Below are 220751 nucleotides of genomic sequence, written 5' to 3'. Positions count from 1 at the left end.
CCGCCAATTTCAGCCGCGCGGTCGAACAGGGTCACGTCATGGCCGCGCTGGGCGGCGGTCATTGCGGTGGACAGCCCCGCAGGACCCGCGCCGACAATCGCGACTTTCTTTGCGGTCTCGGCGTCGCCGATCACCAACTCGGTCTCATGGCAGGCGCGCGGATTGACCAAGCACGAGGTCAGCTTGCCGCTGAACGTATGATCCAGACAGGCCTGATTGCAGGCAATGCAAGGCGCGATCTGCGCCGCCTCACCCGCCATCGCCTTGTTCACGAAATCCGCATCCGCCAGCATGGGCCGCGCCAGAGACACCATATCGGCGCAGCCGGTCGACAGAACCTCTTCGGCGACCTCGGGCGTGTTGATGCGGTTCGATGTGATGATCGGAATCCCAACCTTGCCCATCAGCTTTTTCGTCACCCACGCAAAGGCCGCACGCGGAACGGATGTGGCAATCGTCGGTATCCGCGCCTCGTGCCAGCCGATGCCGGTGTTGATGATCGTGGCCCCCGCGGCCTCGATCCGCTGCGCCAGCTCGACCACTTCGTCATGGGTTGATCCATTGGGCACCAGATCGATCATCGACAGCCGATAGATGATGATGAAATCCGTCCCCACCGCCTCACGCGCCCGCCGCACAACCTCGATCGGCAGGCGCATCCGGTTCTCATACGACCCGCCCCAGCGGTCCTCGCGTTTGTTGGTATGGGTCACAAGGAACTGGTTCAGGAAATACCCCTCAGACCCCATGATCTCGACCCCGTCATAGCCTGCCTTCTGCGCCAGCCGGGCCGCATTCACGATGTCGCCGATCTGCTTCTCGATCCCATCCTCATCCAGCTCATTGGGTGGGAACGGAGAGATCGGCGATTTCACCGGGCTGGGCGCCACGCATTTCGGCCCATAGGCATAGCGCCCCGCATGCAGGATCTGCATCGCGATCTTGCCGCCCGCCTCGTGCACCCGCTGCGTCACGATGGAATGGTTCGCGACCTCGGTATCATTGGTCATCATCGCCGCCCCCGGCAGCACCGAGCCCTCAAGGTTCGGACCAATCCCGCCCGTCACCATCAGCGCCACGCCGCCGCGCGCCCGGTCGGCATAGAACTCGGCCACCCGGTTCCAGTCACCGGTTTCCTCAAGCCCGGTATGCATCGAGCCCATCAGCACGCGGTTTTTCAAGGTGGTAAAGCCCAGATCCAGCGGGGCCAGCATGTTTGGGTACGCGGTCATGACGAACTCTCCCTGTTTCGGCGCTTAGATTGACGTGCGCGTTACCTTTGTCACGCGAAACCTAACGTCACCCCCTTTGCCCCCCGGATGGCGCTTGATACAGAGGGCCCGAACAACCCAAGAGGCCGCGCATGACCCCCGAAGACATTGCCCAACTGCCCTATCGCCCCTGCGTCGGGCTGATGCTGATGAATGCCGAAGGCCGGATATTCACGGGCCTGCGCAACGACGGCCCCCGTGACGCATGGCAGATGCCCCAGGGCGGCGTGGACAAGGGAGAAGACCCCCGCGATGCCGCCCTGCGCGAGCTGTGGGAAGAGACCGGCATCACCCCCGATCTGGTCGAGATCATCGCCGAGACCCCCGGCTGGCTGCCCTATGACCTGCCCCACGACATCGTGCCGAAAATCTGGAAAGGCCGCTATCGCGGGCAGGAACAGAAATGGTTCCTGCTGCGCTTCACGGGCCGTGACGATCACATCAATATCGAAACCGATCACCCCGAATTTACCCGCTGGAAGTGGCAGGAGCCCGCGCAACTGGTCGAAGAAATCGTGCCGTTTAAGCGCGAGGTGTATGCGCAGGTGGTGGCGGTGTTTGCGCAACACTTGGGCTGAAGGCTACTCGCCCAAGGCTTCGATGGCCGTAACCAACCGCTTCAGGTCTGCCGCATAAAACCCGGCTGCGTTGATGCAGTTTGTCTCAAGCATTCTCAGCCCATCACCCGTGCGGCAGATGTCGATGACATAAGCCTGCGCGTAACCCGGATTGAGGTCCACCATCCGTTGCGCAAAAGCCAAGGCGTCGGCGTCGATCTCATGTCGGTACACGACGCGCGTACCCTCTTTATACTGGGAATGTGTGACCACCTTCCCATCGACCACCCATAGCCGCCATTCTGTGAGGATACGGGCTGGTCGGCTCAGCATCAGTTGCATGTCATGGCGTAGCGACCCATTTGGTATCTCGTCTTCATTCAACGCAAGCACGGTTTGCGCAATTGCGATGATTTCGTCAGCAGATTTGACGGCTCCTGCGATTTCTTTGCTGTCATCCACAGGGCGAAAGAACCACAACTGCCCGTCATCGGACAGCGTGTTAGGGATGTCGCGCAGCGTGAGGAACACCGAACCCGCGCCATTTAACAAATGCGGGTGCCATGCTTGCTCGTGCACGTAAGGCCGCAGCTTGAATACTCCAGGCTTCAGGCCCCGAGACGCTGCAAACCGCCAAAGAGTATAGGATCCGAACAGAACCACGGAATTCCCGTCTGCAATATCTGGTTCGGGGGTCAAGTCTCCGACAAACGGCACGACTTTGTGCCACGAATATGGGATGTCCAGCCGATCCAGCGCATCGGCGAGTTTTTGGGTGTCCTCAAATTCCTGAAGCAGCCATTGCATCCGTATGTCTCACTTTTTGACTTTGCCTGCAGAGTGCAGGGCGCGCACAGAAAGGCAACAGGGTCTGCTGAACAATCACCTGGCGACAAATCGCCGTGAGGGGGCGTGGCGCGGGGCTTTTGGCGTGGTTAGCCTCGGAGGCATGAAGGACACCGTTGACCCCCAAATCTCGACCAACCCGCGATGCGCCCCCGCCGGTCGTCGGTTTCATGGCTCTGATCGCCGCGCGCCGTTGCGGCAGGGTCTGCAGGCGTGTGGGGAATACGGTCCCGGCCAAACCGCGGGCCGGTTCTATCCCATCGCCTGCGTCGCGCTTGAGGTGACGCAGCGCTGCAATCTGGATTGTACGCTGTGTTATCTCTCGGACCGGGCCGAGATGACCTATGATCCCCCGCTCTCGGTCCTGTTCGCGCGGTTGGCGACGATCCACAGCCACTACGGGACGGGGGTTTCAGTGCAACTGACCGGCGGCGATCCCACCCTGCGCAAGGTCACAGACCTTGAGGCGCTGTGTCGCGAGATCCGCCGTCTGGGGATGCGCTCCTGCCTGATGACCAACGGGATCCGCGCCAGCCGGGCGGCTCTGGCGCGTCTTGCGGCGGCGGGGCTGGACGACGTGGCCTTTCATATTGATCTGACGCAGGAGCGGCCGGATTTCACATCCGAGGCTGAGCTGAACACTGTGCGCTGTGCCTATATCCGCCGGGCACGAGGGCTGGGGTTGCGCATTCTGTTCAACACAACGGTGTTCGAGGGTAATTTCGATGAACTGCCCGCATTGGCGCGGTTCTTCCGGGACCGGCCTGAGGTGGCGTTTGTCTCGTTCCAGATGCAGGCTGATACCGGGCGCGGGGTGTTACGCGAACGGCCCAAGGCGATCACGCAGGACAGTGTGATCCGCGCCGTGGAACAGGGCTATGAGACGCCACTGCATTTCGACACCGCCTCGGTTGGTCATTCGAAATGCAATCGCTATGCCAGCGTGTTCGCAGCGGGCGGGCGCGCCGTGCCGGTTCTGTCGAAACCCCGGCTGGTGCATGCGGTCATCGACGCGTTGCAGCGCTCTGACCGCTCGACGGGCGGGCATCTTGATATTGGCGATGCCGTTGGGCGGTTGGTGTTTAGAAACCCTTTGTTGGCACTGCGCGCGGGTCTGCATCTGGCAGGCTGCGTGTTGCGGCTGGGTGCCGGGCTGCTGCGTGGCCCTGTGCGGCGTCAGGCGGTGTTCATCCATAACTTCATGGCTGCCGACGCTTTGGAGGAAGACCGTTGTGCGTCTTGCGTGTTCATGGTGGCCACTGCTGACGGCCCGCTGTCGATGTGCGCGCATAATGCCGAACGCGATCAGCATCTGGCGCGCCCGGATCGGATCGAGGGGCCTTCGGGCCCGCAATGGTGGAATGCGGTAGTTCCTGATCTGTCCGCCAGCGCCGATCTGCCCGCGTTACCGGACCCCGCGCTTGCGCCGTTGAAGCGGCTCAAGGGTCAGATGCGGGCGGTGCGCAAAGCCCGAAAGGATGCGTCATGAGATATGTGCTGATCCTGCTCTTGCTGCCACTTCTGGCCGCCTGCGCCAGTGTCGAACGTCTGGCCCTGCCCGCCGCCGCGCCGCTGGAGAACACGGCCCTGACCCGCACCGCGCCACCCCCCGGCGACCGGGTGGATCACCGCGACTGGACCACGTTCCTGAACCGCTATGTCGCGCCGGATGCGCAGGGGGTGAACCGGGTGGCCTATGGGCAGGTCTCGCAGGCCGACCGCGCACGGCTGGACGGGTATCTGACGCAGCTGCAATCGGTTGATCCCGCGGGGCTGACCCGCGATCAGCAACTGGCCTATTGGATCAACCTCTATAACGCGCTGACCGTGGATGTGGTGCTCGAGAATTATCCCGTCGCCTCGATCCGCGACATCAAGGACGGGCCGCTGTCAATCGGGCCGTGGGGCCGGCCCCTGGCGACGGTAGCCGGTCAAACGTTGACCCTGAACGACATCGAACACCGCATCATCCGCCCCACTTTTGACGAACCGCGCATCCACTATGCACTGAATTGCGCCGCCGTGGGCTGCCCCAACCTGATGGACCGCGCATGGCAGGCGCAGACGCTGGAACGCGACCTTGCCGCAGCCGAGCACGCCTATGTCAACGACCCGCGCGGCGTGCGGTTCGATGAGCGGGGCAGGCTGATCCTGTCGAAAATCTACATCTGGTTCCGCGAGGATTTCGGGGTGAATGAGAAGGCGGTGCTTGCCTATCTGGAAACGGCGGCCGAGCCGGAGTTGCGCGCCCACCTACAGAACACAGCCCGCGTGAGTGCTTATGAATACGACTGGGCCCTAAACGACGCGGCAGCGGGTTCCTAACGGCGCGGAATCAAGGCCGTCAGGCCGCCGCGCCAGCGGTCGTTCATTGAGCGCCATTGGTTCAAGCCCAATGGACGATGCCGCCCCCATGGGGCGGCGCTTTTTCAACGTCTCTCGCAGGACCAGCGTATCAGTATGTGGCACCATAAAGTGCCCCGCGCAAACCTCGGATGCGCCACCCCGCGGATCGGCGCTGACGCGGCTCAGCGCTTACAGCTGCCCTTCGGCGCGCAGCAACTCTTGCATATTCGCCTCGGGGCGTGGGCCGATATGGCTGATCACCTCGCGGGCGCAGACATTGCCGATCTTCGCGCAGGTCTCGTAATCGCGCCCCGTGGCCATGCCGAACAGGAACCCGGCGGCGAACTGATCGCCCGCGCCGGTGGCATCCACCGGCACCACCTTTTCGACGGCCACGTCAAAACGCTGCCCGTCCGACAACACGGTCACGCCGTCGCCCGACCGCGTGCACACGATCAGCGGACAGATCGCGGCGGTTTTCGCCAGCGCCTCTTCCAGATCGTCGGTCTCGAACAGCGATTTGATCTCGGCCTCGTTGCCGATCACGAAATCCAGCTCATTCTCGATCAGCAGCAGGAAATCGACCCGGTGACGTTCCACACAGAACGGATCGGAAATCGCGATCCCCGCCTTGCCGCCGCCTGCGTGACAGTTCCGCGCCGCCTCAAGAAACGCGGCCTTGCCCTTTTCCTTGTCGAACAGATAGCCCTCAAGGAACATGATCTGACTGTTGCCCGCCACATCCGCAGACACGTCCTGCGATGACAGCTCGGACGAAATCCCCAGATAGGTGTTCATCGAGCGCTCGCCATCGGGCGAGACGAAGATCATCGACCGCGACGTCGGCAGCTCGCCCCCCGGCACCGGCGGGTTCACGAAATCGACCCCATCCTCGTTCATCGCCTCGGCATAGAACCGGCCCAGAGCATCATCATGCACCCGCCCGATGAACGCGGCCTCAAGCCCCAGCGCACCGGCCCCGGCAATCGTATTGGCGACCGAGCCGCCGGGCGTCTGCACCCGACCTTCCATCGAGGCATACAGCAGCTCGCCGCGCTCCTGCTCGATCAACTGCATGATGCCCTTCTCGATGCCCATCAGTTCCAGAAAACTGTCATCGGCCTGCGAAATCACGTCCACAACGGCGTTTCCGATACCGGTGAGTTGATAGGTCTTCATTGGGTCTTGTCCTCGAATTGACAGAGATCACGGATGATGCAGGTCGGGCATTGCGGCTTGCGCGCCTTGCAATGGTACCGGCCATGCAGAATCAGCCAGTGATGCGCATGGAGTTGAAAATCGGCTGGAATATTATCCTCGATGGCGCGTTCCACCGCGTCCACATCCTTGCCCGGGCAGATGCCGGTGCGGTTGCCGACGCGAAAGATATGGGTGTCGACCGCCTGCGCCGGCTGCCGCCACCACATATTCAGCACCACATTGGCCGTCTTGCGCCCCACACCCGGCAGCGATTGTAGTGCTGCGCGGGAATTGGGCACCTCGCCACCGTAGTCCTCGACCAGAATGCGGCTGAGTTTGATGACGTTCTTCGCCTTCTGGCGGAACAGGCCGATGGTTTTGATATGTTCGATCAGGCCTTCTTCGCCCAGATCCAGCATCTTTTGCGGGGTGTCGGCGATCTTGAACAACGCGCGCGTGGCCTTGTTGACGCCCGCATCGGTGGCCTGCGCCGACAGCGCCACGGCGACGACCAGAGTATAGACGTTCACATGCTCCAACTCGCCCTTGGGTTCGGGGTCGGCGTCGTGGAAACGCGTAAAGATCTCGCGGATCGTGTGATAGTCGAGTTGCTTTGCCATCCGCGCCTTAATGCCGACCAAGGGGCCGTGACACAAGCCCAAAGCCAATGCGCAAGTTCCGGGTCGCAGGGGGCCGGTGCGCGCGCTATGGTTTTGAAAACGAACCGAGGTGAACGCCATGAATGTCCAGACACCCGAAAGCGGATATCACTATAACGTCATGCGCCGCGCTATCGACCTGATCGATCAAGGGGGCGAGGGGTTGAGCCTCGAGGAACTGGCCTGTCAGATGGACATGAGCCCCGCCCATTTCCAACGCCTGTTCTCGCGCTGGACCGGCGTGTCGCCGAAGCGGTATCAGCAATACCTGACGCTGGGCCACGCCAAGGCGTTGCTGCGCGAGCGGTTCACGACGCTGGAGACCGCGCATAACGTGGGTCTGTCGGGCAGTGGTCGCCTGCATGATCTGTTCCTGAAATGGGAATCCATGAGCCCCGGCGAATACGCCCGCAAGGGTGAAGGGCTGGTGATCTACTGGGGCTGGTTCGATTGCCCCTTCGGCCCTGCGTTGGTCATGGGCACCGACAAAGGCATCTGCGGCATCGCCTTCACCTCGGAAACCGGCGAAGAGGCCGCGATGGAGGATATGGTTTCACGCTGGCCGAAAGCGGAATTTTTGGAAAATTCCGCGCGCCTGCACCCTTGGGTGCAAGGCGCGTTTGGCACCGACCGGTCCGAAACCCCCCTGCACCTGATCGGCTCGCCCCTGCAGATCAAAGTGTGGGAGGCGCTGATGCATATCCCCTCGGGTCAGGTCACGACCTATTCCGAGATTGCCCAGCGGGTGGGCTCGCCGCAGGCCGTGCGCGCCGTTGGAACGGCGGTGGGCCGCAATCCGGTCAGCTGGCTGATCCCGTGCCACCGCGCACTTCGCAAATCCGGTGGTTTAGGCGGCTACCACTGGGGCTTGCCAGTGAAGCGCGCGATGCTGGCCTATGAGGCGGCACAGGCCGATGCCTGATTGACAATGATGGCCCTTGGTGGCAGAAGCCGCGACAGGTTCGGGTCTCCTGCCGTTCGCGGCCCTTTGGCTTTGGTGAAACCCGATGACACCACATCTGTTGCCCTTTCCAGGCGCGCGGATGGCAATGCGAACCCCGTCCTGATGTCGCGCCCGTTCAAGGAAACGAGGCATAATATGACCAAATCATACGATATCGCTCCGGTAACGGAGCTGAAAACGCAGGCGAAACGGCTGCGCGCGCGATTGCAGGCCCAAGGCGTTCCCCTGTCGCACAGCGAGGCGCTTGAACTGCTGGCCCACCAGAACGGGGTCCGCGACTGGAATACCCTGCACGCGATGGCGGAAAACCGGATGCACCTGCGCGTTGGCGACCGGGTTTCGGGCTGCTATCTGGGTCAGCCCTTTACGGCAGAAGTGCGCGGAATGACCAAGCTGGGTGACGGAGAACAGCGCCGGGTGACTTTGCAGTTCGACACGCCCGTGGATGTGGTGCGGTTCGACAGTTTCTCATCGCTGCGCCAGCGCGTGACCGGAGAGATCGGCTGGGATGGCCGCTCGACCCGGCGCACCTCGGATGGCGAGCCGCAGCTGGTGGTCCGCCCCGCCTGAAATGAATAAAGCGAGGCACCCGACAGGGTGCCTCACAACTGGATCACGTCAGAACGCGGCTATTCCGCAGCCCAGCCGCCGACGGCCTTGACCTCAAGGAAATCTTCCAGCCCGAAAACACCGCCCTCGCGCCCGTTGCCGGATTGCTTCATCCCCCCGAACGGAGAGCCCGCGCTGCGCGATTTGCCATTCATCTCGACCATGCCGGACCGCAACGCCCGCGCCATCCGATTTGCGCGGTCGCCGTCCTGTGTCTGTACATAATTGGTCAGCCCGTAAGGCGTGTCATTGGCGATCTCGATGGCCTCGTCCTCGGTATCGAATGGGATCATGGTCAGAACCGGGCCAAAGATCTCCTCGCGCGCGATGGTCATCTGGTTGTTGGCATCGGCAAAGACCGTGGGGCGGACATAATACCCCTTGTTCAGACCCTCGGGCCGCCCGGTGCCGCCGGCGACCAGACGCGCGCCCTCGTCGATACCCTTCTGGATCAGGTCCTGAATCTTGGTCCACTGGACCTCGTTCACCACCGGGCCGATATGGCGGCCTTCGTCCATGGCGGGCCCGACCGAGACCTTGTTCGCCACCTCAGCCGCCGTTTCCACCGCCTGATCATAGATCGGGCGCTGCACCAGCATCCGGCTGGGCGCGTTACAGCTTTGGCCGGTGTTGTTCATCATGTGCAGCACACCGCGCTTGACCGCCTTTTCATCCGCATCGGCAAAGACCACATTCGCGCCCTTGCCGCCCAGCTCCAGATGCACTTTCTTCAGTGTCTCGGCGGCATTCTTGGAAATCGCCGTGCCCGCGCGGGTCGAGCCGGTGAAGCTGACCATATCCACATCCTTGTGACCGGACAGTTGCGAACCGACACTCGCGCCATCGCCGTTCACCAGATTGAACACGCCCGCAGGGAAACCCGCCTCATCCATCATCTCGGCAAAGATCATCGCGTTCAGCGGGCTTTGTTCCGACGGTTTCAGCACCATCGTGCAGCCCGCAATCGCCGCCGCACCGACCTTGAGCGTGATCTGGTTCATCGGCCAGTTCCATGGCGTGATCAGGGCGGCCACACCCACGGCCTCATAGATGATCCGGTCATTCGGGGCGTGATCGCCCAAGGGGCGCTCGAATTCAAACGCCTTGGCGGCGCGGATGAAGTTTTTCAGGTGCCAGATGCCTGCGCCGACTTGCTGAGTGCGCGACATATCGATCGGCGCGCCCATCTCATGCGACATGGCCTGCGCCAGATCTTCGGTGCGGGTGCTGTAGACCTCGACCAGCTTTTCGACCAGCGCGATGCGATCGGCCACAGGCGTCGCCATCCAGCCGGGCAGGGCGGCTTTGGCGGCGGCGACGGCGGCGTTGGTGTCGGGCTCGGTCCCGAGGGAAATGACCGCGCAGGGCTCCTCGGTCGAGGGGTTGATGACGTCAAAATCATGGGCCGCCGCAGGGGCGACCCATTGGCCGTTGATGTAGAAATTGCGCTTGTCGATCATGGTGTTTCCTCCCGCCAATAGGGCTCCAACCGGAATTTGCGCCAATGTGTCACCGGGCCATCGGCCAGGCAAGAGGCGGAAATGTGATAATGATCGGCTGCCCTTTTCGCACCCGGGTGCTTTAACAATGGCGCAAAGTGTTTACCTTGTCGGCAACCGACTCGGTTTTTCATCAGGAGAGGAGATGCCCTATGGGTTTGCGCATCAATGACACGGTCCCAGATTTCACAGCAGAAACGGATCATGGTACCATTCAGTTTCATGACTGGATTGGGGACAACTGGGCCATTCTGTTCTCGCATCCCAAGGATTTCACCCCTGTCTGTACCACCGAGTTTTCCGCTGTTGCGCAGCTGAACGACGAATGGGCGGCGCGCGGCACCAAGGTGATCGGCGTCTCGGTTGACGGTGTTGAGGATCACAAGAAGTGGAAGAAAGACATCGAGGCTTACGGCAACGCCAACCCCGGCTTCCCGATCATCGCCGATGACGGTCTGGCCGTGTCGAAGGCCTTCGACATGCTGCCCGCCGAGGCCTACCTGCCCGACGGCCGCACCCCCGCCGACAGCGCCACGGTTCGGTCGGTGTTCATCATCGGGCCGGACAAGCAGCTGAAGCTGTCGATGACCTACCCGATGACCGTGGGCCGCAACTTTGCCGAGATCCTGCGCGCGCTGGACGGGCTGCAGATGTCGTCCAAGGGTGTTGCAACGCCTGCGAACTGGGTGCCGGGCGAGGATGTGATCATTCCGCCTGCGGTGTCGAATGAAGACGCTAAAGAGAAGTTCGGTGAGTTCGAGACGATATTCCCCTATCTGCGCAAGACCAAGGCTCCGTCTTAAGGCGGACCGGGTCAGGGGGGCTGTCTGCCCCCCATCGCGCCCTGGGGGCGCGATTCCCCCCGAGGATATTTTCAGACAGATGAAGCAGGCGGGCGCTGTGGGTAGAGGTACAGCTTGCTTCGATATGCGGCGCGTTTGAATTCGCGCGTGAGCTTGTCGCTGAGAGGCGGGCGCGTCTGAATGGTTGAGCCGCCGATTTCTCCGGCCACTTCCCGATTGCCGCTGCCCAGCAGGGCGTGGATCGGTTGGCCTGTCAGCCAGTGCATTTGCAGAAAGGTGTCCACGGGGCGGTCGATCTCATCCGTGGCTTTCAGCAGGCGTTCGGCGGCGCGGCGTCCGACCATTTGGCAGACGCATTGCAGGCCGATGACCATCGGCAGGATCAGGCGCAGCCCGTTTTGTTCGGCAATGGTTTTGGATGCGATTTCGCGCTGTTTGACCGGAATGCGGATATAGTGATCCGGGGTGGCGATGGGCTGCAGCATGGTCAGCACCCGTTCCATTCGGGTGGGATCAATGCGCAGGTCGTCCTCGGTGATGATCGCGAGGTCGATATCTTCGTCCACCATTTTGCGCCAGATGCGGCGGTGGCTTTCGAACACGCCTATTTCCGCAGGCCGCAGCGCAAACGGGTATTGGGGGCGGTGCAATGTTCCCAGATGAACGCGGGTATCGGCGATCTGGTCCGGGTCACGCCCGTTCACGGCCTCGAACAGTTCGGCATTTGGCAGGTCTTGGCACAGTTGTTCGGCATTGGGACGCCGGGCCGTACTGGAGGACATATGGATGATGAAAGATCGCATGCCCCCGTGCATAGAACACGGGGGCATGCGGGGGAAGCGAAACCGGAGAGAAACACTTCGCCCTGTGGCATCAGAAGTTATAGCGCAGTCCGAAATTCAGGCTGAACGTGTCCAGATCATCCTCGACTGATCCGGTGGACGCGCCGTTGGGGGCCAGCCGGTCGGTTGAGACGTCAAAGGCGCGGGCATAGCGGGCGTCGACGGTGAACGCCGTGTTGGCGCTTATGTCATAGGCAACACCGGCGATGGCCTGAGCTGCGAAATTGGTGTCGCTGTCATCCAGCCGCACACCGGGCCCGTAGGAAATGTCGAAATCCGAATAGGTCACCCCCAGCCCAAACCCGGCATAGGGGGTCAGCGGGCCATCGCGCTTGAAATCAAACAGAATATTGGCAAACAGGGACGTTTGCGTCACGTCGCCCGATACATTGTTTTCGGGGGCCGGGCCGTTGCCGGAAAAGCTGACGCCATCCACGTCATTGTCGCGGTAGGACAGTTCCAGTTCGATCCGGGTGCCGATGTTTTCGGTCGACCATTGCGGGATTTCCCGGCCGATCGCCACGCCGAGGCCGAAGCCCGAGTCGAAATCGGTATCGACGGTCTGGTTCGCACCTCCGATGGAGCCGGAAAAATCGCTGTCCTGAAGCTGGCTGTAGCCGATGAATCCCTGCACATAAGCCCCATCGGTCAGGCTTTGGGCACTTGCGGCCGAAGCTGCCAGGGTCAGGGCTGCGGCGACCAGAGTGAGACGGTTAACCATGATTTTGTCCTTCGATCCGTGAGGTTCCTAATTGAGACTTGGGGAGATCCGGAACAAAGGAAAGGGGCGCGGCCATCACGTCGGGTCACAGGTTTTTGGACCTGTGTGAGAGCACGATTTCGCGATTGAAAATGCCGGTCAGCGTTCGGATATGGCAGACGGTTCCAGCAAGGGGTCGGACAGCAGTTCCTCCACGAAAAAGCTGAGAAGCTGCAGGCGGCCCGTTACCCCGGCTTTGCGGTAGACGGCGGCGCTTTGGGCCTTGATCGTGCCCTCTTTGGTCTGCCGCAGCCGGGCGATTTCGGCGATGGACAGGCCCTTGATGGCCAGCAGGGCGACATCGCGTTCGGCAGCGCTGAGCCGCCATTCGTCAAACTGATGCTCTATGAATTGCGCCATCGCACCACGGGCCACGCCAAGCTGGCGCTGCAGGTCGCCCACCCGCCGGGCCTGCGCCCGGATCAGCGCAATCGTCGTTCCCAGCCCGGCCATCAAGGCCAGCGCGAGGACCAGTTCAAACTGATGCAGATGCCGGAACCCGCCGCCGTCGCCTCCGGTCCAGTCCATCAGCGCGTCGGTCAGGAAAAAGGCGGCGCAGAGGGCCTGCACCACCAGCAGGAGCCACAGCAAAGACGTCTGAGATATCTTCATGAGGCTCCTTCAGGGTCGCGGGATCAGTCGTCGTCCTGCTCGATTTCGATGGCCGTCACCACGCCGCTTTCATCGTTCAGAACCAGTTCAGTTTCCACGCCATCCTTGGTGAATTCAACCTCGATCTCGCCGTCTTCGAACTCGATCTCTTCGACGGTGTATCCCTGCGCTTCCAGCACGGATCGGATTTCAGCTTCGGTCGTGCCTAGCGTTTCGCCGATACCGACATTGGCCAACGCCAGAACGGGTGCGGTTGCAATCAGACCAGCGAGTGTCAGCAGTTTGAGGTTTTCCATATCGCATCTCCTGTTTTGTGCGGTTCGATACGATCGAACTGGTGAGGCCGCCCCGCCGTTGCGATTGGATTTCGGTTGAAAACAGGGGAATTGGACCAAGGTTTATGCCGTTCGGGCGTCACGCGGCGCGGGCTCTTTCCGGGTGTGGGTAGGTGCGACCCGGCTCGGTAATCAGATGCTGGCGCAGCAGACGGGCCTCGGGTGTTTTCAGGACGGGCAGGGCTGTGGGGCCATATCCTTTCGGGCTGTCTGCCAACTCGGGAAAAAGCGCAAACAGTTCGCGTTGCGTGGCCGGGGCCATGGCGTCAAGGGTGCATGCGCCGGGGTAAAAGGACTCAGACCAGCACCCGTTCACATTCACCAACTCGTGCCGGTCAAACAGGATGTGGATGTATTCGACGCCCTGATCGGGCGTCAGTTGTACTACCGAATGCCCGTCGATCAACCCTTTGGCCGGGGCCAGCATCGCGGGTTCGGAATACATCAGTTCCATCTGAGGGCAGGACACCGCGATCCGGTGCTGGGGGGAGATCAGAAGATCACGGTCTGGGCTGTTCGCGCCCAGGCAGGCCGCCTGGATTTGCACAGGGCGCAGATGCGGTTGCTGCCGCAACTCTCGCGCCGACAGGCGACGCCGACCGATCCAGCGCACAGGGCGGGCGGTGCCATCTGCGGTGAGGGCAAGATCACCGGAGCGCAGCGAGTCGATCAGGCGCCCCCCCGACGGCGTCAGAATCATCGACCCCGAGGTGAAACAGACAAAAGAAGGTATCGTATTATACCCCGTTTCGGGGGCGTTGGAGGCCACGAAACCGGTGTTGGAAATCGTATCCCCCAGCGCGACATCGCCCGAGGTAACGATGATGTAGCGCGGGTTCGAAAATTGGATCAGAATAAATGTGACCGGCGCACCGTTGACCTCGCCACTGTAGCTTTCGAAGGTGCTGAACGACTGGGTTGAACCCTGCGCATTGGGCAGCCCACTCAGATCAATTTGCTGGCTCCCGTCGCCGTCGGATTTCTGCAACAGCGCGTCATTGTCGGTAATCTCGACGCTATAGCCGTTCTGGACATCAACGGAGCGGTTGGAGAAAGGATCAGCGCTGATTTCAAAGACGGTTATCGAGGCCACGGTCGAACAGCATCCCCGTAAATGACGCGGTTTACTTAATTTTGTGTCAACTCAACCTATAAGTGTTAAGAATTGGTTTACTTCGTTGGTGTGGAGCTTGCCCGATACGTTGTGTTGTGAGCAAACCATCCCTGAATGGGTTGGAATAGTTCAGAGAGTGAACTATTCAGGTGTTTCATCTCCTTTCAAAAGTCGGGTTAGCCGGCAAATCAATGAAAAAGAAACTTCAAGCACCCGGTGGGGTGGCTGCGCAGTTCTCTGACTGGTGTTCGCCAAGAAGAGGTATATCAAACCCAGAAAATCAGACCAACGATGTATGGTCGTGGCTCATGCAATCGCGGGCATGGCCTCATGCGGCGCATGAAGCTGTCGGAATCAAAAAAGAACAGGCACCTACCTGGTGTTTCAGTCGCTTTGGCCAGTCCGAAACGCGGCTGTCAGATGGAACCATCATTTATATCGGGGGTGAGCATGAGGATAGCTATGATCCTGATTTCTACATCTATAATGACGTCGTGGTGGTGCGCCCCGATGGCTCGGTGGAAATCTACGGATATCCGGTGGATGTATTCGCACCGCTCGATTTTCACTCGGCTACTATGTTTGGCGATGACATCTTCATCATTGGCGGACAGAGCCTTCTCAAATACCGGAATCCCACCAACACGCCGGTCTATCGGCTTCGACTGTCCGATTTCTCGATCCATCCGGTTGCCGTGCACGGACAGGCTCCGTGCTGGCTCTTCGAGCACGAGGCAAGGTTGGAGGATGACCGTCCCGTAGTCATATGCACCGGAGGCCAGATCGCTCATCAACCGACGGGGCGTGTCGTGGAAAACCTGACCACGTGGGCGTTTGACTTAGATGTAAAATCTTGGACGAGCATATCCACTCTTTCCTGCAAACGCTGGTTGCTGATGCGTGAGGATGAAAGTCCAAATGATCTTAGAGAGATTGAGGAAGTAGCAAAACCTTGTCGCATTCCCGTCCTGCGCAAATTCGCGGAAAAATATCGCGCCAAGTTCGCACAACGCGGTCATGTCGTCGATCCGGGCCTCTTCTTTTCAAGGTTTTCGCCGCCAATCCCGCACAGCGTTTTGGAAAGTGATGAGTACAAGGTCTACAGAATTCTCATAGACGGAGTGATTGTTCGTTATGTTGAGGACATGTTCGAGATTGCTGTCACCGTCGAAGGGGATCTGAGCCCGGAAAAGCTAGTGGTTCTAAGGCAACATGGTCTTGACACTTATAGTCGGCTCGAAGGTGCCCCGTACAAATGCGTGATGCTGTGACAAAAAAAACCCCGGCCAAAACCGGGGTCTTTCGCGTTGAGTAAGGGTAGGGCAGATTACTCTGCGCTTTCCTCTTTCTTTTCTTTCTTCTCGGGCACGATCTCTGCGCCGGTTTCCTGATCGACCACTTTCATCGACAGGCGGACCTTGCCGCGGTCGTCAAAGCCCAGCAGCTTGACCTTTACTTCCTGACCTTCCTTCAGAACATCCGACGGATGGTTCAGGCGGCGGTTTTCGATTTGCGAGACGTGCACCAGACCGTCGCGCTTGCCAAAGAAGTTCACGAAGGCACCGAAATCGACGATCTTGACCACTTTACCGGTGTAGATCTGACCCTCTTCCGGCTCAGCAACGATCGAGTGGATCATCTCATAGGCCTTCTTGATCGATTCTCCATCGGGCGAGGCGATCTTGATGACGCCGTCGTCGTTGATGTCGACCTTGGCACCCGAAACCTCGACGATTTCACGGATGACCTTGCCGCCCGAACCGATCACTTCGCGGATCTTGTCGGTGGGGATGTTCATGGTCTCGATGCGCGGGGCGTGGACCGAGAATTCGTTGGTCTCGGACAGGGCTTTGCCCATCTCACCCAGAATGTGCATCCGGCCGTCCTTGGCTTGCGCCAGGGCTTTCTCCATGATCTCGGGTGTGATGCCCGCAACCTTGATGTCCATCTGCAGCGAGGTGATGCCGTTTTCCGTGCCAGCCACTTTGAAGTCCATGTCGCCCAGGTGATCTTCGTCACCCAGAATGTCCGACAGGATGGCGTATTCGCCGTCATCTTCCAGGATCAGACCCATGGCCACACCGGCAACCGGTGCTTTCAGCGGAACGCCCGCATCCATCATCGACAGCGAGCCGCCGCAGACCGACGCCATCGAGCTGGAGCCATTGGATTCGGTGATCTCGGACACGATGCGGATCGTGTAGGGGAAGTCGGTCGCCGCGGGCAGAACCGCCTGCAGGGCGCGCCATGCCAGCTTGCCGTGGCCGATTTCACGACGGCCCGGGCCACCCACGCGGCCAACTTCACCAACCGAGTAGGGGGGGAAGTTGTAGTGCAGCAGGAAGTTCGATTTGAAGTTGCCATGCAGCGCGTCGATGAACTGTTCGTCGTCACCGGTGCCCAGCGTGGTCACGGCCAGCGCCTGTGTTTCACCACGGGTGAACAGGGCCGAACCATGGGTCCGCGGCAGCATCGAGGTTTCTGCAACGATCGAACGGATATCGGTGGTCGAGCGACCGTCGATCCGCTTGCCACCTTTGACGACGTCACCACGCAGAATGCCAGCTTCCAGCTTTTTCATCGCCGAACCGAGGTTGCCGTCTTCCAGCTGCTCCTCGGTCAGCGCTTCCTTGATCGCTTCACGCGCAGCGGCAACAGCGGCGGTGCGCTCTTGCTTGTCGGTGATCGCGAAGGCGGCGCGCATCTGCTCTTCACCAGCGGCTTTGACAGCGGCGTACAGGTCCGAATAGTCGGGCGCCTGGAAGTCAAACGGCTCTTTCGCGGCATCTTCGGCCAGCGAGATGATCAGGTCGATGACCGGCTGGATTTGTTCGTGCGCAAAGGTCACGGCGCCCAGCATTTCCGCCTCGGACAGCTCATAGGCTTCCGATTCCACCATCATCACGGCGTCTTTGGTGCCGGCAACAACCAGATCCAGACGCTGTTCGGGGTTCAGGCGCAGGTCCTGCATGTCGTCGACGGTCGGGTTCAGAACGTATTCGCCATCCTCGAAACCAACGCGGGCACCGGCGATCGGGCCCATGAACGGCGCGCCGGAAATGGTCAGCGCAGCCGAGGCCGCGATCATCGCAACGATGTCGGGATCGTTGACCAGATCGTGGCTCAGCACGGTGCACATCACCAGAACTTCGTTCTTGAATCCGTCAACGAACAGCGGGCGGATCGGACGGTCGATCAGACGCGCGGTCAGCGTCTCTTTCTCGGTCGGGCGCGCCTCGCGCTTGAAGAAGCCGCCCGGAACTTTACCGGCGGCATAGTATTTTTCCTGATAATGCACGGTCAGCGGGAAAAAGTCCTGACCGGGTTTTTGCGCCCGTGCAAAGGTCACGTTTGCCATGACGCTGGTTTCGCCCAGCGTGGCAATCACGCTGCCGTCGGCCTGACGGGCAACCTTGCCGGTTTCCAGTGTCAGCGTCTCTTCGCCCCACTGCATTGATTTCTTCGTTACATCAAACATATGCGTATCCTAGAACGGAGCACTCCCGCCCCTGCGGGTCTCCGGTTTGCATGGCGGCCCCATTGCCGCCGACCCCAGTTTATCTTCCATTCGAGTGCCGAGGTCAGGGCACAACGTCTCAGATACCCGCGCGCATACAGGAGAATGCGCGCGAAGGGAAGGGGCCTCGCTTTCCCCGGCGGTCATCGGCCTTGATGGCTGGGATGCCGGGATCAGAACGACCGCTCGCGGGATTTGCGTAACGCCCGAATGTCTGGTGCCGGTTCCGCAGAGGTTGACGGGGCCAGGGCAGGCTGCACATCGCTGTCGTCGAATTTCAAAAGGGCCAGCGCAGATATGGACCAGATCCACGAGTTGAGCCACAGCAAACCCGCTGCCGATGCGACGCCCCTGAGAATTAACGCGGAATCGAAATCCGGCAGCGACTGGGTGAGGATAAGGGAAACCGCGGACATCACCAGCGGCAACATCGCAAACATGGCGGTAAACAGACCGAAAAAGAACTGCAGGAAAATGGAAACGAAGAAGACGCAGAACAAGGGGATGAAGCTGCGCCCGAACCCGTTGAAGAACCTGCGGCCCGATGCACCAAACCCGGCCTCGCGCGCGGCGCTGGCCATGGGTACGGCCATGACGGTGTAGAGTGCAGCCAGAAGAACGCAGGCTACGATCATCTTGCTACCTACGGCAAGAAAGGCGAAGGACACCAGAACTGGCTCGGCAGCTTCGGTGAGCGCGCTTAGGGATATGGGTTGGCCCAGTTGCCAAAGCGCAAACAAAACACCGGCGGCATTGGCAAGCAGGGCCAGACCGCCCAGTGCGACCATAAAGAACACGCCGTAAAGGGTCGCGTTCAGGGCCAGAATCTTCAGATCGGTCTGGCGCATATCGCCCTTGAGCGCCAAAGCCACCCGAATACCGAACAGGCTGATAAAGGCGGCGGTGATCGGCTCGCTCACAGCGCTTGCGAAGCCAAGCGTGAGGAAACCCAGAAAAAACCAGACAATGATCGAGGCGAGGCTGATCAAAATGACCGGACCAACCATCCGCAACGTTACACTGAACGACAGGATCAATGAATTGAAGATAAGAAACATAAGGAATTGTCTGTCATTGAATGAGTACCCGGCGTCCGCCAGCCCTAAAAAAGCGGCAGCGTTGTATTGTTTTGCCGAAAACTACCTGAGGATGAGCGATTTGCAAGGGGTGGACTGGCTCAACGCCCGAGGTCGGGTCGCTTTGACGGATCGGACGGGCAGGCGTAAAGCGTGCTGGGCAGAGCCCGGATTGCTGCCTGAAATTGGGCGCTAACATATCTGAAAATGAATGCGTTTTGTGAAAATATGATGTCGGTGTAGGCTGTTACCACTGACCCGGCGGTCGAAGAGACGGAAACGCGCCAAGGCGGTAGAACACTCATATCCGTCGACCGGTCGAATACCTTGGCGTTTGCACCTGGCGAACAGAGGGGCGCGCGAATGGCTCAGACCAAGAAAATGCTGGATCCCGATCCACGCATCTATGACTTCGAGACCGAGTACGAGTTGGGGCAGGACAATGTCCGGCCGTTCGGTCTTGATATTCACAACCCGGTTTTTCTGATTTCCAGCATCCTGATCTTTGCGTTCGTCCTGATCGCATTGGCCAATCAGGAGGCTGCGGCGACCTTCTTCGGATGGCTCCGGCCCTGGCTGACCAGCACGTTTGACTGGTTCCTGGTGCTGTCGGTCGATGCAATCACCCTGTTCTGTCTGGTGCTGATCGTTTTGCCCGTCGGCAAGGTCAGGATCGGCGGCAAGGATGCCAAGCCCGATTATTCCTATGCCGGATGGATCGCGATGATGTTCGCCGCCGGTATCGGCATCGGGCTGCTGTTCTTCGGCGTGATGGAGCCGGTTTATTACAACTTTGCTGAAGGCGGAAATGCTGTGCCTTTGGGTATCGATATTGCGGTGCCGGGCAATGAGTATGCCGGTATCGTTGGCACCATCCACCACTGGGGCCTTGAAGGCTGGGCGGTTTATGCTGCTGTGGGCCTGAGCCTTGCGATCTTCGCTTATAATCTGGACCTGCCGCTGACCCTGCGGTCGGCTTTCTACCCGATCCTGGGCGAGCGGGTCTGGGGCTGGTGGGGCCACCTCATCGACACGCTGGCGGTGTTTGCCACACTGTTCGGTCTGACCACCTCGCTGGGTCTGGGCGCGCAGCAGGTTGCGGCTGGTCTGAATGAGGTGTTTGGCATCGAACCCAGCCCCACAGTCACCGTCCTGCTGATCATCGGCATCACGCTGATCGCGTTGGGCTCGGTCCTGATGGGCATGGATGCGGGCGTCAAACGGCTGAGCGAGATCAACATGATCATGGCCGTGGGCCTGTTCATCTTCGTGATCGTCGTCACCGGCGTTGGCACGGCCATTGCGCGGTATTTCAACGTCATGGTGGATTACGTGACGCACTTACCGGCCTTGTCTAACCCGTTCGGGCGCGAGGATACCAGTTACTTCCACGGCTGGACGACCTTCTACTGGGCCTGGTGGATCGCGTGGTCGCCCTTTGTGGGCATGTTCATCGCCCGCATCTCCAAAGGTCGTACGGTGCGTGAGTTTATCCTCTGCGCGCTGCTGGCCCCGACCGCTGTCTGCGCGCTGTGGATGTCGACCTTTGGCGGTGCCGCCATCGACATGCTGAACGCAGGCGGAGCCGAGGGTGTTCGCGCCACGGTGATCGACAGCTACGCCCCTGAAGGCGCGCTGTTCGGCTTCCTGAAAGAGCTGCCGCTTTACAGCATCGTGGCCCCCATCGCGCTGGTCCTGATCGTGGTGTTCTTTGTCACCTCGTCGGATTCCGGTTCGCTGGTGATCGACACGATCACCGCAGGCGGCAAGATGGACGCGCCGGTGATCCAGCGGGTGTTCTGGTGCACGCTGGAAGGTCTGGTGGCCATCGCCCTGCTGCTGGGCGGAGGCCTGTCGGCTTTGCAGGGCGCGGCGGTGTCAACCGGCATCCCATTCACGCTGGTTGTGCTGATCATGTGCTACTGCCTGTGGCTTGCGCTGAAATCTGAGAAGGCGAAGATGTAAGCAACGTCTTTGAACATTAGGGAAACGCCCACCCATGCGGTGGGCGTTTTTTTGTTCGGCGGTTTTGCAGCGAAACTCTGCGCACGTAGAAGGTGTCAGACAAATCCTGACGCCCATGACGCCACCGAAACACCGATCATCGTGACCAGGCAGAACAAAAACGCGACGATGCCCATTGACCGGACAGGTTTTTCGCTGACCGGCAGCACGTATTGAAGCGTGGAAATCAGTTTGGCGCTTCGGGACAGCACTCTGATCACCAAAGTCCCGAGCGCTGCAGCCCAAAGCCACATGCTGGAAACATAAGACGAAAGCAGAATGATGGCGATGAAAACGCCGATCTGATTTTGAAGAACCGATGGTACTTCGGCGAAATTATGTTGGCTCAGCGCATCGAGAATGCCGCGCAGGTAAACCGGATCGAAGGAAAGCAACGCAAAAGCCGCCAGTCCGAATATGATCAGGTACGAGAAATATGAGGCCAAGCAATCGACGATGATCGCGATCAGGACCGGTAGTTTTCCGGCGGCTACCTTCCCAATAATGAACCGGGTGCAAAACAGCGACAGGTAGTCGATGACCGGATTGATGATCAGGAAAAACGTCAAAACTCCGCCAATGCCGAAGACATTCGGCCCGAAATCCGAGACAAAATAGCGTTCCTCGGTGACAAAGAAGTACAGATAGCAAAAGGCAAAGGTCAGCCAGGACACCAGGCAGGACGCAAGGAAACATCGCAGGGTCCAGTGCCGCGGGCCGAACACCCGGACGAACAGACCCATGACCGCCGTGCCAACCGGGCTGTTTGCCTTGGGGGCCTTCAGGCGCAGCAGCCATTCGGAAATGTCGGCTCGGAACGCGGGCGAGACCGCATCGTCGCCTTTCCAGAACACTGACAAGATAATCACGATCAGTGACGAGGCGCCCAGAAGTTCCAGAATTTCATGGCCGAGCACCGTTCTTTGCCCTCATCAATCACATGCGAGAAATCGGATAATTTATGAGGCGCAATTTGCCCCATACGAGTCAAGGCCTCTTCCGGTTTGTAGACAGCCGTCGTTTTTGGAGTTTTCCCCAAGCTTGATCGAAGAAATGCCTCAAATGCTGCAGTGGTTGGCGCAGGAGCGTGTCGGCCCAGCCCAGACACGTTTTGGTTCCCAAGGGTTCGTCAGTTCAACTCATCTGGCGCGAGAATGAAAAGCCTTGGGGGCCAAAAATCCAGATGAACAGCTTCTTTGTCAAGGCGGGCAGACTCAATCGGTATCCAGTCCTCCCGTGGCCTGAAAAACAGAGTCCCCTGTACGCGACGCCCGTTATGCCACGTCGTTAACGTGCTGCAACACCCCAGGTAAGACGGTTGCGGAACCGTCTTATCACGGCCTGCCAGATTGGCGGTGTATCTGATTTCAAGCGAGTTTCTGCGGTTTCCTGAAAGAAATGAGAATTTGGTCTCTTGCAGGTTTCCGATGCCAAGTCCGCCGGTGATCGTCAATTGACCTTCTTGCGGCAAAAAATGATGACGGAAAGAACAACCGATGACGTTGAGTTGCAAGTTCAGCGCAATTTCCCTTTTCGCGCGCGCGCTGTCTTCCTTGGTGGACAGCAAGTGTTCTGCAGCGTCCGTTTCGACGTGCAAGCTTCCAAATTCCTTCAAGTCAATATTGGCGACAAGCCGGACCGGGTTGAAATGCGCAGGGCAAAGCCGCTCGTATTCAATTCCATTTAAGGATTGCAAAGTAGCCGTGGCGAATTTGTCCTGATAGAAGCTCAAATTCCAAGCCCGCGCTACTGCCGTATCTAACGGAACGAACATGAGAACTGCAATCAGCGTCAAAACCCAACCAATGTTGCGAAGTCTATGGCGCGAAATCATCGTGCAACTCCCGTTCCAATCACGGAGATGGTGCTTGTCAGGTCGAGGTGAACTAGGATCTGTCCATTGCCGACCTTCAGATCAAAAGGTGCATCCGGCAGTTTTACATACAGAGACAATTCTCCCATGATATTGTCGGGTTGGTTGCGGTAGCCAAAGCCATTCAGTGGTTCGAATTGCCATCCATCAGCGGCTGTCCAATTTCGACTTTGGTATAGTAAGGATATGGCCTGCCGCTCATCGGTCGTAAATGATCTTTGGATTTTCGCCGTAAAGCTTCCGATCTGGCCGGATATGAAGAAGTCACCTTTGATAAATTCGGGAAATCCAGCGTAGTCACAAAAGAACAGCGTTGCCTTTATTTTCATGTGGGCCAGTTCAGACTGCTGCTCCTCATTGTAGAATTGTTTTGAGAACCTCGCCGGCGCTTCGCTTGTGTCTTGCTCTTGCTGAACTTGCCCTCCACGCCGCACAACGATCTTCTTGACCGAGCTTTCCGATTTCTGGAAAGCGGACAGGTAGTGACCATTGGTTGTCAGTTCGTGGTTCAGCTCGATTTTCGCGGGCACAGCAGGTGCGACACAGTCAAACGGAGCGTCGCTTGTGATGGGCGTCAATGGTGCCGATATCCGGTCCAACTGCAAACCGATGCGTGCCTCTGCGGCTTCGGCGGAGACGGCGGAACTGGATGCGAATGTAAGTAAAGCGACGCGAGCAAGGCGTTTGGCGAAAAGCATCTTCATATCGGCGAAGACGTAGGACTCAACTAAGGCAATAGTTTGACATCAACCTTACGTCTTATGGCGGAGTTTAGTTTCCGAGATGGGCGGAACCGCGTCTGCGGTGAATTTCTGCGCGAAAACCGCCTCAAACGAAAAACACCCGCTGAACCAGCGGGTGTTTGATCTGTACAAAACGTACAAGCCGGATCGTGAAACCCAAGCAAGAATCTCGCTTAGCGGCGGATGCCCAGCTTTTTGATCAGGTCCTGATAGCGCGCTTCTTCCTTGCCTTTCAGGTAGTCCAGCAGCTTACGACGCTGGGCGACCATTTTCAGCAGACCGCGACGACCGTGGTTGTCTTTTTTGTGGGTCTTGAAGTGCTCGGTCAGGGTGGTGATGCGCGAGGTCAGGATGGCAACCTGGACTTCAGGCGAACCGGTGTCGCCCTCTTTGGTTGCGAATTCTTTCATGACACGTGCTTTTTCAGCGGCAGTGATCGACATCGGGGTCTCCTTGTAAAAGGTTAAGGTTGATGGCGCAGGCCGGGATGTCGTCCAGCGCAGGCCCATGGAGAAAACCGCACCGATTCCGATGCGGATGGGCGCGTATAGGCGCTTTTGGCGTGAATGGCAAAGGGATTCTGCTGGGTCAGCCCACCTGTCCGAATTGCGCCAGCTGCGCCTCGGTGATCAGTTGGATATCACCCGCCGCAATCCCCTCGGCCCCGAACAGGTTGGCCACCCTCTGACCGTCGATCAGAACATGGGTCAGGTTGGGGTTTTCTGCGTCGGTTTCGATCTGAATCTCGGGGTCATTCTGATCTTCCCACGTCACCAGCAGTTTGTCCTGCCCCGGCTGAAACCCCATGACCGTGACCTCATCCTGCTGCGCGTCCAGCACGATCTCATCCGCGCCTTGGCCGCCATCCACGACATCGCCGCCACCGGCCAGAATCGTGTCGTCCCCCGCGCCGCCGTTCAGGAAATCGGTCTCGTCATCCTCGTTCCCATGTAGCAAGTCGTCACCGTCGCCACCAAACAAAGTATCCTCGCCTGCACCGCCGGACAGGGTGTCATCGCCAAAGCCGCCCTGCAGCGCGTCTTCGCCCTCACCCCCCGTCAGAGTGTCATCATCCGCCCCGCCATAGAGCGCATCGTCGCCGTCACCGCCGTTCAGATGATCCTCGCCGAAATGGCCGTAGAGGGTATCGTCGCCCTCCTCCCCCGCAAGAGCATCATCGCCCGCGTCGCCATGCAGAACGTCATCACCCTGCCCGCCAGAGATTGCATCCGCCCCACTGCCCCCGTGCAGCACGTCGTCCCCGCCGTTGCCAGCGATGAAGTCGTCGCCCCCGAAGCCGTTGATCTGATCGACACCGTCCTGCCCGGTCAGTACATCCGCCCCGTCGCTGCCGGCAATGACCAGATCGCCTTCGAATTCCGACAGGATCGTCCCGGTTGATACTTCAGTGGCATCCGGGTCTGCAGGTTCGTCGACATTTTCGCCGATATCCAGATATTCGCCCTCGGTCACCGGGACATCGGTTTCACCTTCTGGTGTGTCGTCATCGGTGTCTTCTTCTGAAACGAACACGTCGCTCATCGCGTATGCCGCGCCGCCTATGGCGGCCAGTCCAAGCAATCCGGCCAGAAACATGGGAACCCTCCGAAAGCGTGCTGCCTCGGTGGGAAATATCCCATGCGATCAAGCCTTTGGTCAAAGCCAGGTTGAGTCTGTGGTTAACCCTTTGTCACCACGGTTCGGGCTGTTGGGTATAGGCGATATAGAGCGGGTGCTTCGGGTGCCCGTCCTTGGTCAGCCCAAGATGAAACAGCGGCTGGCCGGTGTCGCGCAGCAGGGTTTCCACCGCCGGGCCTCGGTCCAGATGCGCGCCATGGGTGCCCCAGGCGGCGATGACCTGATCGGCCCATTTCACGCCCTCCAGAATAGCGGCGTCATTCGCAGGCCCCACCGGATCGGCAGCGGCGCGCATCTTGCGCGGGTCGGTGTCGCGCCAGGCAAATATGTTGGTCACCTGAAACGCCCCGAAACCCAGCGCTCGCGCGCGGCGTTCACAGCGCTCGACCGTGGGGTCGTTCTGCACCTCGGTCGCGGTCGAGGGGTTGAGCATCACAAACAGCGCCTTGCGCCCGTCGGGGTCCCAGATGCGGGTCAGGCTGTAGCGGTAGTGCTCGCAATCGGAATACACGGCGGTCGAGGGCGCGTCGCCCTTGGTATGCGTTCGGGTGATCATGGTCCGGGTTTGTCCGGTTTCGGACCCGTTGACAAGGGCCGATGTCCGGCTGGCAGAAATGTGCTAGGTTGCCTGCATTTGAACACGCATTGGGGGGCTTTTCATGACTTTCGAAACACTCGATCCGGCGGATTGGGAGCAGACGCGCAAACTGGCGCATCAGATGCTGGACATGGCGCTGGATCACACGCGGGATGTGCGTGACCGACCGATCTGGCAGGACATGCCGCAGGACGTGCGCGCCAGCTTTGAAACTCCCGCGCCGCAGCAGGGCCTGCCGCTGGGCGATGTTCTGGACGACGTCAATGCCCGTGTGATGGCCTATCCGATGGGCAATATCCATCCCCGGTTCTGGGCGTGGTACATGGGCGCGGGCAATTTCACCGGCGCGATGGCGGATTTTCTGGCGGCCGTGCAAGGCTCGAACCTGGGCGGGGGCAACCACGCGGCGGCGCTGGTAGACCGGCAGGTGGTTGACTGGCTGCGTGAAATGATCGGGCTGCCCGAGGGCGCAAGCGGAACGCTGACCAGCGGCGGCAGCGTTGCCAACATGATCGGGTTGACCGTTGCGCGCAATGTGCAGTCCGGGATCGACATGCGGCACGATGGCGTGGCCGCGATGGATCGGCCCATGCGCTATTACGGGTCAGAACAGATGCACAGCTGCCACCAGAAATCGCTTGAGACGATTGGCCTTGGCAATGCCGCCCTGCGCCGGGTGCCCACGCGGGACGATCTGACGATGGATCTGGAGGCTCTGGCCCGGATGGTCGCGCAGGACCGCCAAGACGGCCTGAACTCCGCCTGCGTCATCGCCACTGCCGGAACCGTGAATACCGGGGCGGTGGATGACCTGACCGCAATCGGTGACTTCTGCCGGAAGGAGGGCCTCTGGTTCCACGTTGACGGCTGTATCGGCGCGCTGATCGCGATTGCGCCTGACAATGGCTGGCGCGTCGCCGGAATCGATCGGGCGGATTCCGTGGCGCTGGACCCGCATAAATGGCTGCACGCCCCGTTCGAGGTCGGCTGTGCCCTTGTCCGCGATCATGATGCGCATCACGGGACATTTACGCTGACGCCGGAATATCTGGAACCACAGTCGCGGGGCGTTGCCGGGGCCGCGTTTCTGCACGACTACGGTATCCAGACCACGCGCGGGTTCCGGGCGCTGAAGGTCTGGATGTCCCTGCGCGAACATGGGGTGCAGAAATTCGGCAGGCTCATCGATCAGGACATCGAAAAGGCGCAGTATCTGACGGGTCTGATCGAGGCGCAGGACAATCTGACGCTGATGTTTCCGACCTCGATTAACATCGTCTGTTTCCGCTACGATCCCGGTGGGCTAAGCGATGACGCCCTGCGCGAGATCAACACTGAAATCATGTTGCACCTGCAGGAGGAAGGCACCGCCGTCGTGTCCGACACCACCGTGCGCGGCTCTCATTGCTTGCGCGTTGCGGTCAACAACCACCGCACCCGGACCGAGGATTTGGACTTGCTGGTGTCCGAAATTCTAAGGCTAGGGCGCGCATTGCGGCTCGCGGCCTGAGGTCCGGGTCAGTTCGGTTCCACAAAGACCCTGCTGGGATGTAGCACGCCGGATTTGTAGATGCCGACTGCGACCGCCTTACCGTCCAGCGAGGCCCAGGCCTCATCGCCATATTCCACGTCCGACGCCAGCACCATGCCCGGATTGCCGTTGCGCAGGCGGGTGGCCCCTTCGGGGGTGCATTTCAACTCGGGCAGGTCGGCGAGGCCTGTTTCTAAGGGGTGCAGATACTCATCCAGCGCCGTGGTCTTGGCCATCTCGTCGATTTGCTCGATGCTCAGCCCATCTTCGGCCTCGAACGGGCCGGACCAGATGCGGCGGAGTTCTTTGACATGGCCATGACAGCCCAGCGCCGCACCCAGATCGCGCGCGATGGACCGCACATAGCCGCCCTTGCCGCAGGTCATCTCCAGCACCACGTGATCGGCGTCGGGGCGGTCGACAAGGATCAATTCCTCGACCCATAGGGGCCGGGCTGACAGTTCAACATCCTCGCCATCGCGGGCCAGTTTATAGGCGCGCTGGCCGTCGATTTTCACGGCGGAGAACTTGGGCGGGACCTGCATGATGTCGCCCAGAAACGGGGACAGAGCCTGTTTGATATCCTCATCTGTCGGGCGCGTATCGCTGGACGCAATCACCTCGCCCTCGGCGTCATCAGTGTTGGTCAGCTGACCCAGACGCACAGTGAACGTGTAGGCCTTGAGCGCATCGGTGATATAGGGAACCGTCTTGGTCGCCTCACCCAAAGCCACCGCAAGAACGCCGGTTGCTTCGGGGTCCAGCGTCCCGGCATGGCCCGCCTTCTTCGCGTCCATCGCCCAGCGCACCTTGTTGACCACCGACGTAGAGGTCATGCCCGCAGGCTTGTCGACCACCAGCCAACCCGAGATATCGCGGCCCTTGCGTTTGCGTCCCATAGTTCACCCAGACTCCAGTTAAGGCGCGCGGCCTAACGGATCGCCTCAGCCCTGTCAATTTGCAGGGACGTCTTCGACTACACCCACGATAGGCCCCAGCGAGAACCCGATATCCGACCGGTTGCCCGCGCGGTCGTAGAGGCGCGAGATATTGCCGTCAAAGAACAGTGCATTCGGCGTCTGCAGCGCATCGCGGAACAGCAGGCCGAATTCGTGGAAGGTGACGTAGTCGTCCGAGATCGCAAAGGCCACCCGCGTCCCATCATCGCTGGTGCCCACCCCGTTGCGCACGAAAAGCGAGGTCGAATCGGGCAGGAACCGGGGGTGCAGCTCTCCGTCGATCACCAGCATGGGGCCGGATTGGGTGGCGAAACGGCAATCGGGGGCTTGGTCGACATAGTCCAATGTCTCGAACACATCCGCCCGACCCTCGCGGATGCAGAACACACCGTTGGGCAGCAGGCCGAAATTGCCGGGGCCGGGGTTCGAGATGACGCGCATCTGCTCCTGCCCCTCCTCGACATAATGGCCGACGGGCGAGCGGTCGTCGTGATACATGCCCGCATTCATCGCAAAGGCCAGACGTTTGCCCTGCGCGGCCAGAGCCTCGTTGACCGAGGAAAAATGCCCAAGCAGATCGCCGTCGGCATCGTTCAGAAACAGGCGCAGGTCTTCGGACGCGTCCGCCTCGCAGACGGTATAGCGCTTGTCCTCATGGGTGATCTTCTCGCAGGTCACCGCGCCAGCCTGCGCAGCCCAGAGGACCGCGCCCAACGTTGCAAGCGTGCGGATCACTCGTCCAGATCGCGGCGCACCGCGTCCTGTTCGAACATGCGGCGGGTGTCGTCCAGACGGTCGAACGTGTCATCCAGCCGGAACCGCAAATCGGGCGAGAATTTCAGGTTCAGCTTCTTGCCGATCACGCGCCGCAGCTCGCCCTTATTGCGGGCCAGCAGATCGATCACGTCCTCCTGCCCCTTGCCGCCCAAGGGCAGCACATAGGCGGTGGCGATCTTCAGGTCAGGCGAGGTGCGCACCTCGCCTACAGTGATCGACATGCGGTTCAGGTCGGGGTCGTGGACATCTCCGCGCGCCAGAACCTCGGACAGGGTGCGGCGGATCAGTTCGCCGACACGCAGTTGCCGTTGGGACGGGCCGGGGCCATCGTGGAATTTGTTCTTTGCCATAATCCCCGATCTAAGCGCAAAGCCGGGCTTTGCCAAGCGGGCGCGAACGGGGTAGGAGGCTTTGAGCCGACTGCAACAGGGGAACACCGCCATGACCCATATTCCGGGGATCGTCATCACAGGGGCTTCGGGCCGCATGGGTCAGATGCTGATCAAGACCGTCACCGACAGCGATCAAGCGCGTCTGGTCGGTGTGGTTGAACGCAAGGGGCATGATTGGATCGGTCAGGATGTCGGCACGGCGATGGGCGGCGCGGCGCTGGGCGTGATCGTAACCGACGACCCGCTGGAGGCCTTTGCGCAGGCGCAGGCGGTAATCGATTTCACCGCGCCCGAGGCAACGCTGGAATTCGCGGCGCTGGCGGCGCAAGCCCGCTGCGTGCATGTAATCGGCACCACCGGCATGACAGACGAACAGATCGCCGCGCTGGAACCTGCCGCGCGCCATGCGGTGATCGTGCGGGCCGGAAACATGAGCCTCGGCGTCAACCTGCTGGTGCAACTGACCAAAAAGGTCGCTGCTGCACTGGACGAAGATTTCGACATCGAAGTGATTGAAGGCCACCACCACCACAAGGTCGACGCGCCCTCGGGCACCGCCCTGATGCTGGGCGAGGCGGCCGCCGAAGGGCGTGGGGTTAATCTGGCGGACGTGTCCGACCGGGGTCGGGACGGCATCACCGGCGCGCGCCAGCGCGGCCATATCGGCTTCCACGCCATCCGTGGCGGAGACATCGTCGGCGAACACGACGTCCTGTTCGCCGCGCCCGGAGAACGCATCGTCCTGCGCCATCTGGCCACCGACCGCGCCATCTTTGCCCGCGGTGCTTTGAAAGCCGCGCTTTGGGGGCAGGGGAAAGCTCCGGGTCAGTATGATATGGTGGATGTGTTGGGGTTGTAAGCGTTGAGGTTAGAAGTAAGTGCGTACAAGAGCGTAGGCAAAAACATAAACAAAGAACACGGCGACCCAAAAGAGCACTGCGACAAAAAATGATGCGAAACCTATTACAAAAATGAAAAAATAATTGGCATTCGGAACGATCCGAATGCCATTGGGCACATTTAAGTCGTGGCATTTTTCATGCATGAAAAAATGATTGGCCACCCCATAGGCGTTCAGAATTAGCCGTCTGCGGGATGGCGGAGCACCGCGCGTTCTGATCCAGAACTCAATAAACTCATCTTTGAAGTTGAAGACTGGAAAAACCGATGCCAGCAAAATCGTGGCGACATGAGCCGTGAAACAGAGCACAAGTAACAATCCAGACAAAATCAAAAATAAGTTCAGCAAAGCCATATCTGTGTAACCCTCGCAAACACACAGCCCAAATCAGCGAAACGCTGCCAGTCCGGGCGGTTCCGGGCCGTCCTGCTCGACCTGCGCAAACAGTGCGTCCAGCCTCTGATCCCATGTGGGGAACTGCCCCGTCAGCGCATAGGTCAGACGTTCCGCGCCGATGGATATGCCCAAAGGCGCGGCGTCTCCGCCGATGATGATCTCTCCGATCTCGGTCCAGTTGGATGACGGCGGGTAAGCGGTGGGCGCGGGTTCGTCCACATCACCGATGCGGTAATAGACGCCCATTGTCACCAGATACGCCTCGCCAAACGGGTCGGGAAAGAAAAAGCCCGAGGCGTCGCGGGCGGCCAGCGCCTCGGCCTCGTCGCGCAGCAGGACCTTTTCGGCGAAGGGCAGATCCAAGCCGTCCAGCACCGGGCGCATGTCATCGGCCTGCGGTACGCTGACAAAGGCGATGCGGGATGGGTCGAGGCCGAAATCCTGCCTCAGAAGGCGCACCATAAGCTGCGTGGTGTCGCGGCCCGAGATCGCCCCGCCCGGATGGCAGCCGACCTCGTGAAACAGAGGCAGGATATCGGGGCGGGTTTTCTCGTCGACATCGCCGACACGGGCCAGAGGTTGGATGATGAAAGCACCTTTCGGCAGAGCGTCCTGATCAAAATCGTGCCGCAAACCGCCGTTGTAACCCGCATCCCCGGTGGCGATGGGCAGAGGTTGGGATTCGTTGAGCCCAAGCGCAGCATAGGCCGCGCGCAGGCGATCAAGCGTGTCGGCAAACTGCGCCTCGAACGCATCATTCTGGCCGGTTGCGCCAAGGGCAAATCGCGGCAGCACCGCGCTTGCGGTGGCCGCGGTTCCCAGTTGCACCAGTTTGCGTCGGTTCAATGCCATCTTTGCCTCCGTTGCACACGCTCAAGCAGAGCATCGCAGAAGTTTGCGGCAAAGGTTAAGGGAATCTGAAAACACGCCCCGCAGGGCGTGTCCTTACAGGTCCCTGACCTTGTCCGCGCGCAACGGACAGGCGAGGTAGACGCCGAATTCCTTGCCGATATCGGCGCTGACCCGGGCATGCACCGCACCCTGACGATCAAGGAACCGCTGGGTGTCTTCGACCGGGAAAATCCCCTCGTGCCAGATGCCGGGATGGATGTAGAGACCTTTGGAGCCGTCGCACCAGAAGGCGACCACCTTGTCGGGCGTCAGGTTGTCACCGGGCAGGGCAGCGGGGATGATGAAGGGCTTGTTATCCAGCGGCCAGAACATCTGACCGCCATCCGGGTGGTAATTCATGTGCCACAGCAGGACCTGATCGCGGGGCGCAGTTTGTTGCGCCGTCTGCGCCTGTTTCGGGTCAGTGGACCAGCCCAGAACATAGTGGCCGCCGACCGCCTCGTTCCGGCCATAGAGCACATCGCCCTTCCATTCGCCGTGAAAGGTGCCTTCGACCCAGCCGCCTTCGTCGCCGGTGCCCTCGTCGATGGGCCGCCAGCCCTGTTGCGGCCAGCGGGCGATCTCGATCTCGAACCCTTCGGGGTCGTCGACCAGACAGCCATAGCCCTTGACGGATTCATCGGTGGCCCGGATCAGAGGAACCTCGTGCCAGGGCAGCGAGGGCTTGGTGCTGGCTTCAAAGATGTATTCGGGGGCGTTCATGCGATCTCCATATGTTTGTCGACCATACGCTGCACCATCGGCGCGAAATGCGCGAAATCGGGGGTTTCCATATCAGCGCGCTTGCCTGCCTCGTCGAGATATCGCACCTGAATGATCTCTTTTAGGTTCGGGTTGGTTTCGAAGGCAGTGACTTCCTCGGCGCTCATCGGGCCGCCCTGCAATTCAAGCGTGTGGACCGAGGCTGCGGACAAGCGGTTGAAATACTCGGGCTTTGTGGCGCAGAGATAGCGCTTGGCCGCCACGTGATAGCGGCAGCAATCGGTGATGACCGAGGGGAAGAACTGCTCCAGCACCTCGGCCCCTGCATCTTCGTGGTGCCGATCCTCGGTGTCGTCGGGATGGTAGGTGCCGAACTCGGATGTGAAATGGCCGATGTCATGCAGCAATGCACCGATGATGATTTCCTCGGGCATCCCGTTCTGTTCGGCAATTGTCGCGCCTTGCAGCATGTGCTGGGCCATGGTGACGGGTTCGCCCAGATATTCCTCGCCGCCGCGGCGGTCGAAGATGTCGCCGATGAAGGCCACGATGTTGTCGCGGGTCAGGGTTGAGAAATCGGGTTTCATTCCGCCGCCTCCGGTTGCGCCATCTCCATCGCCGCCAGCGTAGACAGCAGCCCGTCTTTGTCCGCATAACATCCCTGCAGCCAACGCGACCCCGCGCCGGAATAGCCCAGACGCGCATGCAGGACGCGGGTGTTGTCGACGATAAAGCTCTCGCCCGGTTCCAGTTTGAAGGACACGCCCATGGCCGGGTCGTCGATGATCTCGGCCAACTGGCGATAGGCGGCGTAATAGGCCTGCATCTTGTCGAACGGGATATCGACCAGCGGCGCGGTCGAGCGATTGTTGAAGCGAATACCGATCAACGCGCCATCCGGCGACAGTTCGATCATCGGGCGGCGTGCGCACAGGCAGACCCCGTCCGAGCCTTTGTATTCAAACCGCGCCGGATAGCCCGCCAGCAGGGCGAAGCCCTCGGGGTTTTGATCGCGCAGCCTCTCGGCGGCGCGGAAGCCGTCGACCACGATGGACTCGCCGCCCTCAGCGCTGTTTTCGAGGCAATAGAGGATCTGCAGCGTCGGCACTGGATCGCGATAGGGGTTGTCGGTATGCGCCTGCAAACCTAGCCCGGTATAGGCGAGGTTGGTCGGGTTCACCTCGGTCCGCACCTCGAAATAGGGGCCATAGTTGGTCTCGCGGACATAGCCGAACAGGTCGGCCACCCGCAGCAGCGATTCCGGTTCGGTGGGGCCGCCCGTCAGCTTGGCAAAACCGTATTCGGCAACTGCGGCCAGCCAGTTACGCTTGGCGGCGGGGCTCGCGTGGACCTGCGCCCAGTCGCCGCTTGGGGCGTCGATGCCCCGCGCCCATGTGGTGATGCCGGGGGCGATGCGCCCCAATTCGGTGCCATGGTCGCGGTCATAGCTGTGCGCGGCCAGCCAGTCGGCGGGGAAGGTGACGGTCTTGTCTTCGGGCTGGAAGGTGACGCTCAGTTCGCCGTTCAGAACTTCGGCGGCGCTGATCGCGGTCTCGGCGGGGATGTCGCCGATGGTGATCAGACGTTGCCCATTACCCGGCGCGCGGGTCTCAGGATCCAGCGCGTTGTCGCGCAGCCAGATGGCGTGAAAGCGGGAACGTGTGCCATCGGCGAATTCAACGGTGACGACGGACGGATCGAAGGTGGCGGAGCGCAGCATGGTCTCTCCTGTTCAGCGCGGGCTTTGGTTGAGGAGATACGCGGTTCATGGCATTACGACAATTAATCCTTATTGCGACTGAGGCTTGGAAAACCTTATGGCTAAGAAACAGATCGGATTGCCCCCGCTGGACTGGCTACGCGTGTTCGAGGCCGCAGGGCGTTTGGGCGGCTTTTCCGCCGCCGCGCGTGAGTTCGGGTTGACGCAGGCGGCGGTCAGCCAGCGCATCGGCAACCTTGAGGCCTGGCTGGGCCGGTCTCTGTTCGTGCGCGAGGCGCGCGGAGTGTCGCTGACCATCGAGGGCGAAAGCTATCTGCCGCTGGTGCAGGACAGCTTGCAGGCGCTGGAACGCAATACCGAGGACCTGTTCGGCAAATCCCCCCGCCAATTGCGGGTGGCAGGTCTGTCGTCGCAAATTCATGCGCTTGTTCTGCCTGCCTTGCCAGCGTTCCTTGAAATCCGGCCCAAGGTGCGGGTGATGACCGATTCTATGGCTCGCCGATCCTCGCTGGATGAGGAACGCACATGGCTACAGCTTCGCTATGGTCGCGGGTCCTGGCCCGGTCGCAAGGCCAAGCTGATCGCGCCCGAGGTACTGGCGCCAATGGCCGCGCCCGGTGTCGAATGGGGTGCACCGCTGATTGATCAGCGCGGCGAACGCCCTGGCTGGCAGGACTGGGCACGGGTTGCGGGGGTCGAGGATTTGCCGACAGGACGGCTGAGTTTCGATTCTATTGGCCATGCGATCACAGCGGCGCGGCAAGGGATGGGGATCGTCTTGGGCTCGGTGCCTTTGGCGGCGGGCAACCTGCAAACCGGCCGGTTGAGCAGGCTGGATTTGCCTGAGCTGCCGACCAAAGATGGCTACTGGCTGACATGGCCCGAAGATCGAGTGCGGTCGAAACGTCAGCGGGCCTTGATTGATGACTTTCTGCAAGCGCTGCGGGGTGCGGCCTAGAAGTCGATGGCGATGCCCTTCTTCTCCCAATCGCCATAGCGAGCGGGGTCGAGGCCGTCGCGCCCGCCCAGTTCCTTGGGCTGCTCTTTTGCCTCCGCCTCGGCCTTCTTGCGACGAGCCTCGGCCTCGGCCAAGGCGCGTTGGGCGGCGGGGGGCAGGTCTTTGCGCACGTCACTCATGACATCGGGTTCCTTTCCGTTCCACGCCTTGATATACGCCCTCGTCCGCCCAAGGCAATGCGGGCAAAGGTCATCAGGGGCAACCAGCATCATGTCAAATTCCGCAACCGCCGCGCGCCGCAGCGCCATCTATCTGCTGGATCAGATACTGGGCGAGGGGCGGCTGCTGCCCGAATGTCTGGCGGCGGGCGCGCTGGACCGTCTGGCCCCCGAGGACCGCGCGCGGGCGCAACGGTTGACCATTGAAACCCTGCGCGGCTTGGAGCGCGCCGACCGCCTGCTGGCGGATCACCTGCGGCAAACACCCGCGCTGACCGTTCACAACGCGTTACGGCTGGGCACGGTCGAGCTGTGTCAGGGCGAGGCCGCGCATGGTGTGGTCAACGCGATGGTTGAGATCGTGGGCCGGTCGCGCAAGCATGGGCGGCTCAAGGGTCTGGTGAACGCAGTTCTGCGCAAGATCGCCGCTGATGGGCCAGATGCGTGGCCGAAGATGCGCGTACCCCGCCTGCCAGAGTGGCTGCGCGATCCGCTGATCATGGCGTGGGGTGAGGATGCGGTGAAGGGCATGGAACAGGCCCATTTCAGCGGCGCACCCCTGGATGTGACCCTGAAACCGGGCACCGAGGCCCCGGGCGGATACACTCTGCCCACCGGTTCGGTCCGGTTGCAGGAGGCCGGGCAGGTCTCGACCCTGCCAGGCTATAAAGCCGGGGGCTGGTGGGTGCAGGACGCGGCGGCGGCCTTGCCCGTGCGGGTTCTGGCCCCGAAGCCGGGGGAAACCGTGCTGGACCTCTGCGCCGCGCCGGGGGGCAAGACGCTGCAACTGGCGGCAGCGGGGGTTGAGGTCACGGCGCTGGATATCTCCGAGGTGCGGCTGGCGCGGGTGCATGAGAACCTGAAACGCACGGGCCTCAAGGCCACTGTGATCGCCGGAGATGCGCTGGACCATCAGGGCGAATACGACGCCATCCTGCTGGACGCGCCCTGTTCGGCGACCGGCACCATTCGCCGCCACCCGGACCTGCCCTTTGCCAAGGACGGCTCGGAATTCGGCGGACTGATGGATCTGCAGGCGCGGATGCTTGCCCATGCGTGGTCTTTGCTGAAACCGGGCGGACGGCTGGTCTATTGCACCTGCTCGCTGCTGCCCGACGAAGGCGAGGTGCAGATCGAAGAGGCTTTGGGCCAGCACCCCGACATGCGCATAGACCGCGCCGCGCTGGACCTGCCGGGGATCGAAAGCGGCTGGATTACAGAAGAAGGCGGGTTGCGCCTGCGCCCGGATTACTGGCCGGACAAGGGCGGTATGGACGGGTTCTATATCGCCTGCCTGAGCAAATCCGCCTAAGCGCAGCTTTTCCATGACTTGACGATCGGGGCGGTCTATCGTTGGGTCTCAGGCGCCAGCAGAGCGCAAGGGGCAGAGTAACGGGCGTCATGTCACAGTCGGACACCATGACCAGTCGGTGGATGCGGTTCCAGAACCGTTTCCATGCGCGCCTGAGCCAAAGGCAAAAGGCGGTCAAGGGCTTTGTGTCCCAGCCAGAACCCCGCACGGTCGGATCCTTTGCGCGCGGTCGCCAACTGGTCGCTGGGAACCTGCTGTTTGCGGGCTATCTGGTCGAGGCGCAGGATACTGCGCTGTGGGATGTCACAGCCCCCTCAGCCGGATTTGATGACGAACGTCATGGCTTTGCCTGGCTCGACGATCTCGCCGCCGTGGGCGATATGCGCGCCCGCGAAAAGGCGCAGCGCTGGGTCTGGGGCTGGATCGAGGCGCATGGCCGCGGGCAAGGGCCTGGCTGGGTGCCGGATCTGACCGGGCGGCGGGTGATGCGCTGGATCAACCACGCACTGTTCCTGCTGCGCGGTGTGGATGAGGCGCAAAGCAGGCTGTTCTTCCGCTCACTGGCGCAGCAGACATGGTTTCTGTCAAAGCGCTGGCAGGCGGCGACACCTGGCCTGCCACGATTCGAAGCTCTGACCGGTCTGGTGCAATCCGGTCTGGCGCTGGAAGGGCTTGAGCAAATGGCTGATCCCGCCCTACGCGCTTTGGCTGGGGAATGCGACCGGCAGGTGGATGCGCAGGGCGGTATTCCGACCCGCAACCCCGAAGAATTGCTTGAGGTGTTTACCCTGCTCAGCTGGACCTCGGCGGCGCTGCACGATCTGGGGCGCGGCACCCCGGCAGCGCAGGCCAATGCCATCAAGCGCATCGCGCCGACCCTGCGCAGCTTGCGCCACGCTGATGGCGCGCTGGCGCGGTTCCACGGCGGCGGGCGCGGCATCGAAGGCCGGTTGGAACAGGCGCTGGCCCAAAGCGGCGTGAAACACAAGGCGGCGACCGAGTTGCCGATGGGCTATGCCCGCCTGTCCGCCGCTCGGACCACGGTGGTGCTGGACGCCAGTGCGCCGCCGACCGGCGCAGCCTCGTACAACGCCCATGCCTCGACCCTGGCGTTTGAGTTGACCTCGGGGCGGCGGCCTCTGATCGTCAATTGCGGGTCGGGGGGCAGTTTCGGGCTGGAATGGCGGCGTGCGGGACGGGCCACGCCGTCGCATTCGACCCTGTGTCTGGATGGCTATTCCAGCGCCCGGCTGGCACGTGCGATTCCGGGGCGGGAAACGCAGGCGCTGGTCGATGCGCCGCAGGACGTACCGGTTCAGTTCGAGGACGCGTTCGAAGGCGTGCGGCTGATGGCCGGGCATGACGGCTATGCCAAGGTCTTCGGCCTGACCCATGCGCGCACGCTGGAACTGCGCTTTGACGGGCGGGAACTGACAAGTGAGGATATTTTGCTGACCGCAACCGACAAGGCGAAACGGCAGTTTGACCGGGCATTGGATGCTTCGGGCCTTTCCGGGATCGGGTTCGACATCCGGTTTCACCTGCATCCCGACGTGGATGCGGCGCTTGATCTGGGCGGGGCGGCGGTGTCGATGGCGCTGAAAAGCGGCGAGATCTGGGTTTTCCGCCATGATGGCGTGGGAAAATTGTCCGTCACCCCAAGCGTTTACCTTGAAAAAGGGCGTCTGAAGCCACGCGCGACAAAACAGATCGTTCTATCCGGTCGCGCAATGGAGTATGCGACGCGCATCGGGTGGACGCTGAGCAAGGCGCAGGATACAGCCTACGCCGTGCGCGATCTGCACCGGGACGAACCCGAATTCGACTGACGCCAAAAGGACCTTTGGACCCATGACCGATCTTCACCCCGTGCGCCGCGCGTTGCTTTCCGTATCCGACAAGACCGGGCTGATCGAGCTGGGCAAGGCCTTGGCCGAGCGCGGGGTCGAACTGCTGTCGACCGGCGGCACGGCCAAGGCGTTGCGCGATGCGGGGCTGGCGGTGAAGGATGTCAGCGAGGTCACCGGCTTCCCCGAGATGATGGATGGCCGGGTGAAAACGCTGCACCCGATGGTGCATGGCGGATTGCTGGCGCTGCGGGACAATGACACGCATGTGGCGGCTATGGATGAACATGGCATCGGCGCGATCGACCTGCTGGTGGTGAACCTCTACCCGTTCGAGGCGACCGTCGCGAAGGGTGCCGATTATGACGAATGTGTCGAGAATATCGACATCGGCGGCCCCGCAATGATCCGCGCCGCAGCCAAGAACCATGCCTTTGTGAGCGTTGTGGTCGATGTCGAGGATTACGACAAGCTGTTGGGCGATATGGACCAGCACAAGGGCGCGACCTGCCCGAAATTCCGCCGCAAGCTGGCGCAAAAGGCCTATGCCCGCACCGCCGCTTATGACACCGCAGTGTCCAACTGGCTGGCCGACGCGCTGGCGCTTGCGGCCCCCAAACGCCGCGCCTTTGCCGGTGAGCTGAAACAGACCCTGCGTTATGGTGAGAACAGCCATCAGACGGCGGCCTTCTACACCGATGGTACAGGCCGTCCCGGCGTTGCGACCGCAGTGCAGCATCAGGGCAAGGAACTGAGCTACAACAACATCAACGACACCGATGCCGCCTTCGAACTGGTGGCCGAGTTCGATCCGGCAGAGGGTGCCGCCTGTGCCATCATCAAGCACGCCAACCCCTGCGGTGTGGCCAAAGGCGCGACGCTGCTTGAAGCCTACAAAGCGGCGTTTGACTGCGACCGGACCTCGGCCTTTGGCGGCATTGTGGCGCTGAACCAGCCGCTGGATGCGGAAACCGCGCAAGAGATCACCGGGATTTTCACCGAGGTCGTGATCGCCCCCGGTGCCTCAGACGAGGCCAAGGCGATCTTTGCCGCCAAGAAGAACCTGCGCCTGCTGACGGCCGAGGGCCTGCCGGATGTGACTGCGGGCGGCAAGACCGTGCGTCAGGTGGCCGGTGGTCTGCTGGTGCAGGATAAGGATAACGGCTTTGTCGGCATAGATGATCTGAAAGTCGTCACCAAGAAGGCCCCGACCGACGAGCAGATGCGCGACCTGCTGTTCGCGTGGAAAGTCGCGAAACACGTCAAATCGAACGCTATCGTTTACGTCAAGGACGGTGCAACCGTCGGCGTGGGCGCAGGGCAGATGAGTCGCGTGGATTCGGCCCTGATCGCAGCCAAAAAGGCCGAACGCATGGCCGATGTGCTGGGCTTGCCGCAACCGCTGACCATCGGCTCAGCCGTGGCGTCGGATGCGTTCTTCCCCTTCCCCGACGGCCTGATGGAGGCCGCGCAGGCCGGTGCGACCTGTGTCATCCAACCCGGCGGCTCGATGCGGGACGACGAAGTGATCACAGCCGCCGATGAGGCGGGTCTGGCGATGGTCTTCACCGGCATGCGGCATTTCCGGCACTGATGCGCACGCGCCTTCTGCTTTGGGCGGCGTTGGCCGCGTTTCTGATCGACCAGATCAGCAAATATCTGGTCGTGCACGTGATGCGCGTGGCCGAGGGTGATATCGACGTGTTGCCGCCCCTGTTGGTGTTCAAATATGGCGAGAATCGCGGCATCAATTTCGGCCTGTTTCAGGGTGACAGCGACTCGGCCCGCTGGGTGCTGATCGGTATCTCTCTGGCCATATCGGTGGGCGTGCTGGTCTGGCTGCTGCGCGCGGCACCGACAAAGCTGATGCTGATCTGCGGCGGGCTGCTGATCGGCGGGGCCTTGGGCAATGTGGTGGACCGGGTCCTGTATGGGTTTGTGCTGGATTTCCTCAACATGTCCTGCTGCGGCATAAACAACCCGTTTGTGTTCAACCTGGCGGATGTGTTCATCTTTGCCGGTGCGCTGGGGCTGGTGCTGTTCGACGCGAAAAAGCCCTCGTGACGCGCCGGATGATATGCGATAAAAGCGCTTCAAACTGGCTGGAGACGATAATGCGGATGCCGCGTGCCATATTTGTTCTGACAGCTGCTGCCGTCGTTGCGGCGTGCAGCAATCCTGGCCTGCGCGATTTCGACCCTCCGGGCGCGGGGCCCGATGAGTTTTCGGTGCTGCCGGTCAAGCCGCTGACGCAGCCGCAGGATTACGCCTTTCTGCCTGCACCAACGCCAGGTGGCAGCAACCTGACCGACCCGAACCCCAAAGCCGATGCCGTGGTCGCGCTGGGTGGGAACGAGGGGGCGCTGAACCCCAACACCGCGATTCCATCGTCTGACGCGGCGCTTGTCACCGCCTCAAGCCGTTATGGCGTGCCTGCCGACACGCGTGCGGTGGTGCAGGCGGATGACGATGCGTTCCGCAAGCGCCGTGGCCGCTGGACCGGACTGCGCCTGTTCCCGGTCGACCGGTATGAACAGGTCTATGAACGTCAATCCATCGACCCCTACGCAGAAACCGAGAATGCCCGCCGTGCCGGTGTGGAAACACCGTCCTCGCCGCCCGATGAATAATTCTTAACTTTCCGTCATCTCTCTTGATCCCGGCGGGCACCACCGTAGTTTGAAGGTCTGAAACGAAACGGAGGATGCCCCATGGTTCGGGCTTTGGCATTGTCTGCCGCCCTGATCGCCGCCACCCCGGTTTTTGCCGAGGATGGCAAGGAAGCGGTCACAACCTTTACGCTGGATAACGGCATGGACGTTGTGGTGATCGAGGATCACCGCGCCCCGGTCGTGCAGCATATGGTCTGGTACCGCGCCGGATCGGCGGACGAACCTGTTGGGTCGTCCGGCGTGGCGCATTTCCTCGAACATCTGCTGTTCAAGGGCACCGATACGCTGGCCCCGGGTGAGTTCTCGGCCACCGTCGCCGCCAATGGCGGCAATGACAACGCCTTTACCTCGTACGACTACACCGCCTATTTCCAGCGCGTTGCGGCTGACCGGCTCGAACTGATGATGCAGATGGAAGCGGACCGGATGCGCAACCTGCGGCTGACTGAAGAGGACATTGCCACCGAGCGCGACGTGATCCTGGAAGAACGCAACCAGCGCACCGAAAACAACCCCCGCGCCCTGTTCGGCGAGCAGATGAATGCGGCGCAATACCTGAATCATCGCTACGGCGTGCCCATTATCGGCTGGAAACACGAGATGGAGACGCTGGACATGGAGGACGCGCTGTCCTTCTACGAAATCCACTACTCCCCCAATAACGCCATTCTGGTGGTGACCGGTGATGTCGATCCGGATGAGGTCCGCGCGCTGGCCGATCAGTACTACGGTGTGATCCCCGCCAATCCCGACCTGCCCGAACGCGTCCGTTCGCAAGAGCCGCCGCAAACCGCCGAGCGCCGCCTGACCTACAAGGACCCGCGCGTGGCGCAGCCCTATTTGCAACGCAGCTATCTGGCGCCGGAACGCGATGCAGGCGCGCAGGAAAAGGCCGCCGCTTTGTACCTGCTGGCCGAGCTTCTGGGCGGGGGCACGACCTCATACCTGAACGAAAAGCTGCAGTTCGAGGCGCAGAAAGCGGTCTATGCCGGTGCCTTCTACCGGGGCGTTTCGCTGGATGACACAACCTTTGACCTGATCGTGGTGCCTGCCGAAGGTGTCTCGTTGCAAGAGGCCGAAGATGCGATGGATAAGGCTGTGGCCGATTTCATCGTGGAAGGGGTGAACGAAGAAGACCTCGACCGGATCAAGATGCAATTGCGTGCCTCGCAGACCTATGCCCGTGACAATGTGGACGGGATCGGCAACCGCTATGGCCGCGCCCTGACCAGCGGGCTGACGGTCGAGGATGTGCAGGCCTGGCCCGACATCCTGCAGGCCGTGACCGGGGATGAGATCATCGCCGCCGCCCGCGAAGTGCTGCAACCCGAGACATCCGTGACCGGCTGGCTGATGCGCGACGATGAGGTGACGCAATGACCCGAATTTTCGCAACGTTCATTGCTTTCGTTATCGCGATACCCGCTTGGGCCGAGATCAAGATTGAAGAGGTCACCTCGCCCGGTGGTATCACCGCCTGGCTGGTCGAGGATCACTCGATCCCCTTCACCGCGCTAGAGCTGCGCTTTCGCGGCGGCACTTCGCTGGATGACCCGGACAAACGCGGCGCAGTCAACCTGATGAGCGGCCTGATCGAAGAAGGCGCGGGCGACATGGATGCCCGCACCTATGCGCGCGAATTGGAATCGCTCGCGGCCTCGTTCAGCTATCGCGCGTCGGATGATACCGTGTCGATCTCGGCGCGGTTTCTGACCGAGAACCGGGATGAGGTGATCGACCTGCTGCGCACCACGATCCACGAGCCGCGCTTTGATCAGGATGCGGTCGACCGGGTCAAGGCGCAGGTTCTGTCGGGGCTGCGCTCCGACCAGACCGATCCCAACGACATTGCCGGTCAAAGTTTCGCGGCGATGGCCTATGGCGATCATCCCTACGGGTCCGAGGGGAAAGGCACGATCGAAAGCGTCTCGGCCCTGACGCGCGACGATGTGGTCGAAGCCTATGACAGCGTGTTTGCCCGCGACCGTCTTTATGTCGGGGCAGTGGGTGACATCACGCCGGAAGAACTGGGCGCGTTGCTGGACACGCTGCTGGCCGATCTGCCCGAGGCAGGCAAGCCGATCCCGGATCGCGCCGATGTGACCATCCCCGGCGGCGTCAGCATTGTTGAATTCGACACGCCGCAATCCGTGGCTCTGTTCGGGCAGGCCGGGATTGACCGCGACGATCCGGATTTCTTCGCCGCCTTCATCCTGAATCACATCCTGGGCGGCGGTGGGTTCGAAAGCCGCCTGATGCAGGAAGTGCGCGAAAAACGCGGCCTGACCTATGGCGTGTCAACCTTCCTTGTGCCCAAGGATCTGGCCTCGGTCTATCTGGGTTCGGTGTCTTCGGCCAATGACCGGATCGCCGATGCGGTCTCTGTCATCCGCGACGAATGGGCCCGCGCCGCGTCCGAGGGCGTGACCCAGAAGGAACTGGATGATGCCAAGACCTATCTGACAGGGGCTTATCCGCTGCGCTTCGATGGCAACGGCCAGATCGCCGGGATCATGGTCGGCATGCAGATGGAGGACCTGCCCATCGACTACATCGCCACCCGCAACGATCAGGTCAACGCCGTGACGCTGGATGAGGTGAACCGGGTCGCCGGCGAATTGCTGGACCCGGACGGGCTGCATTTCACCGTTGTGGGCAAGCCGGTTGGATTGGAAGCCACCAATTGAACGATCAGGGGTTGAGCGCGCTGCTCAGCCCTTTTTCCATGCGTCGCGCAGCATCTGCCCCATCATCTGCCCGAACTTGCCGGACCCGCGCTGATACAGCGCGCCATCCACCGACAGCACCGTGCCGCTGATATAGCTGGCCATGTCCGAGCAAAGGAACAGGCAGGCATTGGCCACGTCCCTCGCGGTGCCCCAACGCCCCAAGGGCACATCGCGGCGCAGTTCCTCTTGGGCGTTTTCGGTTGGGGCCAGCCGCCGCGCGCCCTCGGTCCCTTCGATGAAACCGGGCACGACTGAGTTCACGCGGATGCCTTCGACCCCCCATTCCATCGACAGCGTCCGGGTGATCTGATCAACCCCCGCCTTAGCGGCGCAGACATGGGCCTGACCTTCATATGGTAAAAAAGCCTGCGGGGCCGAGATGTTTATGATGCTGGCTCCGGGCCGTTTCAGGTAGGGATACGCCCCTTTCAGGACATGCACGGTGCCCATCAGATCGATGTCCACCACGGTCTTGAACGCATTGACCGACATCTCGGCCGCCAGCGCCGGGAAATTTCCCGCCGCACCAGACACCAGCACGTCGAAGTTGCCAAACGCTTCATGGAACTGTTTCAGGCCAGCGACCACGGCCTCGGAGTCGCGCACGTCAAACGCCGCCCCCATGGCCTCTGGCGCACCTGCTGCTTTCAACGCGGCAACAGTATCGTCCACCTTCTCCTGCGACCGGCTGGCCACGGCCAGCTTCGCGCCTGCGGCGGCAAAGGCCTCGGCAATGCCCCGGTTGATACCGCTGGTGCCGCCGATGACGATGACGGTCTGTCCTGAAAAATCCATATGGGCCTCCCTGACGGGAGCCCTACTCGCCGTAGGGCACCCAGATGTTCTTCACTTCGGTCGCAGCCTGCAGGAAGCGGCGCGAATGGTCCACGGTCCAGTCGAATGCCGTCGCGTTATTGACCCATGTGCGCTTGAGGTTCCCGGCGGACGCCTTTTCGATCTGCGCCGACAGATCGGTGGACGAGAAGGACCAGACCGCATCCACATTCAGATGCGAAGCCAGCGGCCCGGCCAGTTCCGCATGGCTGCCGGTGAGGATGTTCACCACGCCCGCAGGCACGTCCGAGGTCTCGAGGATCTGATAGAAATCGGTCGCCGCCAGCGGGTAGGGCTCACTTGCCGCCAACACCACCCGGTTGCCCATCGCAATCGCCGGGGCGAGGACCGAAACCAGACCTAGCAGAGGCGCTTCATCCGCGCAAAGCGCACCGATCACGCCCACCGGTTCCTTCATCGCAAGCGCCACGCCCCGGATCGGCACGCCATGCACCTGACCGTCATACTTGTCGGCCCATGCGGCCGCGGTGAACAGACGCTGGATCGCGGCCTCGACCTCTTGCGCGCCGCCCTTCTTGCCGGTCATGGCGTCGATCCGCGCGGCGAACTCGCCTGCGCGGGCCGAGAGGTTTTCGCCGATGTAGTACAGAATCTGCGCCCGCAGATGGCCGGTGGTCTTGGACCAGCCTTTTGCGCCCGCCGCGGCCTCGACCGCGTTGCGTACATCCTTGCGGTTGGCCAGCCCGACATGACCCAGCAGGCCCGACTTGCCCCAGACAGGTTTCGAGTAGCCGCCATCGGGCCGCGCCTGCTTGCCGCCGACATACATCTTGGCGGTGCGGTCGATGGGATCGACCGAGGCCCCTTGGCCCATCGCCGCCTCGACCTTGGTCAAAGCTTTTGCCTTGCCCTTGGGCCGGGTATAGGCGGCCAGCCCTTCCCAGCCGCCCTCACGGCCAAAACCGCTCTCGCGCACGCCGCCAAACCCGGCGGCGGCGTCGAACAGGTTGGTGGCATTGACCCAGACCACACCCGCAACCAGCTTGGGCGCGATGTCCAGCGCCAGATTCACGTTCTCGGTCCATAGGGTCGCGGCCAGCCCATAGCGGGTGTTGTTGGCCAGTTCCACCGCTTCAGAGGGCGTGCGGAAGGTCGAGGACACCAGCACCGGGCCAAAGATCTCCTCCTGCATCAGCGGGTCCGAGGTCTCGAGCCCGGTGATCAGCGTCGGAGGATAGAAACACCCGTTCTCGGGCATGTCACAGGCCGCGCGGTGCATCTGGCCCACGGTGTTGCCGTCAACCATCTGCTTGATCGCCTGCAACTGGATCGGGTCCACGACCGCACCCACGTCGATGCATTTGTCCAGCGGATCGCCCACCCGCAGCTTGTCCATCCGCGCGCGCAGCTTGTCATAGAACCGCTCGGCAATGCCTTCCTGCACCAGCAGGCGCGACCCTGCACAGCAGACCTGACCCTGATTGAACCAGATCGCATCGACCAGCCCTTCGATGGCCGAGTCGAGATCGGCATCGTCAAACACCACATAGGACGACTTGCCGCCCAGCTCCAGCGTTAGCGCCTTGCCCGACCCGGCGGTCGCCTCGCGGATACGCCGTCCGACCGAGGTCGAGCCGGTAAAGGCGATCTTGTCCACGTCCGAGGCCACGATCATCTCGCCCACCGCGCCGTCGCCGGTGACGATATTGACCACGCCCTTGGGCAGCCCGGCCTGTGTGCAGATATCGGCGAACAACAGGGCAGTCAGCGAAGTATATTCAGCCGGTTTCAGAACCACCGTATTTCCCATCGCCAGCGCAGGCGCAACCTTCCACGCCAGCATCAGCAGCGGGAAGTTCCACGGGATGATCTGGCCGCACACGCCCAGAGGTTCGGCGTCGGGTAGCTCGCTCTCCATCAGCTGCGCCATGCCCGCATGATAGTAGAAATGCCGCTGCGCCAGAGGGATATCGATGTCGCGCGATTCACGGATCGGTTTGCCGTTATCCATGCTTTCCAGCACCGCGAACAACCGCGCGTGTTTCTGTAGCAGCCGCGCCAGCGCATAAAGATACCGCGCCCGGCCCCCGCCGCCCAGCCCGGCCCATTTCGGCTGCGCCTTGCGCGCGGCGGCCACGGCGGCATCCACCTCGGCCTGCGTGGCCTGAGTGAGCGTGGCCAGAACCTCGCCCGTTGCCGGGTTGCGGCTGTCAAAGCCCTTGCCGGGCTTGGTGAAGGCCCCGTCGATGTAATGCCCGAACCGGTCGCCCTGATCGACCAGCCAGGCCAGCGCCTCGGCGGCGCTTTCGGGGGCGGGGCCATAATCCATGGTGTCGAAGATTTCTTTGACTGTCATAGCAATTCCCACTTTTTAGTTTTCTTGTTCTTGAGAAGTTTGCCTTCGTCTTGAAGTTGCTGAGCGGCCCAACGAACATCATATTGCCAAGTGTATAACAAGGAACCGGATGATCTTATGTCGCTTTCATAAGTGTCCCATATTTCCATTGAAACGTCGAACACTCTTGCATTCCCGCCTAGTTTCTTGAGGGCGTCGACCACCCAAGGCTTCATTGCTGCACGATCTGCCATATTTATCCTATCGAATGCCTGTACCCAGCCGAGTAGGCCCCGGTGACATAATGCTCCAACTGCCGTTCGATATCGCCCAGCAGAGATGACGCGCCGAAGCGGAACAGGTCCGGTTCCAGCCAGCGGTCGCCCAACTCGTCCTTGATCAGCGACAGATAGACCAGCGCGTCCTTGGCTTTCGAAATCCCGCCTGCGGGCTTGTAGCCCACGCGGTACCCGGTGCGGTAATAATAATCACGGATCGCCCGGATCATCACCAGAGACACCGGCAGCGTCGCGTTCACACTTTCCTTGCCGGTCGAGGTCTTGATGAAATCCGCCCCCGCCATCATGCACACGACCGAGGCGCGGGCGACGTTGCGCAGGCTGCCCAGCTCTCCGGTCGCCAGAATGGCCTTTACATGGGCATCGCCGCAGGCGGTGCGGAAGGCCTTCATCTCATCATACAAGGCCTGCCAATCGCCAGACAGCACGTGACGGCGCGAGATCACGATGTCGATCTCTTCGGCTCCGGCCTTTACGCTTTCCTCAATCTCGGCCACGCGCAGATGGAAGGGCGACAGACCCGCCGGGAAGCCCGTGGAGACGGCAGCCACCGGAATGCCGGTGCCCTTCAGCGCCGCAACGGCGGGTTCGATCATGTCGTGATAGACGCAAACCGCGCCGGTGGTGATCGGCGGCATGTCCATCGCCTGCAACAGCGCGGGCGCGACCGGTTGGCGCGCCTTGGCGCACAGACGGCGCACGCGGCCCACCGTGTCATCGCCCGCCAGCGTGGTCAGGTCGATCATCGTGATCGCCTTGAGCAGCCACGCCGCCTGATAGTCTTTCTTCACCGACCGCCGCCCCGGCAGGGTCGCCGCGCGGCGTTCAATGGCCGAGGTATTGGCCTGCACGGCGCGCACCCAGTCCAGATCCAGCGCCATGCCCGGATTACGGGGCTCGGTCACTTGAGGCAGATGCGCGGTGCGCACGGGGCTTTCTGAGCTCTGCGTTTCCATCTTCACATCCTTTGGGAGGTTTGCGCCAAAATCGCATGACACGCCGCGGAATGGAAGACACAGGGCACCACCGACGGGCATCTTTTTTGACCAAATGGACAAAAATAGGCGATTTATTGCGAATAATTCTCAATAGCATTGACTTAGTTGCGAATGGTTCGCATATTCAGTCTTACCACATCACATGACTTGGGGTTGAACATGATTCGTCGCAGTTTCCTTGCGGCTTTGGCCTTTGCTGTAACCTTGCCCGCAACCGCGTGGGCCGAGGCGCCGCTGAAAGTGGTGGCCACCACCGGCATGATTGCCGATGCGGCCCGTCAGGTCGGCGGCGATCTGGTCGAGGTCAAGGGCCTGATGGGCCCCGGCGTCGATCCCCACGCCTATCGCCAGACCCGCAGCGACATCGTAGCGATGACCCGCGCCGATCTGGTGCTGTGGCATGGCCTGTATCTTGAGGCGCAGATGGAGGGGTTCTTCCATGACCTCGGCCGCAAACGCGCCGTGGTCGCCGTGGCTGAGGGTATCGACACGTCGAAACTGCGCGCCCATGACGATTACGCCGACAAATACGACCCGCATCTTTGGATGACACCCGACCTGTGGCGCGATGTGGTGATCGAAGTCCAAACCGCCCTGACCGAAGCGCGCCCCGAGGCTGCCGACAGCTTTGCCGCCAACGCGCAGGCGCATCTGGCCGATCTCGACCGGTTGTCGGCCTATGCGCAGCAGACGCTGGGCGCAGTGCCCGACACTGCCCGGGTGCTGATCACGGCGCATGATGCGTTCGGCTATTTCGGCGACAGCTACGGGTTCGAGGTTCTGGGCATTCAGGGCATCTCGACCCAGTCCGAGGCTGGTCTGAACCGGATCGGCGAACTGGTCGATCTGCTGGTGGACCGTCAGGTCTCGGCTGTGTTTGTGGAAAGCTCGGTTTCTGATCGCTCCATTCGCGCGCTGATCGAAGGGGCCGCGGCCAAAGGGCACAAGGTCCGCGTCGGCGGTGAGCTGTTCTCGGACGCGATGGGCGAGCCCGGCACGTATGAGGGCACATATGTCGGAATGCTTGACCACAATATCACCGTGATTGCGGCTGCTCTGGGCGCGGATGCGCCGGGCGGCGGCATGGACGGCAAACTGGCGGCGGGGTTTTAGGCAATGCTGGAACTGGCATCGGATCAGGGTATCGCGGTCGCGGGGCAGGGCGTTGAAACCAGCCCGCTGGCCATTCGTGGCCTGACCGTTTCCTACGGGCAGAAACCGGCGGTGTTCTCGGTCGACATGACCGTGCAGCCCGGCGCGATGACCGCGATCATCGGCCCCAATGGTGCGGGCAAGTCGACGCTGCTGAAAGCGGCGCTGGGGATCGTCAAACCTCTGTCCGGGCAGGTGACGGTTGATGGCAAACCGCTCGGGCAGCAACGCGCTCGCATCGCTTACGTGCCGCAGCGTGCCAGTGTGGATTGGGATTTCCCCACCCGCGTGATCGACGTGGTGTTGATGGGCCTGTCGCGTGAGTTGGGTCTGCTGGGCCGCGTTCGTGCCCGGCACATGGCGCGCGCGATGGATTGTCTGAACCGCGTTGGAATGCATGATTTCGCCGACCGTCAGATCGGCCAGTTGTCTGGCGGCCAGCAACAGCGGGTGTTTCTGGCCCGTGCACTGGCACAGGGGGCTGATCTGTATCTGCTGGACGAACCCTTTGCCGGGGTCGACGCCGCGACCGAAAAGGCCATCATCGCGGTGCTGAAATCGCTGAAAGAGGCGGGCAAGACCGTTGTCGTGGTGCATCACGATCTGGCCACCGTCACCGATTATTTCGACCACGTGTTCCTGATCAACACCCGCAAGGTCGCCGAAGGCCCCGTGGCCGAGGCCTTCACCGCCGAGACCCTGCAAGCCGCGTATGGGGGCCGTCTGGCCACCGCGCAGATCGAACAGATTTCACGCGCGCTGGGCTAGGTCATGCTGTGGGACGCGCTGACCCTGCAGCTTGGCTATAACGCCACGCTGGTCGCCATCGGTGCGGGCCTGCTGGGCGTCTCTGCCGGGGTGACCGGCACGTTCCTGTTTCTGCGCAAACGCGCGCTGGTCAGCGACGCGATCAGCCACGCGACCCTGCCGGGGGTCTGTCTGGCCTTCATGGCGCTGGTCGCGTTGGGCGGAGACGGGCGCAACCTGCCGGGCCTGCTGGCGGGGTCTGCGCTGTCCGCATGGGTCGGGTTGCTGTGCCTGAACTGGCTGACCCGCCGCACACGTCTGGCCGAAGATGCCGCGATCGGAGCGGTCCTGTCGGTGTTCTTCGGCTTTGGCATCGTTTTGCTGACGATTATTCAGACCATGGGCGTGGGCCGTCAGGCGGGGCTCGAAGGGTTCCTGCTGGGCTCGACCGCCGGGATGCTGTGGGCCGATGCGCTGGTCATCGCCATCGGAGGGGCCGCGACGCTGGCGCTGGTGATGATCCTGCGCCGCCCGATGACGCTGGTGGCGTTCGACCCCGAATATGCTGCCGCCCGGGGGCTGCCGGTGCACCGGATCGACCTGGCGATGATGGGGCTGGTCATGGCGGTGACGGTTGTGGGCCTCAAGATCGTTGGCCTGATCCTGATCGTCGCGCTGCTGATCATCCCGCCCGTGACTGCGCGCTTCTGGACCGAACGCTCGGACCGGGTGGTGCTGCTGGCCGGTCTGGCGGGCGGTCTGGCCGGGTATCTGGGGGCCGCGCTGTCGGCCTCGGCCCCGAACCTGCCCACGGGGCCGATCATCGTGCTGGTCAGCTTTGGCTTCTTTGCGCTGTCGCTGCTGCTGGCCCCGGTGCGCGGCGTGCTGGCCGCCGTGCTGCGCCACCTGCGGTTTCAGCGCCGGGTGCATATCCGGCAGGGGCTTCTGGCACTGGCACAGGGTCAGACGATCTATGAGCCGCTCACCATCCGCCTGTTGCGCCGCGCCGGGCTGGCCCGCGCCGATGGCGTGGCGACCGAGGCAGGCAAGGCCCGCGCCGCCAAGGCCCTGCGGGATGAGAAACGCTGGGACATCGTACGCGCCGATCAGGCGCACGAGGCGACCGCCGCGCTCTATGACGGGCTGCGCGATATCGAGACCGTACTGACCCGCGACCAGATTGCCGAAATCGACCGCCGCATCGGCGGCCCGCAAGGGGTTCTGGCATGAGCGGTGAAGAATTCGTCCCCCTGTCGCTGACGCCGCTGCTGATCGGCACCTTCGCGGCGATCGCCTGCGCGCTGCCGGGCAACTTTCTGGTGCTGCGCAAACAGGCCCTGATCGGTGACGCGATCAGCCATGTGGTGCTGCCGGGCATCGTGGTGGCCTTTCTGCTGACCGGAGCGATCTCGACTTGGCCCATGATGCTGGGCGCGGCGGGCGCTGCCGTGGTCGCCGTGGTGCTGATCGAGGCAATCCGGCGGCTGGGTCAGATCGAGCCGGGGGCTGCGATGGGGGTCGTGTTCACCACCATGTTCGCAGGCGGCGTGCTGCTGCTGGAGCAAACCGATACCTCGACCGTGCATCTGGACGTGGAACATGCGCTGTACGGCAATCTGGAAAGCCTGATTTGGCTGGATGCGACCGGCTGGCCCTCGCTTCTGGACCTGCAGGCGCTGGCAGGTCTGCCGCCCGAATTGCCACGTATCGCGCTGACGCTGGTGGGCGTGATCCTGTTCATCTGGCTGTTCTGGAGACCACTGAAAATCTCGACCTTCGACGAAGGCTTTGCCCGCACCATCGGCATTCGCACCGGCCCGCTGGGTCTGGCGCTGATCCTCACCGCGGCGATCGCTGCGGTGGCTGCTTTTGACGCGGTGGGGTCGATCATCGTGATCGCCATGTTCATCTGCCCACCCGCCGCCGCGCGGATGATGACCAACCGCCTGGAGACTCAGGTTGCCTGGAGCGTGGTCTTTGCCACCACCTCCGCCGTGTCGGGCTATGTGCTGGCGGGCTACGGGCCGTTGTGGCTGGGCGGGGCGGATGCGGTCAGCGCCGCCGGAATGATTGCCACGATGTCGGGGCTGATCCTTGCGCTGGCGGCGGTGTTTGGCCCCTGCCGGACGCGGGTGGGCGCAAACACGTCTGCGTGATGCAGCATGTTCCCGCCAAGCGCTCTGCGGCGGCATCGGCCAAACTCTGCTCAGATCGAATAGCCGGATTTCTTAACGGGATTTTAATATGAACCCGTGCTACATGATTATTCGTTAACAGCTGAAATACCACCACTCACTTCGGCTTGTCCGGACAGTCGTGATTCTGCGGGAACTGATAGTAGCGACCTGCCACGACTGTTCGGACGCCCCCTCAACCGCAATTCAGCCCAGTCAAAGCAGTGGCAGAATCGTGCGCGACTGTGCTAGGTCTAGCGGTATGGCGCAGACAAACCCCAATATCAGCGACAATCGACCGGTGATCCGGCAACTCGACGACGCTGCGATCAACCGGATTGCGGCGGGTGAGGTGGTCGAACGCCCCGCCTCGGCGGTCAAGGAACTGGTCGAGAATGCCATAGATGCAGGGGCCACGCGCATTGCCATCGACATCGCCGATGGCGGCAAGACCCTTATTCGCGTGACCGACGATGGCTGTGGAATCGCCGCCGATGATCTGCCGCTGGCCCTGTCGCGCCATGCGACCTCCAAGATCGACGGCTCGGATTTGCTCAACATCCACACCTTCGGCTTCCGGGGTGAGGCGCTGCCCTCGCTCGGTGCAGTCGGGCGGCTGACCATCACCAGCCGGGTGCCCGAGGGCGAGGCCGCGCAGGTCCGCGTCGCAGGCGGGCAGATGGAGGCGGTGAAACCCGCCGCTTTGCGCTCCGGCACAGTGGTTGAGCTACGCGACCTGTTCTACGCCACACCCGCACGGCTGAAATTCATGCGCACCGACCGGGCCGAGGCGCAGGCGATCTCGGACACGGTCAAGCGGCTGGCGATGGCCGAACCCGCGATCACCTTCACCCTGCGCGATGTGTCGGGCGGGGGTGAGGGCCGCGTGACCTTCCGCGCCGACCGCGAGAACGGCGATCTGTTCGATGCCCTGCATGCCCGTCTGGCCCGCGTGATCGGGCGCGAGTTCGCCGAGAACGCCCTGCGCATCGACGCCACCCGCGACGGCATCCGGCTGTATGGCTACGCCGCCCTGCCGACCTATTCGCGGGGCGCTGCGGTGGCGCAATACCTGTTCGTCAACGGCCGCCCGGTGCGAGACAAGATGCTGACCGGCGCGCTGCGGGCGGCCTATTTCGATTTCCTCAGCCGCGACCGCCATCCAGCGGCGGCGTTGTTTATCGACTGCGACCCGACGCTGGTGGATGTGAACGTCCATCCCGCGAAATCCGAGGTCCGGTTCCGCGATTCCGGCATTGCTCGGGGCCTGATCGTATCGGCCCTGCGGCATGCGCTGGCCGAGGCCGGGCACCGGGCATCTTCAACCGTTGCCAATGCGACCTTGGGAGCGATGCGGCCTGAACCGGCGCGGCCAGCACCCGCCCGGGTCTATCAGATGGACCGGCCCTCACCCGCCGCACGGCAGGCGGCATACCGGGCGCAGTCCCCGGGCTTTGCCGAACTGTCGCAGGATTACAGTGGCCGCATTGTCGAACCCGCGCCAGACCCCGTACCCGTCGCCGAGCCTCCGGCGGACGATCTGCCCTTGGGCGCGGCGCGCGGGCAGGTGCATGAGAATTACATCATCGCCCAGACCGCTGATGGCATGGTCATCGTTGACCAGCACGCTGCGCATGAGCGGTTGGTCTATGAAAAGCTGAAAACCCAGATGGCCGAGAATGGCGTCGCGGCGCAGGCGCTGTTGATCCCGGAAATCGTCGAGCTGTCCGAGGGCGATTGTGCCCGTCTGATGGCCGTTGCCGACGATCTGTCGCGCCTCGGTCTGACGCTGGAACCTTTCGGCGGCGGAGCCATCGCCGTGCGCGAAACCCCGGCCATTCTGGGCGAGGTTGATGCCCGTGCGATGATCCTCGATATCCTCGACGAGCTGGCGGATCAGGGCGAAAGCCAGACCGTTCAGGCGCGGATCGAGGCGATCCTGTCCCGCGTGGCCTGCCATGGCTCGGTCCGGTCGGGCCGACGGATGCGGGCCGAAGAAATGAACGCCCTGCTGCGCGAGATGGAGGCGACGCCCCATTCCGGTCAGTGCAACCATGGGCGGCCGACCTATGTGGAGCTCAAGCTGGCCGATATCGAACGTCTATTCGGGCGCAGTTGATTTGGTTTCGGGCTGGCATTAAGAAGATAGAAACAAAACGAGAACATAAAGGTTTCCATGATTCAGATTGCAGGCACTGAAATCGCATTGAACGACCCGGTGATCGTGATTGCGGGCGGGGTGGTGGCGCTGATCCTGCTGCTGCTGTTTCTATCCTTGCGTGCGGCCAATCGTTCGGCCCGGATGGCAGAGCCGCTTGCCCGGCAGATGGCCCATCTGGGTCAGCATGTGCAGCAGTTGGGGCAGGGTCAGGAGCAGTTGCGGGGCGGGTTGCAACACGTTTCGGACACGCAGGCCAATGCGCAGGTGCAGGTGATCCAGACGGTGGAATCCCGCCTGTCCTCGGTCCAGCAACAGATGAACGACCGGCTGGCGGACAACGCGATGAAATCGGCGCGCGCTTTGGCTGAGATGCAGGAGAGGATGAAGGAAACCCTGCACGGTTCGTCAAAACAGACCGCGACCTCGCTGACGCAATTGCAAGAGCGTCTGGCCGCGATCGACAAGGCGCAGGACAACATCACCAAACTGTCGGGCGATGTGTTATCGCTGCAGGATATCCTGTCGAACAAGCAGCGGCGCGGCATGTTTGGTGAGATTCAGCTGAACGATATCGTGTCCAAAGCGCTGCCTGCCGACAGCTATTCGCTGCAGGCGACCTTGTCGAACGGTAAGCGCGCCGATTGCCTGATCCACCTGCCCAACCCGCCCGGGCCCATCGTCATCGACGCCAAATTCCCGCTGGAGGATTTTGAGGCGCTGGCCGCGGCCCAAACCCGCGAAGAGGTCGACAAATGCCTACGCGCCTTTGGGGCAGCGGTGAAAGTGCATATCAAGGCGATATCCGAGAAATACATCCTTGATGGCGAAACCGCCGATGGCGCGCTGATGTTCGTCCCGTCCGAGGCGATTTATGCCGAGTTGCACGCGCGCTTACCGGATGTCGTGCGCGAAGGGTTTGCGGCACGGGTCTGGATCGTGTCGCCTACGACCTGCATGGCGACGTTGAACACGATGCGCGCGATCCTGAAGGACGCGCGGATGCGGGAACAGGCGGGCGCGATCCGCAAGGAATTGGGGATGCTGCACAAGGATGTGGACCGGTTGGGTGATCGCGTGTCCAACCTGGACCGGCATTTCGGGCAGGCGGCCAAGGATATCTCGGAAATCAAGATCAGCGCCGAAAAGGCCGGGCGTCGGGCGCAGCGGCTGGATAATTTCGATTTCGAGGAATTGGCCCCGGAAGATCACGACAACGTGGTGCCGCTAGGGAAATCCGAGGGTTAGAGCGCTTGGCGTTTGATTTTAATCGAAATACGCTGCCGCTCCCTTCGGTCGAATGCGCATTTCGATAGAACGGCCTCAGGCAAAACGTAAAACACTTTAAGACTACTGAATCGACAGATCCAGGTTGTAGCCTACCGTCTTGCCGGTATCGCGGTCATTGCCCATCAGGTAAACGCGGATGGTGTAGTCCCCGTCCTCGGGCAGGTCGATGCGGGCGGTGTTGCCGTTGATCGAGCCGATATAGATCGCTTCGCCATCGCTGCCGGGTGGAAGGATGTTGAAATAGATCACACCATTGCCGTTGGTGTCGCTGACCTGAAGCTCGGCGAACATCTCTTGCCCGGCACCGGCCCCGAGCCTGTAGTCGAAATACTCGTCACCGGTGATTGTTCCGCTGACCATCGTTCCGAAATTTCCCGGCGCGAACTTCACCTCCGCCATCATCTGTGCAGAGGCGCCAGACGCAAATCCGGTCAGGACCAGTGAAAGTGACAGAGCTTTGATCATCGCAATGCCCTCCGTTTCTAAACACGCATCAGCATATCACAAAGCGTGCGAGCCCGTCAGATTCGCAGAAAAGGCTGGAACAGGCGCGGCATCAGTTTGTTGAATTTCAGCGGCGCGTCGGTGACGGCCAGACAGATGCAATCGCCCGACATATCCGCCGTGGGGGTGTGATGCAGGTCTTCATCGGCAATCTCGACATCGCCGCGGGCGAAGTGATCGACCTCATCCGAGAACGCGCCCTGCAGAACCATCGTCAATTCCGTGCCGTTGTGGCTGTGATCAGGGACAGCGACGCCGGCGGGAATCAAAAGCAACCGCGCCGTCGCCTCTTTCGAGGTCGGCAGGATCGCCTGTTTCACGCCCATGCCGATGGGTTTCCAGCGGATATCCTCGACGGTTCCGCCCACATAATCCTGCAGCGGGGTCGGCAAGACGGTGCAGCCCGGGCGCGCGGGTTTGGGGGTCGGTGCGCCCTGCGCGATCAGGGCCATCGTGGCCGCCAAAGACGTGTCGCTCATATCGACGGTATCGGCCTGTTCTTCCAGTACGTGGCCACCCACGGCGTCAAAGCTTTCAGCCCTTGCGCGGCAGTGGTCGCACAGCGACAGGTGGGTGGCGACCATCAGGTCGAACGCCTCGGGCAGGCTGCCCGCAGCATAGGCCATCAGCAGGTCGTCCGTCAGGTGATGTTTGATCGTCTCGCTCATTTCCATCATCTCAGTTCATCGCATGGCGCAAGCGGTCCAGCGCCAGCCGTATTCGTGATTTGATCGTCCCCAGCGGCAGCCCGGTTTCAGACGCGATTTCCCGGTGACTCAGGTCGCCGAAATACGCCTTGTCGATCAGTTCTCTCTGCGCCTCGGGCAGGGCCAGAATGGCACTGCGCAGCTGCGCGGTTTCCTGTTGCAGCGCGATCACGTCGTCCTGTTCCGGCTCTGCCTCGGGGCCCCAGCCCAATTCTTCGGGCTCGGGGCGGCGTTGCTTGCGCAGGACGTCGATGCGCTTGTTCCGAGCGATGGTGAACACCCATGTGGCCACCGTTGCCCGTGCCGGATCGAACAGATGGGCCTTGTGCCATAAGGTCGCCATCACCTCTTGCGCGCATTCTTCGGCCATCGTGGCGTCTGATCCCGATTTGATCAGGAACGCCTTGATACGCGGCGCGAAGTGCTGGAACAGCTCGGCAAAGGCCGCCTGATCCTGCGCGTCCCGGATGCGCCTGACATGGTCCACCCACTCGGTTCTGGTGCCGCAACTGTGTTTCGTTCCGTTCACCGGCTTTCCCTTGATGCGTTTCTGTGCGCGCCAAGGCTGAGGGGCGGCCCGTTCAGCCGCAGGTTCGTCCAAGGTCACGGAGTCGATCTCGGTAAACATAACCACTTTACGCGGGCCGACCCAAGCCGGATCACTTTGTCGGGACAAATAAATCCAATCCGCGCTAATTTTCGTATCATTGTGTAGAATGGTTTGCGGAAAAGATCGCCGTTTGAACAGTTTACGGCGCAGCGGGAAGTTCGGCGGAATGAAGCATATCGACCATGTTGCGGGTCACACCTATCACGGGCGCAAAGGCGCTATTCAGAACGCGTTTCGCTATTCGGTCGACTATATCCTGCTGGACCCCGAGGCTGACCCGGCAACGCCCGCGCTGTTTTCCATCGACCGGGCGAACATCACCAACTGGCGCACCCGCGATCACGGCGGCGAGCCCGGTCAGGGCAGTGGGGCTTCGTGGCTGCGCGCGCGGTTTGACGAAATGGGCGTCACCCAGCCCGCCCGCATTCTGCTGCTGACCCAACCGCGCGTGCTGGGCCATGTGTTTAACCCGGTCAGTTTCTGGTTCTGTTTCGATGACAGCGATCAGCTTTACACCGTGGTGGCCGAGGTCACCAACACCTACGGCACCCGCCACAGCTATCTGTGCCACAAACCCGGTTTTGCAGCCATCGGACCCTCGGACCGGGTGGTGGCCGACAAGCTGATGCATGTCTCTCCGTTCCAGAAGATCGAGGGCGAGTACACGTTTCGCTTCGATTTCCGCCCTGACCGAGTCGGCGTCTGGATCGACTATGGCCGCGACAAGGGCGGCCTGATCGCCACGCTGACCGGGCCACGCCAGCCTTTGACCAACCGCGTGATCCTGTGGTCGCTGCTGCGCCGCCCGTTCGGGGCCCGCCGGACGTTCGCGCTGATCGTCTGGCAAGCGCTGAAACTGTGGGTCAAAAAAGCCACCTTCCGCCCGTTCCGCAAGGCCCCAGTGCCGGACCACCCCGTATCGCGGGTGCGCACATTGCCTGCGCCGGTTTGCGTAAGATCAAAGACTCTGTCGCCTGAGGATGGTTCAGATAACCTCAGAACCGCGAATACGAGGAGCTGAAACATGTTGGAAATTTCGGCAAGAAAAGTCGCCCAGGTTGCCATGATGGGCCGCGAACTGAACCGGGCCGAGGGCGAACTGCGTGCTTTCATCGACCGTATGGGCGAGGATCAGCAGGCCGAACTGGTTGCCATCATGTGGATCGGGCGCGAAAGCTTTTTCGCGGAAGATCTGGCCGAGGCCATCGCCACCGCCAAGTCCGAGGCCTCGACCCCCTGTGCCGACTATCTGATCGGCACGCCGCATCTGTCGGACCATCTGGAAAACGGTCTGGATGCGCTTGGGATTTCGGCCGAGGATGTTGAAAACGATCTGATGTAAGGGCCAAGGCCCAAAGGACATCTGCAAATCTCTGACCCTGCCGAAGCGGCAAGGTCAGCCCGCGCTTTCTCCGGAACTGGAACCTTAAGAAACCTTAATGAGCCGCTTTGGTCTCGTTAAGGCGGGGTTCCTTTATTGAATGTCAGAACGACAGCGCAACCAAGTTTCGGAGGAGAAAGACATGGCCTATACACACACAGCAGAAGCCCGTACCGGTCTTTTTGACGGTCTGTTCGCCAGATATGCCGACACCAAGGTCGAGCATTTTCGTCGCCGGATTTATTCCAAAACCGTGCGGGATCTGGAGCAGCTCAGCGACCAGCAACTGATGGATATCGGTGTGGCGCGGGACGAGATCAAACAGCGCGCCTATGACAGCGTCTATCACGACAAACCCTACCAGCAGTGACCGGGCGCCCAACGCGACCTGACCCAACATTCAACGTGAGGTTCCTGACATGTTTGACGTGATCCCACCCGCCAACGCGCCCGCCCCGACCGCCAGCGCCCTGCTGCTGTTCGACCGCGCGATGCGCATCCGCGCCATCAGCTCGGACATTGTCCGCGCCGCCCAGTATCTGGACGGCCTGAGCGACACCCAACTGGCCGAACTGGGCATAAACCGCAGCGATATCGAGGATACGATCCAGCGATATTCCTGAAACCCCGCAATGGGAAACCAAGGATGAGGCGAAGATGCCCAAGGCAGAGCAATGAAAGCCATTCCAGCAAATCTGGGATGGCTTTTTTCTCGGTTGATCGCCTTGAGGTGCGCGCGAATCCATGAGACGTAATGTGCCCAAAGGTTGAATTGAGCAAATTGGGCAGACATTGAAACAAGCGCGTATTGTAAGGCTGCTGGCGGCGGCTTTGATTTTGGCCGCGGCTGGTCTTTTGTATCACCAGCAGCAGCGAAAAGCGGAGATTGCCGAATTGATCCCCGGTTGTGGTCGACCCGAGGCCGATCCCGAAGCCGCCATCCGCGACTGTACGGAACTTTTGACGGTCTCTGGCCACAGTTCAGAGGACCTGTCGGCGATCCACCGGTTCCGCGGGCGGGCGCATGTGAAGCTCAAGGATTTCGCGACGGCGCTGGCTGATTTCGAACACGCCGCACTCGCCAATCCAAACGATTGCCGTGTGTGGCAGTGGAAAAGTGGTGTTCTGGACGATCTCAATGAGTTTCAGGCGGCGCTTGACGCGATAGAGAACGCCTATCAGCTGTGCCCGTTGTCGAATTATGCAGTCAAACAGCGCTTCCGCCTATTGCAGAAACTTGATCGACGCAATGAGGCGGAGGTTTTCCTTACAGGTCTTGTAGAAAAATACCGTTCAGCAGAGGGTGAAAATCGGGTTCCGCGTTTGAGAAAACTTGGCCAGTTGCTGTTGGATCTGGATCAGCATGCATTGGCTGCAGAAGGTTACAAGACGGCTTTGCTAACGGATTTGACCCATCAGGAAACGTTTCAGAAGTTCTTTGAGGCGTGCACAGGTGCCGGCTCAGACTGTCTGCCTCTGTTCCCGGAAAGGCGCGGTGGCTATCCGGAGCTAAGCTGCGAAAACGCGATCACGCAGTGGGCTGAGCTTTTCCCTAAATTCGTAGAGAGAGTTCTATCCGACTCGGGCTTTGCGACGTTGCATGATTTCTTTCAGAAAGGCGGACTGCGAGCCCAGGTTCTGTTCCAAGCGGGCTACGTGGGGACCGCGGGCATTGTTTCCGCAGGCTTCCCATCCGAATACTCGGCGCAATTCATTGTGGAAGATCGCGTCTTCGAATGCGTTAATGGAGGGAAGTTCGTTTTCCCTGACGGCATGGTGGATGAGGAGGAACTTAGATTCTCGAACGAAAACTTGTTCAGCCCACAGGTCCGTGGAAACCTCCGCGATCTGGCACATGCCGCGTTGAACCAGTAGCGGCGCCCCGTTTACAGGGACGCCCAATGATCAGACCATATGATCCACCACCTGCAAATGCTGCGCCAGTTTTCCGATCTCGCCCATCCACTCCTGCACCAGTTTCGGATCGCTGGGGGCGGCGTGGACGCCTGCGGGGATGCCGCGGTTCAGGACGGCCTCAACCGCCAGTGATACCGGCACCGACACCAGACGCGCCATGGCAGTGCCGCGCGCGTCGCCCCAGGCATCCATGACATAGGTTTTGTGCCAGACCGGGATGCCGTCGCGCTCGGCTTTCAGGCCCACGCACAGGACCACGCGGTCGGGCTCGCCCTCGTCATAGGCGTTTTCTGCCCAGAACTGATCTGACATTTCTTTCAGGCGGGCATCGCCTTCGGGGCCGGACAGCGTTTCGATTTCGGTAAACACGTCCGACCATGCGTCAGCCCACCCGTTCAGGCGCAGGGTGCCGCGGACGAATTCCTTGACGGTCCAGTGATCCTCGAACTGGTATTCGGACATGAAGGGCAGCGAGTCGCGGTTGGGATAGACCTCGAAGCTTTCCGGCTTGGGCAGCGGTGCTGTGTAGCTGGTTATCGCGTCCCACGGGCGGGCGACGTCCAGCGGGGCGTAGTCGCGGATGGATTTCGACGGTGAGCGCAGCGCCTTGAGCACGCCCAGCGGAGACCAGCTGAACTTGTAGCGGAACGGGTTGGGGTTCTTGGGGATGCCGCCGCAATACGAGATGAAGCTTAGGTGGTTTTGCGCGTCGAACGCGTCTGACGCGCGGTAGTCGGCGACCAGAGCATGGGCCATCAGGTGGTCGATGCCGGGGTCCAGCCCGACCTCGTTGACCAGCGCCACGCCAGCCGCGCGCGCGGCAGCGTCCAGCGCGCGCATTTCGGGGGCGATGTAGGATGATGATACGAAATTGGCCTGTTTCGAGATCGCCAGTTCCGCCAAAGGCACATGCCAGTCGCCGGGCAGCATCGAGACGATGTCGTCGCCCTTTGCCAGCGCCGCGCCCAGAGCGTCGATGTCGAAGGCGTGGATGTCGTCGGTCAGGTCTCCGACCTCGGCGCGGGCCTTGTCGATGGTCCGGTTCCAGACGGTGACATCATGCCCGCCCTCGATCAGGCGGCGCAGGCCGGGGATGGCGGACAGGCCGGTGCCGCACCAGTGAATGGTCATCGCTCAGATCCCTCTCATATGGGCGTTATAGGTTGCCTCTGCCCGGCCCCAGACGCCGCTGTCCGGATCGGTCAGGGTCAGCAAGGACGGCAGCAGTTGCGCGGCATAGTCTTCCGAACTTTCCACCGGCAGCATCGAAGGCAGGTTGTCGATGGCCATGACATCCATCACCGGATCAGTCGCGACACGCAGGGCGGGCGCATCCCATGTGGTTGCGCGGTCATAGACGGGCACCGGGTTGTAATCGCTATCTGGGTCGCAGGCCACGTCGCCGATGGCGGTCAGGGTGCGCGGGGCGGTCAAAGCCTCGCGCGGGACAAAGACGGGCGTGCCGGGGCGGGCGAAGATGCAGTTCAGGAACAGATTGTGGGTCAGGATTTCGGGAAACGGCCCGCCGCTGGCGGTTTCGGCCATGTCCCATTTGGTGACGTCAACGCCCATCGCCTGACACAGATCGGCGGCCCCCGTGCCGACGCGACCCAAGGCTCCGATGACGATGGCGGTCGGGCGGTCTGCGCCGGTGGCGTCAAGCTCGGCCCGAAGTTCGGCATTCAGCGCGTCCTGACTGGGGTAGACGCCAACCGGAGGACATTGCGCGCCCCGCTGCTGCGCGGCCCATGTCTTGAGCGTCACCGCAGCCCCCGCATACCCGGCCCAATAGCCAAAGGCGGCGACCCGGCGGCCCTCTTCGTCCACCAGATATTCCAGATCATAGAGTGTGCCGCCCCCGGCCTTGAACCGTTGCAGCAGCGCGCGGCCAGAATGTTGGCCTTTGAACGCATGGCCGAACATGATGTGGCGATGGGGCAGGGGCGTGCCATCCTCGGGCAGTTCCTTGAGGCCGAAGATGATCGCGTCCAGCGGGGCCTCGGGCCAGCTGTTCTCGGCCGCGATCTCACAACCTGCGTCCCGGTAGCCGTCAATCGGAATGGCGCGGACATGGCTTTCTTCGACCGTCACCCGCAGACCTGCCGCGATCAGCGCGGCGGCCCCTTCGGGGGTCAGCCCGACCCGTTCCTCGTTCTGGCGCTGCTCGGCCCGGACCCAGAGATGTGTCATGTGTTTTCCTTTACGTCAGAGCATTCCGGCGGCACGCACCGCCTGAACCGAAGCCCGCGCCTCCATCGCGTCGCGGAAGGCGATGATCTTGGGGAAGGCAGAGACATCGACGCCGTCGCCTTCCAGCCAACTGCAGACGACGTACAGGTAAGCATCGGCCAGCGAGAACGCCTCACCCAGTACAAATGGTCCGCGCAGACCGTTGGATACGATATAGCTGCAGCAGGCGGTCATCGTCTCGGTCACTTTTCCGGCCATGTCCTGGCAACTGGCTTCCTTGTCCGCCCAGCGGGCTCCGCGCATCTTGTGGGCGTGGTTCACATGCATGGTCGAGGCGAGGTAATACATCACCTCGCGCATCCGTGCCGCCATCACCGGATCATCGGGCACCAGCCCGGCCTGCGGGGCAAGTGTTGCGATGTAATCCAGCAACGCTCCGGTTTCGGTCAGGATGCCCCCGTCCACCACCAGTGCCGGAACCCGGCCCTTGGGGTTGATCTGCCTATAGGCGGGCCGGGTCTGTTCACCGCCGGCAAAGTCCAGCTTGATGGCCTCATAGTCCAGCCCGGCCTCTTCCAGTGCAATCGCCACGGCGACCGAGATCGTGCGGGGGGCGTAATACAGCTGCATCAAGGCCTCCTTACAAGTGGGTTTGGGCGAACTGCCGGTCGGGTGCCTCCAGATGGGGCACCGCGTTGAACAGAACCGGGCTTAGCTGCGGGCCAATCGGGTGCAGACGATGCATCGACGTGTTCATGATGGCAAGCGCCACCCGCGCCATCGACGGGATGTCCAGCCCCATGGCCTGCCGCACCACCATCGAGATCAGGCCGCCCGAGGTGACGATGATCGCAGGCCCGCCCTCGGTGCCGATGTCGCGCAGGGCGTCGGACACGCGGGTTTCGAATTCAGCGAAGGTTTCCGGCGTGTTTTCGATCTCGCCCCGCGACCAGGCGGCAAAGGTTTTGGGCAGATGTTCGACAAAGCCCTCGCGGTCGGTGGGCACGACCTCGCCATGCTGATCTTCGAACAGTTTGGCGAGGTTGAAATACTCGATCTCGTTCAGTCTTGCGTCCTGTATCGGATCGGGCAGGCCCATGCTGGCGGCGGTTTCGATATGCCGCTGCAGGGTGCCGCAATAGACGCGCGCGTAGTGGCGCTGGGTATCGCGCAGATGCGCCCCCAGCCAGCGCGCCTGTTGATGCCCCAGCGCGCTGAGCTTGTCATAGTCGTTTTCGTCCCGCGCGGCGGTGTTGGCCTGTCCGTGACGGACCAGTGTGATGTGTGACATGGCGTTCCTCTTGGGCCGAAGTCTTAGGGCAGGTTTCGGGCCGGGGCCAGAGGGGTTTGCCCGGTCGCGTCAATATTCACCGCAAGGCGCTTGCGCAGCTACGCGTCGCGGCTATGGTCTGCACATCCGGCAAACAGAGGGTAAGCGATGGCGATTGATGAGAAACGGTTTTTGGCCGATCTGCACAAGCTGCGCAGCTTCGGGGCGTCTGGCGTGGGCAAGGGCGTGGTACGCCCGGCCTATTCCGAGGCAGATATCGCCGCGCGCCGCTGGCTGGCCGGACGGATGAAGGAGGCCGGGCTGCAGCCCCATTTCGACCCGGTTGGCAACCTGTTCGGTCTGGCGCAAGGGCGGTCCCTGCTGATGGGCTCGCATTCCGACAGTCAGCCCGAGGGCGGCTGGCTGGATGGCGCGTTGGGCGTGATCGCAGCGCTGGAAGTGGCGCGCGCCAGCGACCGGCCCATATCGGTCGTCAGCTTTGAGGACGAAGAAGGCCGGTTCGGTGTTACCACGGGCTCGGCGATCTGGTCGGGCGGGCTGCCCTTGTCCAAGGCTGATACGCTGACCGATTATGCGGGTATGACGCTGGCGGCGGCGCGCGCCTCGATGCGGGATTTGAGGCAGGATTTCGTCGATTCCGGTCAATTCACCGGCTTCATCGAGATGCATATCGAACAGGGCCCGGCCCTGGATACCGAAGGCGACGTGATTGGCGTTGTGACCGATATCGTCGGCATCCGGGATATGGTGATTAGCTTTGAAGGCCAGCAGAACCACGCCGGAACCACGCCGATGCATCTGCGCCGCGATGCGTTTCAGGCCCTGTCGCTGTTCAACGCTCAGATCAATACCCGGTTCCAGAACGTCGTGACGCCCCAGACCGTATGGACCGTCGGACATGTGGACCTGCATCCCAACGCCTCGTCCATTGTGCCGGGCCGCGTCCGGTTTTCGATGCAGTGGCGGGATGGTGAAGGCGACCGTCTGCGGCGGATGGAGCAGATCATCCGCGACACCGCGCAGGAGGTCGCAGACGGCATGGGCCTGACGCTCAGTTTCGGCCAGATGCTGGGGCTGGAGCCCGTCAGCATGGATCCCGCCCTGCGCGCCGCGCTGGAAACCGGCGCGCAGGCGGTTGCACCCGGCAAGTGGCGCACGATGCCTTCAGGCGCGCTGCATGATGCCACCAACGTCTCGCGCCTGATGCCGGTGGCGATGCTGTTTGTCCCCTCGATCAACGGAATCAGTCACAATTTCGCCGAGGATACGGCCGAAGAGGACCTGATCACCGGCCTCCATGCGCTGAATCATGCCGTGTCGTCGCTGGGCTGATCCACGCAATAAGACACAGCGAAAATACAAATTTCCCAACAGATTGCCTTGGGATAAGCGAGGCTTGCGTGGTGGGACTCGGGCGGTTTGGTGCGCTCGACCTGCTGCGAATTAAGGAGTGTTGCCTAACGGAAAAAAGTTTCCTATAGGAACATTGCTGATGCATACACCCGTATGCAGGCCTGCCGTGGCGACAGTGAAATGCCGAAAATTTAGGCTGAATCGTTGCAATCTAAGCGGCTTGGGTCAGACTGACGGGTATGCGTTCCGACCATTAGATACAAAGGAAGGTATCCGCCATGACCGACGTTAGACGCACGCCCTTGTACGACTTGCATGTTGAGTTGGGTGGTAAGATGGTTGATTTTGCTGGGTGGGAGATGCCCGTTCAGTATCCTTTGGGGATCATGGGTGAACACAAGCAGTGCCGCGAGAAGGCGGCGGTGTTTGACGTCAGCCATATGGGTCAGGTGATCCTGCAGGGTGAGAATGTGGGCGAGAAGCTAGAAGCGCTGTGCCCGCAGGCCTATGCGACCCTGAAAGAGGGCAAGGCGCGCTACGGTTTCTTCACCAATGCCGAAGGCGGCATAATGGATGACCTGATCGTGTCGAACGCAGGCGATCATTACTTCGTGGTGGTCAACGCGGCGCTGCGCCATCAGGACATTCCGCACATGCAGGCCAATCTGGACGGCGTCGAAGTGACCGAGATTTTCGACCGTGCGCTGGTGGCGGTGCAGGGCCCCAAGGCCGAAGACGTTGTGGGCGATCTGTGCCCGGCTGCGCGGGACCTGAAATTCATGGAAACCACGGTGTCGGATATCAACGGCGTGGAATGCCGCATCTCGCGGCTGGGCTACACGGGCGAGGATGGTTATGAGATTTCCATCCCCGAAGACAAAGCCATCGAGATCACCAAGGCCTTCCTGGCGCATGACGATTGCGAACCCGCAGGCCTCGGCGCGCGCGACAGCCTGCGGCTGGAGGCGGGCCTGTGCCTCTATGGCAATGACATCGACCAGAGCACCTCTCCGATTGAAGCCAGCCTCGGCTGGGCAATCCAGAAGCGCCGCAAGGAAGAGGGTGGCTTTCCGGGGGCCGAGCGCATCCAGAAGGAACTGGCCGAAGGCCCCGCGCGCAAACTGGTCGGCATCAAGCCCGAGGGGCGCGCGCCTGCGCGGCAAGGCGTGGAAATCCAGAACACGGATGGCGCGACAATCGGCCAGATCACCTCGGGCGGGTTCGGCCCCACCGTCGGCGGCCCTGTTGCGATGGGCTATGTCGCCACCGCGCACAGCACGCCGGGCGAGGTGGTGGACCTGATCATCCGGGGCAAGCCGCAACCGGCTGAGGTTGTGGCACTGCCCTTCGTAACCCAGAATTACAAGCGTTGAAGTCAGGAGAGAGACATATGGCAACCTATTATTCCGAAGAGCACGAATGGCTGACTGTTGACGGCGACACAGCCACACTGGGCATCACCAAACACGCTGCTGAGCAGCTGGGCGATGTGGTCTTTGTCGAGCAGCAGGAAGCGGGCGACGAGTTTGAAAAAGACGGCGAGATCGGCGTGATCGAATCCGTCAAGGCGGCCTCGGAGCTCTATGCCCCGGTCGATGGAGAGATCATCGAGGTCAATGAGACACTGGCCGACAATCCCGGCGCGCTGAACGAAGACCCCGAAGGCGAGGCGTGGATCTACAAGATCAAGATCGCCGACGCGTCGCAGCTGGAAGATCTGATGGACGAGGCCGGCTACAAGGCGTTCATCGGCTAAACCCAAACGGTGGGCCCCTTCGCGGGATCCACCCTTCATTCGGGGCTTCTGATTTGGGGCTCCGCCCGTTCGGGCCTGAAACTGTCCCCCGGACAGTTTCCAAGACGGCCCTTACTCCCCGCCGGAGGCTCCCGCAGTCTCCGCCGGGTCTGACCTATCCGTGAGGAGCGCAACGATGGCTTTCAAACTGACCGACTACGAAGCCTATGACTTCGCCAACCGCCGCCATATCGGGCCCAGCCCGACCGAGATGCGCGATATGCTCAAGGTGATCGGCTTCAAGACGCTGGACGAACTCATTGACGCCACCGTGCCGCCCGCGATCAGACAAAAGGAGGCGCTGGACTGGGGTCCGGCGATGACCGAGCGTGACGCTCTGTTCCATATGAAAGAGGTGGCGAGCAAGAACAAGGTTCTGACCTCGCTGATCGGTCAGGGCTATTACGGCACCACCACACCTGCGCCGATCCTGCGCAACATTTTGGAAAACCCGGCCTGGTACACCGCCTATACGCCTTACCAACCCGAAATCAGCCAGGGCCGTCTTGAGGCGCTGTTGAACTTCCAGACCATGGTCAGCGACTTGACCGGGCTGGACGTGGCCAACGCGTCCTTGCTGGACGAAGCCACAGCGGCGGCCGAAGCCATGGCGATGGCCAAGCGTGGCGGTCGGTCCAAGGCCAACAACGCGGCCTTCTTTGTTGATAAGAACTGCCACCCGCAGACCATCGCGGTCATTAAGACGCGCGCCGAGCCTCTGGGCATCGACGTGCAGGTGGGTGATCCCGACAGCCTCGACGCAGGCGCAGTTTTTGGAGCGATCTTCCAATACCCGGGCACCCATGGTCACGTGCGCGATTTCACCGCCGAGATTGCGGCGCTGCATGAACACAAAGCCATCGCCATTGTCGCTGCCGACATCCTGTCGCTGGCGCTGCTGAAATCCCCTGGTGAGATGGGCGCGGATATCGCCATCGGCTCGACCCAGCGCTTTGGCGTGCCCATGGGCTATGGTGGCCCGCACGCCGCTTACATGGCCACCACCGACAAGCTGAAGCGGGCGATGCCGGGCCGGATCATCGGTGTTTCCATCGACAGCCGAGGCAACAAGGCCTACCGCCTCGCCCTGCAAACCCGCGAGCAGCATATCCGCCGCGAAAAGGCGAACTCGAACGTCTGCACCGCGCAGGCGCTGCTGGCCGTGATTGCCTCGATGTATGCCGTGTACCACGGCCCCGACGGCATCAAGGCCATCGCGCAATCGGTGCACCGCAAGACCTCGCGCATGGCCGCCGGGTTGGAAGAGGCGGGCTTTGCCGTGGAACCGGAAGTGTTCTTCGACACCATCACGGTTGAGGTTGGTCATCTGCAGAAGACGGTCATGGAGGCCGCCGTGGCCCGTGGTGTGAACCTGCGCAAGGTGGGTGACACGAAGGTTGGCATCAGCCTCGACGAACAGACCCGGCCCGAGACCATCGAGGCCGTCTGGGGGGCCTTTGGCATCGACCGCAAGGATGACAGCTCGAACGTGGCCTACCGCCTGCCGGATTACGCGCTGCGCGAAAGCGCATATCTGACCCACGAGATCTTTCACAAGAACCGGGCCGAGGCTGAGATCACCCGCTATATGCGTCGTCTGGCCGACCGCGATCTGGCGCTGGACCGGGCGATGATCCCGCTGGGCTCGTGCACCATGAAGCTGAACGCTACGATCGAGATGATCCCGGTCACTTGGCCCGAATTCGGCAATCTGCACCCGTTCTGCCCCGAAGATCAGGCGCAGGGCTATCACGAGATGATTGCCGATCTGAACGACAAGCTTTGCCAGATCACCGGCTATGACGCGATCTCCCAGCAGCCCAACTCGGGCGCGCAGGGCGAATATGCGGGCCTGCTGACCATCCGCAACTATCACTTCGCCCGTGGCGAAGGGCACCGCAATGTCTGCCTGATCCCAACTTCGGCGCACGGGACCAACCCGGCCTCGGCGCAGATGGTGGGCTGGCAGGTGGTGCCGGTGCAATCGGATGAGAACGGCAATATCGACCTGAATGACTTCCGCGCCAAGGCCGAGAAGCATTCGGATCATCTGGCCGGCTGTATGATCACCTACCCCTCGACCCATGGCGTGTTCGAGACCACGGTGCAAGAGGTCTGCCAGATCACCCATGATCACGGCGGTCAGGTCTATATCGACGGTGCCAACATGAACGCCATGGTCGGCCTGTCGCGCCCCGGAGACATCGGCGGCGATGTCAGCCACCTGAACCTGCACAAGACCTTCTGCATCCCCCATGGCGGCGGCGGCCCCGGCATGGGCCCGATCGGCGTCAAGGCGCATCTTGAGGAATACCTGCCCGGCCACCCGGAATACGGTACCGCCGTGGGTCCGGTCTCGGCAGCGCCCTTTGGCTCGCCGTCGATCCTGCCGGTCAGCTGGGCTTATGTGCTGCTGATGGGTGGCGCGGGTCTGACGCAGGCGACCAAAGTGGCGATCCTGAACGCCAACTACATCGCGGCGCGTCTGCAGGATGCCTATCCGATCCTCTATACCTCCGAATCTGGCCGTGTGGCGCATGAATGCATCCTCGACACCCGTCCCTTGGACGCCGAGGCGCATGTGACCGTCGATGATGTCGCCAAACGTCTGGTCGATTCAGGCTTCCATGCTCCGACGATGAGCTGGCCAGTAGCCGGTACCCTGATGGTCGAACCCACCGAGTCTGAACCTATGGCTGAGCTGGACCGTTTCTGTGACGCCATGCTCTCGATCCGGGCCGAAGCGCAGGACATCATCGACGGCAAGATCGATGCGGAAAACAACCCGCTGAAAAACGCCCCCCACACGGTGCGCGATCTGGTCGGCGACTGGGACCGCCCTTATACCCGCGAACAGGCCTGCTTCCCGCCGGGCTCCATGGGTGTCGACAAATACTGGTCGCCGGTCAACCGCGTCGACAACGCATATGGCGACCGAAACCTCGTCTGCACATGCCCGCCCATGTCGGAATATGAAGAGGCTGCAGAGTAATCTAAAAACCCCGCCAAGCGCGGGGTTTTTTCTTAAGGTTCGAACCCTTCGGGCACGCCGAAGGGCGGCGATTCAACGCTGGTGCCCGATAGGGCGTTCATAAACGCAACTAGGGCGTCGATTTCAGCATCTGACAGGTCCATCGGCGCAATGTCGATCCTGCGCCGATGACGCTCCATTTCGAACCGGTCGTCCCATACCACGAAATCCGCCTTTTGCAGCCATGGCACATTGGGCAGCGCCGCCATGTCGCGGGTCCAGCGCGACAGGCTGCGTTCTGGGTTCAGGTGATGGCGGATCATCGCGTTCAGATCGGGGAAGGCCCCGTTATGGCCATAAGGCGCGGTCAGAGCCACGTTGCGCAGCATCGGGGTGCGGAAGCGATAGGCGTCCTTTAGCCGGTTGCTTTCGCCCATGCGACCCACGTCGCGCACATAAGGGTCCCATTGCCGGGTGCGGCCCGGACCGAACGGGGGCAGGGCCAGAGCGTGGAACTTCTGATCCGACATCAGCGGGCCGGAATGGCACGCGGCGCAGTTGGCCTTGCCGTAGAACAGGTTCATGCCGTCTTTCTGGGTTGGCGTCAGCGCCTTGGCATCGCCCGCAAGGTAGCGATCAAACGGGCTATCGGTGCTGCGCCACTCGATCGCCATGAACGCGGCCAGAGCGTTGGCGATCTGGGTGATAGTGATATCCTCGGTCGTCTCAACCCCTTCGAATGCTTGGACCATCGCGGGGCCGTAGCGCGGATCGGTGCGGACGCGCTTGGCGAGGATGGGCCAGCCCAGATCAATCCGGTCAGCAACGGCGCCGGTCACCTGATTTTCGCCGACATTTCCGGCCATCTCGAATTGCGATGTCAGAGGGAACAACGCCTGTGCCGCCAGCAGGGAATTCAGCCCCTCGGGCAGCCATTCCTGCGCCGGAGAGTTGAACCCATTGCCGTAGACGTCCGAGATACTCAGGCGGCCATCGTGGAAAAGGGTATGAAGGTCGCGCGCGCCAAGGTTCCACAGACCCGGCGAATTGCGCGGGATGCGTTTGCGGATTTTATTGGCACCTACCCCCGGTGTGCGCTCCGGCCCCAGACCCTGACCGCCCTCGCCGATGCCCAGCGACAACCCGTCCGAGGTGCCGAAATCCGGATGGTGGCAATGGGCGCAGGCGATGTTTTGGTTGCCCGACAGGATCGGGTCGTAAAACAGTTGATGACCGATGGCGGCCTGTTCCCTATCAAAGGGGATAAAGTCATCATCGGTCAGCGGACGCGGCAGGTCCTGCGCCGCCGCTGCCCCGGCCAAGAGGAAGAAAACCCCATGCGCCAGCTTGTATTTGCCATTTGTCTGCTTGCCACACCGGCGCTGGCCGAACTGGAACAAGCGCGCGATCTGATGGAGGCCGGGGAATTTGAGGCCGCGCGCGAGGAACTGATGCCAGCGGCACGATCCGGCAATGCCGAGGCCGAAGAGTTGATCGGCGTGATGTACGGGTTGGGTCTGGGGGTTGACCAAGACCATGAGCGCGCATTCGAATGGTATCTGCGTGCCTCGCTGAAGGGGCATCCGGGCGCGCAGTCCGGGATCGGCTGGTACTATGAACTGGGTCTGGGCATGCCCGCGCCCGATCTGGTGCGCGCCTATATGTGGTATACGCTCAGCGCCATTGGTGGCGATCCCGATGCGGCGATCAGCCTTGAGGAAGTGGTCAAGAAGATGACGCCGGAGCAGATCGAAAGGGCGCATGTTCTGGTCAACGACTACAAAGGGTGGATGTACCCGTTTCGGTAAGGGCCGGACGCATCGCCCGGCCCTGTTCGCTTAGTTCAGGTCCGCATCGCGCGACGCGTTCACGTCTGCCTCTGCCGCCGCAACGGCCTCGGTCAGAGCGGTAAACACTTCGTCCCCGCGCGCCACGTTGGACTGGAACCAGTCATAGACCGGGGTTGCGGCCTCTTTGAACGCAGCTTTCTGGTCGGGTGTCGGCACATAGAGGTCACCGCCACCGGCAACGAAATCCTCATAAGCCTGGATCGACTTGCGCTTGGGCGAGGCAAAAGTCGCCTGCTGCAGCGCATAGAACCCGTCGACCACGACGCGGCGCAGATCCTCGGGCATCTCCTGGAACTTGGCGTTGTTCATCCACCATAGCGCGCCCATATAGGCGTGGCCGTCCAGAGTAACATATTGCAGACCCGCATCCGGGAATTTCATGCCCATGATGTCGGTGATGCCGTTCTTGGACCCTTCAACAACTCCGGTCTGGAAGCTGGTGAACAGTTCCGGCCATGGGATCGGGGTCGGCGAGGCACCCAGCGCCTTGACCAGTTCCTGCGGCAGGTCGGCGACCACGGTGCGGATTTTCAGGCCTTCCATATCCGCAGGCTCGGCCACCCGGCGCTGCGTGTTGGCGAAGTTGCGCCAGCCGCCGGTGTTGCCGATGGTCATCAGACGGATCGCGCCACCGGAATCCTCCAAAGCCATGTCGCGCATCGTGCGGGTGAAGTCACCGGACAGCACATGCTCGGCAATCCGGTCGTCCGCCATCAGGTAAGGCAAGTCCAGCACCTGCACATAAGGGAAGATGCCCGAGGCCCCGCCCGAGGTCGAGATATAGATGTCGATCGTGCCATCGGCTACGCCTTGAAGGCATTCCGCGCCGTTCGAACACAGCTGCGTTCCGATGAACAGTTCCACCTCAATCGCGCCGTTCGATGCGGCCTCGACATAGTTCTTGAAGACGATCAGGCCGTCATAGTCCTCATCGTTTTCATTCGAATTGGCGGTGGCGCGCAACGTGTAGTCGGCGGCTGTGGCGGCCATGGCGGACGCGGCCACCAGCGATGTGGCAACCGCTGCGGTTTTGATGAAATCTCTGAGCATGCGTTTCCTCCCTGTGATACTCAGTTCAGTTTGCAAATCCCGTTATCCTCGGGATCGTCATGGATAGTGCGGGGACATAGGTGATCAGGAAGATCACCAGAATTTCGACCGCCAGAAACGGCAGGATTGCCTTTGCGATGGTTTCCACCTTCTCGCGCGACACGGCGGCGGCCACGAACAGCACCAGCCCCATGGGCGGTGTGGCCAGACCGACGGTCAGGTTGACGCTCATGATAATGGCGAAATGGATCGGGTCCACGCCGAGGCTGGTGAAGATGGGGCCAAGGATCGGGCCAAGGATGATGATCGCGGGGCCTGCATCCAGAAACATGCCGACGATGAACAGCAGCAGGTTGATCAGGAACAACAGGATCAGCGGGTTTTCTGAAAGGCTGAGGATCAGCGAGGCGAGTTGTTCCGGCGCATGGCTGAGGCTGACCACCGTCTTGAACGCCATCGCCGCACCGACCAGCAGCAGAACCACGGCTGAAGTCAGGCCTGCATTGCTGAGGATCTCGGGCACCTCTTTCAGGGTCAGGGTGCGCAGGACGAAGAAGCCGATGATGAAGGCGTAACCGACGGCGACGGCGGCGGCCTCGGTCGGGGTGAAGATACCGCCAAGGATTCCGCCCAGAATGATCACCGGTGTCAGCAGGGGAAAGAAGGCTTTCAGGCTGGCCTGACCGCGCTCGCCCCAGGTGTATTTGCGGCTGGCGACGGGGAAGTCGTATTTGTCGGCCATAAACTTGATCATCAGCATCAGGCCAACGCCCACCATCACACCCGGCACGATGCCTGCAAGGAACAGGGCCGCAACGCTTTCCCCCATGACATAGGCGTAGATGATCATGATGCCCGAGGGCGGGATGATCGGCCCGATCACCGAACTGGCCGCCGTTATCGCGGCGGCGAATTTGCGGGTGTAGCCCTGTTTCTCCATCGCCGGGATCAGCATCGACCCTAGCGCCGAGGTGTCGGCGACGGCCGAGCCGGACAGACCGGCGAACAGGATGGAACTCAGCACGTTCACATGCGCCAGACCGCCCCGGAAGTGGCCCATCAGGGCCTGTGAAAACTCGACCAGACGGATGGTGATGCCGCCCCGGTTCATCAACTCTCCGGCCAGCATGAAGAAGGGGATCGCCATCAGCGGAAAGCTGTCCATGCCGTTATAGACATTACGATAGAGCAGCGTGATGTCGTTGGTCTGGCCGTTCAGCCACAGCAGAATGCCAGGCGCGGCCAGCAGCGCGAAAAAGACCGGCAGGCCGATCATCAGGAACACAAGGAAGGTGGGCAGGAACCAGATCAGCATCTATTCAGCCCCCACCGGCGCATCGGCGATTTCCGGCAGTTGGTCGCCGCCGCCCATCAAAGTGACGATGGCGCGCAGGATCAGCTCGATATTCACCGAGATCAGCAGGATCACTCCGACCAGCAAGGACGCCATCATCCAACTGCGCGGCACGCGGTACCATTCATCGAAGCCGAAAGAGGTTGGGAGATACAGCGCTGCTGTTGCGAAGCGACCGCCAAAACCCGTGACCTCGGACCAGCCGATACCCACCGCGACCAGCAGCACCGCCAAAGAGACGAACAGCAGGAACAGCATCAGCACCTGCCCCAGAACGCGCGGCAGCATCATTGGCACCATGTCGATAGCCACGAACCCGCCACGCCTGAACGCGGTGGGGGCCATCAGGCCAGTCATCCACAGCATGCAGAACCGCGCGGCCTCATCCGGCCAGGGCAGGGCGTAGCCCAGAACGTAGCGGAAGAACACCTGAATCAGGATTGCGATCACCATCAATGCAATCGCAACGACTCCAACCGCGCGGCCAAAACGCAGCACGGTTTCGTTCACGAATGCAATCGGCGCAAGCGCCGATGCCAGTCCGCTCATGCGGATCCTCCCTTGTTCAGCCGCAGGTTTGGCCCGCGGTCGTCATATCGCGCTTAGTGTTGCGCGAATTGGCCGAGTTTTCCGGCGTAGAAGGTCAGCGCGTCTCCGTCCGCCATGCTGACCTTGAGCACTTTGCCCACCACGATCACGTGATCGCCTGCATCGTGATAGGCGTGCTGCTCGCATTCGAACCGTGCCAGACAATCCGGCAGCAGCGGGGTGCCGTTCTGGCATTGGTCATGTGCAATGTCCCGCAACGCAAACGCGTCTTTCGAGCAGCCAAAACACAGTTCAGCCTGTTCCGAGGATAACACGTGCACGCTGAAATGACGCGCCTTGTGGAAATAGGGGAAACGGCGCGAGTTGCGGTCGCCCGCCCACATGATCAAGGCCGGGTCCAGTGACAGGGATGAAAAGCTGTTGGCGGTGATGCAGACGGGGCCATCTTCGCTGTTGCAGGTGACGATGGTGACACCGGTGGCGAACCGCCCGAAAGCGTCGCGCAGGGTGCGGGTGTCGTCCTTATGCGGGACGAAAGTGTGGCTCATGTCCTTTGAGATTGCGTTCATCATGGTACCTCATGCCCCAGTGCCGCCTCGTACAGGCGGAACCAGCTTTCGCGATCCAGGTTGACATTCAAAGCGTCCGAGATGCCCCTGATCCGGTTCAAGTTGTTGGTGCCCAGAACCGGCAGGATGCCCGCCGGATGCGCCAGCAGAAAGGCCACAGCGACAGCGGCGCGATCCACGCCGAACTCAGCCGCGATCTCATCCGCCACGACGCCGACCGGCGGGTTGCCCGCCATCAGCGCGCCGCCACCCAGTGGTGACCAGGCCATAACCGGGTGCCCGTGCTGCTGGTGAAAGGCCAGATCGCCATTGCTGAAAGGGGTGATCTCGGCCAGCGAAATCTCGATCTGGTTCGTCACCAGCGGGGTTTTCATCGCCGATTGCAGCAGCGTCCAGTCCCACGGGCGGAAGTTTGACACGCCCACCGCGCGGACCTTGCCGCTGGCCACGACCTCGTCCAGCGCCGCGCCGGTTTCATGATGATCCATGAACGGATCGGGTCGGTGGATCAGCAGCAGGTCGATATGGTCGATGGCCATCTCGGTCAGGGATGTCTCGATCGAATGCAGAATATGCGCGCGCGAGGTGTCGTAATATTTGACCTTCACGTCCGAATAGCGGCCACAGGGCGCGACGATGTCACATTTGGTGACGATCTCCATCTTCGCGCGCAGACCGGGATTGGTGCGCAGGGCGTTGCCCAGAACCGCCTCAGCCCCGTAATCGCCGTAGATATCGGCCTGATCGAACGTGGTGATGCCCTGATCCAGACAGGCCTGTATCTTGGTCTCGACATGGCTTGCCGAGGTGTCGTTGTCATCGCCCAGCCGCCACATGCCATAGACCAGACGGCTCATCTCAAGCGTGTCGTTCAGTTTCACGCGTTGCATCAGCGGCGCTCTCCGTTGCCCAGCGGGGTGGCCGGGGTCGTCTTTGGCACGCGCCCGTATTCTTCGGGCAGCGAGCAGGTTTTCAGATTGGGCAGGACGCGTGCGCCAAAGTGCTTGGCCTCGTCCATGTGCGGATAACCCGAGAAGATGAAGGCGCGGATGCCCATCTTCTGGTATTCCTCGATCTTGGACATGACCTGATCGGTCGAGCCGACCAGCGCGGCGCCACAGCCCGACCGCGCCCGGCCCACGCCGGTCCAGAGACCCGGTTCGACATAGCCATATTCATCCGCCAGATCGCGGTTCTTGGCCTGGTGCGCCACGCCCAGCGAGGTGGAATCCAGCGCCCGCTCGCGGATCGCGCGGCCGTACTCGTCATCCAGTTTCGAGACTATGTAATCCGCGTATTCCTGCGCCTCAGCCTCGGTATCGCGGACGATCATGTGCACGCGCAGGCCATAATCCAGCGTGCGGTTGTAATTCTCGGCGACCGCGTGAACCGCTTTCATCCGTCCGGCCAATTGGTCCTTGGTCTCGGGCCACATCAGGTAGACATCGCAATGCTCACCGCACAGTTCCAGCGCCGACGGAGAATAGCCGCCGAAATAGAGCAGCGGCCCGCCGGTCTGATACGGCTTTGCCGGGTCGGCGGTCAGGCCCGAGAAGGAATAGACTTCGCCAAAATGGTTGATCTCGTCCTGCGTCCAGGCCTGTTTCAGAATCTCCACCACTTCTCGCGAGCGCTGGTAGCGGAACGCGCTGTCTGCTTTCTCGCCGGGGAAGTCGGACGAGATGATGTTGACCGTCAGCCGCCCCTTCAGCATGTGATCCAGCGTCGCGATGGTGCGAGCCAGCATGATCGGCTGCATCTCGCCGCAGCGAACGGCGGCCAGCAGGTTGATGCGGTCGGTGATCGGCGCGCAGCCGGCGACAAAGCTCAGCGTGTCCTGACCAACCTGATACGAGGATGGGCACAGGATGTTGCGAAACCCTTGCGCCTCGGCCTCTTTCACGATGCCGGAACAATGATCCCAGCTTGATCGCAGATCGCCATCGGGCACGCCCAGAAACTGATAATCGTCCGAGCACAGCGCCGCGAACCAGGACACTTCGGCCGCATCCAGATCGGGGGATGTGATGGGGACGATGGTCATTTGATTCGTTCTCCGTGCATCTTTTGACTTTCCTCTTGCGTAGCAATCACTTTGATGTAGATCAATAGTGTATCAATTTTTCCTGCGACTCAGTGAAGCGCATTCCCGATGGCAACTACGCACCGCAACCCCAACGCCCTGCCGATCTATGTCCAGATCGCCGAGCTTCTAATCCGTGATATCGCCGCCGGTCGGCTGATCGACGGAGAGCGTTTGCCGCCGGAACGGGACATGGCGGCGAACCTCAATGTCTCGGTCGGGACGTTGCGAAAATCGCTGGCCGAGCTTGAGAAAAAAGGCATGTTGGAGCGGATTCAGGGCTCGGGCAATTACATTCGCGAGACCGGAACACAGAACAGCGTCTACGCGATGTTCCGGCTGGAACTGCCCGAGGGCGGCGGCCTGCCGCGGGCCGATATCCTGTCGGTGGATCATCTGGAAAAGCCCGGTGATCTGCCTGCGTTCGGCAACTCGGACAGGGGATCGCGGGTGCGGCGGATGCGCTATCTGAATGACACAATCATCGCGGTCGAGGAAATCTGGCTGGATGCTTCCGCCGGAAAGATCGATCAGGCGCTGCTGTCGGATTCGCTCTATCGCTTTTACCAGCAGCAGCTTGGCTTCTGGATCACCCGGGCCGAGGACCGGGTGTCGGTCCGCGCTTTGCCCGGCTGGACGCCGCCCGGATTCACCAGACCCGCCGGGCAACCGGCCGGGTATATCGAACGGTTCAGTTGGTCCGAAGGGCCAGCGCCGGTCGAGTTTTCCAAAACATGGTTCGATCCGGATCGGGCCACCTATGTCCAACGTCTGAAGTAAAAGGAAACGCGCATGACCCGGACCATCCATTACGGGCTGATCGGTTGCGGCATGATGGGGCAAGAGCATCTGCACAATATCGCCTTGCTCGAGAGCACGCGTGTCTCGGCGATATTTGAGCCCGACCCGGGTATGGCGCAGATCGGGCACTCCATCGCGCCCGGGGCGCGGATGGTCTCGTCGCTCACAGACCTGCTGGCCGTCGAGGATCTGGATTGTATCGTCATCGCCAGCCCCAACCACCTGCATGTGGATCAGATCGACCAGATCGCCCAAACGCGGCCTTTACCGTTGCTGGTGGAGAAGCCGTTGTTCACCGACCCGGCGGATGCAGCGCGGCTGGAGGTGATCCAGCGCGACTACCCCCATCCGATCTGGGTGGCGATGGAATACCGCTATATGCCGCCCATCGCTGCCCTGATTGATCAGGCGCAGGTGACGGGCGGGGTGAAGATGCTGTCGATCCGTGAACACCGCTTTCCGTTTCTGCAAAAAGTCGGCAACTGGAACCGGTTCAACCGCAACACCGGCGGGACCTTCGTCGAGAAGTGCTGCCATTTCTTCGACCTCATGCGCCTGATCCTGCAATCGGACCCGGTGCGCATCACCGCCAGCGGCGGGCAGGCGATCAATCATCTGGACGAGGCATATGACGGTCAGGTTCCCGATATTTTGGACCACGGCTATGTCATGGTCGATTTCGCCAGCGGAGCGCGGGCGATGCTGGAGCTGTGCATGTTCGCGGAGGGATCGCGCTATCAGGAGGAAATCTCGGCCATTGGTCCGAGCGCCAAGATCGAGGCGCTGGTGCCCGGCCCGGGCCGCTTCTGGCCCGATCATCTGGGCGACGCGCCAGTGCCGCAACTGATCGTCAGCCCGCGCGATCCGAAAGGGCCGGTGTCCAAGAATATCCCCGTCGATCCGCAACTGCTGGCGGCGGGGGATCACAACGGCTCGACCTACTATCTGCATCAGGGGTTTCTGGCGGTTTTGCGGGGCGAGAAACCCGCGCCCGAGGTCACATTGCACGACGGCATATGGGCCGTGCGCATGGGGCTGGCCGCACAAGAGGCGTTGGAGAACGGCGAAGCGGTTCGGTTCTCGGACTAGGTTACTCGGCGGCCTCTTTCTGATGCGCCGATGCCAGCAGCGCCGCCAGTTCCGGGCGGCACGATCCGCAATTGGTTCCGGCCTGTAGTGCCTCGCCGATGGCCTCGACGGTGATCAGACCGCCGGTTTCAATCGCGGTCAGGATGGTGTTCACACCCACATCGAAACAGGAACACAGGACCGGGCCGGGATCGGGCCGATCTGCGGGCGCGCGGCCGGACAGCAGGTCGGGGCCCTGCGGCAGCGTTGCCAGATAGTCACGCATCACCGCCACCGGCCCGGGCGAGACGAACAGGGCGGCGACCAGCCGACCATTTTCGCGAAAGGCCAGTCGTGCGATGCCGCGGGCCCGGTCTTCGACCATTGTGACCTGCGCGTCAGGCACTTTGAACAGATCCCGCGCCGCCGCCTGCCAGTCGCTGACGGTGTCCAACCCGGCCAGTTCCGCCCGGTAGCCCGATTTGGTCGGCACCTGAGCCCAGTAGTCGCACGCAGGCGTCATCTCGCGATCCGACACCGCGAACCCGTACCATTTGGCGTCAAAGCGCGTCACGTTGACCACCGAGGCCTTGCTTTCCGGTTGGCCCGAGACCGGGTCCGTCGCGGCGGCGATCACGGCGTCGATGCGCGCAGAGGGGGCGGTTTCTCCGGTCCAGTGGATCGGGGCAAAGACCTGACCTTTGGTGACATCCCGCGTGATCCGGGCGCGCAGGATGGATGTGCCGTGGGGGCTGGAGACCTGAACCAGATCGGCGGGGCTTATGTGGGCCGCGCGTGCGTCTTCGGGGTGGATGTCCAGAAACGGCTCGGGCAGGTGGGCCGACAGGCGGGCGGAGAGCCCCGTGCGGGTCATCGTGTGCCACTGATCGCGCAGCCGCCCTGTGTTCAGCCAGAACGGATAGCGCGGTCCGGGCTGTGCCGCAGGCGCGCGCCATGTAACCGGCAGCAGCCGAGCTTTGCCGTCCGGGTGATAGAATTGACCGTCCGCAAAGAACCGCCCACCCTGCCGGATTGCGGTTACGGGCCAGCGAGTGGGTTTCAGGTTTTCGTAACCGGCGGCATCCAGATCAGCGAGCCCCGAGATATCGAAATCCCGCCCGAACTTTGCGGCCACGCCGGACAGGGCGGCGTATTCGCGGAAAATCTCTCTGGGTGTTTGATAGTCGAACGCGGATGTCCAACCCATCCGCCGCCCGACATCAGCCAGAACCTCCCAGTCGGCGCGGGCCTGCCCCGGAGGGGGCAGAACCGCGCGCTGGCGGCTGATCGTGCGGTCGGAATTGGTGACGGTGCCATCTTTCTCGGCCCACCCGGCGGCGGGCAGCAGCACATCGGCCAGCCGCGCCGTATCGGAGCGGGCGGTGATGTCCGAAACAACGGTGAACGGGCAGGCGGCGATGGCGTCGCGTACCGCGTCGGCCTCGGGCATCGAGACCGCCGGGTTGGTGTGGATCACCCACAGCGCCTTGATCCGCCCGTCGCCCACAGCGCGGAACATATCAACCGCTTTCAGGCCGGGGGCCTCGGGCATCGTGGGGGCTGACCAGAAATCGCGCACGGCGGCACGGTGGTCGGCGTTCTCGATATCCAGATGACAGGCGAGCATATTGGCCAGCCCGCCCACCTCGCGCCCGCCCATGGCGTTGGGCTGACCGGTCACAGACAGAGGCCCGCAGCCCGGTTTGCCGATCCGCCCGGTTGCCAGATGGCAGTTGAGGATCGCGTTGACCTTGTCGCTGCCCGCGGTTGACTGGTTCACGCCTTGACTGAAGATGGTCACGACCTTCTCGGTGCCGGTCCACATTTCGCAGAACCGGGCGATATCGTCCGGGTTCAGTCCAGTGACCGAAACGTCGTCAGCCTGAGCGCTGGCGAGGGTTTCGGCAAAGCCGTTGGTATGGGTCAGGAAATCCGTATCCACCAGCCCGCGCGCTTCAATCTGGGTTAGCAGATGGTTGAACAGCGCCACATCGCTGCCCGCCGCCAGCGGCAGGTGCAAATCGGCGCTGTCGCAGGATGCCGTGCGGCGCGGGTCGATCACGATGATCTTTGTTCCGCGTGCCTGCCGGGCGGCGATCAGGCGTTGGTACAGAACCGGGTGGCACCAGGCCAGGTTGGAGCCGACAAGCACGACCAGATCGGCCTGATCCAGATCCTCATAGGTGCCGGGAACGGTGTCGGTGCCGAACGCGCGCTTGTGGCCCGCGACGGTCGAGGCCATGCAGAGCCGCGAATTCGTGTCGATATTGGCCGAGCCGATGAAGCCCTTCATCAGCTTGTTGGCGACATAGTAGTCCTCGGTCAGCAATTGGCCCGAGACATAGAAGGCAACGGAATCCGGCCCGTGCTCGGTGATGGTCTGCTTGAACCGGTCGGCGACCAGTTGCAGTGCGTCGTCCCAGCCGGTTTCAACGCCGGATGCCACCGGGGCCGGCAGCCGCTGAGACAGGCCCACCGTTTCAGCCAGTGCCGAACCTTTGGAGCAGAGCCGTCCTTGATTGGCCGGGTGATCCGGGTCGCCGGTGACGGTCAGACCACCCGCGCCGTCCGGTTGCAGCAGAACACCACAGCCGACCCCGCAATAAGGACAGGTCGAGCGCGTGGCGCAGGCGGTCAGGTCCTTCACGCCGCGCTCCTTCGCGCCAGCGCGGTGCTGTCCAGCAGGATGCGGTCGCCGTCCAGTTGCACCGGATAGGTGGCGATCTGGCCCTCATCCGCGCCCTGCGCTTGGCCTGAGTTCAGATCGAACACCCAATTGTGCAGCGGGCATGTGACAGACTGGCCATGCACGATGCCTTCGGACAAAGGCCCGCCCTTGTGCGGGCAGGTGTCCGAGGCAGCAAAGACCTCATGTGCACCAGTGCGGAACAGGGCGATGCAGCCGACCGGGGTTTTCACCACCCGCGCGCCGCGCAGGGGGATGTCGTCGATATGTCCGATGTCGATCCAGTTCATTCTGCGGCCTCCAGTGTCAAATCGGCCAGAGGCGCAAAGCGCGGGGCCTCTTTGGCCTGCTCGGCCCATGGGTCTTTGCGGTAGATGGACTGGCTCAGCTCGAAACGCTCGACAAGCGCGCGGCGGTTGTCGAGGTCATCCACCACGGTTTCCCTGATCCAGTCGAGCCCGACCTTCGCCATCCACTTATACAGACGGTCCAGATACTTGCCGCCCTCGCGATAGGCCTGGGTGACGGCCATGACGACCTCGATCGCCTCGTCCTCGGTGGGCACCTGCACCAGCAGTTCGGTTTCCTTGACATCCATGCCGGCCGCGCCGCCGATGCTGATCTGGAAGCCGGAGTCCACGCAAACCACGCCGATATCCTTGCAGGTCGCCTCGGCGCAATTGCGCGGACAGCCCGAGACCGCCAGCTTCAGCTTGTGTGGCGTCCACGACCCCCAGAGGATTTTCTCCAGCTTCACACCCAGACCGGTGCTGTCCTGCGTGCCGAACCGGCAGTGATCGGTGCCGACACAGGTTTTCACCGTGCGCAGACCCTTGGAATAGGCATGACCCGAGACCAGACCGGCCTTGTTGAGATCGGACCAGATATAGGGCAGGTCCGCCCCCTTGACGCCCAGCAGGTCGATGCGCTGGCCGCCGGTGACCTTGACGGTTGGCACATCGTATTTCTCGGCCGCATCGGCAATGGCGCGCAGCTCGGTCGGGTTGGTGATGCCACCCCACATGCGGGGCACCACGCTGAACGTGCCGTCTTTCTGGATGTTGGCATGTTTGCGTTCGTTGACGAAGCGGCTTTGCGGATCGTCCTGATATTCAACCGGCCAATCGGCCAGCAAGTAGAAGTTCACCGCCGGGCGGCAAACATGGCAGCCGTTGCGGGTTTTCCAGCCCAGTTCCTGCCAGACAGCTTCTTGGCTCTTCAGTTCCTGCGATTTGATCAGGCGGCGGAGGTCTTCGTGAGTCAGGTCGCAGCAGCCGCAGATCGGTTGCGCGGTGGGCATCTGGAAGTCGTCGCCCAGCGTGACCTGCAGCAGTTGTTCGACCAGTCCCGTGCAGGTCCCGCAGGAGGCACTGGCCTTTGTCGTCGCCCGGATCGCACCCAGATCGGTCGCGCCATCTGCAATGGCTGCAGTGATGTTGGATTTGCAAACGCCGTTGCAGCCGCAGATTTCCGCCTCAGGCGGCAATGCTGCAACGGCTGAGAGAGGGTCCGCAGTGGCACCCCCCTGATAGGCCGGGCCGAAGATCAGTGTCTCACGCATGTCCGAGACATCCTCGCCATCGCGGATCAGGCCGAAGAACCAGTTGCTGTCGGCAGTGTCGCCATACATGACCGCGCCGACCAGCTTGTCGCCCTCCAGCACCAGCCGTTTATAGACGCCCCGGGCGGGGTCGCGGAACACGATGTCCTCGCGGGTCTCGCCCTCGGCAAAATCCCCGGCGCTGAACAGGTCGCAGCCGGTGACTTTCAGCTTGGTCGACAAGGAGCGCTGTTTGAATGCCGCTTCTTCGCCCAGCAGGGTTTGTGCCAGCACCTTGGCCTGATCATAAAGCGGCGCGACAAGGCCGAAGACCTCTCCGTGATGTTCGACACATTCGCCGACGGCATAGATATCGGCGTCCGAGGTGACCATCTGATCGTCCACATGGATACCGCGCCCGACGGCAAGGCCCGTCTTCTGCGCCAGCGCGGTGTTAGGGCGGATGCCCACAGCCATGACCAGCAGGTCGCAGGGCAGTTCGGTGCCGTCCTCCAACAGCAGCGCGCGGGCCTTGCCATCCTTGCCCGCGATCTCGGTCGACTTGGCGTTGAGCAGAACGGTGATGCCTTTTTCTTCCAGCGATTTCTTCAGCAAGTAGCCTGCGGCGGGGTCCAGTTGCCGCTCCATCAGGTGGCCCATGATATGCACCACGGTCACGTCAGCGCCGCGCGCGGCCATGCCTGCGGCGGCCTCAAGCCCAAGCAAGCCGCCGCCGATCACGACCACCTTGTTGCCCGTGCCCATGCCCATCATCTGTTCGGTATCTTCCAGATCGCGATAAGCGATGACGCCGTCCAGATCATGGCCCGGCATCGGGATCATGAACGGGGTCGATCCGGTGCCGAAGATCAGCTTGTCATAAGGCACATGACCGTTTTCGCCCTCGACCACTTTCAGTTCGCGGTCGATCTTGACCACCTTCTCGCCAAACCGGCAGGTGACCCCGCGTTCCGCATACCAGGCGTCGTCATGGGTGACGATCTCGTCATAGGTCTGATCGCCGGCCAGAACCGGGCTCAGCATGATGCGGTTGTAATTCCCGCGCGGCTCGGCGTTGAACAGGGTGATGTCGAACGCATCGGGGGCGGCGTCGGTCAGGTGTTCCAGCACCCGGCCCGAGGCCATACCGGCCCCGATGACAACAAGTCTCTGTTTCATATCAGGTCACTCCGCAGCAATGGCTTTGGGGGAAGGGGTTTTGGGCTTGGGTTTTGCGCCATGTTCGTATTCCTCGAGGAAATCCAACACCTCTTGCCGGTATTCGTAGTAATCAGGGTGGGCCAGCAGCGCCTTGCGGGTGCGCGGGCGCGGCAGGTCGACATTGGTGATCTTGCCGATTGTGGCCTGCGGGCCGTTGGTCATCATCACCACACGGTCGGCCAGCAGGATCGCCTCGTCCACATCGTGGGTAACGCAGATGGTGGTGACCTTGGTGCGGGACCAGACCTCCATCAGCACTTCCTGCAGCTCCCAACGGGTGAGGCTGTCGAGCATCCCGAAGGGTTCATCCAGCAGCAACAGTTTCGGAGACAGAGCAAAGGCGCGCGCGATGCCAACCCGTTGACGCATGCCGTTCGACATATCGGCGGCGGATTTGTCCATCGCGTCGGCCAGACCGACCCGTTCCAGATAGTATTCCACGACATCCTGCCGTTCCGCCTGACTGGCGCGTGGGTAAACGCGGTCAACTCCGACCGAGACGTTTTCCTTGGCGGTCAGCCACGGGAACAGCGAGGGCGACTGGAACACAACGGCACGCTCGGGATCCGCGCCTTCCACATGGCGGCCGTCCAGCTTGATTGCGCCTTTGGAGATTTCGTTCAGTCCAGCCGCCATGGTCAGCACCGTGGACTTGCCGCAACCCGAGTGGCCGATCAGTGAGATGAACTCGCCCCGGTTGAGTTTCAGGTTGAAATCCTCGACCACGGTCAGCGGGCCTTTGGGTGTTGGGTAGACCTTGTGCAACTGGCTGAAATCCAGATAGCGCTCGTCGATCAGGCCTGTCTGGGCCTGTTTCACCGCAGCCGGGACACCATGGATCGGGGTCACGTCGGGCAGGATGCGGGTGCCTTCGACTTTGGCTTCGATCCCCACATCCATCAGGTATTTGGTGACCTCGCCGCGCAGGGCCTTGAACGTCTCGTCATGGTTCATGGCGGACCGGTCGCGTGGGCGGGGGATCGAGACTTTGAACTCGGTCCCCAAAGTGCCGTTGGGGTTCAGCGGGATGATGCGGTCGGCCAGCAGGATCGCTTCGTCCACGTCATTGGTGATCAGGACACAGGTCTTGCGGTCGGCCTCCCAGATCTTTTCGATCTCTTCCGCCAGATTGCCACGGGTCAGCGCGTCAAGCGCCGACAGCGGCTCGTCCAGCAGCAGAACCTCGGGGTCCATCGCCAGCGCACGGGCCACGTTCACCCGTTGCCGCATTCCGCCCGACAATTCGGCAGGGCGGCGGGTGGCGGCGTGGCTCAGGCCGACCATGCGGATATAATGCGCAACCTTTTCCTCTTTCTCGGCCTTGGGCATCTTGGGAAAGACAGCATCCACGGCGAGCCGCACATTGCCCGTCACCGTCAGCCACGGCATCAAGGAGTAGTTCTGGAAGATCACCCCCCGTTCCGGCGCGGGGCCGGTGATGGGTTTGTCTCGGAATGTGACACTGCCCTTGGTCGGAAACTCGATCCCAGCCATCAGGTTGATCAGCGTGGTCTTACCGGTGCCGGAAAAGCCCAGCAGAACCACGAACTCGCCTTCTTCAACCGACAGGTTGATGTCTTTCAGCACATCCGTCGCGACGGTGCCGGAGCCGAAGGATTTGCTGACATTTTTGAACTCGATCACAGCCATATCGGTCACCGGTTGTTCGAGAAGGTGAACAGCGACTGCAGCGCATACATCACGCGATCCAGCAGGAAGCCGATGATGCCGATGGTGAACACAGCCACCATGATCTTGGCCAGCGAACTGGACGAGCCGTTCTGGAATTCATCCCAAACGAACTTGCCCAGACCGGGGTTCTGCGCCAGCATCTCAGCCGCGATCAGAACCATCCAGCCGACACCCAGCGACAGGCGCAGGCCGGTAAATATCAGCGGCAGGGCCGAGGGCAGAACCAGTTTGGTGATCTTGGTGTAGGTGTTCATTTTCAGGACCTTCGAGACGTTGACCAGATCCTTGTCGATAAAGGCCACACCCAGTGATGTGTTGATCAGCGTCGGCCACAGGGAACACAGCGTCACGGTGATGGCCGAAATCAGGAAGGATTTCGCGAACCAGCCGTCATTGGTGACGTAGACGGCTGAGACGATCATGGTCACGATGGGCAGCCACGCCAGCGGCGAGACCGGTTTGAAAATCTGGATCAGCGGGTTCAGTGCCGCATTTGCAGTAGGCGACAGGCCCGCCATGATGCCCAGCGGAACGGCGACGATGGTGGCGATCAGAAAGCCGAAGAAGACTGTTTTGATCGAGGTCCAGATCTGGTTGTAGTAACTCGGCGCGCCGGTATAGGCGACCTCTTTGACCTTTTCAGGTTGGCCTGCGTCGATGAACTTCTGGTTGCGCTTTTCGACCATCGCCTCGAACTTGTCTTTCTTGGCGGCCTTGGCCTGTGCGTCTTGATGCAGGTTGAGCGCTTCGGACCAGACCTGAGCCGGACCGGGGACAGCCCCCAGCGAGGTCTGCACCTTGGGCGCAAGCGTGCCCCACAGCAGCAGGAACGCGCAGATGGCCAGCAGTGGCACCGCCAGCAGACGCCAAATCTCGCCCATCTGGGCGCGGGGGTTATCGCCAGCAGCGGCCTTCAGAACCGGAGTGATCCAGGACAGGCCCAGAACCTGAAACCATTTGTCGGCGGCGTTGATCCGGGTGAACAGGCGGGCGCGGCGGGCCTCGCGTTCAGCATCCGTGGATAGCGTATCGTGGTCGATGGCTGTCATCTTGCGGTCTCCTGACCCGGCTTTGATCCGGGCGGGGTGGAATTCTGTGTCGTGTGGGAAACCCCGGCCACTCAGGGCCGGGGGAAAGGGGCTTAGCCCTGCACTTCGGTGCCGATGACGACCTGCTCGCCTTTCAGGCCAATCGGCAGGCTTTGCAGATAGGCGTTGGGCTGGCGGGCGTCATAGGGAATGCCGTCGATGATATCTTCGGCGGGCGTCGGGGCCTTGTAGCCATCGCTGTCCCAGGGGAAATCGGCCTTGTTCGCCAGACCTTCGTCCACCAGCATCTGTGCGGCGTCCAGATAGATGTCGGGGCGATAGACCGACTTGGCGACCTCATCATACCACGCATCGGTCTGCGGCTCGGCGATCTGGCCCCAGCGGCGCATCTGGGTCAGGTACCAGATGGCGTCCGAATAGAACGGGTAGGTTGCGTTGTAGCGGAAGAACACGTTGAAATCGGGCACCTCGCGCTTGTCGCCCTTTTCATATTCGAACGTCCCGGTCATCGAGTTCGCGATCACGTCGTAGTCGGCCCCCACATATTCCGGCTGGCTCAGCATCTCGACCGCAGCGGGGCGGTTGGCGTTGTCATTCTCGTCCAGCCAGATCGCGGCACGGATCAGGGCCTTGGTGACGGCGCGGGCGGTGTTGGGGTATTCCTCGGCAAACTCGGCGGTGATGCCGAAAACCTTCTCGGGGTTGTTCTTCCACAGCTCATAGTCGGTGATCACCGGCACGCCGATGCCCTTGAACACGGCCTGCTGGTTCCACGGCTCGCCGACGCAATAGCCGTAGATCGTGCCGGCTTCCAGCGTCGCAGGCATCTGCGGTGGAGGCGTCACGGACAGGAACACATCCGCACCAATCTGGCCGGTCACGTTGTCGGGGCTGTAATAGCCCGGATGCAGGCCGCCAGCGGCCAACCAGTAACGCAGCTCGTAATTGTGGGTCGAGACCGGGAAGACCATGCCCATGTTGAACGGCTTGCCTTCGGATTTGTACTTCTCGACCACCGGGGCCAGTGCCTGAGCCGAAATCGGGTGCTGCGGGCGGCCGTCATCCATCACCGGGATGTTCGGCTTCATCTCTGCCCAGACCTCGTTCGATACGGTGATGCCGTTGCCGTTCAGGTCCATCGAGAAGGGGGTGACGATATGCGCCTCGGTGCCGTATCCAATCGTGGCGGCCAGGGGCTGTCCGGCCAGCATATGCGCGCCGTCCAGTTGTCCGTCGATCACGCCGTCCAGCAGCACTTTCCAGTTGGCCTGCGCTTCCAGCGTCACGAACAGGCCTTCATCCAGGAAATAGCCGTTCTCATAGGCCACGGCCAGCGGGGCCATGTCGGTCAGTTTGATAAAGCCAAAGGTCAGTTCGTCTTTTTCCAGTTCCAGCGGCTCGGCCAAAGCCGGGCTGATCAAGGCGGTGGTGGCGACAAGGCCTGCGAGGAATCGCGTCATATTGGTTTGTCCCTTTCTTGGTCCCGGCCTATCCGGGTGTGAAAAACAAAAAAGCCGCTGCACGCTCTGACCGGTAGGAGGGATCAGAGAGTGAGCGGCTTTGCTCGGTCATTCCCAAACTTTGGGAGGAATTCGGAAGGCACACGCCATTGCGTGCCGATGGAGGTATCGTGAGAAAAGGTTCGGTCCGGATCAAGGAATTTTGCTGCGGCGCGGCATAAATTGCTGCCTTCGCACGGTGCGCTCCGGCAGGATGCTTATTTCTTGGGCATCAAATCTCCTGCGGGTCAAAAATGCGCCCGTCCAGAAACGCGTCCCGTTGCAGTGAAAGCTGCCCGTTCTGCGAGGCGACAGGCGTGGTGCTGCGAATCGCGCCCTCCAGCTTTTCCGAGGCTCCGGGCAGGTCGGCTCCGATCCCGGCCATCTGAGTACGGTAGATATCGCTGCGGAACACACCGCCCGCCTGTGCCAGCGCCAGATGCGGGTCCAGACCGTAGCGGTGGGCAAGTCGATGCGCGATCCATTTGGCCTGACTGCGCCAAGGGAAGTTTGCGGCCCCGTCGTGGAATTCGACAAATCCCGGCACCTCGCGCTGTTCCGCATGGCCGGTGATGGTGAACCGCCCCGACAGCGCCCGGTCGATCAATTCCGAGGGCAGGTTCAGATAAGCGTCGCGCGCGAGGATTTCAGCGGCAGCCGTGTGGCTGCCCGGCTGACCCAACCAGCGCCCGGCGCGCCAAACGGCCCGCATCAGCTTGCCCAGCAGGTGCGGTTCGGTCTCGGCCCAGTCGGTGCGCACGGCCAGCACCTTTTCCGGGGCAAAGGCCCAGATCGCCTGACCGGGCAACAACAATGCGCCCGCCTGCGATTCCACCGCGACCGAGCCCCATGGCTCACCCACGCAGAACGCATCCACATCGCCCTCGGCCAAGGCCTGAGCCATCAGGGGCGGGGGAATGGTGCGGACTTCAACGCCGACTTTTGACAGGTCTGTGGCCTCAAGCCAGCAGTGCAGCAGTTCCACGTGCAATGAGAACGGGAAGGGCACGCCAAAGACCAAAGGCCCATCCGCGACCGAGGCCAACGCGGCAGCAGCCTTGAACGGATTGTGGAAATCGAACGCGTAACCTGTGTCGCGCAGGCGCGTCTCCAACGCGCGGCTGATGCCGATGACATCGCCGTTCACCGACAGGACGGATACGGCAGATAAGGGCTGCGTGACCCCGCCCAAACCAAGTGCCATGGCCACCGGCACCGGGGACAGCAGATGCGCCGCATCCACCCGGCCAAAGGCCAGCATGTCGCGCACGGATGACCATGAGGGCGCGGCGATCAGGTCCAGTTCGACCCCTTCGGCGCGCGCCAGACCCATCTCATGTGCCACGATCAGAGGTGCGGCATCGACCAGCGGCACATAGGCGACGGGCAAGGTGACCGCGTTCATGACAACAGCCCCGAGGCCGTCACCAGCGCCTCGGCCACATCGGCGACGCGGCGGCCCTGATCCATCGCGGCCTTGCGCAACAGGGCATAGGCCTCTTCCTCCTCGACGCCGCGCGCCTTCATCAGCAGGCCCTTGGCACGGTCGATCACTTTGCGTTCTTCCAAAGCGCGTTTGGTTTCAGCCAGCTCGCGGCGCATCTGCCGGACGATCTGGAACCGGGCGATCGCTGCATCCAACACCGGTTTCAGGCGGTCCGGCTGCATCCCGTCGACCACGTAAGCCGAGAGCCCCGCCTCAATCGCGGTCGAGGCCAGATCACCCGCCGCGCCCGAGACGAACATGGCAACGGGGCGCTCTAGCGGGCCCGAGGCCAGCGTCAGTTCCTCAAGCATGTCGCGGGTTGGATTGTCGATGTCGATCAACACCACATCCGGCACCAGTGCCGCAATCTTGCGCGCCAGGCTCGAGGCATTGCCGATCACATGCACATCATAAGACCCGGACGCTTTCAGCGCATCCACGATGGCAATCGCGCGGTCCCGCTCTTCTTCGACAACGACAATAGTCAGGGTGTCAGGCATGGCCTCTTTTCACCGGGGCACCGCGAGGATCGCAAGGGTTCCAGGGTTATTCCGCTGCGGCCCCGCTTGGGGGTGCTCAAAAAACAGTCAGATGCCCGCAAGATCGTCTTAATCGCCCGTAAATTTGTCGCCTATCGGAAACTTGTGACTGCGAGCAGGGCGCTGGAGGATGTCGTTTTCCGACTTTCAAGCGTCTTTTCTGCTTGCTGCGTCGCGGCGGGGTTCTTAGGTGTGGCGGTGGGACACCCCTCCCCAACGAGGGGCGTGTATCTGGAAGGGTAATACACATGACTACCGAACAACCGGTCACGCGGCCGGCGAATCCGCGTTTTTCCTCGGGCCCCTGCGCCAAACCCCCCACATTTGATCTGACCAAACTGGCCGATGCTGCGCTGGGTCGGTCGCACCGCGCGGCTGTTGGCAAGGACAAGCTGAAAGCAGCCATTGAAGGCACGCGTGAGGTGCTGGGCATTCCGGCAGATTACAAGATCGGCATCGTTCCCGCCTCGGACACCGGCGCGGTTGAGATGGCGCTGTGGTCGCTGCTGGGTGAGCGCAAGGTTGAAATGCTGGCGTGGGAGAGCTTTGGCGCGGGCTGGGTGACCGACGTAGTCAAGCAGTTGAAGATCGACGCCGAGGTGAAGACGGCTGACTATGGGCAGATCGTCGATCTGGCCTCGGTCGATTTCGCCAATGACGTGGTGTTCACGTGGAACGGCACGACCTCGGGCGTGCGGGTTCCCAATGGCGATTGGATCGCGGATGACCGTCAGGGTCTGACGATTTGCGACGCAACCTCTGCGGCTTTTGCGATGGACCTGCCGTGGGACAAGCTGGATGTGACCACGTTCAGTTGGCAGAAAGTGCTGGGTGGAGAAGCCGCCCACGGGATGCTGATCCTCAGCCCTCGCGCAGTTGAACGGTTGGAAAGTTACACTCCTGCATGGCCGCTGCCCAAGATTTTCCGCCTGACCAAAGGCGGCAAACTGATCGAAGGCATCTTTACCGGGGCCACGATCAACACGCCGTCGATGCTGGCGGTCGAGGATTACCTGTTTGCGCTGGATTGGGCGCGCTCGGTTGGTGGGCTGCAAGGTCTGATCGCCTGCGCGGATGCCAATGCAGGTGCGGTGCATGCGTTCTGCGACCAGAATGACTGGATCGCCAATCTGGCCGAGGATGCTGCGACGCAATCGAACACATCGGTTTGCCTGAAATTCACCGATCCGCGCATACAGGACGGTGCAACATTCGCCAAAGCTGTCGCCAAGCGGCTTGAGACCGAGAATATCGCGCTGGACATTGGTGCCTATCGCGACGCCCCTGCGGGCCTGCGCATCTGGTGTGGCGGCACGGTCGAGACCTCTGACATTCAGGCCATGCTACCGTGGCTGGCCTGGGCCTTTGAGGCCGAGATCGCGGCGCAAACGGCAGCCGCCTGACCTTTCAACGGGCCGCCTGTGGCCCGGACATCTTTCCAAAATTCAAGGACCACAAATATGGCCCCCAAAGTACTCGTATCTGACAAGCTCAGCGAAACCGCCGTGCAGATCTTTCGAGATCGCGGCATCGATGTGGATTTCATGCCCGATCTGGGCAAGGACAAAGACAAACTGGCCGAGGTGATCGGTCAGTATGACGGCCTCGCCATCCGCTCGGCCACCAAGGTCACGCCGACCATTCTGGAGAAAGCCGACAAGCTGAAGGTCATTGGCCGCGCCGGGATCGGCACCGACAATATCGATAAGGATGCAGCCAGCAAGAAGGGTGTGATCGTAATGAACACGCCCTATGGCAACATGATCACCACCGCCGAACACGCGATTGCAATGATGTTCGCCGTGGCGCGGCAAATCCCCGAGGCCAGCGCCTCGACCCAAGCCGGCAAATGGGAAAAATCCAAGTTCATGGGGATCGAACTGACTAACAAGACCCTCGGCGTCATTGGCGCGGGTAACATCGGTGGCATCGTCTGCGAACGTGCGCTGGGGCTGAAGATGAAGGTCGTCGCCTACGATCCCTATCTTGGCGAGGAGAAAGCCGCACAAATGGGCGTGGAAAAGGTTGAGTTGGACGAATTGCTGGCCCGCGCCGATTTCATCACCCTGCACGTGCCGCTGACCGATCAGACCCGCAACGTTCTGAGCCGCGAGAATCTGGCGAAGACCAAGAAGGGCGTGCGCATCGTCAACTGTGCCCGCGGCGGTCTGGTCGATGAAGAGGCGCTGGCCGAGATGCTGCAATCGGGCCATGTAGCCGGTGCGGCCTTTGACGTGTTCAGCGTGGAACCGGCCAAGGAGAACCCGCTGTTCAACCTGCCCAACGTGGTCTGCACGCCTCACTTAGGTGCGGCGACCACCGAAGCGCAGGAGAATGTGGCGCTGCAGGTGGCCGAGCAGATCTCGAACTACCTGCTGACCGGCGCGGTGGAGAATGCGCTGAACATGCCCAGCGTCACGGCGGAAGAGGCCAAGGTCATGGGCCCGTGGATCAAGCTGGCCGGTCATCTGGGCAGCTTTATCGGCCAGATGACGGACGAGCCGGTAAAGGCGATCAACATCCTCTATGATGGGGTGGCAGCCGAGATGAACCTTGCCGCCCTGAATTGCGCCGTGATCGCGGGGATCATGAAAAAGTTCAATCCCGAGGTGAACATGGTCTCGGCCCCCGTTGTCGCCAAAGAGCGTGGCATTCAGTTGTCGACCACCAATCAGGACAAGTCAGGTGCCTTCGAGGGCTACATCAAGGTCACCGTTGTCACCGACAAGCGCGAGCGCTCGATCGGCGGCACAGTGTTCAGCGATGGCAAGCCACGTTTCATCCAGATCAAAGGCATCAATATCGATGCCGAGATCGGTCGCCATATGCTCTATACCACCAACGAGGATGTGCCGGGCATCATCGGGGCGCTGGGGCAGACCATGGGCGAGAATGGCGTAAACATCGCCAACTTTACCCTTGGCCGCGCCGGGGCAGGCGGCGAGGCGATTGCCCTGCTTTATGTCGATGAACCCGTTCCCGCCGAGGCGCGGGCCAAGCTGGCGGAAACCGGTCTGTTCACCCAGATCAAACCACTGGAGTTTGACGTGGCCTGAGGGTCGCACATGTTGCTGACATTTGGACCCGGGCCGAGTTTGGCCCGGGTTTTTCATTTGTAACGGCTGATCAGATCAAACCTTCAGCCTGCTGTGAAACTGTCCTTGTACGCGTCGCGCAGGGCGTTTTTCTGCACTTTACCCATCGTGTTGCGGGGCAATTCGTCCAAAACGATCAGCTTGCGGGGATGCTTGAACCGGGCGAGGTCATTTTGAACCGACGTCATGATGGCCTCAAGATCGGGGGTCTGGCCGGGTTGTGGCACGATGATACCCAGAACGGTCTCTCCGAAATCGGGATGGGGCACGCCGATTACGGCGCTTTCCAGAACGCCGGGCTGGTCGTCCAGCAGCAGTTCGATTTCTTTCGGGTAGATGTTGAACCCGCCCGAGATGATCAGGTCTTTGCCCCGACCCACGATATGAACATAGCCGTCCTGATCCACGCGCCCCAGATCGCCGGTAATGAAGAACCCGTCTTCGCGTAATTCGGCGGCGGTCTTCTCGGGCATCTGCCAATAGCCGCTGAACACGTTGGGGCCGCGCACCTCGATCATGCCGATCTCGCCTTGGGGCATGGGCTCACCGCTGTCGGGGTCGGTCACCTTCAACTCGACATCGGGCAGGGGCAGGCCAACCGTACCCGCGCGCCGGTCCCCGTCATAGGGGTTCGAGGTGTTCATGTTGGTTTCGGTCATCCCGTAGCGTTCCAGGATGCGATGACCTGTCCGCGCCTCGAACTGCTCATGGGTTTCCGCCAACAACGGGGCCGAGCCCGAGATGAACAACCGCATATGACGCGCAAGGTCGGTGGTGAACCGCTCATCACCCAGCAGGCGGGTGTAGAAGGTGGGAACCCCCATCATCGAGGTTGCCTGCGGCATCAGGCGCAGGATCGCGTCGAGGTCGAATTTCGGCAGGAAGATCATCGACCCGCCCGAGGCGAGGATCACGTTGGTCGCCACAAACAGCCCGTGAGTGTGAAAGATCGGCAAGGCGTGCAGCAGCACATCGTCGCTTGTGAAGTGCCATTCGCGCACCAGCGTTTCCGCATTGGACAGCAGGTTGTCCTGTGTCAGCATCGCGCCCTTGGATCGCCCGGTGGTGCCCGAGGTATAGAGGAACGCGGCCAAATCATCCTCGGCTCGTCTGACCGGCTCAAATGCGGGCAGCATGCCAAAGGCCCGGCGCATCAGGCTGCCCGAGCCATCGGCGTTCAACGTCTCAAGCCGCGCGTTCTGGGCCTGCGCGACGGGTGCAAGACCGGCCTCGCTGGCCGCATCGCAGACAACCAGCGCCGCGCCGCTGTTTTCGATGAAATAGGTCAGTTCCGCCGTCTTGTAGGCCGTGTTCAGCGGCAGAAAGATCAGCCCGGTCTGCGTGCAGGCGGCATAGAGCGCCAGCATCTCGGGCGATTTCTCGACCTGAACGGCAACCCGGTCGCCCGGTTCCAGTTCCAGCCCGGTCAGGGCATTGGCGATGCGGGCGGCCATGTCCAGAAAATCGGAATGGGTCAGGATCTGGCCGTCTGGCAAATATAGGAACGGGGTGTCCTTACCCGCATGGATGCCAAACAAACGATCATACAGCGGGTTGCTCATCCTGTTCCTCCTTGCGCTCAATCGCCTTGAATCTGGCTCGGAAACGAAGGGGGGTAAAGCCCCCGGATGGCACAATTTCAAGGCCGCATAGGCAAACCGGCACTGGCGAAAATGCTGCACCTGCGATATGCGCAAGTCAACTTGCCGGAGACCTGACATGTACGTTGCCACTTTGCTGACCAATCCCGCCGCGCCTTCGCTGGACGGTGCCCTGATCGAGTCGCTGCGGAACGCATGGGGCGGGCAGGATATCGCCTGGCTGAACCCGGATGAGGCGGCTGAGTTTGCTTTGCCAAGCCTGCCGTACAACCGCTGGGATGTTTGGGCGGACTTGCAGCGGATGGGCGTCGATCTGGTGGTGCAGCCTGCCCAAGGGCGGCGGAAAAAGATGCTGCTGGCGGATATGGACAGCACCATGATCCAGCAGGAATGCATCGACGAGTTGGCGGATGAAGCAGGCGTTGGCGACCGGGTCAAGGACATCACTGCGCGAGCCATGAATGGCGAGCTGGATTTCGAAGGCGCGCTGATCGAACGGGTCGGGCTGCTGAAAGGTCTGGACGAAGCGGTAATCGATCAGGTGCTGAACACGCGGATAACTCTGATGCCCGGCGGGCGCGAACTGGTTGCCACCATGCGCGAAAACGGAGGTTACGCCGCGCTGGTTTCAGGCGGGTTCACCGCCTTCACCGCGCGCGTTGCCGCGCTTTTGGGGTTCGATGAAAACCGGGCCAACACGCTGCTGGTGGAAGACGGGCTGCTGACCGGCGACGTGCAGCGGCCCATTCTCGGGCGCGAGGCCAAAGTCGAGTCTCTGGAGCGTATCACCAAAAATCTGGGCCTGTCCGAGGCGGATGTGATCGCGGTTGGCGACGGGGCAAATGATCTGGGCATGCTGGGCCGCGCCGGAACCGGTGTTGCGCTGCACGCCAAGCCTTCGGTCGCCGCGCAATGCGATGTGCGTATCAACCACGGGGATTTGACCGCGCTACTGTATCTGCAAGGCTACTCAAAGGCCGAGTTTCTGGGCTGACACCCCCTAGAACAAATCGAACCGCACCGGGTTCTGCGCCCAATACACGCGGGCGGCCAGTAGCAGGCGTTCCTTGGGATCGTTCGCCGCCGCATAAGGAACCGGGACCCCGAATTTGGCACTGATGTTTTCAAGCGCGCTCAGCGTGGCCGGCCCGACCTGGCCATCGACAGCCACGCTTTCACCCAGTTCATTCAGCGCCATTTGCAACGCCCGGTCCAGATCGGAGCGCGAGATATTGTCCAATTGGGCTCTTGCCTGACCGGCGGGTTCTTCATTTGGCAGCAACGCCGCTTTGGCCGCGCGCACCGCCGCATCCGCCGCACCGCGCTGAGGCACCTGTCCGTCCAGAATGATATAGGCCCCGTTCGCGCCGCCCCAGGCATCGCCGCGCGCCAGAGAGATATCGTACCACTCCAGCGCCTCGGTCCGGGTTCGGCCCTGTAATTGGTCGTTCAGGATCATGCGGGCGATACTGGCCGGGGCCGTCGGATGGCCGCCGTTCGAGGCGGCCAAAAAATACGCCTCGGCCTTGTCGAGATTGACGGGGTTGCCGCCAAGACCCAGCAGGGACACATAGGCTAGATTGTCATAGCCATAGATATCCTTGCGCAGTTCCGAGGCGCGCAGATAGCGCATGCCGCGTTCGGGGATGTAGTGGTCCGAGTTCTCGCGCAGGAAATACAGGCCTAGCTCGTTCATCGAATAGGTGTGGCCCAGTTCCACCGAGCGTTCCAATAATTCAAAGCCGCGCTTTTTATCCTCGGCGGTCTCACCTTCGCGCAGCAATTGTTTGCCAAGGCCGTGCATGGCAAAGGGGTCTTTTTCCGACGCGGCCTCTTCCAAAAGCGCACGCGCCTTGTCCAGATCGCGCGGCGTTTTGGTCACGGCGCGGTCGATGCGGTCGGTCTGCAGCAGCGTCGCCAGCGCGTATTTTGCCCGGATATGACCGCCGTCCACGGCTTTTGAGATGCTGTCATACGCCCCGGCTATGTTGCCCGCCGCCTGTTGCAGGCGACCCAACTGGTACAAAAACCGAGGGTTGTCGGGATCGTCTTCGACGGCTTTCGTACAGGCCGCCAAACCTTTGGAGACGTTCAATTCATTGGGCAGGCGAAACACGCCGACACCGTTCAGGTCCAGCGCATCCCCGGCCTCGAGATCGCAGGCATTCATTTCAAGATTGAGCGACACCTCGACATTCTGTTTCTTCTGATCCGCCGTTATCACCTCGACCGAGAAGGTGTCGGTGAACCGCAGATCACCCAATTCAGCGGCTCGCGCGTCGGTGATTTCCGGCGAGTATGTCAGGCCGTCATTTGTCGATTGATCGCGGACGCTGACGACCCCCCTTTCGGGGTTTTCTACCAGCCGCAGGCCCCGGATGTCGCCTCCGAGCGTTTGCTTCAGGCTCTGGGACAGGGGGATGGACTTGTCGAACTGATAGCTGAGGCTGAGCGATTGCGGCGCGCCTTCCTGCACCTGCCCGTCCTCAACCTCGACCTGTTGTTGCGCCAGATAGAACGGACGCACCAGGGTCGAGCTTTCCCAGGGAATTTGCTGTCCCTGGGTCGAGCTGTGGACCCGTTCCCGGATCACCGGGAACAGTTGTTGAATGTTCTCGAACGGCGAGGATTGAGCCGTCTCCAGAACCGCCGCCGTATAGGGGCTGTTCTGACCCGTCTCGCCATCGCTGGCCACCGCTCCGGGTGAGGTTGAATAGGCCACCAGAGAATTCAGCGGCGTTTTAAACACATCGAACCCCTCTCGGGTTTCGAACAGGTTGGCATCCAGATCGGCGGCCAGTCTGAGGTCCTGAAAGGGGTTGTCGCGGCAGGAATCCAGAATGGCGACATGGGCGGAACTGCGCGCCGACAAGGTGTCGATCACGCGGTCCAGCGTCATGGTCGCCAACGGGACGTCATAGACGCTTTCAAATTTGGCATCCACGGGCAACAAATAGTTTCGCCGCCCGATCTGAATGCCGTGACCCGCATAGTAAAACAGCACATCCGCCGAGTCGGGGATGTTCAGAACGGCAGTTCTGATCAGCTCCTCGAACTCGCGTTTGCCCAGGTCATAGCCATCGAAAACCCGGAAGTTGAAGCCACGCAACATCTCGGCGATGTCTTCGGCATCCTTGCGGGCGTTGGTCAGGTCGCCGACATTTGCGTAGTCCTGATTGCCGATAACGATGGCGATCCGGTTGGCAGGGAAGGATGCGTCGCTGTTTGCGACCGCCATCTGCGCGGTGAAAACGCCTGCGCTCAGAAAAACTGCGGCAAGCCTTGTGCGCAGATGGCCGTGTCTGGATTTACGCCCGAGACGTGACATGTTTTGACCCTTTCAGATCAACCCCAGCTATCGCCGCCGCCACCGCCGGAACCACCACCGCCGCCGCCGGAACCGCCTCCGCCAGAACCTCCGCCGCCGTCCGATCCGCCACCGCCGCCTTCGCCGCGATCGGCTTCACCGCCGCTTTGCGTTGTATTGGAAGATGAAGAACTGGACGTTGTGGAACTGCCTGAGCTTGCAGACGTCGTCGATGAAGTGGTTGCAGCCGCCTGCTGCGGAACTTCTGCCGCAGGTTCAGCGGTTTCCGTCTGTGACCAGGGTGACGTGCAACCGGCAACAGTAACGGTACATAAAACAAATAATGAAATGGTCGCACAACGCATTTCAAGCCTCCTCAACACTAAACTAATACAATTAAACATGCACATATGATCCTACTGTGCGTCCGTGACGCTTGTCCATCAAAGTTTGAATTTCTGGCTCCTGTCAGTGAACTAAATCCCTTAGGCGCTGTGACGGCGTGGAAAAACGGGCTTTCCATCATTTAACGTAGATGTTAAATATGGGGCATGGCGGATTTATTGAACACATTTTCGGCGCTCTCGGATGCCACGCGGTTCTCGATTGTCGAACAGTTGATGGAACAGGGCGAACTGCCCGCTGGCGATCTGATCGAAGGCAAAGGCATGTCGGGCGCGGCCATTTCGCGTCATCTGAAAATCCTGCGCAATGCAGGGCTGGTCCGGCAGCGGGTGCAGGGCGCGCAGCGGATGTATTCCATTCAACCCGACGGTCTGCGCGCGATTGCCGAATGGACGATTTCGAAACGGCAGTTCTGGGACAGCAGCCTTGATCGTCTGGGGGATATACTGGAAAGGGAAAACTCATGGCCGACCTGAAGCTGGAGCGGGAGTTTCCCGTCCCCCCCGAAACTCTGTTTGCCTGGGTCAGCGACGGGGCCAAGCTGTTGCAATGGTGGGGACCCGAAGGCGTGCATGTACCCGAGCATGATCTGGATTTCTCGCGCCTCGGCCCGTGGTATTCGGTGATGGAAAACGGCGAAGGCCAGCGGTTCAAGGTCTCGGGCTATGTGACCCATATCGATCCGCCTAATTCGGTCGGCTTCACCTGGGCCTGGCATGACGATCAGGACCAGCGCGGCGCGGAAAGCCATGTGGTCTTTACGGTCACGCCCTCGGGCACGGGGTCGCGGCTCGTGCTGGATCACCGCGATCTGGCCGATGCCGAGGCCGCGGCGAACCACAATCAGGGCTGGACCTCATCGCTGCGCAAGCTGGAGGTTGCGGCAAAATAGATTTTCAACAAGGAGGACTGAAATGCCCCAATATTTGTTTGTTTATCACGGTGGTCATACCCCAACCGACCCCGCCGAGGTTGAAGCCACCATGGCCGCTTGGGGTTCATGGTTTGGCGGTATGGGCGATGCGCTCGACATTCCCGGCAATCCGGTGGGCCAGTCTTATACGGTCAGCAGCACCGGAGTCGTCGACAATGGCGGTGCCAACCCGGCCTCGGGCTTTACCGTGGTCAAGGCCGACAGTATCGAAGCCGCGACCGAGATGGCCAAGGGCTGTCCGATGGTTGTAAACGGGTCCGGCTCGGTCGAAGTGGCCGAGGTGCATGAGATCGAGATGTGATCCTTAACCGGGAAACCCCGGCGCCGGCTTGATCACGCCGCATTCCAGCCCGCGACGGCTGTATTGCGTGGCGTTCATGAATTTTCTTGTGGCCGGGTGATCGGCCTCGAGCACGCCTAGGCTGACCAGAATGGCGGCAATGGCGCATTCGCTGGCGCGAGTGGTACCGTCGGTGATTTTCAGCGCAATGCCCATGCGTTTTTCCGGCAGGATGGCGACAAAAACAGCCTCGGCTCCGGTTTTGATCGCGGCGCGGCCCTGCATGGCCCGCATCAACTCGGTGCAGGCGCGGGTTTCGCCTGCGACCAGTTCCGGGTGTTTGATCATCGCGGCGGTCAGTTGCTGCGCCGCATCGCTGGCCCGGTCCGACCGGTCGGCGGCCGAGGCAAACCACGCCATCGACCGCGCCAGCCCAACCAGATAGGTCGCGAAATTCGGGGCCGAGCAGCCGTCGATCCCGTAGGCGGGGCTGGTTTCTCCGGTGGTTTCTTCGATGGCGGACAAGCAGGCCTGCTGGACCGGGTGGTCGATTTCAAGATATTCCGGGCCCGCGCCCATATGCTGCGCCACGGTCAGGAACCCGCAATGTTTGCCCGAACAGTTGTTATGAAGTTGGCAGGGCGTGTCATCGGCCAGAATCAACCCGTCGCGCGCGGCCATATCCTGTGGTTCCTGCGGGCCGCAGCGCAGATCGGGTTCGCCCAGTCCAAGGTGATCCAGCCAGGCAGACACGCGGTCGGTGTGAATATGCGCCCCGTTATGCGAGGCGCAGGCCAGCGCCAGATGCTCGCTGTTCAGCCCGTATTTCGCTGCCGCACCCGAGGTGATCAGCGGCAGCCCCTGAATCATCTTGGCCGAGGACCTTGGATAGATCACTGCATTCGGGTCGCCCCAGCTGCGCACGATCTGGCCGGTGTCGTCGCAGATCACCGCATGACCCAGATGCAGGCTTTCCAGCAAAGGTCCGCGCCACAGTTCTGTCATTGCTACGGGCTGCGTCATCTGGACCTCCGGATTTATGCGCAAAATTCTGCCAATCGCCCTTTCGCCTGTGGCGAAACCTGCGTTAGTGTGTGTATGTCGGCAATCATCGGAATGCGCAATGTTATAGACGAACCGGCAGGGTTCGCGGGGCGTTTCGATGGGTATGAGGTATGGGTCGAGCTAGGAGGCTGGACAGATGGGATCAAAGCTCGTTCGCGTGATCGCGGGCTTTTGTATGGCAGGGATGGCCACAACCGCGCTCGCTCAACAGGCGACAAGCACCAACCGTGTGGCGGCAAAGACGGATTGGAGCGTTTTCGTCGAAGATGATCCCACCGAATGCTGGAGCGTTTCAGCCCCCAAGGAAACCGTGAACACCCGCGGCGGTCGCGTGGTCTCGGTCCGGCGCAGCGATATCTTGCTGTTCGTATTCTATCGCCCCAACGCCGAGGTCAAAGGTCAGGTGACCTTTACCGGCGGTTATCCCTTTGCGCCCGGGTCCACCGTGAACCTGACCGTTGACGGCAATGAGTTCGAACTGTTCACCGAAGGCGAGTGGGCGTGGCCCGCAACCGCTGCAGACGATGCCAAGATCGTCACCGCCATGAAACGTGGGACCGAGGCGGTTTTGACCGCGCGGTCAGAGCGTGGCACGCAGACCAAAGACACATTCTCGCTGCTGGGGTTCACCGCCGCCATAGAGGATGCAGAAACGCGCTGTACCAACTAAGCGCGCTGCAGACCGCAAGTGGCCCCGTCGGTTGGCGGGGCTTTTTCTATGTCCTGCACGATTCCTTTTGATCTTTGCGGATGTTCCTATATAGAGGCGCATCCCAAGCCAGAATCCGTTGAGATAGCCCATGTCGCCCAAAGCGCCGATCACGCAAGATGTACTGACCCTCCCCCGCAAACTGTCCGAGGGGAAGATCAACCTTGTCGGTTTGACCCGTGATCAGTTGCGCGCGGCGTTGATTGAGCATGGCACGCCCGAGAAACAGGCCAAGATGCGCACCGGGCAGATCTGGCAGTGGATTTACCAGTGGGGCGTGCGCGATTTTGCGCAGATGACCAATCTGGCCAAAGCCTATCGCGCGCAACTGGCTGAAAGCTTTGTCATCGAAATCCCCGAGGTTGTGGCGCGTCAGGTCTCTGAGGACGGCACCCGCAAATACTTATGCCGCATCGCGGGTGGGCATGAGGTCGAGGTCGTCTATATCCCCGAAGAAGATCGCGGCACGCTGTGTATCTCATCGCAAGTGGGCTGCACGCTGACCTGTTCGTTCTGCCATACAGGCACCCAGAAACTGGTGCGCAACCTGACGGCGGCGGAAATCGTCGGTCAGGTGATGATGGCCCGAGACGATCTTGAGGAATGGCCCACCCCCGGCGCGCCGAAGGACGAAACCCGCCTGCTGTCGAACATTGTGCTGATGGGCATGGGCGAGCCGCTTTATAATTTCGAAAACGTGCGTGACGCGATGAAGATCGCGATGGACCCCGAGGGGATTTCCCTGTCCCGCCGCCGGATCACGCTGTCAACCAGCGGCGTGGTGCCCGAGATTGCGCGCACGGCGGAAGAAATCGGTTGCCTGCTGGCAATCTCGTTCCATGCCACAACCGACGAAACCCGCGATGTACTGGTGCCGATCAACAAACGCTGGAATATCGAGGAACTGCTGGGGGCGCTGGCCAGTTATCCCAATGCCTCGAATTCCGAACGGATCACGTTCGAATATGTGATGCTGGACGGTGTGAATGACAGCGATGAGGACGCGCATCGTCTGATTGAGCACATCAAGCGCCACAATATTCCGGCCAAGATCAACCTGATCCCGTTCAACGAATGGCCCGGCGCGCCCTATAAGCGCAGTTCGAACAACCGCATCCGGGCCTTTGCCAATATCATCTATCAGGCGGGCTATGCCTCACCCATCCGCAAGACACGGGGCGAGGACATAATGGCCGCCTGCGGTCAGTTGAAATCGGCCACGGAACGTGCCCGGAAATCGCGCAAACAGATCGAATCCGAGGCCGGTTTGAACCCATAGCCGGTTCAAACCTGCTGCGGCTGTAAACTTAATGTTTATGCCGCTTTTTTTTGTATGCACAATTTAGTATGTTTGCGACAGGCTGGACCCGGTTTGGGGGGCTCACCTTTGTGCACAAACGGGTGAGGCTTCGGGTCGGCATATGGAATGATTTTTCCTGACCGCTACCATGTATTCGGCTCGGTAAGCGGCGTGAAGGCAAACTGTTTTTAGGTGGGCCAATATTATGATTAATGACATTCGGCAGAGTCTCAAATCTGCAGCGGCGGCTTTGATCTGCCTTTCCCTACTGGCCGCAGGGTCAGCGGCGCAAGAGCAGGACGCACATCTCGCCATCGAAAATCCTGCAGACCTGACCAAGGAAGAAGCACGGGCACATTACCGCTCGCTCGCGCGGCGCATGGCGCGGGGGTACGCGGCGGCGCAGTTGGACCTGATCCGGAACTATCAGAACTGGCCGCTGTTCAACGATGCGCCCTATATCTCGGCCACACACGGGCAGCGGTTCGTGAACAGCTATGCCAACCGGATGGCGCATAATTACGGCACGCTGCAGCCGGGTGAGGAACTGCCCAAAGGGTCGGTTCTGGCCAAGGACAGCATGACGGTCACGGACGAAGGACGTGTCCATCCCGGAGCGATGTTCATCATGGAGAAACTTGCGGACGGGGCCAGCCCCGAAACCGCAGACTGGCGTTACATCATGGTGCTGCCGGACGGGTCCCTGTTCGGCGACACGATGGGCGCGCGATCCGGGGCGGTGGCCTATTGCCACGTGTGCCACGAAGCGGTCGCGGACCGGGACTATACTTTCTTCGTTCCCGAAGAATTTGCGGTCACAGAGTAATTTAGACTGCAGCGTCCGGCAGTTTCAAAGCCGTCGCCTCGCTACGGCTGAGCTGTTCGCCTTGTTTGCGTTTTGACAGCACCTCGCGGGCCAGTGCGTATTTCTCATCCTGCCAGAAGATCAGGCAGCCATTGCAGCCCTTGCCACAGCAGCCTTCGGTGCCGATGCGATTGGTTTTGAAGCGGCGTTCGTTATCATCTTCGCCGATCTTTTCCACAAGCGCGTCGCGGCGGCGGGCATAGGCTTTGGGATTGTCACGGCCCGAGGTTTCAAGCCCCTGCACCAGCTTGTCAAAGCGGATGCGGCTCCAGTGTTCGTCCGTCAGCGCGCGTTCCTTGCGCAGCACTGAATAGACCGGGAAACGGGCGCGCAGATCATCCGGGTCCTCGTGATCGAACAGGGTAAAGGGCAGGCGGATCACGGTTTTGGTGCTGCCATGCACCACCTCCAGCCGCGCTCCATCCTGGGCCCGTTCGAAATCGTAGACCCGCAGCAGAACCGTCTCGCGCGAGATGGGTGAGACGAAATCCAGCACATCGCCCGGTTCCAGTTTGTTCTTTACTTCGACCAGAAAGGCGTCCTCGGTTACCTCGGTGACGATCCCGGCATATTCCCACTGCGCGATGGCGGCGGTGTGCTCGTAATCATGGGCATAATTGGTCAATCGCCCTTCGTGGAACGCCAATGTATAGCCGCGATTTCCGACGGTTTCGAGTTCCCGCATGTAAGGCTTGGGGTCCCAGTTTTCGGGGTCTTCGAAATAGTCATCAATGGCCATCCGGTAGGCCCGCGCGACGATGGCGGCGTAATATTCCGACTTGCCGCGCCCTTCGACCTTGAGGCTGTCGACGCCGATTTTCAGGTATTCATCCAGCTTGGGCATGATGCACAGATCGCGGGAATTGAGGATGTAAGAGCCGCGATCATCCTCTTCGATGGGCATCAGATCGCCGGGGCGGCAGCCCTCTTCCAGCAGGAATTCGAACAAGTCGGCGTTTTCATCGGTGATGCGCAGTTCCTGATGAGTGCCGTCCTTGAGGCGCAGCTTTAGCCCATAGTTCCAGCGACAGGAATTGGCGCAGTTGCCTTGGTTCGCCCCACGCTCGGCCATGAAATTCGACAGCAGGCAGCGGCCCGAATAGGTCATGCACATGGCTCCGTGCACGAACGCCTCAAGCTTGATATCGGGGCATTTCTCGCGAATTTCGACCAGTTCGGGATAGGATACCTCGCGGGCCAGCACCACCAGCTCGGCCCCCTGATCCTGCCAGAACTTCACCGACAGCCAAGAACAGATATTGGCCTGCGTCGAGATATGCAGCGGCAGTTCCGGCGCACGTTCGCGGACATATTGGAACACACCGGGGTCGGCGATGATCAGGCCGTCGGGTTTCACCTTGCGGACGGTTTCGATGTATTCATCCAGCTTCGGGATGTCCTTGTTGTGCGAGAACAGGTTCAGCGTCAGATAGGCGCGCCGTCCATGGCTGTGGCAGAATTCGACCCCTTCGATCACCTCTTCCAGCGAGAACTCGGATTTCGTGCGCAGCGACATATCGGGCGTGCCCAGATAGACCGCGTCGGCCCCATAGAGGATGGCGAGCTTCAGCTTGCGCAGATTGCCCGCGGGCATCAGCAATTCGGATCGGGACTGGGTCATGGGACTACCGGGCATTGGATCAAGCGCGCCTTCTACGCCAAATCCCGCGCCGCCAAAACCCCGTTATCTGCGACGGAACCGCGCTGTGCCGATGACCTCGATCAGTTGCTGGCGCACGGGTTCCGGTTGCGCCTCGACCGCGTTCAACACCTCGCGTAGCTCGGCGCGCAGCCCGTGCATCTGGTCGATCAGGGAAATCATCATCGACAGCGCATCGGCCTCCATGTCGTATTGGTCATGCAATTCACAGGCCAGTTCCAGGCGGGCAACGTCGATCCGCTGATACACAAGCCCATCGTCTGACTGTTCGGGGATCACTATCTCGGCGGCGAGATATTCGGTCAATCGGTCTGAGGTCAGGCGGGCGACGGTTTCGATCAGTTGCTTTTCGGTCAGGGTCATGACGGCATTCCTTTCCGCGGATCATAGCGGCGGGTCTCGCGCCATGTCTCCATAAACTGTTTCAGGTCACCATCCACTGTATCGGGCAGGGTGACGGTCAGTTCGATCAACTGATCCCCGCGTTCGGACGAGCCGCGTTTCTTGACCCCTTTGCCCCGCAGGCGCAGGGTTTTGCCGCTGCTCGTGCCCGCCGGAACAGTGACATTGACGCCGCCATCAATGGTTGGGGCCGGGACCTTGCCGCCCAGAACGGCTTCGTCAATCGTGATTGGCAGCGTGATGTGGATGTCGTCGCCCTGCCGGTCAAAGACCGGATGGTTCGCCACTGAGACAGTGACCAGTGCATCCCCCGGAGGACCCTCACCATAGCCCGGAGCACCTTTGCCGCGCAGCCGGATGGTTTGACCGTCGGTGATCCCTGCGGGGATTTTGACCTCGATCCGGTCGCCGTCGGGCAGGGTCAGCTTTTGGCTGGCCCCAAAGACCGCATCCAGAAAGCTGATCTGCAGGGAATAGTTCATGTTGTGCCCGGGCGCGTGGAATTCATGGCTGCGCTGGCCATAGCCGCCGCGTCCGCGCATAAACTCGGCAAAAATGTCAGACATGTCGTCCGGGTCCGCCTGCCGTCCGCGATAGGGGTTGCCAGCGGCCTCGGCATAGTCGCGGTAGTATTGCTGCTGTGGGCGTTCCTGACCCGAAGCGTCAATCTCGCCCCTGTCATACTGTGCCCGCTTTTCGGGGTCTTTCAGCAGGTCATAGGCTGCGGCTGCGGCTTTGAACTTCGCTTCGGCCTCGGCATCGCCGGGCTTGAGGTCCGGGTGGCACTCCTTGGCGATGCGCCGATAGGCTTTCTTGATCTCGGCCTCGCTGGCGTCTTTGGCGGCGCCGAGGACGGAATAGGGATCGTCGCTCATCTCACCTCTCGTCGATGGGGAAAGGGCTTCTCCTGATGAAGGTGTTTTATCATGTGATTTCAACAGGTCAAAATGAGAGCGCCGCCAAATTGCCTCGCAAAATCCGATTGTCCTGCTAATATCTGCATGTTTCGAATTGTCATTTGCCGGAGATCCCATCATGTCGCGCAGAATAAAGTCCGCTTTGGCCCTGCTGGCCGGGAATGCCATTGGATTGCTGCTGGCCGCGCTCTTGCTGTCGGAATTTGCGATCCGGCCGATCTCGTTCATCGTGGTGGTGATCGTGTTCACGCTGGTGCAGGTGGTGGCCGAACCGCTGATCTTGAAGATCGGCGAAAAGAAGGCCCCGGCCATCAAGGGCGGGATCGCCTTGATCGTGACCTTTGTGGGCCTGCTGGTCACGGATTGGATCACCGCAGGGCTGACCATTGGCGGTATCTCGAACCTGCTGGCGGCGACGCTGCTGGTGTGGCTGGGGGCGCTGATCGGCAGTATCGTCCTGCCGATTTACGTGTTTCCGGAACTGCGTGAACCAAAGAAGAAGTAATTACAGCGCGTTCAGGCTGGCCTCGAAGGCTTGCCACAGTTCCTCAACCGGTTCGCACCCCACCGACAGGCGAACAAAACCCGGGTCCACCGCATCGCCCCAGCGCGCGCGTCGCTCGGCGGAACTGTGCACGCCGCCGAAAGAGGTGGCGGGGCGCAGCAGGGGGCAGGTGTTGATGAAGGACTCGGCCTTGTCTTCGCTGTCCAGCGTCAGGGACAGCAGGAACCCGAACCGCGCGGTTTGCGCCTTGGCCAGTTCGTGCGACGGATCACCCGGCAGGCCGGGATAGCGGATGTGCTTCACGGCGGGATGCGCCGCCAGCCGCTCGGCCAGAACCAGCGCCGAGGCGCACATGCGGTCGAACCGCACGTCCAGCGTTTCCAGCCCGCGATGCAGCAGCCACGCCTCATGTGGGCCGGGTATCGCGCCAGAGACCTTTCGCCATTCCTCGACCCGTTCCATGATCTGCCCGTTGCGGCTGGCGACATGGCCCATCAGCAGGTCGGAATGGCCTGCCATCGCCTTGGTGTCCGAGGACACCACCACGTCGATGCCCAGATCAAGCGGGCGCTGGCCCAAAGGCGTCATCGTGGTGTTGTCGGCAATTGTCACGCCACCCGCCGCCCGCACCTGCTGCGCGACGGCGGCAAGGTCGATCATGTCGAGGCCGGGGTTCGAAGGGCTTTCGACGAACACCACATCGAACCCGTCAAATCCGCCGTCGGCAAAGGCGGTGGTGGGCCGTTCTTCGATTACAACGCCAAGCCCCGACAGGAAACGGTCGGCCAGCAGGCGCGTGACGTAATACCCGTCCGACGGGATCAGCAAGCGTGACCCGGCCTGCACGGTGCCAAACAGCGCCGCCGAAATCGCCCCCATGCCCGAGGGGAGGCTGAGGCACGGCGCGTCCTCAAGGTGAGACAGGACATGTTCCAGCTGCACCCAGGTTGGGTTGTCGACCCGGCCATAGGTGGAGTGCCCACCCGGCGCGCCGGGCAGGTGGTACATGCTGCTTTGCGTCAGCGGCAACGCCACCGGCTCGCCCTTGTTCAGAGCGTTCCCGCGCAGGTGCAACATCTCTCCGGGTTTGGGGGCCATCGCTCAGCGCCCCGGAATGTCGTCGCGGGGCGGGGCGGGTTCCCAGTTCTCGATGATATCCGCTGCTTCTTGCGCGGTGTCGACAAAGCGGAACAGGTCGAGGTCCTGTTCCGAGATTGTACCCGCATCCGCCAGCGCCTCCCAGTTGATGACCTTTTCCCAGAACTCGCGGCCGAACAGCAGGAAGGGTACGCGGTCCATGCGCCCGGTCTGGATCAGGGTGAGCGACTCGAACAGTTCGTCCATCGTGCCAAAGCCGCCGGGGAAGATGGTGATGGCGCGGGCGCGCATCAGGAAGTGCATCTTGCGGATGGCGAAATAGTGGAAGTTGAAGCTGAGATCGGGCGTCACATACAGGTTCGGTGCCTGCTCGTGCGGCAGCACGATGTTCAGCCCGATGGAACAGCCGCCCGCGTCCTGCGCGCCGCGGTTCCCCGCCTCCATCACGCCGGGACCACCGCCGGTGACGATGACGTTCTCGCGGCAGCCGGTCTGATTGGATTTCTCGGTCATCAGCCGGGCGAATTCGCGCGCCTCGTCGTAATATTGCGACAGGCCAGCCAGTGTTTCCGTCCGCGCGGTATGTTTCTGCGACGGCTCGGGGATGCGCGCGCCGCCGAACATGACGATGGTCGAGGTGATCTGACGTTCTGACATGATCATCTCGGGCTTCAGCAGTTCCAGCTGCAGACGCACGGGCCGCAGCTCATCCCGGCACAGGAAATCGTCATCGGCAAAGGCCAGGCGATAGGCGGGCGAGCGGGTTTGCGGCGTGTCCGGAACCTCGCTTGCGGTCGAGCGGTCTGTCTGCGCATCGCGGAAGGGGCTGACGCGGTCTTCTGTCATGGCTGGGGCATCCCTGCTTGCGTGTTTTCCAAACAGCTATAGGGTTCGCAGGCAGAGTGCCAGTCACGGAAAGACAAGAATGGATTGGAAGACTGAAATATCCACTGCGCGGGATCGCATCGCCGGTTACGCGCAGGTGACGCCGGTGATGGAAAGCAACCTGCCGGGCTATCCGGTTGAGATGAAGCTTGAGCATATGCAGCACACCGGCAGCTTCAAGGCGCGCGGGGCGTTCAACACGCTGCTCAGTTCCGAAGTGCCACAGGCAGGTGTGGTCGCGGCCTCGGGTGGCAATCACGGTGCGGCGGCGGCTTATGCGGCGCGGGCGCTGGGCCATCCGGCAAAGATATTCGTGCCGGAACTGGCCGGGCCGTCCAAGATCGCGCTGATCAGACAGACCGGCGCGGATCTCAGTGTCGTCTCGGGTGAATACGCCAACGCACTGACGGCGGCACAGGCGCATGAGGATGCGACCGGCGCGATGCAGATCCACGCCTATGACGCACCCGCCACCGTGGCCGGGCAGGGCACCTGCTTTGCCGAGTGGGAGGCGCAGGGCCTGCAGGCCGACACAGTTCTGGTCGCCGTCGGCGGTGGCGGTCTGATCGCCGGGGCACTGGCTTGGTTTCAAGGGGCGCGCAAGGTTGTCGCGGTCGAGCCTGAAACCTCATGCGCCCTGAACGCGGCGTTGCAGGCCGGTGAGCCGGTTGATGTCTCGGTTTCGGGCATCGCCGCAAACGCGCTGGGCGCGCGACGGATCGGGTCGATCTGTTTCGATCTGGCGCGGGGGATGACCTCGGTCCTGGTTTCGGATGACGCGATTGCAGCGGCGCAAAAAGCCTTGTGGCAGTCGCATCGGATTCTGGTCGAGCCCGCCGGTGCGGCAGCCTTGGCCGCGTTGTTGTCAGGCGTGTATCAGCCCGACCCGAACGAGCGTGTGGCGGTGCTGATCTGCGGTGGCAACGTCTCGCCCGACCCGTTTGGCGGTTAACGCGCACCTGTCAGCCGCAAACCGTATGTTCTGCGTCGCATTGCGGCCAGTTCTGCGCGCGCTTATACGCAAGACCAACGTGAACAGATTCTGCAGGGAGCCCTCAAATGTGCAACGCGCAACTGGAAGCCGCCATCGAAGCCGCCTGGGAGGCGCGCGATACCATCACCCCCGCCACCACTGGTGAAACCCGGGAGGCCATCGAAGACACGTTAAACGCGCTGGACAGCGGCTCGTTGCGGGTGGCGGAAAAGCTGGACAACGGCGACTGGCATGTGAACCAGTGGGCGAAAAAAGCAGTTCTGCTGGGCTTCCGCATCAAGGATATGGAAATCCAGACCGGCGGCCCGCAGGCCGGTGGCTGGTGGGACAAAGTGGACAGCAAGTTCGCCGGTTGGGGCGAGAACCAGTGGCAGGCCGCCGGGTTCCGGGCGGTGCCAAACTGTGTGGTCCGCAAATCGGCCTTTATCGCGCCGGGCGTGGTGCTGATGCCGTCTTTCGTGAACCTCGGGGCTTATGTCGATGAAGGCACCATGGTCGACACATGGGCCACCGTCGGGTCCTGTGCACAAATCGGCAAGAACGTGCACCTGTCGGGCGGCGTCGGCATCGGCGGCGTGCTGGAGCCGATGCAGGCTGGCCCCACCATCATCGAGGACAATTGCTTTATCGGTGCACGTTCCGAAGTCGTCGAGGGCTGCATCGTCCGCGAAGGCTCGGTTCTGGGGATGGGCGTATTCATCGGAAAATCGACCAAGATCGTGGATCGTGAGACCGGTGAGGTCACCTATGGTGAAGTGCCACCCTATTCGGTGGTTGTGGCCGGTTCGATGCCGTCGAAGAACAATATCAGCCTGTATTGCGCGGTGATCGTGAAGCGTGTCGACGAAAAGACCCGCTCGAAAACAGGCATCAACGAGTTGCTGCGGGACTGATCCCACACCGGATGTGATTTGAATGGGCCGCGGCGCGTAGAGCTCGCGGCCTGTTTCATGTCTGCCCCATGTAATCCAGCACCACCTGCTGGAAGAAATCGATGGCGGCCTCGCCTCCGGCCCCTTTCGCCAGAGGCCCAGTCTCGAACCGGGGAGACTGCATCGCGCGCTGCATCTTTTCGCAGACCCAGACGTCTTCGGTCTGAAAATCCCCGGTCTCAAGCGGATGCTTTGTCCAGTTGGACGATTTGATCAGCCCGGTGTCCGCGTCATAACCGGGAATGTCCGCCGCGCGGTGGGTGTAGGTGAACCAGCCCTTGGGCGACCAGTTCCGCACCTTCATGCGCGTGGTGTTCGCATCCACCGGCTCGAGGGTCGAAACCGAAAACCCCCAGGGGTTCGGTGTCAGGATCGTTGTGGGAAACAGCATGTAGACGCCGCCATAGCCCGGTTCGACCGCGTTCCTGACGGTTTTCAGCCCCGACCCTTTGGCCGAGTTCTCGACGAATTGCGGAATGCGGTGTTTTACGCCCTCCCGCTCGGTCGACCACCAGACCATGTGGCGCCCGAAGGTTTCCCACAGGTTCTTGTCGTGATGCGGGCCCCCCAGCGTGTCTTTGTGCAGATAGGCCAGATGATAGCCGTCGATCGCATTTTCGAAGAAGACTTTCCAGTTGCACTTGATCTCATAGATCACGTCGTCTGGATTTTCCTGCAACTCGTCCGAGGTCAGATCGTGTGGCCATGGCACCTGATCCAGCCCGCCGAGCCAGTCGTCAAAGCTTTCTTCGGGGTTCGGGTCGGGATGGACAAAAACCAGATTGCGGAAGACCCCGACCGAGGCCCCGAACAGATGAGTGGTTTTCTTGTCCAGATCGGGAAAGCAGTCGCGCTGGGCCGGAACGCCGCGCAGCGCGCCATCCAGATTGTAGACCCAGCTGTGATAGGGGCAGACGATGGTCTTTCCCGTGTTGCCGCAGCCCTCTAGCAACACGGTGCCCCGGTGGCGGCACATGTTGTGAAAGGCGCGCAACTGGCCTGCGGCATCCCTTAGGACGATCAGCGCATGCCCGCCAGCCTGAACCGTGCGAAAGTCGCCCGCATCGGGGAAATCCAGCGTGACCCCGGCGAAGGTCCAGCATTTGCTGAACAGATCGCGTTTCTCAGCCGCAAACCAACTGTCCGAGACATAGGCCGCACGCGGTAGGCGTTGTTTGGGGTGATCGGGCAGGGATGCGGGGGGCGGCATCGTGGTTCCTTTAAATTGTCAAAAATGATTAATAATCAATATTGACAATAAATGGTACGATGTCCAGTATGCGAGGGAAAGATTTTTTTGCAGGTGCCGATCGGATGACCCTTTTCGAAAATCTGAAACACCAGAAATGGCTGACCATTGGCGCGCTGATCGTGTTGCTGGGAACCACGGTTGCGGGTTTTTATTCAATCTGGGGCGTATTGTTCGTTTTCTGGGGCTTTGCCGCCCTGAGATCGGGGCAGGCCTATCTGCTGGAGCCCATTGACCGCCAGGACAACCCGTTTCTCTTCCTTGTGGTGGCGGGGGTGTGGTTTGTTTTTGGGGCGCTTTACATCCTTGCTGATCTCACCTCCTTGCCTGTCGGATAAGCCAAGATGCCCAGACCCAGCCTGAAAGACACACGGACCGGGGAAATTCTGGATGCCTTCATGCGCTGCGTTGCGCGATACGGTCTGGATGGCTCGACTCTGGCGCGCATCTCGGACGAAGCCGGGGTGGGCCGCCCCTTGCTGCGCCACTACCTGGGCAACCGCGACGATATGGTGCGCACCCTGCTGGACCATGTGCTGCGGGTGTTCGACGACAGGGTCCGGGACCTGTTCGGGGCCCTGCCGCAGACGGGCCGGGTCGAGGCCATGATGGACGCCCTTTTTGATCGGGATACTTATTCGCCTGACAACGCCGCCGTTTTCGCAGCCTTGGTCGCGGCCTCGGATCGGTACGAGGATATCCGCCAGCCCCTGCTTGGCTTCGTCTATGGTTTTGAATCCCGTGTGGCGGCCGAAATCCTGAAAGAAACACCTGCCGCTGATGAAGGGGCTGTCAAAGCCGCCGCGTCGGGCCTGTCCGCGATCTATTTCAACACCGACGCCATCATGCCCTTGCGACCGGTCGAGGGGTGGCGCGACACCCAGCGCAGGGCGGCCCAAATGCTGCTGGATGCGGTGCGTTAGGGTTCAGCGTGCTCGGGCTATAGCCCGCTAAAAAAGGCCGAGGTTGGTTACCCCGGCCTTTCTTTGCTTGAAACCCCATAAGTCACGCTATTCGAACACGACCACGCTCCGGCAATCCAGATCGGCGTTCGGGGTTTGCGGCGTCAGACGCGCGGTTATTGGATCACGCGGGCAGGCGTTTCACCGTCAACGTCCCGGCCAAAGTCGTCAACGGTTCCGTTGCCACCGCTGCCTTCACCGTCGTCGTCGCTGTCATCGCTACCGGACTCGTCATCGCCGGATTCATCCGGACCTTCAGCACCGCCATCGTCACCCGAGTCGTCGCCGCCTTCGTTATCATCGCTACCGGACTCGTCGCCGCCTTCGCTATCGTCGCCACCGGAGTCGTCACCTTCGCCGTCATCGCCGCCGGAGTCGCCGTCGCTCTCGCTGTCGTCGCCGCCTTCGCTGTCATCTCCACCAGAGTCGTCTCCGCCTTCGCTGTCATCGCCGCCAGAGTCGTCTCCGCCTTCGCTGTCATCTCCACCGGACTCGTCTCCGCCTTCGTTATCGTCGCCACCGGAGTCTTCACCGCCTTCGCTTTCACCGCCACCTTCGTTTTCGCCGCCGCCGCCTTCACCTTCACTCTCCTGAGCGAACGCCGCATCCACCGAAACAAAAGATAGAACAGCAACCGCCGGTGCACCGGCCAGAACAATTACACTCGCTGTGGTCGTCATAAGTCTGGACAAGATACTCATTGAATTTCCCCTGTGAAAAATGACTTTGCTAGTGCGGTCAGCCTAGGTCTCGGTATGAGATGCCGAAACGGAACGCTGAGCGTGCTGCCACCCAAGCGAAAATTGGCCGAAATGTGGCAGAAATGTGGCAAATATATGCCGGAATCAACTTAAAAGAATTCCGGAATGCATGATTCACTTAAACCGAGAAAGGAGTGGGTCGGATGGGTTGGGGCGATTCCATTTCGGTCCGCAGGCGCTTTGGCTAAACCCCTGAACAAGTGAAATATAAAACGCGGGTCCAGGTTCGGCGGTCGGATTTGGTTGACCCCTTTGGGTGGCGCGCGTAAGGCAAGCGCTATGGAAAAGCAAAAGAAACCCTCGCGCCAGCAAGTCTATACCCTTTTGGTTCAGGTGGGCCGCAAGGATGGCGACGGCCTGCCGGACGGGGCCACGGGAGCTGCGCTGATGTGCTATGCCAGCGGCGTGGATGAGGCCGAGGCCGTGCGCGAAACCGTTGCGATTCTGAAACAGGCCGATACCGCGCCGCTGGATGTGACCGGCTATGGTACGTTGGCCGAGCGCGAGGCGCAGGGGCACGAGATCGAGGCGGATGAGCGTGGCCTGATGCAGCGTGCGTTGGATGAGAATGCGGTCATCGTGGCGCAGATGACGCCGTTTTTCGAAGATCAGACCTAGTTCCGCGCGCCGAACCACCGGCGGTAAATCTCGTCATAAGTGCCATCTTCGCGTAAGGCGAGCAGCGCCTGATTGACGTCTTCGACCAGTGGCGATCCCGTCGGGAAGGCGATGCCGTAATTCTCGCGTAGGAACACGCCGCCGGTCATGGTGGCGATCCGACGTCCCTCATGTGCGGCAAAATAGGATAGGATCGGCGCGTCGAAGACCACCGCGTCCAGCTCCTCGGCCTTGAACGCGTCGAGCATCTGGTCCAGACCCGGATAGCCCACAAATTCGATCTCGCGGCGGCTCAGGAAATTGGCCGCGGTCGAGCCCGAAATGGTGCCGACGTTCTTGCCATAAAGGTCATTCACCGAGTTCACGTTGCCGGTGATCGCGTCCACCGTCATGACCGAGGTGATGCGGGCGGTGAAGACCGACACGATGAACAGGGACGACACCACCAGAACCACGCCCAGAATCCTGCCGAACGGGGTGCGGGGCATACGCTCCTCGAACCCGCCATTCACCACCAGGTTCAGCGCCCACCAGAACGAGGGGAACCACGCCTCGTTCAGTTTTCGGTCGAAATAGGGCTGGGCGCGGCGCTCGAACCCCCACATCAGCATGCCGCCGCCCAGAAGGATGGCAAAGGCAAGGCCGATAGCGATGAACAGTTCGCGCGACAGCAGCGCCTGCATCAGGGATGGGCGGCGTACCGCGTCGGATGGCACCATGATCTGCAGCCCGGCCTCGAAAATCGGCTGGCTGAAATCCATCTGCGTTTCGCGCTGGGCGGTGATCGAGATATTGGCGACCGCCAGATCAGCGGAGCCGTCCTGAACTGCGCTCAGCATGTCGGCAAAAGCATCGACACGGTTGACCGTGTAGTCCCAGTTCAGCGCCTCGGCCAGGGCCTCCAGAAGCTCCATCGAAAAGCCGGTTTCGACCCCGTCTTCCACATAGGAAAACGGAGGGCGTGTCACCGTCGTGACCGACAAGGACTGCGCCTGGCTTTGCTGGGCAAGCGCGGCGAAAGTCAGGCAGATCAATGCGAAGAAAACGCGCTTCATGGATAAATCACCTGTTTCGCGGCGCTGTAGCGCAAACAGGCACGGCGCGGCAAGGTCGTCGCGGGGTAAAGGCCTATGTTTTTCAGGGGTCTCAATGCGAGATGCGGGGAAAGCGGGGTGTGATTTTTTGGCCGTTCGGGGTTGGCATTCCGGCCAATTCGTTGAAACACTGCGCGAACCCCAGCGGAATCAAACTGAAAGGCCCGCCAATGACCGATCCAGTTCAATTGACGGCAGACCTGATCCGTTGCCCATCGGTCACACCTGCCGAGGGTGGGGCTTTGGTCCTGCTCGAGGCGCTTTTGTCCGATGCCGGGTTCGAGTGCACGCGGGTTGACCGTGGTGGCGTTTGCAACCTGTTCGCGCGCTGGGGGCAGAAAGGGCATGCCCGCACCTTTGGGTTTAATGGCCATACCGATGTGGTCCCGGTGGGGGATGAGGCCGCCTGGACCAAGCCGCCCTTCGGGGCCGAGGTCCACGATGGCATCATGTACGGGCGCGGCACCACGGACATGAAATCGGGCGTCGCCGCCTTTGCCGCAGCGGCGGTGGATTTTGTCCGCGACACGCCGCCGGACGGGGCGATCATCCTGGCGATAACCGGGGATGAGGAAGGCGATGCGTTGGACGGCACCACCGCTTTACTGGATCATATGGCGAACGCGGGTGAGCGCATGTCCGTCTGTCTGGTGGGCGAGCCCACCTGCCCGGACCGGATGGGCGAGATGATGAAGATCGGTCGTCGCGGCTCGATGACCGCGTGGTTCACGGTGACCGGTGTGCAGGGGCATTCGGCCTATCCGCATCGCGCCAAGAACCCTCTGCCCGCCTTGGCGCGGCTGATGGATCGGCTGGCCAGTCATGAGTTGGATCAGGGCAGCGACCATTTCGATGCCTCCACATTGGCGATTGTGACGATGGACACCGGAAACCCGGCAACAAATGTCATTCCGGCGGGATGCAGTGGGGCGGTGAATATCCGGTTCAACGACCTGCATTCCGGCGCAAGCATCAGCGAATGGCTGCTGGTCGAGGCCGATCAGGCCGCGCAGGCCTTTGGCGTTGAGATCGACACACAGATCAAAATCTCGGGCGAAAGCTTCCTGACACCGCCGGGTCCGCTGTCTGATCTGGTGGCGCAGACGGTTAAGGCTGAAACCGGGGTGCAACCGGATCTGTCGACAACCGGCGGCACTTCGGATGCGCGGTTCATCAAAGACCATTGCCCGGTGGTCGAATTTGGTCTGGTCGGTCGCACAATGCATCAGGTGGATGAATGCGTGGAGGTTGCGCAGATCGCGCAACTCAAGGCGATCTATACGCGGATACTGCGGGACTATTTCGCCTGATCCATGCAGCGGACTTTGGTGATCATGGTCAAAGAGCCGCGCCCGGGCCGGGTCAAGACACGGCTCGGGCGTGATATCGGCATGGTTGGCGCGGCCTGGTGGTTTCGCAGGCAGGCCGGATCACTGATCCGCCGGTTGCGGGACCCGCGCTGGCAGATCGTGCTGGCGGTCTCGCCGGATCGCGAAGGGTTATGCAGCCGGATATGGCCGGTGGACCTGCCCCGCGCGCCGCAGGGGCGGGGTGATCTGGGGCAGCGCATGACGCGGATGTTGCGGGGCATGCCGAAAGGGCCGGTTTGCCTGATCGGTGCGGATATTCCGGGCATCACGCGGGCGCATATCGCGCGGGCCTTTGGCGCGCTGGGGTCCTCGCAACTGGTGTTTGGTCCGGCGCATGACGGGGGCTACTGGCTGGTCGGCGCGCAACGTTTCGCGGCCTTGCCTGCTGCGCTATTCACCGATGTGCGCTGGTCGACGGAACATGCGCTGGCCGACACACTGGCCTCGGTCCCCGGCTGCCGTGTGGCGATGATTGATCCGCTGCGCGATGTCGATACGGTTGCCGATCTGCACAGCTGATCCGACGCGCTGTTTTTTGGTCATGACGCGGTCGCGCACCCGTGCTAGGCCGAAGACATGACTCGCATCCCCACCAAGCAAGAGGTCCTGGACTGGATCTCGGCGAACCCCACCCTGACCTCGAAACGCGATATCGCCAAAGCCTTTGGGATCAAGGGCGCGGCGCGGATCGACCTGAAGCGCATCCTGCGCGAGCTTGAGGCCGAGGGTCATCTGGAAAAGCGCAAACGCAGCTATGGCGACCCGGACAGGTTGCCTCCGGTCAGCGTGCTGCAGGTGAAGGCTCCGAACGCCGATGGCGACCTGTTCGCCCGTCCGCTGGAATGGCATGGCGAGGGGGTTGAACCCATCGTGCTGCTGATCACCCGCGCCAGCGATCCCGCACTGGGTGAGGGCGACCGGATTCTGGCCCGCCTGACCGTGGTGCATGAGGAAGACCATAACTACGAAGCCCGCCTGATCCGCCGCATCGGCACCAACCCGCGCAAGATCGTCGGCATTTTCCGCAAAGGGGCCGAGGGCGGGCGGATCGTGCCCATCGACAAGACCGGTTCAACCGAATGGCTGGTGCCCGAAGGGGCCCTGCTGGGGGCGAAGGACGGCGAATTGGTCGAGGCGGAACAGGCCGGGCCCAAGAATCGCATGGGCCTGCCGCGCGCGCGTATCGTTGAACGGTTGGGCGACCCGTCGGCCCCCAAGGCGGTCTCGCTGATTGCGATTCACCAGCACGGTATTCCGGACGACTTCCCCGACAAGGTGATCGACGAGGCCGACAAGGCCAAACCCGTTGGCTTGAAAGGGCGTGAAGACCTGCGGGATATGCCGCTGCTGACCATCGACCCCTCGGATGCGCGGGACCATGACGATGCGTGTTATGCCCATGCCGATGATGACCCCAAGAACCCCGGCGGCCATGTGATCTGGGTCGCCATCGCCGATGTTGCCGCCTATGTGCAACCCGGCACGGCTCTGGACCGTGAGGCGCGCAAGCGTGGCAATTCCAGCTATTTTCCCGACCGTGTGGTGCCGATGCTCCCGGAGCGCCTGTCCGGTGATCTGTGTTCGCTGCACGAAGGCGTCCCGCGCGCTTGTATCGCCGTACGGATGCAGATCGATGCGGATGGCAACAAGATCGGCCATCGCTTTGTGCGCGGCCTGATGCGCTCGGCTGCCTCGCTGCACTATGCCGAGGTGCAGGAGGCCATCGATGGTACCCCCAATGACCGCACCGGGCCACTGTTGGAGACGGTGCTGAAACCGCTCTATGCCGCCTATACCGCGCTGAAACAGGCGCGCGCCGCGCGGCAACCGCTGGAACTGGACCTGCCCGAGCGTCAGATTGTGCTCAGCGACACGGGCGAGGTCACCAGCGTGGCGTTCCGCGACCGGCTGGACGCGCATAAGCTGATCGAGGAGTTCATGATCCTCGCCAATGTCGCCGCCGCCGAAACGCTGATCGCAAAACGCCGTCCGTTGCTGTTCCGGGTGCACGAGGAACCGGCGCCCGAGAAACTGGAAAGCCTGCGCGAGACCGCTCAGGCGGCGGGGCTAAACTTGGCCAAAGGGCAGGTGCTGCAAACTCGCCATCTGAACGCTTTGCTGAATGCAGCCGCAGGGACCGAGGATGCAGAACTGATCAACCTGACCACGCTGCGCTCGATGGCGCAGGCCTATTACAACCCCGAGAATTTTGGCCATTTCGGGCTGGCGCTTCGGAACTATGCGCATTTTACCTCGCCCATTCGCCGGTATGCCGATCTGATCGTGCATCGCGCGCTGATCTCGGCCCATGGCTGGGGCAAGGACGGGCTGACCGAGGATGAAATCGAACGACTGGATGAGACGGCGACCCATATCTCGGACACCGAGCGCCGATCCATGATGGCGGAACGGGATACGACCGACCGCTATCTGGCCGCCTATCTCAGCGAACGTGTTGGCAATGAATTTTCAGGCCGGATCAGCGGCATCGCCCGGTTCGGGGCCTTCGTGAAGATGGATGAAACCGGCGCGGATGGGTTGGTGCCCGTGCGATCTTTGGGCCGCGAGTTCTTCCATTTCGACCGCGAGGCCGGGACGCTGATGGGCTCGGATACCGGCCTGATCATCGCCATTGGCCAGCGCGTCACAGTGCGCCTGACCGAGGCGACACCGGTGACGGGTGGGTTGGAGCTGGAACTGCTATCCATCGACGACCAGGCCCTTCCCCGTGGACGCGGACCCGCAAAACGGGCGACGCGGCGTAAGGCGGTCAGCAGCAAGCGCAAGAAGGATAAGATCAAGCGCAAGGTCGAACGCAAACGCCGTCAGAGGTGATAGGTCAGCGCCCGCGCAATCAGCCAGCCATGGCGGGTCGGGTTGATCTGTGCCGGGTCGTGGAACAATATGGCCCGATTGCCGTCGATCCGATCTTCGCCGGGAAAGGCCGAAGAGAAATCGCCCATCAACCGGCTTTGACAATGCACGAACAAAGCGAACCGCGCAGACTTGTGCCCACCCAGCCGGATCGTTGATCCTTTGGGGGCCAGATAGGCGGGTTGACCCCAGCGCAAAGCCTCTTGCAACGGTTGCGCTGGGGGCAGGCTCTCAGCCGTTGCAAGGATCAGGTCGCGCAAGGCCAAAGCCCCTGCGCGGGTGTCCTCGGGTAGGGCCGCGAAGGCGGCAGCCACGTTGGGGTCGTCAAACTCGGTCATGACAACGGCACGGCCTTCTCCATCCGGTCCACATAACTGCCGAGCAAGGTATCCTGTTTGATGCGCCGCGTCAGCGGCGTATCTGCAGGCGTGGCGCGCATCGCGGCCAGCATCGGCCCGACGCTCATATCGGCCGAGGTCGGCTGATCCCCCAGCAGGAACGGCGATTGCCAAAGATAAGCCGAGATCGCCTCAAGATCGCGCTCGAACCGGTCCAGCCGTTCGGTCTGCGAGAACCGCCCGATGCCTTGCGTTTTCACCCCTTTCAGAACGGATTTCCGGATCGCGCCTGAGGCCGGTTTGCGTATCAGGGCCGGAATGCCGGTAAAGAAGGTCTCGCGCAGGATCGGCCATACTTCATCATTGCCCCAGCGGTCGAGAACGATGTGGAAGTACAGGTGCTCCTCGGCCATGCGGATCAGGGTGCGCGCCTGTGCCTTTTCCACATCCGTCAGGCCGTTGTCGAAATCCGCGCCCTGCAGTTCCAGCCAGTCGCGGATCAGGTCGCTGTCTGGCACTAGCCGCTCGGGCGTACGCAGAACCGGCAGCTTCTGGTGCGGCATTTTGCGCGGGTCCAGCAGATCGGATCGCTGCCAAAGCTGGCCTGAGTGCTGCAGCATCAGCGCCGTCTTGACGCAGAACGGGCTGGCGCTGAACAGGCCAAAGGCGGCGGGATAGGTGAGAAGGGTCAGCATCGGGTGGCTCCGGTGATTTGGGGTGCCTTGAGGGTACGAAGCGCTGATGACAGTTTTTGGCATCAGGGTTAGGCTAGGCTGCATCATGTCCCGCACCGCCCGCCTGTTCCAACTGATGCAAGCCTTGCGCTCTGGCCAGTCGCCGAAAACCTCGGTGCAACTGGCCGGGGATCTGGGTGTCTCGCCCCGAACGATCCACCGCGATATCGACGCGCTGCGCGGGTTGGGGGCCGTCATTGATGGCGAGGCCGGGTTTGGCTTCACCTTGATCGAAGACGCGACCCTGCCGCCGCTGGGCTTCACCGATGATGAGCTTGAGGCGCTGGTGCTGGGCCTGCGCGAGGTTCAGGTGATCGGCGACCCGGCGCTTTCCGATGCGGCCAGCGCGGCGCTACGCAAGCTGCAGGGGCGCTTGCCGCCGCGGCAGTCGCACAGGCTGAGCCACGCGGTGCTGGCCGCAACCCGGTTCAACCGCCCGCCTGCGCCCACGATTCCCGTCGCATCCTTGCGGCAGGCCACTTGGGATGAGCGCACAATCGAGTTCTCATATATCGACGCAAAGGGCGATGCCACGCGCAGGCGGGTCGATCCGCTAAGCATTGTCTATATGGACCGCTCGAATGTTCTGCTCAGCTGGTGCCACCTGCGGCAGGATTTCCGGGTGTTCCGGCTGGATCGCATGGATGAAATGTCACTGACGGATCAAAGCTTTCGCCCCAACCGCGTGCCCCTGCTGCGCGAGGCGCTGGCCCGCATCCGCGCCGAACGCGAAGCACAAGAGCGCGAGGTCGCCACCTGAGCGCTTTGTGATTTGCCAATTTTGCGCTACCCTTTCCCTCGAGCAGTAATCAGGAAAATCGGAATGCGTAAATGCATAAGCGGCGTCATGACCGCTGCATTATGGGCATCCATAGTGCAGGCGAATCCGACAAAAGAGACGCCAGTCGAGCAAGTCGACACCCTTCAACTGGCATCGGCGGATGTCACGGTCTCGATCCGGCCGGTTCCGCGACCGCAGGCTAAGGTGGTGCGCGTGGCAGCAACTGGTAATGCGCGGTTTCAGGCCTGGCTGGGGGCCTTTCAAAGGCGCGCGGTCGAGCAGGGGATTTCCCAGCCGATCCTGACCCGGGCGCTGGCGGGTCTGACCTACGACTCGGATGTCATCAAACGTGACCGCAATCAGGCCGAGTTTTCGAAACCGATCTGGGAATACCTGGATGCCGCGGTCTCGGAGACGCGGGTCGCAAATGGCCGCGCGGCGCTGGACCAACACCAACAGGTGCTGGAGCAGATCGAAGCGCAATACGGCGTCGAGAAAGAGGTGGTGACGGCGATCTGGGGTTTAGAGACCTCGTTCGGCACCTACCGAGGCAGCAGCCAGACCATCCGCGCGCTGGCGACGCTGGCTTTTGATGCCCGCCGCGCCTCGTTCTTCGAGACGCAGTTGATCGCCGCCCTGCGCATCATTCAGGCCGGGGATGTGAGCGCCCCCGATATGGTCGGCAGTTGGGCCGGAGCGATGGGGCACACGCAGTTCATGCCAACCTCATACCTGGATCACGCGGTGGATTTCGACCGGGACGGGCGGCGCGATATCTGGTCGGATGACCCGACGGATGCTTTGGCCTCGGCAGCAGCCTATCTTCAGCGGCATGGCTGGACCAAGGGCCAGCCCTGGGGGGTTGAGGTACAACTGCCCGAGGGGTTCGACTATTCCACCGCCCGGCGGGACCTCACCCTGATGCCGTCTGCATGGGCGCGACGCGGTGTGCTGTCGACACAGGGCCAACCGGTTCCCGATCACGGTCGCGCCGCAATCCTGTTGCCAGCGGGCGGGCAGGGCGTGGCGCTGATGATCTTCGACAATTTCAGCGTGATCGAGAAATATAACGGGGCGGACGCCTATGTCATCGGGATCGGCCACCTATCGGACCGCCTGTCGGGTCACCGCCCGTTTCAGGCCAACTGGCCACGCAGCGACCGGGTTCTGAGTTTCACCGAGAAGAAAGAACTGCAAACCCGCCTGACTGAGGCCGGTTTCGACACGCAAGGCATCGACGGACGCACCGGGCCGAACACGATCAACGCGGTGCGGGCGTATCAATTGGCGCAGGGGTTGGTGCCGGACGGGTATGTGAGTTTGCAGGTGCTGGAGCGGTTGCGGTGACACGGCAGCATTAACAGAACTTCTTCGAGATTTCCTTGGTCGGATTTTACCAAGCTAAAGAAACCGATTGTTAACAAGTTCTTGACCGACTGACCGGATTATGGACAGTGGAGAGCATAGTAACTTGTTTGTGAGGGGTAATATGTCATTAGGTCCATTTGGAATATTTGCAATGCGCACAGGCGCTGCATGGCGCTACAGATTATTCGCAATCATCCCAGGAGGCTTTGGTGCCTTGATGGCACTTGTGGTGATAGCGACCGAAGTGCTTCACCTGCAATCTGAAGTCGCTTTCATGATCTTCTTCATACTCTACACCGTATTCGCGCTCGTCTTTATTCCTTACGCTGTTTACGCAATTGAAAAATCGTTGGGTTTTCTGCTGGGGGATAACCTTTTAGTCTTTGATGGGGCGATCTTCTTTCTTCTCAAGCTTCTGAAATACGCTATTGCCGGGTTCTTTTTGCCAATACTGGTGCCTATTGGCATGATGTATGTTCGGAATGAGAATATGAATGCGCTTGGCCAAATGGAGGCAGAAGCGATGATGGCGCGAGCGGAAGAAGAAGAACGGCAAAAAGCTGCTGAGGCGGCGGAGCTGGCGCGCAAGCAAGAGATCAGAGAAGAAGCGATCAAACTCGCCAAAGAGATGAGAGACGCGGAATCGTAAAGATCGGGACGGTGTATCGTCACTGCACCTGATTGAGTTTACACGGGGCGGCACATATGTGCCGCCTCAGTTTTATAGGCCAAGGTATTATGTAAGCCTTTACGCCGCCGCTTTCATCAACCCCTGTGCGTTGATCTCGGCCTGCGCCTCGTCCAGCGATTTGATGATCCGCACGAACATCTCGTCGATATCCGAAGGCGTCATGACCAGCGGGGGGGAGATGATCATGCGGTCGCCCACGTGGCGCATGATCAGGTTGTTGGCGAAGCAGCGCTCGCGGCAGATATAGCCGATTGTTCCGGGCTCGGAGGCGAATTTGGCGCGGTTGGCCTTGTCCGGGGTCAGCGCAATGGATGCCATCATGCCGACGATTTTCGCCTCACCGACCAGAGGGTGATCGGTCAGAGCCTCCCATTTTTCCTTCAGATAGGGCGCGGCGACGTCGCGGACGTGGTCGAGGATCTGTTCCTCTTCCAGGATGCGCAGGTTCTCCAGCGCCACTGCAGCGGCGACCGGGTGGCCGGAATAGGTGTAGCCGTGGTTGAACTCGGTGCCGCTGATCACCTCGGCGATCTCGTCATTCACGATCGACCCGCCAATGGGCGCGTAGCCTGAACTCAGGCCCTTGGCGATGGTCATGATCTGCGGGCGGATGCCAACGGTTTGCGAGCCGAACCAGTTGCCGGTGCGGCCAAAGCCGCAGATCACCTCATCCGCGATCAGCAGGACATCGTATTTGTCGCAAATGCGTTGGATTTCGGGCCAGTAAGTATCGGGTGCCACGATCACGCCGCCCGCGCCCTGCACCGGTTCCGCGATGAAGGCCGCGACGCGGTCTTCGCCGAGGTCCTGTATCGCCTCTTCCAACTCACGCGCGCGGGCGAGGCCGAATTCCTCGGGCGACATGTCGCCGCCCTCGGCCCACCAATTGGGCTGGTTGATATGGTGGACATTCGGGATAGGGATGCCGCCCTGCGCGTGCATCCCCCCCATACCGCCCAGCGAGGCCGAACCCACCGATGAGCCGTGATAGGCGTTGTGGCGGCTGATGATGATGTTCTTGTCGGACTGGCCCTTCTCGGCCCAGTAGGTGCGCACAAGGCGGATATTGGTGTCATTCGCCTCGGACCCGCTGCCGGCGAAAAAGACGTGGTTCAGGTCGCCTGGTGCCAGTTCAGCGATCTTGGCCGCCAGCGCGATGGCCGGAGCGTGGGAGGTTTTGAAGAACGTGTTGTAATAAGGAAGCTCGCGCATCTGGCGCGCCGCTACGTCCGCCAATTCATCTCGCCCATAGCCGATATTCACGCACCAGAGCCCCGCCATGGCATCCAGGATCTCTTCGCCCTCGCTGTCGGTCAGGTACACGCCCTTGGCGCGGGTGATCACCCGCACGCCTTCCTTATCCAGGTCTTCGTTGGTGGAAAACGGGTGCAGGTGATGCGCCGCATCCAGCGCCTGCAGTTCGGCGGTTGGCATGTGGTTGGTGATGGTCGGCATCGGGGATTCTCCTGCAAAAGCGGTTGGCGATCACAATATGATCAAATTTATGGCTGTCAATCGAATCGCGTTTCCCTAGGCGGGTGACAGCGCCCCGGCCATCAGTTCCATCCCTTGTTCGATGTCCTGAGCAGTGGCTTTCGCCGCCTTTTCCCCATCGCCATCACGCAAAGCACGGATGATATCCTTGTGCCTGTCCGGCAGGTTCTGGGTTCCAAATCGACCGCAGACAACGCGCAGCGAAGGGCCGAACCGCAGCCACAGACGCTCGGCCAGATCACAGAGAATCGGGGCGTTGGCGTGGGCATAAAGCGTTTCATGGAAGGCCTGATTCAAGCGCAGGTAACCGCCGACATCGCCATCTGCGATGGTGCGGTCCAGGCGCGTGTCTATACGCTCCAGATGGTCGATGTCTGTTGGCGTCAGATTGGCTGCAGCGCGTCTGGAGAGTTCTGATTCTATTGACTTTCTGGCGAATATCATCTGCTCGACATCTTCGGCCGACAACAGAGGAACACTAACCCGGCGATTGCCCTGAAACACCAGTGCGCCATCGGAAATCAACCTGCGGATCGCCTCGCGCACGGGCGTCATGCCAACGCTCAGAGAATCAGTCAGCCCCTGGATCGTTACCGGCTGGCCTGGCACCAGTTCCCCAAACAGAATCTGCGACCTGAGCGTTTGGTATACCTGCTCATGCGCCGGGCGTTTTTCGTCGTCTGATTGCGTCTTAGGTGCCTTATTTTTGATCAAATCCAATTGGTTCGCCCCGTTTCACATAACCCTGACTTGTCAGGCCGCTGACCTCGTGAAACCATACGCCGGATCGGGGGAAAACGCAAAACTTGATCAAATCCAAAAAAACGGGAAAATACCCGTACACTTGCAGGGAGAATAAAATGTCAATCAAAACGCTGACCATGACAGCGGTCATCGCATTGGGGACTTCGGCGGCGTTCGCCGAAGAGGTGCGTGTATATAACTGGTCCGACTATATCGACGAAGAACTGCTGCAGAAATTCGAGGAAGAGACGGGCCTGACCCTGATCTATGACGTATTCGACAGCAACGAGGTTCTGGAAACCAAAATGCTGGCCGGGGGCTCGGGCTATGATGTGGTGGTGCCGACGGGCAGCTTCATGAGCCGTCAGATTCAGGCCGGTGCGTTTCAGGAAATCGACGCGGCTAAACTGTCGAATTTCGGAAATGTGTGGGACGTTATCGCCGAACGTGTGGCGCGGTTCGATCCCGACAACAAGCATTCGGTCAACTACATGTGGGGCACGACCGGGCTGGGCGTGAATGTCGGTAAGGTCAAAGAAGTGCTGGGTGAAGATGCGCCCATCGACTCGATGGAGTTGATCTTCAACCCGGAGAATATGGAAAAGCTGGCCTCGTGCGGGGTCTATTTCCTTGACGCCCCGGATGAGATGGTTCCGGCGGCCATGGTCTATGCGGGGCTTGACCCCAACAGCCACGACAAGGACGACATCGCCAAGGCGGAAGAGGTCTTTGCCGCCGTACGACCCTACGTGAACAAGTTCCACAGCTCGGAATACATCAACGCGCTGGCCAACGGGGATATCTGCGTCGCCGTGGGTTTCTCGGGCGATGTTCTGCAGGCTCGCGACCGCGCGGTCGAGGCCGACAATGGCGTCGAGATTGCCTATAACGCGTTCAAGGAAGGATCGCAGATGTGGTTCGACCAGATGGCGGTTCCGGTCGATGCGCCGAACCCGGACGGAGCGCATAAGTTCATCGACTTCATGCTGGACGCCAAGAACATGGCGGCGGCCTCGAACTACGTCTATTACGCCAACGGCAACAAGGCCTCGCAAGAGTTTCTGGCCGAAGACGTGATCGGAGATCCCGCGATTTACCCGTCGGAAGAGGCCATGAACAACACCTATATCAAGGGCCCGTATCCGCAGAAAACGCAGCGCGTCGTGACGCGAATGTGGACCAAGATCAAGTCAGGCACCTGATCTGACAGCGCGGGGCGGACCATCGCCCCGCGCCTTTCCTGTCCGGACCGACATGCGGGGGCCGCTTTGAACTCTGACGTTTTTGCGCCGTGGGACGACCCACAGGCGAAACCCTTGATCCAGTTCCAGAATGTCACCAAGCGTTTCGGAACCTTCACGGCAATCGATAACCTGTCGCTGGACATCTTCGAGCGCGAGTTTTTCGCCCTGCTCGGGCCCTCGGGCTGTGGCAAGACCACCATGATGCGCATGCTGGCAGGTTTCGAGACCCCGACCGAGGGGCATATTCTGCTGGCCGGGCAGGATATCGACCCGATCCCGCCCAACAAGCGGGCGGTGAACATGATGTTCCAGTCTTATGCGCTGTTCCCGCATCTCAGCATCTGGGACAACATCGCGTTCGGTTTGCGCCGGGACAACATGCCCAAACATGACCTAGAAGACCGGGTCGAGGAGATGCTGCGCCTGACCCGGCTGGAGCAATTCGCCCGCCGCAAGCCGCATCAAATCTCGGGCGGTCAGAGACAGCGCGTGGCATTGGCACGGTCGCTGGCGAAAGCACCCAAGCTGTTGCTGCTGGATGAACCGCTGGGCGCGCTGGACAAGAAGCTGCGGCAGGACACGCAGTTCGAACTGATGGATATTCAGGAGAAAACCGGCACCACCTTTGTCATCGTCACCCACGATCAGGAAGAGGCCATGACCGTCGCCAGCCGCGTCGCCGTGATGGATCAGGGCAAGCTGATGCAGGTGGCCACGCCGGACCGCATCTATGAAAACCCGAACTCGGTCTATGTGGCGGATTTCATCGGCGATGTGAACATCATCGAAGGCCGCGCCACAGCAAATGGCGAGGACACCTACCGCGTTGACTGGGCAGAAGGACAAGCCCCGCTGACCGCGACCTCGACCACTGGGCTGTCGAACGGCCAAGCCTGCCATCTGGCGATCCGGCCCGAGAAGATGACGATCTCGGCGGACCGTCCGGCAGACGCGATAAACGCCATTCAGGGCAAGGTGCATGACATCGCCTATCTGGGCAACCTGTCCACCTATTACGTCGAACTAGCCAACGGCACGATCATCAAGGCGCAAACGGCCAACACCCGCCGCATCTCGCGCCGGTCGTTTACATGGGAAGACCCGGTCTGGCTGTCCTGGACAGCAACCGCCGCGGTCCTGCTGGCCGACTGATGCGCCGCGCCCTGCTGATCGCCATTCCTTATGTCTGGCTGCTGGCGCTGTTCATGGTGCCGTTCTTCATCGTTTTGAAGATTTCCCTGTCGGATTCTGACCTCGCGATCCCGCCCTATACGCCCACGCTGGACTTGTCGCAGGGATGGGCGGGCATTCGGGATTTCTTTAGCCAACTGGATTTCGAGAACTATGTCTGGCTAACCGAAGATGACCTTTATTGGAAAGCCTACCTGTCCAGCGTCAAAATCGCGCTAATCTCGACCATTCTGACCCTTCTGGTGGGCTATCCCATCGCTTACGGCATGGCTCGCGCCCCGGAAGAGTGGCGCCCGACGCTGATGATGCTGGTCATCCTGCCCTTCTGGACCTCGTTCCTGATCCGCGTTTATGCATGGATGGGCATTCTGTCGAACGAAGGCTATCTGAACCAGTTGCTGCTGTGGACCGGCATCATCTCGGAGCCGCTGACCATTCTGAACACCCAAACGTCGGTCTATATCGGCATCGTTTACACCTATCTGCCCTTCATGATCCTGCCGATCTATTCAGCGCTGGAGCGGATGGACGGTTCGCTGATCGAAGCCGCCGAGGATCTGGGCTGTTCCCGCCTGCAGGCGTTCTGGCTCGTGACCATCCCGCTCTCGCGCCCCGGTATCATCGCCGGCTGCTTCCTGGTGATGATCCCGGTGATTGGTGAGTTCGTAATCCCCTCGCTTCTGGGCGGGTCCGGCACGCTGATGATCGGCAAGGTGCTGTGGGAAGAGTTCTTCTCGAACCGCGACTGGCCGGTGGCCAGCGCCGTGGCGGTGGTTCTATTGCTGATTCTGATCATCCCCATCGTGCTGTTCCAGCGCAACCAGCAGAAACAGACGGAGGCCGAGCAATGAGCAGGCTAAGCTGGTTCAACGCCGTCTCGCTGACGCTGGGGTTTGCCTTTCTGTATATCCCGATGATCATCCTGATCATCTTTTCGTTCAACGAGAGCAAGCTGGTGACGGTCTGGGCCGGGTTTTCGACCAAATGGTATGGCGAACTGATCCGGAATGAGGCCTATCTGGATGCCGCCTGGGTTACGATCCGTGTGGCCGTGTTCTCGTCGACCCTGGCCACCATTCTGGGCACCGCCGCCGCCTATGTGCTGGTACGCGGTGGGCGATTCTTTGGCCGCACGCTGTTTTCCGGCATGATCTACGCGCCGCTGGTCATGCCCGAGGTGATCACCGGCCTGTCCCTGCTGTTGCTGTTCATCGGCATCGGGCTGGACCGGGGTATCCTGACCATAGTGCTTGCGCACACGACCTTTTCAATGTGCTTCGTGTCGGTCGTCGTCTCGTCTCGTCTGGTGACATTCGACCGGTCGCTGGAGGAGGCTGCCTTGGACCTCGGCTGTTCTCCGGCGCAGGCGTTCCGGCTGGTGACCCTGCCCATCATCGCACCCGCCGTGATCTCGGGCTGGTTGCTGGCCTTCACGCTGTCACTGGACGATCTGGTCATCGCGTCGTTCACCTCGGGGCCGTCTGCCACGACCCTGCCGATCAAAATTTTCTCGCAAGTCCGATTGGGGGTGAGCCCCGAGATCAACGCGCTGTCGACCCTGATGATCGCGGTTGTCACCGTCGGCGTGATCACCGCATCGCTGGTGACAAAACGTGCAATGATGCGCCAGCGGCAGGACGAAATGGCCGCCGCGCGCGCTGAATGAGGCGGATTTTCCCGGACTACACCTATGGTCCGGGCCCCCGTGACGGCTGCTGGTGGGATGAGACGATCGCCAGCCCGGACTGGCCCGTCCATCAGGGCGATCTCAGTATCGACGTGGCGATTATCGGCGGCGGGTTCACCGGGCTCTCTGCCGCGCTGCATCTGGCCAAATGCGGAGCCTCGGTCGCGGTGTTCGAGGCGGAAACACCGGGCTGGGGGGCCTCGGGTCGCAACGGCGGGTTTTGCTGTCTGGGCGGATCAAAGCTGGATCACGGGGTTTTGGTGCACCGCTTTGGGTCTGCTGCTGCCGAGGCTTATCTCAGAGCCGAGGTTGAGGCCGTGCAACTGGTCGCCGACCTGCTGGCGCATCATCGGATTGATGCTGACACCCATTCCAACGGTGAAACCCAGTTGGCGCATTCCCTGCGTGCGATGGAAAAGCTGCGTCGCAACGCAGATGAAACCGGCACCCTGCACGAGGCCAGCGATTTACCCGCGCTGGGGCTAAGCGGACTGTTTCACGGAGGCTACACGCTGCCGGTGGGATTCGGCCTGAACCCGCGAAAGTACCTGTTCGGCCTTGCCCGCGCGGCCCAGTCCCAAGGGGCTGCGTTATTTCAGAAAAGCCCGGTTCTGAAGATCAGCAAAACCGCGCTGGGGTTTGACCTGCGCACATCGAAGGGCCGGGTCAAAGCCGAAACGGCTCTGATCTGCACAAACGGTTATTCCAACGAGGACATCCCGGATTGGATGTCCGGCCGCTACATGCCCGCCCAATCCACGGTTCTTGTGACACGTCCCCTGACGCAGGCCGAGCAGATGGCGCAGGGCTGGACCTCGGATCAGATGTGCTACGACACCCGCAACCTGCTGCACTATTTCCGGCTGATGCCCGACGGGCGGTTCCTGTTCGGCATGCGCGGAGGGCTGCGGTCGTCGGCAACGTCCGAGGCCGCGATCCGGCGCAAGGTCCAGCAGGATTTCCGGCGCATGTTCCCCGCGTGGTCCGGGGTCGAGACCACTCATATATGGTCGGGCATGGTCTGCCTGTCGCGCGATCTGCTGCCCTATGTCGGGCCGGTTCCCGGACGGGCAGGGATGTTTGCCGGGTTCGCCTATCACGGAAACGGAGTTGCAATGGGCACCTATTGCGGGCGGGCTTTGGCGCGGCTGGTGCTGGGTCACGACAGCCACTTGCCCGCGCCCATGACGCAACCGCCCCGGCGTTTTCCCCTTGGACGATGGCGCAGGGCGCTGATGCCGCCGGTCTACGCGCTGATGACGCTGGCCGATCTGCGGTGACGAGGCACCTAAATCAGCGCCAGCTCTAGTTGCAAACCGTCTGCATAATCTGTCGCGCCGCGCTCCGCTCGCCACACACAATAGGCCGCCATGCGCCATGCATATAAGGGACGAAGAGCCTCATATCGGGCGACGACCTCGGTATTGTCATAGGCCAGCAAGAACTGCTGGACCTCAGCTGGGGTCAAAGGCGTTCCCCGATACAGGCGCTGCATGGCAGGCGACAGAAACAGAGCGAGGTCTTCGCACGGATCACCCTCAGCCGGACATTGCCAGTCAATCAGGGTCAACCGATCATCGGAGACCAGAATGTTCCCCGCCACCGGGTCGCCGTGGATTAGACCAGTGTCGGGCGTCCGAGGCACATCTATGTCCGGACGCTGATGCATAAGCCGTTCGGACCCATCCGACGTACAACCCGCCATTATGCGCTGCCCATGAGCCGCCAGATCGGCGCTTCCATTACATCCTTTCGGCAAGGAAATCGAAACCTTCTGCGAGTGCAGGTTGCGCAGCAAGACCCCTACCGCATTGGGCCCCGAGCGCCACGGCGAACCCGGCGCATGATCGTATAAGACCCAGTGATCGGTCCGGTACTGCCCTGTCGCGCGCAGGCGCGGCACAAATCCGGTGGGTTCAAGCGCTTGCAGGCATCCGGCCTCAAGCTCGGCGTCGTTGCGGAACAGCGGATTTCTCAGATCGGTGCGGTAGATTTTCAGGACCTTGTCGCCATCCTCGCCCAGAACTTTCCAGACCTGATTGGTGCGCCCGCCATAAAGCGTTTCGAACCTCACGGCAGATGTGACCAGCCGCCGCGACAAAAGTTGCCGGGTCAGGTCAGGAGGGGGATCGGGCAGGTTGGACAGCGTTGTTACCAATCGAGCGAGTCGGGATTTGCCAAGCTTTGGCCCGTCCTGCCCGGCAGATCAAGCGCCGGTTCTGACGCCGGTCACAGAGGTGGCCTGAACCGACAAACCGCCCTGCAGGGTCAGAACCACCGCACCTTCGGCGATCTGCGCTTCGATCACTTTGGAATAGGCGGCAGCCGGGGTTTCGGACACAAGCTCACCGTTGCGATAACTTTCCAGAGTCGCCGTGTAACTGCCAGTAGGCAAGGGGTTGCCCTGCGCATCCGTCCCGGCCCAGACAAATTCAGCCTGGTTGGCGGGCAGGGTCGTGCGGCTGACCTCATTCCCCTGATCGTCGCGTACGACCAGCGTGACCTCTTCTGCCGTCGGGTCGGGCTGGGCGAACAGCGTTACCGGGGCCGCGTCAAAGTGAAATCCTTCGCTGCTGCGCACATCCATGCCGACCCAGTTGGTCAGTTCCTCAAGATTGACGCTGCCCAGTGCCGTGGCCAGAGAGGAAAGCAGATCATTGGTCTGGACCTGCTGCTCGACCATCGAGAACTGCGCCAGTTGCGATGCGTAATCCGATGCATCCATCGGCTCTAACGGGTCCTGATTCTGCGCCTGCGTTGTCATCATGAGCAGGAACGTCTCAAAATCCGAGGTCACAGCGGCGGATTTCGACACAGGGCCGGGCTGAGTGGCTGGCTGGACGGAATGGGTTGGTGTGATCATGTGTCAAAGCCTCATATCAATACCGGTGCCCGGGGTGCTGCCCTGTGAATGGGTGGGCCCGCTGGCCTCAGCGAAATCCGTTTCTATGGCCTGTCCCGGCCGGGAGTCTGGGTGATCCTGATGCGACCCGGACGAGGTTCCCAGATCCAGTGACATGTCACCAAATCCCAGTTTCTCGAACTCGGTTGTCAGAACCGCGATGTGCCGGCGCATCAGGTCCAGCGTTTCCGGGCGGTCCGCCGTGATCGCCAAATGCAACCCGTCATCCCGTCCGTTCAGAACAATCGACACCTTGCCCAGTTCCTCGGGGTTCAGAGCGATCTCAACCGCGCCGGACCCGGGTCGCGCAGTGATTGCAGCCGCCATTTGGCCGGCAATGGCTCGCGAGATCTCCGCCCGCGCAACCGCCGAGGCCGCGTTCGGTTGCGGGCTGATGTCGCGTGTGTGCTGAGTTGTTGGCTCGGAGCGGGCGTTGCCAAGGCCCTCACCTTCGGAGACCTGTAGCGCGCCTTCCGATTCTGCGGATTTCAGGGATGCAGTCAGCTGCAACTGCGCGGCTGTCGCTGGGTGAACCGGCACGGCGACCTTGGGCGATGTGGCCTGTATCGGGGTGATTTGCGGACCTCCGGGCTTGAGGTCGGCTTCCAGGACTGGTCCCTCCAGAGTCTTCACGGGAAGGGGCTTATTGCTCACCATACCCAGTTCAACCTGTGGCCCTTGTAGGGTTTTGGCCTGCGTCAGACCGGTGATGACGGGTGCTGCTGACTGAGTCTGTGTTGGCGCGGACATGTCTGCGCGCGGCTTGTTTGGTGTGATGGGTCGCTCGGCTTGGCCAGTCGCCATCGCTGCTTCAAGCGGCACCTGAACCTCGGGGGGCTGATCGTTGATCTGAGGCACCACCACAGGTTTCTCTGCGCTCTCTACCGGGGCGGGTTGCGTCTCAGTCAGCGCACCGGGAACAGGTGCGGTGTCACGTTCTGCAGGTTCGATTTCGGCTTCCTCAACGGTCGGCAACGCGGTCTCTGCCTCGGTTCCGACAGGCTCCAACAGAGAATCGAGGTCCAGCACACTCTGAAAATCTTTGGACGCTTCGGCCTCACCATCATGCCGGTGCGGCGCAGCGGGCTTCGCCGCCGTGGTCGGTGCTGATGTCATCAGGGTAAGAGGGTTGGGCATTTTGCTCCGGCTCCGTCTGGTCTGACTGCAAACCTGCCCGCTGGAAGTTACGTTTATTTTAACTGCTTTCGCCTTTGATCGAAAAAGTTCGATGCAATTTTCGGAGAAAACAATGAAGGTTTCCGCACCCCCTCCGATGGCGCAGATGCCATCCCCCCCGGACAAGCTGCGTGCGGCTGCGGTTGAGCTTGAGGCCGCTTTTCTGGCCGAAATGTTGAAATCCGCTGGTCTTGGTAAAACGCGACAGGCTTTTGGCGGCGGGGCTGGAGAAGATCAGTTCGCGTCCTTTCTGGTGCAGCATCAGGCGCGGCAACTGGCACAATCCGGCGGCGTCGGCCTGTCTGAGGTCATTTTCAACTCATTGATGGAGAAGTCCAATGGCGGCTGACCTCGATCTGACACTGATAAAGTCGCTGGAAGAACTGTTGGATTTGGAGCGTACGGCGCTTGTCGATGGTGATCTTGATCGTCTCACCCACATGGTGCCGGAAAAGGAAAAGCTGATCGGGGCGATCAACGATCTGCAGGTTCGGGACAGCGCGCAGCTGATTCGGGTGCAGAAAAAAGTCGAACGCAATCAGGCCCTGCTGAACAGCGCCGCCGAAGGGATTCGCGCCATCGCCGCGCGGATGGCCGAGTTGCGGCGGGTTCGGCAGGAATTCAGCACCTATGGGGCCGATGGGCAACGCAGTGGGTTCACCGTGCGCGGCGCGCCCAAGCTGGAAAAACGGGCATAGGGGCCGGTTTGATTCAAATCTGAAATTTCCGGGCGGGGCGTCTTAGCACTCCGTTAGGAGGTCGGGGCCAAAAGTGGGCCTGCACCTGAAAACAGCAGGTGGCGCGAATGGCCTTACGGCATGTCGCACAGGTCAGAAAGACGCCAAGGCCCGCGCAGCGCGCGGGGTGAACTCGGGCAAAATGGCCCAAATCTGAAAGGATGACATCTATGTCCAGCATTCTGACAAACAATGGCGCAATGGTTGCGCTGCAGACCCTGAAATCGGTCAACAAGAACCTTGCGACAACCCAGAACGCGATCTCGACCGGTAAGGACGTGGCGACCGCCAAGGACAACTCGGCGGTTTGGGCGATCTCGAAAGTGATGGAGTCGGACGTCAAGGGCTTCAACGCCATCAAGGACAGCCTCGCGCTGGGGGAATCGACTGTCGCCGTGGCGCGGAACGCTGCGGAAACCGTCACGGACCTTCTGAACCAGATGAAAGGCAAGATCGTCGCGGCGCAGGAAGACAATGTGGATCGCGGCAAGATCAACGATGACGTGACGGCTCTGAAAGATCAGATCAATTCGGTTGTCGGCGCAGCGCAGTTCAACGGTCTGAATCTGGTTGACGGGTCCGCGGGGTCTGCCTCGATTCTTGCTTCGCTGGATCGGGACAACGCCGGTACGGTCACGGCCTCGTCGATCACCGTGGCCGGTCAAGACCTGTCCACCGGGGGGTACACGGCGGCGCAGGTCTTTGATGGCTCGACCGGCGCATCGACCGGCAATGACCGGGTGGGGGCCACCATCGACAATGGAGCGACCTCGGCAACGGCTCTGGTGACGGATGAATCCAGCGGTGCGTTCGCGGCGGGTGATAAGGTTGTCGTGGCCATTGACGACCAGGTTGTCTCTTACACCGTGTCCGCAGCCGATGCAGCAGCGACCACAACCGGTGACCTTGTTGCCGTTGGTCTGAAAGCCAAAATCGAAGAGTTGGGAATCACCGGCCTGACCGTTGATTACGACTCGGGCACGCAGGGTACGTTGTCGGTCACCAACGGTACGGGTGACGACATCTCGTTCTCGGCTCAGTACGTGAACGCGGGCTCTGGTGGTCTGGGTGCGCTGACCGGTGTTGATGTTTCGACCGGTGCCGGGGCGACGGCCGCTCTGGCAACCATTGAAACGCTGATCGACACCTCGATTGACGCGTCCGCCGCCTTTGGTTCGTCGCAGGGCCGGATCGAGACTCAGAAAGAGTTCATCTCGAACCTGGCGGATTCGTTCAAATCGGGGATCGGCTCGCTGGTCGATGCCGATATGGAGGAGACCTCGGCCCGTCTGCAAGCGTTGCAGGTGCAGCAGCAGTTGGCGACCCAGTCGCTGTCGATTGCCAACCAGGCACCGCAGTCGATCCTGTCGCTGTTCCGGTAAATCTGGAACCGGATCGGGGCGCGGGCTCCGCGCCCCGGTTTTGACCGCCTGAAGACGGCCCATAGGAAGGATTGCACGTGACACCGCAAACGCTCGCCCATAACGCCTACGCACAGACCGCCGCCCCGATCCGCACGCCGCGGGACACGGAGTATGAGGCAATCTCGAAAATCACCCGCCGTCTGAAGGCAGCGGCTGCCCGACAAAAGGCGGATTTCGCTGAGTTTGTTCAGGCCGTGCATGAAAACCGGCGTCTGTGGACCGTTTTGGCCACCGGTGTCTCGGATTCCGCAAATGCGCTGCCCAATGACCTGCGCGCACGGATTTTCTATCTGGCCGAGTTCACGGAGCAACACAGCAGTCAGATACTGGCCAATAACGCGACGGTTGATCCCTTGCTTGAAATCAACACCGCCGTTCTGCGCGGGCTGCGCCAAGCGGGGGCCATGTAATGAGCGGTCTGGTCCTTAAGCTTGCACCGAAAGAACGGGTGCTGATCAACGGGGTGGTGATTGAAAACGGCGACCGCCGCAGCCGCTTCTCGATCATGACGCCGCAGGCGAATGTCTTGCGGCTAAAAGATGCCATTCATCCGGATGAGGTCAACACGCCGGTCCGGCGCGTGTGCTATGCCGCTCAGCTTGTCCTGTCCGGAGAAATGGAGCCCGGTCAGGCCCGGCAACAATTGCTGCGCCGGGTTGAGGAACTGAGCCAGGTTTTCACCGATGCAGACAGTCGCCGCGCCCTGGCCGAAGCGACCGATGCGTTAGTGGGAGAGCACTACTATAAATGCCTGAAATCCTTGCGGTCGCTTTTGCCCCGGGAAGAGCGGCTGATGGCCTATCAGCAATGAATTTTCAGCCTGTCATACCATCGGGCGGTCTGGTCGGCTGGCGGTTTCTGCAGCGGACTTATGATGCACAGCTTCAGAGTTTTGCGTCGTCGAATGTCAACGAGCGCGAAACCAAGTATTTTCTGGACAATATCAGCAAGGTTGAGACGGCAGAGGATATGGTTTCAGATCGCCGGTTGCTGCAGGTCGCGCTGGGTGCATTCGGGTTGGAGGATGATCTCAACAATCGCTTTTTCATTCAGAAGATCCTGGAAGATGGCACAAAAGCGCAGGACGCGTTGGCCAACCGGTTGTCGGACAAACGGTATCGTGAATTTTCCGACGCGTTTGGTTTCGGTCCCGGTGAGGTCAGGAAAACCGGCTTGATCACAAACATGGAGAAGGTCGCGCAGGACAATCTGGTCACCCGGTTCGAGGTTTCGGTAGGGGAGTCGGATGAGACGATGCGCATCTCGCTATACGCTCAGCATAGGCTGGCTGAACTGGCCCAGAGTGACACAAGCTTGGATACGAAGTGGTTCGATCTGATGGGCTTGCCGCCGCTGCGCAGCATGATGGAAACCGCACTCGGCCTGCCGCCGTCTTTTGCGCAGCTGGACCTCGATACGCAGTTGGTTGAATTCAAAGACAGGTTATCGCGGCTCACCGGCTCAGATGATCTGGCGCAGTTTGTGGATGAGGATGCTATCGGGAAATTCACCGATACCTATCTGGCGCGCAGTCAGATCGCTCAATTGCAGAACACGGTTTCCCCGGCGCAGACGGCTTTGATTTTGTTGGGGACAGCAGGTTAAGCGCGCGATAGATGCGCGCTCAAGGTGTCTCATCCGTGACAAACGCCCTCGGCCTCCGAACCGGCGGTGAATCGGGTCTAAGCGGCTTGCTTGCTGTCAGGCGTCAAGAACCGCATCCGCGGAAGTTCGCAACGCATAGCTGGTGACGGGTTGTGACACGTTATGCAGCTTGACCTCGCCCAGTGGCAACGCGTTCGAGCACGCAGGCGCGATGTCTTCGGACACAACGATGCGGTGGCTGACGGTTTTGCCGTATTCCCCCAGCCGGGCGGCGATATTGGCGGCCTGACCGATGACCGTGAAATCGAGACGTTCGCGCGAACCCACATTGCCATAGGTCACGCGGCCATAGGCGACACCGATCGAGCAATCGCAATGCACGTCGCCTCCGGTTTCGCGCAGCTCGCCCAGTTTTTCGACGATTCCGATTGCCGTGCGTTGCGCATTGGCCCGCGCCGCGCCTTCGTTTTCGCCCGAGGGGAACACCGCCAGCACAGCGTCGCCGATGAATTTCAGAACCTCGCCGCCATTGTCATGCACGATTTCCGACACCGTTTCAAAAAACCCATTCAGCACGTTGATATACGCAGTGCGCCCCAACCGTTCCTCAAGACTGGTCGAGTTGCGCAGATCACAGAACATGATCGCGGCGTCGATCTCATCGCCGTCGCCGCGCCGGATCTCACCGCCCAGCACCCGCGCGCCCGAGCGTTTGCCCACATAGGTTTCCAGCAAGACCTGCGCGTTCTCGCGCTGCATGAAGACTTCGTAGTAGCGGGCGATCACGGTCGAGCATTCAAAGACCAGCCCCAGATTCTCGGTGGTGAAACCATCGGGATGGTCACAGGTCAGGGTCAGCACATTGGTTCGCCCGTCCGAGAACGGCAGCGGCATGGCCACGTAATCGGTTGCCCCCTTGGCGCGCAGGTCCTCGATGATGGGAAAGCTGTTATGCGGATTGTCGTCGTTCACCCGCTGACGGACCCCGCCCAACCCGTTCGAGACGTGCCGCAGCGGGCTGTTGATGAAAGCCGGGTGATCGTAAATCTCATAGGTTGGCGCACGGGTCAGAATCTCGGCCTGATCTTTTTCCCAGATATAGTGTTTGCCCGCGATCAGAGGGTGCAAAGACCATGCCAGAATGCTCAGCCGCTGAATGGCGATGCCGTGTTCCAGCATCTTTTCGGCCAGCGCCTTGGTAAAAGCCTCGGGCGTGTCGGACAGCGACGCCCCACGCATCAGCCAGTCGATCAGAGGGCCGCTTATGTTCCCGTCATCGGGTTCGCGCAGGCGGTTTTCGCCCAGATCAACGTCGGTATAGGCGCTGGACAGAAATCCGATATGGCCTTGAATGGCCACGCTTTCGGGCAGCGCCTCTTCATAGGCCCAAACGCAATTGGCCAGCTGCTCCCCCGGCAGGTCGATATCGTGATAGGTCGCTGTGCCCTTGAACGGGCAAAAGGTCTGCAGCTCGGTCTCTTCGCTCAGTTCGACGCGCACGTCCTTGCGCGGGATGTAGATTGTCGGCGGCAGCCGCGTTTCATACATCACCTTGGCGTCTTCGCTTTCGGCCAAAAGGATATCATCGCGGTAGATGGCGATCCTGCCATTCAGCCGCTCTACTGAAATCTCGTAACCTTTGAGTTTAGGTGTGGCGTGGACGTTCATCATCGACCTCCCTTGCCCGGAGTCTTTCTAGAATGGGTCTTTGGGGCCGGTATTCCAAGGGTGAATTGCGAAATTTACCAAACGGAGCCGATGCGAAACACGCCGTCAGACCATTTGGATAACGTCCTTTTCGATGGACAGCATATAGCCCTTTTTCGCGATATTTTTGACCAGCAACTCGCTGACCATCTGGTTGCCCAACGCGTCGCGCAAGCGCTTGATGCGCGTGGCCCCGGCGGCCTCGTCACAATCGGCGGCGTCGCGCCCCGAGATCATCGCCTCGATCTGGGCACCCGATAGCACCTCATCATCCAGTCGGGATTCAGCCAGAACCGACAGGGTTTCCATCGCGGCAGAGGTCAGTTTGAAATCCATGTTGTTGAGGTAAACGGTGTTTTCCTCGCGGCTGATCAGCAGCGAGGTGACCTGAATGCCGGTGCGTTCGATCTGCGCCATGCGCCGGTTCAGCAGGACCAGCATCACCAGAAACACCAGTGCCGAGATCATCATGGCGCAGGCAAAAACCAGCAGCACGTAAATCACCATGCGATAGCTGGACAGCGTGTCGGCAAAGGCGGTGCCGGATTGCGCAAGAATTTCCAGCAACCGGATCTCGGCCTGCGAGGTCAGGTCGCTTTCCACGAACAACCGCTCGACCCGCATGTTGAAGGCGTTGGCATCGGGCAGGGTTGCGAACAGGAACACCGCAGCGGTGATCAGAATCACGACGATGGCGGCAAGACCCAGACCAACCAGCCGAACGCCGGATCGCCGCGCCTCAGTAACGGAGATAGAATTTTCCGGCATTGGCCTTCCTTTGATCCAACCCTTCCGGCCCGAACACGGACTGGACGTTCAGCAAGGTCCAGCCGGATGCGCGCAGGCGCTGGGCGACCTCTTTCTTTGCCTGCCCCTTGTTGCAGGACGACACCTGCATAACGCCGTAATGCAGGCGCAGCGGATTGTCCTGCTTTGCCTTGTAATCCGCATAGCAATCCGCGGCTGAGGCTGCAGAGCCAACCGATATCAGCGCCACCACGGCCAGAGAAGAGATGATCTGTTTCATAGGCCGCATCCTGCGCATGGGTTGGGTGGATATTCAATAACCCAAGGGGTTTGCGGGGCCTGATATCGGATAACAAATCCCCGTTATTGCTTGTCTGGCGGGGGTGGGCCCAGTGTCGGGGCAACACATATGCGGCCCGAGGCAGGTCGCCCAAACACCCGAAAGGACAGGTGCCATGCATAAGAAATTTATCGCTCTGATCATCGCGGCGGCCGTCGCCGTAACGGGGATTTCAGCCTCGCAAGCGCGGGCGGCGGACACCGGGGATATTCTGACCGGCCTAGCCGCGATTGCGATCCTGGGGGCTGCCGTGAACCACTACAGCAAAGACAAGCGCGAGGACAAAGTCGAGCGGCACTACCACAATCACGTGTACAAGCCGCACAAGAAAAAGCGCCACAAGGCCAAGCCGCTGCCCAAACGCGTGAAGCGCTACAACATTCCGCAGCGCTGCCTGCGCACTTACCAAGGATATGGCAATCGCCCGCTGCTGGGGACGAAATGCCTGAACAAGCATTACAAAGATGCCAACAGCCTGCCGCAACAATGCAAGGTTGGTTTCTGGAATGGCCACAAGGTAAAGCGGGCATACGAACCCGCATGCCTGCGCCATCACGGATACCGTGTGGTTTACTAGTACCCTTTTCGAGCAGGAGCGGTGCCGCAGAAGCACCGTTATGGGAGAGGGCGGCGCAAGCCGCCCTCTCTTTTTTGCTTGCGGTAAGGTGCGAAACGCGGTTTGCCCGGTGTATGAGCTTGCCGAATTTTGATCTGGAACAGGCGTTGCTGTCGCGCGGGCACCTGCGCATCGCTGGGGTGGATGAGGTCGGGCGCGGCCCTCTGGCCGGGCCGGTGGTGGCCGCCGCCGTTATCCTGAATCCGCAGGACATTCCCGAAGGGTTGAACGATTCGAAGGCACTGACCGCCAAGCGGCGCCTGGCATTGGACGATGCCCTGCGCGCGCGGTCTGAATTCGCCGTGGCTGAGGCGTCGGTGGCGGAAATTGATGAGTTGAACATCCTGCGCGCTTCGCATCTGGCGATGGTGCGGGCGGTGGCGGCGCTGGACCCGGTGCCGGATTTTCTGCTGATCGACGGGAACATGATTCCGCGCGGCATGAAGATCCCGTCTCAGGCGGTGGTCAAAGGGGATGCGCGGTCAGTGTCGATTGCGGCGGCCTCGATCATCGCGAAAAACTGGCGCGATAACCTGATGGTGGATTTAGCGCAACAGCATCCCGGCTACGGGTGGGAGACAAATGCAGGCTATCCGACAAAAATGCATCGCGAGGCGCTGCGAAATCTCGGCGTGACCCCACATCATAGACGTTCGTTCAAACCCGTCCACAATATCTTGTATCAAGAGTAAATCGTAAGTCGCTGATTCAAAAAAGAATTTGACGGCGAATCGTCTTTGACTCATCCTTGTCTCAACCAAATGAGCGCAAAAGCGCCGTGGACACTTGAGGCAGTGATATGACAACGACCACCAAAAAGGGCGCAAAAGCGCTCCCTTTAAACACGATCCTATCCGGGGACTGCATCGAAGCGATGAACAGTCTGCCCGAGGCGTCGGTTGACCTGATTTTCGCGGACCCGCCCTATAATTTGCAGTTGAAAGGTCAGTTGCACCGGCCCGACAATTCTCAGGTGGATGCGGTTGACGATCATTGGGATCAGTTTTCCAGCTTCGGGGCCTATGACCAGTTCACGCGCGACTGGCTAAAAGCGGCGCATCGTCTGCTGAAGCCCAATGGCGCGATTTGGGTAATCGGGTCTTATCACAACATTTTCCGCGTCGGCTCGGCCCTGCAGGATGCGGGGTACTGGATTCTGAACGATGTCGTTTGGCGCAAGTCGAACCCGATGCCGAACTTCCGCGGCAAGCGCTTTACCAACGCGCATGAGACGATGATCTGGGCCTCGAAGCGTGAAGGTGCGAAATACACCTTCAATTACGAAGCGCTGAAAGCCCTGAACGAAGGCGTACAGATGCGCAGCGACTGGGTGCTGCCGATCTGCACTGGGCATGAGCGCCTCAAGGACGAAAACGGCGACAAGGCGCATCCGACGCAGAAGCCGGAATCGCTGCTGCATCGCGTTCTGATTGGCTCGACCAATCCCGGCGATGTGGTGCTGGACCCGTTCTTTGGCACTGGCACAACCGGGGCCGTCGCCAAGATGCTGGGGCGTGAGTTCATCGGGATCGAACGCGAAGAGAGCTATCGCAAGGTCGCCGAGAAGCGCATCGCCAAGGTTCGCAAATTCGACCGCGAGGCGCTGGAGGTCAGCGCCAGCAAACGCGCCGAGCCGCGCGTGCCCTTCGGCCAACTGGTTGAGCGCGGGATGCTGCGCCCGGGCGAAGAGCTGTACTCGATGAACCAGCGCCATAAGGCCAAGGTGCGCGCCGATGGCACGCTGGTGGGCGACAACGTCAAGGGCTCGATCCATCAGGTCGGCGCGCATCTGGAAAACGCGCCCTCCTGCAATGGCTGGACGTACTGGTGCTTCAAGCGCGATGGCAAGACCGTGCCCATCGACGTGCTGCGCCAGCAGATCAGGGCCGAGATGCACAACTGATTTCACTTACACCGCCGGTGCCTGTGGCCTGACACAAGGCACTACGCCTTGCCCCGCCGTTCTCGGCGGGGTCTTTTGTTTTCGCCCTATTGGTGATTGCATAAGGCACCCCTGACAGACCCCGCGAAAGGCGCAGGCCATGACTGACAGCACCGCAGGCGACTCCCGCTTCGGCAGATTCTTTGTCACCCAGCCGGACAAGTACGATCTGGACAACAAATATACCGAAGCGGTCCTTGAACGGCACAAACGCGAAGGGCTAGAGCTTGCCGTGCGCGCCCGGTGGATCGCGATGGGGCTGACCGGGGTTCTGCTGATCTATCTGAACCCGCACCCTGAGGTGCTGTGGTATCACTTCATCCTGCTGCTGATCTGCGGCAACGGCTGGCTGATCCGCCGCGCAGGCCGGGTCGGACAATCGCGGACCGAGCTGTTGCTGATTTTCGTCGATCTTCTGATCATGACGCTGGGCATGATCGTTCCCAACCCGTTCAGCGACGATGTGCGGCCTTTGGCCATGCAGTACCGGTTCGATAACTTCCAGTATTTCTTCATCATCCTGGCGGCGGGCACGCTGGCTTACTCCTGGCGCACGGTGATTGCTATCGGGTCGTGGACCGCCATGATGTGGACCGCCGGTTGGATCATCGCGTGGTGGGTGGCGACCCCGATCCCGGGTATTAGTGAGCGGGTGGCAGAGGCGTTGCAGGGCTACCCGGATGTGGCGGACCTGCTTGATCCGAACAGCTTCATGGTGTCTCAGCGCATTCAGCAGGTCATCGTCTTCGTGATGGTGGCGGTGACGCTTGGGGTCTCGCTGCGGCGGCTGAACAACCTGCTGATGACCAATGCGGGGCTGGAACGCGAAAGGGCAAACCTGTCGCGCTATTTTTCACCCAATGTGGTCGAGGAACTGAGCCAGAATGACGAGCCGCTGAAACAGGTGCGCAAGGAAAACATCGCCGTCCTGTTCATCGACATCGTCGGCTTCACCCGGTTTTCAGCCGGTCGCGATCCGTATGAGGTAATCGAGATTCTGCGCGGGTTTCATGCCCGGATGGAGACCGAGGTGTTCCGACATCATGGCACTTTGGACAAATATCTGGGCGACGGGTTGATGGCGACTTTTGGTACGCCTGTCCCGGCGCCACAGGATGCGACCAATGCGATCTCTTGCGCGCGCGCGATGGTTGCGGCCATCGAGCGTTGGAACACCGAGAGACGTCGGGCAGGCGAGCCTGAAATCAATGTCGGGATCGGCGTTCATTACGGGCCTGTCGTGCTGGGTGACATAGGGGCCAACCGACTGGAATTTGCGGTGATCGGCGACGCGGTGAACGTGGCGGCCAAGCTGGAGGCGATGACGCGTTCGCTGGGAACTCGTGTTGTCATCAGCGACGCCCTGCGCGATCAGGCGGCCAGCGAAGGCCCGGCAGCGCAGGCGCTGATCGAGGGGTTTGAGTCCCGAGCCGCTCTGGATGTGCGCGGTGTCGAAGGCCCGATGGATGTTTGGGTGATCTGAACCCCTCCCGCCGGTCCGCGCCGCATCTGCAGATGCGAAGCCTCCCGTTGGGCCGGGCAGCGCGCTGGCGCGCGCTGCGGTTACGCATTTGGTCGGGGGTTGAGCGCTTTGTTGTAGGGGTGCCAATCGGTGATCTCGGGGTAATATTGTCGTCGCCATGCTCGTACCCGAGGGTTCATGACCCGACGCCACAGGGGCGGGATCATCGCGGCCACGGTCATGACGGGATAGCCATAGGGCAGTTGCGGTGCGGCATCCGGCGCGTGGTGTTGCAGCAGCGGAAAGCGGCGGTTCGGTTTGTAATGATGGTCTGAGTGCCGCTGCAGATTGATCAGCAGCCAGTTTGAGGCCTTTTGCGAGGCATTCCACGAGTGGCGCGGCAGGACATGTTCGTATTTTCCCTCGCCCATATGTTTCCGCGTGAGGCCGTAATGCTCGACATAGTTGACCAGTTCCAGTTGCCAGATGGCGACACCGGCCTGCAGTAGGAACAGGCCCAACCCCGACCAGCCTCCGACCAACAGCGCCAGCAGCATCATTCCGCCTTGTAGCGCCCAGTATCGCCAGAACGGGTTCGCGGCGTCGGTCCAAGGGCAGCCTTTTCGCGCCAGTTTGGCCTGCTCGGCGGTGAAGGCCGACGTCAGACATTGCCACAGAACGCGGGGATAGAAGCGGTGGAAGCCCTCGTTATAGCGGGCCGTGACCGGATCTCGTGGGGTGCCGACATAGCGGTGATGGACCAGCAGGTGTTCGGACCGGAAATGGGAATAAAGCACCATGGCCAGAAGGATATCGCCCAGCCAGCGCTCGAACCGGGATTTCTGGTGCATCAACTCGTGGCTGTAGTTGATGCCGATCGTGCCCGAGATCACGCCCATGCCGAAGAACAGCCCGATTTTACCGGCGGTTGTCAGATGGTCGGCGCGGGTTGCGTACCAGATCAGGCCGTAAAGGGTCAAAAACTGGACCGGCACCCACAGCTTGGTCAGCAGGATGTACCAGCGCAAAACCCCATCGGGTGTCTCGGGGTCCGCGTTTTGCAGGTTCAGCCCCGTTAACCGGTCGAGCACAGCAAACGCCCACCACGTGGACAGGGGCACCAGCAACACCCAAGCGCCGCCCGCCACGGCTGTTGCCCAGATCAGGGGGATCAGCAGAAAAGACAGCCAGAACGGCAGCGCCGAGTGCCAGCGAGACAGGGTGTCTGATGCGATCATTGCGATGCTCCGAAAAGTGCAGTCAGCCTAACCTTGGCCAACCGATTTGCACAGCGGCCTATTGGCCGCGCCAGAGGTCATGGGCCTTGCGCATCACAGTGGGCAGGTCGCCGGGTTTGAAACTGTGTTTGTCCAGAATGGTCAGGCCCTTTGGCTGCAGGTCGTCGGGCAATTCTGCGGTCCAGATGCTTAACACGAGGTGAAAATGTGTGAAGGTGTGCCGCACCTCGCCCGGCAGAATGCACCAGTCGGCGGGGAAGGGCGGGGCCTCGGACGGGGTGTCGGACCAGTCCGAGCCGGGCCAGCCCAGCATGCCGCCCAGCAGACCTTTGTCGGGGCGGCGTTCCAGCAGCATTGCGCCAGTGGCGCTGCGGGCGATGTAAACATGCCCGAACCGGGTGGGTTTGGGCTTTTTCGGAGTTTTCTTGGGCAAATCAGCCTGAGTCCCGGCCACCCGCGCAAGGCACGGATCACGCAACGGGCAAATACCGCAGGCCGGGGATTTTGGCGTGCAGATGGTCGCGCCCAGATCCATCACCGCCTGCGCGTAATCGCCGGGCCGCTGCGCCGGGGTCAGCGCTGCGGCCTTGTCCTTGAGCACAGGCTTCGACCCCGGCAGCGGATCGTGGATATCGAAAAGCCGGGCCATGACCCGCTCGACATTGCCGTCCAGAACCGTCTCGGGCCGGTCAAAGGCAATGGCCGAGATCGCTGCAGCGGTATAGGGCCCGATGCCCGGAAGCTGCAACAGCGCGTCGTAGGTGTCGGGGAACTGCCCGCCATGCTGATCCGCCACCACCCGCGCGCATTTCAGCAGGTTGCGGGCGCGGGCGTAATATCCAAGCCCGGCCCATTCGCCCATCACCTGATCGTCTGGCGCGGCTGCAAGCGCTTCGACGGTTGGCCAGCGGGTCGTGAAGCGGGTGAAGAAATCGCGCACGGCGGCCACCGTCGTCTGTTGCAACATCACCTCGGACAGCCAGACGCGATAGGGGTCGGGCTGCATCCCGGCCCTGCGATCCGCCGGACCCACCCGCCACGGCATGTCTCGCGCGTGGCGGTCGTACCAGTCGAGCAGTGCTCCGCTCACGTCAAATTCACCGATGTCACGCAAGTTTTATTCATCTCTCTGTCGGGTTTCGCTGGCACCTGCCAGTCTGCCCATTACAATAGTGGCGCAGGAGTTGGAAACCAGATGCAGCGCAGACGTTCTTCGACCCGCGGGTTCAAACGCACCGCGACTTTGCTGAACGACCAGATTCGGCGCGCCGGGGAAACCCGCGGCTTTGCCGTATCGCGCCTGCTGACCCATTGGGCCGAGATTGTCGGACAGGACACCGCCGCCATCGCCCGCCCGGTGAATGTGGGCTATGGCCGGGGCGGCATGGGCGCAACGCTGACCGTGCTGACCACCGGGCCACAGGCGCCGATGCTGGAAATGCAAAAGGACCAGCTGCGCCACAAGGTCAACGCGGTCTACGGCTACAACGCCATCAGCCGCATTCGCATCACCCAGACCGCTCCGACCGGATTTGCCGAGGGGCAGGCCAGTTTCGACCACAAGCCGAAACAGGCGAAACCTGAAATTGCACCTGAAATCGCAGCCGAGGCTGACAATGTGTCGCGCGACGTAAACGACAGTGATTTGCGCGCCGCCCTTGAACGCCTCGGACGCAACGTTTTATCAAAACGGAAACGCTGAGAAAGGGCCGAGAATGAGCCGTATTGCAACCGTAATCTGTGCGGCTGTCGCCGTGGCCGCAGGCGGCTACTGGCTGTCGCAGTCGAACTCTTCCCCCGCTTATCCGCTGGTCAGCAGCGCTGAGGCGCAGGAGGCTGATCTGGACACCTCGACCATCGTCGAGATGGTGCAGGGGGCCGAGGATGCGCCGGTGGAGATCATCGAATACGCATCCTACACCTGTCCGCATTGCGCGAATTTCCATCAGGGGGCGTATAAGCAGCTCAAGAAGGATTTCATCGATACCGGGAAGGTCAAGTTCATCTATCGCGAGGTGTATTTTGACCGCTATGGCCTGTGGGCCTCGATGGTGGCGCGCTGTGGTGGCCCCGAGAAGTTCTTTGGCATTTCCGATCTGATCTACGAAGGCCAGTCCGAATGGACCCAAGCCGGTGGCCCGGCCGAGATCGTGGATGAGTTGCGCAAGATCGGACGTCTTGCCGGGATCGACAATGACCAGCTAGAGGCCTGCCTGCAGGACGGCACCCGCGCGCAGACGCTGGTGGCCTGGTATCAGGAAAATGCCGAGCGCGACGGGGTGCAGGCGACGCCCTCTTTCGTTGTGAACGGCAAAAAGGTCTCGAACCAGTCCTACGAAGACTTCAAGGCGCTGATCGAAGAGGAACTGGGCAGCTAAGCCCTTTTCCAACGGTCCCTGCTAGGGTGCAGGGGCCGCCTTCAGCAGAATGTCTTTGACCCGGTCGGCCTCGTCCACACGCAGGCGGACCGGCAGGGTCAGCACCTTGTTTCGAAAGGCAGGCGGCAGGCGCACGGCGTCCTTCTCCGTCGTGACCATCTGCGCGCCTAACAGCCGGGCGTCGTTTTCCAATCGAGTCATGAGTGCCTGTGTCAGCGGCTGGTGATCATCCAGCGCTTCGGCCCGCAGAACATCCGCCCCCAGCGTGCGGAGGGTCTGAAAGAACTTCTCTGGGTGCCCGATACCGGCAAAGGCCAGAACCCGCGTATCACCCCAGTCCATTCCGGTTTGCAGCGGTTCCACCGCGCCCATCGCACGCGGCACCGTTAGCTTTGAGCCCCAGTGGTCGGCAAACACGCCCTGCGCCGGGGCGTCACCCAGCGACAGGACCAAATCGGCGCGCTGCAGCCCGGTATCGACGGGTTCTCGCAAGGGGCCCGCAGGCAGGCACAAGCCGTTGCCAAAGCCGCGCCCAGCATCCACCACGATGATCGAGAAATCCTTGGCGACCGAGGGGTTCTGGAACCCGTCATCCAGAACGATCACCGTCGCCCCGCCTGCCGCAGCGGCGCGGGCCCCGGCGGCGCGGTCTTTGGCGACCCAAACCGGGGCGAACATCGCCAGCAACAGCGGTTCGTCCCCGACCTGCGCCGCCGTGTGTTTGGCCGGATCGACCCGCACCGGGCCATCCAGCGAACCGCCATGGCCGCGGCTAACCACATGGGGCGCGTGCCCGCCACTGCCAAGCTGCTCAATCGCCCAAATCACGGTCGGGGTTTTTCCAGTTCCACCTGCGTTCAGATTGCCGACGCAGATCACCGGAACACCGGGCCGTATGTCCGGCTCAGACGCCACCCGCCGCGCCGTGGCTAATGCGTAAATCCTGCCCAGCGGCGCCAAAAGCCGCGCGCGCAGGTCCAGCCGGTCCGGGGCGGTGTTCCAGAACTCAGGCGCCCGCATCTTGTGCACTCCGTTGGTCCAGCGCTTCCTGTATCCTGTCGATCAACAGGTCCGCCTGTGGTGCGCCTTCGGTGATCATCTCCCACCCGGCCAGCGCCATATCCGCAGACCGGTCCGGGGCCAGAAGCGCTTCGACCGCGTCGCCCAATTCGGTGGCGGTTCGCACCTCCTGCGCTGCATGGGCCTGTTTTAGGCGATCATACATGTCCTGATAGCGGTGCACAAAAGGGCCATGGATGATGGCCGACCCCAGCGCGATGGCCTCTAGCGGATCGCGACCGCCCGCGCCGCGTTCCAATGAGCTGGCCATGAAACTGACCGACGACACGCGGTGCCACAGGCCAAGGTCTTCGGGTTCCGAGGACAGGATGACCTGCGTGGTATCCTCGATCGGTGCGCCGTCATCCCAGTTGGCGCAGCGCAGGTCCATCGCCTCGAGCCGCCGGTGCAGCGGCGCGGCCTCGCTGGTGTCGGCCACGTGCAGGATCAGCGCCAGCCGAGGCAGAACCCGCAGGGCCTGACGGTGGGCGCTGAGGACCGAGATGAATTCTTTGTCGATCACCCCGGCGGCCAGCCAAACTGGACGCCCGGCAAAGGCGTGAGTGATCTCGATCAGTTCGTCCTCGGGCCAGGACCGGGGGATCGGGCTGATCTGCAGCGGCGGGGCCTCGGCGACTTTGGTCGAGGTGACGCCAAGCCGCCGGATCTGGCGCGCAGCGTCCGCCGTTGGCGCAAGGATCGTCTGGAAACAGTCGAACGTGCATCGGGCGATATCAGGCAGCCAGCGCACGCCCAGTGGCACCGTGATATCCGGCTGCGCCTCGATCAGGATCATCGGGATGCCGTGTTCGTCGGCGCGGGTGATCAGGTTGGGCATCAGCCCGCCGCCAACCCAAAGCGCCATGTCGGGTTGCCAATGATCCAGAAAGCCGCGCGTGGTTCGGGCGTTGTCCACCGGCAGAGCGACCAGAGGATAGGGGTCGCCTGTCCAACCGGTCAGATCGGTTTCGGGCGGTGCGGTCAGAAGAACCGAGATGCCGGGTCGGGTTTGCTGCAGGCGCAGACAGAAATCGCAGACCGCGCGCAGCCTGTCCTGCGCGGCGACATGCACCCACAGCACCTCGCCTTCGGGGCGCGGCAGTTCGTAGTGACCGGCCGCGTTGGGTCTGTTCCAGGACAGAATCCGGTAAGCCGCAAGGCTCAATGAGCGTTGCTTGCTCATGCCCCGATCCCGGGGCCGTTCGGGTCGAGCTGCGCCGATATCTGAGCGTGCAGGCCAGAGCCTGTGCCGATCACGCCATTTAGACGCGGATGGGCATTGTTGAACCGCAGCGGCTGGCCGGTTCTGTCGGTGCAGATGCCCCCGGCCTCGCGAATGATCAGATCGCCTGCGGCAATGTCCCATTCCCAACTGGGCCGCAGGGTCAGCATCCCGTCGAACCGCCCCTGCGCCACCAGCGCCATGCGATAGGCCAGCGAGGGGCGATAGGCGCGTTTGAAGGCCGGAGGCTCGCCCTGCCGCCAGTGATGCGGATCAAGGTTGGGTTTTGCGGCGAGCAGTTCCGCTTGCGCTAGTACAGCATTGTCCGATGCGCGTAGAGGCTGCCCGTTCAGCGTTGCCCCCTGATCCTTGGCGGCGGCGTAAAGCAGGTCGCGCTGGGGCAGATAGACCACGGCGGCGGTAACTTCGCCGTTATCCGCGACCGCCAGCGAATGGGCCCAAGTGCGGGACCCTTCGGCAAAGCTGCGGGTGCCGTCGATTGGGTCGATCACAAACACATGGTCGCGGGTCAGGCGGTCCGAGGTATCCTCGGTCTCTTCGCTCAGCCAGCCATAGCCGGGCCGGGCAGAAGGCAGGCGTTGTTCCAGCATCGCGTTGACGGCCAGATCAGCCTCGGTCACCGGACCGGCCCCGCCGGGTTTGTCCCAGCGCTGCGCCTGCGCGCCGGAATACCGGGTTGCGATCTTTCCCGATTCAAGCGCGGCCTCAATCAGCAGGGGCAGGTCAGTTGCCGGCAAGTGTCATCCCTTCGATCAGCACCGAGGGCACGACGCGCGACAGATGGGTCCGCGCGTCATTGGCCGGGATGATCCGTTTCAGCATGTCGCGCAGATTGCCCGCGATGGTGCATTCGTTGACCGGATAGGTGATCTGCCCGTTTTCAACCCAGAAGCCCGAGGCCCCACGGGAATAATCGCCAGTGTTGGGGTTGATCGTCGACCCGATCATCGAGGTCACCAACAGCCCGGTGCCCATATCGCGCAGCAGATCGGCCCGGCTGCACTCGCCCTGCGTCAGGCTCAGGTTCCAGTTGCTGGGTGAGGGCGGACCGGACACCCCGCGCGCGGCGTTGCCGGTGGATGTCATCTCAAGCTTGCGGGCGCTGGACAGATCCAGCGTCCAGCCGGTCAACACGCCGTTTTCGACGATGGCCCGGCGGCGGGTCGGCAGCCCTTCGGCGTCGAAGGGGCGCGAGCCTGCGATGCGCGGGCGGTGCGGATCTTCGATCAGTGATAGATGGTCGGGCAGAACCTGTTCGCCCAGACTGTCCTTCAGCCAGGAGGCCCCGCGCGCGATGGCGGCACCGTTGCTGGCGGCCAGCAGGTGCCCGATCAGCGAGGATGAGATACGCTCGTCAAACAGAACCGGGAAGCTGCCGGTCGCAGGTTGGCGTGCGCCGACCTGTTCCACTGCGCGTTCGCCTGCGGTGCGCCCGATCTCGTCCGCACTGCGCAGGTCGGACTGAAAGGTCCGGCTGTCGCCGTCATAATCCCGCTCCATCCCGGTGCCTTCGCCCGAGATCGCAACGCATGAGGTTGACCGGCTGCTGCGTTCGTAGCCACCCGAAAAGCCATTGGTGGCCGCAAGATGCACCCGGTGCGTGCCATAGCTGGCAGCCGCGTCCGAGACTTGTGAGACACCCTGAACCGCCAGCGCCGCAGCCTCGGCGGCCAGCGCGTCTTGCATCAGCGCCTCGGCGGTGGGTTCGGGGGTGGGGTCGCACATCTCCAACGCCTGCATGTCCCAACCGGTGGCCAGTTGATCGCTGTCGGCCAGCCCGGTGAACGGGTCTTCGGGGGCCTCTCCGGCCATCGCAACGGCGCGCTCCGCCATCGCGGTCAGCGTTTCCGGGCGGCTGTCCGAGCTTGAGACGATAGCCTGCCGTTTTCCCAGAAACACGCGCAGCCCCAGATCGGTGCCCTCGGACCGTTCCGCATGCTCCAGCGCTCCGCCGCGCACCTCGACCGAGACCGAAGAGCCGTCAAGGACAATTGCATCAGCCGCTTCGGCCCCTGCCTTGCGGGCCGCGTCCAGCAAATTCTGGCTGATTTCTTCTGGTGTTCGGGTCATGACGCCTCCGGAGTGGTTGCACAGGACGTAGCCCCGGACCGTCCGTCCCGCAAGACCTGTGAACCGATTGAAGTATGAACAAATCTTGTGGAAACCCGGCGGCCCCGGGTGCATGGGGAAGAAGGCCGCCTGATCTCGGCCTTCTTCCGGGGCGCATTATTTGATGCGCTGACCGTTGGCTTCAATCTGGCCGTTTTCCTTGAACTCGATCGTCGAATTCAGCGTGTCTGGCCCGTCACCCGGCACCGCCATCATGCCCATCATCATCCGGGCCCCCAGCGCGTCGCTTTCTCCGATCACACCCATGCCGATCAGCGTGTCGATCAGCGCATTCGCGCCCGAAAGCTGCAGGTTCGCCACGCCCGAGGGCGCAGGCATCCCGCCGAATTCTTCGGTGTTCGAGTTGTCGAAGGTGAAATCCCCGTCTCCGCTCAGTTTCGCGCCGACCAGCGACACCAGCAATTCGTTGATTTTCAGCGAATGCAGCTCACCGGGCGCTTCTTCCGAGGTTTCCAACTGGGCGGCGGTTTCGGGATCGAAGATGTTCATCAAGACCTTCGCCGTGCCGGTGGCGTCCAGCGCAATGGTTGCCGGATCGCGCGGCAGGGCACCGGCGGGGTCAAAGATGCTCCACAACACGTCGGACATGGTGAAATCGGTCAGGTTGACAGCAAAGCCAAAGGGCTGAATCTCTTCGGATTGTTTGACCGGGAATTCGAACTTCAGACCGGCGCTGTCCATCGCAATCTCGATTGGAAAGGGCAGATCGGCAGTGGTCACCGCCAGCTTGGTGCTGTTCTGTTCGATGTCATAGGCCAGGCGCTGGGCGTCGATGCTGGCCGCGAACCGTCCGCCCTCGGACGAGCTGCCCATGGAAAAGGCCTGACCCTCGCTGGAGCCGCTGATATCCGTGGCACCCGAGGCATAGGTGAAATTGCCCGAGAAGGAAAAACCGGCCTCGTAAAACGCCTGCGGATCGGACAGATCGAACCCGGCCGGGATAACGTTTTCGCCTTCGAAGGACAGCTCTTTCAACGACCCGTCGATCAGGCCGGTATCCCCGTTTTCCGGCTCTTTGAAACGCAGGGTATAGGCCATTTCACCAGCCTTGAAGGTCTGTGTGACGTCCCGGTTTTCACCGATGCGCATGCGCGAGCTTCCGGCCAGATCGCTCATGTTGAAGCTGACGCCCAGGGCGTCTTCGGGCAGATCCTCGCCTTCGACCTTGAGCGAATCCAGCACGATCCCCAGCGCGTTGGCGCTGTAATCATAGGTCATGTCGTCCGGCGAGCCCGACACGACCATATCAAGCTGATCATGGGAATAGACCACGTCGACCGAAAACGCCTCACCCTCGGCGTCGCCGGACACGGTCATGGGAAAGCTGTTGGGCAGGCCGATGCTGACCGTGCCATCGCCGTTTTCGGTGAGGTCCATTGCAGGCACGGTGACGGTGAACTGCCCGTCCTCTTCCGGCATATCCAGCGTAACCGTCATGTTCGAGATGGTGGTCACATCGCCCGACACGCTCTGATCGCCGGTGACGGTGTAGCCCATCGACTCGAAATAGCTCTGCCAGTCGGACCAGACATCATCCGCGGTCAGATCGGCCAGCGCGCCTTGGGTGGCGACGGCATAAGCCAAAGCTGCGCCACAGCTGCGGCGTAGAAAAACAGACATAGGATACCCTTCGTTATCAATTTTGCGCGCATCGTCGGGTCTGGGGCTGCCATCGTCAAGGGGCAAGGGGTAGACCGGTTCCCCGTTTCCGCGCTACCCCTGCAGAAAGTGATCGGCACAACAGAGAAGGAGCGGCACATGCAGGGGAAAACGGTACTCATAACAGGCGCCAGCCGTGGCATCGGGGCCGAGGCGGGGCGCGTTTTTGCCGCAGCCGGGGCCAATGTCGCGCTGGTGGCGCGCAGCGGCGATCAGATCAACGCGCTGGCGGCAGCACTGGGCGACAACGCCATCGCGCTGACCTGCGATGTCAGCGATTTCGCGCAGGTCGAACAAGCGGTGGCCGATTGCGTGGCGCGCTTTGGCGGACTGGATGTGCTGATCGGCAATGCAGGGGTGATCGAGCCGATCTTTCACCTGTCCAACGCCGATGTCGCCAACTGGAGCCAGGCGATCGACATCAACCTCAAAGGCGTGTTCTACGGCATGCGTGCGGCCCTGCCGGTGATGCGCGCGGCGGGTGGCGGGACGGTGCTGACCGTATCTTCGGGCGCGGCGTCCAATCCGGTTGAGGCGTGGAGCCATTATTGCGCCTCCAAAGCCGGGGCGAAAATGCTGACCGAATGCCTGCATCTGGAAGAGGCGCATAATGGCATCCGCGCGATGGGCCTGTCGCCGGGTACGGTTGCCACGGATATGCAGCGGGTGATCAAGGCCAGCGGCATCAACCCGGTCAGCCAGTTGGATTGGGATGTTCACATTCCGGCGGACTGGCCCGCGCGGGCGTTGCTGTGGATGTGCGCAGCCGATGCGAATGAGTTTCTGGGTACGGAAATCTCGCTGAGGCAGGAGGACATTCGCGCAAGGATTGGCCTGACGTGATCGACCTGACGCAAGAAGACGGTCTGTGGACCGTCACAATCAACAACCCCGGCAAGGCAAACGCGCTGACCGGGGCGATGCTGACGGAACTGGCCGAGATTGCCGAGGCCGCCACCGAAGCGCGGGCGCTGATCCTGACTGGCGCAGGCAAAGTGTTCAGCGCCGGGGCCGACTTGGAGGAGGCCCGGGCGGGGCTTGCGACCTCGGACGTGTGGGAGCGGTTGTCAGGTGCTATTGCCGCGCTGCCCTGCCTGACCGTTGCGGCGCTGAACGGCACTCTGGCGGGTGGGGCGAACGGTATGGCGCTGGCTTGTGATCTGCGTATCGCGGTGCCGTCGGCCAAGTTTTTCTACCCGGTCATGAAGCTGGGATTTCTGCCGCAACCCTCTGATCCCAAACGCATGTCTGCGCTGATCGGACCGGCCCGAACCCGGCTGATCCTGATGGCAGGGCAGAAGATCACCGCGCAGGAGGCGTATACCTTTGGCCTCGTGGATCGCGTGGTCGAACCCGAGGACCTGATGCAGACGGCCCGCGATCTGGTGGCCGACAGTCTGGCGGCCGATCCAAAGATTGCCGCAGGTATTGCAAGGCTCTGCGGATGAGGCTGTCTGCCCTACGCCTGCGCGTTGCCGACCCCGAGCGGCTGTCCGCTTTCTACCGTGATGTGCTCGGTATGTCGGTGCGCGCCGAGGGGCCGAACCGTCGCGTGGGCTACAAGGGCCAGGATGCCGACCTGCTGCTGATGCCCGGGGGTGGTGGCTATGCCCATGACCGGGGGCAGCGCTATTGGAAGATCGGCCTGACCCTGCCCGATGTCGATCTGGTCGCCGCGGCGCTGCGCCAGCACCGCATCACCGTCAGTGCGCCGAACCAGTTTCTGGACGTCGGCTATATGTGCCACCTGAGCGACCCCGAAGGCTTTGTCATTGAACTGCTTCAGCACGATTTCGAAGGCAATCGCCCCAAAAACGCGGCGGACTCTGAGGCCCCGTTTGCGCAGGCACGGATTGGCCAGATCACCCTGCGGACAGGGGATATCGCGGCTGAAGATTCGTTCTGGCGCGCGCAAGGCATGCACCTTCTGTCCGTGCAGGACGTGGCCCTCTATGGCTTCGACCTTCATTTCTATGCATTTACCGAGGACAGCCCACCGGACCCCGATCTCTGGTCGGTGAAAAACCGCGAATGGCTGTGGAAACGACCCTATACGACGCTGGAATTCCAGCATGCGACGGGTGCGCGCTTTGCCCCGGTGCCCGATTTCAAGGGAGTTGAGGTTGAGGGGCTGGAAGCCCCTCTGACAGATCCCTTTGGCGATCCGGTCCTGCCCGGCTGATCACCTACCTCGCCGCTTGCCCGGAATTTTCGACCGGAATCCGGGCGGGCGTTTTCGGACCCAGTCCAGAAATTTCTCAAGCCGGGGATGAGCGCGCAGGTCCTCGACCGTGTTGAAATTGCGAGCCAGTTCCGCCTCGGTCAGGGTGGCGTGGACCTCTTTATGGCAGATCTGGTGCAGCAGGACGGTCGGTCCGCCCTTGCCTCCTTTGAGTTTTGGGATCAGATGATGCAGGCTGCCCGACCCGTCGGGGATCGGGCGGTCGCAGAGCGGACAGATCGGATCGCTGGTCGTCATGGGGCAAGGATGTGCGCCAACGGGCGACCAAGGCAAGAGGGTGAGAATGGCGCAGGCAGTGGTGATCGGGGCAGGGCCAGCGGGTCTGATGGCCGCAGAGCAGCTTGCCGCCGCTGGTCACGGGGTGATTGTGGCCGAGGCAAAGCCGTCGGTCGCGCGAAAGCTTCTGATGGCGGGGAAGTCGGGGCTGAACCTGACAAAGGATGAACCGTTTGACGCTCTGATCCGGTCTTATGACGAAGCGGCCGAGTGGCTGCACCCGATGATCGCCGAATTTGACTCCGAGGCGGTGCAGGACTGGGCGCGGGGCTTGGGGCAGGAGCTGTTCACAGGCTCGACGGGCCGGGTGTTTCCCAAGGTCATGAAAGCCTCACCGCTTTTGCGCGCGTGGCTTGCACGGCTGGCAGAGGCCGGGGTTGAGATCAGAACCCGCTGGCGCTGGACCGGATGGGATGGAAACGCACTGACCTTCGAAACGCCGGAGGGGCCGCAGAGGCTGAGCGCGGACGTCACGATCCTTGCGATGGGTGGGGCCAGTTGGGCGCGGTTGGGCTCGGATGGGCTCTGGGCCAAGACGCTTGCTGATCACGGCGTGTCGCTTGCCCCATTTGCCCCGTCAAACTCCGCGCTCTCGGTTGACTGGAGCGCCCATATGCAGCCCCATTTTGGGGCCGCGCTGAAATCGGTGCGTTGGATGGCGGGCGAGTTCGACAGCCGGGGTGAGGCCACGATCTCTGAGACCGGGTTGGAGGGGGGAGGTCTTTATTCCCTGACTCCCGCAATGCGCATTGGTGCGGATTTATGCGTCGATTTGCTGCCCGATCTGGACAATCAGACGCTGCAGGCGCGATTCGCGGCCAAGAGCCCCAAGACCACATTGACGCAATGGATGAAAAAGTCGCTGAACCTGCCGCCGCAGAAGATCGCTCTGTTTCACGAGATGTCCAAGCAAATGGCCTTGCCCAAGGGGCAGGAGATTGCGGTGCTGAAACGGCTTCCGATCCTTGGCGCGCGCCTGCGCCCGATCGATGAGGCGATCTCGACGACGGGTGGCGTGCGGCGCGATGCGGTGGATGATGGCCTGATGCTAACCGCCAGACCGGGCGTGTTCTGCGCCGGAGAGATGCTGGATTGGGAGGCCCCGACTGGCGGCTACCTGCTGACCGCTTGTCTTGCGACGGGTCGATGGGCGGGCAGGTCGGCGGCTGAATGGGTGCAGACCAATCCCAAAGACCGGTGATCAGCGCGACCGGGCCAGCATCGCTAATCGGATCATCGCCCTCTCTACCAGTGCCATGGCTGGCGCGGTTTGCCCGGCAGATCGCAGCGACAGGTCGGTATCGGTCAGCACCGTCAGCGCGGTTTGCAGTTTGGGCGCCCCCCAGCCCTGCGCCTGTCGCAGGATACGGTCGCGCCGCTTGCCATAGACCGGCGGGCGCAGCTTGCCGATTCCCTGCGCCGCCCCGCCCGGGTCCGACGCGCAGGCGTAGAGCGTCCGGAAATGCCGTGTGGCACCGATGCACAATGTGACACCGTTGGTCCCCTGCGCCTGCAGGCGGCGGATCAGCGGCCCGATCTCTCCGGCGCGGCCCTCGGCGACCACGTTAAGCACATCGTCCAGCGCGGCCTCGGTCGAGCGGGGGGCGCAGGCTTCGATGTCGTCAATGTTCAGTTCCGAAGAATAGCCGCGTTTGTAGAGCGAAAGTTTCTCAACCGTCTGGGCGAAATCGCCGGGGCTGAGGCTGGTGGCCAACTCGCTCAGCGCCGACATCGAGTCGCGCGGGATGTTCTGCAACCCGGCCTGCGCCAGCACCCGCTCGACCTCGGCCCGCGAGGGCGGATCGTCGTAGATGCCGACGGCATAAGCGTTGGCATGTGCTTCAAACGCCTTGCGAACCTTGGAACTTGGCTTGAGCTGCCCCGCCGTCACGATAATCTGGGCATCACCGGGCACCCAATCCTCGAGCGCAGCAAGAATCGAGGGCGCGGCGGAATCGGTCGTGTCCTCGACAAACACCGCGCGGGGGCCGGGGAAGAACCCAACCGCCTTGACTGCATCCAGCAACAAAGCCGGATCACCGCGCAGGTCACTGCCGGGCAGGCGGGTCAGGCGCATTTCCTCTTCGGCACCGGCCCCCAGAAGCGCGGCGAGGACTTGCTGGCGTTTCAGGGCCACGCGCATCGCATCCACGCCATAGATCAGCAGGCCGGTTTTGTCCGCGTCCGGTTTGGCGAAATAGCCATCCGCCTCGCGCGGGCTCAGCTTCATGCGGTCAGGCCCGGCGTGGCGTAGAGGCGATTCATGATCTGGCTCGACAGAATCACCATCAGCCGTTCTTTCGCGTCCCGCTCATCCGCCAGTGTTGACACGGTGGACCCTGCGGCGGAATAGCCGACAAAGTCGGAAACAGTGCCCGACGCCACGATCTGGCCGGTTTCATTCGACCGCAACGCGTATTGCGCCTGCCCGTCGATGGAATAGCGGTTGGTTTCGTTGGTCGTGGTGATCGCGGCGGCGCGGATTTGGGTCGAGACCTTCACGTCCAGTTTATAGGCCCCGCCCGAAGTCGCGCTGCGGCCCAGTTGCTGTTCCAGATTCTGCACCAGAAGAAAGCTGTCGACTGTATTCGGGGCCGAAACGGCAACTTTGCCATAAAGCTCTGATCCCGATCCGCCCGGAGCATAGACTGGCTGGAACCCGCAGGCGGCCAGCGCGAAGGGCATCAGCAATAGGGTTCTGCGCTCAAACGACGACATTCACGATCCGGCCCGGGACTACGATTACTTTCTTGGGTGCAGCGCCATCCAGCGCCTTTTGCACAGCTTCGGTGCTGAGCGCGATTTTTTCAACCTCGTCCTTGGCCATGTCTTTCGCCACGCTGATTTCCGCACGGCGCTTGCCATTGATCTGGATGGGTAGGGTGACAGTGTCATCGACCAGCATCGCCTCATCCGCGACCGGCCAAGGGGCGGTGGCGACCAGACCTTCGCCGCCCAGCAAGTGCCAGAGTTCCTCGGACAGGTGCGGTGTCATTGGCGACATGAGTTGCGCCAGCGTCTTGGCGGCCTCACGCTTCGCGGCAGAGCCCGCCTTGGACTTCGCCAGCGTGTTGGTAAAGGCATAAAGCTTTGCGATGGAGGCGTTGAAGCCGAAGGATTCAACCCCACCCGAGACATCGTGGATGGCTTTGTGCATCTCGCGCAGCAGAGTTTCATCCTCGGCATTGGACGGGGCGTCCGATTCGGCAATCTCGGACGCGATGCGATGAACGCGGCTGAGGTGTTTGAATGCGGCTTCGGCGCCGGATGCGGTCCATTCCACGTCGCGCTCGGGCGGCGAATCGGACAGCACGAACCATCGTGCGGTGTCCGCTCCGAAAGCCGAGATGATGCTGACCGGGTCCACCACGTTTTTCTTGGATTTCGACATTTTGGCCGAGGGGATGATCTCGACCTCGGTGCCGTCGGCCAGTTTGCCGTCGGTCACGTCCTCGGGCAGGTGATAAACCGGGCGACTATTGGCGTCGCGGGTCTGGTAGATCTCATGCGTCACCATGCCTTGGGTGAACAGGGCATCGAACGGTTCGATGGCCTTTTTCGGCAGGTGGCCGGTGATGTTCATCGCCCGCGCGAAGAAGCGGGAATAGAGCAGGTGCAGAATCGCGTGCTCGATCCCGCCGATATACTGGTCGACATTCATCCAGTATTCAGCTTCGGCCAAATCGGTGGGCGTTTCTGCGCGTGGAGCGGTGAAGCGGGCGAAATACCAGGACGAATCGACGAAGGTGTCCATCGTGTCGGTTTCGCGCTTGGCAGGAGTTCCGCAGGACGGGCATGCGCAATCGCGCCACGTGGGATGACGGTCCAGCGGGTTGCCGGGTTTGTCAAAACTCACATCATCGGGCAGGCGGACCGGCAGGTTCTCTTTCTTCTCAGGCACCACGCCGCAGCTTTCGCAATGCACAACGGGAATCGGGCAGCCCCAATAGCGCTGGCGGGAAAGGCCCCAGTCGCGCAGGCGGTATTTGGTGACGCCTTCACCCCAACCGGCTTTCTCGGCGAAATCGACGGTGGTGTTGATGGCCTCGTCACCGGTGGCTTCGGTCAGGCCCGCAAAATGGTTCACCCAGCGGACTTTTTCGGTTTTCGGCGGGACAAATGCGATCTTGTCGACCGGCGTGTCATTGTCGAGTGCGAAGAAGGTATCAACAACCGGCAACCCGTATTTGCGGCAGAAATCCAAATCGCGCTGGTCATGCGCCGGGCAGGCAAAGATCGCGCCGGTGCCGTAGTCCATCAGGATGAAGTTGGCGATCCAGACAGGCAGTTCCCAATTCGGGTCCAGCGGGTGTTTGACCTTGATGCCGGTGTCATAGCCCAGCTTTTCAGCTGTTTCGATGGCTTCTTCGGTGGTGCCGCCCTTGCGGCATTCCGCAACGAATTCAGCGGCTTCCGAGTTCTCAGCCTCAAGCTGTTTGGCAATCGGGTGATCCGGAGAAATGCCGACAAAAGACGCGCCCAGCAGTGTATCGGGGCGAGTCGTATAGACGGTGATCGGCTCTCCACCATCGGTGCGGTCAAAGGAAAACTGAAGCCCGCGTGACTTGCCGATCCAGTTTTCCTGCATCAGCCGCACCTTGGCGGGCCAGTTGTCCAGAGTATCCAGCGCGTCCAGAAGTTCCTCGGAATAATCCGAAATCTTGAAGAACCACTGAGTCAGCTCGCGCCGTTCCACCAAAGCCCCCGAACGCCAACCGCGCCCGTTTTCAACCTGTTCGTTGGCCAAAACGGTCATGTCGACCGGGTCCCAGTTCACCACGGCGTTCTTGCGATAGACCAAGCCGGCCTCAAGCATATCCAGAAACAGCGCCTGTTGCTGGCCATAATATTCGGGATCACAGGTGGCAAATTCGCGCGACCAATCAATCGACAGGCCCAAAGGCTTCATCTGCCCGCGCATGTCAGCGATGTTGCCATAGGTCCAGTCTTTTGGATGGCCACCAATCGCCATCGCGGCGTTTTCTGCAGGCATCCCGAATGCATCCCACCCCATCGGGTGTAGAACGTTATGCCCGGTCGCCAGTTTGTGCCGCGCGATCACGTCGCCCATAGTATAATTGCGCACATGCCCCATATGGATTCGGCCCGAGGGGTAGGGGAACATCTCAAGCACATAGTATTTCGGCTTGTCCGCCTTGTGGTTGGCGGTGAAGATCCCGGCCTTGTCCCAGGCCTCTTGCCATTTTGCTTCGATTTCGGTGGCCGAGTAGCGCGACATCATGCGGTCCTTCGTGAATGAAAACGCCGGGACAGAGCCCGGCGTGGTCTTAGAGTGAATTTCGTCGGGTTGCTAGAACTTACTGTCTGCAATGCGTAGCTGGCGCGCCCGCGACAGGATGGCATCCTCGACCGCGCGGGTGGTTGCGGCGCTGACCGGGGCACCGCCGCTGGTCTGGAGCGCAACCGACAAAGAGCGCGCCGCAAGGGCCGGGTCGCTGATGTGTACGGTCGCCCGATAGGATCGGCCCCCACCCGGAGGTGTGCCGTAACCCGTTACAATTACGCCGGTAAACGGATCGACCTCTTGCACGGGCAGGAAACTCAGCACATCCAGCGATGCGGACCAGAGATAGCGGTTCACATTTGTCGTCTGTTCCGCGTTGCTGCGGTCGAAAACATCCCAGATGGTCGAGCGGTTCGGGTCGTTCAGTTCCTGCTCGTCCGTATTACCGCCTGTGATCAGGTTGGGATTGTAGGCCGACGGAGAAGGGCGATTCTGCCCGCAGGCCGAGACTGTCGCCGTCAGCACGATCAAACCCAGAATCTTCGGCATGCGCATGGTCTGTCAGTCCTGTTTCGCTGTTTACGCGTGGTTCGGGTGATACTCCTAGACAAGGACCCATGGCGCAACAACCCTATTCTTAGGAAATATACGCATCCCAACCGGATAACGGGGCGGAAAAGGACTGTGGCATCCTTGCACCAATTTATTCCCAATGAAGCCAATGCACTTATGCCAAGCTTGCGTGAAGGGGGCAAAAAGAGCGAAACGGTGTCCGTGCTGAGACATGTGCAGAGGCATGTGTCGAGTAGAAATTTTGAAACCGAGGGAAACAAGATGAAAAAAGTTCTCTTCGCAACGACGGCGCTGATCGCGACCGCAAGCGTTGCAGCAGCTGAAGTTCGCTTCAGCGGTTACGGCCGTTTTGGTCTGGGTTACGCAGAAGACCGCTCCGGTACTGTAACCAACTTCTCCACTTCGGGTGGCGTTGTAACAGCCACCAACACTGCAGTTGTTGACACCGACGACACCATCCTGGTCTCGCGCTTCCGTCTGAACATCGACGGCATCGTTGAAACTGACGGTGGCGTACGCTTTGAAGGTCGTGTTCGTCTGCAAGCCGACGAAGACAGCGGCAACGGCGAAGCCAACGAAGCAGGCCTGAACGGCGCACGCTTCTCGGTCATCTTCGGCGGTCTGCGTGTTGACGCGGGCAACGTTGCAGGTGCCTTCGACAACCTGGCAAACTACTACGGTAACGAAGTCGGTCTGGAACTGTTCGCTGGTCAGTACTCGGGTGTTGACTATGACTTCCTGGCCTACTCGTCGACCGGTGCCGGCTCGAACGCTGTGTTCTTCCAGTACGCAGTTGGCGATTTCGCCTTCGGCGCATCCTATGACCAGCTGACCGTTGGTGTGAACGGTGCTCCGACCGACGCTGACCGCTGGGACATCAGCGCGACCTACACCTTCAACAACATCACCGCAGCTGTTGCTTACGGTCAAACCGACCTGCCGAGCGGCTTCGGCAGCAACCCGAGCCTGGCTGTTCTGACCCTGGGTGCAGAATTCGGCGACTTCTCGGGTACTCTGTTCGTTGCTGACGACCAGACCGAAGTGTCTGCAACTGACGGCACCGCATACGGTCTGTCGGCTGCTTACAACCTGGGCGCTGCAACCACCCTGCTGTTCACCTACGGTGACGGTTCGGCGGATGCTGACCTGCAGCAGATTGCTATCGGTGCAACCTACGACCTGGGTGGCGGCGCATCGCTGCGTGGCGGTATTGGCCGCAACGACTGCGACATCTGCTCGAGCGACCAGATCGTTGCTGACTTCGGTGCTCAGTTCAACTTCTAAGTTGATCTGAACCACAGAGTTTAGGGGCGGGTCTTCGGACCCGCCCTTTTCTTTTGCGCCAACATGGTGTTTTCCTGCGCGTAACACTGAGTGAGGAAAGCCATGTCGCTGCAAGACATCTCCGCCCGTATCGCCAATGCCGAAGCCAGCGCCGGACGGGCTGCGGGGTCCGTCAGGCTGATCGCTGTGTCCAAAGTGCAGCCTAATGAAAGGGTGCATGCGGTTCTGGAACAGGGCCATCGCTGTTTCGGCGAGAACCGGGTGCAGGAAGCCGCTGGTAAGTGGCCCGCTTTCAAAGAGCAATTCGAGGGCATTGATCTGCATCTCATCGGCCCCTTGCAAACCAACAAGGCCCGTCAGGCGATGGAGCTATGTGACGCGATCCACTCAGTCGATCGGCCAAAGCTGGCAAAAACGCTGGCCCGACTGGCGCAGGAGATCGGCGCCTGTCCGGATCTGTTCATTCAGGTCAACACGGGCGAAGAGGATCAGAAGGCTGGCGTCATGCCTGCAGACGCGGATGGGTTTATTGCCGAGTGTCAGGGCCTTGATCTGTCGGTGCGCGGTTTGATGTGCATCCCTCCGGTCGAAGAGGAACCGTCGCTGCACTTCGCCCTGCTGGCCAAGATCGCTGCGCGCAACGGGCTAAAGGGCCTGTCGATGGGAATGAGCAGCGATTTCGAACAGGCCATTGCCCTGGGTGCAACTCATGTGCGGGTCGGCTCGGCCATTTTCGGAGAACGGGTTAAACCGCAGGAATGATCAGGCGCGTGCCCGGCGCAATCCGGCCTGCAATCCAGCGCAGATGTTCGCGCCTGAATGCCACGCAGCCCTCGGTCGGATAGCCCGGACGCCGCCATTGGTGCAGAAAAATAGCCGAGCCCATGCCGGGCACCGCATTTGGCCAGTTCCAGTCGGTGATCAGCACCAGATCATAAAGCGGGTCCGCTCGGCGCAGCTTTTCATGACTGAAATTGTAAGGCGCGCTGACCAGTTGATTATAGTCCCGGTCGGCCACGTCATCAGACCATAGGTCCTGCGGCCCGATTGGCCTGGCCCAGCAGGCGGGCGACGCGATCCGATCGGGCCGGTAGAGCATGCCGACAATGCGATGCACCCCTGTTGGGGTTGCCCCGTCGCCTTCGCGTTTGGAATTGCTCAACCCGCCTTTCCCGATCGAGCAGGGAAATACACGGCCCTGGAACCGCACCCCTTGGGAGGTCAGAACCAGATCATAAGGCGTCACAGCAAATGCCCGGATTTCGCTGCCTTCGTCGCCAGATACCCGCGGTTATGGGCGGTTTCCCCGACTTTCAGTGGCACGCGTTCGGTTACGGCAATGCCCGTACGCTCCATCATCGCAATCTTGGCGGGATTGTTGGTCAGCAAGCGCACCGATGTGAAACCCAGAGATTTCAGGATGTCCGAGCCCAGCCGGAAATCCCGCTCATCATCCTCGAACCCCAGCCGGTGATTGGCCTCGACCGTGTCAAAGCCCTGATCCTGCAGGAAATAAGCGCGCATCTTGTTGGCCAGCCCGATGCCGCGCCCTTCCTGGTTCAGATACAGCAGAACGCCTGCACCCTCGGTGCCCATCTGCGCCAGCGCCCCGCGCAATTGCGGGCCGCAGTCGCATTTCAGACTGCCCATCAGATCGCCGGTGAAACAGGCCGAATGTAGCCGTGCCAGAACCGGTTTGTCGCGATCCGGGCGGCCGATCTCGACGGCGTAGTGTTCTTCTCCGCCGTCTTCGGGGCGAAAGACATGCAGGCGCCCGGCCTCGGACACTTCCATCGGCAGTCGGGCGGCAACCACCGGGTGTAACGCACTGCGCGCCGCCAGATGCGGCGCGGCGCGGCTGTGATCGATACATGTCAGCCCATTGTCCAACGCAAAGGTCCGGCCAGCTTCAACCGGTACCACGACCACCGCAGGCAGCAACCGTGCGGATTTGGTCAGCGCAATAGCCAACCGGTGCAGATTGGCATTGCCCTGCCGTTCCGTCATCAGCGGGCCCTTCATCGGGGTGCTCAGATCGTCCGAGGGGTCTGCCACCGCCTGCACCCAGCCGATATCCGCGTCCGAGGGAATCAGCACCCGCGCCAGATCGCCGTCATAGGCGCGTGCCTTCAGCGTTTCCGCCCGCCGTCCGGTGATCGCGACCACCGGCTCGCCGCCCACACCCCGCAGATCGGCCAACCGCTGGGCCGCGAGCGTCTCGGTCGGAACCGCAAGCACGCTGCCGCCGCCGTCGTCGGTCAAAACCACCGGAACACCCATGCGCAGGTCTGCGCGCGCGCGCGCAAGCAGTTCAGTTATATCGGGGATGAGACTCATCTATGTTACCCTATAACGTCCACCGCCACTGGTACTGCTTTCAAACGGAAATGTGAAACAATTCCTCCGGGTCTGACACGAAGGCGTGAGGCGATTGCAGCATATCTTGCTGATTGCATGTTCGACGCGCAAGTGATGGAAAAGGCTTAGGAGGACCGGGAAATGGCTCAGCTCAAGAAAATCCTGCTGGTGGATGACGACGAAGACCTGCGCGAAGCGCTCAGCGAACAGCTTGTTATGACCGAGGATTTCGACGTGTTCGAAGCATCAGACGGTCAATCCGCGATGGAACGCGCGCGCGAGGCGATCTACGATCTGGTCATTCTCGATGTAGGCCTGCCCGACACCGACGGGCGCGAGCTGTGCCGCCTGATGCGCAAACAAGGCGTCAAAAGCCCGATCCTGATGCTGACTGGCCATGACAGCGACGCCGACACGATCCTGGGTCTGGATGCGGGCGCCAATGATTATGTCTCGAAGCCGTTCAAATTCCCGGTTCTGCTGGCCCGCATCCGTGCTCAGCTGCGCCAGCACGAACAGTCCGAGGACGCGGTCTTTGTGCTTGGCCCCTACACGTTCAAACCGTCGATGAAGATGCTGATCACCGAGGAAGACCGCAAGATTCGTCTGACCGAGAAGGAAACGAATATCCTCAAGTTTCTGTATCGCTCCACCGATGGCGTGGTCGCCCGCGATGTGCTGCTGCACGAGGTTTGGGGCTATAACGCAGGGGTCACGACCCATACGCTTGAAACCCACATCTATCGACTGCGGCAGAAGATCGAACCCGATCCGTCGAATGCACGCCTTTTGGTCACAGAATCCGGCGGATATCGCCTGGTCTCTTGATCAGCGGTAGATTGACCTGGATCAAAGTGATACTCTGTAGACATATTTAGGGTACTCCCAACCCGCGCATGTCCGGGTTATGACATGCACCTCCCTGTTGGACTGCCGGGCCTGATGGCCCGGCCTTTTTTTGTTTTTGAACCCCGTTTTGGGCACTTCTTGCCAAGACTTGCGGCGCGGGTCGGGTGACTTGACTTGTCCATAGGAACCAGCGCCAATGCATTCCTGCACTTGGGGAGGATCAGAAAATGGCGGGCGATATCTGCACCTTATTGAATATTGAGAAACCCATCCTTTCGGCCCCGATGGGCGGGGCCGCTGGGCCCGCGCTTGTTGCGGCGGTCTGCAATGCGGGCGGCTATGGGGTTATTCCGCTGTGGGGCAAGCCGTCCGAACAGGTCGCGGCGGGAATTGATCAGACACGCGCGCTGACGGACCGCAATTTTGCCGTCAACCTGAACCTCGCCTTTCCCTTCGACGAACAGCTGCAGATCTGTATCGACAAGCAGGTTCATGCGGTATCCCTGTTCTGGGGCATGGAGCCATCTGCCATCGCCAAGGCCAAGCAGGCCGGTTTGATTGTGATGGCCAGCATCGGGACCGCGGATGAGGCCCGGATCGCGCAGGACGCCGGCGCGGACGTTATCGTCGCGCAAGGGTGGGAAGCTGGCGGCCATGTCTGGGGGCAGGTCTCGACCATGGCGCTGATTCCGGCGGTGGTCGATGCCGTTTCGATCCCCGTCGTCGCGGCAGGTGGCATTGCCGATGGGCGCGGCATGGCGGCGGCCTTGATGTTGGGGGCGTCCGCCGTCTGGATCGGAACCCGGTTTCTGGCCAGTGCCGAGGCCACCATCCATGACGACTATCGCAGCCGCATCCTGACCGCGACTGAGGCGCAGACGGAATGGTATCACGACCTCTATGATGTGAAATGGCCGCAAGCGCCGCATCGTGCGCTGCAAAACTCGACCTCTCGGACGTGGAAGGCTGCGGGGTCTGCGGGCCCCGGTCACCGCCCGGACGAAGAGCAGGTGATCGGCCACCGACCTGACGGAGAGGCCGTGCTGCGATATCAAAGCTATACCCCTTTGCAAGGCACCGATGGCGATGTCGAGGCGATGTCACTTTGGTCGGGTCAGGGGGTCTCGTTGGTGCGCAAGGTTATGCCCGCTGCCGAGATCGTGGATGAGATTTTTGGGGACGCGCAGGCGGTGCTGCAATCGGGGGCATCGCGGCTTTGAACTAAACGGGTGCTTTTCGATGGCACCCCCATCCGTCCCGCGCTAACCTCGCGCCAACCCGCGACAGAGGAATCCACACATGCCGTTCACCCTTGCCACTTGGAACATCAACTCGGTTCGCCTGCGCGAGCCTATCGTGTTGAAATTGCTTCAAGAAGAAGCCCCGGATGTGCTGTGCCTGCAAGAGTGCAAATCGCCGGTCGAGAAGATCCCGACCGAGGGGTTTGCCGCTCTGGGTTACACCCACATGATCGCGCGGGGGCAAAAGGGGTATAACGGCGTCGCGATCCTGTCGCGCCTGCCGATGGAGGAGGTGGGTGATAAGGATTTCGCCGATCTGGGCCACGCGCGGCACATTGCGGGCCGGTTGGAAAATGGCGTAACGATCCATAATTTCTATGTCCCCGCAGGCGGCGATATCCCGGACCGTGAAAAGAATGAGAAGTTCGGCCAGAAACTGGACTACCTCACCGACATGCGCGACTGGTTCCATGCGGAAAAGCCCGAGAAATCGATCCTGGTCGGCGACCTGAATATCGCTCCGCGCGAGGACGATGTGTGGTCGCACAAACAATTGCTCAAAGTGGTCTCGCATACGCCGATCGAGGTCGAAACGCTGGCCGAGACGCAGGATGCGGGCGGTTGGGTCGATATCACGCGCAAGGATATTCCCGAGGGTCAGCTATATAGCTGGTGGTCCTATCGCGCCCGCGACTGGGATGCGGCTGATAAGGGGCGGCGGCTGGATCACGTCTGGGCTACGCCCGATATTTCGAACGCCGGTCACTCCAGCCGCATCCTGCGCGACGCGCGCGGATGGGAGAAACCCAGCGATCACGCCCCGGTCTTTGCAACATTCGACCTGTGATTGTGCAACTCTGGACTTGGTTTCTGCCCCACGTGGTTGCATATAGGGCCCAAATTCGAACGAAAGAGTGATTGCCATGGACCTTCTGAACCCCGCAGCCGGACCTGAGACCGCCGATCTGATCAAGGATGGGTCCGAGGCCACCTTTATGGCCGATGTCGTCGAAACCTCGCAGGAAACGCCGGTTATCGTCGATTTCTGGGCCCCGTGGTGCGGCCCGTGCAAGACGCTGGGTCCTATGCTGGAAGAGGCCGTAACCGCCGCCAAGGGCGCGGTGAAGATGGTCAAGATCAACGTGGATGAGGCGCAGATGATCGCCTCGCAAATGCGCATCCAGTCGATCCCGACCGTCTATGCTTTTTTCAAAGGCCAGCCAGTGGACGGGTTTCAGGGCGCTTTGCCAGGGTCCGAGATCAAGGCCTTTGTCGACCGCGTGATCGAAGCGGCGGGCGGCGAAAGCCCGGGCGGTCAGTTAGAGGATGCGGTACAGGCCGCCGAGGAAATGCTGGCCGAAGGGGCGGCGGTGGACGCGGCGCAGACCTTCTCGGCCATCCTCGGCGAAGACCCGAACCATGCTGCTGCCTATGGCGGTCTGGTGCGCGCGCATATCGCGGCGGGCGATCTGGATCAGGCCGAAGCGATTCTGAACGGTGCTCCGGCTGAAATTTCAGATGCGCCTGAATTGGAAGCCGCTCATGCGCAGCTTGAACTGGCGAAACAGGCCGCCGATGCAGGCCCCGTGGCCGAGCTGACTGCCGCGGTCGAGGCCGAACCGGACAACCATCAAACCCGGTTCGATCTGGCCCAAGCGCTGCACGCCAATGGTGATGTCGAGGACGCCGTGGCGCAGTTGCTGGAGCTGTTCCGCCGGGACCGCGAGTGGAACGACGGCGCGGCCAAGGCGCAGCTGTTCACGATCTTCGACGCGCTCAAGCCCAACGACCCGATTGTTCTGAACGGGCGGCGCAAGCTCAGCTCGATGATATTTGCCTAATTTCTGATCAGAGCTACACTCGGATACATGATGCATCCCGCTGACCTGCCGGAAACGGTATCCGTTTTTCCATTGCCCGGGGCGCTGCTGCTGCCCCGTTCGCGCCTGCCGCTGCATATTTTCGAGCCGCGCTACCTGCAGATGCTGGACGATGCGCTCAGGACCAAAGAGCGGCTGATCGGCATGGTCCAGCCTAACCCGTCAATCAGCGATGACAGCAAATTGCACCTGATCGGCTGCGCGGGGCGGGTCACCCAGTTTTCCGAAACCGAAGACGGGCGGTATCTGATCACCCTAACCGGTGTATCCCGGTTCCGCATCAAGGCCGAGTCGGACGGGTTCACCCCCTATCGTCGCTGCGAGGTTGCATGGGACGGGTTCGACCGCGATCTGGGCAAGGCCGAGAAGGACGACAATTTCAACCGCACCCGGTTCCTGACCCTGTTGGAACGCTTCTTTTCCTCGCGCCACCTGAACACCGACTGGGATTCGCTGAAGGATGCCGATGACGAATTGCTGGTCAACTCGCTGTCGATGCTGCTGGATTTCGAACCCGAGGACAAACAGGCCCTGCTGGAGGCCCCGTGCCTGCGCACGCGGCGCGAGACCCTTGTGACACTGATCGAGTTTGCCCTGCGCGGCGGCTCAAACGAGGAAACATTGCAATGAGCACCCCTGAACACGCCTTTGACCGCCACATGCTCGAGGCGCTGATCTGTCCGCAGACGCACACCACGCTGCACTACGATGCCGACAAGCAGGAGCTGGTGTCCAAAGCTGCCGGTCTGGCCTTTCCGATCCGCAACGGAATTCCGGTGATGCTGGTAGATGAGGCGCGCGAGTTGGATTAAATCCGGCGGCCCTGCAGCAGTTTCGGCAGGTCTCCGGTCAACCCGGCGGCCTCGCGCACAAAGCTGCGGCGTAATCCGGGCAGTGATCCGACAATCCCCATGCCGATATCCCGGCCCATCCTTAGCAGCGGATTATCGTTGGAAAACAGCTTGTTGAACACATCCGTCGCCATCGCCAGCGAGGCGGTGTCGAACCGCCGCCACTCCTGATACCGCTCCAGTACCAGCACTGAGCCGATGTCTTCGCCGCGCCGTCCGGCGAGCGTCAGAACCTCGGCCAGCGCGCCCACATCGCGCAGGCCCGCGTTCAGGCCTTGCCCCGCGATGGGGTGCATCCCGTGGGCGGCGTCGCCGACCAGCGCGAGGTGATCCGAGATGAAGGAATTGGCGATGGTCAGGTTCAGCGGATAGGTGAAGCGGTCGCCCTGCAGGCGGATATCGCCCAGAAAATCGCCGAAGCGGGGGCGCAGGACTTGCAGATAGTCGGTCTCGGACAGGGCATTGATACGCTGGGCGGTCTCGGTCCGTTCGCTCCAGACAATGGAACTGCGATTGCCGGTCAGCGGCAGAATGGCCAAGGGCCCCGGCGGCATGAAGAACTGATGCGCAATGCCGTGATGGGGCAGGTCGTGTTCGATGGCGCAGACCAGCGCGGTCTGGCCATAGTCCCAGCCGGTGCGTTTGATCCCCCCGCGCGCGGCTGTGCCGCTGCGGCGTCCGTCGCAGCCGACCACCAACTGGCCCAAAACGATAGACCCGTCATCAAGGGTCAGCGACACGCCTGTTGCATCGGTTTGTTGCGACACAACCGTCTTACCGCTGATCTGGGTGATGCGCTTCTCATCGCCCATCGCATCCAGAAAGGCGCGGCGCAGGTGGCGGTCCTCGACCATATAGCCCATCGGACCTTCTTCGATCTCGGCATGGTCGAAATGCATGAAAAACGGCGACGGGCCCGCGCCCGCATGGCCGTCGGTCACCTTGATCTCAAGCATCGGCTGGGCGTGATCGGCAACGCGATCCCACACGCCAATCGCATCCAGCAACCTTTGCGAGGCCAGCGCCAGCGCATAGGCCCGCCCGTCAAAGGCGGCGTTCTTGCGCACTTTCTCGGCCAGAGAATCAATTACGGTGACGGAATGCCCCGTCTGCGTCAAAGCCAGAGCCAGTGCGGGTCCGTTCAGGCCACCGCCAACGATCAAGATATCCGAAGCCTTAGTCATGCCCCGCACTATGCGCGCCCTTTCGGGATTGTCCATGTGCGGTCCTGTCGCTACCGTCCGGATCAGACGGAAAATCCGAAAGGGGGGCGAGATGCAGGATTGGCTGACCATGACAGCATGCGATCTGGGGCGCGGCATCGGCATGGGCCAGATCGACCCGGTCGAACTGACCGAGACCTATCTGACCGCGATTGACGCCCACCCCCACCGCGACCGCATCTACGCCCTCGTGACTCATGATCGGGCACGGGCCGAAGCCAAAGCCGCCAAAGAAAGGGCGGGTCTGGGCCTGCGCCGGTCCCTGCTGGATGGGGTCCCGATAAGTTGGAAGGATTTGTTCGACACCGCCGGGGCCGGGACCGAGGCCGGTTCGACCCTGCTGAAGGGCCGTGTTCCGGATGCAGATGCGGTGGTTCTGCACAACGCCACGGCGATGGGCACGGTGTGTTTGGGCAAAACGCATATGAGCGAACTGGCATTCTCGGGGCTCGGCTTGAACCCGATCACTGAAACCCCGCCCTGTATTGATGATGAGGATGCGGTGCCCGGAGGCTCGTCTTCCGGCGCTGCGGCCTCGGTCGCGTGGGGGCTGGCCGCCTGCGGCATCGGCTCGGACACGGGTGGGTCGGTGCGCATACCGGCGGCGTGGAACAATCTGGTCGGTTTGAAAACCACTGCCGGGCGGGTCAGTCTGGAAGGCACCGTGCCGCTGTGCCTGCGGTTTGACACCGTGGGCCCGATTGCCCGCTCGGTCGAAGATGCGGCCCATATGCTGGCGGCGCTCGAAGGCGGCAGCCCGGGGGATCTGCGGGGCGCAACGCTGAAAGGCCGTCGGTTTGCCGATCTTCAAAACGTGGTCAAAGACGATCTGCGCGACGTGCCGGGTCGGGCCTATGAGGGCGCTCTTACCCGCCTCAAGGACGAAGGGGCCGAAATCGTCCCGTTGGAAGTACCGGAACTGGCTGAGGCGATGAGCCTGACCGGGGTTCTCTACACCACCGAGGCCTATGGACTATGGCGCGACGTGATCGAGGCGAACCCCGAGGCGATGTATCCCGAAATCCTCGAACGGTTCCGCATCGGCAAGGGGTTTTCGGGGCCGGATTACGTGGCCGCCTGGTCAAAGCTCAAGGCCTGCCGCACCGCCTGGGATGCGGCCACCGCCGGGTTTGATGCGGTCCTGGCCCCGACCGCCCCGATTCTGCCGCCCAATCTCGAGCGTCTGATGAGCGATCACGACTATTATGTGACCGAAAACCTGCTGTCCCTGCGCAACACCCGGATCGGCAATTTGATGGGCCTGGCCGCCCTGACTTTGCCCACCGGAACCCCTGGTTGTGGCTTGATGATGCTGGGCTACCCCGGCTCGGAAGAGGCGCTTTTGCGGTTGGGTTCAGCTGCGGAATCCGCACTGGCCTGAATGCCACAATCCCCTGATTCGGAACCTCTTTGTCTGGACGAAGGGGGGCTTGGGCTGTAATCTTCCAAAAAAACGGGGCGATAATGACCCCGATATTGAGGCAGTTGTTATGAATTTTCCCGAGCGGTTTTCGGACCTACCGGAATATGCATTCCCGCGTCTGCGCACCCTGTTGGACCATCACCAGCCGGGCGGTGATGTGATTCATATGACCATCGGCGCGCCGATGCATGATTTCCCGGCCTGGGTCCCGGATGTCATCGCCGAAAACGCCGCCGGGTTTCAGGGCTATCCGCCCAACGAGGGCTCACCCGAGCTGCGCGGCGCGATCACCGACTGGATCAAGCGCCGCTATGGCGTGGCGATGGACCCCGAGACCAACGTGATGGCCCTGAACGGCACGCGTGAGGGGCTGTATAATGCCGCGATGGCGTTGTGCCCTGAACAGAAGAACGGGCAAAAGCCGGTCGTTCTGTGCCCGAACCCGTTTTATCAGGTCTATATGGTCGCCTCGATCTCGGTCGGGGCCGAGCCGGTTTTTGTGCCCGCGACCGCCGCGACCGATCATCTGCCGGACTATGCCGGACTGCCCGCCGAGGTGCTGAACCGCACGACCGTGGCCTATATCTGCTCACCGGCCAACCCGCAGGGGGCCGTCGCTTCGCGCGAGTATTGGGCGGAACTGATCCAGCTGGCCGAGACCTATGATTTCCGCATCTTCGCGGATGAATGTTATTCTGAGATTTACCGGGATGAGGCTCCTACAGGGGCGCTGACCGTGGCGCAAGAGCTTGGGGCCGACCCAGAGCGGATTACCCTGTTCAACTCGCTGTCGAAACGGTCCAATCTGGCCGGGCTGCGCTCGGGCCTGATTGCGGGCGGACCGGAGACGATCAAGCGCGTCAAACAGTTGCGCAGTTATGCGGGTGCGCCCTTGCCTCTGCCGTTACAGGCTGCGGCGGTCAGGGTTTGGGCGGACGAAGCCCATGTTGCGGAAAACCGCGCGCTCTATCAGGAGAAATACGCTATCGCGGATCAGGTCTTTGCCAATGTGCAGGGCTATATGCCGCCAGAGGCCGGGTTTTTCCTATGGCTGCCGGTGGAAAACGGCGAGGAAACCGCATTGAAGCTGTGGCAGCAGACCGGTGTTCGGGTTCTGCCGGGCGCATATCTTTCTCAAGGCGATCCGGGGCAGAACCCGGGCGAGCAGTTTATCCGGGCCGCTTTGGTGGCTCCAAAAAAAGAGTTGCAGCAGGGGCTGATCAAGCTTCGTGACTGCATCTATTCGTGAGGTACGAGGGCAAAATGGCATCATTGAACGCGCGCAACCGCGACCCGTTGCTGGACAGCACCACGCAGGCCGCCATCGAACGGCGCAGCAAGGAACTGATCGGGATTGCCCTGATCCTGCTGGGGCTGGCCGCCGCCGCGATGATCTGGTCCTACACGCCGGACGATCCGAACTGGATGGTGTCGACCGACGCAGCCGTGCAGAACTGGATGGGTCGGATCGGAGCCTCGATCGCCGCGCCATTGTTCATGATCGTCGGCTGGGGCAGCTGGGGCATCGCGCTTGTTCTGATCGGCTGGGGCCTGCGCTTTGCGGGTCATTTCGGTGAAGATCGCGCCATAGCGCGGCTGATCTTTGCGCCGATCTGGATCGCCGTTGTTTCCGTCTATGCCGCAACGCTGGTGCCCGGCGATGCCTGGCGCGCGACCCACAGCTATGGGTTGGGCGGGTTGTTTGGTGACACGGTGATGGGTGCGTTGCTGACGCTGTTGCCGATCTCCTCGCATTTTCTGGTCAAGCTGATGTCGCTGGCCATGGCGTTTGGGATGCTGGCGCTGGGCGTGTTTGTTTTGGGCTTTAGCAAAGCGGATGTGCGCAAAGGGCTGCGCGCGTTCCTACTGGGTCTTGTCATGGCCTATGATCTGTTGATGAGGGCTTTGGGGCGTGGGGCCTCGGCCACCGCGCAGGCGGCGCGGGATCGTCGAGCCCAATGGGAGGACCGCCGCGCCGCGCGTCTTGAGCCTGCGTTTGACGACGACATGACCTATGCCGACCCGCATTTTGAAGACGCCGAAGATGAGGATCCGGAACCCGCCCCCAAAATGGGCCTGTTGGCCCGCATGCCGGGGCTGATCCGCCGCCCCGATCCGATGCCAGAACCCGAATTGATCGACCCCGAGCCGGTGCACGGCTTTGACGAAATGCCGGGCGAGGATCGCATCCGGTCCAAGATCTCTGCCGCCGTGCGCAACCGTAAGGTTGCAACGGGTGAGATGGCCCCGGAACCCGATCCGAACCTGCCCCTGACCAAAGGTCGGGGCAGGGGGCCGGACCCGCTGATCCTGAATCGGGGCGTGGAAGACGGCTTGCCGCCGGAACCGCCGATGACCTTTGACGGTTTGCCGCCCGAGCCGGTGCTGTCGGCAGATTTCGCCCCTGCATGGCAGGAGCCGGAGCAGGATGATTTCGAGCCTGACTACGAAGACGCGGTGTTCGACGACGAACCCGCGCTGCAGCAACGCCCGGCGATGAAAATCCCGGTGGCCGAGCCGCGCAAGCCGGTGGTCGCGCAGCCCGTGCGCCGCACCCCGCCGCCCTCGCGCCGCGCACAGGCCGAGGCGCAGCCCGCGCTGTCATTCGAGGACAAACATAGCGATTTCGAACTGCCCCCTCTGGGCCTGCTGTCGAACCCGGCCACTATTCAGCGTCATCACCTGAGCGATGAGGCGCTGGAAGAAAACGCGCGGATGCTGGAAAACGTTCTGGACGACTATGGCGTGAAGGGTGAGATCGTCAGTGTCCGCCCCGGCCCCGTGGTCACCATGTATGAGCTGGAACCGGCCCCCGGCCTGAAGGCCAGCCGCGTGATTGGTCTGGCCGACGATATCGCACGCTCGATGTCGGCGCTGTCGGCGCGTGTTTCGACCCTGCCGGGCCGCTCGGTCATTGGGATCGAACTGCCCAATGAAAACCGCGAGATGGTGGTGCTGCGTGAAATCCTCGCCAGCCGTGATTTCGGGGATGGCAACCATGCGCTGCCTCTGGCGCTGGGTAAGGATATCGGCGGTGAGTCCGTTGTGGCGAACCTTGCCAAGATGCCTCACCTGCTGATCGCAGGGACGACCGGCTCGGGTAAGTCGGTGGCGATCAATACCATGATCCTGTCGCTGCTCTACAAGCTGACGCCGGATGAATGCCGCCTGATCATGATCGACCCCAAGATGCTGGAACTGTCGGTCTATGACGGCATCCCGCATCTGCTCTCGCCCGTTGTGACCGACCCGAAAAAGGCGGTCGTCGCTCTGAAATGGGTCGTGGGCGAGATGGAGGACCGCTATCGCAAGATGTCCAAAATGGGCGTGCGCAACATCGCGGGCTACAATGGCCGTGTGAAAGACGCGCTGTCCAAGGGCGAGATGTTCAGCCGCACGGTGCAGACCGGCTTTGACGATGAAACCGGCGAGCCGATGTTCGAGACGGAAGAATTCGCGCCCGAAGCGATGCCCTATATCGTCGTCATCGTTGATGAGATGGCCGACCTGATGATGGTCGCGGGCAAAGAGATCGAAGCCTGCATCCAACGTCTGGCACAGATGGCGCGGGCCTCGGGCATTCACCTGATCATGGCCACGCAGCGGCCCTCGGTCGATGTGATCACCGGCACGATCAAGGCGAACTTCCCGACCCGGATTTCGTTTCAGGTGACGTCGAAAGTCGACAGCCGCACCATTCTGGGCGAGATGGGCGCCGAGCAACTGCTGGGGCAGGGCGACATGCTGTACATGGCAGGTGGGGCCAAGATCACCCGCTGCCACGGGCCCTTTGTCTCGGACGAAGAGGTCGAGGAAATCGTCAACCACCTGAAACAGTTCGGCCCGCCCGATTACATGAGCGGCGTGGTAGATGGCCCGGCCGAGGAAAAGGCCGACAATATCGACGCCGTTCTGGGCCTGAACACCGGTGGCAACACCAATGGTGAGGATGCCCTCTATGATCAGGCGGTGGCGATTGTGATCAAGGATCGCAAATGCTCGACCTCTTACATCCAGCGGAAACTTGCCATTGGCTACAACAAAGCCGCGCGGCTGGTTGAGCAGATGGAGGACGAAGGCGTTGTTTCGGCGGCAAATCACGTCGGTAAGCGGGAAATCCTCGTCCCCGAACAATAGGATATTTAATAACAAGGGCAGAACGCCTATCTGTGAGCCATGAAACAGATTGCTTTTGCCCTTGCTTTGACACTGGCCGCGCCCGCCGCTTGGGCCGCTGAAAAACTGCCCTTGTCGCAGATATCCAACTATCTGAACGAGTTGAAAACCGTTCAGACGACGTTCACTCAGGTCAATGACGATGGCTCGCTGAGTACCGGAAAGCTGTGGCTGGAACGTCCGGGCAAGATGCGGTTCGAATATGACCCGCCCAACAGCGCGGTGGTTTTGGCGCGGTCCGGCAGCGTCAAAATCTTCGATCCCAAATCAAACCAGCCGCCCGAGCAATACCCGCTGAGACGGACTCCGCTGTCGCTGGTGCTGGCGCGGAATGTGAATCTGGGGCAGGCGAATATGGTTGTGGGCCACGATTTTGACGGCACCGCCACCATCGTGACCGCGCAGGATCCCAAGAACCCCGACTCGGGCCGCATCGAGCTGATGTTCACCGACAACCCGGTCGAACTGCGCAAATGGGTGATCCATGACAACGCAGGCAGCCAGACAACAGTGTTGCTGGGCGCGCTAAACGAAGGCGGTTCTCTGGATCAGAGCCTGTTTTCCAGCAGGACACGAAGCGGGTCAGGCAACCGCTGACCCGCCTTCGGGCTTAGTGCCGACAGGTCGCCAACTGCGCCTGATACAGGTTCGCGCGCGCATCCACATCGCTTGCAACGTTCAGAAGCCATGACTTGCCGTTATGGCTGCCGCGCGCGTAACCTGTGTGGCCTTCGTGGTAAGCCAGATACTGGTTGCGAGTGTCGGCGGGATGGATTCCGTTCCGCTCGTAGCTTTTGTTCATGTACCAGCCGATGAAATCCGAGGCATCCCGGATGCGATCTCGCTTGGCCCGGCGTTTGCCGGTTTCCCGGCGGTATTCATCCCATGTGCCGTCCAGCGCCTGACCATAACCATAAGCGCTGCTTTGGCGGCCCATCGGAATGACGCCCAGCACATAGCGGTGCGGCGTGCGCGCATCGTGGCGATAGCGGCTTTCCTGATAGATCGTGGCCATCTGAACGTGGACCGGAACGCCCCATTTGCGTTCGGTGTTCTTGAAGGCCCTGATGTAATCGGGCTTTTCACGCGCAATGCTGCACGCGTCATTCAGCTTGCTGGGCGGTTGCTTGGAACCACCCCCACAGGATGCCAAAAGCAGCACCCCGAAGAGTACGATAAGAATTCTGCTCATGTGCCTCGTGCCTTTTTTTCGCATTCTAGCGCAGATTGAGCGCTGAGGAAATCACAATCGCTACAGAACCATAGCCAGAACCATCGGCAGCGCCGCCACGGACAGCAGGGTCGAGACCATGACCATCCCCGCCACAGCGTCGGCATCCGCCCCGAACCGCTCGGCCAGCAGATACGAGGTCACCGCGACCGGGGTGCACATTTGCAGCACCAGAACGCCAAAGGCGATGGTGTCCAGATCGAATGCTGCCGCGACAGCCCAGCCTAGCCCGAAACACACCGCCAGTTTCAGCAGGGACAGCCAAACGGCTCGCCCCAAGCTGCGCGTGCTGAGCCGCGCAACCGCAACACCGACCGTCACCAGCATCAGCGGCACGGCCATTTGCCCCAGCAGGTCCAGCGTATTGGTCAGGAACAGTGGGGTCTCCCACCCGCGCCACAGAAACAGCGCGCCCAGGATGGTCGCCCAGACCATCGGCTGGCGCATAACCTGCCCAAACGCGCCTTTGCCCGCGACAAGGTAAATCCCGTAAGTGAATGAAAACAGGATGGATACGGCCAGAAACAGCACCGCATAACCCAGCCCGGCCTGCCCAAAGGCAAACAGGCATAGCGGTAGGCCAAGATTGCCGGTATTGCCAAAAATCAGCGGCGACAGATAGGTGCGCTGATCCAGTTTCAGGACCCGGACGATCACCCAGAACACGGCTACCAAAGCCAGGTTGGCGACAAGGGTTGCGACCGTGAAGCGCGACAGATCGCCACCCGAAATCTCGGACTGCATCAGGGCGACGAAGATCAGGCTGGGCAGGGCGAGGGTCATGCCGAAGCGCGTAACGAATTGAAGCCGATACTCGAATCCCAGCCGGACCCATACAAAACCGACACCCGCTAGAAGAATGACCGGGGCCGCAATTTCGAACACTGTCAGTAGAAGGTTCACAGACTGTTTCCCCGAATTTCGGATCAATGATTGGATTTTCTGCCCGAAAACAGGTAGTAAATGCTTTGGGGGCATAAACAAATGCTAAAGACACGCGCCAAGTACGGCCTGGGACAGGTGGTCCGTCATAAGAAACATCCCTTTCGAGGGGTGATTTTTGACGTGGACCCCGAGTTTTCGAATACCGAAGAATGGTACGAAGCTATTCCCGAAGACAGCCGGCCCATCAAGGAACAGCCGTTTTACCACCTGTTGGCGGAAAACGACCAATCCTTCTATGTGGCTTATGTTTCAGAACAAAATCTGGTCGCCGACTATTCCGGCGAGCCGGTAGAGCATCCGGATATCCCGAATATGTTCGGCCCGTTTGAGGACGGGTCTTACCCGCTGCATTTCCATCTGAATTGATTCACCCCTGCTTCCGCCTTTAGGCGGGCAGATTCTTAGTATCCCAACGCGCATCCGTCTTTTCTGGGGTCGCTTGCCCCCTCAAGAACGCCGTCCTCGCGGATTCGGATCGCCTGTGCGCCGCCCAGCGGAGTTTCCGGTTGCTCAATAGTGTGGCCCATCTCCGATAATTGTTTAGCGACCTGTTCCGGGAAACCGCGTTCGAGCTTTAGGACCGGCCCGTCTGCAAAGGCACGGGGGGCATCGATTGCCTCCTGCAGGTCCATCCCGAAATCCGTGAGGTTCGAGACAAACCGCGCATGGCCGGTCGGCTGATAGGCCCCGCCCATGACGCCAAACGGCATCAGCACGCGCCCGCCTTGTTTCAGCAGGCCGGGGATGATCGTGTGCATGGGGCGCTTGCCGCCGCCCAACTCATTCGGATGACCGGGTTGCAAGTTGAACCCTGCCCCTCGGTTCTGCAGCAGGATGCCGAATTTCTCCGAGGCGATGCCCGACCCGAAACTGTGAAAGATCGAATAGATCAGCGAAACGGCCATTCTGTCCCGATCGACCACGGTGATATAGACCGTGTCTTTGTGGATCGCCTCGGTCAGCGGTGCCGCGGCAGGCATTGCGGTTTTCGGGTCGATCAAAGCGGCCAGTCGGGCGGCGATGTCGGGGTCGAGGAACCGTTCCGCACGGGCCATGTGATCGGGGTCTGCAAGGAAACGGTTACGCGCGTCATAGGCCAGCTTGGTGGCCTCGGCTTCGAAATGGACCCGCTCTGCGCCCAGCGGGTCCATGCCGGACAGGTCGAAATGTTTGAGGATGTTCAGTAGCAAAATGGCCGTCGCGCCTTGCCCGTTGGGCGGATGCTCGACTAGGTCGAGGCCTTGATAATCCCCGCTCAGCGGTTCTGTCGGAGTGCATCGGGTGTTCAGAAAATCGCCCGTTGTGTGTACGCCACCTAATTCTGTCAGGGCAGAGATCATGTCCTGCGCAATCTCGCCCGAATAAAACGCGTCGCGCCCGTGCTGGGCGATCTGGCGCAGAACCTCGGCCTGACCGGGGGCGCGGAAAATCTGACCGGTGCCCGGTACCTTGCCGTCGATCAGATAGTGCCGCCGCGCAGCTCCTTGCAGCGTATCGGCACCACTTTGCCAGTCGAATGCCACTCGCGGGGCAACTGGCACACCCTGTTCCGCATAGCGAATGGCAGGCTGCAGAACCGCATCCAGACCCAAACGCCCCTCGGTTTCGGACAAATGACAAAACGCATCCACCGCGCCGGGTATGGTCACGGCATCGGGGCTGTTCAAGGGTATGGCGGACAAGTCCCTGTTCCGCAGCTTGTCGGCACTGGCCGCCGCCGGTGCGCGGCCCGAGCCGTTCAATGCGCGCACATCGCTTTCGCCAGCACGGTTGAACAGCACAAAACAATCGCCGCCCAACCCGGTCATCTGCGGTTCGCAAATGCCCAGCACAACGGCCCCGGCAATCGCCGCGTCCATCGCGTTGCCACCTTGCCCCAGAATGTCGAGCGCAACTTTTGCCGCTACAGGATGAGACGTGGCACACATCCCCTCAGTCGCCAGAACTTCGGACCGACCCGGTTTGTGCAAATCCCGCATGTTACCCCTCCTGTCACCTGCAACGGAGCGAAGGTAAAACCTGATCCGGTATTGTCCAGCAATTTCAGGGGGAGAAGTTCCTCGGCGCCGGTCACTGGGTGGGGGCTGTGATTAGTGGCGCCGAGGGAAGCTATCTGAGCTACAAGACTAGGTATGATGCTCGTTTTGGGCGCTACAATGGTTCGAAAGAGGCCTTATTGTGGCCATTTGCGGTCAATCATGGCAGTCGAAGTCAAAACGCATCGACAACAGGTTGCATCCCTGACGCCGCTCATACCGGATATCGCTGGTCAATTGGTGTATCAGAAACCAGCCAAACCCGCCTTCGGGCAGGTCCTGAACCGACGACCCGATAAGCGCCGGAACCCCGTCCGGCAACCGGCCCCCCGGCAGCGGGTTTCCTGTATCGGTGATCAGGATGTCCAGCTGATCTTGATCCAGCCGGCACGATACCTGCACATTCGCCGCCGCGATTCCGGCATAGGCATGTTCCACGACGTTGTTGATCGCCTCGGCCAGCGCAATCCTGACATCCCCGGCCTTATGCGCGGGCAGACCCTGCTTTGCCAGCCCGGCGCTGAGCTGCGCAATCCCGGCGCTGGCCTCTGCCGCGGTGGCGGGAAAGGTCAGTTCCATGCAGGTTTCGTCACAGATGGGTTTCACACGCTCACTCCTGCCGAAATCAGTCCATAGGGTCTGACATCGCGTCGTCCAATGTGGCAAACAGCCGGAACACCGTGTCCATGCGCGTTAGACGAAACACCTTTTCGACAACCGGCTGCAGGCCCGCCAGATCCAGCCTGCGCTCCTGCCCCAGTTGCTTCATCGAGGCGACAATCGCGCCCAACCCGCTGGAATCAATGAATTCGACCCCCGACAGGTCCAGCACGATCCGGGTTGCATCCGCCCCGGTCTCGCTGCGCATGTCTTCCTTGAACTGAATGGCCATTGCCGCATCAATGCGGTCGGCATGAACCGTGATGACCTGCGTTGTGCCGGTCGTTGTGCTGGTCAGCCCCATGGTCAACCGCCCCCAATCTGAATTTGCGTCGTAGAAATACGCTAGACGGCAAATCTTACCATTCGGTATTCATGCCCGGACAAGCAGGAGGAAAACCGGGATGAAAGACGTCGTAATCGCAGGGGCGGCCCGCACACCGATGGGCGGGTTTCAGGGCATGTTCGACGGGGTCGCCGCCGCCGATCTGGGCGGCACCGCAATCCGCGCAGCGCTGCAGCAGGCCGGAACGCAAACGGTGGATGAGGTTCTGATGGGCTGCGTCCTGCCAGCCGGTCAGGGCCAGGCCCCTGCACGGCAGGCCGGTTTTGCGGCGGGGCTTGGCGAAGAGGTGCCCGCAACGACGCTCAACAAGATGTGCGGCTCGGGCATGAAGGCGGCGATGATCGCCTTTGACCAGATCGCGCTGGGCCACGTGGACACGATGGTCGCGGGCGGGATGGAGAGCATGACCAACGCGCCCTACCTGTTGCCCAAAATGCGCGGCGGGGCCCGCATCGGCCATGGTCAGGTGGTCGATCACATGTTTCTCGACGGGCTCGAGGATGCCCATGACAAGGGCCGCCTGATGGGCACTTTCGCCGAAGACTGCGCCGAAACCTATCAGTTCACCCGCGAGGCGCAGGATGAATACGCTCTGAAATCTCTGTCAAACGCTCTGGCTGCCCAGGACAGCGGCGCGTTCGACGATGAAATCACGCCGGTCCTCATTAAGACCCGAAAGGGAGAGGTTGCGCAGGACGCCGATGAGCAGCCAAAATCCGCCCGGCCCGAGAAAATTCCGACCCTGAAACCCGCCTTCCGCAAGGACGGAACGGTGACGGCAGCCAATTCCTCGTCGATCTCAGATGGCGCGGCGGCGCTGGTTCTAGCTTCGGCCGACGCTGCCGAGGCCCAAGGCCTGGCGGTTCGCGCCCGCATTCTGGGTCATGCAACCCACGCCCAGGCACCGGGCCTCTTCACCACTGCCCCAATTCCGGCCGCACAGAAGCTGCTGGCGCGCATCGGCTGGACCAAAGACGACGTGGATTTGTGGGAGGTCAATGAAGCCTTCGCCGTTGTCCCCATGGCCTTCATTCAGGAAATGGGTCTGCCGCGCGAGAAGGTGAACGTGAACGGCGGGGCCTGCGCGCTTGGGCACCCGATCGGCGCATCCGGCGCACGGATCATGGTCACTCTGCTGAACGCGCTGGAAAAACGCGGCCTCAAACGCGGTGTCGCCGCCATCTGCATCGGCGGCGGCGAAGGCGCGGCCATCGCCATAGAACGCATTTGACCCTTCTTCTTGTTTCAAATACGGCGGGGGGTGAATTGAGCCGTAGGCTCAAGAGGGGGCAGCGCCCCCATCCCTCGGATACCAAGAAACCCTGCCATGACCGTTGACTACGACACGCTGACCAAAACCATCGCTGCTCTGACCGAAGGCGAAACCGACCAGATCGCACTGATGGCAACCATCGCCTGCGAGGTTTATCACGCTGATGACCGCTTCAATTGGACAGGGTTCTACCGCGTGACCGAGCCCAACCTGCTCAAGATCGGCCCCTATCAGGGCGGCCACGGATGCCTCGTCATCCCCTTCGATCGCGGCGTCTGCGGCGCGGCGGCGCGAACGGGCGAGGTTCAGCTGGTCCCGGAAGTGGACGCGTTTCCGGGCCATATCGCCTGCGCCACTTCAACCCGGTCCGAACTGGTTCTGCCGGTGCGCGATGCGGCGGGAAACATCATCGCTGTGTTCGATATCGACAGCGACCAGCCGGATGCGTTCACACACGAGGACGCAGAGCGACTGAGCTTCATTCTGACGCAGGTCTTCGAGGCTTGACCCGCTGAGACTGGCCGACCTGCTCGCCGATCAGGCATCAGGAGTATTGCCCTGATGGCCCTCAAGGGCATATCCGGTTCTGCGTCGGGTCACATTTCGTAGACAGGCTGTCTTGCGCGGTTCATTGAATCAACGTGGGGTCCGCAACCACTGCACATAGCACGGCCTGAAACCCCAGAATAACGAAGAGCCACGTGGAAAATCCGCGCTTGCGCGTCTTGTGCCGGAACATCCACCGCCCAAGCACTGCACCGGGGCTGCCCCCCAGCGCGGCCAACCACAGCAGCCTGCGTTCGGCAATCCTGCGCTTGCGTCGTCCCGCGCGGGCTTTGTCCCAGCCAAACGCCATCAAAGTCAGGGCATTAATGGCCCAAAGATACATCACGGCAATCCACATGCTAAACCCATAGCCAAGCCGGTTTCAGGCGGCAAATGAAAAAACACTTGGAAATTTCACCGATTCGCCCCATCGTGAAAATTGTGACGATATTTTCACAAGAGTCGGAGTCCCCGTGAACGCCCAAGCCCCCAACAGCGCAACCCTGGGTGCGGATATCCGGGCCCTGCGCAAGGCGCGAGGCCTGACGCTGACCGAGATTGCGGAAAAGCTGAACCGCTCGGTCGGATGGCTCAGCCAGGTCGAGCGGGACAAGTCCGATCCCTCGATCTCGGATCTGCGGCAGATCGCGGATTGTCTGGGTGTGCCGATGTCGATGCTGTTTGCGCATTCCGCAGCCCCGGCCGAGGAGCAGGGTTATGTGGTGCGCGCAGGCTCGCGCCGACCGATGGGCTCGGGCGAGGAAGGGCTGATCGAAGAACTGCTCTCGCCTGATCTAACCGATGATTTCGAGATGGTGCATTCCACCTTCAAACCCCGCTCGCGCATGCAAACCCCCGCAGATCGTCCAACGCAAGAGGTCGGCTATCTGGTCTCGGGCCGGCTGGACCTGACGATCGGTGGACGGCAGTTCTCGGTCGGTCCCGGCGATAGTTTCCGCATCAAGCATGAACCCTATCACTGGGCTAACCCTTATGACGAACCCGCCGTGGCCATCTGGGTCATCGCGCCGCCGGTGTACTGAATGAGCTTTGAGGCCTGGACCATATTTGCGCTGTTCTGGGTGGTGTTTGTCACCACGCCGGGGCCGAATGCGGTGAACTGTATCTCGAACGGGATTAGCCTGCCCTTTGGCAAGGCCATGCTGGGCGTTCTGGCGATTCTGACACAGGCCAGCGCGTTTCTGATCCTGTCGGCGCTGGGGATCACAGCGCTGATCGCGGCCTCTCCGACCGGGTTTTTCATGGCCAAGCTGATCGGGGCGGGCTTTCTGATCTGGATGGGCATCCGCGGCTGGATGAATGCGTCCAAACCCGCACCCGCCTCGGAACGCCCCGCACGCCATGTCTATCTGCACGCGCTGGCCGTCGCCACGATCAACCCCAAAAGCGTGGCGGGATATCTCGCCGCCTTTTCGCAATTCGTACAGCCCGAGGTGCCGATCTGGCAGCAGATGTCGGTCATAATGCCGACCGCGCTGGTCATCACGACGCTCAGCTACACCGGGTTCACCCTTCTGGGTGCGCTGATGGGCAAGGCGGCGTTGGGGGCCGTGTTCAACATCTGGGTCCGCCGCGTGATGGCGGCCTGTTTCATCATCTACGGCGTGTTGCTGGGCACCAGCACAACGCCGAGTGCAAAGGGGTAAAGACATGCACACCGGTTCCTGCCTCTGCGGCAAGGTCGCATTCACCATTGACGGAGACCTCACCCCGCCCAATGCCTGCCATTGCGGACAATGCCGCAGGCAGTCGGGGCATCTGTGGGCCTCAAGCGTCACGCATCAGGACAACCTCAGCTTCACCGCCAGCGACACGCTGGGCTGGCATCGCGCCTCGGACATCGCCAAGCGCGGGTTCTGCAGCGCGTGCGGTTCGTTCCTGTTCTGGCAGCACAATGACGAGGACACGATCGCGATCTCTGTGGGGTCTCTGGACGAGCCCACCGGCTTGAAACTCGCCCAGCATATCTTTGTCGCCGACAAGGGCGATTACTACGACATTCAGGACGACCTGCCCCAGCGGGCACATTGACAGGGAACCAAGCGCATGAGTGATTTTCCAACCAAGGCCCGTGTGGTCATCATTGGCGGCGGCGTTGTCGGCTGCTCGTCGCTTTATCATCTGGCCAAGAAGGGCTGGACCGACTGCGTTCTGCTGGAAAAGAACGAGTTGACGGCAGGGTCCACTTGGCATGCGGCGGGCAACGTGCCGACCTTCTCGAACTCCTGGGCGATCATGAACATGCAGCGCTATTCGACCGAGCTGTATTCGCGATTGGCGGACGAGGTCGACTATCCGATGAACTACCACGTCTCGGGCTCGATCCGTCTGGCGCACAGCAAAGAGCGGATGCAGGAGTTCGAGCACGCCATGTCCATGGGCCGTTATCAGGGCATCCCGATGGAGATGTGGACCCCGGAGCAGGCGAAAGAGCGCTACCCGTTCCTTGAAACCCATGACCTTGAGGGTGTGCTGTACGACCCGACCGATGGGGATATCGACCCGGCGCAGCTGACGCAGGCGTTGGCCAAAGGTGCGCGCGATATGGGCCAGAAAATCATCCGCTTCTGCCCGGCGACAGGCGTGACTCAGCATCAGGACGGCACCTGGACCGTCCACACCGACAAGGGCGATATTGCCTGCGACTATGTGGTCAATGCCGCTGGCTACTATGCGCAGCGCGTGGGCGAGATGTTCACACCCTTCGGCGGCCGCACTGTTCCGGCCATGGTCATGAGCCACCAATACCTGCTGACTGACGAAGTGCCCGAGGTCGAAGCTTGGTCAAAGGAACATGGTGGCAAGCTGCCGCTGCTGCGTGACGTGGATATCTCGTACTACCTGCGGCAGGAGAAGAACGGCTTCAACCTTGGCCCCTATGAACCCAACTGCAAGGGCCATTGGATGACCGAAGATGATCCAATGCCCGAGGATTTCAGCTTCCAGCTGTGGAACGACGATCTGGACCGCATTGAGGACATCGTTACCGACGCGATGGAACGGGTGCCGCTGATGGCAACCTCGGGTGTGGGGCGCGTGATCAATGGCCCGATCCCCTATGCGCCCGATGGTCTGCCGCTGATCGGCCCGATGCCGGGTGTGAAAAACGCGTTTGAGGCGCACAGCTTTACCTTCGGCATCGCGCAAGGCGGCGGCGCGGGCAAGGTGCTGGCCGAATGGATCGTCGATGGCGCGACCGAGTGGGACATGTGGGCCGTCGATCCGCGCCGCTACACCGACTACACCGATCAGGACTACTGCAACCAGAAAGGCATGGAGGTTTACGGCAACGAATACTCCATGCACTTCCCCCATCATGAATGGCCTGCGGCGCGGGACAAGAAAGTCTCGCCCGTGCATGCCAAGGTCAGGGAACTGGGCGGCGTTATGGGCGCCTATAACGGCTGGGAGCGGGCCAACTGGTTCGCCAAACCCGGCGACGATACCTCGCTTGAGGCCACGCATACATGGGGCCGCTCGGGTCCGTGGGAGCAGCGGGTGAAAGAGGAATGCGAGTCCGTGCGCGACCATTGCGGCGTGCTGGACCTGCCCGGCTTCTCGCGCTTCATGGTCAAGGGCGATGGTGCGGCCGAGGCTCTGCGCGGTCTGGTGACCGGTGGCTTGCCCAAGGTCGGGCGCATCAACCTGGTCTATATCTCGGATGATCGCGGCCGCATCCTGACCGAGATGTCCTGCTTGCGATTGGACGAGGACGCGTTCGTCATGATCACCGCCGCCACCGCGCAATGGCATGACCGGGACATTCTGGTGAACGCGATGCCCGCAGGCGTCAGCGTCGAGGATGTCACCACCACGCGTGACACCTTGATCGTCACTGGTCCGAAATCGCGAGAGATTCTGTCGGGGCTCACGGACGCGGATTTGTCCTCAGGCTGGCTGACCCATCAGTCTGCGACCGTGGCCGGACAGCCTGCACATCTGATCCGCGTCTCCTTTGCCGGGGAACTGGGCTGGGAGGTGCACGCGCTGAACCAAGACATGCCTGCCATCTACGACGCGGTGCTGGACGCCGGAGCCAAGCCCTTCGGCATGTATGCCCTGAACTCACTGCGCATCGAAAAAGGTTACCGTGCGTGGAAGGGCGATCTGTCGACCGATTACTCTCTGCTGGAAGGCGGGCTGGAGCGGTTCGTCAAGCTGGACAAACCGCAGGACTTCCCCGGCAAGGCCGCTATCCTGAACGAAAAGCAGCAGGGGTTGAAGAAATCCTTCGTCACCCTGACCGTGGACGCGGGCGCGTGCGACGCGCCTTATATGTCCTGCATTTGGCAGGGCGATCAGATCGTGGGTGAGACGACCTCGGGCGCATGGGGCTATCGCGTCGGCAAGTCCATCGCGCTGGGCATGGTCAGGACGGAACTGGCGAACCCGGGAACCGAGCTTGAGGTCGAAATCTACGGCCAAAAATGCCGCGCTGTGGTACAGGAGGATCAGCCGCTTTGGGATCCCACAAACGAGCGGCTGCGCGCATAACACCCAAAAAGGGAAGGCCATGAGCAAACGATACGCCAAGCTGGGGCCCGGTGAGGGTCCCAACTACGACTGGGAAAACGACCACACCTTCGTCAAGGTCTCGGGTGATGATACGGGTGGGTCCTATACGCTTATGGAAGACAATCTGAAGGCCAGCTTCGCGCTTGGCCTTCATCGCCATGACAACCATGCCGAGACCTTCTATTTTCTGGATGGCGCGGTGGATTTCTACGTCGATGGCGACTGGCACCGCTGCACCGCTGGCACAACGATGCATGTGCCTGCGGGCGTGCCGCATGCCTGCCGTGTTGCGGATAATGCGCCAGCGAAAATGCTGATGATCTTTCAGCCGTCGGGCTTTGACGGCTTTCTGGCGGAACTGGCAAAGATGACCGAGGCGGATTTCGCCGATGAGGCCAAAATGGCCGAACTGAACGCCCGCTATGACATCATTCCGATGGGACCCGTCCCACCGCATCCCGATGATGAGGGCTAAAGCATGACGATCCCGACCACCATGTCTGGCGTTTATTTGACCCACCACGGCGGCCCCGATGCGCTGGACAGGCGCGCGGATATACCGGTTCCGAAACCGGAGCCCGGTCAGGTGCTGGTCCGGGTGGCCGCCGCCGGGGTCAACAACACCGATATCAATACACGGGTTGGCTGGTATTCCTCGGACGTGACCGGGGCCACCGATGCGGTCGATCAACAGGTCGAGGCCGGAGGCTGGGGCGGAGCCCTGCACTTCCCGCGCATTCAGGGCGGTGATCTGTGTGGTATCGTCGAGGTGGCTGGCCCCGAGACCGGGTTCCAACCCGGTCAGCGCGTGACCTGCCCGATCAACCTGCCACGCCCGCGCCCCGGTAACCCGTTCGGGTTTATCGCTCTGGGGTCCGAGATGGATGGGGCCTTTGCGCAATACTGTCTGGTGCAGGCGGATGACCTGTATGATGTGACCGCCTCACCGCTGTCAGACATCGAAATAGCTGCCATTCCCTGCGCATTCGGCACTGCCGAGAACCTGCTGACCCGCGCAGGCGTGACCGCCGGGCATAAGGTGCTGATCACCGGGGCCTCGGGCGGCGTCGGTCTGGCTGCTGTGCAACTGGCCCGTTTACGGGGGGCGTCGGTCTGGGGCGTGACGGGGGCTGCCAAGGCGGATGTGGTCAAGGAACAAGGCGCTGTTGACACGTTCGACCGGGGCGCGCCGCTGCCGCAGGACATGTTCGATGTGGTCGTCGACGTAGTTGGCGGGCCCGTCTGGCCGGATTTGATCCTGTCCCTAAAACCGGGCGGGACCTATGCCGTTTCGGGTGCGATTGCCGGGCCGATCGTTCAGGCCGATCTGCGCGACATCTACCTGCGCGACATCACCATCCATGGCTGCACCCATCAGTCGCCCGAAGTGTTTGGCCGTCTGGTGGAGTTGATCAATCAGGGGCGGATCAGACCCCTGGTTTCCAAAACCTATCCGCTGAGGGATATCGTAACCGCACAGGAAGACTTCCAATCCAAGGCGTTTCCGGGAAAGCTTGTCCTGATCCCATGAGAAAGAGTTAACATGGCAGATATCACGCTTCTGGACGGCTCAATCGGGCAGGAACTGGTTAAGCTCAGCGGGCAAACGCCGACACCGCTTTGGTCGACTCGAGTGATGATCGACCATCCCGAACTGGTCGCTCAAGTCCATGCCGAATACTTCCGCCGCGGTGCGACAGTTGCTACCACCAACACCTATGCCATCCACCGCTCGCGCCTTGTGCGTGCGGGGATGGAGGATCAACTGGCCACCCTGATCGACGCCGCCCTGACCCAGGCACAGGCCGCGCGGCAGGGTACGCAAGGCCGGATCGCCGGGGCGCTGGGCCCTTTGCTGGCCAGCTACCGCCCCGATCTGCAGCCCGACCCAGCAGAGGCCGCTGTGAAATTCGCCGAATTGGTTGGCCTCATGTCGGATCGTGTGGACTTGTTTCTGATCGAAACCGTCTCGTCGGTGCTCGAAGCAGAAGGAGCCCTGCGTGGTACTCAGGGCGGCGGCAAACCGGTCTGGCTGGCCCTGTCGGTCATGGACGATGACGGCACCCGGCTGCGGTCGGGCGAGGCGCTTGGCGATATCACCCCTTTGGTTGAGCGGTACCGGCCCGACGCCCTGCTGATCAACTGCTCACGCCCCGAGGCGATCCCGGCCGCGTTGCAGATCCTGTCGGGGATGGGGCTGCCCTTCGGGGCCTATGCCAATGGCTTCACCCATATCTCTGACGGGTTCCTGCAGGATGCACCCACTGTGGACACACTGGAAAATCGGATCGACCTTGGCCCGGCGGCCTATACGGAACATGTCATGCGTTGGGTCGCGCACGGGGCGACGATTGTGGGCGGATGCTGCGAAATCGGACCGGATCATATCGGTGCCCTGGCCGAGGCGCTTCGGTCTGCCGGTCATCGGATTGTCTGAGGGGCACCGATGAGCCCACCCGACCCCCGCACCCACCATTTCGACATCCTGGTCGCGCCCGGCTTTGTCCTTCTGGAACTGGCCTCTCTGGTCGAGGTGTTGCGCGTTGCCAACCGGGTGTGCCCGACCCCTCCGTTCAGCTTCACTTACCGGTCGCTTCGCGGCGGCCCGGTGACCAGCAGCAGCGAGGCGACAGTTTCAACCCAAGCCATCCTGCCCCAGCCCAAGGCCGATTACCTGTTCGTCATCGGCAATTCCGACCCCGATCAGCCCGACCTGTCGCTGGGCCGGATCGTATCGGATTACACCTATCGTGGCGCGCAGGTGTTTTTGCTGGCCGAAGCCGCCAGCCGGTATATCGATGAACAGGGCACCGCTGATCTGGCGACCCATTGGGAAAACGCCTCGTTCCTGCGCGAACGCGGCGCGCGGTTCGAGGCTAAGCTTTCCATCGCCACAGAACGCGGCGCGGTCGTGACCTGCGCCGGGATGGAGGCAACGACAGATGTCGCTTTGGCGGTGATCGGGCGGCACGTCTCGGGGCCCGCCAAGATGACCGTCGCCGATATCATGCTGCACGAAAACATCCGCGATTTTTCGTCGATGCAACCGTTCTCTGGCGTCAAAACCACCGCCACTGGTGACGCCAAGCTGGATCAGTGCATCAAACTGATGCAGGCCAATATCGAGGACCCTCTGCCGATTCAGCAGATCGTGGATACGTTGCATCTGTCGAATCGGTCTCTGGAACGCAAGTTTCGAACGTTTTTTGGGACGACCCCCAACGGCTTTTACCGTGAGATGCGGCTGGCCAAGGCTAATAACCTGCTGCTCAACACTACGATGAGCGTGCGGGAGATCGGGCTGGCCTGCGGTTTTCCGAACGGGTTTTCCTCGGTCTACAAAAGCTTCTTCGGCGTCACCCCTTTCGTCATGAGGCGCGGCAAGAGGCAGGCAGCGCAGGGGTGATTTCTACGCATTTTCTGACGTTTTTGATGGATTTGCTGCCGGTCTTTCGTGCCATTCAGGGAAAAACCTGAAACGGCGGAGGCATCAGGATGGTCGATCTTCCCAGCAAGGCCCGCGTGGTCATCATCGGCGGCGGTGTCATCGGATGTTCGGTGGCCTATCACCTGACCAAAAAGGGCTGGAGCGATGTTGTGCTGTTGGAGCGCAAGCAACTGACCAGCGGCACCACCTGGCATGCAGCCGGCCTGATCGCTCAGTTACGGGCGACGGCCAACATGACCAAGCTGGCAAAATACACTCAGGAACTTTACAATTCGCTTGAGGAAGAAACTGGCGTGGCGACGGGGTTCAAGCGCTGCGGGTCCATCACCGTTGCGCTGACCGAAGAACGCAAGGAAGAGATTTACCGTCAAGCGGCGATGGCCCGCGCCTTTGGGGTTGAGGTCGAGGAAATCTCGAACGAGCGTGTCAAAGAGATGTACCCGCATCTGAATGTCGACGGCGTCAAAGGTGCCGTTTACCTGCCGCTGGACGGGCAGGGTGATCCGGCCAATATCGCCCTGGCGCTGGCCAAGGGTGCACGGCAACGCGGCGGGATCGTCAAGGAACGTGTGAAGGTCACCGATATCGCCAAACAGGGCCGCACCGTGACCGGCGTGGATTGGGTTGCGGACGATGGCAGCGCCTCGGGCCATATCGATTGCGACATGGTGGTGAACTGCGCGGGCATGTGGGGGCATGAGGTCGGCCGGATGGCTGGTGTCAACGTGCCCCTCCACGCCTGCGAGCATTTCTACATCGTGACCGAGGCCATCGACGGCCTGAGCCAGCTTCCGGTGCTGCGGGTGCCGGATGAATGCGCCTACTACAAGGAAGACGCGGGCAAAATCCTGCTGGGCGCGTTTGAACCCAACGCCAAGCCGTGGGCGATGAACGGCATCCCGGACAGTTTCGAATTCGATCAGCTACCGGAAGATTTCGACCATTTCGAACCGATCCTCGAAGCCGCTGTCAACCGCATGCCGATGCTGGCCGAGGCAGGCATTCACACCTTCTTCAACGGCCCGGAATCGTTCACGCCCGACGATGCCTACCATCTGGGCCTCGCGCCCGAGATGGAGAACTACTGGGTCGCTGCCGGGTTTAACTCGATCGGTATCCAGTCCGGCGGCGGTGCAGGCATGGCGCTGGCCGAGTGGATGGATACGGGTGAGAAGCCCTTCGATCTGGGCGATGTGGACATCAGCCGGATGCAGCCGTTTCAGGGCAACAAACAGTATCTGTTCGAACGGTCGAAAGAGACGCTGGGCCTGCTCTACGCCGACCATTACCCCTATCGACAGAAAGCCACCGCGCGCGGGGTGCGGCGGACGCCGTTCCATCATCACCTGCTGGAACAGGGCGCGGTGATGGGTGAACTGGCAGGTTGGGAACGCGCCAACTGGTTTGCCAATGAGGGGCAAGAGCGCGAATACCAGTATAGCTGGAAACGCCAGAACTGGTTCGAAAACTCGGCCGCCGAACACCGCGCCGTGCGCGAGAATGTCGGCATGTACGACATGTCCTCATTCGGCAAAATCCGTGTCGAAGGCCCGGATGCTGAAAAGTTCATGAACTATATAGGCGGCGGTGATTATGCCGTGCCTGCTGGCAAAATCGTCTACACCCAGTTCCTGAACCGCACGGGTGGGATCGAAGCAGACGTAACCGTCACCCGCTTAAGCGAGACCGCCTATCTGGTCGTCACCCCCGCCGCCACTCGTCTGGCCGATCAAACCTGGATGATGCGCCACAAGGGCAGCTTCAACGTGGTGATCACGGATGTCACGGCGGGCGAGGGCGTTCTGGCCGTCATGGGCCCCAACGCGCGCGCGCTACTGGAAAAGGTCTCACCCAGTGATTTCTCGAACGCCACAAATCCCTTTGGCACCGCGCAGCAGATCGAGATCGGCATGGGCATCGCCCGCGCGCATCGCGTGACCTATGTGGGCGAATTGGGCTGGGAGATTTACGTCTCGTCCGACATGGCCGGGCATGTGTTTGAAACCCTGCACGCGGCGGGGCAGGATATGGGCCTGAAGCTTTGCGGTATGCATATGATGGATAGCTGCCGGATCGAAAAAGGCTTCCGCCATTTCGGCCATGACATCACCTGTGAGGATCATGTGATCGACGCGGGCCTCGGCTTTGCTGTCAAAACCGACAAGGGCAGTGACTTCATCGGGCGCGAGGCCGTGATCGAGCGCAAGGAAAGTGGCTCCAAGAGCCGTCTGGTCCAGTTCAAGCTGACCGATCCAGAACCGCTATTGTTCCACAATGAGCCGATTGTACGGGATGGCGAGTATGTAGGCTACCTCAGCTCGGGCAATTACGGACACACGCTGGGCGGCGCCATCGGTTTGGGGTATGTGCCGTGCGAGGGTGAAAAGGCGGCGGATGTTCTGGCCTCAGGCTACGAGATTGATGTCTGTGGGGTAAAGGTCCAGGCCGAGGCATCGCTGAGGCCTATGTACGATCCCAAATCTGAACGGGTGAAGGTTTGACATGTGGTTGGGGGCTCTGCCCCCGCCGCCCGTTCCGGGCGACTCCCCCGGGATACTTTTAGACAGATGAACAGGGGATCCTTCCTTCATCTGTCTCTAAATATCCCGGAGCGCGAGGCAGAGCCTCGCAATGCGATCGCATAACCACGCGCGTGACTGTTCACAAATTTTGATGTGGGTCTTCACGGTTTTCGCAGTTCCCAACCCACCCTGATCTGCCCTAAACAGGCGCGGTATCAACCGGAGACCACCTGTGGCTGACGCACCTGTCCCACCGAGCAATGCCGACACGCCGAAAGGGCTGGCGTTGGCCGTGACGGCCTATGTCCTTTGGGGGTTTCTGCCTCTTTACATGAAAGCCATGGCGCATATCGGGCCGGTCGAGATTGTGGCGCACCGCATCATCTGGTCGGTGCCGGTGGCTGGCCTGCTTCTGGTGGCGCTGGGGCGGACGCGGGATATCCGGACGGCGCTGGGCAATCCAAAGATGCTGGCGATGGCCGCTTTGACGGCAGCGCTGATCTCGGTGAACTGGGCGATTTATGTCTGGGCGATTTCCTCGGGCAATGCGCTGGATGCGGCGCTTGGGTATTACATCAACCCTCTGTTCAGTATTGCGCTGGGCGCGATCCTGCTGCGCGAGCCGCTGAACCGGACGCAACTGGTGGCCGTTGGGCTGGCCGCGTTGGGGGTACTTGTTCTGGTGGTTGAGGCCGGACAACTGCCCTGGGCGGCGCTGGGGTTAATGGTCAGTTGGGGGTTCTACGCCTTCTTCAAGCGCTCGCTGCCAATCGGCCCCAATCAGGGGTTTTTGCTTGAGGTATTGATCCTGCTGATCCCGGCGCTGACCTATGTGACTTGGCTGGGCGCAAAAGGGACGGGCCATTTCGGGGCCGCTGCGAGTGACACCATGCTGCTGGCGGGGGCAGGGATCGTGACGGCGGTTCCGCTGCTGGTCTATGCCAACGGAGCCAAGCTGGTGCGGCTGTCCACCATGGGCATCCTGCAATACATCGCGCCGACGATGATCTTCATCACCGCCGTCACCGTGTTTGGCGAGCAGATCGACCGGGGCCGCTTGATTGCGTTTCCGCTGATCTGGGCCGCTTTGGTGGTCTACTCAATCCCGATGATCCGGCAGGCGCGGGCTCAGGCCTGATGCAGAAGGCGGGCCGCTTCTTTGGCCCAGATTTCATAGGTTTTAGGGCTGGGGTGATAGCCGTCTGGCGCGGCCAAGGCCGGATCGTCGGGCAAGTCCAGCGTCAAGTGGCGGGCTTGCGGGTAGCGCGCGGCGACCTGCTGCAAGCCTTGATCCAGACGCGCGGCCTGCCGTCCCAGAACCCAGGCCAAGGGTTGCGGCAGGGCAGGGAAGCGGCTCATTTGCGGCACAGCGGTCAGAACCACCCGGCGCGCGCCCAATCTGTCGGTGAGCAGGTCCATCAGACGGGTTTGCCGCGCGATGAACCTGTTACGGGTCACGCCGCGTGTTACATCGTTTACACCAAGGGCTGTCACCACCGCATCATTCGAACCGTCCAGTTTCTCCAACCGATTCAGAACGTCCTGCGTGGTGTGCCCTGTTGTCGCTTCCAGCCGCCATTCGACCGAATAGCGGCGGCCCAGTTGTGCGACCAGATGGCCCGACAAGGCCTGCGCCTGCGTGCCCGCCCCAACCCCTGCGGCCGAGCTGTCGCCGGTGATCAGCAGACGCAGGCGCGGACCTCGGCCCGAGCGCCCCTCGCGCGGGCCCGAAGGTTCCGGCAGCATCTGCGCTTTGCGACGCACGGACAGGCCTTGGGCTGCAAGCACCGGCAGCAGCGGCACCCTGAGAATTTGGTCGGCGGCAATCGGTCCGGGCATGATCAACTCAGCGCGTCTTTGTAATCCAGAAAGCGGGGGTCTTTCATCACCCGCGCCATCATCGCCTCGCGCAGGGCACCGATGGTCTTGTAGGGGCGCATGACGACCTCGAAGGTCTGAACAAGGCCTTCGTCGTTCAGGGTGATCAGGTCGACGCCAATCGCATCCAGATCGCCGACCTTGCACTGAAACTCTAGCGCCCAGTCGGTGCCGTCGCCCATAATGCGACGATAGCGGAAGTCCGAGAAGACCTGACCCACATGGCCCAGCACCGCCGCCACCGGCGCGCGGCCTGTCCAGGTGCTGTAATAGGTTGGCGGCAGGAACCGGACATCCTCGGCCAGAAGCGCGTGGATCAGGGTTTCATCGCCCTTGGCGACCACTTCTTGCAAGAGTTTGATTGTTGGGTGCATGTCACCTCCGTTATCCTTAACGCAAGATTTGCCTATGGCCGCCGCGCAGACAAGGACGACGTTGCGGGAAGCGGCGCGCTGCGATAGGCAGACCCGCATGACCGAGACCTATGATCCCCCGACAACGCCGCTGGACGTGCTGCATGAAGATGCGCAGCTGATCGTGGTGAACAAGCCCTCGGGTCTGTTGTCGGTGCCGGGGCGGGGGGACCATCTGGCCGATTGCCTGCTGACTCGCGTTCAGGCGAGCTTTCCGCAGGCGCTGCTGGTGCACCGGTTGGATCGCGATACATCGGGGATCATGGTGTTTGCCCAGACACCCCATGCGCAGCGGCATCTGGGCCTGCAGTTCGAAAAGCGCCAGACACGTAAAACCTATGTTGCCCGCGTCTGGGGAAAGGTCGCGCCCAAGACCGGGACTGTGGACCTGCCTCTGATCGTGGACTGGCCCAATCGCCCGCGGCAGATGGTGTGTCATGACACCGGCAAACCCGCCGTCACCGACTGGCACGTCGTGAAGCATGAGGACGACAGCACGCGTTTGCGTCTGTTTCCCAAGACCGGCAGGTCCCACCAGTTACGGGTCCACATGCAGGCGCTGGGGCATCCCATCCTTGGCGATCCGTTCTATGCCACCGGACCGGCGCTGGAGTTCCCCCGGCTGATGCTGCATTCCGAGGAATTGCGCCTGAAACACCCCGAGGGCGGTATTTCGATGAAATTCCGCGCCTCTGCCGATTTCTAACCATTTGGCAGGTATTTGCCGATTTCACCGTATTGTTGCTTGAGCCTGACGTAGCGCAGCGTGATATACTGGGTCAAACGAACCAAACCCGGCAAACGGGTACAGGAGCAGAAGGTGATATCATGACGATTTCCAAGTTTTTTCTGGCCACCGGGCTGTGCTCGGCCATGGCCCTGACCGCATGTACCGATCCCGGAACGCTGAGCGTGCCGAGCGATCCCAACCAGAACACCAAGCAAGGCGCGATTCTGGGTGGCCTCGTGGGGGCCGGAGTTGGGGCCATCGCAAACGGCTCGGACCCGTTGCTGGGGGCACTGGCCGGAGGGGCCATCGGTGCTGCCGGAGGCGGCCTGATCGGCAATCAGCTGGACAAACAGGCGGCAGAACTGCGCCAGCAGCTGGCCAATGACGGCATCACCATCGTAAACGCAGGTGATCGGCTGATCGTGACCGTGCCCAACGACATCACCTTTGACACCGACAGCGCGACCGTGCGTCCGGCGCTGCGGTCCGATCTGGTGAAGGTGGGGCAGAACCTGGTGAACTACCCCAACTCGAACGTGCAGATCATCGGGCATACCGACAGCGACGGCGATGCATCCTATAATCAGGGCCTGTCGGTGCGCCGCGCCAACGCGGTGGCAGACATTCTGCAGGCAAATGGCGTGAGCTTTAACCGTATCTCGACCATCGGTCAGGGCGAGAACAATCCGATTGCCTCGAACCTGACGCCTGCTGGAAAGGCGCAGAACCGCCGGGTCGAGATCATCGTGGTTCCAAGCGGCAACGCCTGATCCTGCGCAGGGATTGTGCATCAAACAGGGTTTGGTTCCGGCGGTTCGCGGTTTAACTATGGGGAAACACTGAATCGGAGTTTCCCCTGATGTCCAAACCGGTCCTGCTTGGCCTGTCCGGGTCTTTGCGCCAAAACGCCACCAACCGCAAACTGCTGCGCGAAGCCGCGCGGCTGTTCGACCCTGCCAGCTTCATCGAGGCGGATTTGAACCTGCCGCTCTATGACGGCGATCTGGAGGAAGGCGAGGGCATCCCCGCCGCCGTTCAGACACTGGCTGATCAGATCGCGCAGGCCGATGCGGTGATTATCTCAACGCCGGAATACAACAAAGGACCCTCGGGGGTTCTGAAGAACGCGCTGGACTGGGTCAGCCGGACCAAGGGCAATCCGTGGGTCGATAAGCCGGTAGCCGTAATGTCCGCCGCCGCGGGCCGGGCCGGGGGCGAGCGGGCGCAGATGATCCTGCGCGCCTATATGGTGCCGTTCCAGCCGCGTATCCTGCAGGGGCCCGAGATTCATCTGGCCAGCAGTTCGAACGAGTTTGACGAGCAGGGCAGGCTGACCAACCATCGCTACGAAACAACGCTGCACAAGCTGATGGAGAAGCTGCGGGACATGAGTCAAAACTGCCCCGATGCCTCGTGACACGCAAACCGATGTGATGGACCCGGCGCGGGCTGCTGCCCTGCAAGCGGCGCTGGGCCGGGACGGCGTGATCACCGAAGGGTCTGCACTGCCGCCCTTCTTCCACCACCTGTATTTTTGGACGGCCCGCGCACCGGATCAGTTGGGCCGAGATGGCCACCCCCGTGTCGGCGACGCTCTGATCCCCGATATGGGCCTGCCCCGCCGGATGTGGGCTGGGGGCAGGTTGGAGTTTCATGACCCGCTGATTGCAGGGGTTCCGGCTGAACGGCGCTCGGTGCTGGACAGCCAAAGCACCAAGGTCGGGCGGTCCGGCCCGCTTGGCTTTGTCACCCTGCGGCACGAAATCTGGCAGGCGGGTAACCTGCGTCTGACCGAGTGGCAGGACCTTGTGTATCGCGACGACTCGTCCGAGAACGCGGCCAAACCGACCCCTCCGGTGGCCAGAACGGACGAGACAGACCGGCGAGAGCTCAGGTTCGATACCACCCTGCTGTTTCGCTATTCGGCGCTTACGTTCAACGGGCACCGGATTCACTATGATCTGGATTATGCCCGCGATGTCGAAGGCTATGACGGGCTGGTCGTGCACGGGCCGTTGCTGGCGCAGCTCCTGATGCTGTTTGCCGAGGACCTGACAGGGCCTTTGACAGCGTTTTCCTTCCGCGCCACCGCACCGCTGATGCACTTTGAGTACGCGGAGCTGTGCAGAAACGGACCAGATATGTGGGTGCGTGGCCCCGATGGCCGCCAATGCATGCAGGCCGTGGCCCGGTCAGAGTGAGGCCTCGGGCCGGAAATCCTCGGGGATCGTATCGCGGTCGTCCAGAACCAGATCGGCCATGACCTCGGCTACTTTCGGGGCCATGCCAAAGCCGATCTTGAACCCGCCATTGGCGATGAACTGACCTTGGTGCAGGGGGTGCGCCCCCAGCATCGGCGCGCGGCTTTTGCTGCGGGGGCGGACGCCCGCCCAACGCTCGATCACCTCGGCCCCGTGCAGCAGCGGCACCGCGCGGGTGGCGCGGTCCAGAACGTCATCAAGCGCGGTGTCAGTGCTGGTTGGGTCGTCATACTCCCGCTCGGAGGTTGAACCGATGGCCAGCGTTCCGTCCGCATGCGGCACGATATGGATGGCGTCGGCAAATAGCTGTGGCGCGTCACCGGCATCGAAACGCAGCAAGGCTGCCTGTCCTTTGACGCCGTTGCCAACAGTTTTGCCAAAGGCCGCGTTCAGGTCCAGCAGACCGGCCAGCCCGGTTGCGTGGATGATGCTCCCCGCGTCGGACGCTTCGGGAACCACCTCAATGCCCCTCACCGCCAGCGCCGCAACCAGCGCCGCGCAGGCGCGTCGTGGATGCATACGCGCGGTCAGCGTGTCGTGAATGACATAGCCCGTCGGGCTGGGCGGGCACCACGCGCCAGCCTCGGCGGTTTCGATCACCCGCCATTCGGCACGCCCCTGCCACAGATCACGCGCCGTCTCCTGCCGCTGTCGCGCCAAATCGAGACCACGCTGGTCCGGGATCGGCTGAATGCGCCCCAGACGCCCGTAGCCTGCGGACACGCCGCCTGTTGCCTCGACCTGCGCCCAGAACGGTTCGGCCATGATCAGACTGTCGAACTGAAACGCTTTTTTGGCGTTCCAGTTTTCCGGCACATGCGGGGCCAAAGCGCCCACCAGCCCGCCGCTGGAGCCTGCACCGGGACCAAAGGGATCGACGACCTGCACCTTCGCGCCGCGTCGGGCGCAGGTCCAGGCGATGGACAGGCCGAAAATCCCCGCGCCCCGCACCGTCACATCGACCATTGCCAATCCCCTTTTCCTTGTTCAGTGTCGCGCCGCTTAGCTACAGGATTCCCCGATGGCAGACCAGCGCGCCAAACTGACCTGGACCGAGGATCGGATTCCGGTCTCGGACCGGTTCGATGATCCCTACTACTCGTTGCAGAACGGGCTGGAAGAGACGCGTCATGTGTTTCTGGCAGGCAACGACCTGCCCGCGCGCTTTGCGCCGGGGTTTCACATCGCCGAGCTTGGTTTTGGCACCGGGCTGAACATGCTGACCGTCTGGTCCGAGTGGGAGAGCTCTGGCCAGACAGGGCCGCTGCAGTTCACCAGTTTCGAAGCCTTCCCAATGGAGGCCGAGGACATGGAACGCGCGCTGGCGGCGTTTCCGGAGTTGAAACTTTGGACGGATCGATTCCTTGCGCAGTGGACGGGGCAAAGCTGCGATCTGGACACGCTGTCGCTGAGGGTCATTCACGGCGATGCCCGTAAGACCCTGCCCACATGGGATGGCGCTGCCGATGCATGGTTTCTAGACGGGTTCTCACCCGCCAAAAACCCCGAACTTTGGGGTGCGGACCTGATGCAACAGGTCGCTGATCACAGCGCGCCAAATGGCACTGCCGCCACCTATACCGCCGCAGGCTTTGTGCGGCGCGGGTTGCAGGAGGCTGGTTTCACTGTCACCCGCACTCCCGGCTATGGCCGCAAGCGCCACATGACCCGCGCGGTGAAAACGTGACCCAGACCAACAATATCAGCGCGGGAATCGCGCTTATGATCGGCGCGACGGTTGTGTTCGCGCTGCAGGACGGTATCTCGCGCCATCTGGCCGGGGCGTATAACACCTATATGGTCGTGATGGTCCGCTATTGGTTCTTCGCGGCTTTTGTCATCGCCTTGGCCGCCCGCGCACCCGGAGGGCTAAAGGCAACGGCTCAGACAAGCCAACTTGGCCTGCAGATTTCCCGAGGCGTCATTCTGGCCACCGAGGTCTGCGTCGCGGTCTACGCCTTTACCATTCTGGGCCTGATCGAAAGTCAGGCCGTGTTCATCTGCTACCCGCTGCTGGTCGCGGCCCTCAGCGGTCCGGTCCTTGGGGAACAGGTGGGTTGGCGGCGCTGGTCGGCGATTGGCGTGGGATGCGTAGGCGTTCTGATCATCCTGCAGCCGGGGGCCGGGGTCTTTAACCCGTGGGCGATCATCCCGCTGATCTCGGCGCTGCTGTTCGCCATCTACGGCCTGCTGACCCGCTATGCCGCCCGCCGCGATACGTCCCTGACCAGTTTCTTCTGGACCGGCATCGCCGGGGCGGTGGCGATGACACTGGTCGGCATTTGGTTCTGGGAACCGATGGCCCGTGCCGACTGGCTTTGGATGGGGCTGTTGTGCGTGTCCGGGGTGCTGGGCCACTGGCTGCTGATCAAATGCTACGAAATGGCCGAGGCCAGCGCCGTGCAGCCTTTTGCCTATTTCCATCTGGTCTGGAGCGCCATCCTCGGCATTTCAGTTTTCGGAGAAACCCTGCGCCCCGAGGTCGTCGCGGGCGCAGCATTGGTCGTGGGTGCAGGCCTTTTTACCCTATGGCGCGAACGCCGCCAGCGTTGAGCCCGTCAGTTCCTGCGAGAACGGGACCGGCAGTGCAGGCTGGCCCAGTCGGGCGCGGTACACCGGCAGGCTTTCGGCCACGCGCATCACGTAATTTCGGGTTTCCTTGAACGGGATGGTCTCAATCCAGTCCACCATATCCACCTGACCGGCGCGCGGATCGCCATAGCGCTGCATCCACGAGATCGGGCGTCTGGGCCCCGCATTATACCCGGCAGCCATCATCACGATATTGCCGTTGAAGTCTGCAGCTAGCCCCGACAGGTAGTTGGCCCCCAACTTGGCATTATACTTCCAGTCCGAGGTCAGCCGCACGGTCTTATGCCCGCTGAGGATGCCCAGTTCCTGCGCCACCAGCTTGGCGGTGGCTGGCATCACCTGCATCAACCCGCGCGCGCCTGCACCACTGATCACGACAGGATCGAATTCGCTTTCACGCCGCGCAATGGCAAGCGTCATCTCCTTGGCCATCGGCAGGCCCATATCGGCAACCGGATGCACTGGGTAATAGGCGGCAGGCAGCACGGTTCCGGTCGTGGCCGCGCGTTTGGCAATCATCACCGCCAGATGCGGCTCTTTCAACTCGATCACCAGATCACCCAGTTGCGTCGCCTGCACCGGGTCGAGGCTTTCGACCAGATGGGTCAAAAACCGCTCGGCCAGATTGTCCTCGCCCGCTTTCAGCAACAGCAACCCGGCCTCCAGCACGCTGGAATCGGCAAACTCGGCCTCTTTCCAATGCGGTGCGCGGCGCGGGCTGGCGAGTTCGCTGTCAAAGGGCCGTCCGATCTGTTCCGCCGCCAGCAGGCCATAGAATGAGGTTTGGTAATCGGCACCCGTCGCATAGGCCTCGTATGCCTTGTCCGCATCGCCATGCGCGGCATAGGCCCGGCCCAGCCAATAGCCGCCGCGCCCCTTGGAAATGGGCGACTGAACAGCGGTCGAGAAATTTTGGAAATGCCGGATCGCAGTGGCCGGATCATCCAGCTTGCGCAGGGCAAGAAAGCCCGCCAGCCATTCCAGGTCCGCATAACCAAAGCCCATTTCCGGCGTCATGTGGTGGTTCGCAGCGATATCATAGGCCCTGTTCGCATCGCCCTGCCGCATCGCCAGCCGCGCCAGCCTGCGCCGCCCTTCGGCCCATTTGTCCGGTTCCCCCAGCGCATCGGGGCCGGTGGACCGGGCCAGCATCAGATCGATGGCGCTGTCATCCAGTTCCTTTTTGTCCCGCCAGACAAAGCGGTCAAAGGCCAGCCCCGGCGCATCCGCCAGCGCTTTCGGCACCGCCGAGATTTTCCCGTCCACCCCCGGTTCGCGCTTTTGCAGGGCAATCCGCGCCTCTGCCAGTTTGCGCTGGTCGGCGCTGACCAGGGGCAACATGCGACCGGCACTGACCAGATGTCCGTCCCACAGCATCCTGTCCAGCCGGGCCGCGTGGTGCGGTTTCAACACTTTGGAGAAGTTTTCGATGTAATCTTTCTGCAGCCCCGACCCCATCGGCATGGTGCGCCAGGCGGTCACGATATCGGCTTCGGCCTCGCCATGCCGGCCCTTCGCCATCAGGGCGATCGCGTAGTTCAGGGCACCTTCCGCCGTCTGCGGTGACTGATCGGCGTAGAAGGTCAAAGCCCGGTCCACATCAGAACCGCTAAAGGACGGCTCGCTTTTCCGGCGCAGCCAGGCCAGCCCGGGCCAGTCCGGGCGACGGTCCAGAAACACCAGCACATCGCCGGAACTGCCGAACCCTTCGCGCAGCCAATGCCAGACGATAATGTCGCGCGAAACCGACCCGCGTGCGCCCGACACCCGCAACGCCTCGTTCCAGTCGCCCTTGCGCATTTCGGCCAGCCCGGCCCGCAAATCGCCCGCAGCATCGGCAGATGCCCGCTGCGGCGGCAGCGCCAAAGTCAGAATCACCGCCATCACAGCAGCCAGAACGCGTGTCATCCCTTGCATTTCCCAACCAACCGAGGATACAGCCATGCAGGATAATGCGTGCGCTGCCGGGATCAACTCACAAACCTTCAAACGAGGCGGACCGGGGCGTGAAAACCACAAACTGCACCTTAAGGAGCGTGTCATGTTCAAAGGCTCGATGCCAGCCCTCGTCACCCCGTTCAGAAACGGCGAGTTGGACCTGGATACGCTCAAACACCTGGTAGAGTGGCACGTAGAGGAAGGCTCGACCGGCTTGGTGCCCGTGGGCACGACCGGCGAAAGCCCGACGCTGAGCCATGAAGAGCATGAAACCGTTGTAGCAGAGGTTGTGAAGGCCGCCGCGGGCCGGGTTCCGGTCATCGCCGGTGCGGGCTCGAACAACACGGTCGAGGCGGTTCGCTTCGTCCAGTTTGCGAAGAAAGTCGGCGCAGATGCGGCGCTGGTGGTGACGCCCTACTACAACAAGCCGACGCAGAAAGGTCTGCTGGCCCATTACCGTACCTTGCATGACTGCGCCGATATCCCGATCGTCATCTACAACATTCCCGGCCGTTCGGTCATCGACATGACGCCCGAGACGATGGGAGAGCTGTCGAAACTGCCGCGCATCATCGGCGTCAAGGACGCAACCGGCGATCTGGCGCGCGTCAGCCAGCAGCGTGCTGCCTGTGGGCCCGAATTCTGCCAACTCTCCGGCGAGGACGCCACTGCGCTGGGCTTCAATGCCCATGGCGGGGTCGGCTGCATCTCGGTCACGGCCAATGTCGCACCCAAGCTTTGCGCCGAATTCCAGCAGGCCACGCTGGAGGGCGACTATGCCAAAGCGCTGGCCTATCAGGACCGCCTGATGCCCCTGCACGAGGCCATCTTTATCGAACCTGGACTGGTGGGCGCGAAATACGCGCTCAGCAAACTGGGCCGCTGCAGTGCTGAAGTCCGCTCGCCCCTGACAGAGCTTGAGGACAGCACCAAAGCCACCATCGACGCCGCCATGGTGCATGCGGGCCTGCTGTAAACCGCGGCCCCAAACCGGATCCGCTCTTCATCTGGCCGAAAATATCCCGGGGGAGGAATTGGCCTGAAAGGCCAAGGAGGGGGCTGGCCCCCTCCGCTACCGCTTGCCGTAATAGAGCCCCACGACATGTTCCGCCTGCGCAAAGAACAACCAGCGTGAGATCACGACGCCGGTCAGATGCGACAACACGGCCAGCAGCGCAAAGACATGCTTGATCGCAACACCTGCAACCGGGATCAGGATCAGCAGCAAGGGCAGGGCAAAAGCCAGACCAAAAGACATCACCCGCAACTTCTGCGCATGTTTGCGACCGACCACGTGCACGAATTCGCGCAGCAGGTAGTTGGTGCCCGTATGTGGCGGCTCAAAGGCACGGACAGTGCCCCGGCCCCCCAACCCGGTGGCGGTGCCCAACGTGGTGCCGGAGCGGGCCAGTGCGACGTCGCCCTTGGCCCAGTATGCAAGCTGAACGGCCCCTGCGAGGACCAACAGCCAAGGGGCCAGCACCTCGGCCCCGGCCAGCAAAGCGCCTCCTGCAAGGCTGAACGACAGGAACATTGCTGGCGTCAGGTTCATGTTCCAGCGGGGAATGGTCTTGAGCTGGGTGTAGATCATCGAGGTCGTAAACACCGTGGCAAGGCTGAGCAGCGCCCCGATCCACCCCAACAGCGCCCAATGGCTGCCTAGAAACACCGCTCCCAGCGCGTACAGCCCCATAACGACAAGCGCCGCAACGGCGCAGGCCCCTTCGCGGCTGAGCCAGCTTGATTTCCACTGGCTAAAGGCTTTCCAGGCGCGTTCAGGATGCCCCAGATGGAAGGTCGAGGCCAGCAGGCCACCGACCGCCAGCGCATAGGCGATGGCGTAGAAGACGAACGCGACAAAGCCGGTCACCGCAGGCTGGCCGAGGCCCAGGAAAAACAGCAGCCCGAAGCCCAGCCCGGAGAAGGTCGTGAAGATGATGACAGAAGGGGCCGGGTGCATCAGAGCTTCTCCAGAGTTTTGTCGAGCCAGCCGAGGAAGCCCTTGGGGTCCTCGGCAACCGGGGCAAGCAGGGGGGCCAGAATGTCGATCTGATCCTCGACCTGATCCTTGGGCCGGGGCGGCAGGTATTTGTTGACCGGTTTGGTGCCCATTTCGGGCATCAGGTCCATGCCTTCGCGCTCGACCACCAGTTTGCTGACATCGCTCTCGGGGTCGCCCAGATCGCCAAAATGCCGGGCACCCGCCGGGCAGGTACGCACACAGGACGGTACACGGTCTTCCTCCGGTAGGTTTTCGTTGTAAATCCGGTCGACGCAGAGGGTGCATTTCTTCATCACGCCCTCGGCCATATCCATCTCGCGCGCGCCATAGGGGCAGGACCAGGCGCAGAGTCCACAGCCGATGCAGTCGCTTTCATTGACCAGCACAATGCCGTCCTCGACCCGTTTGTAGCTGGCCCCGGTGGGGCAGACCGTGACGCAAGGCGCGTCCTCGCAATGGAGGCAGGATTTCGGGAAATGGATCAGTTGCGCGTGGCCATTTTCTGGCTGCACCTCATAGGAGTGCACCCGGTTCAGGAAGGTGCCCGAGGGGTTGGCCCCGTAGGCATCCTGATCGGAAAGCGGCGCACCGTAGTTTTCGGTGTTCCAGCCTTTGCAGGAGATCACGCAGGCGTGGCAGCCGACGCAGGTGTCCAGGTCGATGACCAGACCCATTTTGCGCTCGGTGGATTGGGGAAGCTGAGTCATGGCTGCCTTGTCTCTGTGCGGGTGGTCAGGGCGGACTGGGGCTCTGCCCCAGACCCCGGGATACTTTTGGACAGATGAAGTTCGGATCGGGTCATTTGCCGACTTTCCATGCAAGGTCCCTTGGGCCGGTGCCTACTGGGGATTTGATGGGGGCGAATTCGGGCTGGCTTTCGGCATCTGCCGGAGGGCGGGCCTTTTCGATCTTCACTTTCAGGTCGAACCATGCGGCTTGCCCGGTCACGGGGTCCGAGTTGGCCCAACGCATGCCGTCGCCTTTGGGGGGCAGAAGCTCGTGGATCAGGTGGTTGAGCAGGAAGCCCTTGGTGGCTTCGGGCGCGTCTTCTTGTAGCGCCCAAGCGCCTTTGCGTTTGCCGATCGCGTTCCAGGTCCAGACGGTGTTTTCATTCAGCGCGGCCATTTCCATGACCGGCACTGTGATTTCTCCGTGCGGAGAGGTGACTTTGGCCCAGTCGCCGTCCTGCAGGTTGTGCTGTCGCATCAGTTTGGTCGGCACATAAAGCGGGTTGCGTCCGTGTAATTGGCGCAGCCATGCGTTCTGGGTGCCCCAACTGTGATACATCGCCATCGGGCGCTGGGTCAGGGCGTTGACCGTGAAGCCGTCGTTCCCTTGCTGGTCGGTCTCGTACCAGATGGGCAGCGGGTCCATCGTGTCTTTGAGGCGTTGGCGCAGGTGGTCGGGCGGCTGGCGGTAGCCATGCCCTTCTGCGGCCAGTTGAAATTTGCGCATCGGCTCGGAATATAGCTGGAACAGGTAAGGTTGGGGGCTGTCATAGAGGCCCATTCCAACGGCCCAATCCTGATAGGCCGCGTTCCAGGGTTTGTAGTAATCCGCGCCTTCGGGGATGTGGGCGACGTAGAAGCCGCCGTTTTCGACGTAGCGGTTGAGTTGGTCGGGATTGACCTCTCCGCGCCCTTCCTTGTCGCCGTTTTCGCCCCGGAATCCGGCGAGCGGGCCGATGCCGGGCTTGCGCTGGTGGTTGACGATGTAGTCGGCGTAATCCTTCCATTTGGGCGTGCCGTCTTCGTTGGTGAAGCCGGGCAAGCGCATGCGGTTGGCCAGTTGGATTAGCACCGACTGGAAGCCGCGCACGTCACGGTCGGGCTCCACCACAGGCCAGCGGATGGCGTCGGCTGCGGCGTCGGCCTCGCAGATCGGGCGATCCAGCAGTGAGATACAGTCGTGGCGTTCCAGATAGGTGGTGTCGGGCAGGATCAGGTCGGCATAGGCAACCATCTCGGACGAATAAGCGTCGGAATAGATGATCCTCGGGATGACGTATTTGCCGTCTTCATTGCGGGCCGACAGCATCTCCATCACGCCTTTGGTGTTCATGGACGAGTTCCACGACATATTCGCCATGTACATGAACAGAGTGTCGATCTTGTAGGGATCGCCGGCGGCGGCGTTTGAGATCACCATATGCATCAGACCATGGGCTGACATCGGGTTTTCCCATGTGAACGCCTTGTCGATGCGCTGGGCGGTGCCGTTCTCGTCCAGCAGAAGGTCCTCGGGGCCGCGGGGGAAGCCAAGGTGGGGGCCTTCCAGCGGGCGGCCCGGGCGGCGGTCGCCGTGCGGCGTGGGGTGAGCCTCGACCGGTTTGGGGTAGGGTGGTTTGAAACGGAAACCGCCGGGAACCTCGACTGTGCCCAGCAGGATTTGCAGCACGTGCAGCGCGCGGCAGGTCTGAAAGCCGTTGGCGTGGGCCGAGATGCCGCGCATGGCGTGGAAGCTGACCGGACGGCCTGTCATTTTGCTGTGTTTTTCGCCCCGGAAGTCGGTCCATTCCTGGTCCAACTCGATGGCCTCGTCAAAGGCGACGCGGGCGATTTCGGCGGCGATGGCGCGGATTTTCTGGGCTGGGACGCCGCAACGCGCGGCCACGTTTTCGGGGGCGTGATCGTCCGAGAGGTATTTCTCGGCCATCAGGTGAAAGACGGGGCGGTGGGTGATGCCGTCTTTGTCATAGGTGGCCGACAGGTCCGGGCGCACGCCGGGTTTGTCGAAGGCGGTTGGCTGACCGGTCACGCGGTTGATCACCAGCGGTTTGCCGTCGGCATCGCGCAGGAACAGGCCCTTCTCGGGACCTTCGGCGGCGTTCACCAGAACCGGGGCGTTGGTGTAGCGGGCAAGGTAGTCGAGGTCGATCTTGCCCGCCTTCATCAGCACATGGATCAGCGACAGGATGAACAGCCCATCGGTGCCCGGCGTGATCCCGACCCAATCGTCAGCCACGGCGTTATAGCCCGAGCGGATGGGATTGACCCCGATCACCCGCGCGCCGCGCGCCTTGATCTTGCCGATGCCCATCTTGATCGGGTTGCTGTCGTGATCCTCGGCCACGCCGAACAGCATGAACAGCTTGGTGTGGTCCCAATCCGGTTGGCCAAATTCCCAGAACGCGCCGCCCATCGTGTAGATGCCACCCGCCGCCATATTGACCGAGCAGAACCCGCCATGGGCCGCGTAGTTGGGTGTGCCGAAATTCTGCGCCCAGAACGAGGTAAAGCTCTGGCTCTGGTCGCGCCCGGTGAAGAAGGCCAGTTTCTGGGGGGCGGTTTCGTGCAGCTCGTTCAGCCAGCCGACGGCGGTGCTGATCGCTTCGTCCCATTCGATCTCGCGGAATTCTCCGGACCCGCGCGGGCCAACCCGGCGCAGCGGCTTGCGCAGGCGCGAGGGCGCATTGACCTGCATGATGCCCGCACTGCCCTTGGCGCACAGAACGCCCTTGTTGACCGGGTGGTCCCGGTTGCCCTCGATGTACGCAACCTTGCCGTCTTTCATGTGAACGTTGATGCCGCACCGACAGGCGCACATGTAGCAGGTGGTCTTGCGGACCTCGTCCGAGACCTTTGGCGATGTGTCGATAACTGGCTGGTTCATATACGTCTCTTTGGCTGTCGGTCTGATCATTACAGCATCTCGCCCGGATCAGAACAATTTTGCGACCTTGGTTTGTCCGGCTTTTTCTTATCGACCCGCTTGCTGAGCCTGCACCGCCGTTACTGCGATCATGTGCAGGATATCCTCGGAGGAGCAACCGCGCGACAGATCGTTCGCTGGCTTGGCCAGCCCCTGCAGCACCGGTCCGATGGCTTCGACCCCGCCGATCCGCTGGGCGATCTTGTAGCCAAGATTGCCCGCGTTCAGGCTGGGGAAGACAAAGACATTCGCCTCGCCCTTCAGCGGGGAATCGGTTGCTTTTGTGGCCGCGACCTCGGGGACGAAGGCGGCGTCGAACTGCAGCTCTCCGTCGATCAGAAGGGTCGGGTCGGCGGCGCGCGCGATTTGCGTGGCCTCGACCACCTTGGATACTTTTGGGTGGTCCGCGCTGCCTGATGTGGAAAAGGACAGCATCGCTACCCGCGCCGTATCACCGGTAAGGGCGGTGTAGGACGCGGCCGAGGCCCGGGCGATTTCCGCCATTTCCTGCGCGTCCGGGTCCACGATCAGGCCGCAATCGGCAAAGATGCGCGCGCCTTTGACCTCGTGATGATCCTGACAGAACAACATCAGAAAGAAGCTGGACACCATGGCAGCATCGGGCGCGGTGCCGATGATCTGCAGCGCCGCGCGCACGGTGTCCGAAGTGGTCTCGACCGCGCCGCCGACCGTGCCGTCGGCCAGGCCCTGCTGCACCAGCAATGCCGCATAGACCAGGCGGTTGGACACCTGTTCGCGCGCGTCCTCGGGCGTCATGCCTTTGTGGCGGCGCAACTCATACAAGGCCTGTGCCAAGGCCGGAGCGTGGGCCGAGGTCTTTGGGTCGTGAACCTCGATCCGGTCCCGGTCGTAGCCGTCATGCGCCTCCAACAGGGCCGAGACACTGGCCATGTCGCCCACAAGAATAATGCGTGCGACGCCTTCTTTGATGGCTTTCACTGCCCCCTCTACAACGCGCGGATCATCGCCCTCGGACAGGGCGATGATCTTGTCAGAGCTGGTCGCAACCCCGAGTATTGCGCGCAGGGGTTTCAAGCCGTTACGCCCCGACCTGCGGGGTCATGTCCGCCGCGCTGATCCCGGCAACTTCCACCGGCTTCTTCATGGCGTCGCGGCGGAAGGGCTCGCCCAGTTCCTGATTGATCATCGCTTCGATCAGGGTGGTGATGCCGTTCTTCTGATCCTCAATCGCCTGATTCAGCGCGGCGGTCAGTTCGTCCATCGTGCGGGCGACCACACCTTTCAGGCCACAGGCTTTTGCGATGCCAGCGTAAGAGACCTGAGTGTCCAACTCGGTGCCGACAAAATTGTCGTCATACCACAGGGTCGAGTTCCGCTTTTCCGCGCCCCACTGGTAGTTGCGGAAGACGATCTGGGTGATCGCGGGCCATTCCTCGCGGCCAATCGCGGTCAGTTCGGTCACGGCGATGCCGAAAGCCCCGTCGCCCGAGAAACCAACCACAGGCGTATCCGGGCAGCCGATCTTGGCACCGATCACCGACGGCAGGCCATAGCCGCAGGGGCCGAACAGGCCGGGGGCCAGATATTTGCGGCCCTCTTCAAAGGACGGATAGGCGTTGCCGATGGCGCAGTTGTTGCCGATATCGGACGAGATGATCGCCTCTTTCGGAAGAGCCGACTGAATGGCGCGCCACGCCATGCGGGGGCTCATCCAGTCCGGTTTGGCCGAGCGCGCGCGCTCGTTCCAAGTGGTGCCGGGATCGTCCTGCTCGTGATCCATCGAGGACAGTTCCTGCGCCCAGGCCGATTTGGTGGTGGCGATCAGATCCTTGCGCGCCTGACGGCCTTCGTCACCGGCGGTACCGGAGAGTTTCGCAAGAAGGGTATCGGCGACCTTTTTGGCGTCACCAACGATGCCCACGGTGACGGGCTTGGTCAGGCCGATCCGCTCGGGTTTTACGTCAACCTGAATGATCTTCGCGTCAGTTGGCCAGTAATCGATGCTATAGCCAGGCAGGGTCGAGAACGGGTTCAGCCGGGTGCCCAGCGCCAGAACGACGTCGGCTTTCGAGATCAACTGCATCCCGGCTTTCGAGCCGTTATAGCCCAAGGGGCCAGCATGCAGCGGGTGCGAGCCGGGGAAGGCGTCATTGTGCTGGTAACCGCAGCAGACCGGTGCATCCAGACGCTCGGCCAGCGCAACGGTGGATGGGATCGCGCCCGCCAGCACCACGCCCGCGCCGTTGAGGATCACCGGGAAACGCGCGTTCGACAGCAGCTCGGCAGCCTCATCCAGCGCGGCCTCGCCACCCGAGGGCAGTTCGAAATCGACGATGCGGGGCAGTTCAATGTCGACAACCTGCGTGAAGTAATCGCGCGGCACGTTGATTTGTGCTGGCGCGCTGTAGCGTTTTGCGTTCTGGATCACGCGGCTGAGAACCTCGGCCATGCGCGACGGATCGCGGACCTCTTCCTGATAGCAGACGCAGTCGGCGAACATGTTCATCTGCTCGATTTCCTGGAACCCGCCCTGACCCACGGTCTTGTTCGCGGCCTGCGGCGTCACCAGCAGCAGCGGTGTGTGGTTCCAGTAAGCGGTTTTCACGGCGGTCACGAAGTTCGAGATACCGGGGCCGTTCTGCGCGATCATCATCGAGATTTTGCCGGTGGCGCGGGTATAGCCATCCGCCATCATCCCGCCCGAGCCTTCGTGCGCGCAGTCCCAGAAGGTGATACCGGCCTTGGGGAAAATGTCGGAAATGGGCATGAAGGCTGAACCGATGATGCCGAAGGCATGCTCGATCCCGTGCATTTGCAGAACCTTAACAAAAGCCTCTTCAGTGGTCATTTTCATCTGAGTTTTCTCCGCGCATATGTGGAAAGGCCGGGCACCCCGCCCCGCCGTTGCATATGGTTGTGACCCATGGGGCGGAGCGGCGTTAGGGCCAGAACGCGGGGCGGATTATATCCAGAGGAGGTTTTACCCCGCCCGAATGGCCTTGGCGATCAGCTTGATTCCGGGCTCGATCCGGTCCGTGGCAATCGAGGAATAGCCCAGCCGATAGAAGTTGCTTGGCCTGTCGGGGCCGGAAAAGAACGGCTCTCCGGGTTCAATGTGAACGCTCTGGCTTTGCAGGGCGCGCGCAAGCTGCTTTGTGTCGGTGCTGTCGGGTGCGGCCATCCAGATGGACGAGCCGCCCAGAATGCCGCGCCCGGCAACCGTAAGGCCATGCTGGTCTATGGCGGCGTCCAGTGCCCGGCGACGATCCGCCAGCGCATTGGACATGCGTCTGATCTGCGCGTCGTAATGGCCAAGCGACAGGAAATAGGCCGCCGTGCGCTGAATATGACCGGGCGGGTGGCGCAGGACCAGCGATCGCAGGGCGCGCGCCTCGCGAATGAACCGCTCGGACCCGACCATGTAGCCCAGCCGAAGGCCCGGAAACAGGGATTTCGAGAAACTGCCCACATAGATCACCCGTCCATCGCGATCCATGGATTTCAGCGCGGGCGAGGGCGCGCCGAGAAAGGCCATCTCGAACTCGTAATCATCTTCGACAATCATCGCGTCCAGATCGCGCGCCCGGTCAAGCAGGGCGGTGCGCCGATCCACCGGCATGGTCGCGGTTGTCGGGCTTTGATGGCTGGGAGTGGTGAAAATGACATCGACATCATCCGGGATCGCATCCGGCGGCAACCCGTCCCGGTCCACCTTCAACGGCGCAACCGTGCAGTCCCAATGGTTCAGCAGGTCCCGCAACGCGTAGTAACACGGGTCTTCAATCGCCGCCTTGCGCCCATTGTTCAAAAGGATGCGCGAGGCCAGCCAGAGCGCATTCTGAGCGCCCATCGTGATCAGAATCTCTTCGGGTCGCGCAGCGATACCCCGGCGGGGAAGAGTGTGGCGGGCGATGAATTCGACCAGCAGCGGGTCGTCCTGATCCACGTAATCCGCGGTCAACGAGTCGAAATCCTTGTGCCCCAGCGCCCGCACAGCGCAGAGCCGCCAGTTGGCGTGGTCAAACAGGGTGCGATCGGCCTGCCCGTAGATGAACGGATAGCGATAGCTGCGCCAGTCAGTGGGTTTCGGCAGAACGTCTCCGCCCGAATAGGTGCGGGCCAGCGCCTTGTCCCAGTCCACGGTTTCATTCCCGCGCTGGACGGGGGTATATTTGGGCGGCACCGGCGCGTTTTGCGAAACGTAATAGCCCGATCGGCCCTTTGCGGTCAGGTAGTCGTTTGCCAGCAACTCGGTATAGGCCAGCGTGACGGTGATCCGGCTGACGCCCAGATGCGCGGCAAGCTTGCGTGACGACGGCAGCTTTTCCCCGACATGGAAGCGGCCCGACAGGATGCCCTCGGCAATCATCTGCTGGATCTGTGCCTGCAGCGTGCCTTGTCCGTTAAGCTCAAGAAAGAAGGTATCGACCGATATTCCCATAGCTTTCTTATAAGTTGGACTTATGCATTGGGCAATCTGGACTTAACGTAATTTTGCCATCTGGCGAAGAATTCAGGTTGACGCCTTTGAACAATTAAACTAAATAACCAGAAAATTAGTTTTATGGAGAGATCAGATGTGGGAAACCGCCGCAGCAGGCTTTTCAGCCATGGGGTCCGAGGCCCGGCTGAAGGTTCTGAAAACGCTGGTCCGCGCTGGTGAGGCCGGACTGACCGTCGGAGAAATCCAAAACCGGACGGGTATTGCGCCGTCCACGCTGGCGCATCACCTGCGGTTCCTCGCGGCCGGGGGCGTCGTCGAGCAAGAGAAAACCGGGCGCAGCACGATCAACCGCGCCTGCTATGACGAGCTTAGAAATCTGGCGCAGTTCATCCTCAGCGAATGCTGCGCTGACGAAGTGGGAAAGGCCGCGAACGATGGCTGAGTTGACGCAAAATCCCAAAGCCTCGGCAAAGGCTCTGGTCGATCTGATCAAGACCCCCTGGGCGCTGATCGTCGCGATCCTTGCGGCGGTGGCCGTTCTGGACCCGGGCAACTGGGCCGAGGTTGTCACTTTTGCCGCCAAAGCGCTGGCTCATACCGGCCAGTACATCCTGTTCGCCGTTCTTCTGCTGTCCTACCTCAAGGCCACCGGGGCCGAGGTCATGGTGGCGCGCGCCTTTGAAGGGCGCGAAACGCGGATGATCTTTCTGGCCGCACTCTTCGGCGGTCTGGCCCCGTTCTGTTCCTGCGAGGTCATTCCTTTTATCGCCGGGCTGCTGGCGCTGGGCGCTCCGTTGTCCGCGGTTATGGCGTTCTGGCTGAGCTCACCGCTGATCGACCCGCCGACCCTGCTGATCACCGCAGGCGCGTTGGGCTGGCCGTTTGCAATCGGCAAAGCAGTCGCCGCTGTCGCGCTGGGCCTGTTCGGAGGCTTCGCCGTGCGTCTGCTGATGAAACAGGGGGCATTCGCGCAGCCCTTGCGCGTCTACAAACCTGCAGGATGTTGCGGCTGTGGTCCAAAACAGGATGACAAACCGGTGTGGAAGTTTTGGCAAGAGCCCGAGCGTATCCAGCGCTTCAAATCTGAATTCATCCACAACGGTCTGTTCCTGCTGAAATGGCTGGCGCTGGCCTATGTTCTGGAGGCGTTGCTGGTCAGCTACGTGCCCGCCGATCTAATCGCCCGCGTTGTCGGAGGCGAAGGCGTGCTGCCCATCGTCACCGCCGCTCTGGTCGGAATGCCCGCCTACCTGAACTCCTACGTCGCGCCGCCCCTGTTGGCGGGCCTGATGGAACAGGGCATGAGCGCCGGTGCTGCGATGGCCTTTATGGTCGCCGGGGCGGTCAGTTCAATACCGGCCATGGCGGCGGTCTGGTCACTGGTCAAACCACGCGTGTTTGCCACCTATCTGGGCCTGGGGGTCGGCGGCGCAATCGTCACTGGCATCCTGTTCCAGATGATCTGAAAACAAAAAAACCGCCCGGCACAGTCGCCGGGCGGTTTCTTCTTGGACATTCATAAACTCAGCCCGCGTCGCAGAAGCGTGGAAGCTTGAACCGATACCGCGCCTCGCCACTTTCCACGTAAACCCGCTTTTCCACGCAGGCGCTGGTGCCGACGGTCTGGGATACCGGTGCCTCGGTCGAGGTGATCGAGGCGGCAGATCCATCCGGCAACCGGACCGAGGCGATGACGCCGTTCCGCAGGTCTCCGTTGATTGCAGTGGCCGACAGGACCGGGACGGTCATGAAGGAATGATGCTCATGCTCACCGTCATCACCCAGCACAAAAAGGCTGGTGACGATGATAATCATGACCACACCACCGGCCAGACCCAGCCCCCAGGTTCTGAGAAAGGCATAAATCGAAACGGCGCGGTGCGGGCCAAAAACAGCGGACAGAACGTTCAGCATGGGTTTTCCGTAAGAAAAGCCCCGGACCGTTCAGGCCGGGGCTGTCAGAGCATCAGAAACGCGGGGTCTCTTCGTCTTCTTCCTCACCGCCGCCTTTGGGCAGGTTGAAGAAGCTGTCCGCGTCGACCATCGGTTCGTCGTCTTTCTCGTCCTCGGAATCGTCGGACAGCGAGAATGTCTCCAGACCTTCGATGGCGGTCGGGATCTTGGGCGCGGCGTCCATTTCCAGCGACTGCTCGGTCGAGACCAGCTTGCGGCGCTCATCATCGCTCATGACGCCGCCCTCGGCGGCTTTCTTCGCGGCGGCTTTCTGAACGACGGCATCCAGTTCCGACTGTTTGCAAAGGCCCAGAGCGACAGGATCGATGGGCTGCATGTTCGAGATGTTCCAGTGCGTGCGCTCGCGGATCGACTGGATTGTCGGCTTGGTGGTGCCGACCAGCTTGGCGATCTGGCCATCGCTGAGTTCCGGGTGGAACTTGACCAGCCAAAGGATCGAGTTCGGGCGGTCCTGACGCTTGGACAGCGGCGTATACCGCGGGCCACGGCGCTTTTCTTCACCAGCGGCAGACGGATTGAACTTGAGCTTCAGCTTGTGCAGCGGGTTGTTCTGCGCAGTGTTGATCTCGTCCTGCGTCAGCTGGTTGTTGGCAATCGGGTCGAACCCTTTCACGCCAGCGGCTACGTCGCCATCAGCGATGCCCTGCACTTCCAGCTCGTGCATGCCTACGAAATCCGCGATCTGCTTGAAGCTGATCGTGGTGTTGTCCACCAGCCATACGGCGGTTGCCTTGGCCATCAGGGGTTTTGCCATCAGCCCGTCTCCTTTGAATACATCTGTCCCGTCGCCGGAATTCGGCGGCCCCGAGGTCTTGGGGCAGGTTTCCGTTGTCGGGGAACTTGGGGCTTATATAGTCGCGTCACGTTAAGAAGGGAAGAGGCGAATGCGCCAAGGGATTTTAGGGCTGATAGTGTGGGTGCTGAGCGCCGTGGCGGCGCTGCCCGAGGGCGAAAAGGCGGGTGCGTTCGACTACTACGTCCTGTCGCTCAGCTGGTCGCCCAACTGGTGCGCCCGCGAAGGCGATGCACGCGGGTCGGACCAGTGTGACGCGCGGCATGATCACGGCTGGATCCTGCACGGGCTTTGGCCGCAATATCATCAGGGCTGGCCGTCGTACTGCCCCACGCCGAATGCCCCGCCATCGCGGGCCATGACTCGCGAAATGGAGGATATTCAGGGGTCTTCCGGCCTAGCGTGGCATCAGTGGAAGAAACACGGGACGTGCACGGGGCTTTCTGCGTCCGACTATTTCGCGCTGTCCCGGCGGGCCTATGAGGACGTCCAGCGCCCGCAGGTGTTCCGCAAGCTGGACCAGTCGGTCAAATTGCCTGCCTCGGTAGTGGAAGAGGCGTTTCTGAAGGCGAACCCGACGCTTGAACGCGACATGATCACCATCACCTGCAAACAGCGCTATATCGAAGAGGTCCGCCTGTGCCTGTCCCGCGCCCTTGACCCGGTGCCCTGTGGCCGGGACGTGATCCGCGACTGCACTGCGACGGACGCGCTGTTCGATCCGATTCGTTAAAGCTCGCCGCTTTGGCATTCCCGCGCGTATTCCAGCGCCTTTGCCGTGCCTTTCAGATCAATCGCCATGACGGTCTCACCTG

223 protein-coding genes (2 of these 223 only partly in view) are annotated in these 220751 nt (G+C 61.5%); 114 read left to right on the top strand and 109 right to left on the bottom strand.

What is annotated here, in order from left to right; genetic code table 11:
- A protein-coding gene (locus tag ACR0JN_RS09090; RefSeq protein WP_480885243.1) for a 2,4-dienoyl-CoA reductase FMN-binding domain-containing protein crosses the window boundary here: on the bottom strand, positions 1-1232 show its 5' portion. Its footprint begins 796 nt before the window's first position; the window shows 1232 of its 2028 coding nt (coding positions 1-1232); the start codon lies at positions 1230-1232; its stop codon lies off the left edge, out of view.
- Positions 1233-1363: 131 nt separating this feature from the next.
- Here ACR0JN_RS09090 and ACR0JN_RS09085 point away from each other — a divergent pair, with 131 nt between their 5' ends.
- Positions 1364-1849 (top strand): RNA pyrophosphohydrolase, encoded by a 486-nt coding sequence (locus ACR0JN_RS09085; protein ID WP_480885242.1) that lies wholly within the window; start codon positions 1364-1366, stop codon positions 1847-1849.
- Between the two features lie 3 nt (positions 1850-1852).
- On the opposite strand, the gene ACR0JN_RS09080 is transcribed toward ACR0JN_RS09085, so the two are convergent.
- Positions 1853-2635: an ATP-grasp domain-containing protein gene (locus tag ACR0JN_RS09080; RefSeq protein ID WP_480885241.1), complete on the bottom strand. Its 783-nt coding sequence runs from the start codon at positions 2633-2635 to the stop codon at positions 1853-1855.
- A gap of 142 nt (positions 2636-2777) precedes the next feature.
- Here ACR0JN_RS09080 and ACR0JN_RS09075 point away from each other — a divergent pair, with 142 nt between their 5' ends.
- Together ACR0JN_RS09075 and ACR0JN_RS09070 are read left to right on the top strand one after the other, a co-directional pair.
- The gene (locus ACR0JN_RS09075) at positions 2778-4163 is read left to right on the top strand and encodes a radical SAM protein (RefSeq protein WP_480885240.1); all 1386 of its coding nucleotides are present in this window, start codon (positions 2778-2780) and stop codon (positions 4161-4163) included.
- Positions 4160-4999: a DUF547 domain-containing protein gene (locus ACR0JN_RS09070; protein ID WP_480885239.1), complete on the top strand. Its 840-nt coding sequence runs from the start codon at positions 4160-4162 to the stop codon at positions 4997-4999. Before ACR0JN_RS09075 ends, ACR0JN_RS09070 begins: the two co-directional genes overlap by 4 nt.
- A 210-nt stretch (positions 5000-5209) precedes the next feature.
- On the opposite strand, the gene ACR0JN_RS09065 is transcribed toward ACR0JN_RS09070, so the two are convergent.
- Positions 5210-6199 carry an adenosine kinase gene (locus ACR0JN_RS09065; RefSeq protein ID WP_480885238.1) on the bottom strand — a complete coding sequence of 330 codons (990 nt, stop codon included), beginning with the start codon at positions 6197-6199 and terminating at the stop codon, positions 5210-5212.
- Entirely contained in the window at positions 6196-6840 is a 645-nt protein-coding gene (nth, locus tag ACR0JN_RS09060; protein ID WP_480815689.1) for an endonuclease III, read from the bottom strand. Before nth ends, ACR0JN_RS09065 begins: the two co-directional genes overlap by 4 nt.
- Positions 6841-6958: 118 nt before the next feature.
- On the opposite strand from nth, the gene ACR0JN_RS09055 reads away from it, so the two are divergent.
- Positions 6959-7801, top strand: coding sequence for a bifunctional helix-turn-helix domain-containing protein/methylated-DNA--[protein]-cysteine S-methyltransferase (locus ACR0JN_RS09055; RefSeq protein WP_480885237.1), 843 nt, complete (start codon positions 6959-6961; stop codon positions 7799-7801).
- A gap of 177 nt (positions 7802-7978) precedes the next feature.
- Positions 7979-8413, top strand: coding sequence for a glyoxalase superfamily protein (locus ACR0JN_RS09050; protein ID WP_480885236.1), 435 nt, complete (start codon positions 7979-7981; stop codon positions 8411-8413).
- Between the two features lie 59 nt (positions 8414-8472).
- On the opposite strand, the gene ACR0JN_RS09045 is transcribed toward ACR0JN_RS09050, so the two are convergent.
- Positions 8473-9912, bottom strand: a complete 1440-nt coding sequence (locus ACR0JN_RS09045) for an aldehyde dehydrogenase family protein (protein ID WP_480885235.1) — start codon at positions 9910-9912, stop codon at positions 8473-8475.
- A gap of 191 nt (positions 9913-10103) precedes the next feature.
- On the opposite strand from ACR0JN_RS09045, the gene ACR0JN_RS09040 reads away from it, so the two are divergent.
- A complete protein-coding gene (locus tag ACR0JN_RS09040; RefSeq protein WP_480885234.1) occupies positions 10104-10754 on the top strand; it encodes a peroxiredoxin in 651 nt (216 codons plus the stop codon).
- Between the two features lie 71 nt (positions 10755-10825).
- Here ACR0JN_RS09040 and ACR0JN_RS09035 read toward each other — a convergent pair whose 3' ends face one another.
- The 5 genes from ACR0JN_RS09035 to ACR0JN_RS09015 all read right to left on the bottom strand — a co-directional run bounded on the left by ACR0JN_RS09035 (position 10826) and on the right by ACR0JN_RS09015 (position 14396).
- Positions 10826-11557, bottom strand: coding sequence for a glycosyltransferase family 25 protein (locus ACR0JN_RS09035; protein WP_480885233.1), 732 nt, complete (start codon positions 11555-11557; stop codon positions 10826-10828).
- 70 nt (positions 11558-11627) lie between these two features.
- Entirely contained in the window at positions 11628-12317 is a 690-nt protein-coding gene (locus ACR0JN_RS09030) for an outer membrane protein (protein WP_480885232.1), read from the bottom strand.
- A gap of 138 nt (positions 12318-12455) precedes the next feature.
- Positions 12456-12968 carry a helix-turn-helix transcriptional regulator gene (locus ACR0JN_RS09025; protein WP_480885231.1) on the bottom strand — a complete coding sequence of 171 codons (513 nt, stop codon included), beginning with the start codon at positions 12966-12968 and terminating at the stop codon, positions 12456-12458.
- Positions 12969-12991: 23 nt separating this feature from the next.
- Positions 12992-13264, bottom strand: a complete 273-nt coding sequence (locus ACR0JN_RS09020) for a PepSY domain-containing protein (RefSeq protein ID WP_480815697.1) — start codon at positions 13262-13264, stop codon at positions 12992-12994.
- 118 nt (positions 13265-13382) lie between these two features.
- Positions 13383-14396 carry a Hint domain-containing protein gene (locus tag ACR0JN_RS09015; RefSeq protein ID WP_480885230.1) on the bottom strand — a complete coding sequence of 338 codons (1014 nt, stop codon included), beginning with the start codon at positions 14394-14396 and terminating at the stop codon, positions 13383-13385.
- A gap of 212 nt (positions 14397-14608) precedes the next feature.
- Here ACR0JN_RS09015 and ACR0JN_RS09010 point away from each other — a divergent pair, with 212 nt between their 5' ends.
- Entirely contained in the window at positions 14609-15688 is a 1080-nt protein-coding gene (locus ACR0JN_RS09010) for a hypothetical protein (RefSeq protein ID WP_480885229.1), read from the top strand.
- A gap of 56 nt (positions 15689-15744) precedes the next feature.
- Here the strand turns inward: ACR0JN_RS09010 and pnp are convergent, their stop codons facing one another.
- Together pnp and ACR0JN_RS09000 are read right to left on the bottom strand one after the other, a co-directional pair.
- On the bottom strand, positions 15745-17895 hold the full coding sequence (gene pnp, locus ACR0JN_RS09005) for a polyribonucleotide nucleotidyltransferase (protein ID WP_480885228.1): 2151 nt from the start codon (positions 17893-17895) through the stop codon (positions 15745-15747).
- A 212-nt stretch (positions 17896-18107) separates the two neighbouring features.
- On the bottom strand, positions 18108-18992 hold the full coding sequence (locus ACR0JN_RS09000; RefSeq protein WP_480885227.1) for a hypothetical protein: 885 nt from the start codon (positions 18990-18992) through the stop codon (positions 18108-18110).
- 381 nt (positions 18993-19373) lie between these two features.
- Between ACR0JN_RS09000 and ACR0JN_RS08995 the strand changes: the two genes are divergently transcribed.
- Positions 19374-20975 carry a BCCT family transporter gene (locus tag ACR0JN_RS08995; RefSeq protein WP_480815701.1) on the top strand — a complete coding sequence of 534 codons (1602 nt, stop codon included), beginning with the start codon at positions 19374-19376 and terminating at the stop codon, positions 20973-20975.
- A gap of 95 nt (positions 20976-21070) precedes the next feature.
- Here ACR0JN_RS08995 and ACR0JN_RS08990 read toward each other — a convergent pair whose 3' ends face one another.
- The 6 genes from ACR0JN_RS08990 to ACR0JN_RS08965 form a co-directional block, all read right to left on the bottom strand.
- Complete coding sequence (locus ACR0JN_RS08990) at positions 21071-21931, bottom strand: hypothetical protein (RefSeq protein ID WP_480885226.1); 861 nt, start codon at positions 21929-21931, stop codon at positions 21071-21073.
- A gap of 212 nt (positions 21932-22143) precedes the next feature.
- Positions 22144-22848, bottom strand: a complete 705-nt coding sequence (locus ACR0JN_RS08985) for a hypothetical protein (RefSeq protein WP_480885225.1) — start codon at positions 22846-22848, stop codon at positions 22144-22146.
- Positions 22845-23585, bottom strand: coding sequence for a hypothetical protein (locus tag ACR0JN_RS08980; protein WP_480885224.1), 741 nt, complete (start codon positions 23583-23585; stop codon positions 22845-22847). Before ACR0JN_RS08980 ends, ACR0JN_RS08985 begins: the two co-directional genes overlap by 4 nt.
- Positions 23586-23803: 218 nt before the next feature.
- Positions 23804-24073 (bottom strand): 30S ribosomal protein S15, encoded by a 270-nt coding sequence (gene rpsO, locus ACR0JN_RS08975; RefSeq protein WP_039528663.1) that lies wholly within the window; start codon positions 24071-24073, stop codon positions 23804-23806.
- A 145-nt stretch (positions 24074-24218) separates the two neighbouring features.
- Positions 24219-25226 (bottom strand): calcium-binding protein, encoded by a 1008-nt coding sequence (locus tag ACR0JN_RS08970; RefSeq protein WP_480885223.1) that lies wholly within the window; start codon positions 25224-25226, stop codon positions 24219-24221.
- Positions 25227-25320: 94 nt separating this feature from the next.
- Positions 25321-25824 carry a DUF1643 domain-containing protein gene (locus tag ACR0JN_RS08965; RefSeq protein ID WP_480815706.1) on the bottom strand — a complete coding sequence of 168 codons (504 nt, stop codon included), beginning with the start codon at positions 25822-25824 and terminating at the stop codon, positions 25321-25323.
- A 103-nt stretch (positions 25825-25927) separates the two neighbouring features.
- On the opposite strand from ACR0JN_RS08965, the gene ACR0JN_RS08960 reads away from it, so the two are divergent.
- Positions 25928-27376 (top strand): pyridoxal phosphate-dependent decarboxylase family protein, encoded by a 1449-nt coding sequence (locus ACR0JN_RS08960; protein ID WP_480815707.1) that lies wholly within the window; start codon positions 25928-25930, stop codon positions 27374-27376.
- 8 nt (positions 27377-27384) lie between these two features.
- Here the strand turns inward: ACR0JN_RS08960 and truB are convergent, their stop codons facing one another.
- The 3 genes from truB to rbfA are packed head-to-tail and all read right to left on the bottom strand — an operon-like array spanning position 27385 to position 29483.
- The gene (gene truB / locus ACR0JN_RS08955; RefSeq protein WP_480885222.1) at positions 27385-28296 is read right to left on the bottom strand and encodes a tRNA pseudouridine(55) synthase TruB; all 912 of its coding nucleotides are present in this window, start codon (positions 28294-28296) and stop codon (positions 27385-27387) included.
- A gap of 54 nt (positions 28297-28350) precedes the next feature.
- Positions 28351-29091 carry a phosphodiester glycosidase family protein gene (locus ACR0JN_RS08950; RefSeq protein ID WP_480885221.1) on the bottom strand — a complete coding sequence of 247 codons (741 nt, stop codon included), beginning with the start codon at positions 29089-29091 and terminating at the stop codon, positions 28351-28353.
- Positions 29088-29483 carry a 30S ribosome-binding factor RbfA gene (gene rbfA / locus ACR0JN_RS08945; RefSeq protein WP_170401134.1) on the bottom strand — a complete coding sequence of 132 codons (396 nt, stop codon included), beginning with the start codon at positions 29481-29483 and terminating at the stop codon, positions 29088-29090. The genes ACR0JN_RS08950 and rbfA overlap by 4 nt, the downstream gene beginning before the upstream one ends.
- Before the next feature lie 91 nt (positions 29484-29574).
- Between rbfA and dapB the strand changes: the two genes are divergently transcribed.
- A complete protein-coding gene (dapB, locus tag ACR0JN_RS08940) occupies positions 29575-30384 on the top strand; it encodes a 4-hydroxy-tetrahydrodipicolinate reductase (RefSeq protein ID WP_480885220.1) in 810 nt (269 codons plus the stop codon).
- A gap of 9 nt (positions 30385-30393) precedes the next feature.
- On the opposite strand, the gene ACR0JN_RS08935 is transcribed toward dapB, so the two are convergent.
- The 5 genes from ACR0JN_RS08935 to tmpA all read right to left on the bottom strand — a co-directional run bounded on the left by ACR0JN_RS08935 (position 30394) and on the right by tmpA (position 34156).
- Positions 30394-30780: a hypothetical protein gene (locus ACR0JN_RS08935; RefSeq protein WP_480885219.1), complete on the bottom strand. Its 387-nt coding sequence runs from the start codon at positions 30778-30780 to the stop codon at positions 30394-30396.
- Positions 30781-30813: 33 nt separating this feature from the next.
- Positions 30814-31674, bottom strand: coding sequence for a hypothetical protein (locus ACR0JN_RS08930; protein WP_480885218.1), 861 nt, complete (start codon positions 31672-31674; stop codon positions 30814-30816).
- A gap of 93 nt (positions 31675-31767) precedes the next feature.
- Positions 31768-32436 (bottom strand): ureidoglycolate lyase, encoded by a 669-nt coding sequence (locus ACR0JN_RS08925; RefSeq protein ID WP_480885217.1) that lies wholly within the window; start codon positions 32434-32436, stop codon positions 31768-31770.
- Positions 32433-33023: a (R)-1-hydroxy-2-trimethylaminoethylphosphonate oxygenase gene (tmpB, locus tag ACR0JN_RS08920; RefSeq protein ID WP_480885216.1), complete on the bottom strand. Its 591-nt coding sequence runs from the start codon at positions 33021-33023 to the stop codon at positions 32433-32435. Before tmpB ends, ACR0JN_RS08925 begins: the two co-directional genes overlap by 4 nt.
- Entirely contained in the window at positions 33020-34156 is a 1137-nt protein-coding gene (gene tmpA / locus ACR0JN_RS08915) for a 2-trimethylaminoethylphosphonate dioxygenase (RefSeq protein ID WP_480885215.1), read from the bottom strand. The genes tmpB and tmpA overlap by 4 nt, the downstream gene beginning before the upstream one ends.
- 97 nt (positions 34157-34253) lie before the next feature.
- Here tmpA and ACR0JN_RS08910 point away from each other — a divergent pair, with 97 nt between their 5' ends.
- On the top strand, positions 34254-35114 hold the full coding sequence (locus ACR0JN_RS08910; protein ID WP_480815716.1) for a LysR family transcriptional regulator: 861 nt from the start codon (positions 34254-34256) through the stop codon (positions 35112-35114).
- On the opposite strand, the gene ACR0JN_RS08905 is transcribed toward ACR0JN_RS08910, so the two are convergent.
- Entirely contained in the window at positions 35111-35293 is a 183-nt protein-coding gene (locus ACR0JN_RS08905; protein WP_480885214.1) for a DUF1674 domain-containing protein, read from the bottom strand. The genes ACR0JN_RS08910 and ACR0JN_RS08905 overlap by 4 nt on opposite strands.
- 91 nt (positions 35294-35384) lie before the next feature.
- On the opposite strand from ACR0JN_RS08905, the gene ACR0JN_RS08900 reads away from it, so the two are divergent.
- The 7 genes from ACR0JN_RS08900 to ACR0JN_RS08870 all read left to right on the top strand — a co-directional run bounded on the left by ACR0JN_RS08900 (position 35385) and on the right by ACR0JN_RS08870 (position 43850).
- The gene (locus tag ACR0JN_RS08900) at positions 35385-36644 is read left to right on the top strand and encodes an RsmB/NOP family class I SAM-dependent RNA methyltransferase (RefSeq protein ID WP_480885213.1); all 1260 of its coding nucleotides are present in this window, start codon (positions 35385-35387) and stop codon (positions 36642-36644) included.
- 89 nt (positions 36645-36733) lie between these two features.
- Complete coding sequence (locus tag ACR0JN_RS08895) at positions 36734-38473, top strand: heparinase II/III family protein (RefSeq protein ID WP_480885212.1); 1740 nt, start codon at positions 36734-36736, stop codon at positions 38471-38473.
- A gap of 22 nt (positions 38474-38495) precedes the next feature.
- On the top strand, positions 38496-40085 hold the full coding sequence (purH, locus tag ACR0JN_RS08890; protein WP_480885211.1) for a bifunctional phosphoribosylaminoimidazolecarboxamide formyltransferase/IMP cyclohydrolase: 1590 nt from the start codon (positions 38496-38498) through the stop codon (positions 40083-40085).
- Entirely contained in the window at positions 40085-40555 is a 471-nt protein-coding gene (lspA, locus tag ACR0JN_RS08885) for a signal peptidase II (protein WP_480885210.1), read from the top strand. Before purH ends, lspA begins: the two co-directional genes overlap by 1 nt.
- A gap of 50 nt (positions 40556-40605) precedes the next feature.
- Positions 40606-41121 carry a DUF3035 domain-containing protein gene (locus tag ACR0JN_RS08880; RefSeq protein WP_480885209.1) on the top strand — a complete coding sequence of 172 codons (516 nt, stop codon included), beginning with the start codon at positions 40606-40608 and terminating at the stop codon, positions 41119-41121.
- An 81-nt stretch (positions 41122-41202) separates the two neighbouring features.
- Complete coding sequence (locus ACR0JN_RS08875) at positions 41203-42543, top strand: M16 family metallopeptidase (protein ID WP_480885208.1); 1341 nt, start codon at positions 41203-41205, stop codon at positions 42541-42543.
- Positions 42540-43850 (top strand): M16 family metallopeptidase, encoded by a 1311-nt coding sequence (locus tag ACR0JN_RS08870; RefSeq protein WP_480885207.1) that lies wholly within the window; start codon positions 42540-42542, stop codon positions 43848-43850. The genes ACR0JN_RS08875 and ACR0JN_RS08870 overlap by 4 nt, the downstream gene beginning before the upstream one ends.
- A 24-nt stretch (positions 43851-43874) precedes the next feature.
- Here ACR0JN_RS08870 and ACR0JN_RS08865 read toward each other — a convergent pair whose 3' ends face one another.
- Genes ACR0JN_RS08865 through deoC form a run of 4 tightly spaced genes read right to left on the bottom strand, consistent with a single transcriptional unit; the run spans position 43875 to position 48277 of the window.
- A complete protein-coding gene (locus tag ACR0JN_RS08865; RefSeq protein WP_480885206.1) occupies positions 43875-44687 on the bottom strand; it encodes an SDR family oxidoreductase in 813 nt (270 codons plus the stop codon).
- Between the two features lie 22 nt (positions 44688-44709).
- On the bottom strand, positions 44710-47043 hold the full coding sequence (locus ACR0JN_RS08860; protein ID WP_480885205.1) for an aldehyde dehydrogenase family protein: 2334 nt from the start codon (positions 47041-47043) through the stop codon (positions 44710-44712).
- Positions 47040-47276 carry a hypothetical protein gene (locus ACR0JN_RS08855; RefSeq protein WP_480885204.1) on the bottom strand — a complete coding sequence of 79 codons (237 nt, stop codon included), beginning with the start codon at positions 47274-47276 and terminating at the stop codon, positions 47040-47042. Before ACR0JN_RS08855 ends, ACR0JN_RS08860 begins: the two co-directional genes overlap by 4 nt.
- 2 nt (positions 47277-47278) lie before the next feature.
- Entirely contained in the window at positions 47279-48277 is a 999-nt protein-coding gene (gene deoC / locus ACR0JN_RS08850; RefSeq protein ID WP_480885203.1) for a deoxyribose-phosphate aldolase, read from the bottom strand.
- 201 nt (positions 48278-48478) lie between these two features.
- Between deoC and ACR0JN_RS08845 the strand changes: the two genes are divergently transcribed.
- The 6 genes from ACR0JN_RS08845 to ACR0JN_RS08820 all read left to right on the top strand — a co-directional run bounded on the left by ACR0JN_RS08845 (position 48479) and on the right by ACR0JN_RS08820 (position 55798).
- On the top strand, positions 48479-49432 hold the full coding sequence (locus ACR0JN_RS08845) for a metal ABC transporter solute-binding protein, Zn/Mn family (RefSeq protein WP_480885202.1): 954 nt from the start codon (positions 48479-48481) through the stop codon (positions 49430-49432).
- Positions 49433-49435: 3 nt separating this feature from the next.
- Positions 49436-50239 (top strand): metal ABC transporter ATP-binding protein, encoded by an 804-nt coding sequence (locus ACR0JN_RS08840; protein WP_480885201.1) that lies wholly within the window; start codon positions 49436-49438, stop codon positions 50237-50239.
- A gap of 3 nt (positions 50240-50242) precedes the next feature.
- A complete protein-coding gene (locus tag ACR0JN_RS08835) occupies positions 50243-51448 on the top strand; it encodes a metal ABC transporter permease (protein ID WP_480885200.1) in 1206 nt (401 codons plus the stop codon).
- Positions 51445-52374 (top strand): metal ABC transporter permease, encoded by a 930-nt coding sequence (locus ACR0JN_RS08830; RefSeq protein WP_480885199.1) that lies wholly within the window; start codon positions 51445-51447, stop codon positions 52372-52374. Before ACR0JN_RS08835 ends, ACR0JN_RS08830 begins: the two co-directional genes overlap by 4 nt.
- A gap of 280 nt (positions 52375-52654) precedes the next feature.
- Complete coding sequence (mutL, locus tag ACR0JN_RS08825) at positions 52655-54511, top strand: DNA mismatch repair endonuclease MutL (protein WP_480885198.1); 1857 nt, start codon at positions 52655-52657, stop codon at positions 54509-54511.
- 57 nt (positions 54512-54568) lie between these two features.
- Positions 54569-55798 (top strand): DNA recombination protein RmuC, encoded by a 1230-nt coding sequence (locus tag ACR0JN_RS08820; RefSeq protein WP_480885197.1) that lies wholly within the window; start codon positions 54569-54571, stop codon positions 55796-55798.
- A gap of 102 nt (positions 55799-55900) precedes the next feature.
- Here ACR0JN_RS08820 and ACR0JN_RS08815 read toward each other — a convergent pair whose 3' ends face one another.
- From ACR0JN_RS08815 to ACR0JN_RS08805, 3 genes are read right to left on the bottom strand one after another with little or no spacing between them, the layout of a single operon-like run.
- On the bottom strand, positions 55901-56305 hold the full coding sequence (locus tag ACR0JN_RS08815) for a hypothetical protein (protein ID WP_480885196.1): 405 nt from the start codon (positions 56303-56305) through the stop codon (positions 55901-55903).
- Between the two features lie 56 nt (positions 56306-56361).
- On the bottom strand, positions 56362-57012 hold the full coding sequence (locus tag ACR0JN_RS08810; protein ID WP_480815735.1) for a ChrR family anti-sigma-E factor: 651 nt from the start codon (positions 57010-57012) through the stop codon (positions 56362-56364).
- 10 nt (positions 57013-57022) lie between these two features.
- Positions 57023-57679, bottom strand: coding sequence for a sigma-70 family RNA polymerase sigma factor (locus tag ACR0JN_RS08805; RefSeq protein ID WP_480885491.1), 657 nt, complete (start codon positions 57677-57679; stop codon positions 57023-57025).
- Positions 57680-57827: 148 nt separating this feature from the next.
- Between ACR0JN_RS08805 and ACR0JN_RS08800 the strand changes: the two genes are divergently transcribed.
- The 5 genes from ACR0JN_RS08800 (at position 57828) to ACR0JN_RS08780 (ending at position 60917) form a co-directional block, all read left to right on the top strand.
- The gene (locus ACR0JN_RS08800; RefSeq protein ID WP_480885195.1) at positions 57828-58682 is read left to right on the top strand and encodes a DUF1365 domain-containing protein; all 855 of its coding nucleotides are present in this window, start codon (positions 57828-57830) and stop codon (positions 58680-58682) included.
- Between the two features lie 3 nt (positions 58683-58685).
- Entirely contained in the window at positions 58686-59003 is a 318-nt protein-coding gene (locus ACR0JN_RS08795; RefSeq protein ID WP_480815737.1) for a DUF3775 domain-containing protein, read from the top strand.
- Positions 59004-59184: 181 nt separating this feature from the next.
- Positions 59185-59412, top strand: a complete 228-nt coding sequence (locus tag ACR0JN_RS08790) for a DUF1127 domain-containing protein (protein ID WP_480815738.1) — start codon at positions 59185-59187, stop codon at positions 59410-59412.
- 49 nt (positions 59413-59461) lie between these two features.
- Complete coding sequence (locus tag ACR0JN_RS08785; protein WP_480815739.1) at positions 59462-59665, top strand: hypothetical protein; 204 nt, start codon at positions 59462-59464, stop codon at positions 59663-59665.
- Between the two features lie 169 nt (positions 59666-59834).
- Positions 59835-60917 (top strand): tetratricopeptide repeat protein, encoded by a 1083-nt coding sequence (locus ACR0JN_RS08780; protein WP_480885194.1) that lies wholly within the window; start codon positions 59835-59837, stop codon positions 60915-60917.
- Between the two features lie 30 nt (positions 60918-60947).
- Here ACR0JN_RS08780 and ACR0JN_RS08775 read toward each other — a convergent pair whose 3' ends face one another.
- Genes ACR0JN_RS08775 through ACR0JN_RS08760 form a run of 4 tightly spaced genes read right to left on the bottom strand, consistent with a single transcriptional unit; the run spans position 60948 to position 64440 of the window.
- Positions 60948-62090 carry a saccharopine dehydrogenase C-terminal domain-containing protein gene (locus ACR0JN_RS08775; RefSeq protein ID WP_480885193.1) on the bottom strand — a complete coding sequence of 381 codons (1143 nt, stop codon included), beginning with the start codon at positions 62088-62090 and terminating at the stop codon, positions 60948-60950.
- Positions 62091-62093: 3 nt separating this feature from the next.
- On the bottom strand, positions 62094-63149 hold the full coding sequence (locus ACR0JN_RS08770; protein WP_480885192.1) for a saccharopine dehydrogenase: 1056 nt from the start codon (positions 63147-63149) through the stop codon (positions 62094-62096).
- A 15-nt stretch (positions 63150-63164) separates the two neighbouring features.
- A complete protein-coding gene (locus ACR0JN_RS08765; RefSeq protein WP_480885191.1) occupies positions 63165-63779 on the bottom strand; it encodes a glutathione S-transferase family protein in 615 nt (204 codons plus the stop codon).
- Positions 63780-63789: 10 nt separating this feature from the next.
- Positions 63790-64440 (bottom strand): histidine phosphatase family protein, encoded by a 651-nt coding sequence (locus ACR0JN_RS08760; protein ID WP_480885190.1) that lies wholly within the window; start codon positions 64438-64440, stop codon positions 63790-63792.
- A gap of 147 nt (positions 64441-64587) precedes the next feature.
- Here ACR0JN_RS08760 and ACR0JN_RS08755 point away from each other — a divergent pair, with 147 nt between their 5' ends.
- The 4 genes from ACR0JN_RS08755 to gcvP all read left to right on the top strand — a co-directional run bounded on the left by ACR0JN_RS08755 (position 64588) and on the right by gcvP (position 70580).
- On the top strand, positions 64588-65772 hold the full coding sequence (locus ACR0JN_RS08755) for a Zn-dependent hydrolase (RefSeq protein WP_480885189.1): 1185 nt from the start codon (positions 64588-64590) through the stop codon (positions 65770-65772).
- Between the two features lie 299 nt (positions 65773-66071).
- A complete protein-coding gene (gene gcvT / locus ACR0JN_RS08750; RefSeq protein WP_480885188.1) occupies positions 66072-67166 on the top strand; it encodes a glycine cleavage system aminomethyltransferase GcvT in 1095 nt (364 codons plus the stop codon).
- 17 nt (positions 67167-67183) lie between these two features.
- A complete protein-coding gene (gene gcvH / locus ACR0JN_RS08745) occupies positions 67184-67549 on the top strand; it encodes a glycine cleavage system protein GcvH (protein ID WP_480815747.1) in 366 nt (121 codons plus the stop codon).
- 175 nt (positions 67550-67724) lie between these two features.
- On the top strand, positions 67725-70580 hold the full coding sequence (gcvP, locus tag ACR0JN_RS08740) for an aminomethyl-transferring glycine dehydrogenase (protein WP_480885187.1): 2856 nt from the start codon (positions 67725-67727) through the stop codon (positions 70578-70580).
- 32 nt (positions 70581-70612) lie between these two features.
- Here gcvP and ACR0JN_RS08735 read toward each other — a convergent pair whose 3' ends face one another.
- Positions 70613-71881 (bottom strand): cytochrome-c peroxidase, encoded by a 1269-nt coding sequence (locus tag ACR0JN_RS08735; RefSeq protein ID WP_480885186.1) that lies wholly within the window; start codon positions 71879-71881, stop codon positions 70613-70615.
- Between the two features lie 15 nt (positions 71882-71896).
- Here ACR0JN_RS08735 and ACR0JN_RS08730 point away from each other — a divergent pair, with 15 nt between their 5' ends.
- A complete protein-coding gene (locus ACR0JN_RS08730) occupies positions 71897-72367 on the top strand; it encodes a tetratricopeptide repeat protein (protein WP_480885185.1) in 471 nt (156 codons plus the stop codon).
- A 30-nt stretch (positions 72368-72397) separates the two neighbouring features.
- On the opposite strand, the gene ACR0JN_RS08725 is transcribed toward ACR0JN_RS08730, so the two are convergent.
- Genes ACR0JN_RS08725 through ACR0JN_RS08700 form a run of 6 tightly spaced genes read right to left on the bottom strand, consistent with a single transcriptional unit; the run spans position 72398 to position 77975 of the window.
- Positions 72398-73459 (bottom strand): TRAP transporter substrate-binding protein, encoded by a 1062-nt coding sequence (locus ACR0JN_RS08725; protein WP_480885184.1) that lies wholly within the window; start codon positions 73457-73459, stop codon positions 72398-72400.
- 25 nt (positions 73460-73484) lie between these two features.
- Positions 73485-74774, bottom strand: coding sequence for a TRAP transporter large permease (locus tag ACR0JN_RS08720; protein ID WP_480885183.1), 1290 nt, complete (start codon positions 74772-74774; stop codon positions 73485-73487).
- Entirely contained in the window at positions 74775-75362 is a 588-nt protein-coding gene (locus ACR0JN_RS08715) for a TRAP transporter small permease (protein WP_480885182.1), read from the bottom strand. It abuts the gene before it with no gap.
- A gap of 53 nt (positions 75363-75415) precedes the next feature.
- Positions 75416-75931: a flavin reductase family protein gene (locus ACR0JN_RS08710; RefSeq protein WP_480885181.1), complete on the bottom strand. Its 516-nt coding sequence runs from the start codon at positions 75929-75931 to the stop codon at positions 75416-75418.
- Positions 75931-76821 carry an aldo/keto reductase gene (locus ACR0JN_RS08705; protein WP_480885180.1) on the bottom strand — a complete coding sequence of 297 codons (891 nt, stop codon included), beginning with the start codon at positions 76819-76821 and terminating at the stop codon, positions 75931-75933. The genes ACR0JN_RS08710 and ACR0JN_RS08705 overlap by 1 nt, the downstream gene beginning before the upstream one ends.
- The gene (locus tag ACR0JN_RS08700; protein WP_480885179.1) at positions 76821-77975 is read right to left on the bottom strand and encodes an LLM class flavin-dependent oxidoreductase; all 1155 of its coding nucleotides are present in this window, start codon (positions 77973-77975) and stop codon (positions 76821-76823) included. Before ACR0JN_RS08700 ends, ACR0JN_RS08705 begins: the two co-directional genes overlap by 1 nt.
- 108 nt (positions 77976-78083) lie before the next feature.
- Here ACR0JN_RS08700 and ACR0JN_RS08695 point away from each other — a divergent pair, with 108 nt between their 5' ends.
- Together ACR0JN_RS08695 and ACR0JN_RS08690 are read left to right on the top strand one after the other, a co-directional pair.
- Positions 78084-78794, top strand: coding sequence for a GntR family transcriptional regulator (locus ACR0JN_RS08695; protein ID WP_480885178.1), 711 nt, complete (start codon positions 78084-78086; stop codon positions 78792-78794).
- 12 nt (positions 78795-78806) lie between these two features.
- On the top strand, positions 78807-79904 hold the full coding sequence (locus ACR0JN_RS08690) for a Gfo/Idh/MocA family protein (protein WP_480885177.1): 1098 nt from the start codon (positions 78807-78809) through the stop codon (positions 79902-79904).
- Position 79905: 1 nt separating this feature from the next.
- Here ACR0JN_RS08690 and ACR0JN_RS08685 read toward each other — a convergent pair whose 3' ends face one another.
- From ACR0JN_RS08685 to ACR0JN_RS08650, 8 genes are all read right to left on the bottom strand, one after another.
- Positions 79906-82530, bottom strand: a complete 2625-nt coding sequence (locus tag ACR0JN_RS08685; RefSeq protein ID WP_480885176.1) for a molybdopterin-dependent oxidoreductase — start codon at positions 82528-82530, stop codon at positions 79906-79908.
- Positions 82527-82859, bottom strand: a complete 333-nt coding sequence (gene nirD, locus ACR0JN_RS08680; RefSeq protein ID WP_480885175.1) for a nitrite reductase small subunit NirD — start codon at positions 82857-82859, stop codon at positions 82527-82529. The genes ACR0JN_RS08685 and nirD overlap by 4 nt, the downstream gene beginning before the upstream one ends.
- Complete coding sequence (gene nirB / locus ACR0JN_RS08675; protein WP_480885174.1) at positions 82856-85288, bottom strand: nitrite reductase large subunit NirB; 2433 nt, start codon at positions 85286-85288, stop codon at positions 82856-82858. The genes nirD and nirB overlap by 4 nt, the downstream gene beginning before the upstream one ends.
- Positions 85289-85294: 6 nt before the next feature.
- Positions 85295-86980, bottom strand: coding sequence for an ABC transporter ATP-binding protein (locus ACR0JN_RS08670; RefSeq protein WP_480885173.1), 1686 nt, complete (start codon positions 86978-86980; stop codon positions 85295-85297).
- Positions 86981-86985: 5 nt separating this feature from the next.
- Entirely contained in the window at positions 86986-88071 is a 1086-nt protein-coding gene (locus ACR0JN_RS08665; RefSeq protein ID WP_480885172.1) for an ABC transporter permease, read from the bottom strand.
- 92 nt (positions 88072-88163) lie between these two features.
- A complete protein-coding gene (locus tag ACR0JN_RS08660; RefSeq protein ID WP_480885171.1) occupies positions 88164-89531 on the bottom strand; it encodes a CmpA/NrtA family ABC transporter substrate-binding protein in 1368 nt (455 codons plus the stop codon).
- 271 nt (positions 89532-89802) lie between these two features.
- On the bottom strand, positions 89803-90975 hold the full coding sequence (locus ACR0JN_RS08655; protein ID WP_480885170.1) for a CmpA/NrtA family ABC transporter substrate-binding protein: 1173 nt from the start codon (positions 90973-90975) through the stop codon (positions 89803-89805).
- Positions 90972-91556 (bottom strand): ANTAR domain-containing response regulator, encoded by a 585-nt coding sequence (locus ACR0JN_RS08650; protein WP_480885169.1) that lies wholly within the window; start codon positions 91554-91556, stop codon positions 90972-90974. The genes ACR0JN_RS08655 and ACR0JN_RS08650 overlap by 4 nt, the downstream gene beginning before the upstream one ends.
- A 287-nt stretch (positions 91557-91843) precedes the next feature.
- On the opposite strand from ACR0JN_RS08650, the gene ACR0JN_RS08645 reads away from it, so the two are divergent.
- Both ACR0JN_RS08645 and serA read left to right on the top strand, forming a co-directional pair.
- On the top strand, positions 91844-92998 hold the full coding sequence (locus ACR0JN_RS08645) for a phosphoserine transaminase (protein ID WP_480885168.1): 1155 nt from the start codon (positions 91844-91846) through the stop codon (positions 92996-92998).
- Positions 92999-93055: 57 nt separating this feature from the next.
- Positions 93056-94651 carry a phosphoglycerate dehydrogenase gene (serA, locus tag ACR0JN_RS08640; RefSeq protein ID WP_480885167.1) on the top strand — a complete coding sequence of 532 codons (1596 nt, stop codon included), beginning with the start codon at positions 93056-93058 and terminating at the stop codon, positions 94649-94651.
- 83 nt (positions 94652-94734) lie between these two features.
- On the opposite strand, the gene ACR0JN_RS08635 is transcribed toward serA, so the two are convergent.
- Complete coding sequence (locus ACR0JN_RS08635) at positions 94735-96252, bottom strand: malonate--CoA ligase (protein WP_480885166.1); 1518 nt, start codon at positions 96250-96252, stop codon at positions 94735-94737.
- A gap of 157 nt (positions 96253-96409) precedes the next feature.
- Here ACR0JN_RS08635 and serB point away from each other — a divergent pair, with 157 nt between their 5' ends.
- Entirely contained in the window at positions 96410-97285 is an 876-nt protein-coding gene (gene serB / locus ACR0JN_RS08630) for a phosphoserine phosphatase SerB (protein ID WP_480885165.1), read from the top strand.
- 6 nt (positions 97286-97291) lie between these two features.
- On the opposite strand, the gene ACR0JN_RS08625 is transcribed toward serB, so the two are convergent.
- The gene (locus ACR0JN_RS08625; RefSeq protein WP_480885164.1) at positions 97292-99619 is read right to left on the bottom strand and encodes a caspase family protein; all 2328 of its coding nucleotides are present in this window, start codon (positions 99617-99619) and stop codon (positions 97292-97294) included.
- Positions 99600-99758 carry a hypothetical protein gene (locus ACR0JN_RS08620; RefSeq protein ID WP_480885163.1) on the bottom strand — a complete coding sequence of 53 codons (159 nt, stop codon included), beginning with the start codon at positions 99756-99758 and terminating at the stop codon, positions 99600-99602. Before ACR0JN_RS08620 ends, ACR0JN_RS08625 begins: the two co-directional genes overlap by 20 nt.
- Positions 99759-99775: 17 nt before the next feature.
- Here ACR0JN_RS08620 and ACR0JN_RS08615 point away from each other — a divergent pair, with 17 nt between their 5' ends.
- The 4 genes from ACR0JN_RS08615 to ACR0JN_RS08600 all read left to right on the top strand — a co-directional run bounded on the left by ACR0JN_RS08615 (position 99776) and on the right by ACR0JN_RS08600 (position 101238).
- A complete protein-coding gene (locus ACR0JN_RS08615; protein WP_480885162.1) occupies positions 99776-100012 on the top strand; it encodes a hypothetical protein in 237 nt (78 codons plus the stop codon).
- Between the two features lie 137 nt (positions 100013-100149).
- Positions 100150-100479, top strand: a complete 330-nt coding sequence (locus ACR0JN_RS08610; RefSeq protein ID WP_480815773.1) for an ArsR/SmtB family transcription factor — start codon at positions 100150-100152, stop codon at positions 100477-100479.
- Positions 100467-100895, top strand: a complete 429-nt coding sequence (locus ACR0JN_RS08605; RefSeq protein WP_480885161.1) for an SRPBCC family protein — start codon at positions 100467-100469, stop codon at positions 100893-100895. Before ACR0JN_RS08610 ends, ACR0JN_RS08605 begins: the two co-directional genes overlap by 13 nt.
- Positions 100896-100917: 22 nt before the next feature.
- Positions 100918-101238, top strand: coding sequence for a YciI family protein (locus ACR0JN_RS08600; protein ID WP_480885160.1), 321 nt, complete (start codon positions 100918-100920; stop codon positions 101236-101238).
- Between the two features lie 3 nt (positions 101239-101241).
- Here the strand turns inward: ACR0JN_RS08600 and ACR0JN_RS08595 are convergent, their stop codons facing one another.
- The gene (locus ACR0JN_RS08595) at positions 101242-102240 is read right to left on the bottom strand and encodes an asparaginase (protein WP_480885159.1); all 999 of its coding nucleotides are present in this window, start codon (positions 102238-102240) and stop codon (positions 101242-101244) included.
- Between the two features lie 178 nt (positions 102241-102418).
- Here ACR0JN_RS08595 and ACR0JN_RS08590 point away from each other — a divergent pair, with 178 nt between their 5' ends.
- The 3 genes from ACR0JN_RS08590 (at position 102419) to ACR0JN_RS08580 (ending at position 105117) form a co-directional block, all read left to right on the top strand.
- Positions 102419-102952, top strand: coding sequence for an invasion associated locus B family protein (locus ACR0JN_RS08590; protein WP_480885158.1), 534 nt, complete (start codon positions 102419-102421; stop codon positions 102950-102952).
- A 130-nt stretch (positions 102953-103082) separates the two neighbouring features.
- Entirely contained in the window at positions 103083-104270 is a 1188-nt protein-coding gene (gene rlmN / locus ACR0JN_RS08585) for a dual-specificity RNA methyltransferase RlmN (protein WP_480885157.1), read from the top strand.
- A gap of 226 nt (positions 104271-104496) precedes the next feature.
- A complete protein-coding gene (locus tag ACR0JN_RS08580) occupies positions 104497-105117 on the top strand; it encodes a cytochrome P460 family protein (protein ID WP_480815779.1) in 621 nt (206 codons plus the stop codon).
- A 1-nt stretch (position 105118) separates the two neighbouring features.
- Here the strand turns inward: ACR0JN_RS08580 and ACR0JN_RS08575 are convergent, their stop codons facing one another.
- The 3 genes from ACR0JN_RS08575 to ACR0JN_RS08565 all read right to left on the bottom strand — a co-directional run bounded on the left by ACR0JN_RS08575 (position 105119) and on the right by ACR0JN_RS08565 (position 108093).
- Entirely contained in the window at positions 105119-106777 is a 1659-nt protein-coding gene (locus tag ACR0JN_RS08575; protein ID WP_480885156.1) for a U32 family peptidase, read from the bottom strand.
- Between the two features lie 63 nt (positions 106778-106840).
- Positions 106841-107179 (bottom strand): hypothetical protein, encoded by a 339-nt coding sequence (locus ACR0JN_RS08570; protein ID WP_480885155.1) that lies wholly within the window; start codon positions 107177-107179, stop codon positions 106841-106843.
- Entirely contained in the window at positions 107176-108093 is a 918-nt protein-coding gene (locus ACR0JN_RS08565) for a DnaJ C-terminal domain-containing protein (RefSeq protein ID WP_480885154.1), read from the bottom strand. The genes ACR0JN_RS08570 and ACR0JN_RS08565 overlap by 4 nt, the downstream gene beginning before the upstream one ends.
- A gap of 160 nt (positions 108094-108253) precedes the next feature.
- Between ACR0JN_RS08565 and ACR0JN_RS08560 the strand changes: the two genes are divergently transcribed.
- Entirely contained in the window at positions 108254-108640 is a 387-nt protein-coding gene (locus ACR0JN_RS08560; protein WP_480885153.1) for a hypothetical protein, read from the top strand.
- Here the strand turns inward: ACR0JN_RS08560 and ACR0JN_RS08555 are convergent, their stop codons facing one another.
- Positions 108641-109738: a cystathionine gamma-lyase gene (locus tag ACR0JN_RS08555; protein ID WP_480885152.1), complete on the bottom strand. Its 1098-nt coding sequence runs from the start codon at positions 109736-109738 to the stop codon at positions 108641-108643.
- Between the two features lie 3 nt (positions 109739-109741).
- Positions 109742-110584 carry an LOG family protein gene (locus ACR0JN_RS08550; protein ID WP_480885151.1) on the bottom strand — a complete coding sequence of 281 codons (843 nt, stop codon included), beginning with the start codon at positions 110582-110584 and terminating at the stop codon, positions 109742-109744.
- A 79-nt stretch (positions 110585-110663) separates the two neighbouring features.
- Between ACR0JN_RS08550 and ACR0JN_RS08545 the strand changes: the two genes are divergently transcribed.
- Together ACR0JN_RS08545 and dapD are read left to right on the top strand one after the other, a co-directional pair.
- Positions 110664-111575, top strand: a complete 912-nt coding sequence (locus tag ACR0JN_RS08545) for a threonine/serine dehydratase (protein ID WP_480885150.1) — start codon at positions 110664-110666, stop codon at positions 111573-111575.
- Between the two features lie 107 nt (positions 111576-111682).
- Positions 111683-112510: a 2,3,4,5-tetrahydropyridine-2,6-dicarboxylate N-succinyltransferase gene (gene dapD, locus ACR0JN_RS08540; RefSeq protein WP_480885149.1), complete on the top strand. Its 828-nt coding sequence runs from the start codon at positions 111683-111685 to the stop codon at positions 112508-112510.
- A gap of 55 nt (positions 112511-112565) precedes the next feature.
- On the opposite strand, the gene ACR0JN_RS08535 is transcribed toward dapD, so the two are convergent.
- The gene (locus tag ACR0JN_RS08535) at positions 112566-113759 is read right to left on the bottom strand and encodes an aromatic ring-hydroxylating oxygenase subunit alpha (protein WP_480885148.1); all 1194 of its coding nucleotides are present in this window, start codon (positions 113757-113759) and stop codon (positions 112566-112568) included.
- A 104-nt stretch (positions 113760-113863) separates the two neighbouring features.
- Here ACR0JN_RS08535 and ACR0JN_RS08530 point away from each other — a divergent pair, with 104 nt between their 5' ends.
- Together ACR0JN_RS08530 and ACR0JN_RS08525 are read left to right on the top strand one after the other, a co-directional pair.
- Positions 113864-114136, top strand: coding sequence for a hypothetical protein (locus tag ACR0JN_RS08530; RefSeq protein WP_480815789.1), 273 nt, complete (start codon positions 113864-113866; stop codon positions 114134-114136).
- A gap of 6 nt (positions 114137-114142) precedes the next feature.
- The gene (locus ACR0JN_RS08525; RefSeq protein ID WP_480885147.1) at positions 114143-114721 is read left to right on the top strand and encodes a TetR/AcrR family transcriptional regulator; all 579 of its coding nucleotides are present in this window, start codon (positions 114143-114145) and stop codon (positions 114719-114721) included.
- A 155-nt stretch (positions 114722-114876) separates the two neighbouring features.
- Here ACR0JN_RS08525 and ACR0JN_RS08520 read toward each other — a convergent pair whose 3' ends face one another.
- Complete coding sequence (locus ACR0JN_RS08520) at positions 114877-115461, bottom strand: hypothetical protein (protein WP_480885146.1); 585 nt, start codon at positions 115459-115461, stop codon at positions 114877-114879.
- A 339-nt stretch (positions 115462-115800) separates the two neighbouring features.
- On the opposite strand from ACR0JN_RS08520, the gene ACR0JN_RS08515 reads away from it, so the two are divergent.
- The gene (locus ACR0JN_RS08515; RefSeq protein ID WP_480885145.1) at positions 115801-116139 is read left to right on the top strand and encodes a hypothetical protein; all 339 of its coding nucleotides are present in this window, start codon (positions 115801-115803) and stop codon (positions 116137-116139) included.
- Here the strand turns inward: ACR0JN_RS08515 and ACR0JN_RS08510 are convergent.
- Positions 116136-117194, bottom strand: coding sequence for a transporter substrate-binding domain-containing protein (locus ACR0JN_RS08510; protein ID WP_480885144.1), 1059 nt, complete (start codon positions 117192-117194; stop codon positions 116136-116138). The two genes, ACR0JN_RS08515 and ACR0JN_RS08510, sit on opposite strands and share 4 nt — an antisense overlap.
- 209 nt (positions 117195-117403) lie before the next feature.
- Here ACR0JN_RS08510 and dapE point away from each other — a divergent pair, with 209 nt between their 5' ends.
- Genes dapE through rnr form a run of 3 tightly spaced genes read left to right on the top strand, consistent with a single transcriptional unit; the run spans position 117404 to position 121438 of the window.
- Complete coding sequence (gene dapE / locus ACR0JN_RS08505) at positions 117404-118543, top strand: succinyl-diaminopimelate desuccinylase (protein ID WP_480885143.1); 1140 nt, start codon at positions 117404-117406, stop codon at positions 118541-118543.
- Between the two features lie 3 nt (positions 118544-118546).
- Complete coding sequence (locus tag ACR0JN_RS08500) at positions 118547-119122, top strand: TIGR04282 family arsenosugar biosynthesis glycosyltransferase (RefSeq protein ID WP_480885142.1); 576 nt, start codon at positions 118547-118549, stop codon at positions 119120-119122.
- Positions 119123-119179: 57 nt separating this feature from the next.
- Positions 119180-121438 (top strand): ribonuclease R, encoded by a 2259-nt coding sequence (rnr, locus tag ACR0JN_RS08495; protein WP_480885141.1) that lies wholly within the window; start codon positions 119180-119182, stop codon positions 121436-121438.
- Here the strand turns inward: rnr and ACR0JN_RS08490 are convergent.
- The gene (locus tag ACR0JN_RS08490; protein WP_480885140.1) at positions 121429-121815 is read right to left on the bottom strand and encodes a DUF1801 domain-containing protein; all 387 of its coding nucleotides are present in this window, start codon (positions 121813-121815) and stop codon (positions 121429-121431) included. The two genes, rnr and ACR0JN_RS08490, sit on opposite strands and share 10 nt — an antisense overlap.
- Complete coding sequence (locus ACR0JN_RS08485; RefSeq protein WP_480885139.1) at positions 121812-122510, bottom strand: glutathione S-transferase family protein; 699 nt, start codon at positions 122508-122510, stop codon at positions 121812-121814. The genes ACR0JN_RS08490 and ACR0JN_RS08485 overlap by 4 nt, the downstream gene beginning before the upstream one ends.
- A gap of 85 nt (positions 122511-122595) precedes the next feature.
- Here ACR0JN_RS08485 and ACR0JN_RS08480 point away from each other — a divergent pair, with 85 nt between their 5' ends.
- From ACR0JN_RS08480 to ACR0JN_RS08470, 3 genes are all read left to right on the top strand, one after another.
- Positions 122596-123309, top strand: coding sequence for a helix-turn-helix transcriptional regulator (locus ACR0JN_RS08480; protein WP_480885138.1), 714 nt, complete (start codon positions 122596-122598; stop codon positions 123307-123309).
- 63 nt (positions 123310-123372) lie between these two features.
- Positions 123373-124677 carry a lytic murein transglycosylase gene (locus ACR0JN_RS08475; RefSeq protein WP_480885137.1) on the top strand — a complete coding sequence of 435 codons (1305 nt, stop codon included), beginning with the start codon at positions 123373-123375 and terminating at the stop codon, positions 124675-124677.
- Between the two features lie 142 nt (positions 124678-124819).
- Positions 124820-125347, top strand: a complete 528-nt coding sequence (locus ACR0JN_RS08470) for a hypothetical protein (RefSeq protein ID WP_480885136.1) — start codon at positions 124820-124822, stop codon at positions 125345-125347.
- Between the two features lie 99 nt (positions 125348-125446).
- Here the strand turns inward: ACR0JN_RS08470 and ACR0JN_RS08465 are convergent, their stop codons facing one another.
- Both ACR0JN_RS08465 and ACR0JN_RS08460 read right to left on the bottom strand, forming a co-directional pair.
- Positions 125447-126844: an aspartate aminotransferase family protein gene (locus tag ACR0JN_RS08465; protein ID WP_480885135.1), complete on the bottom strand. Its 1398-nt coding sequence runs from the start codon at positions 126842-126844 to the stop codon at positions 125447-125449.
- Between the two features lie 75 nt (positions 126845-126919).
- Entirely contained in the window at positions 126920-127603 is a 684-nt protein-coding gene (locus ACR0JN_RS08460) for a GntR family transcriptional regulator (protein WP_480885134.1), read from the bottom strand.
- Between the two features lie 140 nt (positions 127604-127743).
- Here ACR0JN_RS08460 and ACR0JN_RS08455 point away from each other — a divergent pair, with 140 nt between their 5' ends.
- The 5 genes from ACR0JN_RS08455 to ACR0JN_RS08435 all read left to right on the top strand — a co-directional run bounded on the left by ACR0JN_RS08455 (position 127744) and on the right by ACR0JN_RS08435 (position 133029).
- The gene (locus tag ACR0JN_RS08455; RefSeq protein WP_480815804.1) at positions 127744-128829 is read left to right on the top strand and encodes a polyamine ABC transporter substrate-binding protein; all 1086 of its coding nucleotides are present in this window, start codon (positions 127744-127746) and stop codon (positions 128827-128829) included.
- Between the two features lie 66 nt (positions 128830-128895).
- Positions 128896-130023, top strand: coding sequence for an ABC transporter ATP-binding protein (locus ACR0JN_RS08450; protein ID WP_480885133.1), 1128 nt, complete (start codon positions 128896-128898; stop codon positions 130021-130023).
- A complete protein-coding gene (locus ACR0JN_RS08445; RefSeq protein WP_480885132.1) occupies positions 130023-130913 on the top strand; it encodes an ABC transporter permease subunit in 891 nt (296 codons plus the stop codon). Before ACR0JN_RS08450 ends, ACR0JN_RS08445 begins: the two co-directional genes overlap by 1 nt.
- Entirely contained in the window at positions 130910-131728 is an 819-nt protein-coding gene (locus tag ACR0JN_RS08440) for an ABC transporter permease (RefSeq protein WP_480885131.1), read from the top strand. Before ACR0JN_RS08445 ends, ACR0JN_RS08440 begins: the two co-directional genes overlap by 4 nt.
- On the top strand, positions 131725-133029 hold the full coding sequence (locus tag ACR0JN_RS08435) for an NAD(P)/FAD-dependent oxidoreductase (RefSeq protein WP_480885130.1): 1305 nt from the start codon (positions 131725-131727) through the stop codon (positions 133027-133029). Before ACR0JN_RS08440 ends, ACR0JN_RS08435 begins: the two co-directional genes overlap by 4 nt.
- Before the next feature lie 8 nt (positions 133030-133037).
- On the opposite strand, the gene ACR0JN_RS08430 is transcribed toward ACR0JN_RS08435, so the two are convergent.
- The 3 genes from ACR0JN_RS08430 to ACR0JN_RS08420 are packed head-to-tail and all read right to left on the bottom strand — an operon-like array spanning position 133038 to position 135788.
- Positions 133038-133907, bottom strand: coding sequence for a phosphotransferase (locus tag ACR0JN_RS08430; protein WP_480885129.1), 870 nt, complete (start codon positions 133905-133907; stop codon positions 133038-133040).
- A 48-nt stretch (positions 133908-133955) separates the two neighbouring features.
- Entirely contained in the window at positions 133956-134612 is a 657-nt protein-coding gene (locus tag ACR0JN_RS08425; protein WP_480885128.1) for a flagellar hook capping FlgD N-terminal domain-containing protein, read from the bottom strand.
- 3 nt (positions 134613-134615) lie between these two features.
- A complete protein-coding gene (locus ACR0JN_RS08420; RefSeq protein ID WP_480885127.1) occupies positions 134616-135788 on the bottom strand; it encodes a flagellar hook-length control protein FliK in 1173 nt (390 codons plus the stop codon).
- Positions 135789-135900: 112 nt separating this feature from the next.
- Here ACR0JN_RS08420 and ACR0JN_RS08415 point away from each other — a divergent pair, with 112 nt between their 5' ends.
- From ACR0JN_RS08415 to ACR0JN_RS08390, 6 genes are all read left to right on the top strand, one after another.
- Positions 135901-136176, top strand: coding sequence for a rod-binding protein (locus ACR0JN_RS08415; RefSeq protein ID WP_480885126.1), 276 nt, complete (start codon positions 135901-135903; stop codon positions 136174-136176).
- The gene (locus ACR0JN_RS08410; protein ID WP_480885125.1) at positions 136166-136525 is read left to right on the top strand and encodes a flagellar biosynthesis protein FlgN; all 360 of its coding nucleotides are present in this window, start codon (positions 136166-136168) and stop codon (positions 136523-136525) included. Before ACR0JN_RS08415 ends, ACR0JN_RS08410 begins: the two co-directional genes overlap by 11 nt.
- 209 nt (positions 136526-136734) lie before the next feature.
- Positions 136735-137946 (top strand): flagellin N-terminal helical domain-containing protein, encoded by a 1212-nt coding sequence (locus ACR0JN_RS08405; protein ID WP_480815814.1) that lies wholly within the window; start codon positions 136735-136737, stop codon positions 137944-137946.
- A 77-nt stretch (positions 137947-138023) separates the two neighbouring features.
- The gene (gene flaF, locus ACR0JN_RS08400) at positions 138024-138398 is read left to right on the top strand and encodes a flagellar biosynthesis regulator FlaF (RefSeq protein ID WP_480885124.1); all 375 of its coding nucleotides are present in this window, start codon (positions 138024-138026) and stop codon (positions 138396-138398) included.
- Positions 138398-138799, top strand: coding sequence for a flagellar biosynthesis repressor FlbT (flbT, locus tag ACR0JN_RS08395; RefSeq protein WP_480815816.1), 402 nt, complete (start codon positions 138398-138400; stop codon positions 138797-138799). The genes flaF and flbT overlap by 1 nt, the downstream gene beginning before the upstream one ends.
- The gene (locus ACR0JN_RS08390; protein WP_480815817.1) at positions 138796-139593 is read left to right on the top strand and encodes a DUF1217 domain-containing protein; all 798 of its coding nucleotides are present in this window, start codon (positions 138796-138798) and stop codon (positions 139591-139593) included. Before flbT ends, ACR0JN_RS08390 begins: the two co-directional genes overlap by 4 nt.
- Positions 139594-139689: 96 nt before the next feature.
- On the opposite strand, the gene ACR0JN_RS08385 is transcribed toward ACR0JN_RS08390, so the two are convergent.
- The 3 genes from ACR0JN_RS08385 to ACR0JN_RS08375 all read right to left on the bottom strand — a co-directional run bounded on the left by ACR0JN_RS08385 (position 139690) and on the right by ACR0JN_RS08375 (position 142327).
- The gene (locus ACR0JN_RS08385; RefSeq protein ID WP_480885123.1) at positions 139690-141261 is read right to left on the bottom strand and encodes a DUF427 domain-containing protein; all 1572 of its coding nucleotides are present in this window, start codon (positions 141259-141261) and stop codon (positions 139690-139692) included.
- Positions 141262-141366: 105 nt separating this feature from the next.
- Positions 141367-142068 carry a winged helix-turn-helix domain-containing protein gene (locus tag ACR0JN_RS08380; protein ID WP_480815819.1) on the bottom strand — a complete coding sequence of 234 codons (702 nt, stop codon included), beginning with the start codon at positions 142066-142068 and terminating at the stop codon, positions 141367-141369.
- Positions 142040-142327: a hypothetical protein gene (locus ACR0JN_RS08375; RefSeq protein WP_480815820.1), complete on the bottom strand. Its 288-nt coding sequence runs from the start codon at positions 142325-142327 to the stop codon at positions 142040-142042. Before ACR0JN_RS08375 ends, ACR0JN_RS08380 begins: the two co-directional genes overlap by 29 nt.
- A gap of 175 nt (positions 142328-142502) precedes the next feature.
- On the opposite strand from ACR0JN_RS08375, the gene ACR0JN_RS08370 reads away from it, so the two are divergent.
- The 4 genes from ACR0JN_RS08370 to ACR0JN_RS08355 all read left to right on the top strand — a co-directional run bounded on the left by ACR0JN_RS08370 (position 142503) and on the right by ACR0JN_RS08355 (position 146428).
- Entirely contained in the window at positions 142503-142964 is a 462-nt protein-coding gene (locus tag ACR0JN_RS08370; RefSeq protein ID WP_480885122.1) for a hypothetical protein, read from the top strand.
- A 113-nt stretch (positions 142965-143077) separates the two neighbouring features.
- The gene (locus ACR0JN_RS08365; protein ID WP_480885121.1) at positions 143078-143695 is read left to right on the top strand and encodes a ribonuclease HII; all 618 of its coding nucleotides are present in this window, start codon (positions 143078-143080) and stop codon (positions 143693-143695) included.
- A gap of 107 nt (positions 143696-143802) precedes the next feature.
- Positions 143803-144906: a DNA methyltransferase gene (locus ACR0JN_RS08360; protein ID WP_480885120.1), complete on the top strand. Its 1104-nt coding sequence runs from the start codon at positions 143803-143805 to the stop codon at positions 144904-144906.
- Positions 144907-145045: 139 nt separating this feature from the next.
- Positions 145046-146428, top strand: coding sequence for an adenylate/guanylate cyclase domain-containing protein (locus ACR0JN_RS08355; protein WP_480885119.1), 1383 nt, complete (start codon positions 145046-145048; stop codon positions 146426-146428).
- 80 nt (positions 146429-146508) lie between these two features.
- Here ACR0JN_RS08355 and ACR0JN_RS08350 read toward each other — a convergent pair whose 3' ends face one another.
- On the bottom strand, positions 146509-147645 hold the full coding sequence (locus ACR0JN_RS08350; RefSeq protein WP_480885118.1) for an alkane 1-monooxygenase: 1137 nt from the start codon (positions 147643-147645) through the stop codon (positions 146509-146511).
- A gap of 58 nt (positions 147646-147703) precedes the next feature.
- Positions 147704-148759: an A/G-specific adenine glycosylase gene (gene mutY, locus ACR0JN_RS08345; protein WP_480885117.1), complete on the bottom strand. Its 1056-nt coding sequence runs from the start codon at positions 148757-148759 to the stop codon at positions 147704-147706.
- A gap of 81 nt (positions 148760-148840) precedes the next feature.
- On the opposite strand from mutY, the gene ACR0JN_RS08340 reads away from it, so the two are divergent.
- Both ACR0JN_RS08340 and ACR0JN_RS08335 read left to right on the top strand, forming a co-directional pair.
- Positions 148841-149347: a DUF721 domain-containing protein gene (locus tag ACR0JN_RS08340; protein ID WP_480815827.1), complete on the top strand. Its 507-nt coding sequence runs from the start codon at positions 148841-148843 to the stop codon at positions 149345-149347.
- Positions 149348-149360: 13 nt separating this feature from the next.
- The gene (locus ACR0JN_RS08335; protein ID WP_480815828.1) at positions 149361-150023 is read left to right on the top strand and encodes a DsbA family protein; all 663 of its coding nucleotides are present in this window, start codon (positions 149361-149363) and stop codon (positions 150021-150023) included.
- Positions 150024-150044: 21 nt separating this feature from the next.
- On the opposite strand, the gene lpxK is transcribed toward ACR0JN_RS08335, so the two are convergent.
- The 5 genes from lpxK to ACR0JN_RS08310 form a co-directional block, all read right to left on the bottom strand.
- Positions 150045-151043 carry a tetraacyldisaccharide 4'-kinase gene (gene lpxK / locus ACR0JN_RS08330; RefSeq protein WP_480815829.1) on the bottom strand — a complete coding sequence of 333 codons (999 nt, stop codon included), beginning with the start codon at positions 151041-151043 and terminating at the stop codon, positions 150045-150047.
- The gene (locus ACR0JN_RS08325; RefSeq protein ID WP_480885116.1) at positions 151030-152265 is read right to left on the bottom strand and encodes a 3-deoxy-D-manno-octulosonic acid transferase; all 1236 of its coding nucleotides are present in this window, start codon (positions 152263-152265) and stop codon (positions 151030-151032) included. Before ACR0JN_RS08325 ends, lpxK begins: the two co-directional genes overlap by 14 nt.
- Positions 152262-153062 (bottom strand): inositol monophosphatase family protein, encoded by an 801-nt coding sequence (locus ACR0JN_RS08320; RefSeq protein WP_480885115.1) that lies wholly within the window; start codon positions 153060-153062, stop codon positions 152262-152264. Before ACR0JN_RS08320 ends, ACR0JN_RS08325 begins: the two co-directional genes overlap by 4 nt.
- The gene (locus ACR0JN_RS08315) at positions 153049-154395 is read right to left on the bottom strand and encodes a TldD/PmbA family protein (RefSeq protein ID WP_480885114.1); all 1347 of its coding nucleotides are present in this window, start codon (positions 154393-154395) and stop codon (positions 153049-153051) included. Before ACR0JN_RS08315 ends, ACR0JN_RS08320 begins: the two co-directional genes overlap by 14 nt.
- A 156-nt stretch (positions 154396-154551) precedes the next feature.
- Entirely contained in the window at positions 154552-156075 is a 1524-nt protein-coding gene (locus ACR0JN_RS08310; RefSeq protein WP_480885113.1) for a DUF2125 domain-containing protein, read from the bottom strand.
- A gap of 138 nt (positions 156076-156213) precedes the next feature.
- Here ACR0JN_RS08310 and ACR0JN_RS08305 point away from each other — a divergent pair, with 138 nt between their 5' ends.
- Genes ACR0JN_RS08305 through ACR0JN_RS08295 form a run of 3 tightly spaced genes read left to right on the top strand, consistent with a single transcriptional unit; the run spans position 156214 to position 158296 of the window.
- Entirely contained in the window at positions 156214-156957 is a 744-nt protein-coding gene (locus tag ACR0JN_RS08305; RefSeq protein ID WP_480885112.1) for an SDR family oxidoreductase, read from the top strand.
- Positions 156954-157562, top strand: coding sequence for an enoyl-CoA hydratase/isomerase family protein (locus ACR0JN_RS08300; protein WP_480885111.1), 609 nt, complete (start codon positions 156954-156956; stop codon positions 157560-157562). The genes ACR0JN_RS08305 and ACR0JN_RS08300 overlap by 4 nt, the downstream gene beginning before the upstream one ends.
- On the top strand, positions 157559-158296 hold the full coding sequence (locus ACR0JN_RS08295; protein ID WP_480885110.1) for a VOC family protein: 738 nt from the start codon (positions 157559-157561) through the stop codon (positions 158294-158296). Before ACR0JN_RS08300 ends, ACR0JN_RS08295 begins: the two co-directional genes overlap by 4 nt.
- Here the strand turns inward: ACR0JN_RS08295 and ACR0JN_RS08290 are convergent, their stop codons facing one another.
- On the bottom strand, positions 158297-158593 hold the full coding sequence (locus ACR0JN_RS08290) for an HNH endonuclease (protein ID WP_480885109.1): 297 nt from the start codon (positions 158591-158593) through the stop codon (positions 158297-158299). It abuts the gene before it with no gap.
- A gap of 46 nt (positions 158594-158639) precedes the next feature.
- Here ACR0JN_RS08290 and ACR0JN_RS08285 point away from each other — a divergent pair, with 46 nt between their 5' ends.
- The gene (locus ACR0JN_RS08285) at positions 158640-159833 is read left to right on the top strand and encodes a TIGR03862 family flavoprotein (protein ID WP_480885108.1); all 1194 of its coding nucleotides are present in this window, start codon (positions 158640-158642) and stop codon (positions 159831-159833) included.
- On the opposite strand, the gene holA is transcribed toward ACR0JN_RS08285, so the two are convergent.
- The 4 genes from holA to ACR0JN_RS08265 all read right to left on the bottom strand — a co-directional run bounded on the left by holA (position 159834) and on the right by ACR0JN_RS08265 (position 164432).
- Positions 159834-160862, bottom strand: coding sequence for a DNA polymerase III subunit delta (holA, locus tag ACR0JN_RS08280; RefSeq protein WP_480885107.1), 1029 nt, complete (start codon positions 160860-160862; stop codon positions 159834-159836).
- The gene (lptE, locus tag ACR0JN_RS08275) at positions 160859-161350 is read right to left on the bottom strand and encodes an LPS assembly lipoprotein LptE (RefSeq protein ID WP_480885106.1); all 492 of its coding nucleotides are present in this window, start codon (positions 161348-161350) and stop codon (positions 160859-160861) included. The genes holA and lptE overlap by 4 nt, the downstream gene beginning before the upstream one ends.
- On the bottom strand, positions 161337-163871 hold the full coding sequence (leuS, locus tag ACR0JN_RS08270) for a leucine--tRNA ligase (RefSeq protein ID WP_480885105.1): 2535 nt from the start codon (positions 163869-163871) through the stop codon (positions 161337-161339). The genes lptE and leuS overlap by 14 nt, the downstream gene beginning before the upstream one ends.
- Before the next feature lie 72 nt (positions 163872-163943).
- Positions 163944-164432 (bottom strand): DUF3576 domain-containing protein, encoded by a 489-nt coding sequence (locus ACR0JN_RS08265; protein WP_480815842.1) that lies wholly within the window; start codon positions 164430-164432, stop codon positions 163944-163946.
- Between the two features lie 279 nt (positions 164433-164711).
- Here ACR0JN_RS08265 and ACR0JN_RS08260 point away from each other — a divergent pair, with 279 nt between their 5' ends.
- Complete coding sequence (locus ACR0JN_RS08260) at positions 164712-165734, top strand: porin (protein WP_480815843.1); 1023 nt, start codon at positions 164712-164714, stop codon at positions 165732-165734.
- Positions 165735-165836: 102 nt separating this feature from the next.
- The gene (locus ACR0JN_RS08255) at positions 165837-166496 is read left to right on the top strand and encodes a YggS family pyridoxal phosphate-dependent enzyme (RefSeq protein WP_480885104.1); all 660 of its coding nucleotides are present in this window, start codon (positions 165837-165839) and stop codon (positions 166494-166496) included.
- On the opposite strand, the gene ACR0JN_RS08250 is transcribed toward ACR0JN_RS08255, so the two are convergent.
- Positions 166480-166980: a L,D-transpeptidase family protein gene (locus ACR0JN_RS08250; protein WP_480885103.1), complete on the bottom strand. Its 501-nt coding sequence runs from the start codon at positions 166978-166980 to the stop codon at positions 166480-166482. The genes ACR0JN_RS08255 and ACR0JN_RS08250 overlap by 17 nt on opposite strands.
- Positions 166977-168071 carry a GTP cyclohydrolase II gene (gene ribA / locus ACR0JN_RS08245; RefSeq protein ID WP_480885102.1) on the bottom strand — a complete coding sequence of 365 codons (1095 nt, stop codon included), beginning with the start codon at positions 168069-168071 and terminating at the stop codon, positions 166977-166979. Before ribA ends, ACR0JN_RS08250 begins: the two co-directional genes overlap by 4 nt.
- Positions 168072-168233: 162 nt before the next feature.
- Between ribA and ACR0JN_RS08240 the strand changes: the two genes are divergently transcribed.
- The 6 genes from ACR0JN_RS08240 (at position 168234) to ACR0JN_RS08215 (ending at position 172874) form a co-directional block, all read left to right on the top strand.
- A complete protein-coding gene (locus ACR0JN_RS08240; protein ID WP_480815847.1) occupies positions 168234-168920 on the top strand; it encodes a response regulator transcription factor in 687 nt (228 codons plus the stop codon).
- A gap of 248 nt (positions 168921-169168) precedes the next feature.
- On the top strand, positions 169169-170161 hold the full coding sequence (locus ACR0JN_RS08235; RefSeq protein WP_480885101.1) for an NAD(P)H-dependent flavin oxidoreductase: 993 nt from the start codon (positions 169169-169171) through the stop codon (positions 170159-170161).
- Between the two features lie 79 nt (positions 170162-170240).
- Complete coding sequence (locus ACR0JN_RS08230; protein ID WP_480885100.1) at positions 170241-171029, top strand: exodeoxyribonuclease III; 789 nt, start codon at positions 170241-170243, stop codon at positions 171027-171029.
- A gap of 76 nt (positions 171030-171105) precedes the next feature.
- Entirely contained in the window at positions 171106-172023 is a 918-nt protein-coding gene (gene trxA, locus ACR0JN_RS08225) for a thioredoxin (RefSeq protein ID WP_480885099.1), read from the top strand.
- Between the two features lie 27 nt (positions 172024-172050).
- Positions 172051-172692, top strand: a complete 642-nt coding sequence (locus ACR0JN_RS08220) for an LON peptidase substrate-binding domain-containing protein (RefSeq protein ID WP_480885098.1) — start codon at positions 172051-172053, stop codon at positions 172690-172692.
- Positions 172689-172874, top strand: coding sequence for a Trm112 family protein (locus tag ACR0JN_RS08215; protein WP_480615716.1), 186 nt, complete (start codon positions 172689-172691; stop codon positions 172872-172874). The genes ACR0JN_RS08220 and ACR0JN_RS08215 overlap by 4 nt, the downstream gene beginning before the upstream one ends.
- Here the strand turns inward: ACR0JN_RS08215 and ACR0JN_RS08210 are convergent.
- Positions 172871-174097 carry an FAD-dependent monooxygenase gene (locus tag ACR0JN_RS08210; protein WP_480885097.1) on the bottom strand — a complete coding sequence of 409 codons (1227 nt, stop codon included), beginning with the start codon at positions 174095-174097 and terminating at the stop codon, positions 172871-172873. The two genes, ACR0JN_RS08215 and ACR0JN_RS08210, sit on opposite strands and share 4 nt — an antisense overlap.
- A 91-nt stretch (positions 174098-174188) precedes the next feature.
- On the opposite strand from ACR0JN_RS08210, the gene ACR0JN_RS08205 reads away from it, so the two are divergent.
- From ACR0JN_RS08205 to ACR0JN_RS08190, 4 genes are all read left to right on the top strand, one after another.
- Positions 174189-175517, top strand: a complete 1329-nt coding sequence (locus ACR0JN_RS08205) for an amidase (protein ID WP_480815853.1) — start codon at positions 174189-174191, stop codon at positions 175515-175517.
- A 109-nt stretch (positions 175518-175626) separates the two neighbouring features.
- Positions 175627-176808, top strand: coding sequence for an aminotransferase class I/II-fold pyridoxal phosphate-dependent enzyme (locus ACR0JN_RS08200; protein ID WP_480885096.1), 1182 nt, complete (start codon positions 175627-175629; stop codon positions 176806-176808).
- A 14-nt stretch (positions 176809-176822) separates the two neighbouring features.
- A complete protein-coding gene (locus tag ACR0JN_RS08195) occupies positions 176823-179696 on the top strand; it encodes a DNA translocase FtsK (protein ID WP_480885095.1) in 2874 nt (957 codons plus the stop codon).
- Between the two features lie 39 nt (positions 179697-179735).
- The gene (locus tag ACR0JN_RS08190; protein ID WP_480885094.1) at positions 179736-180332 is read left to right on the top strand and encodes a LolA family protein; all 597 of its coding nucleotides are present in this window, start codon (positions 179736-179738) and stop codon (positions 180330-180332) included.
- Between the two features lie 13 nt (positions 180333-180345).
- On the opposite strand, the gene ACR0JN_RS08185 is transcribed toward ACR0JN_RS08190, so the two are convergent.
- Both ACR0JN_RS08185 and ACR0JN_RS08180 read right to left on the bottom strand, forming a co-directional pair.
- Entirely contained in the window at positions 180346-180927 is a 582-nt protein-coding gene (locus ACR0JN_RS08185) for a transglycosylase SLT domain-containing protein (protein WP_480815857.1), read from the bottom strand.
- A gap of 60 nt (positions 180928-180987) precedes the next feature.
- On the bottom strand, positions 180988-181869 hold the full coding sequence (locus ACR0JN_RS08180) for an AEC family transporter (protein WP_480885093.1): 882 nt from the start codon (positions 181867-181869) through the stop codon (positions 180988-180990).
- Positions 181870-181950: 81 nt separating this feature from the next.
- Between ACR0JN_RS08180 and hspQ the strand changes: the two genes are divergently transcribed.
- Positions 181951-182277 carry a heat shock protein HspQ gene (hspQ, locus tag ACR0JN_RS08175; protein ID WP_480615732.1) on the top strand — a complete coding sequence of 109 codons (327 nt, stop codon included), beginning with the start codon at positions 181951-181953 and terminating at the stop codon, positions 182275-182277.
- Between the two features lie 35 nt (positions 182278-182312).
- Here the strand turns inward: hspQ and ggt are convergent, their stop codons facing one another.
- The 3 genes from ggt to ACR0JN_RS08160 form a co-directional block, all read right to left on the bottom strand.
- Positions 182313-183890, bottom strand: a complete 1578-nt coding sequence (gene ggt / locus ACR0JN_RS08170) for a gamma-glutamyltransferase (RefSeq protein ID WP_480885092.1) — start codon at positions 183888-183890, stop codon at positions 182313-182315.
- A 213-nt stretch (positions 183891-184103) separates the two neighbouring features.
- Complete coding sequence (locus ACR0JN_RS08165) at positions 184104-184553, bottom strand: ATP-binding protein (protein WP_480885091.1); 450 nt, start codon at positions 184551-184553, stop codon at positions 184104-184106.
- 19 nt (positions 184554-184572) lie between these two features.
- Positions 184573-184911, bottom strand: coding sequence for an STAS domain-containing protein (locus tag ACR0JN_RS08160; protein ID WP_480885090.1), 339 nt, complete (start codon positions 184909-184911; stop codon positions 184573-184575).
- Positions 184912-185011: 100 nt separating this feature from the next.
- On the opposite strand from ACR0JN_RS08160, the gene ACR0JN_RS08155 reads away from it, so the two are divergent.
- Positions 185012-186184 carry a thiolase family protein gene (locus tag ACR0JN_RS08155; protein WP_480885089.1) on the top strand — a complete coding sequence of 391 codons (1173 nt, stop codon included), beginning with the start codon at positions 185012-185014 and terminating at the stop codon, positions 186182-186184.
- A gap of 96 nt (positions 186185-186280) precedes the next feature.
- The gene (locus tag ACR0JN_RS08150) at positions 186281-186733 is read left to right on the top strand and encodes a GAF domain-containing protein (RefSeq protein ID WP_480885088.1); all 453 of its coding nucleotides are present in this window, start codon (positions 186281-186283) and stop codon (positions 186731-186733) included.
- A 121-nt stretch (positions 186734-186854) separates the two neighbouring features.
- Here the strand turns inward: ACR0JN_RS08150 and ACR0JN_RS08145 are convergent, their stop codons facing one another.
- Positions 186855-187130 carry a DUF1294 domain-containing protein gene (locus ACR0JN_RS08145; RefSeq protein WP_480885087.1) on the bottom strand — a complete coding sequence of 92 codons (276 nt, stop codon included), beginning with the start codon at positions 187128-187130 and terminating at the stop codon, positions 186855-186857.
- 115 nt (positions 187131-187245) lie between these two features.
- On the opposite strand from ACR0JN_RS08145, the gene ACR0JN_RS08140 reads away from it, so the two are divergent.
- From ACR0JN_RS08140 to rarD, 10 genes are all read left to right on the top strand, one after another.
- The gene (locus tag ACR0JN_RS08140) at positions 187246-187815 is read left to right on the top strand and encodes a helix-turn-helix domain-containing protein (RefSeq protein WP_480885086.1); all 570 of its coding nucleotides are present in this window, start codon (positions 187246-187248) and stop codon (positions 187813-187815) included.
- Positions 187816-188439, top strand: coding sequence for a LysE family translocator (locus tag ACR0JN_RS08135; protein ID WP_480885085.1), 624 nt, complete (start codon positions 187816-187818; stop codon positions 188437-188439).
- 4 nt (positions 188440-188443) lie between these two features.
- The gene (locus ACR0JN_RS08130; RefSeq protein ID WP_480885084.1) at positions 188444-188824 is read left to right on the top strand and encodes a GFA family protein; all 381 of its coding nucleotides are present in this window, start codon (positions 188444-188446) and stop codon (positions 188822-188824) included.
- 15 nt (positions 188825-188839) lie between these two features.
- The gene (locus ACR0JN_RS08125; protein ID WP_480885083.1) at positions 188840-191287 is read left to right on the top strand and encodes a GcvT family protein; all 2448 of its coding nucleotides are present in this window, start codon (positions 188840-188842) and stop codon (positions 191285-191287) included.
- 19 nt (positions 191288-191306) lie between these two features.
- Positions 191307-191783, top strand: a complete 477-nt coding sequence (locus ACR0JN_RS08120; RefSeq protein ID WP_480885082.1) for a cupin domain-containing protein — start codon at positions 191307-191309, stop codon at positions 191781-191783.
- A 3-nt stretch (positions 191784-191786) separates the two neighbouring features.
- Positions 191787-192839 carry a zinc-binding dehydrogenase gene (locus ACR0JN_RS08115; RefSeq protein WP_480885081.1) on the top strand — a complete coding sequence of 351 codons (1053 nt, stop codon included), beginning with the start codon at positions 191787-191789 and terminating at the stop codon, positions 192837-192839.
- Between the two features lie 12 nt (positions 192840-192851).
- Positions 192852-193745 (top strand): homocysteine S-methyltransferase family protein, encoded by an 894-nt coding sequence (locus ACR0JN_RS08110; RefSeq protein ID WP_480885080.1) that lies wholly within the window; start codon positions 192852-192854, stop codon positions 193743-193745.
- Between the two features lie 9 nt (positions 193746-193754).
- Entirely contained in the window at positions 193755-194714 is a 960-nt protein-coding gene (locus ACR0JN_RS08105) for a GlxA family transcriptional regulator (RefSeq protein ID WP_480885079.1), read from the top strand.
- 89 nt (positions 194715-194803) lie between these two features.
- Positions 194804-197257, top strand: coding sequence for a GcvT family protein (locus tag ACR0JN_RS08100; RefSeq protein ID WP_480885078.1), 2454 nt, complete (start codon positions 194804-194806; stop codon positions 197255-197257).
- Between the two features lie 253 nt (positions 197258-197510).
- Positions 197511-198416, top strand: coding sequence for an EamA family transporter RarD (rarD, locus tag ACR0JN_RS08095; protein WP_480885077.1), 906 nt, complete (start codon positions 197511-197513; stop codon positions 198414-198416).
- Here the strand turns inward: rarD and ACR0JN_RS08090 are convergent.
- Both ACR0JN_RS08090 and ACR0JN_RS08085 read right to left on the bottom strand, forming a co-directional pair.
- A complete protein-coding gene (locus tag ACR0JN_RS08090) occupies positions 198407-199117 on the bottom strand; it encodes an SGNH/GDSL hydrolase family protein (RefSeq protein WP_480885076.1) in 711 nt (236 codons plus the stop codon). The genes rarD and ACR0JN_RS08090 overlap by 10 nt on opposite strands.
- 2 nt (positions 199118-199119) lie before the next feature.
- Positions 199120-199530 (bottom strand): nuclear transport factor 2 family protein, encoded by a 411-nt coding sequence (locus tag ACR0JN_RS08085; RefSeq protein ID WP_480885075.1) that lies wholly within the window; start codon positions 199528-199530, stop codon positions 199120-199122.
- 97 nt (positions 199531-199627) lie between these two features.
- Here ACR0JN_RS08085 and ACR0JN_RS08080 point away from each other — a divergent pair, with 97 nt between their 5' ends.
- The 4 genes from ACR0JN_RS08080 to ACR0JN_RS08065 all read left to right on the top strand — a co-directional run bounded on the left by ACR0JN_RS08080 (position 199628) and on the right by ACR0JN_RS08065 (position 202500).
- Positions 199628-200275: an RluA family pseudouridine synthase gene (locus ACR0JN_RS08080; RefSeq protein ID WP_480815877.1), complete on the top strand. Its 648-nt coding sequence runs from the start codon at positions 199628-199630 to the stop codon at positions 200273-200275.
- A 122-nt stretch (positions 200276-200397) separates the two neighbouring features.
- A complete protein-coding gene (locus ACR0JN_RS08075; RefSeq protein ID WP_480815878.1) occupies positions 200398-201069 on the top strand; it encodes a YiaD family glycine zipper/OmpA-like lipoprotein in 672 nt (223 codons plus the stop codon).
- Positions 201070-201158: 89 nt separating this feature from the next.
- Positions 201159-201716 (top strand): NADPH-dependent FMN reductase, encoded by a 558-nt coding sequence (locus tag ACR0JN_RS08070; protein WP_480885074.1) that lies wholly within the window; start codon positions 201159-201161, stop codon positions 201714-201716.
- On the top strand, positions 201706-202500 hold the full coding sequence (locus ACR0JN_RS08065) for an HTD2 family dehydratase (RefSeq protein ID WP_480885073.1): 795 nt from the start codon (positions 201706-201708) through the stop codon (positions 202498-202500). The genes ACR0JN_RS08070 and ACR0JN_RS08065 overlap by 11 nt, the downstream gene beginning before the upstream one ends.
- On the opposite strand, the gene ACR0JN_RS08060 is transcribed toward ACR0JN_RS08065, so the two are convergent.
- A complete protein-coding gene (locus ACR0JN_RS08060; RefSeq protein ID WP_480885072.1) occupies positions 202492-203526 on the bottom strand; it encodes an NAD(P)/FAD-dependent oxidoreductase in 1035 nt (344 codons plus the stop codon). The two genes, ACR0JN_RS08065 and ACR0JN_RS08060, sit on opposite strands and share 9 nt — an antisense overlap.
- Before the next feature lie 55 nt (positions 203527-203581).
- On the opposite strand from ACR0JN_RS08060, the gene mnmC2 reads away from it, so the two are divergent.
- Positions 203582-204247, top strand: coding sequence for a tRNA (5-methylaminomethyl-2-thiouridine)(34)-methyltransferase MnmC2 (mnmC2, locus tag ACR0JN_RS08055; protein ID WP_480885071.1), 666 nt, complete (start codon positions 203582-203584; stop codon positions 204245-204247).
- A complete protein-coding gene (locus ACR0JN_RS08050) occupies positions 204244-205113 on the top strand; it encodes a DMT family transporter (RefSeq protein ID WP_480885070.1) in 870 nt (289 codons plus the stop codon). Before mnmC2 ends, ACR0JN_RS08050 begins: the two co-directional genes overlap by 4 nt.
- Here ACR0JN_RS08050 and ACR0JN_RS08045 read toward each other — a convergent pair.
- The gene (locus ACR0JN_RS08045) at positions 205087-207060 is read right to left on the bottom strand and encodes a lytic transglycosylase domain-containing protein (RefSeq protein WP_480885069.1); all 1974 of its coding nucleotides are present in this window, start codon (positions 207058-207060) and stop codon (positions 205087-205089) included. The two genes, ACR0JN_RS08050 and ACR0JN_RS08045, sit on opposite strands and share 27 nt — an antisense overlap.
- A 133-nt stretch (positions 207061-207193) precedes the next feature.
- On the opposite strand from ACR0JN_RS08045, the gene dapA reads away from it, so the two are divergent.
- Positions 207194-208066, top strand: a complete 873-nt coding sequence (dapA, locus tag ACR0JN_RS08040; RefSeq protein ID WP_480885489.1) for a 4-hydroxy-tetrahydrodipicolinate synthase — start codon at positions 207194-207196, stop codon at positions 208064-208066.
- 96 nt (positions 208067-208162) lie between these two features.
- Here the strand turns inward: dapA and ACR0JN_RS08035 are convergent, their stop codons facing one another.
- The 6 genes from ACR0JN_RS08035 to pdxR all read right to left on the bottom strand — a co-directional run bounded on the left by ACR0JN_RS08035 (position 208163) and on the right by pdxR (position 217166).
- Entirely contained in the window at positions 208163-209050 is an 888-nt protein-coding gene (locus ACR0JN_RS08035) for a dimethyl sulfoxide reductase anchor subunit family protein (protein WP_480885068.1), read from the bottom strand.
- Positions 209050-209799, bottom strand: a complete 750-nt coding sequence (locus tag ACR0JN_RS08030; protein WP_480885067.1) for a 4Fe-4S dicluster domain-containing protein — start codon at positions 209797-209799, stop codon at positions 209050-209052. The genes ACR0JN_RS08035 and ACR0JN_RS08030 overlap by 1 nt, the downstream gene beginning before the upstream one ends.
- 91 nt (positions 209800-209890) lie before the next feature.
- Positions 209891-212704, bottom strand: coding sequence for a molybdopterin oxidoreductase family protein (locus tag ACR0JN_RS08025; protein WP_480885066.1), 2814 nt, complete (start codon positions 212702-212704; stop codon positions 209891-209893).
- An 87-nt stretch (positions 212705-212791) separates the two neighbouring features.
- Positions 212792-213799, bottom strand: coding sequence for a phosphate acetyltransferase (gene pta / locus ACR0JN_RS08020; protein ID WP_480885065.1), 1008 nt, complete (start codon positions 213797-213799; stop codon positions 212792-212794).
- 4 nt (positions 213800-213803) lie between these two features.
- Positions 213804-215579: a sulfoacetaldehyde acetyltransferase gene (xsc, locus tag ACR0JN_RS08015; protein WP_480885064.1), complete on the bottom strand. Its 1776-nt coding sequence runs from the start codon at positions 215577-215579 to the stop codon at positions 213804-213806.
- Positions 215580-215705: 126 nt separating this feature from the next.
- The gene (gene pdxR / locus ACR0JN_RS08010; protein WP_480885063.1) at positions 215706-217166 is read right to left on the bottom strand and encodes a MocR-like pyridoxine biosynthesis transcription factor PdxR; all 1461 of its coding nucleotides are present in this window, start codon (positions 217164-217166) and stop codon (positions 215706-215708) included.
- Positions 217167-217302: 136 nt separating this feature from the next.
- Between pdxR and ACR0JN_RS08005 the strand changes: the two genes are divergently transcribed.
- The gene (locus ACR0JN_RS08005) at positions 217303-217611 is read left to right on the top strand and encodes an ArsR/SmtB family transcription factor (RefSeq protein ID WP_480885062.1); all 309 of its coding nucleotides are present in this window, start codon (positions 217303-217305) and stop codon (positions 217609-217611) included.
- Positions 217604-218635, top strand: coding sequence for a permease (locus tag ACR0JN_RS08000; protein WP_480885061.1), 1032 nt, complete (start codon positions 217604-217606; stop codon positions 218633-218635). Before ACR0JN_RS08005 ends, ACR0JN_RS08000 begins: the two co-directional genes overlap by 8 nt.
- A gap of 58 nt (positions 218636-218693) precedes the next feature.
- Here ACR0JN_RS08000 and ACR0JN_RS07995 read toward each other — a convergent pair whose 3' ends face one another.
- On the bottom strand, positions 218694-219083 hold the full coding sequence (locus ACR0JN_RS07995) for a hypothetical protein (protein WP_480885060.1): 390 nt from the start codon (positions 219081-219083) through the stop codon (positions 218694-218696).
- A gap of 52 nt (positions 219084-219135) precedes the next feature.
- Positions 219136-219897 (bottom strand): DUF1013 domain-containing protein, encoded by a 762-nt coding sequence (locus ACR0JN_RS07990; RefSeq protein WP_480885059.1) that lies wholly within the window; start codon positions 219895-219897, stop codon positions 219136-219138.
- A 130-nt stretch (positions 219898-220027) separates the two neighbouring features.
- Between ACR0JN_RS07990 and ACR0JN_RS07985 the strand changes: the two genes are divergently transcribed.
- On the top strand, positions 220028-220669 hold the full coding sequence (locus ACR0JN_RS07985) for a ribonuclease T2 family protein (protein ID WP_480885058.1): 642 nt from the start codon (positions 220028-220030) through the stop codon (positions 220667-220669).
- On the opposite strand, the gene ACR0JN_RS07980 is transcribed toward ACR0JN_RS07985, so the two are convergent.
- Positions 220666-220751: the 3' portion of a hypothetical protein gene (locus ACR0JN_RS07980; RefSeq protein WP_480885057.1), read on the bottom strand. It continues 403 nt past the right edge of the window; only the last 86 of its 489 coding nucleotides appear in the window; its start codon lies off the right edge, out of view — the gene reads right to left on this strand; it ends in the stop codon at positions 220666-220668. The genes ACR0JN_RS07985 and ACR0JN_RS07980 overlap by 4 nt on opposite strands.

The organism is Ruegeria sp. G12 (genome assembly GCF_056533565.1).
The sequence above is the reverse complement of the archived record's forward strand: the minus strand, read 5'-3'. Positions and strand labels throughout refer to the sequence as shown.

Bases quoted from the DNA above. Each gene is read 5' to 3' on its own strand.
- ACR0JN_RS09085 (WP_480885242.1), top strand. From the start codon at position 1,364: ATGACCCCCGAAGACATTGCCCAACTGCCCTATCGCCCCTGCGTCGGG.
- ACR0JN_RS09080 (WP_480885241.1), bottom strand. From the start codon at position 2,635: ATGCAATGGCTGCTTCAGGAATTTGAGGACACCCAAAAACTCGCCGAT.
- ACR0JN_RS09075 (WP_480885240.1), top strand. From the start codon at position 2,778: ATGAAGGACACCGTTGACCCCCAAATCTCGACCAACCCGCGATGCGCC.
- ACR0JN_RS09070 (WP_480885239.1), top strand. From the start codon at position 4,160: ATGAGATATGTGCTGATCCTGCTCTTGCTGCCACTTCTGGCCGCCTGC.
- ACR0JN_RS09065 (WP_480885238.1), bottom strand. From the start codon at position 6,199: ATGAAGACCTATCAACTCACCGGTATCGGAAACGCCGTTGTGGACGTG.
- nth (WP_480815689.1), bottom strand. From the start codon at position 6,840: ATGGCAAAGCAACTCGACTATCACACGATCCGCGAGATCTTTACGCGT.
- ACR0JN_RS09055 (WP_480885237.1), top strand. From the start codon at position 6,959: ATGAATGTCCAGACACCCGAAAGCGGATATCACTATAACGTCATGCGC.
- ACR0JN_RS09050 (WP_480885236.1), top strand. From the start codon at position 7,979: ATGACCAAATCATACGATATCGCTCCGGTAACGGAGCTGAAAACGCAG.
- ACR0JN_RS09045 (WP_480885235.1), bottom strand. From the start codon at position 9,912: ATGATCGACAAGCGCAATTTCTACATCAACGGCCAATGGGTCGCCCCT.
- ACR0JN_RS09040 (WP_480885234.1), top strand. From the start codon at position 10,104: ATGGGTTTGCGCATCAATGACACGGTCCCAGATTTCACAGCAGAAACG.
- ACR0JN_RS09035 (WP_480885233.1), bottom strand. From the start codon at position 11,557: ATGCGATCTTTCATCATCCATATGTCCTCCAGTACGGCCCGGCGTCCC.
- ACR0JN_RS09030 (WP_480885232.1), bottom strand. From the start codon at position 12,317: ATGGTTAACCGTCTCACTCTGGTCGCCGCAGCCCTGACCCTGGCAGCT.
- ACR0JN_RS09025 (WP_480885231.1), bottom strand. From the start codon at position 12,968: ATGAAGATATCTCAGACGTCTTTGCTGTGGCTCCTGCTGGTGGTGCAG.
- ACR0JN_RS09020 (WP_480815697.1), bottom strand. From the start codon at position 13,264: ATGGAAAACCTCAAACTGCTGACACTCGCTGGTCTGATTGCAACCGCA.
- ACR0JN_RS09010 (WP_480885229.1), top strand. From the start codon at position 14,609: ATGAAAAAGAAACTTCAAGCACCCGGTGGGGTGGCTGCGCAGTTCTCT.
- pnp (WP_480885228.1), bottom strand. From the start codon at position 17,895: ATGTTTGATGTAACGAAGAAATCAATGCAGTGGGGCGAAGAGACGCTG.
- ACR0JN_RS09000 (WP_480885227.1), bottom strand. From the start codon at position 18,992: ATGTTTCTTATCTTCAATTCATTGATCCTGTCGTTCAGTGTAACGTTG.
- ACR0JN_RS08995 (WP_480815701.1), top strand. From the start codon at position 19,374: ATGGCTCAGACCAAGAAAATGCTGGATCCCGATCCACGCATCTATGAC.
- ACR0JN_RS08985 (WP_480885225.1), bottom strand. From the start codon at position 22,848: ATGATTTCGCGCCATAGACTTCGCAACATTGGTTGGGTTTTGACGCTG.
- ACR0JN_RS08980 (WP_480885224.1), bottom strand. From the start codon at position 23,585: ATGCTTTTCGCCAAACGCCTTGCTCGCGTCGCTTTACTTACATTCGCA.
- rpsO (WP_039528663.1), bottom strand. From the start codon at position 24,073: ATGTCGATCACTGCCGCTGAAAAAGCACGTGTCATGAAAGAATTCGCA.
- ACR0JN_RS08970 (WP_480885223.1), bottom strand. From the start codon at position 25,226: ATGTTTCTGGCCGGATTGCTTGGACTGGCCGCCATAGGCGGCGCGGCA.
- ACR0JN_RS08965 (WP_480815706.1), bottom strand. From the start codon at position 25,824: ATGATCACCCGAACGCATACCAAGGGCGACGCGCCCTCGACCGCCGTG.
- ACR0JN_RS08960 (WP_480815707.1), top strand. From the start codon at position 25,928: ATGACTTTCGAAACACTCGATCCGGCGGATTGGGAGCAGACGCGCAAA.
- truB (WP_480885222.1), bottom strand. From the start codon at position 28,296: ATGGGACGCAAACGCAAGGGCCGCGATATCTCGGGTTGGCTGGTGGTC.
- rbfA (WP_170401134.1), bottom strand. From the start codon at position 29,483: ATGGCAAAGAACAAATTCCACGATGGCCCCGGCCCGTCCCAACGGCAA.
- dapB (WP_480885220.1), top strand. From the start codon at position 29,575: ATGACCCATATTCCGGGGATCGTCATCACAGGGGCTTCGGGCCGCATG.
- ACR0JN_RS08935 (WP_480885219.1), bottom strand. From the start codon at position 30,780: ATGGCTTTGCTGAACTTATTTTTGATTTTGTCTGGATTGTTACTTGTG.
- ACR0JN_RS08930 (WP_480885218.1), bottom strand. From the start codon at position 31,674: ATGGCATTGAACCGACGCAAACTGGTGCAACTGGGAACCGCGGCCACC.
- ACR0JN_RS08925 (WP_480885217.1), bottom strand. From the start codon at position 32,436: ATGAACGCCCCCGAATACATCTTTGAAGCCAGCACCAAGCCCTCGCTG.
- tmpB (WP_480885216.1), bottom strand. From the start codon at position 33,023: ATGAAACCCGATTTCTCAACCCTGACCCGCGACAACATCGTGGCCTTC.
- tmpA (WP_480885215.1), bottom strand. From the start codon at position 34,156: ATGCTGCGCTCCGCCACCTTCGATCCGTCCGTCGTCACCGTTGAATTC.
- ACR0JN_RS08910 (WP_480815716.1), top strand. From the start codon at position 34,254: ATGGCTAAGAAACAGATCGGATTGCCCCCGCTGGACTGGCTACGCGTG.
- ACR0JN_RS08905 (WP_480885214.1), bottom strand. From the start codon at position 35,293: ATGAGTGACGTGCGCAAAGACCTGCCCCCCGCCGCCCAACGCGCCTTG.
- ACR0JN_RS08900 (WP_480885213.1), top strand. From the start codon at position 35,385: ATGTCAAATTCCGCAACCGCCGCGCGCCGCAGCGCCATCTATCTGCTG.
- ACR0JN_RS08895 (WP_480885212.1), top strand. From the start codon at position 36,734: ATGTCACAGTCGGACACCATGACCAGTCGGTGGATGCGGTTCCAGAAC.
- purH (WP_480885211.1), top strand. From the start codon at position 38,496: ATGACCGATCTTCACCCCGTGCGCCGCGCGTTGCTTTCCGTATCCGAC.
- lspA (WP_480885210.1), top strand. From the start codon at position 40,085: ATGCGCACGCGCCTTCTGCTTTGGGCGGCGTTGGCCGCGTTTCTGATC.
- ACR0JN_RS08880 (WP_480885209.1), top strand. From the start codon at position 40,606: ATGCGGATGCCGCGTGCCATATTTGTTCTGACAGCTGCTGCCGTCGTT.
- ACR0JN_RS08875 (WP_480885208.1), top strand. From the start codon at position 41,203: ATGGTTCGGGCTTTGGCATTGTCTGCCGCCCTGATCGCCGCCACCCCG.
- ACR0JN_RS08870 (WP_480885207.1), top strand. From the start codon at position 42,540: ATGACCCGAATTTTCGCAACGTTCATTGCTTTCGTTATCGCGATACCC.
- ACR0JN_RS08865 (WP_480885206.1), bottom strand. From the start codon at position 44,687: ATGGATTTTTCAGGACAGACCGTCATCGTCATCGGCGGCACCAGCGGT.
- ACR0JN_RS08860 (WP_480885205.1), bottom strand. From the start codon at position 47,043: ATGACAGTCAAAGAAATCTTCGACACCATGGATTATGGCCCCGCCCCC.
- ACR0JN_RS08855 (WP_480885204.1), bottom strand. From the start codon at position 47,276: ATGGCAGATCGTGCAGCAATGAAGCCTTGGGTGGTCGACGCCCTCAAG.
- deoC (WP_480885203.1), bottom strand. From the start codon at position 48,277: ATGGAAACGCAGAGCTCAGAAAGCCCCGTGCGCACCGCGCATCTGCCT.
- ACR0JN_RS08845 (WP_480885202.1), top strand. From the start codon at position 48,479: ATGATTCGTCGCAGTTTCCTTGCGGCTTTGGCCTTTGCTGTAACCTTG.
- ACR0JN_RS08840 (WP_480885201.1), top strand. From the start codon at position 49,436: ATGCTGGAACTGGCATCGGATCAGGGTATCGCGGTCGCGGGGCAGGGC.
- ACR0JN_RS08835 (WP_480885200.1), top strand. From the start codon at position 50,243: ATGCTGTGGGACGCGCTGACCCTGCAGCTTGGCTATAACGCCACGCTG.
- ACR0JN_RS08830 (WP_480885199.1), top strand. From the start codon at position 51,445: ATGAGCGGTGAAGAATTCGTCCCCCTGTCGCTGACGCCGCTGCTGATC.
- mutL (WP_480885198.1), top strand. From the start codon at position 52,655: ATGGCGCAGACAAACCCCAATATCAGCGACAATCGACCGGTGATCCGG.
- ACR0JN_RS08820 (WP_480885197.1), top strand. From the start codon at position 54,569: ATGATTCAGATTGCAGGCACTGAAATCGCATTGAACGACCCGGTGATC.
- ACR0JN_RS08815 (WP_480885196.1), bottom strand. From the start codon at position 56,305: ATGATCAAAGCTCTGTCACTTTCACTGGTCCTGACCGGATTTGCGTCT.
- ACR0JN_RS08810 (WP_480815735.1), bottom strand. From the start codon at position 57,012: ATGAGCGAGACGATCAAACATCACCTGACGGACGACCTGCTGATGGCC.
- ACR0JN_RS08805 (WP_480885491.1), bottom strand. From the start codon at position 57,679: ATGTTTACCGAGATCGACTCCGTGACCTTGGACGAACCTGCGGCTGAA.
- ACR0JN_RS08800 (WP_480885195.1), top strand. From the start codon at position 57,828: ATGAAGCATATCGACCATGTTGCGGGTCACACCTATCACGGGCGCAAA.
- ACR0JN_RS08795 (WP_480815737.1), top strand. From the start codon at position 58,686: ATGTTGGAAATTTCGGCAAGAAAAGTCGCCCAGGTTGCCATGATGGGC.
- ACR0JN_RS08790 (WP_480815738.1), top strand. From the start codon at position 59,185: ATGGCCTATACACACACAGCAGAAGCCCGTACCGGTCTTTTTGACGGT.
- ACR0JN_RS08785 (WP_480815739.1), top strand. From the start codon at position 59,462: ATGTTTGACGTGATCCCACCCGCCAACGCGCCCGCCCCGACCGCCAGC.
- ACR0JN_RS08775 (WP_480885193.1), bottom strand. From the start codon at position 62,090: ATGACCATTCACTGGTGCGGCACCGGCCTGTCCGCCATCCCCGGCCTG.
- ACR0JN_RS08770 (WP_480885192.1), bottom strand. From the start codon at position 63,149: ATGACACATCTCTGGGTCCGGGCCGAGCAGCGCCAGAACGAGGAACGG.
- ACR0JN_RS08765 (WP_480885191.1), bottom strand. From the start codon at position 63,779: ATGCAGCTGTATTACGCCCCCCGCACGATCTCGGTCGCCGTGGCGATT.
- ACR0JN_RS08760 (WP_480885190.1), bottom strand. From the start codon at position 64,440: ATGTCACACATCACACTGGTCCGTCACGGACAGGCCAACACCGCCGCG.
- ACR0JN_RS08755 (WP_480885189.1), top strand. From the start codon at position 64,588: ATGGCGATTGATGAGAAACGGTTTTTGGCCGATCTGCACAAGCTGCGC.
- gcvT (WP_480885188.1), top strand. From the start codon at position 66,072: ATGACCGACGTTAGACGCACGCCCTTGTACGACTTGCATGTTGAGTTG.
- gcvH (WP_480815747.1), top strand. From the start codon at position 67,184: ATGGCAACCTATTATTCCGAAGAGCACGAATGGCTGACTGTTGACGGC.
- gcvP (WP_480885187.1), top strand. From the start codon at position 67,725: ATGGCTTTCAAACTGACCGACTACGAAGCCTATGACTTCGCCAACCGC.
- ACR0JN_RS08730 (WP_480885185.1), top strand. From the start codon at position 71,897: ATGCGCCAGCTTGTATTTGCCATTTGTCTGCTTGCCACACCGGCGCTG.
- ACR0JN_RS08725 (WP_480885184.1), bottom strand. From the start codon at position 73,459: ATGCTCAGAGATTTCATCAAAACCGCAGCGGTTGCCACATCGCTGGTG.
- ACR0JN_RS08720 (WP_480885183.1), bottom strand. From the start codon at position 74,774: ATGCTGATCTGGTTCCTGCCCACCTTCCTTGTGTTCCTGATGATCGGC.
- ACR0JN_RS08715 (WP_480885182.1), bottom strand. From the start codon at position 75,362: ATGAGCGGACTGGCATCGGCGCTTGCGCCGATTGCATTCGTGAACGAA.
- ACR0JN_RS08710 (WP_480885181.1), bottom strand. From the start codon at position 75,931: ATGAACGCAATCTCAAAGGACATGAGCCACACTTTCGTCCCGCATAAG.
- ACR0JN_RS08705 (WP_480885180.1), bottom strand. From the start codon at position 76,821: ATGCAACGCGTGAAACTGAACGACACGCTTGAGATGAGCCGTCTGGTC.
- ACR0JN_RS08700 (WP_480885179.1), bottom strand. From the start codon at position 77,975: ATGACCATCGTCCCCATCACATCCCCCGATCTGGATGCGGCCGAAGTG.
- ACR0JN_RS08695 (WP_480885178.1), top strand. From the start codon at position 78,084: ATGGCAACTACGCACCGCAACCCCAACGCCCTGCCGATCTATGTCCAG.
- ACR0JN_RS08690 (WP_480885177.1), top strand. From the start codon at position 78,807: ATGACCCGGACCATCCATTACGGGCTGATCGGTTGCGGCATGATGGGG.
- nirD (WP_480885175.1), bottom strand. From the start codon at position 82,859: ATGAACTGGATCGACATCGGACATATCGACGACATCCCCCTGCGCGGC.
- nirB (WP_480885174.1), bottom strand. From the start codon at position 85,288: ATGAAACAGAGACTTGTTGTCATCGGGGCCGGTATGGCCTCGGGCCGG.
- ACR0JN_RS08670 (WP_480885173.1), bottom strand. From the start codon at position 86,980: ATGGCTGTGATCGAGTTCAAAAATGTCAGCAAATCCTTCGGCTCCGGC.
- ACR0JN_RS08665 (WP_480885172.1), bottom strand. From the start codon at position 88,071: ATGACAGCCATCGACCACGATACGCTATCCACGGATGCTGAACGCGAG.
- ACR0JN_RS08660 (WP_480885171.1), bottom strand. From the start codon at position 89,531: ATGACGCGATTCCTCGCAGGCCTTGTCGCCACCACCGCCTTGATCAGC.
- ACR0JN_RS08655 (WP_480885170.1), bottom strand. From the start codon at position 90,975: ATGAACGCGGTCACCTTGCCCGTCGCCTATGTGCCGCTGGTCGATGCC.
- ACR0JN_RS08650 (WP_480885169.1), bottom strand. From the start codon at position 91,556: ATGCCTGACACCCTGACTATTGTCGTTGTCGAAGAAGAGCGGGACCGC.
- ACR0JN_RS08645 (WP_480885168.1), top strand. From the start codon at position 91,844: ATGACTACCGAACAACCGGTCACGCGGCCGGCGAATCCGCGTTTTTCC.
- serA (WP_480885167.1), top strand. From the start codon at position 93,056: ATGGCCCCCAAAGTACTCGTATCTGACAAGCTCAGCGAAACCGCCGTG.
- ACR0JN_RS08635 (WP_480885166.1), bottom strand. From the start codon at position 96,252: ATGAGCAACCCGCTGTATGATCGTTTGTTTGGCATCCATGCGGGTAAG.
- serB (WP_480885165.1), top strand. From the start codon at position 96,410: ATGTACGTTGCCACTTTGCTGACCAATCCCGCCGCGCCTTCGCTGGAC.
- ACR0JN_RS08625 (WP_480885164.1), bottom strand. From the start codon at position 99,619: ATGTCACGTCTCGGGCGTAAATCCAGACACGGCCATCTGCGCACAAGG.
- ACR0JN_RS08610 (WP_480815773.1), top strand. From the start codon at position 100,150: ATGGCGGATTTATTGAACACATTTTCGGCGCTCTCGGATGCCACGCGG.
- ACR0JN_RS08605 (WP_480885161.1), top strand. From the start codon at position 100,467: ATGGCCGACCTGAAGCTGGAGCGGGAGTTTCCCGTCCCCCCCGAAACT.
- ACR0JN_RS08600 (WP_480885160.1), top strand. From the start codon at position 100,918: ATGCCCCAATATTTGTTTGTTTATCACGGTGGTCATACCCCAACCGAC.
- ACR0JN_RS08595 (WP_480885159.1), bottom strand. From the start codon at position 102,240: ATGACGCAGCCCGTAGCAATGACAGAACTGTGGCGCGGACCTTTGCTG.
- ACR0JN_RS08590 (WP_480885158.1), top strand. From the start codon at position 102,419: ATGGGATCAAAGCTCGTTCGCGTGATCGCGGGCTTTTGTATGGCAGGG.
- rlmN (WP_480885157.1), top strand. From the start codon at position 103,083: ATGTCGCCCAAAGCGCCGATCACGCAAGATGTACTGACCCTCCCCCGC.
- ACR0JN_RS08580 (WP_480815779.1), top strand. From the start codon at position 104,497: ATGATTAATGACATTCGGCAGAGTCTCAAATCTGCAGCGGCGGCTTTG.
- ACR0JN_RS08575 (WP_480885156.1), bottom strand. From the start codon at position 106,777: ATGACCCAGTCCCGATCCGAATTGCTGATGCCCGCGGGCAATCTGCGC.
- ACR0JN_RS08570 (WP_480885155.1), bottom strand. From the start codon at position 107,179: ATGACCCTGACCGAAAAGCAACTGATCGAAACCGTCGCCCGCCTGACC.
- ACR0JN_RS08565 (WP_480885154.1), bottom strand. From the start codon at position 108,093: ATGAGCGACGATCCCTATTCCGTCCTCGGCGCCGCCAAAGACGCCAGC.
- ACR0JN_RS08560 (WP_480885153.1), top strand. From the start codon at position 108,254: ATGTCGCGCAGAATAAAGTCCGCTTTGGCCCTGCTGGCCGGGAATGCC.
- ACR0JN_RS08555 (WP_480885152.1), bottom strand. From the start codon at position 109,738: ATGGCCCCCAAACCCGGAGAGATGTTGCACCTGCGCGGGAACGCTCTG.
- ACR0JN_RS08550 (WP_480885151.1), bottom strand. From the start codon at position 110,584: ATGACAGAAGACCGCGTCAGCCCCTTCCGCGATGCGCAGACAGACCGC.
- ACR0JN_RS08545 (WP_480885150.1), top strand. From the start codon at position 110,664: ATGGATTGGAAGACTGAAATATCCACTGCGCGGGATCGCATCGCCGGT.
- dapD (WP_480885149.1), top strand. From the start codon at position 111,683: ATGTGCAACGCGCAACTGGAAGCCGCCATCGAAGCCGCCTGGGAGGCG.
- ACR0JN_RS08535 (WP_480885148.1), bottom strand. From the start codon at position 113,759: ATGCCGCCCCCCGCATCCCTGCCCGATCACCCCAAACAACGCCTACCG.
- ACR0JN_RS08530 (WP_480815789.1), top strand. From the start codon at position 113,864: ATGACCCTTTTCGAAAATCTGAAACACCAGAAATGGCTGACCATTGGC.
- ACR0JN_RS08525 (WP_480885147.1), top strand. From the start codon at position 114,143: ATGCCCAGACCCAGCCTGAAAGACACACGGACCGGGGAAATTCTGGAT.
- ACR0JN_RS08520 (WP_480885146.1), bottom strand. From the start codon at position 115,461: ATGAGTATCTTGTCCAGACTTATGACGACCACAGCGAGTGTAATTGTT.
- ACR0JN_RS08515 (WP_480885145.1), top strand. From the start codon at position 115,801: ATGGAAAAGCAAAAGAAACCCTCGCGCCAGCAAGTCTATACCCTTTTG.
- ACR0JN_RS08510 (WP_480885144.1), bottom strand. From the start codon at position 117,194: ATGAAGCGCGTTTTCTTCGCATTGATCTGCCTGACTTTCGCCGCGCTT.
- dapE (WP_480885143.1), top strand. From the start codon at position 117,404: ATGACCGATCCAGTTCAATTGACGGCAGACCTGATCCGTTGCCCATCG.
- ACR0JN_RS08500 (WP_480885142.1), top strand. From the start codon at position 118,547: ATGCAGCGGACTTTGGTGATCATGGTCAAAGAGCCGCGCCCGGGCCGG.
- rnr (WP_480885141.1), top strand. From the start codon at position 119,180: ATGACTCGCATCCCCACCAAGCAAGAGGTCCTGGACTGGATCTCGGCG.
- ACR0JN_RS08490 (WP_480885140.1), bottom strand. From the start codon at position 121,815: ATGACCGAGTTTGACGACCCCAACGTGGCTGCCGCCTTCGCGGCCCTA.
- ACR0JN_RS08485 (WP_480885139.1), bottom strand. From the start codon at position 122,510: ATGCTGACCCTTCTCACCTATCCCGCCGCCTTTGGCCTGTTCAGCGCC.
- ACR0JN_RS08480 (WP_480885138.1), top strand. From the start codon at position 122,596: ATGTCCCGCACCGCCCGCCTGTTCCAACTGATGCAAGCCTTGCGCTCT.
- ACR0JN_RS08475 (WP_480885137.1), top strand. From the start codon at position 123,373: ATGCGTAAATGCATAAGCGGCGTCATGACCGCTGCATTATGGGCATCC.
- ACR0JN_RS08470 (WP_480885136.1), top strand. From the start codon at position 124,820: ATGTCATTAGGTCCATTTGGAATATTTGCAATGCGCACAGGCGCTGCA.
- ACR0JN_RS08465 (WP_480885135.1), bottom strand. From the start codon at position 126,844: ATGCCGACCATCACCAACCACATGCCAACCGCCGAACTGCAGGCGCTG.
- ACR0JN_RS08455 (WP_480815804.1), top strand. From the start codon at position 127,744: ATGTCAATCAAAACGCTGACCATGACAGCGGTCATCGCATTGGGGACT.
- ACR0JN_RS08445 (WP_480885132.1), top strand. From the start codon at position 130,023: ATGCGCCGCGCCCTGCTGATCGCCATTCCTTATGTCTGGCTGCTGGCG.
- ACR0JN_RS08440 (WP_480885131.1), top strand. From the start codon at position 130,910: ATGAGCAGGCTAAGCTGGTTCAACGCCGTCTCGCTGACGCTGGGGTTT.
- ACR0JN_RS08435 (WP_480885130.1), top strand. From the start codon at position 131,725: ATGAGGCGGATTTTCCCGGACTACACCTATGGTCCGGGCCCCCGTGAC.
- ACR0JN_RS08425 (WP_480885128.1), bottom strand. From the start codon at position 134,612: ATGATCACACCAACCCATTCCGTCCAGCCAGCCACTCAGCCCGGCCCT.
- ACR0JN_RS08420 (WP_480885127.1), bottom strand. From the start codon at position 135,788: ATGCCCAACCCTCTTACCCTGATGACATCAGCACCGACCACGGCGGCG.
- ACR0JN_RS08415 (WP_480885126.1), top strand. From the start codon at position 135,901: ATGAAGGTTTCCGCACCCCCTCCGATGGCGCAGATGCCATCCCCCCCG.
- ACR0JN_RS08410 (WP_480885125.1), top strand. From the start codon at position 136,166: ATGGCGGCTGACCTCGATCTGACACTGATAAAGTCGCTGGAAGAACTG.
- ACR0JN_RS08405 (WP_480815814.1), top strand. From the start codon at position 136,735: ATGTCCAGCATTCTGACAAACAATGGCGCAATGGTTGCGCTGCAGACC.
- flbT (WP_480815816.1), top strand. From the start codon at position 138,398: ATGAGCGGTCTGGTCCTTAAGCTTGCACCGAAAGAACGGGTGCTGATC.
- ACR0JN_RS08390 (WP_480815817.1), top strand. From the start codon at position 138,796: ATGAATTTTCAGCCTGTCATACCATCGGGCGGTCTGGTCGGCTGGCGG.
- ACR0JN_RS08385 (WP_480885123.1), bottom strand. From the start codon at position 141,261: ATGAACGTCCACGCCACACCTAAACTCAAAGGTTACGAGATTTCAGTA.
- ACR0JN_RS08380 (WP_480815819.1), bottom strand. From the start codon at position 142,068: ATGCCGGAAAATTCTATCTCCGTTACTGAGGCGCGGCGATCCGGCGTT.
- ACR0JN_RS08375 (WP_480815820.1), bottom strand. From the start codon at position 142,327: ATGAAACAGATCATCTCTTCTCTGGCCGTGGTGGCGCTGATATCGGTT.
- ACR0JN_RS08370 (WP_480885122.1), top strand. From the start codon at position 142,503: ATGCATAAGAAATTTATCGCTCTGATCATCGCGGCGGCCGTCGCCGTA.
- ACR0JN_RS08365 (WP_480885121.1), top strand. From the start codon at position 143,078: ATGAGCTTGCCGAATTTTGATCTGGAACAGGCGTTGCTGTCGCGCGGG.
- ACR0JN_RS08360 (WP_480885120.1), top strand. From the start codon at position 143,803: ATGACAACGACCACCAAAAAGGGCGCAAAAGCGCTCCCTTTAAACACG.
- ACR0JN_RS08355 (WP_480885119.1), top strand. From the start codon at position 145,046: ATGACTGACAGCACCGCAGGCGACTCCCGCTTCGGCAGATTCTTTGTC.
- ACR0JN_RS08350 (WP_480885118.1), bottom strand. From the start codon at position 147,645: ATGATCGCATCAGACACCCTGTCTCGCTGGCACTCGGCGCTGCCGTTC.
- ACR0JN_RS08340 (WP_480815827.1), top strand. From the start codon at position 148,841: ATGCAGCGCAGACGTTCTTCGACCCGCGGGTTCAAACGCACCGCGACT.
- ACR0JN_RS08335 (WP_480815828.1), top strand. From the start codon at position 149,361: ATGAGCCGTATTGCAACCGTAATCTGTGCGGCTGTCGCCGTGGCCGCA.
- lpxK (WP_480815829.1), bottom strand. From the start codon at position 151,043: ATGCGGGCGCCTGAGTTCTGGAACACCGCCCCGGACCGGCTGGACCTG.
- ACR0JN_RS08325 (WP_480885116.1), bottom strand. From the start codon at position 152,265: ATGAGCAAGCAACGCTCATTGAGCCTTGCGGCTTACCGGATTCTGTCC.
- ACR0JN_RS08315 (WP_480885114.1), bottom strand. From the start codon at position 154,395: ATGACCCGAACACCAGAAGAAATCAGCCAGAATTTGCTGGACGCGGCC.
- ACR0JN_RS08310 (WP_480885113.1), bottom strand. From the start codon at position 156,075: ATGTCTGTTTTTCTACGCCGCAGCTGTGGCGCAGCTTTGGCTTATGCC.
- ACR0JN_RS08305 (WP_480885112.1), top strand. From the start codon at position 156,214: ATGCAGGGGAAAACGGTACTCATAACAGGCGCCAGCCGTGGCATCGGG.
- ACR0JN_RS08295 (WP_480885110.1), top strand. From the start codon at position 157,559: ATGAGGCTGTCTGCCCTACGCCTGCGCGTTGCCGACCCCGAGCGGCTG.
- ACR0JN_RS08290 (WP_480885109.1), bottom strand. From the start codon at position 158,593: ATGACGACCAGCGATCCGATCTGTCCGCTCTGCGACCGCCCGATCCCC.
- ACR0JN_RS08285 (WP_480885108.1), top strand. From the start codon at position 158,640: ATGGCGCAGGCAGTGGTGATCGGGGCAGGGCCAGCGGGTCTGATGGCC.
- holA (WP_480885107.1), bottom strand. From the start codon at position 160,862: ATGAAGCTGAGCCCGCGCGAGGCGGATGGCTATTTCGCCAAACCGGAC.
- lptE (WP_480885106.1), bottom strand. From the start codon at position 161,350: ATGTCGTCGTTTGAGCGCAGAACCCTATTGCTGATGCCCTTCGCGCTG.
- leuS (WP_480885105.1), bottom strand. From the start codon at position 163,871: ATGTCGCGCTACTCGGCCACCGAAATCGAAGCAAAATGGCAAGAGGCC.
- ACR0JN_RS08265 (WP_480815842.1), bottom strand. From the start codon at position 164,432: ATGCGCATGCCGAAGATTCTGGGTTTGATCGTGCTGACGGCGACAGTC.
- ACR0JN_RS08260 (WP_480815843.1), top strand. From the start codon at position 164,712: ATGAAAAAAGTTCTCTTCGCAACGACGGCGCTGATCGCGACCGCAAGC.
- ACR0JN_RS08255 (WP_480885104.1), top strand. From the start codon at position 165,837: ATGTCGCTGCAAGACATCTCCGCCCGTATCGCCAATGCCGAAGCCAGC.
- ribA (WP_480885102.1), bottom strand. From the start codon at position 168,071: ATGAGTCTCATCCCCGATATAACTGAACTGCTTGCGCGCGCGCGCGCA.
- ACR0JN_RS08240 (WP_480815847.1), top strand. From the start codon at position 168,234: ATGGCTCAGCTCAAGAAAATCCTGCTGGTGGATGACGACGAAGACCTG.
- ACR0JN_RS08235 (WP_480885101.1), top strand. From the start codon at position 169,169: ATGGCGGGCGATATCTGCACCTTATTGAATATTGAGAAACCCATCCTT.
- ACR0JN_RS08230 (WP_480885100.1), top strand. From the start codon at position 170,241: ATGCCGTTCACCCTTGCCACTTGGAACATCAACTCGGTTCGCCTGCGC.
- trxA (WP_480885099.1), top strand. From the start codon at position 171,106: ATGGACCTTCTGAACCCCGCAGCCGGACCTGAGACCGCCGATCTGATC.
- ACR0JN_RS08220 (WP_480885098.1), top strand. From the start codon at position 172,051: ATGATGCATCCCGCTGACCTGCCGGAAACGGTATCCGTTTTTCCATTG.
- ACR0JN_RS08215 (WP_480615716.1), top strand. From the start codon at position 172,689: ATGAGCACCCCTGAACACGCCTTTGACCGCCACATGCTCGAGGCGCTG.
- ACR0JN_RS08210 (WP_480885097.1), bottom strand. From the start codon at position 174,097: ATGACTAAGGCTTCGGATATCTTGATCGTTGGCGGTGGCCTGAACGGA.
- ACR0JN_RS08205 (WP_480815853.1), top strand. From the start codon at position 174,189: ATGCAGGATTGGCTGACCATGACAGCATGCGATCTGGGGCGCGGCATC.
- ACR0JN_RS08200 (WP_480885096.1), top strand. From the start codon at position 175,627: ATGAATTTTCCCGAGCGGTTTTCGGACCTACCGGAATATGCATTCCCG.
- ACR0JN_RS08195 (WP_480885095.1), top strand. From the start codon at position 176,823: ATGGCATCATTGAACGCGCGCAACCGCGACCCGTTGCTGGACAGCACC.
- ACR0JN_RS08190 (WP_480885094.1), top strand. From the start codon at position 179,736: ATGAAACAGATTGCTTTTGCCCTTGCTTTGACACTGGCCGCGCCCGCC.
- ACR0JN_RS08185 (WP_480815857.1), bottom strand. From the start codon at position 180,927: ATGAGCAGAATTCTTATCGTACTCTTCGGGGTGCTGCTTTTGGCATCC.
- hspQ (WP_480615732.1), top strand. From the start codon at position 181,951: ATGCTAAAGACACGCGCCAAGTACGGCCTGGGACAGGTGGTCCGTCAT.
- ggt (WP_480885092.1), bottom strand. From the start codon at position 183,890: ATGCGGGATTTGCACAAACCGGGTCGGTCCGAAGTTCTGGCGACTGAG.
- ACR0JN_RS08160 (WP_480885090.1), bottom strand. From the start codon at position 184,911: ATGGGGCTGACCAGCACAACGACCGGCACAACGCAGGTCATCACGGTT.
- ACR0JN_RS08155 (WP_480885089.1), top strand. From the start codon at position 185,012: ATGAAAGACGTCGTAATCGCAGGGGCGGCCCGCACACCGATGGGCGGG.
- ACR0JN_RS08150 (WP_480885088.1), top strand. From the start codon at position 186,281: ATGACCGTTGACTACGACACGCTGACCAAAACCATCGCTGCTCTGACC.
- ACR0JN_RS08145 (WP_480885087.1), bottom strand. From the start codon at position 187,130: ATGTGGATTGCCGTGATGTATCTTTGGGCCATTAATGCCCTGACTTTG.
- ACR0JN_RS08135 (WP_480885085.1), top strand. From the start codon at position 187,816: ATGAGCTTTGAGGCCTGGACCATATTTGCGCTGTTCTGGGTGGTGTTT.
- ACR0JN_RS08130 (WP_480885084.1), top strand. From the start codon at position 188,444: ATGCACACCGGTTCCTGCCTCTGCGGCAAGGTCGCATTCACCATTGAC.
- ACR0JN_RS08125 (WP_480885083.1), top strand. From the start codon at position 188,840: ATGAGTGATTTTCCAACCAAGGCCCGTGTGGTCATCATTGGCGGCGGC.
- ACR0JN_RS08120 (WP_480885082.1), top strand. From the start codon at position 191,307: ATGAGCAAACGATACGCCAAGCTGGGGCCCGGTGAGGGTCCCAACTAC.
- ACR0JN_RS08115 (WP_480885081.1), top strand. From the start codon at position 191,787: ATGACGATCCCGACCACCATGTCTGGCGTTTATTTGACCCACCACGGC.
- ACR0JN_RS08110 (WP_480885080.1), top strand. From the start codon at position 192,852: ATGGCAGATATCACGCTTCTGGACGGCTCAATCGGGCAGGAACTGGTT.
- ACR0JN_RS08105 (WP_480885079.1), top strand. From the start codon at position 193,755: ATGAGCCCACCCGACCCCCGCACCCACCATTTCGACATCCTGGTCGCG.
- ACR0JN_RS08100 (WP_480885078.1), top strand. From the start codon at position 194,804: ATGGTCGATCTTCCCAGCAAGGCCCGCGTGGTCATCATCGGCGGCGGT.
- ACR0JN_RS08090 (WP_480885076.1), bottom strand. From the start codon at position 199,117: ATGCCCGGACCGATTGCCGCCGACCAAATTCTCAGGGTGCCGCTGCTG.
- ACR0JN_RS08085 (WP_480885075.1), bottom strand. From the start codon at position 199,530: ATGCACCCAACAATCAAACTCTTGCAAGAAGTGGTCGCCAAGGGCGAT.
- ACR0JN_RS08080 (WP_480815877.1), top strand. From the start codon at position 199,628: ATGACCGAGACCTATGATCCCCCGACAACGCCGCTGGACGTGCTGCAT.
- ACR0JN_RS08075 (WP_480815878.1), top strand. From the start codon at position 200,398: ATGACGATTTCCAAGTTTTTTCTGGCCACCGGGCTGTGCTCGGCCATG.
- ACR0JN_RS08070 (WP_480885074.1), top strand. From the start codon at position 201,159: ATGTCCAAACCGGTCCTGCTTGGCCTGTCCGGGTCTTTGCGCCAAAAC.
- ACR0JN_RS08065 (WP_480885073.1), top strand. From the start codon at position 201,706: ATGCCTCGTGACACGCAAACCGATGTGATGGACCCGGCGCGGGCTGCT.
- ACR0JN_RS08060 (WP_480885072.1), bottom strand. From the start codon at position 203,526: ATGGTCGATGTGACGGTGCGGGGCGCGGGGATTTTCGGCCTGTCCATC.
- mnmC2 (WP_480885071.1), top strand. From the start codon at position 203,582: ATGGCAGACCAGCGCGCCAAACTGACCTGGACCGAGGATCGGATTCCG.
- ACR0JN_RS08045 (WP_480885069.1), bottom strand. From the start codon at position 207,060: ATGACACGCGTTCTGGCTGCTGTGATGGCGGTGATTCTGACTTTGGCG.
- dapA (WP_480885489.1), top strand. From the start codon at position 207,194: ATGTTCAAAGGCTCGATGCCAGCCCTCGTCACCCCGTTCAGAAACGGC.
- ACR0JN_RS08035 (WP_480885068.1), bottom strand. From the start codon at position 209,050: ATGCACCCGGCCCCTTCTGTCATCATCTTCACGACCTTCTCCGGGCTG.
- ACR0JN_RS08030 (WP_480885067.1), bottom strand. From the start codon at position 209,799: ATGACTCAGCTTCCCCAATCCACCGAGCGCAAAATGGGTCTGGTCATC.
- ACR0JN_RS08025 (WP_480885066.1), bottom strand. From the start codon at position 212,704: ATGAACCAGCCAGTTATCGACACATCGCCAAAGGTCTCGGACGAGGTC.
- xsc (WP_480885064.1), bottom strand. From the start codon at position 215,579: ATGAAAATGACCACTGAAGAGGCTTTTGTTAAGGTTCTGCAAATGCAC.
- pdxR (WP_480885063.1), bottom strand. From the start codon at position 217,166: ATGGGAATATCGGTCGATACCTTCTTTCTTGAGCTTAACGGACAAGGC.
- ACR0JN_RS08005 (WP_480885062.1), top strand. From the start codon at position 217,303: ATGTGGGAAACCGCCGCAGCAGGCTTTTCAGCCATGGGGTCCGAGGCC.
- ACR0JN_RS08000 (WP_480885061.1), top strand. From the start codon at position 217,604: ATGGCTGAGTTGACGCAAAATCCCAAAGCCTCGGCAAAGGCTCTGGTC.
- ACR0JN_RS07995 (WP_480885060.1), bottom strand. From the start codon at position 219,083: ATGCTGAACGTTCTGTCCGCTGTTTTTGGCCCGCACCGCGCCGTTTCG.
- ACR0JN_RS07990 (WP_480885059.1), bottom strand. From the start codon at position 219,897: ATGGCAAAACCCCTGATGGCCAAGGCAACCGCCGTATGGCTGGTGGAC.
- ACR0JN_RS07985 (WP_480885058.1), top strand. From the start codon at position 220,028: ATGCGCCAAGGGATTTTAGGGCTGATAGTGTGGGTGCTGAGCGCCGTG.